202 protein-coding genes, 5 tRNA genes, 2 other RNA genes and 1 pseudogene (1 of these 210 only partly in view) are annotated in these 230,686 nt (G+C 46.5%); 99 read left to right on the top strand and 111 right to left on the bottom strand.

Translation table 11 applies throughout. The features are described 5' to 3' along the window. The 4 genes from EOPP23_RS07360 to EOPP23_RS07345 all read left to right on the top strand — a co-directional run. Window positions 1-80, top strand: partial view of a phosphatidylglycerophosphatase A gene (locus tag EOPP23_RS07360; RefSeq protein WP_153765317.1) — the 3' portion only. 394 nt of this gene lie to the left of the window's left edge; the window shows 80 of its 474 coding nt (coding positions 395-474); its start codon lies off the left edge, out of view; the stop codon is at window positions 78-80. A 136-nt stretch (window positions 81-216) separates the two neighbouring features. Continuing rightward, window positions 217-870, top strand: coding sequence for a TIGR02281 family clan AA aspartic protease (locus tag EOPP23_RS07355; RefSeq protein ID WP_153765316.1), 654 nt, complete (start codon window positions 217-219; stop codon window positions 868-870). 134 nt (window positions 871-1,004) lie between these two features. Then, a complete protein-coding gene (ribA, locus tag EOPP23_RS07350; protein WP_370514704.1) occupies window positions 1,005-1,598 on the top strand; it encodes a GTP cyclohydrolase II in 594 nt (197 codons plus the stop codon). 928 nt (window positions 1,599-2,526) lie between these two features. Continuing rightward, window positions 2,527-4,044, top strand: a complete 1,518-nt coding sequence (locus EOPP23_RS07345; RefSeq protein ID WP_153765315.1) for a hypothetical protein — start codon at window positions 2,527-2,529, stop codon at window positions 4,042-4,044. 2 nt (window positions 4,045-4,046) lie between these two features. Here EOPP23_RS07345 and kynU read toward each other — a convergent pair whose 3' ends face one another. From kynU to torC, 11 genes are all read right to left on the bottom strand, one after another. Beyond that, window positions 4,047-5,276: a kynureninase gene (gene kynU / locus EOPP23_RS07340; RefSeq protein ID WP_153765314.1), complete on the bottom strand. Its 1,230-nt coding sequence runs from the start codon at window positions 5,274-5,276 to the stop codon at window positions 4,047-4,049. Window positions 5,277-5,366: 90 nt separating this feature from the next. Then, complete coding sequence (locus EOPP23_RS07335) at window positions 5,367-8,306, bottom strand: multiheme c-type cytochrome (RefSeq protein WP_153765313.1); 2,940 nt, start codon at window positions 8,304-8,306, stop codon at window positions 5,367-5,369. Between the two features lie 9 nt (window positions 8,307-8,315). Further along, the gene (locus tag EOPP23_RS07330; RefSeq protein ID WP_153765312.1) at window positions 8,316-9,773 is read right to left on the bottom strand and encodes a glycosyltransferase family 39 protein; all 1,458 of its coding nucleotides are present in this window, start codon (window positions 9,771-9,773) and stop codon (window positions 8,316-8,318) included. A gap of 15 nt (window positions 9,774-9,788) precedes the next feature. Beyond that, the gene (locus tag EOPP23_RS07325; RefSeq protein ID WP_153765311.1) at window positions 9,789-10,352 is read right to left on the bottom strand and encodes a hypothetical protein; all 564 of its coding nucleotides are present in this window, start codon (window positions 10,350-10,352) and stop codon (window positions 9,789-9,791) included. A 24-nt stretch (window positions 10,353-10,376) separates the two neighbouring features. Then, window positions 10,377-11,801 (bottom strand): FAD-dependent oxidoreductase, encoded by a 1,425-nt coding sequence (locus EOPP23_RS07320; protein ID WP_153765310.1) that lies wholly within the window; start codon window positions 11,799-11,801, stop codon window positions 10,377-10,379. Continuing rightward, complete coding sequence (locus EOPP23_RS07315; RefSeq protein ID WP_153765309.1) at window positions 11,798-12,655, bottom strand: FTR1 family protein; 858 nt, start codon at window positions 12,653-12,655, stop codon at window positions 11,798-11,800. Before EOPP23_RS07315 ends, EOPP23_RS07320 begins: the two co-directional genes overlap by 4 nt. 37 nt (window positions 12,656-12,692) lie before the next feature. Beyond that, window positions 12,693-13,175, bottom strand: a complete 483-nt coding sequence (locus EOPP23_RS07310) for a hypothetical protein (protein ID WP_153765308.1) — start codon at window positions 13,173-13,175, stop codon at window positions 12,693-12,695. A gap of 166 nt (window positions 13,176-13,341) precedes the next feature. Next, a complete protein-coding gene (locus EOPP23_RS07305) occupies window positions 13,342-15,375 on the bottom strand; it encodes a hypothetical protein (RefSeq protein WP_153765307.1) in 2,034 nt (677 codons plus the stop codon). Between the two features lie 251 nt (window positions 15,376-15,626). Beyond that, entirely contained in the window at window positions 15,627-16,235 is a 609-nt protein-coding gene (gene torD, locus EOPP23_RS07300; RefSeq protein ID WP_153765306.1) for a molecular chaperone TorD, read from the bottom strand. A gap of 72 nt (window positions 16,236-16,307) precedes the next feature. Continuing rightward, a complete protein-coding gene (gene torA, locus EOPP23_RS07295) occupies window positions 16,308-18,794 on the bottom strand; it encodes a trimethylamine-N-oxide reductase TorA (RefSeq protein WP_153765305.1) in 2,487 nt (828 codons plus the stop codon). Window positions 18,795-18,892: 98 nt separating this feature from the next. After that, entirely contained in the window at window positions 18,893-20,053 is a 1,161-nt protein-coding gene (torC, locus tag EOPP23_RS07290) for a pentaheme c-type cytochrome TorC (protein WP_153765304.1), read from the bottom strand. A 198-nt stretch (window positions 20,054-20,251) separates the two neighbouring features. Here torC and torR point away from each other — a divergent pair, with 198 nt between their 5' ends. Further along, window positions 20,252-20,962 (top strand): two-component system response regulator TorR, encoded by a 711-nt coding sequence (torR, locus tag EOPP23_RS07285; protein ID WP_153765303.1) that lies wholly within the window; start codon window positions 20,252-20,254, stop codon window positions 20,960-20,962. Here torR and torT read toward each other — a convergent pair. Beyond that, the gene (gene torT / locus EOPP23_RS07280) at window positions 20,935-22,020 is read right to left on the bottom strand and encodes a TMAO reductase system periplasmic protein TorT (RefSeq protein WP_194842532.1); all 1,086 of its coding nucleotides are present in this window, start codon (window positions 22,018-22,020) and stop codon (window positions 20,935-20,937) included. The genes torR and torT overlap by 28 nt on opposite strands. A gap of 71 nt (window positions 22,021-22,091) precedes the next feature. Between torT and torS the strand changes: the two genes are divergently transcribed. Next, window positions 22,092-24,995, top strand: a complete 2,904-nt coding sequence (gene torS, locus EOPP23_RS07275) for a TMAO reductase system sensor histidine kinase/response regulator TorS (protein ID WP_153765301.1) — start codon at window positions 22,092-22,094, stop codon at window positions 24,993-24,995. 13 nt (window positions 24,996-25,008) lie between these two features. Here the strand turns inward: torS and dxs are convergent, their stop codons facing one another. The 3 genes from dxs to EOPP23_RS07260 form a co-directional block, all read right to left on the bottom strand. After that, window positions 25,009-26,964 (bottom strand): 1-deoxy-D-xylulose-5-phosphate synthase, encoded by a 1,956-nt coding sequence (gene dxs, locus EOPP23_RS07270; RefSeq protein WP_153765300.1) that lies wholly within the window; start codon window positions 26,962-26,964, stop codon window positions 25,009-25,011. Between the two features lie 314 nt (window positions 26,965-27,278). After that, window positions 27,279-28,178 carry a (2E,6E)-farnesyl diphosphate synthase gene (ispA, locus tag EOPP23_RS07265; RefSeq protein WP_153765299.1) on the bottom strand — a complete coding sequence of 300 codons (900 nt, stop codon included), beginning with the start codon at window positions 28,176-28,178 and terminating at the stop codon, window positions 27,279-27,281. A 3-nt stretch (window positions 28,179-28,181) separates the two neighbouring features. Further along, window positions 28,182-28,424 carry an exodeoxyribonuclease VII small subunit gene (locus EOPP23_RS07260; RefSeq protein WP_153765298.1) on the bottom strand — a complete coding sequence of 81 codons (243 nt, stop codon included), beginning with the start codon at window positions 28,422-28,424 and terminating at the stop codon, window positions 28,182-28,184. A 203-nt stretch (window positions 28,425-28,627) separates the two neighbouring features. On the opposite strand from EOPP23_RS07260, the gene EOPP23_RS07255 reads away from it, so the two are divergent. Continuing rightward, the gene (locus EOPP23_RS07255) at window positions 28,628-29,245 is read left to right on the top strand and encodes a hypothetical protein (RefSeq protein ID WP_153765297.1); all 618 of its coding nucleotides are present in this window, start codon (window positions 28,628-28,630) and stop codon (window positions 29,243-29,245) included. Window positions 29,246-29,286: 41 nt separating this feature from the next. Here the strand turns inward: EOPP23_RS07255 and EOPP23_RS07250 are convergent, their stop codons facing one another. Both EOPP23_RS07250 and EOPP23_RS07245 read right to left on the bottom strand, forming a co-directional pair. Beyond that, complete coding sequence (locus EOPP23_RS07250; RefSeq protein ID WP_153765296.1) at window positions 29,287-30,759, bottom strand: sodium:alanine symporter family protein; 1,473 nt, start codon at window positions 30,757-30,759, stop codon at window positions 29,287-29,289. A gap of 302 nt (window positions 30,760-31,061) precedes the next feature. Next, window positions 31,062-32,555, bottom strand: a complete 1,494-nt coding sequence (locus EOPP23_RS07245) for a sodium:alanine symporter family protein (RefSeq protein ID WP_153765295.1) — start codon at window positions 32,553-32,555, stop codon at window positions 31,062-31,064. Window positions 32,556-33,009: 454 nt separating this feature from the next. Between EOPP23_RS07245 and EOPP23_RS07240 the strand changes: the two genes are divergently transcribed. From EOPP23_RS07240 to EOPP23_RS07220, 5 genes are all read left to right on the top strand, one after another. Continuing rightward, window positions 33,010-34,443 (top strand): carbon starvation protein A, encoded by a 1,434-nt coding sequence (locus tag EOPP23_RS07240; RefSeq protein ID WP_153765294.1) that lies wholly within the window; start codon window positions 33,010-33,012, stop codon window positions 34,441-34,443. Window positions 34,444-34,835: 392 nt separating this feature from the next. Further along, a complete protein-coding gene (locus tag EOPP23_RS07235; protein WP_153765293.1) occupies window positions 34,836-35,744 on the top strand; it encodes a methyltransferase domain-containing protein in 909 nt (302 codons plus the stop codon). Window positions 35,745-36,090: 346 nt separating this feature from the next. Beyond that, the gene (locus tag EOPP23_RS07230) at window positions 36,091-37,458 is read left to right on the top strand and encodes a CmpA/NrtA family ABC transporter substrate-binding protein (RefSeq protein WP_153765292.1); all 1,368 of its coding nucleotides are present in this window, start codon (window positions 36,091-36,093) and stop codon (window positions 37,456-37,458) included. Window positions 37,459-37,632: 174 nt separating this feature from the next. Next, complete coding sequence (locus EOPP23_RS07225; protein WP_228550653.1) at window positions 37,633-38,571, top strand: ABC transporter permease; 939 nt, start codon at window positions 37,633-37,635, stop codon at window positions 38,569-38,571. An 18-nt stretch (window positions 38,572-38,589) separates the two neighbouring features. Then, the gene (locus tag EOPP23_RS07220) at window positions 38,590-39,432 is read left to right on the top strand and encodes an ABC transporter ATP-binding protein (RefSeq protein ID WP_153765290.1); all 843 of its coding nucleotides are present in this window, start codon (window positions 38,590-38,592) and stop codon (window positions 39,430-39,432) included. Window positions 39,433-39,454: 22 nt separating this feature from the next. On the opposite strand, the gene EOPP23_RS07215 is transcribed toward EOPP23_RS07220, so the two are convergent. Then, window positions 39,455-39,880 carry a nuclear transport factor 2 family protein gene (locus EOPP23_RS07215; RefSeq protein WP_153765289.1) on the bottom strand — a complete coding sequence of 142 codons (426 nt, stop codon included), beginning with the start codon at window positions 39,878-39,880 and terminating at the stop codon, window positions 39,455-39,457. Window positions 39,881-40,077: 197 nt separating this feature from the next. Between EOPP23_RS07215 and EOPP23_RS07210 the strand changes: the two genes are divergently transcribed. Continuing rightward, window positions 40,078-40,986, top strand: a complete 909-nt coding sequence (locus EOPP23_RS07210) for an NAD(P)-dependent oxidoreductase (protein WP_153765288.1) — start codon at window positions 40,078-40,080, stop codon at window positions 40,984-40,986. Window positions 40,987-41,004: 18 nt separating this feature from the next. On the opposite strand, the gene EOPP23_RS07205 is transcribed toward EOPP23_RS07210, so the two are convergent. Together EOPP23_RS07205 and EOPP23_RS07200 are read right to left on the bottom strand one after the other, a co-directional pair. Beyond that, window positions 41,005-41,514, bottom strand: a complete 510-nt coding sequence (locus tag EOPP23_RS07205; RefSeq protein ID WP_153765287.1) for a hypothetical protein — start codon at window positions 41,512-41,514, stop codon at window positions 41,005-41,007. Between the two features lie 172 nt (window positions 41,515-41,686). Then, window positions 41,687-42,049 carry a YacL family protein gene (locus EOPP23_RS07200; protein WP_153765286.1) on the bottom strand — a complete coding sequence of 121 codons (363 nt, stop codon included), beginning with the start codon at window positions 42,047-42,049 and terminating at the stop codon, window positions 41,687-41,689. A 115-nt stretch (window positions 42,050-42,164) separates the two neighbouring features. On the opposite strand from EOPP23_RS07200, the gene EOPP23_RS07195 reads away from it, so the two are divergent. Both EOPP23_RS07195 and EOPP23_RS07190 read left to right on the top strand, forming a co-directional pair. Further along, window positions 42,165-43,541, top strand: a complete 1,377-nt coding sequence (locus tag EOPP23_RS07195) for a protein kinase family protein (protein WP_153765285.1) — start codon at window positions 42,165-42,167, stop codon at window positions 43,539-43,541. 45 nt (window positions 43,542-43,586) lie between these two features. Continuing rightward, complete coding sequence (locus tag EOPP23_RS07190; RefSeq protein WP_153765284.1) at window positions 43,587-44,168, top strand: hypothetical protein; 582 nt, start codon at window positions 43,587-43,589, stop codon at window positions 44,166-44,168. 164 nt (window positions 44,169-44,332) lie between these two features. Here EOPP23_RS07190 and ssrA (EOPP23_RS07185) read toward each other — a convergent pair. Together ssrA (EOPP23_RS07185) and EOPP23_RS07180 are read right to left on the bottom strand one after the other, a co-directional pair. Beyond that, window positions 44,333-44,738, bottom strand: a transfer-messenger RNA (tmRNA) gene (gene ssrA, locus EOPP23_RS07185). Between the two features lie 84 nt (window positions 44,739-44,822). After that, window positions 44,823-45,668 (bottom strand): alpha/beta fold hydrolase, encoded by an 846-nt coding sequence (locus EOPP23_RS07180; protein ID WP_194842530.1) that lies wholly within the window; start codon window positions 45,666-45,668, stop codon window positions 44,823-44,825. A gap of 201 nt (window positions 45,669-45,869) precedes the next feature. On the opposite strand from EOPP23_RS07180, the gene EOPP23_RS07175 reads away from it, so the two are divergent. From EOPP23_RS07175 to EOPP23_RS07160, 4 genes are all read left to right on the top strand, one after another. Then, window positions 45,870-45,946: transfer RNA gene (locus tag EOPP23_RS07175), tRNA-Arg, on the top strand. 46 nt (window positions 45,947-45,992) lie between these two features. Beyond that, window positions 45,993-46,069 (top strand) — tRNA-Arg (locus EOPP23_RS07170). A 75-nt stretch (window positions 46,070-46,144) separates the two neighbouring features. Next, window positions 46,145-46,237: transfer RNA gene (locus EOPP23_RS07165), tRNA-Ser, on the top strand. A gap of 47 nt (window positions 46,238-46,284) precedes the next feature. Next, window positions 46,285-46,361: transfer RNA gene (locus tag EOPP23_RS07160), tRNA-Arg, on the top strand. Between the two features lie 156 nt (window positions 46,362-46,517). On the opposite strand, the gene EOPP23_RS07155 is transcribed toward EOPP23_RS07160, so the two are convergent. The 5 genes from EOPP23_RS07155 to EOPP23_RS07135 form a co-directional block, all read right to left on the bottom strand. Continuing rightward, on the bottom strand, window positions 46,518-47,486 hold the full coding sequence (locus tag EOPP23_RS07155; protein ID WP_153765282.1) for an aldo/keto reductase family oxidoreductase: 969 nt from the start codon (window positions 47,484-47,486) through the stop codon (window positions 46,518-46,520). 93 nt (window positions 47,487-47,579) lie between these two features. Further along, window positions 47,580-47,885 carry a DUF1244 domain-containing protein gene (locus EOPP23_RS07150; RefSeq protein ID WP_153765281.1) on the bottom strand — a complete coding sequence of 102 codons (306 nt, stop codon included), beginning with the start codon at window positions 47,883-47,885 and terminating at the stop codon, window positions 47,580-47,582. 134 nt (window positions 47,886-48,019) lie between these two features. Continuing rightward, entirely contained in the window at window positions 48,020-50,236 is a 2,217-nt protein-coding gene (locus tag EOPP23_RS07145; RefSeq protein ID WP_228550633.1) for a YgiQ family radical SAM protein, read from the bottom strand. Between the two features lie 171 nt (window positions 50,237-50,407). Then, complete coding sequence (locus EOPP23_RS07140; protein WP_153765280.1) at window positions 50,408-51,757, bottom strand: hypothetical protein; 1,350 nt, start codon at window positions 51,755-51,757, stop codon at window positions 50,408-50,410. Beyond that, complete coding sequence (locus EOPP23_RS07135) at window positions 51,757-52,251, bottom strand: SycD/LcrH family type III secretion system chaperone (protein WP_153765279.1); 495 nt, start codon at window positions 52,249-52,251, stop codon at window positions 51,757-51,759. The genes EOPP23_RS07140 and EOPP23_RS07135 overlap by 1 nt, the downstream gene beginning before the upstream one ends. A gap of 189 nt (window positions 52,252-52,440) precedes the next feature. Here EOPP23_RS07135 and EOPP23_RS07130 point away from each other — a divergent pair, with 189 nt between their 5' ends. Next, window positions 52,441-55,023 carry a hypothetical protein gene (locus EOPP23_RS07130; RefSeq protein WP_153765278.1) on the top strand — a complete coding sequence of 861 codons (2,583 nt, stop codon included), beginning with the start codon at window positions 52,441-52,443 and terminating at the stop codon, window positions 55,021-55,023. A gap of 56 nt (window positions 55,024-55,079) precedes the next feature. Here EOPP23_RS07130 and EOPP23_RS07125 read toward each other — a convergent pair whose 3' ends face one another. The 3 genes from EOPP23_RS07125 to EOPP23_RS07115 form a co-directional block, all read right to left on the bottom strand. After that, window positions 55,080-56,885: an ABC transporter ATP-binding protein gene (locus tag EOPP23_RS07125; protein ID WP_153765277.1), complete on the bottom strand. Its 1,806-nt coding sequence runs from the start codon at window positions 56,883-56,885 to the stop codon at window positions 55,080-55,082. Next, window positions 56,882-58,684, bottom strand: a complete 1,803-nt coding sequence (locus EOPP23_RS07120) for an ABC transporter ATP-binding protein (protein WP_153765276.1) — start codon at window positions 58,682-58,684, stop codon at window positions 56,882-56,884. Before EOPP23_RS07120 ends, EOPP23_RS07125 begins: the two co-directional genes overlap by 4 nt. 147 nt (window positions 58,685-58,831) lie before the next feature. Continuing rightward, window positions 58,832-59,260 carry a MarR family winged helix-turn-helix transcriptional regulator gene (locus EOPP23_RS07115; RefSeq protein WP_153765275.1) on the bottom strand — a complete coding sequence of 143 codons (429 nt, stop codon included), beginning with the start codon at window positions 59,258-59,260 and terminating at the stop codon, window positions 58,832-58,834. A 186-nt stretch (window positions 59,261-59,446) separates the two neighbouring features. On the opposite strand from EOPP23_RS07115, the gene EOPP23_RS07110 reads away from it, so the two are divergent. Next, the gene (locus EOPP23_RS07110) at window positions 59,447-60,397 is read left to right on the top strand and encodes a hypothetical protein (RefSeq protein ID WP_153765274.1); all 951 of its coding nucleotides are present in this window, start codon (window positions 59,447-59,449) and stop codon (window positions 60,395-60,397) included. A gap of 60 nt (window positions 60,398-60,457) precedes the next feature. Here EOPP23_RS07110 and EOPP23_RS07105 read toward each other — a convergent pair whose 3' ends face one another. Further along, window positions 60,458-60,883 (bottom strand): hypothetical protein, encoded by a 426-nt coding sequence (locus tag EOPP23_RS07105; RefSeq protein ID WP_153765273.1) that lies wholly within the window; start codon window positions 60,881-60,883, stop codon window positions 60,458-60,460. 237 nt (window positions 60,884-61,120) lie between these two features. Between EOPP23_RS07105 and EOPP23_RS07100 the strand changes: the two genes are divergently transcribed. Together EOPP23_RS07100 and EOPP23_RS21750 are read left to right on the top strand one after the other, a co-directional pair. Further along, window positions 61,121-61,843, top strand: a complete 723-nt coding sequence (locus tag EOPP23_RS07100) for a response regulator (RefSeq protein WP_153765272.1) — start codon at window positions 61,121-61,123, stop codon at window positions 61,841-61,843. Next, on the top strand, window positions 61,840-63,243 hold the full coding sequence (locus EOPP23_RS21750) for an ATP-binding protein (protein ID WP_153765271.1): 1,404 nt from the start codon (window positions 61,840-61,842) through the stop codon (window positions 63,241-63,243). Before EOPP23_RS07100 ends, EOPP23_RS21750 begins: the two co-directional genes overlap by 4 nt. 99 nt (window positions 63,244-63,342) lie before the next feature. Here EOPP23_RS21750 and dbpA read toward each other — a convergent pair whose 3' ends face one another. Next, the gene (dbpA, locus tag EOPP23_RS07090; protein WP_153765270.1) at window positions 63,343-64,722 is read right to left on the bottom strand and encodes an ATP-dependent RNA helicase DbpA; all 1,380 of its coding nucleotides are present in this window, start codon (window positions 64,720-64,722) and stop codon (window positions 63,343-63,345) included. 244 nt (window positions 64,723-64,966) lie between these two features. Between dbpA and EOPP23_RS07085 the strand changes: the two genes are divergently transcribed. Then, window positions 64,967-66,421, top strand: a complete 1,455-nt coding sequence (locus EOPP23_RS07085) for a DASS family sodium-coupled anion symporter (protein WP_153765269.1) — start codon at window positions 64,967-64,969, stop codon at window positions 66,419-66,421. A 4-nt stretch (window positions 66,422-66,425) separates the two neighbouring features. Here the strand turns inward: EOPP23_RS07085 and EOPP23_RS07080 are convergent, their stop codons facing one another. From EOPP23_RS07080 to EOPP23_RS07060, 5 genes are all read right to left on the bottom strand, one after another. Continuing rightward, on the bottom strand, window positions 66,426-67,190 hold the full coding sequence (locus EOPP23_RS07080; RefSeq protein WP_153765268.1) for a hypothetical protein: 765 nt from the start codon (window positions 67,188-67,190) through the stop codon (window positions 66,426-66,428). Between the two features lie 358 nt (window positions 67,191-67,548). Next, entirely contained in the window at window positions 67,549-67,893 is a 345-nt protein-coding gene (locus EOPP23_RS07075) for a DUF2956 domain-containing protein (protein WP_153765267.1), read from the bottom strand. A 65-nt stretch (window positions 67,894-67,958) separates the two neighbouring features. Continuing rightward, on the bottom strand, window positions 67,959-68,795 hold the full coding sequence (locus EOPP23_RS07070) for a putative RNA methyltransferase (protein ID WP_153765266.1): 837 nt from the start codon (window positions 68,793-68,795) through the stop codon (window positions 67,959-67,961). A 152-nt stretch (window positions 68,796-68,947) separates the two neighbouring features. Further along, window positions 68,948-69,208 carry a DUF5062 family protein gene (locus tag EOPP23_RS07065; RefSeq protein WP_153765265.1) on the bottom strand — a complete coding sequence of 87 codons (261 nt, stop codon included), beginning with the start codon at window positions 69,206-69,208 and terminating at the stop codon, window positions 68,948-68,950. Window positions 69,209-69,254: 46 nt separating this feature from the next. After that, entirely contained in the window at window positions 69,255-70,736 is a 1,482-nt protein-coding gene (locus tag EOPP23_RS07060; protein ID WP_153765264.1) for a PLP-dependent aminotransferase family protein, read from the bottom strand. A 132-nt stretch (window positions 70,737-70,868) separates the two neighbouring features. Between EOPP23_RS07060 and EOPP23_RS07055 the strand changes: the two genes are divergently transcribed. Further along, on the top strand, window positions 70,869-71,516 hold the full coding sequence (locus EOPP23_RS07055; protein ID WP_153765263.1) for a pyridoxamine 5'-phosphate oxidase family protein: 648 nt from the start codon (window positions 70,869-70,871) through the stop codon (window positions 71,514-71,516). Between the two features lie 16 nt (window positions 71,517-71,532). On the opposite strand, the gene EOPP23_RS07050 is transcribed toward EOPP23_RS07055, so the two are convergent. The 7 genes from EOPP23_RS07050 to EOPP23_RS07020 form a co-directional block, all read right to left on the bottom strand. Then, a complete protein-coding gene (locus tag EOPP23_RS07050) occupies window positions 71,533-72,765 on the bottom strand; it encodes an NADH:flavin oxidoreductase/NADH oxidase family protein (RefSeq protein WP_153765262.1) in 1,233 nt (410 codons plus the stop codon). A gap of 105 nt (window positions 72,766-72,870) precedes the next feature. Next, window positions 72,871-73,470 (bottom strand): TetR/AcrR family transcriptional regulator, encoded by a 600-nt coding sequence (locus EOPP23_RS07045; RefSeq protein ID WP_153765261.1) that lies wholly within the window; start codon window positions 73,468-73,470, stop codon window positions 72,871-72,873. A gap of 159 nt (window positions 73,471-73,629) precedes the next feature. Further along, window positions 73,630-74,055 carry a DUF962 domain-containing protein gene (locus EOPP23_RS07040; protein ID WP_153765260.1) on the bottom strand — a complete coding sequence of 142 codons (426 nt, stop codon included), beginning with the start codon at window positions 74,053-74,055 and terminating at the stop codon, window positions 73,630-73,632. A gap of 105 nt (window positions 74,056-74,160) precedes the next feature. Beyond that, window positions 74,161-74,904 (bottom strand): ABC transporter substrate-binding protein, encoded by a 744-nt coding sequence (locus EOPP23_RS07035; RefSeq protein WP_228550632.1) that lies wholly within the window; start codon window positions 74,902-74,904, stop codon window positions 74,161-74,163. A 296-nt stretch (window positions 74,905-75,200) separates the two neighbouring features. After that, entirely contained in the window at window positions 75,201-75,944 is a 744-nt protein-coding gene (locus EOPP23_RS07030) for an ABC transporter substrate-binding protein (RefSeq protein WP_153765258.1), read from the bottom strand. A gap of 145 nt (window positions 75,945-76,089) precedes the next feature. Beyond that, entirely contained in the window at window positions 76,090-76,740 is a 651-nt protein-coding gene (locus EOPP23_RS07025) for a pseudouridine synthase (RefSeq protein ID WP_153765257.1), read from the bottom strand. A gap of 75 nt (window positions 76,741-76,815) precedes the next feature. Further along, entirely contained in the window at window positions 76,816-77,169 is a 354-nt protein-coding gene (locus EOPP23_RS07020; protein ID WP_194842529.1) for a hypothetical protein, read from the bottom strand. 248 nt (window positions 77,170-77,417) lie between these two features. Between EOPP23_RS07020 and udp the strand changes: the two genes are divergently transcribed. Continuing rightward, window positions 77,418-78,179 carry a uridine phosphorylase gene (udp, locus tag EOPP23_RS07015; protein WP_153765902.1) on the top strand — a complete coding sequence of 254 codons (762 nt, stop codon included), beginning with the start codon at window positions 77,418-77,420 and terminating at the stop codon, window positions 78,177-78,179. 99 nt (window positions 78,180-78,278) lie between these two features. Here udp and EOPP23_RS07010 read toward each other — a convergent pair whose 3' ends face one another. Together EOPP23_RS07010 and EOPP23_RS07005 are read right to left on the bottom strand one after the other, a co-directional pair. Next, the gene (locus EOPP23_RS07010; protein WP_153765255.1) at window positions 78,279-79,124 is read right to left on the bottom strand and encodes a hypothetical protein; all 846 of its coding nucleotides are present in this window, start codon (window positions 79,122-79,124) and stop codon (window positions 78,279-78,281) included. 124 nt (window positions 79,125-79,248) lie between these two features. Beyond that, the gene (locus EOPP23_RS07005; RefSeq protein ID WP_194842528.1) at window positions 79,249-80,163 is read right to left on the bottom strand and encodes an NAD(P)-dependent oxidoreductase; all 915 of its coding nucleotides are present in this window, start codon (window positions 80,161-80,163) and stop codon (window positions 79,249-79,251) included. A 168-nt stretch (window positions 80,164-80,331) separates the two neighbouring features. Between EOPP23_RS07005 and EOPP23_RS07000 the strand changes: the two genes are divergently transcribed. Continuing rightward, on the top strand, window positions 80,332-81,405 hold the full coding sequence (locus EOPP23_RS07000) for a hypothetical protein (protein ID WP_153765253.1): 1,074 nt from the start codon (window positions 80,332-80,334) through the stop codon (window positions 81,403-81,405). 20 nt (window positions 81,406-81,425) lie between these two features. On the opposite strand, the gene EOPP23_RS06995 is transcribed toward EOPP23_RS07000, so the two are convergent. Continuing rightward, window positions 81,426-81,791 (bottom strand): VOC family protein, encoded by a 366-nt coding sequence (locus EOPP23_RS06995; RefSeq protein ID WP_153765252.1) that lies wholly within the window; start codon window positions 81,789-81,791, stop codon window positions 81,426-81,428. A 91-nt stretch (window positions 81,792-81,882) separates the two neighbouring features. On the opposite strand from EOPP23_RS06995, the gene EOPP23_RS06990 reads away from it, so the two are divergent. The 5 genes from EOPP23_RS06990 (at window position 81,883) to EOPP23_RS06970 (ending at window position 87,648) form a co-directional block, all read left to right on the top strand. Continuing rightward, on the top strand, window positions 81,883-82,482 hold the full coding sequence (locus tag EOPP23_RS06990) for a TetR/AcrR family transcriptional regulator (RefSeq protein ID WP_153765251.1): 600 nt from the start codon (window positions 81,883-81,885) through the stop codon (window positions 82,480-82,482). 101 nt (window positions 82,483-82,583) lie between these two features. Then, entirely contained in the window at window positions 82,584-83,606 is a 1,023-nt protein-coding gene (locus EOPP23_RS06985) for a choline kinase family protein (protein ID WP_153765250.1), read from the top strand. Between the two features lie 32 nt (window positions 83,607-83,638). Further along, a complete protein-coding gene (locus EOPP23_RS06980; protein ID WP_194842527.1) occupies window positions 83,639-84,025 on the top strand; it encodes a nucleoside 2-deoxyribosyltransferase in 387 nt (128 codons plus the stop codon). A 115-nt stretch (window positions 84,026-84,140) separates the two neighbouring features. After that, on the top strand, window positions 84,141-85,739 hold the full coding sequence (locus tag EOPP23_RS06975) for an ABC-F family ATPase (RefSeq protein WP_153765249.1): 1,599 nt from the start codon (window positions 84,141-84,143) through the stop codon (window positions 85,737-85,739). Window positions 85,740-85,986: 247 nt separating this feature from the next. Then, a complete protein-coding gene (locus EOPP23_RS06970; RefSeq protein WP_153765248.1) occupies window positions 85,987-87,648 on the top strand; it encodes a protein kinase in 1,662 nt (553 codons plus the stop codon). A 31-nt stretch (window positions 87,649-87,679) separates the two neighbouring features. On the opposite strand, the gene EOPP23_RS06965 is transcribed toward EOPP23_RS06970, so the two are convergent. Together EOPP23_RS06965 and EOPP23_RS06960 are read right to left on the bottom strand one after the other, a co-directional pair. Further along, entirely contained in the window at window positions 87,680-88,948 is a 1,269-nt protein-coding gene (locus EOPP23_RS06965; protein ID WP_153765247.1) for an NRAMP family divalent metal transporter, read from the bottom strand. 318 nt (window positions 88,949-89,266) lie between these two features. Next, the gene (locus EOPP23_RS06960) at window positions 89,267-90,637 is read right to left on the bottom strand and encodes a sodium-dependent transporter (protein ID WP_153765246.1); all 1,371 of its coding nucleotides are present in this window, start codon (window positions 90,635-90,637) and stop codon (window positions 89,267-89,269) included. 227 nt (window positions 90,638-90,864) lie between these two features. On the opposite strand from EOPP23_RS06960, the gene EOPP23_RS06955 reads away from it, so the two are divergent. Then, window positions 90,865-92,046 (top strand): hypothetical protein, encoded by a 1,182-nt coding sequence (locus tag EOPP23_RS06955; protein ID WP_153765245.1) that lies wholly within the window; start codon window positions 90,865-90,867, stop codon window positions 92,044-92,046. 120 nt (window positions 92,047-92,166) lie between these two features. Here EOPP23_RS06955 and EOPP23_RS21695 read toward each other — a convergent pair whose 3' ends face one another. Next, window positions 92,167-92,889 (bottom strand): DapH/DapD/GlmU-related protein, encoded by a 723-nt coding sequence (locus EOPP23_RS21695; RefSeq protein WP_370514703.1) that lies wholly within the window; start codon window positions 92,887-92,889, stop codon window positions 92,167-92,169. Between the two features lie 57 nt (window positions 92,890-92,946). On the opposite strand from EOPP23_RS21695, the gene EOPP23_RS06945 reads away from it, so the two are divergent. Beyond that, a complete protein-coding gene (locus EOPP23_RS06945; RefSeq protein WP_153765244.1) occupies window positions 92,947-93,576 on the top strand; it encodes a class I SAM-dependent methyltransferase in 630 nt (209 codons plus the stop codon). Between the two features lie 18 nt (window positions 93,577-93,594). Here EOPP23_RS06945 and EOPP23_RS06940 read toward each other — a convergent pair whose 3' ends face one another. The 3 genes from EOPP23_RS06940 to EOPP23_RS06930 are packed head-to-tail and all read right to left on the bottom strand — an operon-like array spanning window position 93,595 to window position 96,831. Beyond that, entirely contained in the window at window positions 93,595-94,695 is a 1,101-nt protein-coding gene (locus tag EOPP23_RS06940) for a prenyltransferase/squalene oxidase repeat-containing protein (protein ID WP_153765243.1), read from the bottom strand. Next, window positions 94,688-95,431 (bottom strand): class I SAM-dependent methyltransferase, encoded by a 744-nt coding sequence (locus EOPP23_RS06935; RefSeq protein WP_153765242.1) that lies wholly within the window; start codon window positions 95,429-95,431, stop codon window positions 94,688-94,690. The genes EOPP23_RS06940 and EOPP23_RS06935 overlap by 8 nt, the downstream gene beginning before the upstream one ends. A gap of 2 nt (window positions 95,432-95,433) precedes the next feature. Further along, entirely contained in the window at window positions 95,434-96,831 is a 1,398-nt protein-coding gene (locus EOPP23_RS06930) for a glycosyltransferase family 4 protein (RefSeq protein ID WP_153765241.1), read from the bottom strand. 215 nt (window positions 96,832-97,046) lie between these two features. On the opposite strand from EOPP23_RS06930, the gene EOPP23_RS06925 reads away from it, so the two are divergent. Both EOPP23_RS06925 and EOPP23_RS06920 read left to right on the top strand, forming a co-directional pair. Then, window positions 97,047-97,718, top strand: coding sequence for an NUDIX hydrolase (locus EOPP23_RS06925; protein ID WP_153765240.1), 672 nt, complete (start codon window positions 97,047-97,049; stop codon window positions 97,716-97,718). A gap of 103 nt (window positions 97,719-97,821) precedes the next feature. After that, complete coding sequence (locus EOPP23_RS06920) at window positions 97,822-99,261, top strand: NAD(P)/FAD-dependent oxidoreductase (RefSeq protein WP_153765239.1); 1,440 nt, start codon at window positions 97,822-97,824, stop codon at window positions 99,259-99,261. A gap of 75 nt (window positions 99,262-99,336) precedes the next feature. Here EOPP23_RS06920 and EOPP23_RS06915 read toward each other — a convergent pair whose 3' ends face one another. Further along, complete coding sequence (locus EOPP23_RS06915) at window positions 99,337-99,981, bottom strand: glutathione S-transferase family protein (RefSeq protein ID WP_153765238.1); 645 nt, start codon at window positions 99,979-99,981, stop codon at window positions 99,337-99,339. 248 nt (window positions 99,982-100,229) lie between these two features. Between EOPP23_RS06915 and EOPP23_RS06910 the strand changes: the two genes are divergently transcribed. Further along, window positions 100,230-101,738 carry an aldehyde dehydrogenase gene (locus EOPP23_RS06910; RefSeq protein ID WP_153765237.1) on the top strand — a complete coding sequence of 503 codons (1,509 nt, stop codon included), beginning with the start codon at window positions 100,230-100,232 and terminating at the stop codon, window positions 101,736-101,738. A 73-nt stretch (window positions 101,739-101,811) separates the two neighbouring features. Here EOPP23_RS06910 and EOPP23_RS06905 read toward each other — a convergent pair whose 3' ends face one another. Together EOPP23_RS06905 and EOPP23_RS06900 are read right to left on the bottom strand one after the other, a co-directional pair. Next, the gene (locus EOPP23_RS06905; protein WP_153765236.1) at window positions 101,812-102,132 is read right to left on the bottom strand and encodes an AzlD domain-containing protein; all 321 of its coding nucleotides are present in this window, start codon (window positions 102,130-102,132) and stop codon (window positions 101,812-101,814) included. Next, a complete protein-coding gene (locus EOPP23_RS06900; protein ID WP_228550630.1) occupies window positions 102,129-102,911 on the bottom strand; it encodes an AzlC family ABC transporter permease in 783 nt (260 codons plus the stop codon). Before EOPP23_RS06900 ends, EOPP23_RS06905 begins: the two co-directional genes overlap by 4 nt. 262 nt (window positions 102,912-103,173) lie before the next feature. Here EOPP23_RS06900 and EOPP23_RS06895 point away from each other — a divergent pair, with 262 nt between their 5' ends. After that, the gene (locus tag EOPP23_RS06895; RefSeq protein ID WP_153765235.1) at window positions 103,174-105,084 is read left to right on the top strand and encodes a hypothetical protein; all 1,911 of its coding nucleotides are present in this window, start codon (window positions 103,174-103,176) and stop codon (window positions 105,082-105,084) included. A gap of 75 nt (window positions 105,085-105,159) precedes the next feature. On the opposite strand, the gene glpK is transcribed toward EOPP23_RS06895, so the two are convergent. Both glpK and EOPP23_RS06885 read right to left on the bottom strand, forming a co-directional pair. Beyond that, window positions 105,160-106,656 (bottom strand): glycerol kinase GlpK, encoded by a 1,497-nt coding sequence (gene glpK, locus EOPP23_RS06890; RefSeq protein WP_153765234.1) that lies wholly within the window; start codon window positions 106,654-106,656, stop codon window positions 105,160-105,162. Window positions 106,657-106,730: 74 nt separating this feature from the next. Beyond that, window positions 106,731-107,558, bottom strand: a complete 828-nt coding sequence (locus tag EOPP23_RS06885) for an MIP/aquaporin family protein (RefSeq protein ID WP_153765233.1) — start codon at window positions 107,556-107,558, stop codon at window positions 106,731-106,733. Window positions 107,559-107,831: 273 nt separating this feature from the next. Between EOPP23_RS06885 and glpT the strand changes: the two genes are divergently transcribed. The 4 genes from glpT (at window position 107,832) to glpC (ending at window position 113,738) form a co-directional block, all read left to right on the top strand. After that, window positions 107,832-109,196: a glycerol-3-phosphate transporter gene (gene glpT / locus EOPP23_RS06880; RefSeq protein WP_370514702.1), complete on the top strand. Its 1,365-nt coding sequence runs from the start codon at window positions 107,832-107,834 to the stop codon at window positions 109,194-109,196. Between the two features lie 300 nt (window positions 109,197-109,496). After that, window positions 109,497-111,197, top strand: a complete 1,701-nt coding sequence (gene glpA / locus EOPP23_RS06875) for an anaerobic glycerol-3-phosphate dehydrogenase subunit A (RefSeq protein WP_153765232.1) — start codon at window positions 109,497-109,499, stop codon at window positions 111,195-111,197. Continuing rightward, a complete protein-coding gene (gene glpB / locus EOPP23_RS06870; RefSeq protein WP_153765231.1) occupies window positions 111,194-112,543 on the top strand; it encodes a glycerol-3-phosphate dehydrogenase subunit GlpB in 1,350 nt (449 codons plus the stop codon). The genes glpA and glpB overlap by 4 nt, the downstream gene beginning before the upstream one ends. Then, a complete protein-coding gene (gene glpC / locus EOPP23_RS06865; protein WP_153765230.1) occupies window positions 112,533-113,738 on the top strand; it encodes an anaerobic glycerol-3-phosphate dehydrogenase subunit GlpC in 1,206 nt (401 codons plus the stop codon). Before glpB ends, glpC begins: the two co-directional genes overlap by 11 nt. A gap of 60 nt (window positions 113,739-113,798) precedes the next feature. Here glpC and msrB read toward each other — a convergent pair. Next, window positions 113,799-114,272, bottom strand: a pseudogene (msrB, locus tag EOPP23_RS06860) (peptide-methionine (R)-S-oxide reductase MsrB); the annotation flags it as partial. A gap of 256 nt (window positions 114,273-114,528) precedes the next feature. Between msrB and EOPP23_RS06855 the strand changes: the two are divergent. Then, window positions 114,529-115,626 carry a hypothetical protein gene (locus EOPP23_RS06855; RefSeq protein WP_153765228.1) on the top strand — a complete coding sequence of 366 codons (1,098 nt, stop codon included), beginning with the start codon at window positions 114,529-114,531 and terminating at the stop codon, window positions 115,624-115,626. A 388-nt stretch (window positions 115,627-116,014) separates the two neighbouring features. On the opposite strand, the gene EOPP23_RS06850 is transcribed toward EOPP23_RS06855, so the two are convergent. Together EOPP23_RS06850 and EOPP23_RS06845 are read right to left on the bottom strand one after the other, a co-directional pair. Further along, window positions 116,015-116,338: a hypothetical protein gene (locus EOPP23_RS06850; protein ID WP_153765227.1), complete on the bottom strand. Its 324-nt coding sequence runs from the start codon at window positions 116,336-116,338 to the stop codon at window positions 116,015-116,017. Between the two features lie 249 nt (window positions 116,339-116,587). Then, window positions 116,588-116,911, bottom strand: coding sequence for a hypothetical protein (locus EOPP23_RS06845; RefSeq protein ID WP_153765226.1), 324 nt, complete (start codon window positions 116,909-116,911; stop codon window positions 116,588-116,590). Window positions 116,912-117,247: 336 nt separating this feature from the next. Between EOPP23_RS06845 and EOPP23_RS06840 the strand changes: the two genes are divergently transcribed. Both EOPP23_RS06840 and EOPP23_RS06835 read left to right on the top strand, forming a co-directional pair. Further along, entirely contained in the window at window positions 117,248-119,104 is a 1,857-nt protein-coding gene (locus tag EOPP23_RS06840) for an MrcB family domain-containing protein (RefSeq protein ID WP_153765225.1), read from the top strand. 54 nt (window positions 119,105-119,158) lie between these two features. After that, on the top strand, window positions 119,159-121,471 hold the full coding sequence (locus EOPP23_RS06835; RefSeq protein WP_153765224.1) for a DUF2357 domain-containing protein: 2,313 nt from the start codon (window positions 119,159-119,161) through the stop codon (window positions 121,469-121,471). Here the strand turns inward: EOPP23_RS06835 and EOPP23_RS06830 are convergent. From EOPP23_RS06830 to EOPP23_RS06820, 3 genes are all read right to left on the bottom strand, one after another. After that, window positions 121,468-121,758, bottom strand: coding sequence for a hypothetical protein (locus EOPP23_RS06830; RefSeq protein WP_153765223.1), 291 nt, complete (start codon window positions 121,756-121,758; stop codon window positions 121,468-121,470). The two genes, EOPP23_RS06835 and EOPP23_RS06830, sit on opposite strands and share 4 nt — an antisense overlap. A gap of 573 nt (window positions 121,759-122,331) precedes the next feature. After that, on the bottom strand, window positions 122,332-123,261 hold the full coding sequence (locus EOPP23_RS06825; RefSeq protein ID WP_153765222.1) for a hypothetical protein: 930 nt from the start codon (window positions 123,259-123,261) through the stop codon (window positions 122,332-122,334). 212 nt (window positions 123,262-123,473) lie between these two features. Continuing rightward, window positions 123,474-123,914 carry a type II toxin-antitoxin system HigA family antitoxin gene (locus tag EOPP23_RS06820; RefSeq protein ID WP_153765221.1) on the bottom strand — a complete coding sequence of 147 codons (441 nt, stop codon included), beginning with the start codon at window positions 123,912-123,914 and terminating at the stop codon, window positions 123,474-123,476. Window positions 123,915-124,245: 331 nt separating this feature from the next. Between EOPP23_RS06820 and EOPP23_RS06815 the strand changes: the two genes are divergently transcribed. From EOPP23_RS06815 to EOPP23_RS06800, 4 genes are all read left to right on the top strand, one after another. Continuing rightward, window positions 124,246-124,521: a hypothetical protein gene (locus EOPP23_RS06815; RefSeq protein WP_153765220.1), complete on the top strand. Its 276-nt coding sequence runs from the start codon at window positions 124,246-124,248 to the stop codon at window positions 124,519-124,521. A gap of 503 nt (window positions 124,522-125,024) precedes the next feature. Continuing rightward, window positions 125,025-125,252 carry a hypothetical protein gene (locus tag EOPP23_RS06810; protein WP_153765219.1) on the top strand — a complete coding sequence of 76 codons (228 nt, stop codon included), beginning with the start codon at window positions 125,025-125,027 and terminating at the stop codon, window positions 125,250-125,252. A gap of 75 nt (window positions 125,253-125,327) precedes the next feature. Further along, window positions 125,328-125,516 (top strand): hypothetical protein, encoded by a 189-nt coding sequence (locus tag EOPP23_RS06805; protein WP_153765218.1) that lies wholly within the window; start codon window positions 125,328-125,330, stop codon window positions 125,514-125,516. A 318-nt stretch (window positions 125,517-125,834) separates the two neighbouring features. After that, window positions 125,835-127,256, top strand: coding sequence for a DNA cytosine methyltransferase (locus EOPP23_RS06800; protein ID WP_370514701.1), 1,422 nt, complete (start codon window positions 125,835-125,837; stop codon window positions 127,254-127,256). Between the two features lie 55 nt (window positions 127,257-127,311). On the opposite strand, the gene EOPP23_RS06795 is transcribed toward EOPP23_RS06800, so the two are convergent. The 11 genes from EOPP23_RS06795 to EOPP23_RS06745 form a co-directional block, all read right to left on the bottom strand. After that, on the bottom strand, window positions 127,312-128,043 hold the full coding sequence (locus tag EOPP23_RS06795; RefSeq protein ID WP_194842526.1) for a SinI family restriction endonuclease: 732 nt from the start codon (window positions 128,041-128,043) through the stop codon (window positions 127,312-127,314). A gap of 101 nt (window positions 128,044-128,144) precedes the next feature. Then, on the bottom strand, window positions 128,145-129,452 hold the full coding sequence (locus tag EOPP23_RS06790) for a hypothetical protein (RefSeq protein ID WP_153765216.1): 1,308 nt from the start codon (window positions 129,450-129,452) through the stop codon (window positions 128,145-128,147). A gap of 117 nt (window positions 129,453-129,569) precedes the next feature. Continuing rightward, entirely contained in the window at window positions 129,570-130,898 is a 1,329-nt protein-coding gene (locus tag EOPP23_RS06785; protein WP_153765215.1) for a zonular occludens toxin domain-containing protein, read from the bottom strand. Window positions 130,899-131,013: 115 nt separating this feature from the next. Further along, window positions 131,014-131,346 carry a DUF2523 domain-containing protein gene (locus EOPP23_RS06780; protein WP_228550629.1) on the bottom strand — a complete coding sequence of 111 codons (333 nt, stop codon included), beginning with the start codon at window positions 131,344-131,346 and terminating at the stop codon, window positions 131,014-131,016. Window positions 131,347-131,364: 18 nt separating this feature from the next. After that, entirely contained in the window at window positions 131,365-132,708 is a 1,344-nt protein-coding gene (locus tag EOPP23_RS06775) for a virulence factor TspB C-terminal domain-related protein (protein WP_153765214.1), read from the bottom strand. 144 nt (window positions 132,709-132,852) lie between these two features. Further along, entirely contained in the window at window positions 132,853-133,059 is a 207-nt protein-coding gene (locus tag EOPP23_RS06770; RefSeq protein ID WP_153765213.1) for a major capsid protein, read from the bottom strand. 19 nt (window positions 133,060-133,078) lie between these two features. Continuing rightward, complete coding sequence (locus EOPP23_RS06765) at window positions 133,079-133,291, bottom strand: hypothetical protein (protein WP_153765212.1); 213 nt, start codon at window positions 133,289-133,291, stop codon at window positions 133,079-133,081. A 3-nt stretch (window positions 133,292-133,294) separates the two neighbouring features. Continuing rightward, on the bottom strand, window positions 133,295-133,588 hold the full coding sequence (locus EOPP23_RS06760) for a hypothetical protein (RefSeq protein WP_228550628.1): 294 nt from the start codon (window positions 133,586-133,588) through the stop codon (window positions 133,295-133,297). A gap of 242 nt (window positions 133,589-133,830) precedes the next feature. Then, the gene (locus EOPP23_RS06755; RefSeq protein ID WP_153765211.1) at window positions 133,831-134,022 is read right to left on the bottom strand and encodes a hypothetical protein; all 192 of its coding nucleotides are present in this window, start codon (window positions 134,020-134,022) and stop codon (window positions 133,831-133,833) included. A 2-nt stretch (window positions 134,023-134,024) separates the two neighbouring features. Then, window positions 134,025-134,300 (bottom strand): hypothetical protein, encoded by a 276-nt coding sequence (locus EOPP23_RS06750; protein ID WP_153765210.1) that lies wholly within the window; start codon window positions 134,298-134,300, stop codon window positions 134,025-134,027. After that, window positions 134,297-134,542, bottom strand: a complete 246-nt coding sequence (locus tag EOPP23_RS06745; protein ID WP_153765209.1) for a hypothetical protein — start codon at window positions 134,540-134,542, stop codon at window positions 134,297-134,299. Before EOPP23_RS06745 ends, EOPP23_RS06750 begins: the two co-directional genes overlap by 4 nt. Window positions 134,543-134,794: 252 nt before the next feature. On the opposite strand from EOPP23_RS06745, the gene EOPP23_RS06740 reads away from it, so the two are divergent. The 3 genes from EOPP23_RS06740 (at window position 134,795) to EOPP23_RS06730 (ending at window position 136,722) form a co-directional block, all read left to right on the top strand. Beyond that, window positions 134,795-135,124, top strand: coding sequence for a helix-turn-helix domain-containing protein (locus EOPP23_RS06740; RefSeq protein WP_153765208.1), 330 nt, complete (start codon window positions 134,795-134,797; stop codon window positions 135,122-135,124). A 36-nt stretch (window positions 135,125-135,160) separates the two neighbouring features. Next, window positions 135,161-136,189 (top strand): tyrosine-type recombinase/integrase, encoded by a 1,029-nt coding sequence (locus EOPP23_RS06735; RefSeq protein ID WP_153765207.1) that lies wholly within the window; start codon window positions 135,161-135,163, stop codon window positions 136,187-136,189. A gap of 77 nt (window positions 136,190-136,266) precedes the next feature. Next, the gene (locus EOPP23_RS06730) at window positions 136,267-136,722 is read left to right on the top strand and encodes an excalibur calcium-binding domain-containing protein (protein ID WP_228550627.1); all 456 of its coding nucleotides are present in this window, start codon (window positions 136,267-136,269) and stop codon (window positions 136,720-136,722) included. 212 nt (window positions 136,723-136,934) lie between these two features. Here EOPP23_RS06730 and ssrA (EOPP23_RS06725) read toward each other — a convergent pair. The 3 genes from ssrA (EOPP23_RS06725) to smpB all read right to left on the bottom strand — a co-directional run bounded on the left by ssrA (EOPP23_RS06725) (window position 136,935) and on the right by smpB (window position 138,877). Continuing rightward, window positions 136,935-137,299: a transfer-messenger RNA gene (gene ssrA / locus EOPP23_RS06725) on the bottom strand. A 49-nt stretch (window positions 137,300-137,348) separates the two neighbouring features. Next, a complete protein-coding gene (locus tag EOPP23_RS06720) occupies window positions 137,349-138,317 on the bottom strand; it encodes an SET domain-containing protein-lysine N-methyltransferase (RefSeq protein WP_153765206.1) in 969 nt (322 codons plus the stop codon). Window positions 138,318-138,406: 89 nt separating this feature from the next. Beyond that, entirely contained in the window at window positions 138,407-138,877 is a 471-nt protein-coding gene (gene smpB, locus EOPP23_RS06715; protein WP_153765205.1) for an SsrA-binding protein SmpB, read from the bottom strand. A gap of 359 nt (window positions 138,878-139,236) precedes the next feature. On the opposite strand from smpB, the gene EOPP23_RS06710 reads away from it, so the two are divergent. From EOPP23_RS06710 to EOPP23_RS21745, 3 genes are all read left to right on the top strand, one after another. Then, complete coding sequence (locus EOPP23_RS06710; protein WP_153765204.1) at window positions 139,237-140,595, top strand: sodium-dependent transporter; 1,359 nt, start codon at window positions 139,237-139,239, stop codon at window positions 140,593-140,595. Window positions 140,596-140,874: 279 nt separating this feature from the next. Next, a complete protein-coding gene (locus tag EOPP23_RS06705) occupies window positions 140,875-142,410 on the top strand; it encodes a hypothetical protein (protein WP_153765203.1) in 1,536 nt (511 codons plus the stop codon). Between the two features lie 48 nt (window positions 142,411-142,458). Further along, complete coding sequence (locus EOPP23_RS21745; protein ID WP_370514700.1) at window positions 142,459-142,629, top strand: DUF1272 domain-containing protein; 171 nt, start codon at window positions 142,459-142,461, stop codon at window positions 142,627-142,629. Here EOPP23_RS21745 and EOPP23_RS06695 read toward each other — a convergent pair whose 3' ends face one another. Further along, window positions 142,630-143,031 carry a hypothetical protein gene (locus tag EOPP23_RS06695; protein WP_153765202.1) on the bottom strand — a complete coding sequence of 134 codons (402 nt, stop codon included), beginning with the start codon at window positions 143,029-143,031 and terminating at the stop codon, window positions 142,630-142,632. A 158-nt stretch (window positions 143,032-143,189) separates the two neighbouring features. Here EOPP23_RS06695 and EOPP23_RS06690 point away from each other — a divergent pair, with 158 nt between their 5' ends. Beyond that, a complete protein-coding gene (locus tag EOPP23_RS06690) occupies window positions 143,190-143,621 on the top strand; it encodes a type II toxin-antitoxin system RatA family toxin (protein WP_153765201.1) in 432 nt (143 codons plus the stop codon). Between the two features lie 20 nt (window positions 143,622-143,641). Then, on the top strand, window positions 143,642-144,016 hold the full coding sequence (locus EOPP23_RS06685; protein WP_153765200.1) for an RnfH family protein: 375 nt from the start codon (window positions 143,642-143,644) through the stop codon (window positions 144,014-144,016). Between the two features lie 68 nt (window positions 144,017-144,084). On the opposite strand, the gene EOPP23_RS06680 is transcribed toward EOPP23_RS06685, so the two are convergent. Beyond that, complete coding sequence (locus EOPP23_RS06680; protein WP_153765199.1) at window positions 144,085-144,459, bottom strand: outer membrane protein assembly factor BamE; 375 nt, start codon at window positions 144,457-144,459, stop codon at window positions 144,085-144,087. Between the two features lie 99 nt (window positions 144,460-144,558). Between EOPP23_RS06680 and fur the strand changes: the two genes are divergently transcribed. The 8 genes from fur (at window position 144,559) to EOPP23_RS06640 (ending at window position 154,428) form a co-directional block, all read left to right on the top strand. Next, a complete protein-coding gene (gene fur, locus EOPP23_RS06675; protein ID WP_370514699.1) occupies window positions 144,559-144,969 on the top strand; it encodes a ferric iron uptake transcriptional regulator in 411 nt (136 codons plus the stop codon). Between the two features lie 284 nt (window positions 144,970-145,253). Then, entirely contained in the window at window positions 145,254-145,985 is a 732-nt protein-coding gene (locus EOPP23_RS06670; protein WP_153765198.1) for a hypothetical protein, read from the top strand. Then, a complete protein-coding gene (locus EOPP23_RS06665) occupies window positions 145,985-147,175 on the top strand; it encodes an FHA domain-containing protein (RefSeq protein ID WP_153765197.1) in 1,191 nt (396 codons plus the stop codon). The genes EOPP23_RS06670 and EOPP23_RS06665 overlap by 1 nt, the downstream gene beginning before the upstream one ends. After that, window positions 147,172-147,777 carry a type VI secretion system lipoprotein TssJ gene (gene tssJ / locus EOPP23_RS06660; RefSeq protein ID WP_153765196.1) on the top strand — a complete coding sequence of 202 codons (606 nt, stop codon included), beginning with the start codon at window positions 147,172-147,174 and terminating at the stop codon, window positions 147,775-147,777. The genes EOPP23_RS06665 and tssJ overlap by 4 nt, the downstream gene beginning before the upstream one ends. Before the next feature lie 92 nt (window positions 147,778-147,869). Beyond that, window positions 147,870-149,204 (top strand): type VI secretion system baseplate subunit TssK, encoded by a 1,335-nt coding sequence (tssK, locus tag EOPP23_RS06655; RefSeq protein WP_153765195.1) that lies wholly within the window; start codon window positions 147,870-147,872, stop codon window positions 149,202-149,204. A gap of 3 nt (window positions 149,205-149,207) precedes the next feature. After that, window positions 149,208-150,140, top strand: a complete 933-nt coding sequence (icmH, locus tag EOPP23_RS06650) for a type IVB secretion system protein IcmH/DotU (RefSeq protein ID WP_153765194.1) — start codon at window positions 149,208-149,210, stop codon at window positions 150,138-150,140. After that, entirely contained in the window at window positions 150,137-153,616 is a 3,480-nt protein-coding gene (gene tssM, locus EOPP23_RS06645) for a type VI secretion system membrane subunit TssM (RefSeq protein ID WP_153765193.1), read from the top strand. Before icmH ends, tssM begins: the two co-directional genes overlap by 4 nt. Beyond that, entirely contained in the window at window positions 153,616-154,428 is an 813-nt protein-coding gene (locus tag EOPP23_RS06640; protein WP_153765192.1) for a protein kinase, read from the top strand. Before tssM ends, EOPP23_RS06640 begins: the two co-directional genes overlap by 1 nt. A gap of 20 nt (window positions 154,429-154,448) precedes the next feature. Here the strand turns inward: EOPP23_RS06640 and EOPP23_RS06635 are convergent, their stop codons facing one another. From EOPP23_RS06635 to EOPP23_RS06565, 15 genes are all read right to left on the bottom strand, one after another. Then, on the bottom strand, window positions 154,449-156,515 hold the full coding sequence (locus EOPP23_RS06635; protein ID WP_153765191.1) for a hypothetical protein: 2,067 nt from the start codon (window positions 156,513-156,515) through the stop codon (window positions 154,449-154,451). 196 nt (window positions 156,516-156,711) lie between these two features. Further along, complete coding sequence (locus tag EOPP23_RS06630) at window positions 156,712-158,850, bottom strand: hypothetical protein (RefSeq protein ID WP_153765190.1); 2,139 nt, start codon at window positions 158,848-158,850, stop codon at window positions 156,712-156,714. A gap of 29 nt (window positions 158,851-158,879) precedes the next feature. Further along, complete coding sequence (locus EOPP23_RS06625) at window positions 158,880-159,176, bottom strand: PAAR domain-containing protein (protein WP_153765189.1); 297 nt, start codon at window positions 159,174-159,176, stop codon at window positions 158,880-158,882. A gap of 36 nt (window positions 159,177-159,212) precedes the next feature. After that, window positions 159,213-159,791 carry a Twin-arginine translocation pathway signal gene (locus tag EOPP23_RS06620; protein WP_153765188.1) on the bottom strand — a complete coding sequence of 193 codons (579 nt, stop codon included), beginning with the start codon at window positions 159,789-159,791 and terminating at the stop codon, window positions 159,213-159,215. Beyond that, the gene (locus EOPP23_RS06615; RefSeq protein WP_153765187.1) at window positions 159,791-161,956 is read right to left on the bottom strand and encodes a type VI secretion system Vgr family protein; all 2,166 of its coding nucleotides are present in this window, start codon (window positions 161,954-161,956) and stop codon (window positions 159,791-159,793) included. Before EOPP23_RS06615 ends, EOPP23_RS06620 begins: the two co-directional genes overlap by 1 nt. Window positions 161,957-162,010: 54 nt before the next feature. After that, entirely contained in the window at window positions 162,011-164,608 is a 2,598-nt protein-coding gene (gene tssH, locus EOPP23_RS06610; RefSeq protein WP_153765186.1) for a type VI secretion system ATPase TssH, read from the bottom strand. A 103-nt stretch (window positions 164,609-164,711) separates the two neighbouring features. Continuing rightward, window positions 164,712-165,794, bottom strand: a complete 1,083-nt coding sequence (locus EOPP23_RS06605; protein WP_153765185.1) for a type VI secretion system baseplate subunit TssG — start codon at window positions 165,792-165,794, stop codon at window positions 164,712-164,714. Between the two features lie 3 nt (window positions 165,795-165,797). After that, entirely contained in the window at window positions 165,798-167,579 is a 1,782-nt protein-coding gene (gene tssF, locus EOPP23_RS06600; RefSeq protein WP_153765184.1) for a type VI secretion system baseplate subunit TssF, read from the bottom strand. 15 nt (window positions 167,580-167,594) lie between these two features. Next, a complete protein-coding gene (gene tssE, locus EOPP23_RS06595; protein ID WP_153765183.1) occupies window positions 167,595-168,002 on the bottom strand; it encodes a type VI secretion system baseplate subunit TssE in 408 nt (135 codons plus the stop codon). Then, the gene (locus EOPP23_RS06590; RefSeq protein ID WP_153765182.1) at window positions 168,002-169,366 is read right to left on the bottom strand and encodes a type VI secretion system contractile sheath domain-containing protein; all 1,365 of its coding nucleotides are present in this window, start codon (window positions 169,364-169,366) and stop codon (window positions 168,002-168,004) included. The genes tssE and EOPP23_RS06590 overlap by 1 nt, the downstream gene beginning before the upstream one ends. Window positions 169,367-169,516: 150 nt before the next feature. Next, entirely contained in the window at window positions 169,517-170,995 is a 1,479-nt protein-coding gene (gene tssC / locus EOPP23_RS06585; protein WP_153765181.1) for a type VI secretion system contractile sheath large subunit, read from the bottom strand. Beyond that, window positions 170,995-171,522 (bottom strand): type VI secretion system contractile sheath small subunit, encoded by a 528-nt coding sequence (tssB, locus tag EOPP23_RS06580; protein WP_370514698.1) that lies wholly within the window; start codon window positions 171,520-171,522, stop codon window positions 170,995-170,997. The genes tssC and tssB overlap by 1 nt, the downstream gene beginning before the upstream one ends. 170 nt (window positions 171,523-171,692) lie before the next feature. Next, a complete protein-coding gene (locus EOPP23_RS06575; RefSeq protein ID WP_153765180.1) occupies window positions 171,693-172,232 on the bottom strand; it encodes a type VI secretion system tube protein Hcp in 540 nt (179 codons plus the stop codon). A 98-nt stretch (window positions 172,233-172,330) separates the two neighbouring features. After that, complete coding sequence (locus EOPP23_RS06570; protein WP_153765179.1) at window positions 172,331-173,806, bottom strand: ImpA family type VI secretion system protein; 1,476 nt, start codon at window positions 173,804-173,806, stop codon at window positions 172,331-172,333. Next, window positions 173,803-175,347: a tetratricopeptide repeat protein gene (locus EOPP23_RS06565; protein WP_153765178.1), complete on the bottom strand. Its 1,545-nt coding sequence runs from the start codon at window positions 175,345-175,347 to the stop codon at window positions 173,803-173,805. Before EOPP23_RS06565 ends, EOPP23_RS06570 begins: the two co-directional genes overlap by 4 nt. Before the next feature lie 215 nt (window positions 175,348-175,562). Here EOPP23_RS06565 and EOPP23_RS06560 point away from each other — a divergent pair, with 215 nt between their 5' ends. The 5 genes from EOPP23_RS06560 (at window position 175,563) to ald (ending at window position 180,989) form a co-directional block, all read left to right on the top strand. Next, a complete protein-coding gene (locus EOPP23_RS06560) occupies window positions 175,563-176,471 on the top strand; it encodes a LysR family transcriptional regulator (RefSeq protein WP_153765177.1) in 909 nt (302 codons plus the stop codon). 291 nt (window positions 176,472-176,762) lie between these two features. Continuing rightward, complete coding sequence (gene dctP, locus EOPP23_RS06555) at window positions 176,763-177,779, top strand: TRAP transporter substrate-binding protein DctP (RefSeq protein WP_153765176.1); 1,017 nt, start codon at window positions 176,763-176,765, stop codon at window positions 177,777-177,779. A 171-nt stretch (window positions 177,780-177,950) separates the two neighbouring features. Next, window positions 177,951-178,394 carry a TRAP transporter small permease gene (locus tag EOPP23_RS06550; RefSeq protein ID WP_228550626.1) on the top strand — a complete coding sequence of 148 codons (444 nt, stop codon included), beginning with the start codon at window positions 177,951-177,953 and terminating at the stop codon, window positions 178,392-178,394. A gap of 35 nt (window positions 178,395-178,429) precedes the next feature. Next, a complete protein-coding gene (locus tag EOPP23_RS06545; protein ID WP_153765175.1) occupies window positions 178,430-179,734 on the top strand; it encodes a TRAP transporter large permease in 1,305 nt (434 codons plus the stop codon). A gap of 133 nt (window positions 179,735-179,867) precedes the next feature. Continuing rightward, window positions 179,868-180,989 carry an alanine dehydrogenase gene (gene ald / locus EOPP23_RS06540; protein WP_153765174.1) on the top strand — a complete coding sequence of 374 codons (1,122 nt, stop codon included), beginning with the start codon at window positions 179,868-179,870 and terminating at the stop codon, window positions 180,987-180,989. Between the two features lie 50 nt (window positions 180,990-181,039). Here ald and EOPP23_RS06535 read toward each other — a convergent pair whose 3' ends face one another. Next, the gene (locus EOPP23_RS06535; RefSeq protein ID WP_153765173.1) at window positions 181,040-181,957 is read right to left on the bottom strand and encodes a LysR family transcriptional regulator; all 918 of its coding nucleotides are present in this window, start codon (window positions 181,955-181,957) and stop codon (window positions 181,040-181,042) included. Between the two features lie 188 nt (window positions 181,958-182,145). Between EOPP23_RS06535 and rarD the strand changes: the two genes are divergently transcribed. The 10 genes from rarD to EOPP23_RS06485 all read left to right on the top strand — a co-directional run bounded on the left by rarD (window position 182,146) and on the right by EOPP23_RS06485 (window position 193,868). Beyond that, the gene (gene rarD, locus EOPP23_RS06530) at window positions 182,146-183,036 is read left to right on the top strand and encodes an EamA family transporter RarD (RefSeq protein ID WP_153765172.1); all 891 of its coding nucleotides are present in this window, start codon (window positions 182,146-182,148) and stop codon (window positions 183,034-183,036) included. Window positions 183,037-183,105: 69 nt separating this feature from the next. Continuing rightward, window positions 183,106-183,474 (top strand): IS5 family transposase, encoded by a 369-nt coding sequence (locus EOPP23_RS06525; protein ID WP_194842525.1) that lies wholly within the window; start codon window positions 183,106-183,108, stop codon window positions 183,472-183,474. 701 nt (window positions 183,475-184,175) lie between these two features. After that, window positions 184,176-185,519 carry an aspartate aminotransferase family protein gene (locus tag EOPP23_RS06520; protein WP_153765170.1) on the top strand — a complete coding sequence of 448 codons (1,344 nt, stop codon included), beginning with the start codon at window positions 184,176-184,178 and terminating at the stop codon, window positions 185,517-185,519. A gap of 49 nt (window positions 185,520-185,568) precedes the next feature. After that, on the top strand, window positions 185,569-187,059 hold the full coding sequence (locus EOPP23_RS06515) for a CoA-acylating methylmalonate-semialdehyde dehydrogenase (RefSeq protein ID WP_153765169.1): 1,491 nt from the start codon (window positions 185,569-185,571) through the stop codon (window positions 187,057-187,059). Window positions 187,060-187,130: 71 nt separating this feature from the next. Continuing rightward, window positions 187,131-188,138: a TAXI family TRAP transporter solute-binding subunit gene (locus EOPP23_RS06510; RefSeq protein ID WP_153765168.1), complete on the top strand. Its 1,008-nt coding sequence runs from the start codon at window positions 187,131-187,133 to the stop codon at window positions 188,136-188,138. A 161-nt stretch (window positions 188,139-188,299) separates the two neighbouring features. Further along, the gene (locus tag EOPP23_RS06505; protein WP_153765167.1) at window positions 188,300-190,381 is read left to right on the top strand and encodes a TRAP transporter permease; all 2,082 of its coding nucleotides are present in this window, start codon (window positions 188,300-188,302) and stop codon (window positions 190,379-190,381) included. 11 nt (window positions 190,382-190,392) lie between these two features. Continuing rightward, window positions 190,393-190,737 carry a RidA family protein gene (locus EOPP23_RS06500; protein ID WP_153765166.1) on the top strand — a complete coding sequence of 115 codons (345 nt, stop codon included), beginning with the start codon at window positions 190,393-190,395 and terminating at the stop codon, window positions 190,735-190,737. Between the two features lie 74 nt (window positions 190,738-190,811). Next, window positions 190,812-192,044: an FAD-binding oxidoreductase gene (locus EOPP23_RS06495; RefSeq protein WP_153765165.1), complete on the top strand. Its 1,233-nt coding sequence runs from the start codon at window positions 190,812-190,814 to the stop codon at window positions 192,042-192,044. A 38-nt stretch (window positions 192,045-192,082) separates the two neighbouring features. Next, window positions 192,083-192,790 (top strand): aspartate/glutamate racemase family protein, encoded by a 708-nt coding sequence (locus EOPP23_RS06490; protein ID WP_153765164.1) that lies wholly within the window; start codon window positions 192,083-192,085, stop codon window positions 192,788-192,790. Between the two features lie 124 nt (window positions 192,791-192,914). Next, entirely contained in the window at window positions 192,915-193,868 is a 954-nt protein-coding gene (locus EOPP23_RS06485; protein ID WP_153765163.1) for a YeiH family protein, read from the top strand. A 32-nt stretch (window positions 193,869-193,900) separates the two neighbouring features. On the opposite strand, the gene EOPP23_RS06480 is transcribed toward EOPP23_RS06485, so the two are convergent. The 3 genes from EOPP23_RS06480 to recN form a co-directional block, all read right to left on the bottom strand. After that, entirely contained in the window at window positions 193,901-196,198 is a 2,298-nt protein-coding gene (locus tag EOPP23_RS06480) for a PAS domain S-box protein (protein ID WP_194842524.1), read from the bottom strand. Window positions 196,199-196,511: 313 nt separating this feature from the next. Beyond that, a complete protein-coding gene (locus EOPP23_RS06475; RefSeq protein WP_153765892.1) occupies window positions 196,512-197,012 on the bottom strand; it encodes a GNAT family N-acetyltransferase in 501 nt (166 codons plus the stop codon). Between the two features lie 147 nt (window positions 197,013-197,159). Beyond that, entirely contained in the window at window positions 197,160-198,833 is a 1,674-nt protein-coding gene (gene recN / locus EOPP23_RS06470; protein ID WP_153765161.1) for a DNA repair protein RecN, read from the bottom strand. Window positions 198,834-198,973: 140 nt separating this feature from the next. Here recN and EOPP23_RS06465 point away from each other — a divergent pair, with 140 nt between their 5' ends. Both EOPP23_RS06465 and EOPP23_RS06460 read left to right on the top strand, forming a co-directional pair. Next, the gene (locus tag EOPP23_RS06465; RefSeq protein ID WP_153765160.1) at window positions 198,974-199,774 is read left to right on the top strand and encodes a hypothetical protein; all 801 of its coding nucleotides are present in this window, start codon (window positions 198,974-198,976) and stop codon (window positions 199,772-199,774) included. Between the two features lie 134 nt (window positions 199,775-199,908). Continuing rightward, window positions 199,909-201,942 carry a TonB-dependent copper receptor gene (locus tag EOPP23_RS06460; RefSeq protein ID WP_153765159.1) on the top strand — a complete coding sequence of 678 codons (2,034 nt, stop codon included), beginning with the start codon at window positions 199,909-199,911 and terminating at the stop codon, window positions 201,940-201,942. A gap of 8 nt (window positions 201,943-201,950) precedes the next feature. On the opposite strand, the gene EOPP23_RS06455 is transcribed toward EOPP23_RS06460, so the two are convergent. From EOPP23_RS06455 to galE, 5 genes are all read right to left on the bottom strand, one after another. Beyond that, window positions 201,951-202,643, bottom strand: coding sequence for a gamma-glutamylcyclotransferase (locus EOPP23_RS06455; RefSeq protein WP_153765158.1), 693 nt, complete (start codon window positions 202,641-202,643; stop codon window positions 201,951-201,953). A gap of 80 nt (window positions 202,644-202,723) precedes the next feature. Continuing rightward, the gene (locus tag EOPP23_RS06450; protein WP_153765157.1) at window positions 202,724-204,448 is read right to left on the bottom strand and encodes an amidohydrolase; all 1,725 of its coding nucleotides are present in this window, start codon (window positions 204,446-204,448) and stop codon (window positions 202,724-202,726) included. A gap of 167 nt (window positions 204,449-204,615) precedes the next feature. Beyond that, window positions 204,616-205,782, bottom strand: a complete 1,167-nt coding sequence (gene galK, locus EOPP23_RS06445) for a galactokinase (protein ID WP_153765156.1) — start codon at window positions 205,780-205,782, stop codon at window positions 204,616-204,618. Between the two features lie 14 nt (window positions 205,783-205,796). Then, the gene (locus tag EOPP23_RS06440) at window positions 205,797-206,864 is read right to left on the bottom strand and encodes a UDP-glucose--hexose-1-phosphate uridylyltransferase (RefSeq protein ID WP_153765155.1); all 1,068 of its coding nucleotides are present in this window, start codon (window positions 206,862-206,864) and stop codon (window positions 205,797-205,799) included. Window positions 206,865-206,935: 71 nt separating this feature from the next. Beyond that, complete coding sequence (galE, locus tag EOPP23_RS06435; RefSeq protein WP_153765154.1) at window positions 206,936-207,952, bottom strand: UDP-glucose 4-epimerase GalE; 1,017 nt, start codon at window positions 207,950-207,952, stop codon at window positions 206,936-206,938. A gap of 177 nt (window positions 207,953-208,129) precedes the next feature. On the opposite strand from galE, the gene EOPP23_RS06430 reads away from it, so the two are divergent. From EOPP23_RS06430 to EOPP23_RS06415, 4 genes are all read left to right on the top strand, one after another. Beyond that, window positions 208,130-209,023, top strand: coding sequence for a helix-turn-helix domain-containing protein (locus EOPP23_RS06430; RefSeq protein WP_153765153.1), 894 nt, complete (start codon window positions 208,130-208,132; stop codon window positions 209,021-209,023). A gap of 131 nt (window positions 209,024-209,154) precedes the next feature. Continuing rightward, window positions 209,155-210,441, top strand: coding sequence for an MFS transporter (locus EOPP23_RS06425; RefSeq protein ID WP_153765152.1), 1,287 nt, complete (start codon window positions 209,155-209,157; stop codon window positions 210,439-210,441). Further along, entirely contained in the window at window positions 210,438-210,776 is a 339-nt protein-coding gene (locus EOPP23_RS06420; RefSeq protein WP_228550625.1) for a hypothetical protein, read from the top strand. Before EOPP23_RS06425 ends, EOPP23_RS06420 begins: the two co-directional genes overlap by 4 nt. A 39-nt stretch (window positions 210,777-210,815) precedes the next feature. Beyond that, entirely contained in the window at window positions 210,816-211,187 is a 372-nt protein-coding gene (locus EOPP23_RS06415; protein ID WP_153765151.1) for a nuclear transport factor 2 family protein, read from the top strand. Between the two features lie 150 nt (window positions 211,188-211,337). Here the strand turns inward: EOPP23_RS06415 and EOPP23_RS06410 are convergent, their stop codons facing one another. After that, window positions 211,338-211,895, bottom strand: a complete 558-nt coding sequence (locus EOPP23_RS06410) for a DUF1415 domain-containing protein (protein WP_153765150.1) — start codon at window positions 211,893-211,895, stop codon at window positions 211,338-211,340. A gap of 30 nt (window positions 211,896-211,925) precedes the next feature. Next, complete coding sequence (locus EOPP23_RS06405) at window positions 211,926-212,396, bottom strand: transcription elongation factor (protein ID WP_153765149.1); 471 nt, start codon at window positions 212,394-212,396, stop codon at window positions 211,926-211,928. 112 nt (window positions 212,397-212,508) lie between these two features. On the opposite strand from EOPP23_RS06405, the gene rmuC reads away from it, so the two are divergent. After that, window positions 212,509-214,026 (top strand): DNA recombination protein RmuC, encoded by a 1,518-nt coding sequence (gene rmuC / locus EOPP23_RS06400; protein ID WP_153765148.1) that lies wholly within the window; start codon window positions 212,509-212,511, stop codon window positions 214,024-214,026. Here the strand turns inward: rmuC and EOPP23_RS06395 are convergent. Continuing rightward, entirely contained in the window at window positions 213,973-214,857 is an 885-nt protein-coding gene (locus EOPP23_RS06395; protein WP_153765147.1) for a LysR family transcriptional regulator, read from the bottom strand. The two genes, rmuC and EOPP23_RS06395, sit on opposite strands and share 54 nt — an antisense overlap. A gap of 142 nt (window positions 214,858-214,999) precedes the next feature. Next, window positions 215,000-215,971 (bottom strand): hypothetical protein, encoded by a 972-nt coding sequence (locus tag EOPP23_RS06390; RefSeq protein WP_153765146.1) that lies wholly within the window; start codon window positions 215,969-215,971, stop codon window positions 215,000-215,002. Window positions 215,972-216,137: 166 nt separating this feature from the next. Here EOPP23_RS06390 and EOPP23_RS06385 point away from each other — a divergent pair, with 166 nt between their 5' ends. Both EOPP23_RS06385 and EOPP23_RS06380 read left to right on the top strand, forming a co-directional pair. Next, on the top strand, window positions 216,138-216,980 hold the full coding sequence (locus EOPP23_RS06385) for an SDR family oxidoreductase (protein ID WP_153765145.1): 843 nt from the start codon (window positions 216,138-216,140) through the stop codon (window positions 216,978-216,980). A gap of 215 nt (window positions 216,981-217,195) precedes the next feature. Further along, window positions 217,196-217,283, top strand: a tRNA-Ser gene (locus EOPP23_RS06380). Between the two features lie 61 nt (window positions 217,284-217,344). On the opposite strand, the gene EOPP23_RS06375 is transcribed toward EOPP23_RS06380, so the two are convergent. Beyond that, window positions 217,345-218,334 carry a tyrosine-type recombinase/integrase gene (locus EOPP23_RS06375; protein WP_153765144.1) on the bottom strand — a complete coding sequence of 330 codons (990 nt, stop codon included), beginning with the start codon at window positions 218,332-218,334 and terminating at the stop codon, window positions 217,345-217,347. Window positions 218,335-218,523: 189 nt separating this feature from the next. Between EOPP23_RS06375 and EOPP23_RS06370 the strand changes: the two genes are divergently transcribed. The 3 genes from EOPP23_RS06370 (at window position 218,524) to EOPP23_RS06360 (ending at window position 220,609) form a co-directional block, all read left to right on the top strand. Next, window positions 218,524-218,712, top strand: a complete 189-nt coding sequence (locus tag EOPP23_RS06370) for a helix-turn-helix domain-containing protein (RefSeq protein WP_153765143.1) — start codon at window positions 218,524-218,526, stop codon at window positions 218,710-218,712. 74 nt (window positions 218,713-218,786) lie between these two features. Further along, window positions 218,787-219,305, top strand: a complete 519-nt coding sequence (locus tag EOPP23_RS06365; RefSeq protein ID WP_153765142.1) for a hypothetical protein — start codon at window positions 218,787-218,789, stop codon at window positions 219,303-219,305. Next, complete coding sequence (locus EOPP23_RS06360) at window positions 219,302-220,609, top strand: hypothetical protein (RefSeq protein ID WP_153765141.1); 1,308 nt, start codon at window positions 219,302-219,304, stop codon at window positions 220,607-220,609. Before EOPP23_RS06365 ends, EOPP23_RS06360 begins: the two co-directional genes overlap by 4 nt. Window positions 220,610-220,660: 51 nt before the next feature. On the opposite strand, the gene EOPP23_RS06355 is transcribed toward EOPP23_RS06360, so the two are convergent. Beyond that, window positions 220,661-220,891 carry a hypothetical protein gene (locus EOPP23_RS06355; protein WP_153765140.1) on the bottom strand — a complete coding sequence of 77 codons (231 nt, stop codon included), beginning with the start codon at window positions 220,889-220,891 and terminating at the stop codon, window positions 220,661-220,663. A gap of 400 nt (window positions 220,892-221,291) precedes the next feature. Between EOPP23_RS06355 and EOPP23_RS06350 the strand changes: the two genes are divergently transcribed. From EOPP23_RS06350 to EOPP23_RS06325, 6 genes are all read left to right on the top strand, one after another. Next, window positions 221,292-221,567, top strand: a complete 276-nt coding sequence (locus tag EOPP23_RS06350) for a hypothetical protein (protein ID WP_153765139.1) — start codon at window positions 221,292-221,294, stop codon at window positions 221,565-221,567. A 148-nt stretch (window positions 221,568-221,715) separates the two neighbouring features. Continuing rightward, window positions 221,716-222,909 (top strand): DUF4297 family anti-phage-associated protein, encoded by a 1,194-nt coding sequence (locus EOPP23_RS06345; RefSeq protein ID WP_153765138.1) that lies wholly within the window; start codon window positions 221,716-221,718, stop codon window positions 222,907-222,909. Then, window positions 222,909-224,627 carry an anti-phage-associated helicase HerA gene (gene herA, locus EOPP23_RS06340; protein ID WP_153765137.1) on the top strand — a complete coding sequence of 573 codons (1,719 nt, stop codon included), beginning with the start codon at window positions 222,909-222,911 and terminating at the stop codon, window positions 224,625-224,627. The genes EOPP23_RS06345 and herA overlap by 1 nt, the downstream gene beginning before the upstream one ends. A 590-nt stretch (window positions 224,628-225,217) precedes the next feature. Next, complete coding sequence (locus EOPP23_RS06335; RefSeq protein ID WP_153765136.1) at window positions 225,218-226,102, top strand: mechanosensitive ion channel family protein; 885 nt, start codon at window positions 225,218-225,220, stop codon at window positions 226,100-226,102. Between the two features lie 18 nt (window positions 226,103-226,120). Beyond that, window positions 226,121-226,621 (top strand): DUF1003 domain-containing protein, encoded by a 501-nt coding sequence (locus tag EOPP23_RS06330; protein WP_153765135.1) that lies wholly within the window; start codon window positions 226,121-226,123, stop codon window positions 226,619-226,621. Between the two features lie 216 nt (window positions 226,622-226,837). Further along, window positions 226,838-227,725, top strand: a complete 888-nt coding sequence (locus tag EOPP23_RS06325; protein WP_194842523.1) for a mechanosensitive ion channel family protein — start codon at window positions 226,838-226,840, stop codon at window positions 227,723-227,725. Window positions 227,726-227,883: 158 nt separating this feature from the next. On the opposite strand, the gene EOPP23_RS06320 is transcribed toward EOPP23_RS06325, so the two are convergent. Further along, window positions 227,884-228,780: a hypothetical protein gene (locus tag EOPP23_RS06320; RefSeq protein ID WP_153765133.1), complete on the bottom strand. Its 897-nt coding sequence runs from the start codon at window positions 228,778-228,780 to the stop codon at window positions 227,884-227,886. Window positions 228,781-228,851: 71 nt separating this feature from the next. Between EOPP23_RS06320 and EOPP23_RS06315 the strand changes: the two genes are divergently transcribed. Next, window positions 228,852-229,760 (top strand): P-loop NTPase fold protein, encoded by a 909-nt coding sequence (locus EOPP23_RS06315; protein WP_370514747.1) that lies wholly within the window; start codon window positions 228,852-228,854, stop codon window positions 229,758-229,760. Window positions 229,761-230,686 lie beyond the last annotated feature (926 nt).

Below are 230,686 nucleotides of genomic sequence, written 5' to 3'. Positions count from 1 at the left end.
TGGGAATCATGATAGACGACGTTGTAGCAGGTGTCTTTGCACTGGTATCCTTGCAGCTGATTGCCCGTTTTGCGATTTAAGTCGCATATAATAACTTGAATAAAAAGACACGGGTCACGATTATAACTTCCCACAGGGACTGGGATTAAAGCAGTCGTTGAGTCGCTCGGTGCGGATCGCCAGAGTTTGTCAGCAGTCATCCAGAGCTGGAATTTAATGAACGGATCGTTTCGTTTTCTGTCACTGATAGTGACGTGTTTTACACTACTATTTTCTTCTGTTTCCTCTGCTACCAATTTACGTGTTGTTGGTCTTTTTCAGAATAAGGCGCTGGTTCTTATTAATGGTAAGAGGCACTTTATCCAGGTGGGTAAAGAGACGATCAAAGGTGTCCAGCTGGTATCTGCCAGCAGTAAAAAAGCAGTTATCGAAGTCAATGGCATCAGAACCGAATACTACCTGAGCCGAGATATGGGGCAGGGCATTACCACGCCTGAAATTCTTACTTTCAGAGTCACCAGAACCCCTCAGGGTCAGTACATTACCCGTGGCTCAGTTAATGGTCGCTCTACAGAGATGCTGGTAGATACCGGTGCTAACCTGGTGGCCATGAACTCAGGTGAAGCCGACAGGCTGGGTCTTTCCTATAAAGACGGTGAAAAGATATTTGTCGAAACCGCCGGGGGCATTACTGAAGGCTATAAAATCCGTCTGGATTATGTATCGGTAGGCGGTATTCGAGTACCGGGCGTTGATGCAACCGTGATTGAGGGCACCAGCCCGAATACTGTATTGCTGGGTATGAGTTACCTGAAAAGCGTCAAGTTCAGTGAGGAAGGCGGTATCATGAGTTTTCAGGCACGTTATTAATCTGATGGTTGCTCTGATACAATCCATCACCAGACTGTAAGTACCCGGACATGCGAATTTACCGGCCGTTATGAGAAGAATGGCTGATTTCATATTCTATTGCGTGTGTCCACACACTTATTGAGGAGTAGTGAGTGTCTGTTAGTTTTGTTGCAGAGTCTCGCTTGCCGACCCCTTTTGGTGAGTTCATCATGCATGGATTTGAAGAGAGTGGCACCGGCAAGGAGCATCTGGCTCTCACCATGGGGGATGTCAGCCAGGGTGGACCGGTATTAGCCCGAGTCCATTCAGAATGCCTGACAGGGGATGCCCTGTTCAGTATGCGCTGTGATTGTGGCCCACAGTTGGAAGCCGCCATGCGTAAGATCGCCGATGAAGGTCGCGGTGTTATTCTTTATTTGCGTCAGGAAGGCCGTGGTATTGGTTTGCTGAATAAGGTACGTGCATACCAGTTGCAGGATACAGGTCTGGATACCGTTGAAGCTAACGAAGAGTTAGGCTTTGAAGCGGATCTGCGTAAATACGATATGTGCAAGACCATGCTGGATCACCTGGGCGTTGAACAGGTTTATTTAATGACTAACAACCCCAAAAAAGTTGATGCACTGACCAGTCAGGGTATTGAAGTGGTTGAGCGTAAGCCTCACCAGACGGGTCAGAATCCTCATAATGAGAAGTATCTGACGACTAAAGTGTGGAAGCTTGGGCATCTTTACGATACAGCCTGATTCATTACCGCTTTACCCTCTTAGCCTGAGTGTGGAGAGTTGATAGGCTTTTAGATAGTCTTCATATCACTCTCCATATCAGTAGACAAAACACCTCCTTCCTTGCCATTCACTCCTATAGTCTCTTCCTATTTCAAAAAACAGTTCCAGAAAGTATTCGAATATTAACCTCTGGCTTTTACATTCCATTATGCCAGTCGATGTGTACAGGCTCCCTGCAAAAGGCCGATTAAGAGTCTGAGAAGGCTGACACTAGGATAAGGCATTGATAACTCGACCAGGCTTGCCAGTTGATAGGACAATGCTGGGTACGTACTCAGCTCCGAGGGATTCTGTAGCAACTGAAAGTGTCTGCTATAAGGGAAGAAACGTAACAATCAAACCAGGCGTCAGTATCAGGGCAGCTTGCGATAGCAAAGTGTCTGGGAAGTTACTCTCACAGAGGCTGATATCTCATGGAAATTCAGACTCGTCAACGAAGACCGGTAATTTTAACAGGGATCGAAGTCAGGTAGCCCTTTTATTTGGGTTAGAGCTTGATCAGGAAATGAGTTGTGAAAAGGCTGAGGAAGTTCTGGAATCGTACAATACCACAGGTCTTGATCGTCTAAATCTTGCAAGCGAAAGCACTGTTGAGCTTTTAAGTGCATTAAACAAGTTCGGGAAGAGGTTACTGCTTAATAAAGCTGATTATGAAAAAGTGCGTGAAACCCTTCCTGAACTGATATGGTGTCGGTTGGTTTTTCCTGAAGAAAATGTCTTTCATAGTGAGGGCTCATTGGAGCCTGTTACTCTTTTTGCCGAACAGGGAACTCACCCTGACAGCATTGGTGCTTCCCTATTAGACCTGTTCCTTAATGAAAATGGGTACACTGCTGAGTGCCTTAAAGAAACGAGAGAAAAATCGGAGCATCAGGTATTACTGGGCTTGTTTGATTCTGTTGTTATGAAGGGGCATGGATGTAAGCCAAGGGAGCACTTTAACGAAGACGAGAAATCGATAAAAGATAAGATTTCTCACCAACTATTTTGGGAGAAGAGCTCCTTTGAGACGAGTCTGGCTAATAACCCTGCATTAATAAAAGAAAGTACAAAAGAGCTTAAGGCACTGCTCAGGGGTGTTATGACGGAGCCTGCTGAGCTTGATCGGATTCTGGAAGTTGATTCATTCATTAACAGCCCAATGAAATATATTGGTGAGATGGTTTCATTGGGAAGGAAGCTGGAAGAGGTCTACAGGACAGAAGTAGAAGCTGCAGGGAAATCTGTCAGCAGCTTTCCCTGCGCTTACTTTGATGAAGCCTTCGAGCACAAGCTTTTGGAGAATAAGCCTCTTGATAGCTATTACAAAAAGTTTAAAGGGCGATATTCAGAGCGACAGTGGCTTAGTATGGAGCACAGGGAAGGAGTTTATTACCCTTATCCAGTTATGGAAGATGATACGTTTTCAGTGATGGATAACTGGACAGCTCAGAACAAGCTCTATCAGAGTTTAGCGAAAGCTGCATCTGTTACGGGTAAACCAACCCCCCTGTTCCTTGGTTTTGTACAACCAGAAGTAGCGCGTGAATATATTAGAGAATATAGCGGTTTCAGAGACCATGCTCTGTCCAGTAATATACTACACACAAAATATGTTCACGATCTTCAGCTTTCTCTATTAAGGCAAAGTGAATTACTGGATGATGAACTATTGGAAAAAATGGTCAGCATGGAGGGTGGTGGAAACGGTAGTCTTTGGAATAGCTTGATCGACCGGAACTGCCTGGCTCCAGATAATGACTGCTTTGTTGGGGAGGATGCTATTCAGCATTTCTGCCTGTCTCTCTCGGCACCTTCTCAAATATATCCGCTGATCAGCTCTCAGCAGCTTTCCAAATCTGTGTCTTTATGTGCGAATAAGGGCAGCTCAGAACAGGTGGTCAAATTATACCACTCTCTCAGCCATGACAGTTCTGAGATATCTGAGGAGCAGGCTCGAAATCACTTGATTACTATGGCTCGACATATTAATGCCGTTGAAGTATCGATGATATCCGCTAATTATAAGGACATGATAAAAGCCGGAGTCCATGTTGCTCCACACTTTGAAAAAAAATTTGCCGAAGCTGGTGCACCTTACGTAGAAACACATCCTGCGTTGAAAGCAATAGAAATGTTTGATAAGTCTGAGTCAAAGCAGCTCTGTCAGTTTATTGCTGATAAGGAAATAGAAGGAATCGGCAAAAAGGTTTTTGATAGCCAGATTAAAAGAAATTGGCTTGGTATAAGAGAAAAATCGGCTGATGGTAAACACTACGTGTTAAAGAGTGGTGACCTTATCTCCAAAGATTATTCTGTTCTATTGAAACAGCCGAACAAGCACGATCTAGCACCTGCTGAAAATAAAGCTCGAGGCTATATTGGTTGGCGGGAGAGTGAGCCAAAGGGGATGCGACAACCATAATTTCAGGTGACTTTCTGCCTGACCTGAAATTCCTTCCTTTCATATTCCCTGTTATTCAGCATTTCAACAACTTCCCTGCCAGCGTTCCAACTATCTTCATAGCTTAAATACAGTGGCGCGAAGCCAAATCGCATCAACCCCGGCTCACGATAATCACAGATAACGCCGCGGGCAATCAGCGCCTGAACCATGGCATAACCATGCTGGTTATGAATCAGTGCTACCTGACTGCCACGCTGTTCAGGTTTGGGAGTTATATCTTCTATACCATGCTGTTTGCAGATTTCCTTTATACCATCCAGAAACAAACGACTCAGGTTAAGGCTTTTCTCCCTGACATCATTCAGGTCTATTTTCTGCAAGAGTTTCAGTGAAGCTTCCAAAGCGCTGTAAGCCAGAGGTGAATGAGTGCCGGTACGAAAGGTTGAAATGGTTTCAGATGGGGTGTACTCCTGATCAAAAGCAAAAGGTTGTTTGTGTCCTAACCAGCCAGCCAATGGTTGCCAGCCATTGTTTTGAACGACCTTACTGACATAAACAAAGCCAGGCGACCCTGGCCCGCCATTCAGATATTTATAGGTGCAACCAACGGCATACTTCACTCCCAGATTATTCAGCTCTACAGGCATTGCACCTGCTGAATGAGCCAGATCCCAGATAACTTCACCGCCTTTGCATTCAACCAGTCGGGTTATGGTTTTCATGTCCCTGAGCTGTCCGGTCCGGTAATCAACCTGACTGATCACCAGGGTTGCTGTGTCTGAACCCAGACTTTTAGAAATGCTTTCTGGATCAAACGTCTGAAACTCATAGCCAGAGAACTGACAGAAGCTTTGGCAGATATAGGAATCGGATGGAAAGCCCTGATCTTCAGCCAGTATAACTTTGCGGCTATTGTTCTGATGCTGAGTGATATAGCCAAGCAGCTTATAAAGGTTGAGGGAGAGGTTGTCGCAGACTAGTACTTCATCTTGACTGGCACCAGCTAGTGGAGCCAGAAGATTGCCAAGTCGCTTGGGAGCATCCATCCAGCCCTGATTCCAGCCTTGAATAAGCTGACTTTGCCACTGCTGTTGAGCATCAAACAGGTACTGTTGGGCTGTTACAGGGGCTGCTCCCAGTGAGTTACCACAGAAGTAATAGCAGCCTTCAGGAAGGTCAAAGAGAGAGCGGGTATGAGCCAGCGGATCCTCTTGATCCATGGCTCGAATCTCATCCAGAGTATATGGCATGGTTTATTCGTATTCTGATGGATTATCGGAACAAGAATAAACCGTTACCGTAACTCTGGCTGTTTATCGTCAGTGACAACAGATAAGTGGTTACTCTTCGAAAGTATTTATGATCTTCTTGATCTCCACTATTTCAGGCTCAGGAATCTCAACATCCGGCGCATATTTTCTAACCTTTTCGGTCAGCGCCTTGGCAAACACCTGATACAGCATACGAGTGCTGACCGTCACTGGATATTGAATATCCTTTGGCAGCTCAAAGGTCTCAGTGCGGGTCTCACCAGCCTGAATGCGGGTGTCCTTGCCGATCTTCTCATAACGCCAGAATCGCTGTCCCACAGGCTTTCCGTCCTTATCCACTTTTATCTGAATAAACTTGCGGGAATCTTTCGGGATAACGCCATCCTTCATCACACCGCTTTCGAAGACGGTTTTACCGTTGGCATCGGTAGCAATGATTTCCAGCCATACCTGACGACGAGCACCACCCGGCATAGCGTGGCCCGCATTGGTGTTAGTGATTTTGGCACTGAACAGATTGTCTGATTTGTCTACAACCATTTTCACAGCACCCTTCAGCATATCCTTGCTGAGTTTCGCGTGCTCAGGGTTACGCAGGCCAGTGAAGTAATAGTTGCCGCCGGTAAAGTAGTGAACGCGGACGTCTTTCTTCATCGGACCATCATTAGTGGACTGGCCACCAACACGGTTGTCAAAATCAACGACATCCGCCGTCATATGACAGTCGATGCAGGTTTTGTTTTTCGATGGGTCTTCAGGGTTAAAGAACTCTGATTTCTGCCACTCGTTATAGTTGTCGTTGACTATAGCACCCGGTCCCGGTGTAAATTCGTTATGACAAGTCGCACAATAAAGAGAGCTGTTATACAGCTCTTTATTGGAGTAAGACTCCTTGTGAGTCTCTGGCAGTGCATTAATCTGACGTTCAGCCAACCACTGACCAACAGCTTGGGTAGACTCCTCGAAGATATAACCCTGACGATCTTTCAGGTTGATGGTCATATCAGCGTTACCGCCAGCATCTTCAGCCTTGGTTACACGGTGACAGAAGAAACAGCCTGTGCCTGCTTCATTAACCGCTTCACCCTTATCGAAAGCATCCAGCAGTGACTGACCACGTTTCTCGTGCATATCACCATGGTCACGGAATGGTCCTTCAAAACCATTCATGATCATCTGTGGTGTATGGCAGCCGCGACAGAACTGTCGAAAGTCTTCGCCTTCTACCTTGGCTGCGAAGTCTTCGTGCTGACGATAGTAAGGATTGTCCATGTTCATACCATGGTTGGAATCCGCCCACTGGTTATAAATGCTGGTATGGCAGGACTCACAGGACGCCGAGTTCAGCCACTCTTCCTTGTGAGTAAACTTCTTTTTGTCGTCCAGACGCAGCCATGTGGACAGATACGGCAGGTTTTCCTGAGTTTTGATGTACTGATTCAGAGCCGACATCATTCGTACGACTTCTGTCGGAGGGTTATTAACATCAATTTTTTCAACGTCAGAAAAAGCCGGATTGGCACCCATGCCGCCCTGAGTCTTCTGAACCATATCAACATAAGCGCCGACCGGGTCACCAGCGATCATCTTCACTACATCACGATGGCCAGTCAAAGCGTTAACTTTCTTGTCCTTTTGACCATCAGCCATCAGCTGCTTGTTGGTGAAGTTAAAGCCGTCAAAGTGACAGGAGTTACAGCTCATCCAGAAGTCGCCGGCCATTGGGTATTCTGGGTTATCAAGAGTGTTACCGCTGTTGAACAGCGTCTTGCCCAAACGAACTTCTGGGGAAAGTGGGTCTTTACTGACCAGCGTGGAAAAATCCTTATTTTTAACCTTGGCCTTGGCAAAAGGCCCCTGTCCGCCAGTGGTGAACTTCACCAGATTCAGGCTCATGGCGTTTTGTACGAACAGGTCGTCGCCATTGATCAGCAGGCCACGAGGGTTGTCGCCCGGAATATTACGATAAATTTGTGTGGCTTTAGCTCCACCCTGAAACTTCTTACGACGGTGACGCTTTTTGTTAAGACTGCCCTGACGTGATAGATCGAATACCATCAGATCCTCAGAGCCCGCCAGAGAGATAAACAGTTTTTTACCGTCGTCGGAATAGACGGCGTCGTGTGGGTTGGAGACGATACGGGTGCGGTTACCGCTTTCTACAATATTGATCTGTTTGAACAGCTGCTTACGCTGTTGAACCAGTTCGTGCTCCTTGCCTGGAGTCAGGTCAAGAATGGAGATAGCTGGAAATACCGTGGACTGGAACTGAAAGTCACGACTGAATGACCAGAGCACGTGAGGAAGCCAGGCCTGTTTGCCGTCCGGGGAGATAGCAATATTATCCAGCAGGCGTGGTTTGCCCTGAGGTGTAGTCGCCTTATCAACAGTAGGTGTATCAATCAGTTGAATGATCTTGCTCAGTTTTGGTGATGAGGTACTGACATCAAAAATAGACACTTGTCCATTCAATGAGTGAGTAATCAGCAAGCGATGGTCATCAGTCAGTGCCAGCCCTCGTGGTGTTTCTTCCACTTCGATGGTTTGACGGATATCCCCTTCCGAGCTGATCACCAGCAGCTTGTGACCTTCGAAAGAAGTGACATAGTACTGATTGTTCGTTTCATCAAAGAGCACACCAAATGGGCGAGCTGGCGTTTTAATACGCTTGATCTCTTTCAGGCTCTGGCCATCCAGTAGAATAACTTCGTCGGACAGATAGTCAGACACCAGAAGACGACTCTGATCACTGTTAAACGCCAGTCGGCGAATATCACGACCCAGTACGGCTTCGTTCAGCAGCTCACCACTATCACGGTCGATTATGCTGACACTGCCGCCATCAAAGTTACTGCTGTAAATTCTGGTTTTGTCTTCCGACCAGCGTATTGAGGTACTCTTATCCGCTGCCTGGGCTGATGGCAATACTGTCAGCAGACATAAAGATAAGGGGGCAAGGCAGCGTTTCAAGCCACCCTTGAGACTTCTTCCTGAAAATAGACCGCTCATTTTCTGACCTTAAGGTGTGTCGATGCTTCTGCCAGTCATCCTCGAAACCGGTTTAGCATACTGATAAAGATAAAGCTTTTTTTCGCCGGTAAACCGGCCTGGAAATTCAGCGATCAGCTGAAGATCCGTCTGTTTGGTGCCACTCAGTCGGTAACCCTGTTGTTGTCTCAGGACCAGCTCGCTGCTGGGGTAATACATATCGTAGATCTGCCAGTCAGGCAGCTCTTCGCGAAGAGTACTGACGGCATAGTTGGTGCCAAGAACCCTGCGATTAAAGTCTTTTTCTGGTGACTGACTGTGCTCTTTGAACCAGTCAGTTGCCTGTTGGGCAGGGGCATCTAAAACAGCAAAAGAGATCTGGCTGGTAAACAGAGACAGGTACACTGTGGCAATGACTAGAGAAAGAATAGTCTTAAATATGACAATTAATTGTTGCAGCTGAAAAGTAAGTACAGACAGCCAGAGTAACAGTACCGGTGCAAAATGACGCAGGTTATCCGGGTTCTGAGCCAACAGTATCCAGCCAAGATACACGACGATTATTAAGGTAATAAAACGGCTGCTGCATTGTATCAGGCCAACGGTTAAAGAAAGCAGAGTGACAGCAATAAATGGCCAGCTAAATGCTGTGACAAGCGTATTCAACCATTGCTGCCAGTTGGGCAGTGAGCTGCTGACAGTGTTGCCCCAGATTTGAAAATGCCCTTGAGTGAAACGCAGGCCTTCCTCAAAGTAAGCAAATCCATCCTTTGCCAGCACAAACAGCAGGCAGGGAACAGCAACCAGAATAACGCCCAGCAACCCTTTGCCATAGGTTGTCAGCAGGTGTTGCCTGTCAGTAATCAATGGCAGGGCAATCAGCAGACCAATGGCCAGAGGAAAGAAGGAGGGGCGACAGGCCAGCATCATGCCCAGCATCAATCCGGCAAGCAGGTTTCTTTTTTTGTAGCAGCCAATCAGAGAAGCAATAAAGAAGGCCAGCCCTGTTAGGTCGGTCAGGCCACTTAAGGCCATTCCTGCCAGAAGAGGTTGCAGAATAATGAAGGAGATCAGAAACAGTACGGCAACTGGCGTGTAATCTTTTCCAGACAACTCCATAAAGAGTAGAGCCAGCAGCCATGGGAGAATAACTGCGGAAATCAGGCTGGTCAGAACAACGGCGGACTCTGGTGTGGTAAAAATACTGAGCACTGAAGCCAGGGCAATAAAGCCGGGGTAACCGGGGAAGTGTGGACTGATTTCTACGACAGAAAAGTGCTCAATGCCACGGGCAAAAAACAGGGCATCATCATGGCCGATTTTCATCGGGTATTGAAACAGCCAGTAAGACCAGATAGTCCAGATCAGAAATGTCAGTGCGACAGCCAGCACCGTCAGAACAGAAGACAGTTCTGACGTTTTTGAATTTCGTTGAGAAATCTGCTCGGGAACTCGTTCGGAAAACAGTCCCGATGTGCTGGCAGTCATGGTTAATCAACCAGTTTATTGAAAGATTTTCAAAGCCTGCATCAGCTTTGTATGACTCTGTTTCATGGTGTCAGGATCAGCAGGCGCTGCACCTACACCAAACACACCCGGATTGCCCACAGCTTTCAGAGCGCCCTGAATGCCCTCATTTGCTTGCTCTCTCTGCTCGGCAGACATTTGGGGTGTCAGCAGATCAAGAAACAGTTTGCTTTTCACTACCAGAACTTTAGCGACTTGATAGTCGTTAATGTTTTTCTCAGCACCGGTCAGGCGACGGTTGATTTCGGCAACATAGATTTTGTTCAAAACCTTGGTTACCTTACTAGCGTCTTTGGCTTTCAGCGCATTGCGCATGGGGGTGTCGAGATCAATACCGTATTCCTGTTTGAAATACAGAACCTCTTCTTCCACCTTTTGGTACGCTTTGCTGGCCGCAACAAAATCATTGCTGTTGGCCGCCTGAATCAGTGCTTCACGACCATCAATCAGCGGTTCCTTACCCGCAGCAGAATAAGTGTAAGCCTGAGTGTTCAGGCTTAGTGAAAGCAGCATGGCAGCTATCAGATATATTTTTCTCATTGCTCTGTTTCCAATAGTTTTTCGTCAGGCAACGCTCTGAACTTCAAGTACCACATTTTCGTTGCGGAAATCAAAAATCTCACGACGGCGATCTTCGCCCTTGATGATGGACTGAGCCGCCAGTTGCCCCATCTCCATTGCCGTGTCTGTGAAGATATAACGGAACGAGCCTTGTCGTCCGGACATCACCAGGTTGTCGAACTGGCACAGGTGAGTGATCGCTTTTTCACGTTTGTCCTGATAATCCACATCCATCAGCGGGTAGGCGTGCTCGGTGTAAGCCGTGAAGTATTCGCCGGTATTAATGTTTCGGTCAATGCCAAGAGTTTCAAGGTCGGTAAGTACTCTCTCTCTGAGTTTGTCACCTTCCATATCCCAGATTTCATCGCCCTTATTGCAGGGGATTTCGATCATCACAGAGGTTTGACCTTCCGGAGCCATGTAAGGAGATCGACGTCTTGGTTCCTGCAGGCGAGTACCCAGAATTTCCGGATCAGAAAGATACTGCCAGGTGTTGTCCGAGATATTTTCCTTTTCCATGGGCATATTGAAGAAGCGCAGGGAGCGGAATTCCAGACCACTGTCGTAGCCTGTCATGCGACACATATCAGACAGTGGAATAGTGGCAATAACAGAATCAATATTCAGCTGATGTTCTTCACCATTCTGAGTGAAACCAATAGCTGTGATCTTGTCGTCAGAGGTTTTGATATCAGAAACGTTGCAGTTCAGACGAATATCGACACCCTTCTTCACCAGCTCTTCACCCAGGCGGGTATAGAGGTGACCAAAGCCAAGCTTCGGATAGCGGTACTTTCTGGCGTAGGTTCTTGGTGTATCTTTCTTCTGTGGTAACAGACGACGAGCGACATCTTTCAGGTCGAGCAGGCTGATACGCTGGGAAGCCCAGTCCGCAGAAAGTCTGTTCGGATTAATGCCCCAGAGTTTACCGGTGTAACCTTCAAAGAAGTTTTTATAGAGCGTCTTACCAAAGCGGGTTTCAATCCATTCAGCAAAGCTGGAATCCCGACGATTCTCCGGACGCTTTTTAAATGGCAGAAGTAACAGATCAACAGCGGCACCAAACAGCAGTGAAAAAGGTGCGTTCTTCAGCAGATCACCAATAGCCAGTGGATACTGATAGATTCGACCTTTAAACCGAATCACGCTTTTACGTTCGGCATAGAGCAGGTCTTCAGCCATTAACTCATCAACAAACTTGAGCAGTTCGGGGTTGTGAGTGATAAAACGATGACCGCCGAAATCAAAACGGTAGTCGCCGTGTTTACCTTCAAATTTGAGGGTGGCGCACATGCCGCCGACTTTATCGTCACGTTCGATAATGGTGACTTTGTAACCAGCTTCAACCAGTTCCCAGGCTGCCATCAAACCTGCAGGGCCGCCACCCAGTACAGCTACATGCTGTTGTGTTTGTTCAGTACTGCTCATGCCTGATTTGCTCCGGAACTGTTTTTAGATGAAGGCGAAGAGGATTGAGCGTAGCCCTTGTTCCAGAAATAGATAAACAGACCAAGGTATCCAGCCCAGACAATCAAGGGCAGCAGATTAGGTGAAGCGTTATAACCGAACAGCGCTCTCAGGAAAGTACCAAAGGTGCCTCGGTCATCAAGAATATGGGAGATATCAAATACAGAAGTCTGGAATACAGGCAGGTACTCGGCAGCCTGCAGCATATTGATGGCAGACGACAGTAAGCCGGCAGCAATAATGATGATCAGCAGACTGGTCCAGCGGAAGAATGGTGTCAGGGAAACCTTTTTCGTGCTCTTCAACAGAGCCCAGACGAGAACGACTGAAGCAATCAATCCAAGCAGGCCGCCAATTAAACCGCCTTCGAGTGTAACGCCCTGACCGGAATACACCAGCGCCGAGAAGAACAGAATGGTTTCAAACCCTTCCCGCAACACAGCAAGAAACGACAGAAACACCAGACCAAACAGGTTGCCAGACGTCACATGTTCTTTAATGCTGTCCTGCATGCGGCCTACCTGAGCTTTGGCCTGTCCCTGCATCCAGATAGCCATATAGCTGAGTACAGCAGTCGCAAATATCAGAATGCCTGCCATTAGCAGGTTGCGGTAATGTTCGCTGGAAAACTGATCAATAATGACCTGAAAAACAAAAGCTATAACCAGTGACAGCAGCATACCTGCGCCGACACCGAGGTAGATAAACTTGTTGTGTCTGGAAGCATTAAGGCGCGCCAGATAGGAGAGGGCTATGCCTACCAGCAGGAAGGCTTCAAGACCTTCCCGAAACGTGATCAGAAAACTTGCGAACATCGTACTGCCTGATTTTTAAATCGAATAACCTGAAGACTCAGGAGCGGTTAAAAACTTTCAACACCGTCCAGCGCATTGCGTGGCGGAATACTACAGGAATCAACAACATTGAGCTGTAAAAATGGACATCCTGATTCAGCTGACCAATCAGGTGGCCAGGGTTGCCAAACAGCATTAAATAAACGCCGCTGAGCGTACAGATAACCAGTAGCCATTCGGTCATCTGACCGGTTATACGAAGGAATGGTTTGGTTGAGCGATTCAGCAGGTTACGGTGTGAAGCCCAGAAAGGACCAACGATCAGCGGGAAAACAGTCAAACCGGCCAGCAGGTGGGCAATCAGCATCACTCTCTCAATCTGCCAGCTGGCTTCAACAAAGTCCCAGAGCAGCAGACCACTGAGAAACATCAGGTACAGAGTGGTTTCTGCCGCCTTATGTTTGTAGGCCAAACGATGAAAGAAAACACCCAAAGAACTTTGGACGCTGGATGCAGGTATGTGGTCATTTGTACTGGCCATGTTGTTGCTCGCTGCTCTCGATTGGCTCCTTAAAAGCCCGGGTTTGAGTTTTATTGATATGGATTCTCAAATAAGAATTCATATCAATAAAACTGCTTCATTAAACGACAAAAGGTGTTGGCGCGATATTCGCACCAACACCTTCATCAGCTGTAACCTTTACGGATTACTTGGCGCTGACTTTAGCCTTCCCTGCCATAACCATCGCAGTACCGAACTTGCCGCCGGAAGCGATGATCTGAGGAACTCCGTCCTGGTCGGTGTCGGTGGACTTGTCGCCTTTCAGCTGGTTTTCACCACTGTCGCCCATCCATTCTGCCAGCTGCATGCCACCGTTGATCACGGTCTTGAACCAGCTCACGTAACGGTTGGTCAGAGCCTGCAGTTCCAGTTCAGGCGCATTTTCGCCTTCCTGGTTGCTCAGCTGCTGAATCGCTTCACGCAGACCACCGGAGATAGCTGCAGAAGTGAAAGGAGTGTGGATAGTGGCTTTGCCAGGAACGGTTGCCCAGGTGCCCAGCTCTTTATCGAACATGTTCTTTTCGATAGCGATGTACAGGTTACGAGCTGCAGTGCGGTAACCCTGGTCACCAGTTGCCAGGAAGGCAGAAGACAGACCGCGCAGAACAGCAAACTGGGTTTCCAGAGACTGAGTCTTGCTTGTTTTACCGTTATTGTTCTTAGAAGAAAGGCTGGCAGAGTCGTAAGCCAGACCGTTCTTGCCAATCAGCGTGTTAACGATGAAGTCAGCCTGCTGCTTGAGCATCTTCAGAGCTTGCTTGCCCTGTTCAGTCTTCAGGTTTACGTCGCCGCCTTCAGCAGAAGCGTAACCTACCGGCAGTGCATCCTGGGAACGCTGGAAGATGTTCAGTGCAACCAGAGAGTAAGCAGCGTCAAAAGTATCAACTTCAGAACCCTGCTGGCCTTTGCTGTAATCAGTTACAAAAGTCCCGGCCTTGCTGTTGAAGTGCAGGGCAGACAGGTTTTTGAACAGCATGTTGGACAGGTTGCTCGCTACGGAGAACATGTCGTTACCTACTACATCGTTACCTGCTTTGGCATCGATGTTGGCAGCAGGTGCAGCAGCGAATGGTGCGCCATCAAATACGGCCTTGAACGCAGGGTTCTGGGCAGAGTTGGCAGTACGCTGATCGGAGTATGCGTAGATCTCAGACACTGGCCACAGCAGCATCCAGGTGTCACGCAGAGTTGAACGACTGTCGGCAACAGTCAGTTGATCAATAGCGTTTACGCCGTTAACCGTTGCTTCTTTAACCACTGTCTTATGAGCAAACCATACCGGTGATTTGGCCGGGTTGTAGTCAGGACCAAACTTGGCACCCAGCTTCTTGCCGTCAAAGCCCAGCTGGTTTTGCAGCACCAGCATCTTGTCGAGAGAGATTTCAGTCAGCAGCATGCCGTTGAAACCGTCAGCTGCGGAAACGCCCAGACTATGAACGCCGTCCTGATCCATCTTCATGGAATCAGCTTCTACTTCTTCATCAGATTCGGTTACGTGCATGCCACCGAGGAAATCCTGTGCCCACATCACTTCCTTCAGCATAATGCCGCCGGTAGCAGCAGGGTTGAAGGCTTTGTCGAAGCTGTTTTCATCCCAGGACAGTGACTTGTAGTCACGGAAGTAAGCAGGAACAACGGCCTGAACCGTTTTTTCTTCACCTTTGGCAGTTACGATTTCCAGCTCGTCGCCATTAACGACAGAGATGTCTACTTTAGCTGCAAACTCAGGGCTGCCGGACATGTAAGGCATGGAGATCGGATACATGTTCAGTGGCACTTCGTTGGCTGGGAAGCCAACAGCCTGTGCCATTTCGATAACACGCTTGCCCAGGTCAGACATCTTGCCGCCACGGGCAGAGTTGATTGGGCCGTTGACCAGATGTGGACCCATTTGGGACTGGTAGTTCAGCGCGTACATGGCTTCTTCAGAGTATTCGTAGCTTTCGATGCCGGCCGCAAAGTCAAAAGCAGTTGGCAGATTAGCAAGATTCGGATCCAGTGTATCCAGGTCAAGACCCAGACCTTCAGCCAGAGGCTCACCGGACAGTTCGAATTCGGTGTAAGCCAGGAACTGGCCAGCAGGGTTATGGGTTTTATCTAGAACTTCTACTTTTGCGGCGTTAACAACAGACGCAAAAACAGCGGCAGAAATGGCAGCACTGAGAGCCAACTTTTTCAAAAGAACTTCCTCTGACAAGCTTTCAGGACGCTGGGTGCGTGGGGGTGAGCCTTAGTCCTGATAAAATTTTTTAGTTATATCGAAATGCAATGAGAATAATTCGCATTATGCTGCCGTATTGAAAAGGATTTGTTGACTTGAGTCAATGGTTTTAAGAATTGTTCTCATTTGTATGTAGAAGTCGCAGAGACTTACGCAGACGTGCGGGTATGTGAAAAAGGAGCAGCCTGAAAATACTGCTCCCGAGATAACTAATTAGAAATGAAAGCTTTATCTGCTTGAGTGAAAGCCAGAATCAATTGGCTGACAGCCTGATAAAAACCAAAACTGTCATGTCTGGCAATGTCTTCTGACCAGCGGGGTAACCAGTTCAGAAGACACTGTTCCAGACAATCCAGTTGTTCTTTCACTGCAACATCCTTGACTGCAAGGTTACCCATAAAGTCGAGAATGATAGCCAGATGATCTGCCGGTTCATTGAATGCTTCACTCTGTGCCAAACCATAAGACTGCAGTCTTTTGATCATGTCGTGATGAGGTTGTTGCATCAGCAGGCCCTCTTCACTGAGGTAGAACGATGCATAGGGCTGAACACTGCTGCGACCAGCTCCCAGAAAGAGTGATGCATAGTCGGCAGCCAGTTCCAGCTTGCAGTCATTGCGTAAGCGCAGTTGGTTGATGGCATTGCTCAGCTTTTTGCTCGACGCTTCAAGTCCCTGTTCCAGCGAGAGTGACTCGATAAAACCGCTGACCTCAGGGCTGAATAAGGCTTGCAGTTGATTGTCATTCAGCTCTTTGGCTACCAGACTGGATAACCACCAGTAAATCTGCGCTCTGTTCTGGGAAATTGTGTCGCTCATGACCGATACTCAATGAGAAATAGATGACTGCAGAGAAGCGAAATACTTCGCTGCAGTCGGGTGAAGACCTTCTTAAGCTTTGACGTTTTCAGGACCGTCAAAGGCAGTAACCTTCAGCGCGGGTCCTGTGTACTTTTCGATCTGAACCAGTGCAGAATGAGCAGAAGTGGCCTGAGCCAGCTTGGAGCTGCGCTGGTCACGGGTCAGTACGTTAGGATCACCGTTCTTGCAGATGGAGCCGACCTTGCCGCCTTCTGCAGGGTTGTACCAGGCACCTTCAAAGATACGAATGACACCCTGACGGAATCTGTCGCTGATTACTGCACCAGTCAGTGCCTGACCACGGTCGTTGAAGACACGGACCACATCACCATTCCTGATGCCACGAGCCTTGGCGTCTGCAGGGCTGATGTAAACAGGTTCACGACCCGCGACTTCATAAGTTTCACGAAGACCCTGGGCACCATTAAGCTGAGAGTGAACACGATCTCTCGGGTGGCAGGACTGCATATGCAGTGGGTACTTGTCAGATCCTTTACCGCCGTGAGAGCGTTCAACCGGTTCCATCCATACCGGGTGAGCAGGGCAGTCTTCATAGCCGAGTTTGGCAATTTCCTCGGAATAGATTTCAATCATGCCGGATGGTGTACCTAATGCTTCCAGTTCCGGTTCTTCACGGAAGTCAGCGTGACGAACCCAGAGCTTTTCGCTGGCTTTATCGAACTCAAAGTAACCATCACCGTTCCAGAACTCTTCAAAGGTTGGCATTTTGATGGCTTTGCCTTTCGCGTTCTTCTGCGCCTGAGTATAGAGGTGCTCAAGCCACTCCATCTCGTCACGGCCTTCGGTAAAGGTTTTTTCCTGACCGAAGCGCTTGCAGAGATCGGCAAAAATATCGATGTCGTTGCGGGCTTCAAACAGTGGCTCAATCAGTTTATGCATGGCGATAATGCCGCGGCGGGAATGGTTACCAAAGCCGTCTATATCGTTGCGCTCATAAGGTGTTGTTGCTGGCAGCACGATATCGGAGAAACGACAGGTTGCTGTCCAGTGATGGTCGATGGCAATAGTGGTTTCCAGGTTCTGCCAGGCACGGACCATCTTGTTGCGATCCTGCTGATGGTGGAACGGGTTACAACCGGTAAAAATAGCCATCTTGATCGCAGGCAGAACGACTTTACGACCATTGAAGTCGATCGTTTTTCCAGGCTCCAGCATGGAATCAACAAAACGGGCGACAGGAATGGTTGAGGAATACTTGCCGAAGTCTCCGTCGTATTTAGGCTTGCCGTTGGGAGCGCTACCAGTGAAACCGCTGACTTTTACACTCTTGCGAGTGGGAACACCGGCACCATTGTAGTGCCAGCCAAAACCGAAACCACCACCCGGCAAACCGACCTGGCCTGTCATGGCAGAGAGGACAACCAGCATCCAGGCATACTGTTCACCATGGTGCATACGCTGTACACACCAGCCGCCAATAAACTGGGTGCGTTCTTTGGCAAATTTGCGAGCAAGCGTTTTGATGGTGTCAGCAGGAATACCACAGATTTTACTGGCCCACTCGGCAGACTTTGGCTGACCGTCGCTTTCACCAGTCAGGTAAGGTGTAAACTTGTCAAAACCTTCACAATAGTCATAAACAAAATCTTCGTCGTACAGTTCTTCAGTGAACATGGTGTGAGCCATACCCAGCATCAGAGAAACGTCGGTCTGCGGGTTAACCGGCAGATGTTCTGTATTCAGATAAGCCTGAGTATCGGAAACTACAGGATCGACACTGATGGCTCGAATAGCGCCACTGGCAATCTTATCTTTGAGCTGCTTGTAGTAACCGTAAACATCATGGTCCGGAGTGCTCCAGCCAGCCTGCAGATTCTTGATAGGATCGGAACCCCAGAAAACGATGTTTTTGGCGTTTTCCAGCACCAGTGGCCAGGAGGTTTGCTGGCTGTAAACTTCGGTAGAACCGACAACACGAGGGAGGATAACCTGTGCAGCACCGGTTGAGTAGTCACCTACCTTTTTGACGAAGGTGCCGTGCAAACCAACAGCGCGCTGCATGGCGGCAATACAGTTGTGGTAGGAACCATTCGCTTTCCAGCCAGTGTGGCCAGCGTAAAGACCTGAAGGACCATGGGTCTTCTGAACACGTTCCAGCTCTTCGTAGAAGAAGTCCAGAGCCTGATCCCAGCTGACACGAACGAAGCGGTTATCACCACGTTGAGTGGTGTCACTGTTATGGCGCTTCTTCAGCCAGTCCAGCCGAACCATTGGGTAACGAACACGAGCTGGAGAATACAGGTCGTCACGAATACCCATCAACATTTTGCTGGGGAAACTATCTTTTTCAAAAGGCCTAACAGTAGTCAGCTTGCCGTTTTCAACTCTGGCACGAAAAGCACCCCAGTGGGTGGCGTTGGTTTTTTCTGATACCTGACCGCTGGCCGCAAACGCTTTACCGCTTAGCAGGCTTGGACCGATCATGGCTGCAGCAGAACCTTTCAGCATTCCGCCCAGAAAACGACGGCGGCTCAGTGATACGCTGGCTTCACTCATGGTTTCTCTCCTTGCTTTCCCTCTGGGGAAAGAACTATTCAAATTCTTTATGGCTTGTTTCACCCGCTGTACTTGAGGAAGTATCAGCGGGCTGTCCATCAGTGTTTGCTGCCAGCTTTGGAGTCTGCCGCATGGTTCTGCAGATATTTCAGCAAGGTTCTTTCTTCGCGCTTGTCGAGGTCTGCGAAGCTCATCATGCCTTTCAGCTGGGCAATCCATTCGGTGGAGTTGAAGTGGCCGATATCCGGTGCGCCGTGGCACTGGGTGCAAGTAGCCTGATAGAGCTCGTCGGTGTAGCTCCAGATAGGTTCAATAGAGGTCAGGAAGTTGGTGTTCTTTGCCCATGCTTTTGCTGAGACTTTCTGCCACTCTTTTTTCTGGTCGCCAATGGTAGTGGTTTCCAGAACTTCTACCTTGCGGGCAAATGAACCTTTCAGTGTTGCGGAATAGATACGTTTTCCTGCTTCCTGATTCAGTACCCGTCCACGGCCTTTTTTCTGTTTCCAGCCCTGAATTTCAATCAGAAGCATGTCGCCCTTACGCTCAAGAACTTTTACTTCAGTGGCTGGTAGCAACTTACCGGCTTCTTTCTTGCCGTCTGCTTTTTTGAACAGCTTGATTTCAGTCAGTGAGTAGAGGGTTTCAGCCTTTGCTGGTTGGGTCGCATCTTTAACCAGGCTGGTATAAGACTTACGGAAGCCGCCAGAGGTGTCCGGCATGGTATGGGCGATACCCTTGTGACAGGAAATGCAGGTCTGATCAGTCGCTGCAGCTTCCTTCATGCGCTTGGCCGCTTTGGTGGACTGCTTGCTGTGATCCATGGCTTCGTAGCTGTGGCAGCCACGGCAACCGGAGGAATCATTTTCTTCCATTCGAGCCCAGACATTCTGTGCCATCTCCAGACGGTTTTCTTCGTACAGCTCAGGTGTATCGATCTTCTTGGTGATGTAGTGCTGATAAACGTCGTTGGTAGCCTGCATCTTGCGCTTCATCTGACCAACAAAGTCCGTAGGCATATGACAATCAACGCAGGTAGCACGAACACCGCTGGCATTCTGGTAGTGAATGGATTTCTTAAGTTCTACCAGAGGTTGCTGCATGGTGTGGCAGCCGGTACAGAATTCTTCAGTACCTGTGTATTGCATGGTTTGATGACCGGTGAATACCAGTGCCACGCCAAAAATGATGCCCGCAGTCAGCAGGCCAATGACGGAGTATTTGCCTGAGGGGCTGGTTAAAAAACGCCAGAGATTTTTCATGAACACACAAACCTGAAATTTTTGAATGACATCAGGATATGATTCACATGTGAATGGTTCTGCCACTGGCTATGAACAACTTTTAACAAAATGTGAATAGATGTGAATAGAATGCTCTGGTTATTAGAAATGCGTATATCAGCAGTCAGGCACCTCTGAATAGAATGACGGCTCAAATTAACAAAAAGAGTCCTGTCCATGAGCCATCACGTTCTTGTTGTCGAAGATGAGCCTGTCACCCGTGCCAGACTGGTCGGCTATTTTCGCTGTGAAGGCTATCGGGTTTCAGAAGCTGACAGTGGTGAAGCCATGATGGATATCTTTAGTAATGAAAAGGTCGATCTGATTCTGCTGGATATTAACTTGCCAGGAATAGATGGCCTGTCTTTGACCCGACAGCTTCGAAGCCAGTCAACAGTGGGCATTATTCTGGTGACAGGGCGCAGCGATACCATTGACCGGGTGGTGGGACTGGAGATGGGCGCAGATGATTATGTAGTGAAGCCTGTTGAACTGAGAGAGCTGCTGGTCAGGGTTAAAAATCTGCTCTGGAGGATATCTCTCTGTAATGCAGTGACAGAGCCTGAGGAAAAAGACGACTTTATCATCCGTTTTGGTGAGTGCCGAATAGATACCCAAAGACGTGAACTCTATCGAGGTGACCAGCCTGTAACCCTGACCGGAGCTGAGTATGAACTGCTACTGGCCTTTGTAACTCATACGGGCATGGTACTCAATCGGGAAAGGTTATTAAGCCTGACCAGTCATCGTAGAGAAGCGCCCGGCGACAGAACCATAGATACACTGGTCAGACGACTGAGACATAAACTGGAAGAACATCCTGGACAACCGGTTATGTTCAAGACCATTCATGGCGAAGGTTATCTGTTCACCGAAACCGTTTTCTGAGACACGTCATAGACGGGACGCCAGCTGGCAGGAGAAAGACTGCTGGCAAGGTCGTCAGGAAGGCTGTCTGAGGAAAGAGTTCGGATGTCGGGTCCCAGATCCTGAAACCAGGGCTTTTTCTCGAGGAATTTGATAGCCTGATCGACGGAAAGTCTTCCCTGCAGAACCATATTGTCATCATTAGCCAATAGAATTCGATGTCGTAACAAACCGCGATAGACACTGTGGCTCATATAGGTTGAGATGACCTGAGTCCTGCCTGTGAGTTTACGACGTATTAATTCAGGAATAGCCACTTCAGCCATAACGGCACCGCCCACCAGATAGTCGAGTTGTGGGTGTTGGTCCAGTGTCTTTTGAATCAAATCTCGCTTGATGGCTGAATCATTGTCACCCCATGACTCACTGACTATCACTACAGAGCTGCCTTCCAGCCCTGCTCTTAGCCCCTTAAGGCTAACATCGCTGCCACCTCTGCCGGTCGGAGATGAAAACCACGCGACAGTTGCAGGTTTTGAACCTCTTGGGTGTTTATTTGAAAGGTGCTGACCAATACGGAAACCCATTTGGTACCAGTCAACGCCCACCTTACCTGAGACTCCCTTTGGTGAAAGGTTATTAACCAGACCAAAAACCGGAGTTGAGCTGGCAGTTTGCTCTACTGACTGGTTGAGCAGGTCATAACCGACACTGCCCAGAAGAATGGCATCGGCCTGCCAGTTTCGGCAGGACTGCAGTTGGTTGCGTTGCTGCCCGGCACTGTTATAGCCATCAGCGGCCATAACCTTTAACTGAACGCCCAGCTTTTTTGCCTGATCAACCATGCCATAGTTTACGCTGAGCCAGTACGAGTCCTTCAGGTGGGGATAGAGCACGCAGAGTTTCCATCTAGAAGATGCTCTTTTCAGAACTGAAACTTTTGCCGGAACTGTGTGGGAGAAATTAAAAGCCGGACTAGCCTTTTGAACCAGCCATTGGTCAGCGAAGACCGTGTTAAAAGTCAGTTGAACGATAAGTACCGTCAGCCAGACAGTAAAACGTGAAGCTGTCGGTATCATTCTCAATAGACTCCTGAATGCAGAAAGGTTCATAGTAGCGCTAACCAGAGCTACCACAATAGTTGTATACCGTGCTCCTGCCATTTCTTCGTCGTTTAAACCCTGCTCCCGGTCTGGGAGGAAAATTGCTGCTGTCGTTCAGTGTCTTTGTCATGCTGGCCATGATTATTGGTCTGGTGGCCTGGGGAGGCTTTGCCCAGCTTGCTCAGAGAGAGAGACAGGTCAGTGAACAGACAATTCCTGATCTGGTGACAGCAAGGCGTCTTTCCGATCTTTCAACAGAAATCCTGTTTCTGGCGCAACTGCTGGTGGAAGCAGAGTCTGAAGGCGAGAGACAGTATCAGGGAAAACAACTGACTCTGGCCGGCCATCAACTGGCACAGCTACAAGGTGAACTGAAGCAACGATCACCTGAGCAGAAGCCGGAAATACTTCAGCAGATTACTCTAGGTGTGATTAAAAACCTTTCGGTTCTCGGGCAGCAGGTTGGCCACAGAATCCAGCTGGAACAGACACGACAGGAAAACCTCCATCAGGTATTCATTGAAGTGGCTGAGCTGACACGGCTTGCACGTTCACAAGTGGCTAACTCCAGTACGATTGTTATGTCTGACTTTGCGCATCTTTACAGCCCTGAGAATGAAACTAACAGAACCGAATTCATGATGGCTCTGGATCAGCTGGTGGATGTTGATTTTGATCAGCTGCAAAGAGTCAGTACGCTGGAGTTGAGAATCTACCGATTACAGAACCTGCTGACACGACTGGAAAAAACAGGCTCAAGTAATGAGTTAAAAGTATTAAGAAAAGAATACCAACCCTTGATGGATCGCATCGGATATCTGGTTCAGTCAGTGGAAGACCCTGATCGTAGAACAAAGCTATCGAATAGCTTAAAACAACTTGCCGTTATTGGTTCCATCATTGATAACACAGAAAAACTGATATCCATCCGAAATGATATTGCCCAGCTGAACAAGGGGAACTCCTTTCTCTTGTCCCGATTGAACCAGCAGACTGATCAGCTGGTGTCCTATTCAGAATCTGAAGCGATAAGAGCGGGTGATGACCTGAAAAAAAGCCTCCATTACGGACGTTCATGGCTGTTGGTGATGATGCTGATTACTGTAACTGCGATGGTTCTTATTCTCTGGTTATTTGTTTACCGTCATCTGGTGAAACGTCTTACTTACCAGACATGCGCTATGACGAAGCTGGCTGAAGGTGATTTGTCAGTGGTTGTGAATGATGATCACAAAGACGAATTGAGTGACATGGCGAAAGCTATAGAGGTTTTTCGAAGAAATGCTATTGCCCGGCAGCAACTGGAAGAAGAGGCTTTACAAAACCAGCACGAGATTAAACGACATAGAGATCATCTTGCTGAGCTGGTAGAAGAGCAGACGGATCAGTTAAAGCTGACCAATGTTGCACTTCAGGAGCAGGCTGTTCAGCATCGAAAGGCAAGAGCTGAAGCTGAACAGGCTAATCAGGCTAAAACCCGTTTTCTGGCTCATATGAGCCACGAAATTCGAACACCAATGAACGGTGTTCTTGGAACATTGAGCCTATTGAAGGGGACACAGCTTGATGACAGGCAGCAGGAGTTTGTCAAAACCATTGGTTATTCCGGAGAAATACTGCTGGATATCCTCAATGACATTCTTGATTACTCAAAGATAGAAGCGGGTCATATTGAGAATAATCCGGTCAGTTTTGCGTCTCGCCAACTGGTCGGTGAACTGGTCAGCCTGATGAAGGCTAGAGCTATCAATAAGGGGCTTAACCTTGAGCTGATTATCAACGACACTGTACCTCAATGGCTCTTGGGTGATGCGGTAAAAATACGACAGATATTGCTGAACCTGATTGGTAATGCGATCAAATTTACCCTGAAGGGTAGTATTCAGGTATCACTGCAGATCCGCACCGCAGGCAATTATGAATTCAGAGTGACAGATACAGGCCAGGGAATAGCTGAAGATAAGCTGATGACAATCTTTGATGCCTTTACCCAGGCAGGCTCAAATATCAGGCAGCCAGGGACGGGGTTGGGATTATCGATCAGCAAAAGGCTGGTAACTGTTCTGGGTGGAAACCTGCAGGTAAACAGCCAATCAAATAAGGGCAGTAGCTTTTACTTTTCCCTGCCTCTTGAGACGTCACGTTCGAAAGATACCTCGCTGAATACAGAATCGAAACTGTCTCAATATCGTGTTTTGCTGGTGGAAGACAATGCGGTTAATCGAGCTGTGGCTGAAGGCTACCTTTTACAATTGGGGCAGATTGTTGAAACAGCAGAAACCTGTCAGCAAGCGAGGGTTGTCGCATGCAGTCAGTCCTTTGATCTGGTTTTAATGGATATAAACCTGCCTGATGGCAATGGAACGGATCTGGCTAATGAGCTTGGTTCTATTTTCAGCAAACCGGTTCCTGTTATTGCTGTCTCTGCTCACGTATTCAGGGAAGACCAGCAGAAATTCCTTGAGGCTGGTATGGCTGCTTGTCTTGGCAAACCGTTGCGATTGCCCGAGCTGGCGAGAACTATTGTTGAAGTAATGGCGCAAAAAGGTACTTTGACAGGGGCGAGTTCCATCGTAAAAGAACTTCAGACTGACCCTGAAGAGTTACTGAATCTGCATCAGTTGAACGAAGACAGGGAGATTCTGGGAGATGAGACCGTTGAAAATATGGTTGGCATGTTTCTGGAATCATCGAAGCGGACTCTTGAAACAATACTGTCTGCTGAACAGGACGACCATGAACTTATAAAGAATAAGGCTCATGAGTTAAAAGGTGCTGCAGGGAGTATGGCGCTGCCAACACTTCAAAAACTTGCAGGACAGATTGAACAGGTAGCAGGGCAGAATAAAGGATGTGAGCAGTTACTGGTTGATTTGGAGGGTTGCTACAGGAAGTCCTGTAAAGCTCTGGAGCTGTGGCGAGTAAACCAGCTCCAGAGTGTCAGATCTTAAGTACTGGAAAGAATCAGGAGCTACTCGCTGCTTTCTCTTCAGTGCTTTCATTCACTTCGTGTTGAATAATGGTTTTTACTTCGAAGGAGCCTTTCAAACGACCTTCAATGGACTTCTGAATTCCAGCAGCATCCAGACCACATTGAGCCAGCTGCTGAGAATGACTTGCACCTTCGATGTATTCATCAGGAATACCCAGATGCATAGTTGGAGTGTTCAAACCCTGTTCACTGAGGTATTCAGCAACCGCAGAACCGGCACCGCCAGCAATACAGCCTTCTTCTACCGTCACCAGTAGTTCATGCTCCTGCGCCAGCTTGGCAACCAGTTTCGTGTCCAGTGGCTTAACGAAGCGCATATTGGCAACAGTGACGTCCAGTTGTTCACCTGCATCCAGAGCACTCTGTAGCACAGTACCAAAGGCTAGAATGGCTACTCGCTTACCGCTACGACGAACTTCACCTTTGCCGATTTCCATGGCTGTCAGCTCTTTGCTGATCTCTGCGCCAGGACCCGTACCACGAGGGTAGCGAACCGATGCCGGGCCATTGTACTGATAACCAGTGGTCAGCATACGACGTGTTTCGTCTTCGTCAGCCGGAGCCATAACCAGCATTTCCGGAATGCAGCGCAGGTAGGCAATATCGTAGCAACCACCATGAGTTGGCCCGTCTTCACCTACCATGCCGGCACGGTCAATGGCGAAGAGCACGTCCAGCTTCTGCACAGCAACGTCGTGTACCAGCTGGTCATAGGCGCGCTGCAGGAAGGTGGAGTAGATAGCCACAACAGGTTTAGTGCCTTCACAGGCCATACCGGCTGCCAGAGTCACAGCGTGTTGCTCGGCAATGGCGACATCAAAGTAGCGGTCAGGGAAGTGTTCGGAGAAGCGAATCATATCCGAACCTTCTCGCATGGCGGGTGTGATACCGACCAGCTTCTGATCTTTCGCTGCCATATCGTAGAGCCATTCACCAAAGATGTTGCAGTACTTAGGCTTCTTGGGCAGCTTCGGCTTCTCGTTACCTTCTTTAGTCTTGGGTTCCAGCTTGGTAATAGCGTGATAACCAATCGGATCCTGCTCGGCGGGAGCAAAGCCCTTACCCTTGCGGGTAACAATATGCAGGAATTGAGGGCCTTCAAGGTCTTTCAGGTTCTCAATAGTGTGCAGTAGCATCGGCAGGTCGTGACCGTCGATAGGACCAAAATAGTTAAAGCCCATCTCTTCAAACAGAGTGCCCGGAATCACCATTCCTTTCATATGTTCTTCAGTTCTGCGTGCCAGTTCCCATGCATGGGGAATAACATTCAGAACTTTTTTGCTGCCTTCACGGATATGGTGATAGGTCTTGCTGGACAAAACCTTGGTCAGATAATTTGAAAGACCGCCCACGCTGTTAGAGATCGACATATCATTGTCGTTCAATATCACCAGCATATTGGCTTTCAGGTCAGCGGCATGGTTCATGGCTTCATAGGCCATACCTGCGGTCAGGGAACCATCACCAATAACAGCAACCGTACGACGTTTTTCGCCTTTCAACTTAGCGGCAGCCGCCATACCCAAAGCAGCACTGATAGACGTACTGGAATGACCTACACCAAAGGTGTCGTATTCGCTTTCAGCTCGTTTAGGGAAAGCAGCAAGACCGTCTTTCTGGCGCAGAGTGTTCATCTGCTCCTTACGGCCGGTCAGTATTTTATGAGGGTATGCCTGATGGCCAACGTCCCAGACTATTCGGTCTCTGGGCGTTTCAAACAGGTAATGCAGGGCAATGGTCAGTTCGACCACGCCAAGTCCGGCACCAAAGTGGCCACCCACCTGGCCAACGGAATAAAGAAGATACTCTCTGAGTTCATTGGCCAGCTCTGGCAGCTGGCTGGCGTCAAGCTGGCGCAGTTGTTCAGGAATATCGGCCCGGTCCAGCAGTGGAGTGGCAGGGCGAGTTTTAGGTATTTCGTGAAACATGTCTGTTAGCGATCCAGGCCTCTCAGCCACGAAAGCCGGAGCGGTCCGGCTTTCCTGTATTCAAGGTACTTCGTTTCAAAGTGCTGGGTTCAGCAATTTACTCGCATTGTCTCTGACCCGAAGAATGATGCTGTATAAAAAAGAACGTCAGGTCAGAGGGTTATAGCTCATCAGCAGAGATTGTACCTGAACGGTGAACAATTAACATTTTTGAAAGAAAATGGACATCCAGCTATGTAAGCGCACTTAACCGAATATTAAGTAGCTGTTTGTCTTACTGTGGTCGGCAAACAGCTATATAAGGAATGTGGGTATCAATGAGACCGATGAACGATGTATTCAGCCAGTTGGCGCAGAGGTGCGGCCTGCTCATCAAATGAAGACAAGGCAGTGAGAGCTTCCTGGCAGAGTTCTTCTGCAAAGTGCTGAGCGGCTTCAAGCCCCATCAGAGAAACGTAGGTTGGCTTGTCGAGAGCATCATCGGCACCCTGCTGCTTGCCCAGTGTCTCGGTGTCTGCCGTGACATCGAGAATATCGTCCTGAACCTGAAACGCCAAACCTATGGCATTGGCATAGGTGGTCAGGGTATCCAGCTCCTCATCAGTGACCTTGTCTGTGGACAGAGCGCCCATGATGACACTGGCTCGAATAAGCGCACCGGTTTTATGGTTGTGCATCAGCTGAAGTTGTTGCTGATTAAGAGCCTGGCCAACGGAGTTGAGATCCATGGATTGCCCACCGCACATACCGGCATGGCCGGATGCAGAAGTCAGCTCTCGAAAAAGTGCCAGGCGGGCAGTATCCGAAAGCAATGCCTCTGGAAAGTGGTACGGAGTGCTCAGGGCTTCAAAGGCTAATGTCTGAAGCGCGTCGCCCGCCAGAATGGCGGTAGCCTCATCAAACGCCTTATGGCAGGTTGGCTTACCGCGGCGCAGGTCATCATCGTCCATAGCTGGAAGGTCGTCATGGACCAGAGAATAAGCGTGGATAAGCTCTACCGCACAGGCTGCCGGGTCAGCATGATGAGCTTGACCACCAAGCGCTTTGTTTGCAGCATAAACCAGCAGTGGGCGAACCCGCTTGCCACCATTAAACACCGAGTAAGTCATTGCTTCAGCCAGCTTCGGGCTGACAATGCTGGATTCCGGTAATACCAGCTTAAGCTGCTCGTCCACCCGCGTACGGCAGGTGTTCATGTATTCCTGCAGGATCATGGCTTATACATCTTCCGCCTGGTCAAAAGGCTGGCTCTCCAGCTGACCGTTGTTTTCCATCAGCAGTTGTACTTTCTGCTCGGCATCGGTCAGCGCTTTCTGGCATTCACGGGTCAGTTTTACGCCCTGCTCGAAGGCTTTCAGGGACTCTTCCAGAGACAGATCGCCGGATTCCATTTTCTTGACCAGCTCGTCCAGCTCTGAAAGTGACTGTTCAAAGGCAAAGCCCTGCTTCTTGGTTGGCATGCTTTTCTTAACCCGTGTTCTGTAGTTCGAGACATGTGTGCAGACACACGTAATCGAATAATAAATCAAGCTTTCCCGCCTGTTGCGGGCAAAAGTCTTATGAATCTGTACGTCCAGCTCTCAACTTCAAACCCCCGATTATTATTCTCTGCAGCCGATGGCCGATAAATCAGGAGTGATCAGGTGATGAGAGTCTGCAAGATATGGATACTTTAAATCGCTCCACAGCATACCACAAATCAAGGTTGGGCAGGATACTGGTACAGCAGGGCTATATCTCCCAGGAACAGCTGGACGAAGCGCTGGAAGAGCAAGGCGCTGCTTCTGCCAGCGATGCCAAACTGGGTGAAGTCTTGCTGGCTCAAAAGCAGCTTTCAGCATGGCAGCTACGCAGAGCCATGAATGTTCAAAAGCGTGCAAGGTTCGCAGCGTCCATTATCTGCACAGTACTGGGTACCATTCTTGACAGCATCAGTTCGGGCAGTAAGGTGCTTAAGGTGAGAGATGCTCAGTCAGTGGCCAGATTGATGAGTCAGCTTATTCAGGTGTTACCGGAAGGTTATAGCCTGCTGTCGCTCAGTTACGATCTGGATCACTCAAGGGCTGATATAGAACTGGATAACAGTGTCACTCTGGCTATTCCCAGCTCAGCAGGCGAGTTATCGATAGCCAATGTCCGGCTGAATGGCAGAGTGCCCAAGGATTATGACCTGTTGACCATTGATCACTTTGATTTGAAAGAAGTGACGGTTACGCTGGATACAACGGTAGAAATGAAAAAGGGGGCAACCACTCCTTCGAGTGACGCCCCCAATCAATAGAGTCAGTTTCAGCTGATTCTATTCAGTTAACAGCTAGCCACTTAGTCAGTAGCGAGAGTAGCTTCCGCTTTTTTAGCAGAAGACTTGGCTGCCTTCTCACAAGCATTTTCCAGCCACACATCCTTATCCATGGTTTTATCCAGGAATGGGAATTTCTTACGGTTGAATACCGGTTCCATGCCTGCAGATACCTGTTCATCGTAGTCTTTCAGTACCTGAATCACGATACCGGACAGCAGCATGATAGCCACCAGGTTGATCAGAGCCATGACGCCCATGGACAGGTCAGCAAAGTTCCACACTGACTGCAGTTCACTGGAAGCACCGATGAACACCATTGCGATAACAACGACACGATAAACCATGATCAGCAGCTTGCTGTCCTTGATAAAGCGCAGGTTGGATTCGCCGTAGTAGTAGTTAGCGATGATGGAAGTAAAAGCAAACAGCAGAATGGCAAAGGCCACCAGTTGCGAACCCCATTCGCCTACCTGACTGGACAGCGCCTGCTGAGTCAGAGCAATACCGGTCAGACCGCTGCCTGGTTCCAGCATGCCGGAAACCAGAATAATGGCTGCAGTGGCAGTACACACAACGATAGTGTCCAGAAATACGCCGAGCATCCCCAGCAGACCCTGATTAACCGGGTGTGTAGAATGAGCCGCAGCGGCAGCATTGGGTGCGCTGCCCATGCCAGCTTCGTTGGAGAAAAGGCCACGTTTGATGCCGTTCATCATGGCTTGAGACACCATGTAACCCACACCACCGCCCGCAGCTGTTTCAAGACCAAAAGCACTCTTGAAAATCAGGCTGAATACGGCAGGCAGTTCGGAAGCGTTCATCAGAACCACAACAATCGCTACAGCCAAATAACCCAGTGCCATAACAGGCACGATCATTTCTGCAACACGGGAAATAGAGCGAATACCGCCAAAGATAATCACGCCACTGATCAAGGCCAGAGCGGCACCGATGTATTCAGGCGCTATGTCATAGGCGCTGAAAGCGGCTGCAATGGAGTTGGACTGAACACTGTTGAACGCCAGACCAAAAGCAATGATCAGGGAAACAGAGAAAGTGATACCGAGCCAGCGTTGACCCAAAGCTTTTTCAATGTAGTAAGCCGGACCACCACGGAAGGTGCCATCGCCGTTATTGGTTTTATAAATCTGCGCGAGAACGTTTTCTGCAAGGCTGGTCGCCATACCCAGTACTGCAATCATCCACATCCAGAATACTGCGCCCGGGCCACCGAGATAGATAGCAACGGCAACACCGGCCATGTTACCGGTGCCGATGCGTGCGGCAAGGCTGGTGCAAAATGCCTGGAAAGGAGAGATATGTGTTTTGCAGGTTCGACTGCGGCTGCCCATCATGGTTTTTACGGCCATGCCAAAGCGGCGGAACTGAACAAAACGAGTGCGTACGGTGAAGAAAATGCCCACTCCGAGCAGGAGATAAATCAGGACGCTTCCCCAGAGAAGACCATTGGCTGCAGAGATGAATTCGATCATGAAGATTCCTGAATTATTAATATGGGGCAAGTTTCGGGGGAAATGCGATTTCATCATATTGGTGAATAAACGAGGTTGCGCAGGTGTAGATACTTATTTGCTGAAATTGGGGTTTTATGCAGAGAAACAGGAAGTAATGCTAGGTGGGGAAAGGGTGGAAGGTGTTCTTATTGATCATTTTTTGAGTTGCCCGGGTTGCGATATTTACGGATATCATGGGTAAAACTATCTAGTGCCTGCTATTGGAGCGTTTACAAATAGAAAACAAACATACGGTCTTATGTGACAGCTATGAAAAGTACCTATGACTGTCTTAATTCAGGAAGATCCTGAACCGGCGAGCAGTTATCATCATCTTTATTATTGTCGTCTGCTTCAGAGGTTTGAATCCAGACATCAGAGTCCATGGTTTTGTTCAGAAAAGGGAAGTTCTTACGACAGAAAGTAGGCGTCTGTCCGTTGGCTCGTTGCTGGTCGTAATCTTTCAAAACGTCGAAGACGGGTCCGGACAATAGCACGATCACTACAAGGTTGATCAGAGCCATGGCACCCATGGCAAAATCAGCGACCAGCCAGACACTTTCCATACTGCTGGTGGCTCCCAGATACACCATAAGAACCACTGCGCAACGGTAGGCAAGTAACAGTGATTTGCTCTGCTTCATAAACAACAGGTTGGATTCGCCATAGTAATAGTTGGCGACAATGGAGGTCAGTCCAAAGAAGAAAACAGCCGCCATGATAAACCACTCTCCCCATACACCGGTTACACCCGCCAGTGCTGCCTGAGTGAGCTGAATACCATTAAGATCAGCACCGCTTTCAAGCTGTCCTGACAGCAGGATAATGGCTGCGGTTGCAGTACAGATAACGATCGTGTCGATAAAGACACTGATCATGGAAACGATGCCCTGAGCCGCAGGGTGAGGAGGCCAGGGAGTAGCCGTTGCAGCGGCATTAGGACCACTGCCCATCCCTGCTTCGTTGGAAAACAGGCCTCGCTTGATACCCTGAATCATTGCCTGGGCAATGGTGTAACCAAGACCACCGCCGACGGCCTGCTCAAGTCCGAAAGCATGATTGAAAATCAGAGCGATGACCGCTGGCAGTTCCTCAAAACGTGCAGCAACGACGATCAAAGCAATTGCCAGATAGGCCAGTGCCATAACGGGCACTACTTTTTCAGCAAAGTGGGTGATGGTGTGAATGCCTCTGAAGACAATCAATGATGTAATGATGGCCAGTACAATACCCAGTTCCTGCTGGCTAACTTGAAGGCTGCCCGAAAGAGAGGCTGCAACCGAGTTTGCATGAACCGAGTTAAAAGCAAAGCCGAAGGCAATTAATAGAAGACTGGAGAAAATCAGGCCCAGCCAGCGAAAGCCCAGCGCTTTCTCAATGTAATAAGCCGGCCCGCCCCTGAATGACCCATCGTTGTTATTGGTTTTATAGAGTTGTGCCAGCGTGTTTTCGATAAAGCTTGATGCCATACCCAGCACAGCAACCACCCACATCCAGAAAACAGCACCGGGGCCGCCTATATAAATAGCAATGGCGACACCGGCCAGGTTACCTGTTCCGACATGGGCAGCGAGACTTGTGCAGAGAGCCTGAAAGGATGAAATACTGTTGTCGTTTTTTGCACGACGGGTAAACATGATTTTCCAGGCGTGAAAAAAGTAACGAAACTGAACCAGGCGACTTCTTAATGAGAAGTAAATGCCAGCGCCCAGCAAAAGATAAATCAGAATGTACTCCCACAAAATTTGGCTCATCAAGTCAATCAGATTGCTCATAGGGAGTTCCAGAATGGAGATAGTGAAAGCTTAGCAGAGCCGCTCTTAAAGATAGCTTTCTTATTAACTTTTCTAACTTACCTGAATGAGCTGAGTCGAAATAGTAATGATTAAATTTGAACGAATGGGCTGAAAAAGAGCGATACAAGTTAGGTAATAATTTTTTCTTATAAATACCTTTGAACTTTGTGACTATGCTGAAGTCTTAAATCTGAATAAATAGCAAGGAAGAAGCATAAATATTAGATTCGATCCTGCCGCCAGTGAGTGATTCTCAGCGACGAGAAGTGATGACTGAAGTGCAGAAATGAATCGAGACAAAAATCTGGTTACAGGAACGTGGCAGAACAGCAGCTGATGAACAGCTGTCAGGAAAGGAAAGGCAGGATTTCTCTGAAGAGCGGGTTTACAGGTCATCATCTAACCCCATGCTCTATGACAACAGGTTGTAGTTATGAATAGCTTTTTACTGGCACTTGCCATGCTCATTGTGGGGTATCTGGTTTACGGTACGATCGTTGAACGTTGTTTCGGGATCGATCAGCAACGCCAAACGCCTGCCCATGAACTGACTGATGGTATCGATTTCGTTCCTCTGCCCTGGTACAAGATTTTCCTTATTCAGTTTTTAAACATTGCCGGGCTGGGCCCAATTTTTGGTGCGATTCTCGGGGCACTGTATGGCCCTATGGCGTTTGTCTGGATAGTACTAGGGTGCATATTTGCCGGAGCAGTTCACGATTTCTTCTCGGGCATGATGTCTGTCAGGCACTCAGGTCAGAGTATTCCTGAAATAGTGGGTTACTACCTTGGGCCTAAAGTCTGTCAATTTATGCGATTGTTGTCAGTGGTTCTGCTATTGCTGGTCGGCACTGTCTTTATGATCGGGCCAGCTTCTTTACTGAGTAACCTGGGCTTTACCGGTCTTCTGGCAACCAAGAGCTTCTGGCTGGCAGTGATTCTGGCCTACTACTTTATAGCCACTATTCTTCCCATCGATAAACTGATTGCCCGTATTTACCCTTTGTTTGCTCTGGCGCTGCTGTTTATGGCCTTTGGTATTGGCAGTATGCTGGTTTTTAAAGGCTTACCGATTCCCGAAATTGGCACTGTTGTTGACCACCCCAAAGGTCTGCCGACCTGGCCAATGCTTTGCATAACTATTGCCTGCGGAGCCATCAGTGGCTTTCATGCAACACAGTCTCCTTTAATGGCGCGCTGCATTCCCTGTGAAGGTTATGGCAAAAGAGTCTTTTATGGAGCGATGGTGGCTGAAGGTGTAGTGACCCTGATCTGGGCTGCAGCCGCAATGGCTTTCTTCCCGGAAGGTATCAAAGGCCTCTCTGCCGTTATTGATCAGGGTGGTCCATCACTGGTGGTGAATGAGATTGCCACAGGTTTGATGGGAACCGTGGGTGGCATGCTGGCAATTCTTGGTGTGATTGCCTGCCCAATCACATCAGGCGATACCGCTTTCAGAAGTCTGCGTCTTATTTTCGCGGATATGTTTGAAATCAGTCAAAACAGTATGGCTCGGCGATTGATGCTGGCAGTGCCTGTGTTTGCAGCCGGATACCTGTTAACACTGGTCGATTTTTCGGTCATCTGGCGCTACTTTGCTTTTTCCAATCAGGCACTGGCCACCATTGTTTTGTGGACTGCGGCTGTCTACATGGTTCGTCAAAACAGAAACTATTGGGTGGCACTCTTGCCAGCAGGTTTTATGACAGCGGTTTGTTCTACTTACATCATGATGGCACCAGAAGGTCTTCGTCTGTCGTCTGACCTTGGTTGGCCTGTTGGTATTGTTCTTGGTTTGTCTTCTATCGTTGCCTTTGCCCTCTGGGCGTCTTCTGCAGAACCTGAAAGCGACAATGAAATGGTGTAAAAGATATATGAACTCATATGTCATTGCCTCACCACAGGCGGTGAAATGACAATCTAATATTTGATTACGTGTGGCTACACAGTTAAATGTTAAGGTGAAAGAACCTTGCTGTTTTATGTAGGGTTCTTTCTGTTCAGAGATTTCTCAAACAGCCTCTCGGTAGAACGAGTTGAATAATTTGCTGCAGATCACTTTCAAAGATGGTTGTTCAGAGCCCTGCTGGTATTGTTTTCCTGACCTCTCTATTATCCCTGTTGATAGATATGTAAACAGCCAGATATTCGCATTCGCAGATTGTTCTGCCATCCTCATGGCTCAGGCATCTGACTGGATAATCAATAGCGTATATCTGTACGTAAAACGATTGGACGCGGAATAATAATTTATTGAATATGACCATTTTTGCATTCTTGCTGGGTGTACTTTTAACCTGGCTGATCATGTCAGGCATTCTTTCCCAGTTAATCACTCTGCTGTTGAGAATCTGGTGGCCATCCTCCCGTAAGGAAAGAGGCATTCAGGCGGACCAGTGGCTATTAAACAGTGGCGTATCCACATCGTCCGGTTGGCGAATGCTGGGTTACTGGCGTGATACCAGTGATTACGGGCAGGCCTGCTCGGAACTGGCTGGCCTGTTAGCTGATAAAGCCTGTCTTTCCAGTCAGGATGATGTGATTGATGTTGGCTTTACCAGTTACGATCAGCTGCTGGTATGGATGGATTACTATCAGGTTCGTTCTCTAACGGCATTGGCCGAGACAGAACAGCTTTATGCATCTGCACAGAATCAGTGCAGTCACTTCGAACAGTTAAAGCTTGAGCGTGGTAATGAAGCAGAATTGGCAAAACTGGATGCAGACTCCTGCGATAAACTGCTGGCTCTGGACTCCGTTTACCACTTTGAAGATAAGCTTCAGTTTCTGGCTAACGCCCGAAAGGTGATTCGTCCTGATGGCAGTTTGACGCTCACTGATATGGTATTGGCAAGACCTTACCGTGATCGCAGAGAACAGAAACTGGTTAACCTGATGGCAAGAATCAGTGGTGTTGCTATCGAAGGTTTACACCCCCAGCAGAAATATCAGGAGCTGATTAAGGAAGCCGGTTTTACTGAAGTTGAAACCGTAGACATCACCCAGGATGTGCTGTCAGGGTTCTGCTTCTGGTTTAATCAACACCATTCAGAGTTATCCCCATTGACCCGTTCAAGGGTGTGGATACGTCTTCGTTTACTGGTCTGGTTTATCCGCTGGATGCAGCATCAGGGGCTGCTTGAGTACCATCTTATCTCGGCGAAATAAGGCTAAAAGCCTGATTCAAGGTTATCCACAAAACCTGTGGATAACCTTGTGAGCAAATTTGGGATAGTTTTCAGTTAACCCTAGTAGCCGTGTTTACGAATTAGCTGGTTAAAAAATGATCAGTTTATTTTTACACTTTCTGTGTCGTTTATTCTGGTTCGCTCGGTCCCTCCTTGGTGCGTGTTTAATTGCTTTTGCACCAAACCTTTCTCCTTTTGTACTGCTGCTTTTCTGGTTGACGGTTTCCTGAGTCCAGTAAATACGCTTTTGCATAAGCTGGCACACTAACTGCTTTAACTCCCTTGACTGAAAAATAATAAATCAATGGACGAGTCAGGAGAGACTGATGAAGTGGTTGAAATCACTGGCGGTGAAAACACTGGTTGGTATCAGTAGTTTATCTGCCGCGGTAAGCCATGCAGAGTTGGGTTATCCGGAGAAGGAAGAACTGAGAATAGGCTTTATCAAGCTCACCGATATGGCACCTATTGCTATTGCCTATGAAAAAGGTTTTTTTGAAGACGAAGGTTTATACGTCACCATTGAAGCTCAGGCGAACTGGAAAGTGCTACTGGATGGCGTAATCGATGGCCGTCTGGATGGCGCACATATGCTGGCAGGGCAGCCTATTGCGGCTTCTATGGGATACGGAACCAAGGCTGACATCATCACTCCTTTTTCCATGGATTTAAACGGCAATGGTATTACGGTTTCCAACGAGATCTGGAAACAGATGAAGCCGAATATTCCCAAACAGGCGGATGGTAAGCTGCAGCATCCTATCAAGGCTGACGCGCTGAAATCTGTTGTGACCAAATACCGTGAAGAAGGTAAGCCTTTCAACATGGGAATGGTCTTTCCTGTCTCTACTCATAACTACGAGCTGAGATACTGGCTGGCAGCCGGTGGTATTCATCCTGGTTTTTATGCGCCCCATAAAGGCGACACCTCTGGTCATATCGATGCTGATGCTCTGTTGTCTGTTACGCCACCACCACAGATGCCTTCGACCATGGAAGCGGGAACCATCTATGGTTATTGCGTAGGTGAACCCTGGAACCAGCAGGCTGTCTTCAAAAATATTGGTGTGCCGGTAGTAACGGATTATGAAATCTGGAAAAACAACCCGGAGAAGGTGTTTGGTATCACCAAACAGTTTGCCCGGAAGTATCCCAATACCACAGTACGTTTAACCAGAGCTTTGATTAGAGCGGCTCGTTGGCTTGACGCCAATAACAATAATAACCGCCCGGAAGCGGTCAAGATTCTTTCCCAGTCCAATTATGTGGGTGCTGACTATGATGTGATCGCAAACAGCATGACAGGCACCTTCGAGTATGAAAAAGGCGACAAACGTTCGGTACCGGACTTCAATGTCTTCTTCCGCTACAACGCTACCTACCCTTATTACTCCGATGCCATCTGGTATCTGACTCAGATGAGACGGTGGGGGCAGATCAGTGAAGACAAACCGGACAGCTGGTATCTGGAAACCGCAAAGAAGGTTTACCGTCCGGATATCTATCGGTTGGCTGCAGAGTCACTGATCAGTGAAAAGCTGATCAAGGCTGAAGAGTTTCCTGACTTCACCACCGAAGATGGTTTCAGAGCACCACAGACTCACTTTATTGACGGGCTGGTTTACAACGGTAAATCCCCCAATGCCTATATCAACAAGTTTTCTATTGGTTTGAAACAGGGTGACAGGATCTAGGTACCCGAACATACGAATTAGTAAGTTGTTTGCTCGCCACAGGCGGGCAAACAACCATTCAGTATTCGATTACGCGTGTCTAGATACTTTAATCCTGCCGCCCAACGAGTAAGGACAAGATTTATGTCTGCAACAACTTCTCTGAGCAATGATTATTCAGAGTCGAACGTCGCCATGCTCAAAGCAGTGTTTAATGGCGGGCTGAAACTGCTTCTGGCTCCGCTGGCTGGCATCGGATTGTTTCTTCTGCTCTGGTCTTCGGCAGCAACCAGTATTAATACGTCCCTGGGTCAGTTTCCGGGCCCGGCAGCTGTCTGGGAGCAAATTCATTCTCTTTATCAGGAACACAGGGAAGAAAGAGTTAAGGAAGGTGCTTTCTATGAGCGACAGGAAAAACGTAATGCAGCTCGACAGGCAAAAGACCCTGACTATGTCGTCAGAATAAGAGCTTATACGGGTAAGGAAACCTATCTCGACCAGATCATCACCAGTCTGGTGACGGTAATGAGTGGTTTTATTCTGGCGGTAGTTATTGCCGTGCCTCTGGGTATCACCATTGGATTGAGCAAAACGCTTAACAGTGCGATAAATCCGGTTATCCAGATATTCAAGCCTGTTTCTCCACTGGCGTGGTTGCCATTGGTTACCATGGTGGTCAGTTCAGTCTATGTCAGCAATGATCAGCTGGTGGCCAAGTCTTTGCTGAACTCTATGATTACAGTGACTCTGTGCTGCCTCTGGCCCATGGTTATCAATACGTCGCTGGGTGTTAGAAGTGTGGAGAAAGATCTGATTAATGTCAGTCAGGTTCTTAACTTATCTGCTTTTACGCATATAAAGAAAATCGTATTGCCTTCCGCTATTCCAATGATCTTTACCGGCATGAGATTGTCATTTGGTGTTGCCTGGATGGTGCTAATTGCAGCGGAAATGCTGGCGCAGAATCCCGGGTTGGGCAAGTTTGTCTGGGATGAATTTCAGAATGGCAGCTCCAACTCTCTGGCAAGAATTATGGTGGCAGTGCTAACCATTGGTCTGATTGGTTTTCTGCTGGATCGCTCGATGCTGAAACTCCAGCAGTGGGTTTCATGGAATAAAACAGCGAACAGTTAATTAAGGGAAGAAACAATCATGAATGCTCAACTGGAAATCAGCCATATAGATATGGTCTTTGATACGCCGAAGGGGCCTTTTACGGCTCTGAAGGGGGTAGACCTGAAAATAGCCAAAGGAGAGTTTATCTCACTGATTGGTCACTCAGGCTGCGGAAAATCAACGGTTCTCAATGTTGTCGCTGGTTTGTATCAAGCCAGTAAGGGAGGGGTGGTGCTGAATGGTCGGGAAGTAACGGCTCCCGGGCCGGAAAGAGCTGTCGTCTTTCAGAACCATTCTCTGTTGCCCTGGTTAACGGCTTACCAGAATGTTGAGCTGGCCGTCGATCAAGTATTTGGCAGACGGAAAAGCAAGCAGGAAAAGAAGCAGTGGATCGAACATAACCTTGAGCTGGTGCATATGGATCATGCACTGCATAAGCGACCTGATGAGATTTCCGGAGGTATGAAACAGCGGGTTGGTATTGCCAGAGCTTTGGCTATGCAACCAGAGATTCTGCTGATGGATGAACCCTTTGGTGCGCTGGATGCTCTGACCAGAGCACACATGCAGGACACACTGATGGAGATTCAGCAGGAGCTGAACAACACGGTCATCATGATTACCCATGATGTCGATGAAGCTGTTCTGTTATCTGATCGTATCGTCATGATGACTAACGGGCCAGAGGCTACTATCGGTGAAATCCTTGATATTGATCTGGAAAGACCAAGAGACAGAGTGCAGATGGCGAACGATGCTGAATATGTGCGACTGAGAACAGAGGTTCTTAAATTTCTCTATGAAAAGCAGAGAAAAGTAGAACCTCTGGTCGCTAAAAAGAAAAAACAGCAGGAAGGGAAAAAAGCTAAGGTAGCCTGATGAAATCCTCCCGGAAGAATATTCATTCTAACGGAAACGACCTGCCCTCAGGTTGTTCGCTAAAAGCAACAGACCAGTGGCCATGACGTAACAGCCACTGGCCATCAATTTGCTCACCATAAAGAGTGCCTCTCAGTGGCATTTCATGCCACTGCTTTGAACCTTGCCGTTGATAGCGAGCGAGCCACATTGCAATCAGAACGCCTGAACTTTCTGTGGTCATCAGTTGAGGCTTGTTCATGGATAGCTGCAACTGGTCAACCTCACTGTGATCCCTTGCTAGCTGAGACTTCAGGTCTGAAATAGAAAAGCCTTCTTCATCTGAACCGGTTCCCCAGTAATGGATTTTTTGATCATGAGTGAACAGCCTCAAAGCAGCTTCTGAATTCTGACTGGAATGATGGGCTGCGAAATTTTTTGCCAGATCCACTAATGGATGACTGCTCATATGCAAGAACCTGATATCCCCTAAGTGACAGAAGTTTAGTCACGAGTAGATAAAACAACAAACAGGCGACTAATCCTTACGGACTACTGCAGTCAAGACATTTTGTGTAGCTATATCTTTACTAAAGTGCCAGTAACTCAAGGACCAGCTCTTAAGGATGCTGGAAACAGAACAATAAAAAAAGCAGGCTGAAGACTATGAAGATTCTGGTAGTAGGTGGAACAGGGTTTGCCGGTGGTTATACCGCAAACTTTCTGAAAAAGCAGGGACATGATGTCACTATCATGGGGCGTAGCAAGCCTGCCAATGCCTCGATGCTCGGCGATTTAAAATTCGTAGCAGGTAACTACATCGAAGAATCTTTCGACGATGGTCGTCTGGAAGGTTACGACTGGATGGTTTTTGCGGCAGGTAACGATATTACTAAGATGCCATTCGATGGTTCCGTGACTCCGGAAGAGTTCTTCCAGCGCAGCAACAGTGAAGCCATTCCCCGGTTCTTTAAATATGCTAAGGCTGCAGGTATAAAGCGAGTGGCTTATCTGGGCACTTTCTACCCTCAGGTTGCTCCTCAACAGATTGACGTTAACCCATACGTTAAGTCTCGTTATATTGCCGACGAAGCTATTCGTGAAATGAGCTCGCCAGATTTTAATGTCTGCAGTCTGAATGCACCTTTCATTCTGGGTCAGATTCCAGGGTTCGACGTAGCGCATATCACTGCCATGGCTCACTACGCCAAGGGCAACCTGACCGATTTGCCAGTATTTGCACCAAAGGGTGGCACCAACCATATTACGGTTCATTCTGTTGCTCAGGCTATTCAGGGCGGTCTGGAGCGTGGTGAATCCGGTAAGGCTTATCTGATTGGCGATGCCAACTTGAGCTGGAAAGAATACATGGAAGAGTGGTTCAGTCTTGCAGGTAATGAGCAGGAAATTGAAGTACGTGAAGACGACCACCCATTGCTGCCTAATATCATCATGTATGCCGGTGTGGGGGCAACTGTCAGTTACGAGCCACCTGCAGAAGAAACTGAACTGTTGGGATACGACAGAGGTGTTCTGAAGTCTATGATCTCTGAAGTTATTAAATCTGTTGGCTGAAGCTTTTTAATTAATTCATTATTGTTCAGTCAGGCTTCGCCAGTCTTTGGTGGAGTGATGACTGACAGATTCAATACTCAGGTCATCATGTTTGTAACGGGCTTTGAACAGGGTGATTTGATTTGTCCCCATCACACCTGTCCAGTGAGTCCATGCGATAGTTGCTCCATAGCCTCCTGTATCAATAGCGGCCTCTCCAAACTTGTAGCCTCTGGCTGAAAATACTTTTTTACTATCTATAGTGATTTCCATTGAAGCAGGAAGATCGTTAGCTGTGGAAGGATTTTCCTGATCGCTGTAGTAGACACCATGAAAAACTTTGACAGATAGATTACCTTTGATCAGTTCGTAATCCAGCTTTCCGGTTGGCTTGAATGAGTTAAGCTGGTCTGGATCGCTGGTGTAATACAGCTGGTTGAGGCGACCATTTTTCATGCTCAACCACTTATCCTGAGCGATGGAAGTTACTGAAAAACAGGTGAATGCCAGAACTGCAAAGAGAGTGGATAATGCTGCTGAAGTTTTCATTACCGACCTTTAGGGTTGCTGACGAATAAATAGATTTGGCCAGAGCTCTAACCATTTTTTCGATGATACACGCTGCTGAAACACATCCAGAGATCCTACTGAGTAGTAGAGTCCCAAAAAACATTTCTGCTCCAAACGACGCTGCAGTATCCAAATTCTATGACTATAAAGCTCAGGCTATATAGTCTTGCCACGCCAGCAACAGGTGTTTGAAGTCATCCAGTCCACACTGGCCGGAGGATTCAGAATCGTAGTAATCCATGTCTTCACCGAAATCATCCATCATTTCGGTTTCCAGCAGTCTGGCACTGGCTTCAGCACTGTCACGGGTCAGGGTAATGTTGAAGTCATGACCTTCCAGTTGAAATTCCAGCTTATTACGAGCTTCCAGATCACTGATTATGGCCAGTAATCGTTCAATCAGGCCCGTATTAGTGGCGACCTCATCGTTCAGCCAGCGTCCAAGAGCTTCATGCTCTGAAGAAAGCTTTGCAACAGGATTGCCAAGATAATCTCTTTGAAACCGATATTCCATAATGTCGAGCCTGAAAAAAGGGAGCCTATTGTAGGCAAACCCTGAGCTGAGGCCATAAGGAATTACTGACGATTATTACGAGAATTCAGCTGACCTGTGAATCAGGAAAAAGAATATGAATACGAATAGGGTTAACCAGATTACCGCCGCAGTCCGCTCGATGTCGCTGGATGCTGGGAAAACGACCTATTCAGAAGATGCAAAGGCTCTGGGAAAACAGGTTTCCGTAGAAAGTGGTATCAGCTCTTTTGGAGGTAGTTCTGAAAGTTTAACGGGTGCAATGGATCAAAAACAGATAATGGATCGTGTAACGAGCATCAGTTCTGAACACGTGGGTAAAAGCATTATCAGTCGAGATCAGTCATTAATATCCTCCGGCTATGGTTCAGATTTCGAAACCAGTGATATGGACTACGAAGGGTTTGAGGTTTCGTTTGATGATGGCAATGGGAATACGGATTCTACAGGAACAGCGTCTCAGTCATCGTCAGGTGTCATTATCAAAAGCTGGGGAGAAATGCCTGACAAGACCTATGCCAGATCCTTGCTCATTGACGATGGTGACTTTGATTATGATCAGAGCGCTGGTACCAATATTAGCGGTATTGATGACGAGCAGGATATTGAGTTCGGAATGCTGGAGCCAGAACAGAAAAGTACCATCAGTGATGACGATTCAGATTTTGGTGGCTCAGACATAGGCTATGAACAGGAAGAGGGTGTTTATGAGCAGGAAGAGGAAGCGAATGAGCGACAGGTTTTCATGCTGTTAGACAGTCAAACCGGTAAAACATGGGTTGAGCGAACCAGAGTCATAGAAGAAAGTAAAAGTAATCTGCTTGCAGAAGAAGTAAAAGAATTCGAATTACTGTCAAAACTGAATCATCCTAACATTGTCAAAATGCTTGGAGCAGAAATTGAACGTTTTGATGATGGACTGGAAGTTACCCTGGCCACTGAATATGCGGGAGTGGCTTTCGGAGAGGTTGTTCGGGCGTTGCCAGAAGGTGAGCAGATTCAGGCATTGACCGGATATGCTATTGGTATGCTGAATGGGCTGGCTTATTTGCACAGTCAGGCAATCATGCACCGTGATATAAAACCAGACAATATGCTGGTGGATCCTGAAGCAAACAAACTGACCATTATTGACCTGGGATTGGCCTGGGACTGTTCCAAACAGTTTCCCATTGATCAGGCCGGATCAAGCATGTTTGCCGCGCCGGAGGTAAGAAGAGGTGAAGAGCAGGATTATAAAGCTGATATTTATGCAGCAGGCCGTTCGATCCTTGAAGTCATGCTGGATATACAGGCTGTTGATTTGGGGTGGTTACGACAGGAGAAAGGCGACAATACAATTCCTCAACTTCATGACAGTCGTAGAAGTGATACGCAATCATTACGTCTTTTACACGCTATTACCCAAATGACGATGCCTGACCCTGAAAAAAGACCGAGTGCAAAACAGGCAAGAGATTTATTAGTGGTCTGATTGAAGTACAGCTCTGACAAATAGAAACAAACTGGAAAAGATATCATGGAGGGTATCATTTTGGCTTCAGAGAAAAATAGAACAGTTGTTGTATGCTTTCTAGCTTCAGGCTTTCTAGGTTGGAGCGGAGCTTCTTTCAGTGAGGAGCAGCCGCTTATAGGAATTGATGGAGAAGCCTGTGTTGGTCATATTCAGAAAGTCCCTCAAGGGCTGACTCCGATTGCAGATGAAGCCGTACTCACCGAGGCTCTTGGGAGTAGTGGTCTTGGAAAACTCTGTTCCGGCCAAACTTATATAGTAACTGAACCTCTGCTTGTCTACAGAGTCTGGAACAGTACAAAAAGCTACACCGTATACGGCCAATGGTGGTCTCTTGATGTTCCTGACGGTCCCAGGGAAGAGTACCGTGAAGAGAATGCTATTTGCCCTTCCTGGAGCCCTCTGGACGTATATTCATACTGCACCGTAAAACCGGGAACCCGAATTGTTATCGGGCCAGGGCAAAGTGCGACATGCCGTAATGTCACTTATGGAAAGTCTCCGGTGAATCAGGTTTATATTCCGAATAATGGTCTCGAAAATATTATTTATGTGGAGAACTGCTCTCAGGCTGAAAGCTGGCCATGATGAGTGGCATAGCTCTTTGCAGGAATGTAATGCCGTGGAGCGGTTAGAGCAGATCAATATGAGAGTCAGCCTGCATCCTGGACACAAAATGGACACTTTGTTCTGGGGATTTATTGAGAGAAAGAAAAAAATCTTGCAAATCAATGATCTGCAAGACTTTCAAGTGGTGGAGGCGAGGGGATTTGAACCCCTGTCCGCCGATTCTCTACCCTTGGCTCTACATGCTTAGATCCGCCTTTAATTTAACCTGACAACGACCCAGCGGTCGGGGTTCTGTCAGACGATCCTGTTAAGTTTTAGCTGGCCGGTCACAGGCACACCGAACCTCGCGAGTTTACTTACGATGACAGTCTATAAAATCAGCCAGTAAACGAGCCGATCAGACTGGAAAGCTCGTAGGGTTTAGCTACGATTAAGCAGCCGCTGCAGCAGAGAACTGCTCAGCATTTGCGCTTTCGAGAGTTGCTAGTTTGGCAACTAAAGGTTTGTAGCGTTTTGATTAACGAGAACCGCTACGTCCTCGGCATGCACCTCAGGTTTCGATACCGGCGTCGAATCCAGAACACCCCCGGCTCAAAACTTCAGTGAGTCTTTTATTTATAGAGTACCGAGTGGCTGCAGGCAATCTTTACTGAGCAAGACAGTGGTTCAGGCTTACCTGCAAGCAGGTTCATTCTTTAATAATTGTGACCATGATTCAGTCCAGCGACTGGAGTGGCTGGCCTTTTCAACTGCTATGGTCTGAATGCAGTGAGTCTGCGAGAACTGTTGTCTGTAATATTGGGAGATGGCAGCAGGTATAACTCTGTCTTCAGTGCCGTAGAAATGTATCTGAGGCAGTTTTACGAGTTTGATTCTGTAGTCCACAGGGTTTAGTGCTTCAGGCATTGGAGAAACCCTGTGCAGGTTGTTGGTGTAATCTGGTACAAGGTTGCCAGCTACAGTCCGAACCGAGGTGACATCACTCCGTTCAGAGGCGATCAACAAAGCCAGAGTTGCACCGCCAGAGTATCCAATAAGTTCCAGCTGTTTATAGTTGCCCTGATTCTTCAAAGTAGTGACCGCAGAATTCATGGCTTGAAGAATATCTTTGTTATAACGACCAAATGTCCAGACGTCTCGTGAACAGTGGCTGTTCATTATGAACTGGCAAGGCCTGGCCAGATAAGCAATATCAAATTTTGCATCCTGCATCATTAAACGGTGAATCAGACGGTTGCGGGGCGTTGGGTCGGTCGAAACCACACCCTTTCTTAACCAGGCTCTGCCATCTCCTTCTATATAGACTCTTAGAGTATTGGATGATCGTTCGGCAGGAGTGAGAGCCCATATTTGATAAGGCTGGCTATCAATAATTGAGCTATTGAGCCGTTTGGCCAGTATCAGTTGGTCGGTATCCGAATTTCCTTGATGACTGACCTGGCAGCCAGATAACCAGAGTGAAAAATAGATAAGTGCAATAAGGCTGCCTGGATTAACCTTTGTAGTTATTCTTCTCATCACACTCATTCCATGATTTTTCTGATTGCTGGTTTCAACGATATGCCAATCACTAAAGTCGGACAATATCGGTCATGTCTGGAAAACAGGTCAGTATCTATATCTGCTGACAAGGTATTTTCCGTAGAAGGGGCATTTTATCGAATAAGGACGTTGACTAGGTAAAGTGAAATCTCTATAGTTCGCTCCCGTTGTTGCAGCGCGCTCGTAGCTCAGCTGGATAGAGTACCTGGCTACGAACCAGGCGGTCGGAGGTTCGAATCCTCCCGAGCGCGCCATTAACAACAACGTAAAAAAGCACTTATTAATTTTAGTGCACTTAGCGCGCTCGTAGCTCAGCTGGATAGAGTACCTGGCTACGAACCAGGCGGTCGGAGGTTCGAATCCTCCCGAGCGCGCCATATTTTAAAACTGACAAATCGATTTGAGTAAAGTTTGATCTTTACGACAAATGTTGTTAGTTTTCTGTTTCGAGTGGTGAGGTGGCCGAGAGGCTGAAGGCGCTCCCCTGCTAAGGGAGTATACGGTTTGTAGCCGTATCGAGGGTTCGAATCCCTCCCTCACCGCCATTACAATTCATGGTTTGTTTTTACAACAGGCAGTGATAAAGAATTGCGCACTCGTAGCTCAGCTGGATAGAGTACTCGGCTACGAACCGAGCGGTCGAAGGTTCGAATCCTTCCGAGTGCGCCATATTGAAAAAACCTGCTTCTCCAAGCAGGTTTTTTTTTGCCTGAAATTTGTCCTTGTTCGTCTATTAAGACTGAAGTCATAGATGGCGCCTTTCTGATACCGGCAGCCTTTATGAGCGATGCAGCTACCGGAACCTAGTCATCAGGTGCGTTTCTCCTAGGGCAGGTCTTTGCCCCGTGCAGTCTGATATAACGAATACCAGTGATCACGGCTGAGCTGGACATCAACAGCCTGAGCAGAAGCCTTAAGTCGATCAGGATGAGTAGTCCCAACCACGGGTTGAATACCTGCAGGATGACCCATTAACCAGGCCAGTACGATCGCTTCCGGCGATGACTGATACTCGGAAGCAAGCTGATGAACCCGTTGAGCTGTCTCCTGAATAGGCAGAGACTCATTGCTGCTGTCTCGCCCGGAAAACAGCCCCTGAGCAAGGCTGCCCCAGGATTGAAGCTGTATCTTGTTTAACCGACTGTATTCCATCAAGCCGGGTGTAAAACCTGTTGTTGAACTCTCTTTAGAGCCGACCAGAATGCCATCATCAACAAAGTCATGCTCTTTCAAGCTCATAGGTAGTTGGTTAGCGATAAGAGGTTGATCCAGAAAACTGTCGAGGTATTGGATCTGGTGCTGATTCATATTGGATACAGCGAAATGTTTTACTTTTCCTGCTGCCAGAAGTTTATAAAAAACGTCAGCGATCGCTTCAGGTTCCATAAGTGGGTCTGGTCTGTGTAGCATCAGTACTTCAAGGTAATCCGTATTTAGCCTTTTCAGAATGTCTTCGACGCTGGAGGTTATCCATGCTGCTGATAGGTCATATCGTTGTGGGCCATTAGCATCTTCCAGTTTGATACCACACTTGGATTGCAGAATGATCCTGTCACGAAGGGATGGCGTGTTTTTCAATACCGAGCCAAAAGCAGTTTCGGCTTTGCCAAAGGTATAGATATCAGCATGGTCAAAAAAATTGATACCTGATTCAAGTGCAAGGTGGATCAGCTTCTCTGCCTGTTGAATATCATCATTAGACACCGGGTTACTGTTCCAGCCTCCTCCCAGCCCCATACAACCATAAATCATGCGACTGGCGTCAGGCAGGTAACTCTGGATAGGGAAATTCATATCTACAGCTCTATGAGAACGAGGAGGATGTTGCTGCTACAGTAACAGCAACTGTTTAGAAGAGAGTTCAGAAGAAGGTTCAGAACAGGCTACTTATTTATTCTTTCGGCTTTCAAACGCATAGAGCTGCTCAGGCGTTGCCGGTTGCTGATGTTTTTCTTTCCATTCCGAGTAAGGCATACCATAAATTCGCTCACGGGCTTCCTCATCAGAAATCTCCGTACCCAGTTCATCAGCAGCGGTTTTATACCACTTGCCTAGGCAGTTACGGCAGAAGTTAGCCAGAATCATCAGATCGATATTCTGAACATCCTTGTTGTCATCAAGATGCTTGAGCAGTCGTCTGAATGTGGCTGCATCAAGCTGATCCTGAGCTTCCTGACTGAGTTTGTTAGACATCTTATTATCCTTCAGATTAAGTCCGAAGAAGTGTAGCGAAAAGCGAGCAGGGCAGGAACAAGGATAGAAGGGAAAAGGTTTACATGGGCAGAATTAGCTCTGCCCATGTAAAAGTCACTCATAGAGAGGGAAGTTTAACGGCGCTTCTTGTTACGCTGACCGCCATTTTTCTGGGATGGTTTTCGGTTATCCCATTGGCCGCCACGGGCTTTTTTGAAGGAGCTGTTGCCAGCCGACTTCTTGGTGCCTGGACGACGATGGTCTTTACTCTTTTCCTCTGCAGGAATCAGCTGATTGGCACCATCACCAATCAATTCGGTACGGTTCATTCTTCTGAGAGCGTTTCTCAGTACGTCATGATTTCGAGAGTCATGATAACGAAGGAACGCTTTATGAAGGCGTCGTTGCTCCAGTGTTTTGGGTGTATAGAGCGACTTCTCCTTGTAACTGACTTTCTTCAACGGATTTCGACCAGAGTGATACATAGCCGTTGCCAGAGACATAGGGGATGGGTAGAAAGTTTGAACCTGATCAATACGGAATTTGTACTTTTTGAGCCAAAGAGCCAGATTCATCATATCTTCATCTTCACAGCCCGGATGTGCTGCAATAAAGTAAGGAATCAGATATTGCTTCTTACCGGCTTCTTTTGAGAATTTATTAAACATCTTCTCAAATGCGTCGTAGGTTCCCATGCCCGGCTTCATCATTAAATCCAGCGTACCTTTCTCGGTATGCTCTGGAGCAATCTTCAGATAACCACCAACGTGATGAGTAACCAGTTCTTTTACGTATTCCGGATCTTCCACAGCAAGGTCGTATCGAAGGCCGGACGCGATGGATATTTTCTTTATGCCAGGCAGAGCCCGAGCCTTTCGGTAAAGCTGTGTCGTATGCTTATGGGAGGTTTCCAGATTTTTGCAAATACTTGGAAATACGCAAGAAAGACGACGACAGCTGGCCTGAATTTCACGGCTCTTGCAGTTTAGGTGGTACATGTTGGCGGTAGGCCCGCCAAGGTCGGAAATTTGTCCGGTAAAGCCCGGAACCTTATCCCGAATGTCTTCCAGTTCCTGCAAGACAGATTCTTCTGAACGACTCTGAATGACCCGACCTTCATGCTCGGTAATCGAACAGAAAGTACAGCCACCAAAGCACCCCCGCATGATATTAACCGACGTTTTGATCATGTCGTAAGCGGGAATCTTTGCATTGCCGTAGGCCGGATGAGGCTTACGCTGGTATGGCAAAGCAAAAACACCGTCCATTTCAGGTGTTTCCAGAGGAATAGGTGGAGGGTTAACCCAAACCTCACGGTTGCTGTGTTTCTGAACCAGTACCCGGGCATTATGAGGGTTTGATTCCTGGTGCAGTACTCTGGAAGCGTGCGCGTAGAGAGCAGGGTCTTTACGAATTTTTTCAAACGACGGAAGACGAATGTAGCTTTTTGCATCGTCAAAATCGGCGCTACGGTGAAGAGGCAGGGGAATAATTCTGAGGGGTTGAACCTCGTCTTTCTTGGCATCTTCTTTTGATGAAGCACACTCCTCTTCCGGAATGTATTCATAGGGGCTGGTGCCGTAAGCCTCTTGAAGAGACTCTACATCTTTGGGCCAATCGATACGGGCAGAGTCAATCTCTGTCCAACCGGCGGGAGAGGATGCTTTAACGACAACGGTGCCACGAATATCATCAATATCACTGATGTTCTGGCCAGCAGCCAGTCGATCAGCTACTTCAGCCATCGCTCTTTCGGCGTTGCCGTAGAGTAGGATTTCAGCGGTAGAATCGACCAGAACGGAGCGTCGTACTTCGTTGCTCCAGTAATCGTACTGAGCTATACGACGAAGGCTGGCTTCAATACCGCCAATAACCACTGGTACATCGCTGAACGCTTCTTTACATCGCTGACTGTAAACAATAACAGAACGATCCGGACGTTTACCTGGTTCGGCATCAGGGGTGTAGGCATCGTCGTTACGAACTTTCAGGTCAGCCGTATAACGGTTGATCATGGAGTCCATGTTGCCGCCTGTTACACCATAGAACAGGTTTGGTTTACCCAGACGCATGAAGTCTTCAGTGTTGGTCCAGTCCGGTTGGGCAATGATGCCTACGCGGAACCCCTGGGATTCCAGAAAGCGGCCAATAACGGCCATACCAAAGCTGGGGTGATCAACGTAGGCGTCGCCTGTCACGATGATAATATCGCAGGAGTCCCAGCCGAGTTCATCCATCTCCTTCCTGGTCATGGGCAGATAGGGGGCAGTGCCGTAGCATTCGGCCCAGTATTTTGGATAGGAAAAGAGGTCCGGAGCTTTCTTCGGAGCCTGCATGGATGAAATAGTCATGAATTATTCGACGTTGTCCCGGTTGTCAAAAAAGGGGGCACTATTCTTCCAAAAAACGGGCGGGCTGGATAGTTAGAATTGGCAACATTTGTTGGATTGGAAACCGAAGCGGTAAATACAAAAAAGCCGAACACTCGTTCGGCATAATCAGGTGCGTCGTTTTGTTGAGCTTTAGACCGGGTTTCTAACCTGTATCTGGCCTTCCTGTTGTGCAGCTGTAGCAGCGTTATCAGCTGCCGCCTCAGGCACCGGTGCCAGCTGGCTCAGGAAGTTATTGAGATCCTGATCTGCTTGCTGTTGAGGTGTTTGCGGGGTATTTACCGAAGGTGCTGGTGGTTCAAGTGTTTCAGAGGACGGCTGAAGCTGGGCTTCATCACGGCTCGTTGTTTGTGGGCGGGTATTGCCCGGGCTTTCTGGCAATGGTGGTGGGTTTTGCCTTGATGTGTCGGTGGTCAGGCTCTCTCCCAAGCTGGCATCGAGACCTGCCGTATCCACTAGATCACCAAGAATCTGTTTGGCCAGAGTTGGGTCGCCAGCTTCCAGAGCTGCAACCGCATCGGCCAGTTTCTGGTTGTTCTCGTCCTGCTTTTGCATTTGCAGGAGCAGCTTCATCATATCGGCGTGACTAAGACCGTTCTGCGCAATAGCCATTCCTTCTGTGGCATCGGCAACAGGATCAGTTGCCCTTGTAGCCGCATCATTTCCCGATGAAGCTGGAGGGACATAATAGCGAGGCGGACTTGCCTCCGGATTCATATGAGCAATTTCAGCAGGAGTGAAAATACTGATGTGAGCGTTTTCGACCCCTCTTACCTGACGATCCAGATCGACAGCAGCTTCCCATAGCATAAGAGGAGGGAAAGCTCCCATGGCCATACCTTTCAGGAACATAATGCCGCTATCGGCTCCCTGTTGTTTTTCAGCCTGCTCAATGTGTTCGCGAATAGAAGAAATATTGTTCTGAATGGCTTCCTGACGCTGCTGGGAATCTATATGAATGGTTTCCTCAGCGTACTTAACTGAATTGTCTTCCAGAGAAGCGTTTATCTGCATGAGAATTTCATCAAGCTGCCCCGATGTCAGTGTGCCATTACGGTTTGCTTCAGCCAGCTGTCCGAGAGAACTGTTTATATTGTTAAGAACCTCTGGAGAAGCATCTGTCAATCGTCCCAGCTTGTCATGGGCGCTGGATAAGTTGTCCAGAGACTGGTCAGAAAAAAGGTGCGATGGCAGCACGCCGGTCAAATTGCCTACCTGACCGCGCAGATTGGCAGATGTCTGCTGTGCAACTTGTTGACGAAGGTTACCCACATCTCCGGTGATGGCATCATCGGGAGCAGGAATGGAAGGCGCTTCACTGGCTCCGGGCGGCAGTTGAACCAATCCTCCGCCTGTACGGTAGGAAACGGAATTGTCGTTGCCGTAACCTCTGGAAACTTCATCTGTTCTATTCAGTTGATCCAGTTGCGACGGATCTGTTGTTGGTGTTTGTACCTGTTGATTACGATTGACTGAATCCATCAGTGTTTTCCTCCCTCGTGATCAAACAGAGTGGCCAGAAGGTTCTTTATTCTGGTCAGTTCGGCGTGGCTGATGTGGTTAGTGTCAGCATCTTTTATCGCACTTTCATAAACGATTCTGGCCCGGTGTTCATCCCTGAGAGCCAGGTAACAGTCGCCCATATACACTTTGGGCAACGGATTTTTCTTATCCATGCGAGCAGCGTATTCATAGGTTTTGAGAGCATCACCATAAAGTCTCAACATCTGCTGACAGGCGCCAAGGCAGAGAAAATTACGGGGATTCCAGTGGTCATAAAAGCAGAGGTATTGAAACCCTCTGGCGGCTTTCTCATATCTGCCAGACTGGTACTGGTTATATGACATGGAGTAGATACTCTCTAAAGCTCCTTTACTGAAGCTTTTGGCTTCTGCCAGTGTTCCGCCGTTGAGAAGGTACTCGGTGATGGTGGCCAATTCGTCATTCTCAGGCACTTTCGTGACTTGCCCTTCCATAGATTTATCCCTGCCAATAAAAACAATCCTTTGAGTTCTGTATAGCAGTGGTATGTGCAGCTGGTTTCTCGTCAGGGGGAATAAAAGGGCTAAATGGCAGATTGGGCGGACAAATAAAAGGCTGGCTGGCTATCAGGTGGGTTGATTCGTCTAGGTTAATGGAAAAGATTTATTGCATGGAGGCTCTCAATGCTTACTGGTTCGAGTTACAGATTACTGACTCAATGGAAACGTCAGGCTGATGAGGCTTGCGAGAAAAATAATGGTGGTGAGCTGGTTGATCTTAGCAAGGGTTCCTTAGCTTGTCGTGAAAAGGAAATGAGTTATTTTGGTTCTCGTACAGCCAAACGAATGACTCCAGAAGGCAGGCTTTTATTAAAACAGCACCTTGAAATGGCAGAGAATATCTCTCAGGCACTAGGTGGCCGAATGGCTGGTGAGTTAGAGCCAGAGCACATGACAATGTTGCAGCTGTCTCAGCATCTTGATCAGTTTCTGGGAAGCTCTGCAGCCAGACTGCTTGAGGTTAACGATCAACTGGATGAGTTTATTCAGGCCTATAAATATTGTATGAGAAAAAATGGCGACTTGGATGAACTCTTACAAGGGTTGGCAAAGAAAATTTATAACCCCTTTACTGAGTATCAAAAATACAGAGGGATTTCTGAGAGAGAAGCAATTAGTGAGTTCAGTGAGCACATAAAGGGGCATATATCTCTGACTCTGAAGCCTCTTCAGAAAAGTGCTCCTGATGTGTTTGGTGATGCAACCAATGATTTTTTAAGTCATCGGATTCTTGAGCAATTTGACATGCTCAGACACCAGCCAAGTGATTCAGTCAGGCACCTGACTCTGGATCAGCAAATGGAACGAGCTCTTGATGACCTTGAGGATAGCGATAAACATGGCGGGGATTTAAATAAACGATTAAGGCAATTGGCAGAGCAATTTAAAGGTAGTGCTGTATCAGAAAATAAGAAAATGGTTCTTACCCGGCTGAATAAGTATGAACAGCGTTTGACTGGTATCGTTGATGATCAGGTTAAGCGCGGAAATGGAGCATTTCTTAGCACAGCGAATATTTTGGAAGAGCCGTTTAGAGAAGTCAGAGATAGGCTGGTTTATCATAAGGAGCCCTCAACTCAAGTCGAACTTGGTGGTGCTACTGCTAAGACTTTTCATGTTGATAATAGCGAAGAAAAATCAATCATCTTGATTGACCTGCAAAAAGAAATGGCACCGAATTTTCAGAAATTGTCCGGTCAGAAGTTGATCGACTACTGTGATGAAAAGAAGCAACAAGTTGAGAAACATTTGCAAAGACAGGGAGTTACAAAGCAACAGGCTCTGGCAGAATCTCAAGAATTTATGGCGTGGCTACAACTAGCACTTAATCAAGTAGGTAAAGAAAGAGCTGAGAGTGCAAATACAATTTATGTGAACCTGCTAATACCCTTAACGACCGTTGTGGACAAAGTAAGCCCTCCGAGCTCGGCTCGTTCAACATCAGTTTCCACTCCTCCGACAACGCCAATCCAGTCACCGCCTCAATTTGGCACGAGGAGCAGACCCTCTTCTCCGTATCAGACTCAGTTAGCACAACTGGGACTTATAAAGAGTAGAGAGGAATATGATGATCTGGTACAGAGATTGCCTGAGGATTTTCTGGAACAACCTAATGCCATGGAAAAGTGTGAGGTTTTTAGAGAACTTCAGCGCTTTAATAGTTCTTTAACCTGTAAAGACTTTGGCGAGTTAATGATGTATTGGGGGAGTCACTCTGATAACTGGCTTAAACACTTCACCAACTCAAGAGAAAATCGAGGAACCTCTTTTCAAAAGAATATGGGGGTGATGCGCAATACTATGAGTGCGCTCTGCAATATAAAATGGGGTGAGAAAAAATTTGGAGAATGGAAAGCGGGTGTTTTGGGTCAACTGGATATGAATGCTTTGTCTGCACCTTATCTTTTAAAACAGATGAAAGCATTGAGCATTCTTGCTGAGAAGTTTCCGGGCGAAATCAGTGCTGATGATATGGCATATATGGTTAATACATATAAGTTGGCTCCGCTTATGGTTGAAAGAATTATTAAATCTGAAAATGATCCTCAAAAGCTTGGAAAATTAAAGAGCGGCCTGATAGGAGCGTGTGGGGCAGAGAAGACATTTGATGATCAGAGAGCCTGGAAATATCGTACAGAAGTAGCGCCTTTGACTTCTTCCAGATTTAACAAAGTCCCTGGTACCGTTCCTGCAAAAGGTGAGTGCTTCTACAATTCTGTAGGCAACCAGCTTGGTGTCCCCGCTAGAGTGGTACGCAACAAGTGCCACAATGTAGCAGTGGATATTTTAAAAGCTCGTAAAGGCGAGCAGATTGATAACCGGGATGAAGGGTATGTTGAGGCTGTCAAGAATGCCGCTGGAGCGCCAGACATGGACGTGTATTGGATTGATTTGGAAAATAGAGTCAAGAATAAATACATTTTGACACCTGCCTTGGAAGTGAAGGTATTAGGTGCGCAGGAAGATACATATGGAGAGTTACATGACGCTATGCTGGTTAGTCTGGCATTTAATGTGAATGTTGTACCGCTAATGCAGGATGGTAGGGATTCAAGATATCTTGATTACCGAGCTTATGGTGGTGATGGGTCGATGTTTGTCAGTCCTGATGGACAACCAGTAGCCCATTCAACCTACCCTAATAACCTAATGTTACTCTTTGATCCTGCTTTACGACACTGGGATCCTGTCTACCCTGCCAGCTGAGGTTGTTATTGGTAGCCGATTAGCCCTGGTACTGTGAGGGCTAATCTTTAATCTACTTAGGCAGCAACGGGTTCTTTCATTTCCTTTTCCTGCTGCTGGGCCAGATATAAATCCCTGTACTGGCCATCAACAACAATCAGTTCTTCATGACTGCCACGCTGAACAATTTTTCCCTGCTCCATCACCAGAATCTCATCGGCATCCTGAATGGTAGACAGTCGATGAGCGACGGCAACTGTGGTTCTGCCTTCACGCAACGTAATCAAAGCTTCTTTGATGTACTGTTCGGTTTCGCCATCTATATTGGCCGTGGCTTCGTCCAGCAGCAGAATCTTTGGGTTCTGGGCTATGGTACGGGCGAAGGACAGTAACTGACGTTCTCCGGTTGATAAACCTTTACCGCTGGCGCCGGGTTGGTGTTCATAGCCACCCGACAGTTTGCTGATAAAACGGTCGGCATGTACTTTCTTTGAAGCGGCAAGAATGTCCTGCTTTGAAATAGCTTCGTTACCCAGACTGATATTTTCATTGATCGAACCATTAAAGATATAAGGCTCTTGAAAAACCAGTCCCAGTCCTTCACGAAGGCTGCTTTCATCCAGATCTGCAAGTTGAATACCGTCAATCAATACATCACCCTGCTGATGCTCATAGAAACGCATCATCAGATTAATAATCGAACTCTTACCGCTGCCACTCTGGCCAACAATGGCGGTGAATTGCCCGGGCTTCACCGAGAAGCTGACATTGTCCAGTGCCTGATTTTTGTTGTCATACGACAGGCTGACATTGCGGAATTCCAGTTCACCTTTCTGAACCTGTTGATGCTTGCTGGCAACTTCCGGTTGTTCTTCCTGTTTCTGATCCAATACATTAAATACACGTTCACCGGCAACCAGTGCCTGCTGAAGGTTGCTCAGCTGCATGGTGATCTGGCGCATGGGTTCAAAGAACCGGCCCAGATAGTTGATGAAAGCGTAGATAGTACCGATTTCCAGTGCGCTGTTGCCGTTCTGAAGACCAAACCAGAGCACAATGCCGGCCAGTGCAACTGTCTGCAGCAGGTGGCTGAAAGGCATCAGCAGCAGACTGTCGATACCAATGGTTTTATGGCGAAGGTCGCTCCACTTCTGGTTATTCTCGGAGAAGTGGTTCAGACGGTTACCTTGCTGGTTACTGGCCTGAATCATACTCATACCGAGAATGGATTCATTCAGATGAGTGTTGATGTCAGACAGTCTGGCACGAACACCATGCACCACTGAATGGCTCAGCTTCTGATAGAGCTTCATACTGCCAAGGATGATCGGAATCAAAGCCAGACACATCAGCATCAGGTGAACATCAAGAAAGGCCAGTGCCGTGAAGATACCGATGATCTTCATGCCACCACGAAGAATAGCGGGCAGAACGCCCACAAACATCTGCTTCAGTACTTCTGAGTCATTGGTTAGTCGAGAAACCAGGCGGCCAGTCGGTTCACCGTCAAAATACTTTATGGGCAGTCTCAGCATATGGCTGAAAACCTGCTGTCGAATGTCGTGTATAACCTTCAATGACTGGTGCTGAAACATTACTTCCTGAATGTACTGAAAGCTGGCCGAGCCGATATAAGCCGCCAGCATTACCAGACAGATCATCAATAAAGCGTTGAACTCATAGTTGCCGGTGGCAATGTAGTCATCCAGAATGATCTTCATCAGCCAGGGTGTTGCCATCTCAAAGGCAGTAGCAATAACCAGCAAGAAAAAGGCCAGGCTAAAACCACCACGGTAAGGTTTGGCGTAGGCGAGTAGCCTGCTTAAACCTTTGAAACCCAGCGATTCCTGATTCTTTTCACTGTCTTTAGATTGAGAGCTCATGCGCTGAGTGCTCCGTATTGGCTGATGTCCTGCTCTGTTTGCTGTGTGGCTTTCTCGGCTTCAAGCAAAAGCGTACGAGCCTGCTGATTAAAGATTTTTGAATACCACTCACCGCTGGCGACCAGTTGATCATGGTTGCCCTGTTCAACAATAGAGCCTTCTTCCAGAACCACTATCTGGTCCGCAGTCACCAGTTCAGGCAGTCGCTGAGTGATCAGGATGATGGTTTTATTGCCTCTCAAGGTTTGGAGGTTTTTCAGGATTGTCGCTTCAGTCTTCATATCCAGTGCACTGAAAGAGTCGTCCAGCAGTAGAATGCTGGTGTCTTTCAATAAGGCTCGGGCAAAGGCGACACGCTGTTTTTGGCCACCGGACAGGTTGATGCCCTGTTCCCCCAGAATGGTTTGGTAACCATCATTAAACTCAACAATCTCATCGTGAATAGCTGCCATCTGTGCGGCGTTTTCAATTTCTTCCTGAGTCGCTTCCGGTTTGGCAAAGGCGATGTTTTCAGCAATGGTGCCAGAGAACAGCATGGGGTCCTGAGGTACCCAGCCAAACTGCGCACGAAGACTGTCCAGTTTGATCTGCTCAAGAGCGGTACCACCAATAGCAACGGCAGAGTTACCAGTAAGGTTGAACTCTCTCTGCAGCAGTCGGAACAGTGTGCTCTTGCCACTACCGGTTCTGCCGGTAATACCGAACAGCTGACCTTGAGGAATGTTCAGTTGTATCTGGTCCAGAACCTGATTCTCTGACCGTGGGTAGCTGAAGGAATCAAGGTTGATGATAAGAGACTTGTCTTCAGGCGCTTCAACGGCATCTGTCGCTTCTTTAACAGCAGGTTTAACGTTAAACAGTTTCTCCAGACGACTCCAGGAAGCACTGCCTCGCTGGAAAACATTAAACTGCCAGCCGAACTGCAGCATTGGCCCCAGCAACTGGCCAAGGTAGAGAGTAAAACTGGTCAGCAGGCCAAGGGTCATTTCACCTTCCTTAATCATCCAGGAGCCAGCCAGCAAAGTGATGACCATGGACATGCCAAAGAACAGTTGAATGCTTGGGCCGAACATAGAATCCACCAACGCTACACGACGGTTTGCATCGACAGTGCTGTTGGATAGTTCGCTGAAACGGTTTTGTTGACGTTGATCCAGCTGATGCGCTTTGACCGCACGAATGCCGGAAACCGCTTCTCTGGCTTCTTCATTCAGAGAAGAGAAGGTTGCCTGAGAGACACTGAATCGCTTGTGCAGCATGTTGCCATATTTGTTGGTTGACCAGATCAGCAACGGGAAAGGTAACAGTGCCAGCAGGGCCAGCTTGCCACTGACGGCAAAAATCATGGCTGCCAGTACAGTGAAGCCAGCAATCAGGGAATCCACCAACGTCATAATGCCGGAACCGGCACTCTCTTCTACGGCATTCAGGTCGTTGGTGGCGTGAGCCATCAGGTCACCTGTGGAATGCTTTTGATAGAAGTCAGGCGACATCTTTGTGAAATGAGAGAACAGTCTGTCACGCTGGGACTTCACCAGATTGATGGCGGCCCCATACAGAAGGGAGCGCCAAAGATAACGCAGACCATAGATGACAACGGCAGAAGCAAGAATCATCCCCACATAGCCCAGCAATTGGGAATGAGTGAGAGAACCATTACTGGCTTCATCCACAAAACGGCCAATCAACCAGGGTGCCAGCAGGTTCAGAATGGCGACTGTCTGCAGGCTGATAAAGGCGAAGAGATACTGTTTCCAGTAGTCGCGCAGGATATGGCGCATTTTCCATAAAAGCTTCATGTCAGGCTCCTGCGTACAAAAATAAAAACGTACGTTCGGTCAAGATTGGAATTTCTCAAGGGCTGAAACTGGTTGATATCGTCAACTATGTGTTGTTAAAAAAAGTCAGGTGAAACTGACTCGGTCGTTCTAGGTTACAAGTTTTGTCTATTCGGAACTTAAGGTCTTCAAAAGGTTTTGCAGGCTTTGTTCAAGCTGCTGGCTTTGTTCACTTTCCATACCTTTTAACGCTTTGGTAATACGTTCTGACTGGTAGCGTTGAATCTCTATAAGGCAGTTCTGGCCGCTTTCAGTCAGCTTCAGGCAGCGAACCCTGCCGTCTTCGGGAGAGCTGTGTGTCTTCAAAAGATCTCTGCTCTCGAGACGTTTCACAATGCGAGTAGCACCGCTTTTGGTAATGCCAAGGGTTTTACCAATGGTTTGAACCGGGCAACCCTGCTGCTCTCCGACGGTTTTTAAAGCCAGATAATCAACAATGGAGAAGTCGGAACAGGCGTCACTGGAACTGCACGCGGAATTCAAACTCCAGGCCAGCATCATCAGTTGGTCATACAGGCGTTCACCCAGATCACTCATCAATCCACACGGCTCCAGCTAGCGTTTCAGGTTAGTTTTGTACGTTAGTATTGAATAGGAAATGGTTGACGGGGTCAACTAAGTGAATGCCGAACACTTGGTCAGGAGTTTTGGCAGGAGTCAGTACTATCAACTATATAGAGGAGTTCAACGGAAAAATTCAGATAATAAAACCCGGGGTGAAGTATGAAATTATCCAGATTAATAACACTACTGGCAGGGGTATCAGTAATGAACCTTCAGGCCATCGAATTACCAAAAACGCACTCAGGGATTAACGATACCTGCTGGGCAAGCGTTTCATCTGATAATGCCTATGATGATGCTTTATTACTGGATATTCTTACGAACACAAGAGATAAGCCTATCTGTTATGCCAATACAGCCACCGGAGCCATAAGAGGCAGTGCCGTTGAGATGGCAGGGCATGTTTATTGTGGTGCTCATATCGATGGAGAGTCGCCTCAACTATTGAACAATGCTACTTACCTGATATCGAATTATCAGGAGCTGTCAGGTGTTATAAAGCACAACCCATTGTTTAAAAATGGAAAGGGAGTCTCTGAACGGGATTTTGTTAACTCTACATTTGAGAGCTGCGAGCAGGAAACACGAGTAGATTCCTCTCAATCAACCTCGATTTCAGTTATTACGGTGGATTCTTCACCTCGGAAGATTTGTCTGGCTGTAAATGACAAGGAGGCTGGAGCTGAGTATATATATTTCGGTATAAGCCAGCAGGAAAATGGAAAAAGCGTCTGTAAAGAAACTGGTGGTGCCAGTTATTACAATAAAGTCAGTGGACAAGATAAGAAGAAAGAATCTGCAGAAGCTAACTGCCTGGTACCTAGAAAAATTGGTGAATATCTGCATTCAGGCTGTGGTTGGGTATTAAACTCTTGGGGTTTTGCGTTGCATCACTCGAATGGTGTTAAACGGAAATCTTATATAAAAGGTGTATCGCACTACGCCGAGCAAGATCGTAAAAAGAAAGTCATCTGTTCTGATGGTAAACATACTGTTGCTGGTTCTAGTGCAGCCTATGAAGGTTATGGTTTTGATGATGAAGGGAACGAATGCTGGACCTATAACCCTGATGAAGCCGATCAAATTTCACCTGATGAATGCATCAGGTAATTAATTCATGATCTGGACAGCGAGTCTGAACTAACATCATTCAGACTCACTGTTTTGGATTCACTGTTTCTTAGCAAGCTTTTCCTGAACTTTATTAAACTTCTTCATTGGCATGCCATTCTTGGCGAGGTCGAGCTCTCTTACCAGGGAATTATCTTTGGTCACAATAGTTACCTTGTAACCGGTCTTGGTGGTTTTAACTTCACCAACCTTGATATTTGGATTGTCTTTCATAATCAGTTTGGCTTCCTGCAGGGTACGGATCTGATCTGCAGTGAATTCTTTCTTCATGAATTCAGCCATGTTTTTACCGCCAAAGCGATGCTTCATACCGTGGCCGCCACCGTGACGCCCTCTCTCACACTGCTCATGGCGTGGGCCGTTGTTCTGACCTCTGCCATCATTGTCGCCCCACCAGGCAAAAGCAGAGCTGGCAGTCATGGAAGCAGCAAGGGCAGCAGCGATAGCAATTTTACGGTTGACCATAGTTCTTATCCTCGTCGGGTTAATCATCTGATTCTTTGTTTTGAAACTTCAACACCTACTGCTTTTTCAGCAGGCTGTTTGATGACTTAATTAAAGCGTGAGGATGTCGCAGAAATATCTCTCTGAGAGTCTTTTTTGCATCAAAGTGTATCAATATCGAGGACTGACATAATTTGATACATTTTCAGAGACGGCAATGCATATAATCGAATCAGAAGTATTTAAAGAGTCCTGACGATGGATCAGCTAAAACATATTCTGGTAGTAGATGATAACAGCGAGATCAGAGACCTGCTGGCCAAGTACCTTGGGCAGCATGGCTATCGGGTCAGTACGGCCAATGGTGGTCGCCAGATGCGGCAACTGCTGGAATCTGGCAGTGCCGACCTGATTATTCTGGATGTAATGATGCCGGAAGAAGACGGCTTGAGTATTTGTCGCAGTCTGAAAGATGCTGGTGGCCCACCGGTGATTATGCTGACCGCCCTTGGTGAAGAAGCGGATACCATTGTTGGTCTGGAAATGGGCGCGGATGATTACGTTTCCAAGCCTTTCAGCCCGCGAGAACTGCTGGCCAGAGTAAAGGCTGTATTACGTCGGGTGGATACTCTTTCAGTTTCTAAACCCGAAGTGATTTCAACAGGTAAAAGAAAATTTGCTGGCTGGGTGCTGGATATGAATCAGCAACAGCTGGAAAAAAGTGATGGTTTGATTGTTCCTTTGAGCACAGCTGAATACCGTTTGCTGGATGTCTTCCTTAGTAACCCACGCAAAGTATTGAGTCGTGATCAACTATTGGATATGACCAAAGGCCGTGAAGCTCTGCCATTTGATCGTAGCATTGATAATCAGGTTAGCCGTTTGAGAAAAAAAATAGAAGCAGACCCGAAAAATCCAACACTGATTAAAACAGTCTGGGGCGGCGGTTACAGTTTTACCGCCGAGGTTGAATCTCTGTGACGATTTCTATTCGGCGCTTTATGCCTGTCAGTACCACAGGGCAGATGGTTGCGGTGGTTGTCACAGCATTGATCTGCTCGGTGCTGGCCAGCATTCTGGTACTGGGCGGAGCCTATGACCGAATGGTCAGTGGCATCAAGCAGGGAGCTATTGTTCAGCGCACTGTCACTTTGGTAGACCTTCTTAATTCCAGCCCACCAGAGCTTCACTCCAGTATTGTTAAAGCAGCAAACAGTCGCAACGAACGCATTCGTGTAGATCGTAGCAGTCTTGTCAAAAAACATACGACAAGTGCTGCTGAAAAGAGACTGAAGGAAACTCTCGAAAGTAAATTGGGGGAGGCTTATCAGGGCAGAGTTCAGGTTGTTCTAAAACGCAGAGACAATAAGAAACCACACCCCAATAAACATGAGAGCCGGGATAGAGATCAGCCACCTCGACATTTTAAGAACTGGCGAAAGCCCTCTCTGGATATATTAAAAATTGCTGTTCAGCTGGACAGTGGACTCTGGCTGAACATGATGTCGGAAGCGCTAAAACCTGCTCGTTTACTGGTGGGGCAAACATTGTTGTTTCTGGCAGTGTCACTGGTGTTTGTCATACTCGCTGTGGTTCTGATGTTGAGAAGAATAACCCGACCACTTAAACAGCTTGCCGTAGCAGCCAATGATATTGGTCGGGGTGAACAGGTTTCACAGCTGAAAGTGACAGGGGCTGAAGATGTACAAGACACGATTCGTGCATTCAATGTAATGAATGAAAGAATGCAGAAGTTCATTGCTGATCGAACACGAACACTCGCTGCGCTCTCCCATGATTTGAGAACACCTCTTACCAGTATGAGATTGAGGATTGAGCTCTTGCCTGACTCTCCTGATAAAGATCAGCTGCTGAGCACTCTGGAAGAGATGCAGCAGATGTCAGAGGCAACGCTTTCGTTCCTTCGGGAAGCCTCGGATAAAGAAGAATCAAGACGCGTCGACCTCAACGCCCTGTTAAGCAGTCTTTGTGATGATATGACTGATCTGGGTTTGGCTGTCAGTTATGAAGAAACATCTGATCTGGTGGTTCAATGTCGCTTAATCAGTTTAAAACGGGCGCTTCGTAATCTGATTGAGAATGGCGTGAAGTATGGCGACCAGGTCAATGTTTCCATGGATAAGAAACAGTCCTCTGTATCCATTCAGATTCAGGATCATGGTCCGGGCATTCCGGAAAGCAGAATGGAGCAGATGTTTGAGCCGTTCACTCGAATGGAAGCGTCAAGAAATAGAGACTCTGGCGGAATAGGGTTGGGACTGGCCATTGCCAGAAATAATGTGCGCAGTCATGGTGGTGATGTGTATATGAAGAACAACGACACAGGTCTTTTGATTACGATTGAGTTACCGCTGGAGTGAGTCTTTAAGTATGTAAGCGCACTTAATCGAATATAAGGTTGCCATCTCCCCGCTGTAGGCGGAGAAATGGCATGTGAATACATCTATTCACTGATTGGATTAAAGGCGGCGAACTTTATATTTGCGGCCTTTAATTCTACCTTGTTCCAGTCTGGCCAGAGCCTGACGAGCACTTTCACGCTTAATGGCGACATAAGCAACGAAATCAAAAACATTGATTTTACCCACCTGATCACCAGGAATGCCTGCTTCACCGGTCAGGGCACCAAGAATATCGCCTGGGCGAACCTTGTTCTTTTTACCGCCATCAATCGCAATGGTTACCATTGGTGCTTTTTCAGGATCTGTCGCCGCTGCTTTCAGAGCCTTATGGTCGGCAAAAGGAATCTCTGTTTTCAGGATGTCAGCAATCTGCTCCAGCTTGTATTGTTCTCTTGAAGTATGCAGGCTGAGGGCCAGACCTTCTTTACCAGCACGGCCGGTACGACCAATACGGTGAACGTGGATTTCAGGATCACGACTCAGGTCGTAGTTAATGACCGCTGCCAGATCTGCAATATCCAGACCTCGGGCTGCAACATCTGTGGCAATCAGAATGCTGGCGCTCTGGTTAGAGAAGCGAACCAGCATCTGGTCACGCTCTTTCTGATCCAGATCACCGTGCATAACCAGTGGCTTGTAACCACGATCGTACAGCTCGGAACCAACATCCTTACAGGTCTGCTTGGTGTTGCAGAAAATCACGGAAGACGCTGGCTGGTAATGATTCAGCAGGCGGCACAGAACCTCAGGCTTATCGTGGTTGTCTGCCAGATAAAAGTGCTGCTTGATATGGTCATGGCTGTGAACAGATTCAACCGTTACTTCTTCAGGGTTATTCTGGAATTGGCTGCTCAGCTGACGAATGCCTTTAGGGTAAGTCGCGGAGAACAACAAGGTCTGACGATCGCTGGGCGTGTCTTCCAGAATGGTTTCCATGGCATCGACAAAGCCCATGTCCAGCATTCTATCGGCTTCATCGAGCACAACGGTCTTTACCTTATCCAGCTCCAGTGTGCCTTTGCGCAGGTGGTCCTGAATGCGCCCCGGAGTACCAACAACAATATGTGCACCGTGCTCCAGAGAGCCAATCTGTGGGCCAATAGGCTGACCACCACAAAGGGTCACTACCTTAATGTTCTGGCGATAGCGGGCAATGTTACGAATTTCATTGGCTACCTGAGTGGCCAGCTCACGAGTTGGGCAGAGAACCAGTCCCTGACAGGCAAAGAATGGCTGGTGAATGTCCATCAGCATACTGATGGAGAAGGCGGCTGTTTTACCACTGCCGGTTTTGGCTTTGGCGATTAGATCACGGCCTTCCAGAGCCAGAGGCAGGCTCTGCTCCTGAATCGGGGTCATGTTGTGATAACCCATGCGTTCAAGATTCGCCAGAAGCTCGTCAGGCAGAGATAACTGTGAAAAAGGAGATGTGCTCAAGGCTGGCTCGACTAATAGCTTGAAAAGAAGCTGAGTATATCAGTCGCATCATTGGACTGCAGTCAGCAATAAGCACTCGAACCTATGAATTCATAAGCTCTACCCCCGTCATCGGCGGGGGTAGAGCCATTTAATATTCGATTACGTGTGTCTGCACACTTACTCCTCTGATGATAACGGAACAGCGATCAACAATTCCCTGTATTGACCGAAGAATAAAAAGAATATTCCCAGAGTAATCAGCATGAATCAGCCAGCCCCTCAGCAGGAACAATCACCGGTCAAAAGCCCTGCGCTCTGGCTGTCCGGTTTGCTGGCCGGAGCCTCGCTGCTGCTTATGACTTTTATATTGCCTGCACCGGATGGAATGTCGGTTATGGCCTGGCACTGCGCTGGCCTGGCTATGATGATGGCGGTGTTCTGGTCTCTGGAAATACTGCCTATCCCTGTTACAGCATTAATGCCGCTTCTTTTTGCGCCATTAATGGGGCTGACCACGCTTAATAAAGCAGCCTCTTCCTATGCTCATCCGGTGATCTATCTGTTTATGGGCGGCTTTATGCTCGGTCTGGCTATGGAGAAGTGGAACCTGCACAGAAGACTGGCGCTATGGACCATGTTGAAATCTGGTACAGGTGAACGCAGGCAAGTAATTGGTTTTATGCTGGCGACGGCCTTTATCAGTATGTGGGTATCCAATACCGCCACAGCCATCATGATGCTGCCTATTGGTATTTCAGTGATTGCCATGATGCAACAGGAGAGAGGCAGTCATGGACAGTTTCCAACAGCACTTCTGCTAGCGATTGCTTACGGTGCTTCTATCGGAGGCTTTGGTACACTGATTGGTACACCGCCCAATGCACTGCTGGCTGCTTTTCTCAGTGAACAATATGGGTTGGACATTGGATTTGGGCAGTGGTTGTTGATTGGCGTACCTGTGATGCTCTTGATGCTGATGGTTACTGGCTGGTGGCTGGGACATGGTGGTTATAAGCTTGAATCTGGGGAGAGCAGTGCTATCAGGGAGACGCTGAAAGAACATCAGGCTGACCTTGGATCGTTCAGCAAGGCTGAAAAGTGGGTGGCTTCTCTTTTTGGCCTGACAGCAACTGCCTGGATTATCCGCCCGTGGCTGAATCATGTGATTCCTGGTATCAATCTGACAGACACTACTATTGCGCTGTTGGGCGGATGCCTGCTGTTTGTGATTCCCATTCAGTTCAAAAAGCTGACCTTCCTGCTCAGTGTCAGAGATATACGACGTTTACCATGGGATGTTCTGATGTTGTTTGGTGGCGGGTTGAGCCTGGCGGGTATCATCAGGGAAACAGGTCTGGCTGAATGGATTGCCACCAATTTTAATTTACTGGAAGGGTTACCGACGATTGTGGTCATTGCTGTTGTGGTGGCTGTAATTATCTTCCTGACTGAAATTACCAGTAATACGGCTACAACCGCTGCATTTCTCCCACCTCTGGGAGCCCTGGCTGTATCCCTAGGTATGACCCCGGAAATGCTGGCTATTCCAGCAGCTATAGCGGCCAGTTGTGCCTTTATGCTGCCAGTTGCAACACCACCTAATGCCATAGTGTTTGGTGCAGGAATGTTGTCTATACGACAGATGGTTCGTAGTGGTGCAGTTCTTAACCTTGCGGGTATTCTATTAATTACCGGCTTGTGCTATTTGCTTATTTGAAAGCCTATTTGTTGAACCAGTAAATAATGCCAAGAAGTAATGCAGCGGCAACCACTGGAACAACGTTTATTTCCCTAATGTTCTGGGGTATAAGGGCAGCTATTTCGTTTTGAGAATGCTCCCATAAGATGTCATGGTCAGTGGTTGGATTTAAATGTCCCCAATAAAAATGATAAATACCCTGTAGCAGCTCAATGACCTGACCTTGTGTCAGAAAAATGCTGTTATTTTGGCTGAATACACCCATCTCATTAACCAGAACAAACAGGTTTTGAGAGACTTGATAGAGCATTATTTTGGTTTTTTCCTTCTCGGCATAGAAGTTTATGTTAATAAATGTTTGACCACTCTGAAGCAGTTCTTCTATTTTCTTGTTTATGTTCTCGATGTGCCGGTTTAGAAGAATCTCATTATTCAGTGCGGTCTCTTGCAGCTGCGAGAAGGGTTCAATTCCGCCATAATTAGCAAGCGATACGATGGTGGTTCCCTTCTCTTGAATGACAGTGGCCATGTATTGAACATATAGAGAGGGTTCATCATTGACAAAGTGCCGGTTTTCGTCGAAATAACCGTTGTTGGGAATTGAATTTCTCAGATAATTCAGTTTAGTGAAGAGGTAAAGAAAATACCCCACGGCGCTGGCCATTCTTAGCCTTCCTTCACCTATCTCACCGTGTGTGCTGTGGTATTTTTCAAGTGCTTTGCTTATCTGAGCAAGAGGAAACCTTAAGAGCGTGAATCCTTTACAGTGAGTAGCCATATCAATCATGTCTAAGGCTTGCCTCATCGTGAAAGTACTCAGTTGCTCTCTTGAGAAAAGCGAGTGCAATGAGTGAGAACTATCAGGGGCGTCAGGTATCTCTGTGTGGGGACAAAAAGGGGATTGCGATTCACTGAAGTACCATTGTCCGCAGTTATGGCACTTTCGATGCTCAGCCAGTGCAGAGAAACTGAACAGGGCAAGGGCAGTGAGTAGGGGAACCAGAGTGCGATGAAAACTGATCACTGCCATTACCTTCATTCAACAGAAAATATTGAATATAAATATTAGTAATGATTTTGTTTTTTGCTAGCTGATTTCTCTTACCCTTGCAGTTCGTAGTCTTTAGCTTAATGAGTTAGCCCGTTTAAGGCAGAGAAACACCACTCCATGCGAACTGTAGTGCCAATAGAGAAAGGCTGACCAAGCTAATCATCCATGGTAACCAGTGTTGGCGATAGACAATCTTTTCTTGTTGAATAACTTCCGGTTCAAGCTTCTCATTGGCAGAACGTTTTACCTTCTTTAAGGTTTTATCCAGCTCTCTGGCTTTTTCTTTCTGCTGCTTTTTGTACTCTTCAATACCTTTCTGAATGCCTTTAGCAATCAGTTTGGTCTGCTCTTTATTTTGTCCAGGGCGCTGGGTTGCTTTAGCTATTTTAATCGCTTCTTCCTGAGCTTTGGGCGCGCTATTTCGATTACTTTTGGCCATTGATATTGGTCTTGCCTTAATAAGTGTTTAATCAGGAAACTGTTTTTAGTTAGGTGACTTTTTAATCAAGAGACTTTGCGAACAATATAAAGCTTCATATCAAAGCTGCATTCCAGATTGTCCAGCTTTTCCAGAGCCTGCTTCTGTTCCGGCTTAACGTGCCAGTAATGAGGTGTCATTGCCAACAGGTCGAGAATCTGTTCGCTTGAGGTGAGCTTCATAGTGCCTTGAACGTCTTTTGATTCAGCCAGCTCAAACTGTTTCGGAAGATCAGTCACCAGCTTATCAACCGGATAGGGGCGCACTTCTTCATAGATAGCCTGACGAAGTGCCATCAAATGCTCGGCGCCCGGAGCCAGTACAAAAACATGGCCCCCCTGTTTTAAGGTGCGACCAAACTCCTGCCAGTCACAGCGGGAGAATATACTGACAATAGCGTCCAGCTTATTATCCATCAGAGGAATATCGTTCACACTGGCAACCAGCCAATCAATGCTTTTGTTTCTTTTACAACTGGCTGTTACGGCAGGCTTTGATATGTCGAGACCTGCAATGTCTGATGTTGGTAGAGCCTGTTTGATCAGGTCAGTGTAATAGCCTTCACCTGAACCCGCATCCAGAATAACTGGAGAGTCGTTGTCGGCAATAGATTTGATACTGTTGACCAGAGCTTCAGCCACAGGGCGATAGCAATCAGAATCAAGAAAACGGGTTCTGGCCTGAACCATCGTTTTATCATCACCGGGATTTTTGCTTTTCTTTTTATGGCCTGGCAGCAGGTTCAAATAGCCCTGTTTGGCACGGTCAAACTGATGATTGTTCTCACAGCTGACACCTTGAGAAGGTGTTTCAGGTTGAGAGAGTTGAGAGTGGCAAACGGGGCAGCGGAACTTCAGGCTCATTATGAACGGGCCGGTCAATAATAGTGGTCGGCCAGTTTACTGAAAGAGCCTGATATTGAACAGAGTCTGAATGAACAGACACTTCATTCAATGTATGGATATCTCTACCCGCCTCCGGCGGGAAAAGATGTCTGAATTATTATGTCAGTGATCTATTTCATCAACGGATGATCAGAAGGCAAACGGCGGGAAATCCAGAGAGCCAGTTTACGGCGCATATTGGGTTCACTTTCTTCACCTTTTACTAAGGGTTGAATCAGGCTATCGTGAACCAGCAGGTGATAAAGGTACTCAACCTTCTGTTTTGCAGAGTCAGTGGGTTCGAACTGAGCGGCCTGACGTTTTTCCGCATAAACAGCCCCAATGCGTAGAGCCTCCCTGACCAGTTCGGTTTCATTCTTGAGCTTCTTCATCGACTCCGTCCAATCAGCGGTTGTTATTAAAACAGTAAATCATAGCTCATGAATTTAATACATTTCTTATATCTGTAATTCCCGTATTGATCTGATTAAGGGAACTGTTGGCAAAGCCTAAAACCAACCCCTGTTTCTTACTCTGTCCCTGATAATAGTGACTTAGCCTGCTATGAAGAACACCCTGCTGCTGTAGTTTTTTAGATACCTCCGACTCTGACATCTTAGAATTAAACTCCAGCGCCAGATGCATGCCAGCCCCTAAAGCATGAACCGTGCACCAAGGCTTTAATTGCTCACAGGCTTTCAGTAAACAATCCAGTTTCTCTGCATACAAAACGCGCATTTTCCGAAGGTGTCGCCCAAAGTGACCCTGCTGCATAAACTCGGCGGTCACTGCCTGACTGTGGATCGGAATCAGGCCTGAATGCTCCTGTCGAGCACAGGTAAATATTGGCATCAGAGAAGGAGGCAGTATCAAATAACCAAGCCTTAGAGATGGAAACAATACTTTGCTGAATGAGCCCATATAAATGACCTGATCATTACCGGCTAAGCCCTGAAGACTGGCGATGGGCCTGTTTTGATAATGGTATTCACTGTCGTAGTCGTCTTCGATAATCCAGCAGTTATTCTCAGTCGCCCATTCAAGCAAACTCAGTCGTCTTTCCAGTGGCAGCATGGCGCCCAGAGGGTACTGATGAGCAGGTGTGACATATAAGAGCTTTGGTGGATTGCTCAGTTTTTTTAATGGCGAAATATTGATGCCATGATCATCAACAGGGCAGAGTTCAACCTTTGCACCTGTTGCGGTCAGTGCTCTGCGTGCACCGATATAACCAGGGTTTTCCATTGCCGCAATATCATGGGTATCCAGCAACAGCCTTGCACAGAGGTCGAGCGCCTGCTGAGCCCCACACGTTACCAGCACCTGATCAGGCGAACAGTTAACCGCTCGACTGGAAGAGACATAATCAGCAATCGCTTCCCTTAAAGGTTGGTAACCTTTGGGGTCGTCGTACCCCATAAGTCCGGATAAACCTGTTGGACTGATTTGAGTAGCGATTTGATTCCATGTTTTGTGTGGGAAAGCTTTCAGGTCCGGTACACCAACGGCAAACGACTGGTTGCCGTATTCGCTTCTGATGGATTCCTTGTTCAGTGTTTTGCCATAGTTTGAAAGCGCAATGGCTTCAGATTTTTTTACAGAGGATTTTTTGTTTAAAGGCTTTGCTGAAATCCAGTGATCGGGTAACTCGGAAGCAACGTAAGTGCCTGCCCCTTTGCGGGTTTCCAGATAACCTTCGGCAATCAATTGGTCAAAAGCACTGAGTACGGTATTGCGACCAACCGACAGTTGTAGTGCAAGACTGCGGGTTGAAGGCAGGCGGGTTTCGGACTTGAATCGACCAGCCAGAATGGCTTGCCGTAGTTCACGGTAGAGTGCTTTGAATTTGGGTTCGTTGCTTCTGCTTTCAAGAGAAATGGTCGTTAATTCTGCAAGCAACGGTTTGGCTCGTGTATTCATGGCTGTTCACAGCTTTGTTTTTTGGAAGTATGACTGAATTGGTTCTATGAAAAAATAAAAACTGGCTCTGCAGAAAGAACCAGTTGCTCAGTACTCTTTGTTCACAGTCTGTGTTCGGCAGGAGAAAAAGTGATGGAACCTATAAAAGAAACACCAAAAACCAGAGTGAAGCGTGGCCCCAAAAGAGCCGTGTTTGACAGAGAAATGCTGTACCAGATTCTGGATGAAGCCCGTATTGCTCATGTTGGCTTTGCTGTTGATGATCAGAACTATGTTATTCCGATGCTCAGCTGGCGTCAGGGTGATCAGTTGTATATTCATGGCAGCCGAGGCAGCCGAATGATCAAGGCTCTGACTGAAGGCGCTAACTGTTGTGTTACAGCAACCATTGTTGATGGCATGGTACTGTCCAAATCAGCTTTTCATCACAGCACTAACTATCGTTCGGCTGTCGTGTTTGGTCAGTTCAGGGTGGTTGATGATCCGGTTGAAACCAACGATACCCTGAAAGCCTTTCTTGACGGTATTGCTCCCGGTCGTTGGGAAGAGGTTCGCGCTCCTACCGAGAAAGAGCTGAAAGCTACATCAATACTGGCCATTGAACTGGAAGAAGTGTCAGTAAAAGTGAGAACAGGACCGGCAAATGAAGATCAGGAAGATCTCGATCTACCGGTATGGACGGGCGAGATTAAGCTGCGGCAGTCGGTCACTGAAATGGTGGCTGATAGTAATAACCAGCCAGAGGTTAAGGTTCCGGATTACAGTGAAGCGTGGCTGTAATCCGAATACGTCAGTATCAGGCTCTTCGTTTCTGGAAAGCGTGTTTACCGAGGCCGGCAAACATCTGGAAAACTACAAACCAGGAAGAAAGTTTTGGCTTCGGTTGCTGCTTTTTTCCGATACGCTGCAGCTGGGCTTCAAACCATGTGATACCCAGCATGGACATTTGATCCATGGCAGCAATGCCTGTTGTCGGGTTAGGCAGCTCGATTCGATATGAAGGATCATTGATCAGCCTGATTGGCAGGTCTGGTTGCAAAGCCATAGGGCGGGCTACACCGATCATATCGGTGGCACCGGATTGCAGAGCTTCGGTCATCGCTTTTGCTGAACGGAAACCGCCGGTGACCACTAACCGTGTTGATACATGCTGGCGTACCTGTTCAGCGTATTCCAGAAAATAAGCTTCTCTGCGTCGTGTACTCTCTTTTACATTGGCACCCATCATACTGGGTGATTCGTATGTACCGCCGGATATCTCGATCAAATCAATACCGGCACTGTCCAGTGCCTTTACGACAGTCATGGATTCATCTTCAGTGAAACCGTCTTTCATAAAGTCTGCCGAATTCAGTTTTATGCCAACGGGGAAATTGTTGCCCACTTTTTCTCGTATGGCACGATATACCTCAAGCACAAAACGCATGCGGTTTTCAGGTGTACCACCCCATTGATCCGTTCGCTGGTTGTGACGAGGTGATAGAAACTGGCTAACCAGATAACCATGGGCGCCGTGAATCTGAATGCCTGTGAAACCTGTTTTCTTGGCCAGAGAAGCGGAAGTGGCAAATCTTTCAATGATTTCGAGTATTTCAGCTTCAGTCAAAGCTCTTGGAGTATTAAACCCTTTCTCCAATCCGCCTGTCAGAGGGATAGCTGAAGGTGCAACAGGTACTTCGGAGAGAATGGCTGGCACCTGTTTTCCCGGGTGATTCAACTGCATCCAGAGTTGTGTGTTCTGCTGAGTGCCGTTTTTTGCCCATGACCTGAACATATCCAGATTACTGTGTTGATCAAGAACGACATTTCGTGGCTCGCCAAGTGCAGAACGATCAACCATAACGTTACCGGTCACCGAAATGCCAATGCCGCCTTCAGCCCATACACGATAGAGCTCAACCAGCTCAGGTTTTGGGTTAAGGTGCTTGTCGCCAAGCTGCTCACTCATGGCGGACTTAAAGAGTCTGTTATGAACCTTGATCCCGGAGTTCAGTTCAAGAGCGTGGTTTAGCTGAATAGTGTCGTTCATAGCATATTCTCTAAATTAGACCGGTCGTCTTTTAATTGATTTAAAAAAATCCGGGAAGTTATCCCGGTTTTTATCAGGCCTTTTCCAGGCCGCACTCTCAGACGACTAACAGGGTCGGAAAAGAGTGTTCAATGTTTGATCTAGTACACGGTCGAGGGCGTCTTTTGAGCCTTCGAGCTTTATTTGCAGCAAGCTGCCTTCCCAGATATTCCAGAACAAAATCGTTAGTTCTTCAGCAGAAATATCTGTACGAAATTCTCTCGCCAGCTGTCCCTGTTCAAACAGCTGTTGGAAAGCTTCGAGCCAACGTTTTCTTGCCTGTACCAGTGCTGCTGTACAGAGCTTATGAGTACCACCGACTTCGGCAATAAGGTTGCCAAGCAGGCAGCCTTTTTTGCAATCTTCCTGATGCAGAAACTGAACAATCAAGTGGCAGGTTGCCCGTATTATTTCTTTTGGCGACAGCCCATCAGTATTCAGGTTATCTGCTGTAGCGACTGATACCGCTTCACTGTAGTGCTCAATAACCTCTGCAACAAAATGCTCTTTGCTCGGGAAATAGTTATAGAAAGAACCTTTGGGTACCTGAACAGCATCCAGAATCTGTTTTAGTCCGGTGCCGTGATAGCCCTGTTCCGAGAGCAGCTCTACACCCTTTTCAAGAATGGACTGCTTGCTGTGTTCGCTTCGTCTTGGTCTTGCCATGGCAGGATAATATGACCAGTCGTCTACTAATTCAATAGATATATTCCAGCTATAGTTTTATAGATTTATATCGAGCAGAGATTATGGGTATAAATAGTAAGCGATTAATGTCTTTTATCTATCGTTTATAAAAGACATCAAACTGATAACAAGCATGGGTCAGTACTTAAGATTCCAGCGATCAAACAGAAAGCTTAGACACCACAACGGTCCAACGAGAAGGAATTTCACATCATCAAAGAAGGAAGGTTTTTTGCCCTCAATACTGTGACCAATAAACTGGAAGATCCATGCGACAACAAATATACAGATACTGACTGATAGTAATGATGACCCCATAGCCTCAGCAATAGTAATCATGAATGCATAAATAACCAGCATAATAGCGGAAAGTGGTACTGACAGGCTGAGATAAAATATCAGGGTCACGGCCATAACGGCATACACCAGCCAAGGACTCAATGCCCAGAGCATGCCAATAATGCTGAGCATTATGGCAGGTACACAGATCCAGTGAATGAGTTTGTTAATAGGATTCTGGTGGCTTTCTCCATAGGCATCGAACCACTCATTAATGGTCTTCATAGAGCTCACTTCTTATTTTTATTTTAAATATCAGGTGAACAGTCAATGTAGCAGTGAGACAGATAAAATGGAACTTACGTTCCACTCTATCTTTATAGAGAACAATTAAAGGTAGTTTTTGACCATGGAGTCAAAGGTGCCATCTTTCTTCATTGAGTCCAAAGCGGACTGAAGATGGCTGACAATAGAATCTGACGTGTTCAAATTCAGAGCCAGATAAAAGTCGACGCTGTTGAAGGTATAGATAGCCGACGGAATCTCTACCCCCGCTGCTTCGGCAACATAGGGAGCGGCAAATCTGCTGGATGCCCAGAGATCAATTCGGCCAACGGCAAGCTTCTCGGCGTTATGTTTATCCAGAGCCGTTTCAATAACATCAATGCCTTTGGATTTCAGAAACTCAGCCGTGGCATCGCCTTTATAACCGCCCACTTTGTATTTCTTTAAATCATCCAGTGATGTGATTTTGATAGCACTGCCGGGTTTTTTAAAAACAACCCAGTCGTTGCCTACCAAAGGGCCTACCCATTTAAACAACGGTTTACGCTCTTCTGTATAGGTCGTTGAAAAGAGACCATAGTTGTCTTTTTTCTGAGTCATTTCATAAATTCGATTCCAGGGGGAACGCAGAGTCATGGAGTATTTGATGTTACCCCGCTTCATCATTTCCCGAACAATATCGGTCGAGACGCCATCAATGCCGCTTTCTCTGGCAAAGTTCTTGTCATCGATGCTCATGTTGAAGGGAGGGTAGTTCTCGGTCAGAAGAGTTATTTTGTCTGCGGCCTGGCTGAGTGAAGTGAAAGCCAGTGCTATAGCAAAGGCTCCGAGTCTGGCAAGTGACTTCATATACAACATCCATTTTTGTTTTTTTTATAGCTTTTGGTTTTTTGAAAGCAGTGTCAGGTACTTTCTAAGTGTTAGCTTATGTCAAAATAAGATAAATGTTGAGTATGTTTTCATACCATCTGGTTATTAATAATGGTCAGGAGTCTTCTATCAAGTGCCCAGACTTCCGAACTCGTGAACAGCTTGCCCATCGCAGGCGGGAAAGCTGTAATTTAATATTCAATATCGCGTGTCTAGACACTTAAACAGCGTGAAAATATATGGATTTTTAATTCCATTTATTTTCAACAGACTGGCTAGAGGTAGTTGTTCATCAGTTCGTCAAACTTGCCGTCTTTTTTCATGGAGTCTAGAGCCGCTTGTAAGCGCTTAACGATAGCGTCTGAGGTATTCAGGTTCAGAGCAAGGTAGAGGTCAACATTTTTCAGGTTATGAATGGCTACCGGAGCTGGAACGCCGGCAGTTTCTGCAATATGAGAAGAGGTAAAGCGGCTGGAGATCCATAGGTCAATACGGCCGGATTCCAGCTTTTCTGCATTATATTTGTCCAGAGCTGTTTCTATAACTTTAATGCCATGGGATTTAACAAACTCGGTGCTGGCATCCCCTTTATATCCACCTACCTTATACTTTTTCAAATCTTCCAGAGAAGATATCTGAATCTGGCTACCATCTTTCTTGAAAACCCCCCAGCCATTTTCTACCAGTGGGCCCACCCACTTGAACAGAGGCTTGCGTTCTTCAGTCAAAGTTGTTGAAAACAGGCCGTAATTGCTTTTTTTACGAGTCATGTTGTAGATACGGCTCCAGGGAGAGCGCAGAGTCATGGAATAATTGATCTTGGCCCGCTTCATCATTTCCCGAACAATATCCGCTGATATTCCGTCGATACCACTGGACCGAGCAAAGTTCTTATCTTCAATGCTCATGTTAAACGGAGGGTAGTTTTCGGTCAGAAGAGTCAGTTTATCAGCTGCCTGAGTGAGCATGCTGAAGGTTAAGGCAAAAGTTAAAAGTCCGAGTCTGGTAAATGGTTTCATGTACAACTTCCATTATCGTGTTTATAGCTCTCATCTGTTTGAGAGTCGCCAGATATTTATGGTGGCTAGCATATGCTAAAAAACGACCAATGTTGAGCAACACTTTTTCCACTTCAGACCGACTTAAAGGTTTAAGTTGGCCTGCTTAGAATGGCGCAGGACTATTGAACGTTATCCGTTCATTAGTCTCCGGATGAGTAAATTCGAGGAAACTGGCATGAAGGTGAAGCCTTGGGGAATACTCTCTGGCTTCTTTATGGGCATAAAACTCACAGCCAATAATAGGATGCCCCAGCTCGGCCATATGAACTCGCAATTGATGTGAGCGACCGGTAACAGGTTCTAACCAGACTCTACCGTGAGCACTGTCATCAGCCATAAGCTGATATTTAGTGAGCGAGGGTTTTCCCAGTTCATGGTCTACCATCTGTCTTGGACGGTTTGGCCAGTCGCAGCACAGAGGAAGGTTCACTTCACCTTCAGGTTTTTCAGGTTTACCCCAGACTTCAGCGGCATAGCCTTTCTTGACCTTTCTGTCCTGAAACTGACGGCTGAGATGCCTGTGGCTGTCGGCATTTAATGCGAAGACCATCAAGCCGGATGTGGACATATCCAGTCGATGTACAACCCTGCTTTCAGGGTTTATCGCCTGAAGGCGGCCCAGTGCACTATCACTGTCGTTAGGTGGTCGACCGGGTACGCTGAGCAAACCCGAAGGCTTGGAGACCACAACAATCTGGTCATCTCTGTATAGCTCGGCCAGCTCCTCCGGACAGGGGGGGACAATAAAGCTCATCAATTCTACTTCTGCTTAATAAATAACGCATTATCACTGAAGCAGGCAGCCAGATGGTAGTGAAACCTGCCTGCTCTATTGTTCAGGGATAATAAGCTCTGATTTTTTTTCCAACAGAATAATGATTTTTGTAAAAGTATTACTTCTTTCCAGATATTTATCATTAGCCCCTTGTTCATAAGTGCCCGTCGCTCCATTACCAACGCTGGTATTAAAAGGCTTCCAGCCTTCCTGCATGGCTTTTAACACCGATGTATAATCGCTGCTCGCTTTACCCTCAACGTAACAGGTGAATTTTGCATCCTTAATGCTTGGAATTGCCATGTTTTCTTCTGTCTCGCAAAGCATGACCTGAGTAGTGTCTGCTATTGAGAGTGATGAAAAAATTGAAAACAGGCCGGCCAGACAGAGCGGTTGAAGGTTACGCATAACTCTTCTCCGATTTTAAAAAAAAGTGCAGTCCAGTATGGCAAAGAATTTAAATTGTGAAGGATTTATTCCCGGCAGTTACAGAGCCTGAGTGGTTATAAAGCCTGAGTACTCTAAACTGCATCTTCAATAATGATGAATAGCGGTTCTTAAATTTATGATGTTAAACAACCGGATTTTACTGTGGTTGTTTTTTAACTGATGTAGTCTTGTGTCATTACTTTTTCATCATTAAATAAGGTGCAATGATGAGTTCTGTATTCCACTTAGGTCTGACCAAAGAAATGCTGGACGGTGCTAACGTAGCTATCGTTCCAGGTGATCCTGAGCGTGTTGCGAGAATCGCAGCACTGATGGATGATGCCAAAGCACTGGCAAGTACTCGTGAGTTTACCAGCTATCTGGGTTATCTGGATGGTAAGCCTGTTGTCGTATGTTCTACCGGTATCGGTGGTCCATCTACTTCCATTGCCGTTGAAGAGCTGGCACAGCTGGGTGTTGATACCTTTCTGCGTGTAGGTACTACGGGTGCCATTCAGGAAAACGTTAACGTAGGTGATGTCATCGTTACTACCGGCTCTGTCCGTCTGGACGGTGCCAGCCTGCACTTTGCACCAATGGAATTCCCCGCTGTTGCTGACTTTGTCTGCACTTCTGCCCTGGTAGACTCTGCCAGAGATGCGGGTAAGGAGCCTCATGTAGGTGTGACAGCTTCTTCCGATACGTTCTACCCGGGTCAGGAACGTTACGACACAGTTTCCGGTCGTGTGGTTCGTCGTTTCCAGAATTCCATGGCGGAATGGCAGGCAATGGGCGTACTGAACTATGAAATGGAATCAGCGACCCTGCTGACCATGTGCGCAAGCAATGGCTGGAAAGCAGGTTGTGTTGCCGGTGTTATTGTTAACCGCACTCAGCAGGAGATTCCGGATGAATCCCTGATGAAAAACACTGAATCCAACGTTGTTGCGATTGTAGTGGAAGCGGCAAGAAAGATGGCTAATAGCTGATTGATTGTAAACGATGCTGGTTGAGACAGAGTTTGATCTGTATCGTTTTTCCTTCAGGAGGGCAGAGATGCCTTCCTGAAACCATTTGTTAGTAATAACTCAGCATCCAGTGCAATACCATGTGAGCGCAAATATCGCCATAACACTTATATAAAAGGCTGCAGTCTCAGGAGCAACAGGGTAAAGTATTTCATGCTGTTTAAACTCGTTGTAAGCAAAAACACTGTAATAACGACTGCTAAGGTACTTACTGGTATTTTTTTCAACTTCGTTGTTGAAATTAACTTCAAGATTGTTTGTATTCGTTTCCTGACTACTTTCAATAGTACCTGCGACATTAGCAGCGATGTTACTGTTAATAGTCTCTCCAGGGCTGCTTCTCCTTGCACGACAGAGTTTTTCTCCTGCAGCGTTAACTTTCAGAACACCTAAGAAAATGTCCTCATCTGTATAAAACCAGCACCAGGTTTCACTGCCTTCAGAGGGGAAAACTTTTTTCAGCTCCGGTGAATAATTGCTACTTAAGCGCATTGCTTTTTCTGGAATATAATCCTCTCTTTGCCATTCGAATTCGAGCATTGCAACACCGTTGGGTAACTCAAATTCAGCAGGGGCCTCATCCCTGGTTATCAACTGACAATTTTGACCTGAGTTAATCAAATAACCTGCGTACCATTTGTTAGAGTCAGGAACTTGTGCGCGACAAAGGAAATGGTCGTTTTTATCGAGAGTAAACCCGGCAGCCGCTAGAGATTTTGTTTCTGTATAATGTTTCCACCGCCATAAATCGGCATGGGATTCGCCGCTTTTAATGCAGGCATAAGGATCTGGATCCATTAGACAGTAAGGCTGTCCTGACACCGTCATTGCGGTTTCAGCCTGTGCATGGAGAGTGGTAAATAGTACTGTAATCAGTAAGAGTCGAAGTAATCCATTTGTTTTCATTATGACCAATCCCTGGAAATTAATGTGTATACATATTTGTTCCAGAGGAGGGTGATAAGTTCCCGAGAATGATGACCTTCTGATGAAAGGTATCTCTCTCGGGAGAGGTTTTTACTGGGGATGGTTACTTCTGACGGTAATCAGCGGCTTCCTGTTCAATCAGCTCACGCATACCGTCACGCCAGTCAACACTGGTCTTCCCGACCAGTTCCTCCATCTTGCTGGTGTCAGCAGGAGCACCCGGAATCAGGTCCATATAAACGAAGTTAGGTTTAACGCCGAGAATATCAGCCATATACTCACACCACTCTTCGGCACTGACAATCTGACTGCCCGCCCAGTTCACTACGGTAGGCTCCGTTGAAACATGGTCCAGCAGTTGAACCATTTTATCGAAGTAATCACGCTCATGAATTGGGCTGTAGTAATTAGGCTTTTCATGGTGAAGGTAGATCGGATCACCGTTTCTCAGGTTATTCAGGTGCAGAACCGGCAGGCCCCCATTGTTGCCGTAGGAAACGTTCATACGGGCAATAACCGTTGGAATATTAAACTGCTGGGCATTGAATTTAACCACTGCTTCAGCAGCTACTTTGGAGAAGGAATAGGTTGGTGCATGCCCACGCATGCTGTCGCCCAGAGGAGAATCTTCACTTCTTGGTTCTGCGCCAGCTGGCTGATAAACAGAGCAGGTTGAACTGAAGAAGAAGCCTTTCACATTGCGGAAATGGTGCATCAACTTGCCGGTACCGACAGCATTCACGCGAATAGCTTCATCAAAGTCTTCACTGCCCGCTATCTGGTAGGTGGCAAAGTGCAGAACATAATCAAAATCCGGCTCGATATCACTTAGGTCATCAGAAGCGTAATCACGCTTGATGCAGCTCATGCCAGCTTCCAAAAGGCGATCCATGCTGCCTTCAGCGCTGAAGCGTGCCATGGCATGAACGTCATTGTCTTTTGCCAGGTTGGAGGCGATGTACCAGGCAAGCTGGCCGGTCGCACCCGTGATAAGAATCTTCTGGCCTATGAGTTCCATGATCATGTCCTTTTTATTGTTTTTATATCTAAAACGCAGAGTACATAAGATTCATTGACCAAAAAATACAGTTTGGTCAATGAATTAATTAAGGGAAACTCATGCAACTTCAAAAAGCTGGTCTAGGCTGGTATTCAAAATAAATCAGACATAAAGATTACTTTTAGTATGAAATACTCTCTTCTGTTTTTGCTACTAGTGCCTGTTTTGGTGTCAGCGGCTTCTGTGAATGGCTGTCTTGATGAAAGAACAGGGTTGCCTGAAGGTGAATACCTTGAGCAGTTAACACAATACTGCAGGAAAGGAATAACTGAATCAGAGTGCTTCAAAGAGTTGGTTAGCTATGACTCAGAGAAAGATCGCTTGAGTCTTGTTCAGCACAGTGCCCGTTACACATTAGGGAAAGAGGTTCTTGGTTTTTTACCGATCGTTCTTCCAGGAGCCTGTAAACTCAAGGAGCAGGGTTTTGATATTGTGTTGCCGGATGAAGGTATGGCCTCAGGAGAAGTGCCCTTTCATACTTCCCGTATAGCAAGCTTTGCCGCGTTACTGCTAAAGCCTATTGAAAAATCCGAAAATCCTTATAGAAGGGAGAGATACTTACCTTATGTACAGTCATATTGTGATAAGGGTCTGAGTTGGCCAGAAGAAGGTAGCTTAGGTAGTACATTGACCTGCCACACCAGTCAGCACAGTGATGAAATGGACAGTATTCAGCTTGAACATGCCTACAACTGTTCGTCACTGGGACTTGATGTCGTTCAGGTCAAAGATCAGCTTTATTGTCTGGATGTCGCTACTACTGTCGGGGTTGCTGCGGCACAGGTAGCCGCTCGAAAGAGGACTGGGCCTTCCGGAGACTATCAGAAACAAGGGATGGCTGAATGGCTGATGAAGTCTAATTTTCCAGCCAGAGATTTGGCAAAAATCATCAGGGTTTTCGATCAGGAAATGTATCAGACTCCCTTTTATAGCTATATCGAAGACTGGAGTCAGATGGGACATCAGATGAGCAACGGTAAAACCACATCGATGTCGTATATCACCTTGGCTGTGCTTTTATATCCATTCAGTTGGGAAGTGACATCAGAGTTATTTGAAGCCGGCGTGCCAAGTTCTCCAGCTTATAAACTGAGAGACGTAGCATTTTGGGGGGGGACATTGATTGCAAACGCTCTGGTTTTGGTGCCAGCGCTGTGGACGGCTTATGATCATGCTCGACAAGGGAAGTTGCTCTATTAGTTATCAGTCCGTTCGTTCGTTCATAGTTTGAATTTACACGGATGCGGCCAGACTTCCTGCTCTGGCCGGTCAAATTGCATCAGTTCAATCAGATTTCGACCATCCAGAATAAAAGCGACTGTGACGCCTTCGGCAGGACTCTCCGGTGGCAGAACTATCTGTTTTCCTTCCAGAGCAGCCTCAATATCGTCAACCACAAAAGCCACGTGGGGAACCTGCTTGATGATATCTGGAAGGTTGTTGTCATCATCAAAATTCATCCACTCAATCGCGTAAGGCGAATCAAAGTAGCCGGTAGCGTGAAGTTTCAAGGCCTGGTTATAGTCTTCTTCCGGCAGAGTTTCGCTGGTGGGAATACCAACGTGATGAAAACGTAACTCCTGCATCGTCTCACTCCTTTAATCTTTTATTCTTCATTCAGGATAGTTTACTCTCGCTTTGGACAGAGGGTTGGCAGCAGACAGAGCAGGGACGTTTATGAATCTTCGAGAGCAGCAGAGCCAGCTTAAACAGCAGGTTATTTTTGAAGCAGCTTGTCATTGTTTTGCAGAGAAGGGTTATAACGGCACTTCAGTTCAGTCTATTGCTGAAAGAGCGGGTGTTTCCAAAGGGCTGATCTTTAACTATTTTCGAAGCAAGCAAAAGCTGTTTGAACAGGTTCTGAAACATACGATGGAACAGTGGTATGACATGTCTATGGCTTACTCTGTAGCCGAAAAAAGCAATGATCCGATCGCTACTCTGACACGAACGCTTCGTGCTCCCTTTGATGCGATGAATAAGATGCCCTTACTGATGGCAATCATCAGTTGGGATGAACCCATGCTGCATGAACGCTGGCCGATGATCTCGCAGGCCAATCGACGCTGGCGCCTGCAAATTGAAAAACAATTGAAGGGCGGTATCGATTCAGGGCACTTTCGAAAGAATCTTGATACTGCAATCACAGCCGATGTTCTCCACACTTTGATGAAAGCCCACTACTCCAGAATGTTTATGGATGGCAAAGCTCACCGATTGAACCAGAAAACTGTAGACACCGTTGTTGATCTGGCGGTGCATTCAGTTAAAGCCTGACCTGGTAGAACGATGTCAGCTGTCCTGTCGTCCTTGTTATGAACCCCTCAGAATAACCACAGTCCAAGGCATGAAAGTCATAATAAAAAGGACTGTGCCAAATGGATGTGTCTGTCAGCCCTGAATTGCAGGGTGCTTCTCTATTCCCTAATAAAGAAAGCGCAGCTTTAAAGCAGAAAGTTTATTTTTCTTTTCGTGGTGCGAAAGTATGCCCTGTATCTGAGCCATTAACAGCAGGCCAGCTTAAGAAGATGACAAAAGAGTTGGATATCGAAACACGACATGTTGTTTGGCAGGATACACTGGGCGGCGGACTAACTAATGAAAATTTTCTGATGCTGCTGGAAGATGGAGAGCATAAAGGACGGGAATTCGTAGTACGAATTCCTGGTTTAGGAACGGAAGCCTTGATCGATCGAGCTCAGGAATATCAACACCTTGAGATCATTAAAAGAGAAGGCCTTGATGCAGAAACTATTTACTTCGATGTTGAAAGTGGTGTTAAAGCAACAGCTTTTGTAGAAGGTGTTACCTATCATAAGCAATACATTGAAAAGAACCTCCCGGAAGTCGCCGCTTGCCTTAGAAAACTGCATGGACTGAGTGCCAGCAAAGCGAAGCCATTTAACTTTCGAGGCATGCTGGAGCATTATGAAAAACTTGTGATTGATACAGGGGCGAAGTTTCCAGAATCTTATGGACGAATAAAATTGTGGGTTAATTCAAGATTGGAATCACTGGATTCAAAGAAGCCGCCGAGCCTCTGCCACAATGATCTGGTTCCGGAAAATCTGATTTTCGGCAGAGACCGCCGGGACAGGCCTGAGCAGTTGTTCTTAATAGACTGGGAATACTCAGGCATTAATGATCCCATGTTCGATTTGGCTTCCTGTGCGCTGGAAGCAGAGTTAAATGAAGAACAGGTCCACCAACTGTTGGCAAACTACTTCCAGCGTCAGCCTAGCTCCGAAGAACACCAACGACTTGAGCACTGGCAGAATGCCCAGGACTTACTCTGGTCTGTCTGGGCTCTGTATAAAGTGCAAGCTGGTGATGCGAGTCTGTCTGACTACGGCAATAGACGTTATGATCGATTACAGAAAACTTTCCATAGATTGAACTGAGTTGTTATTGCTCGTTAATGAAGTAAGTTCGAATGAAAAAAGTGTATTTTGGTATCAAGTACCATTCTGATAACCGCAACAGAGAATTAATTGAACAATTTGAAGCGAAGTTCAAAGCTCTTGGCTGGAGCTCATACTGTGTTGTGAGAGATCTCGAAAAATGGGGTGACCAGCACTTTGAACCTGACACCATTATGGCAGACACCTTTGCCAAAATAGATGGATCGGATCTTGTTGTTATCGATGTTTCTGAAAAAGGTATTGGGCTGGGAATTGAAGCCGGCTACGCCAGAGCGAAGGGTATTCCGCTGGTTGTCACATTGAAAGAAGGTGTTGAAGTCAGTACCACCGTATTAGGCACAGCTGACAGGGTAATCCACTACAATGATGTGGCGGACATAGACTTCAGTCGGTATTAAAATCTCTGTTACTCTTTATAGAGAATGAATGGGCAATAAACTCTTTGATCGTAAAAGGCTGTCAGGTTAATCTGCGCAGCCTTTTTTGATTTTTTCTATTTACAGGAAAACGAATTTGATCACCACAGCAAATATCACCATGCAATTCAGCGATAAACCGCTGTTTGAAGACATTTCCGTTAAGTTTGGTGACGGTAACCGTTACGGTCTGATCGGTGCCAACGGCTGTGGTAAGTCCACATTCATGAAGATTCTGACCGGTGAGCTGGAACCTTCCTCCGGTAATGTGAACTATGACCCGAACGAACGTGTTGCCAAGTTGGGTCAGGATCAGTTTGCCTATGAAGAATACAGTGTTATCGACACTGTTATTATGGGCCATGCCGAGCTCTGGAAAGTAAAGTCCGAGCGAGACGCCATCTACGCCAAGATGGACATGACAGAAGAAGAAGGCATGCGGGTTGCTGACCTGGAAGTTCTGTTCGGTGAAATGGACGGTTACTCTGCAGAAGCCCGTGCAGGTGAATTGCTGCTGGGTCTGGATATTCCTATTGAACAGCACTATGGCCTGATGAGTGCAGTAGCACCTGGCTGGAAGTTGCGTGTTCTGCTGGCTCAGGTTTTGTTTGCTGATCCGGATATTATGCTGCTGGACGAACCTACCAACAACCTGGATATCAATGCGATTCGCTGGTTGGAAAGTGTTTTGAAACAGCGTGATTGCACCATGATCATCATCTCTCACGATCGCCACTTCCTGAACAGTATCTGTACCCATATGGCAGATCTGGATTATGGTGAATTACGTTTGTTCCCTGGTTCGTATGATGAATACATGACCATGGCTGAACAGACTCGTGAGCGCATGCAGTCTGATAATGCCAAGAAGAAAGCACAGATTGCTGAATTGCAGTCATTTGTAAGCCGCTTCTCTGCAAACGCTTCCAAAGCCAAACAGGCGACTTCTCGTGCCAAGCAGATCGACAAGATCAAGATCGAGAAGATGAAACCTTCCAGTCGTCAGAGCCCGTTCATTCGCTTTGATCAGGAAAAGAAACTGTTCCGTAATGCGCTCGAAGTGACCAGGTTGACCCAGGGTTATGATTCAGAGCCGTTGTTCAAAGATGTAAACCTGCTGATAGAGGTAGGCGAGCGTGTAGCAATCATTGGTCAGAACGGTGTCGGTAAAACAACCTTGCTCCACACTCTGGCCCAGGAAATGGCGCCGAAGAGCGGTACTGTTAAATGGTCTGAAAATGCCGAAATTGGCTACTATGCCCAGAATCACAGTGCCGACTTTGAAAAAGACATGAATCTGTTTGACTGGATGAGCCAGTGGCAGAATGAAGGTGAAGACGAGCAGACCATTCGTGGCACTCTGGGTCGTATGCTGTTCTCCTCCAGCGATATCAAGAAGTCAGTTAAGGTGATTTCCGGTGGTGAACAGGGTCGTATGCTGATCGGTAAACTGATCCAGAATAAGCCAAACATCCTGCTGATGGATGAACCGACCAACCACATGGATATGGAATCCATCGAAGCACTGAACCTGGCGCTGGAAAACTACCCGGGCACACTGATGTTTGTCAGTCATGACCGTCAGTTCGTATCGTCTCTGGCGACTCGTATTATTGAAATCACTGACGAAGGCGTTGTTGATTTCCATGGTACTTACGACGATTACCTGAAGAGTCAGGGCGTTGTAGAAGGCTAAGTTTTCTGTGTCTTGAGAGCAGCAAACCAGCTGCTCTCTTTTTATTACTCATATCCGTTATCGTTAGTACTCTCCTCAAATAGTTACTTTCTCTCCCCCCTAAATTGAATATTTATCTGTAGTCACCTTTTAACTCATTGAAATTAAAATAAAAATATATTTCATTTGGTGCTTGATCTAATAAAGAGGTGACCTTACTGGCCGAAATCTTCCTTATATCCCAAGCTGTCGATTAGCGAGCTATTTAATGGCTAGAAAAGATTCTATAGGAAGTAATGAAAGCGTTAATAATCCCGGTATTTATCCAGTGGCTGAAGACGCGTCGAATTTTGCAGGTAAGTCTTCTGATGAAGGAAAGTTTAACCATCGAAGCGTAAAGCCTGAATCATCTATTTCTGAAAGAGGTAGCCCTGATGCACTACCGCCTGAAAAATATCAGGCGATGCTGGAACGTCGAAGTGTTGAAGAGCATAGGGAGTACGAGTTATACCTCAGTCGAAGTCGGGTTACCGAGTCTCTGCCTAAATACCGAGGGCAGGTCTTGCCATCACCTAAGCTGGGTGATCTGGAGAGTGGTTCTGAAGAAGCTATTGGTGCTGGCAACAATGCGGTGGTGTTCCCTGCAAAAAGAAAGCAGGTGTTATCAGAAGCAAAACAAGAGCCAGAACCTGCATCTTCCGAGTCAGCGGCGGAAGATAGATCCTTTTTTCAGCAGCTGAAGGGTGCTGTGGGAGAGTTAGTCGATCAGATCTGGAAGGAAAAGGAAGTAGAGCCTGAATGGGATCCATTGACCCTTGATAAAACCTACGTTGTGAAAAAACGAAAACTGGCAGAGGGGCATGAAAACAAAAGTCTGGCAGAAAGAGAGTTCAAGCACGGTATTGCCCTGAAGGAATCAAACTTACAGAATCAGGATCCTGGTAATGTCAAAGTTGTGGATCTAGGTATGGATCTCGATGACCAGGAGTTCCCCATAGTCATGACGGATGGTGGCTACAGTGTCAGAGGATTTCTGGTAACTGATGAGGCAGGTGTTTTTCAGCCACTGCCTCAGGCAATGGCTCATAATATTACACGACAACTTTTCTCTCACGTTGCGAGCTTTCATGAACAGAATATTCTGCATAATGATTTAAAGCCGGATAATTTATTGATTAATCATGCAGGGGAACTGTCTGTTATAGATTTTGGTTCCTCCAGTGATTTGAATCAGGAACTAACCAGCCTGATTGGAGGAGCACCTTACTACAACTCTCCCGAATTTATGATTGCCGAAACCAATAAGTCTTTGAAAAAGGATGTATGGGCGTGCGGAATAATGATGATGGAAATGTATACCGGCATCAGGCCTGGTATCTGGATGAATTATGATGAAACAAATAGAAAGTGGAGTTTTAATCCTGATGGCCATAAAAGATGTATGAGTCTGGTTCGCAAAAAATTAAAAGAAGACGGTGTTCCAGAACTGAGTGAGGTTCTGGAAAAAATGCTGAATCCGGACCCTGAAAAACGCTGCACAATGGCAGAAGCGAGTCAGTTATTTCAAAAGCTGCGAGGCGATAATCTGTCATTTGGTGAGTTACAGACATTACACGCTGAGGCACTATCGGAGTTGGCAAAAGCCGAGAAAGCCTATGAGAGACCTGACAGTCTTGGTCACTGGGATGAGCTTAAGCAGGAGCTCTATCGAGCTCAGAAAAAAGTAACAGATCTTGATAAGCGCTTATCTCTTCATCAGCTGAAAAGTGAACACAGAACTTTGATGAAAGGAATCGAGAAGGAACGACAAAAATGGTACGAAGGAGAAACACCGGATGAAGAAGAGTTACTTTATATGAATTTAAGGCTGCGACAAATGAACCTTGCCGCAGCCGAGCTTGAAAGTCGAATCAAGCTCTTTAAAGGTTAAGAGGCTGTGATTCGACTTTATCTAACAGCTTTTACATCAACCATTGCCACCAGATAAACAGCAACGCAAATCCTGCCAGAAAGATCAATCCAGCCTGACTCCATACCGTTAGAAGTGCACCGGGGCGATACTGCTCAGGTACATGATCAGCCTTAATTAATCGATAGTTCATCAAGGCAAACACAGGTGTTGTCAGAAATGCTGTCATCATGGCGAATTTCAACATGGCCAGCATAGTTCCGGGGAAAAGTAATACCAGGGAGAGTGAGGCGGCTGTCATTAACAACACCAGCTTTGGACTCTCGGTATCAACACTGTCACGGCCGTTTAAATTATCAAAGGCACTTTTGTTGACCCGGTTGTAACCATCCATACAGGTCAGGGTTGAACTGTATATGCAGCAGACGGCTGCGGTCATCATTAACCAGCGACTCCAATCGCCCATTGCAGCAGCATAAAGGTTCGCCAGCTGAACACTGAAGGCAGCTCCGCTTTTTGGTAATTCTACTCCAGTGCCGTGAAGAATTTTTGCACCCAGAGCCAGAAATACTAACGCTAACAGCGCGGTACCGATATAACCGACATTAAGATCAAAAAGAGCGGCTTTCATATCAGGACGTTTCTGGTCACTGAATTTACTACGCGACCAGACCGAGTTCATGGCAGAAACTTCCACCGGTGCTGGCATCCAGCCCATCAGGGAAATAAGAATACCAAGAGAAGCCAGTGTCCATGGGCTTGGAGCTACAAAATCCGGACTTATTGTTGTCGTTGTACTGAAGGCCAGACCTGCCGCAATGATTGTGATTACAGCCAGCAGGGCTACGATCCATTTGGACACGGAGTCGACCATATTGTAATGGCCGCGAAGAATAATCAGGCCACTGATAAGAGCAGCAACTGCAGCAAGCACTTGAGCTGACACTGCCGGAATAAACCAGGTAATCAGTGCGCCGGTAAGACCAAGAAGTGCTGCGACATTAACGACACTGGAAAAAAGATTCAGGCCAAGGAACATCATCAGCCATGGTCGTCCAAGGCGGGCATAACCAGCCAGCAGGCTTTCACCTGTTGCAGCACCATAGCGGGCACCAAACTGGAAAAAAGGGTATTTAAACAGGTTGACCAGAATAATCAGTCCGACCAGTTGCCAGCCAAACAGGGCACCTGCCTGAGTGGACGCCACCAGATGGGAACCACCAATAGCGGCTGCTGCCACCATGATGCCGGGGCCGAGTGATGAAAGAGAAACTGGTTGTGACGATTGAACAGGAAGAGAGGGTGCGGATGCTTTAGTCATGGCTGAACAACTCCCGCTCTCGGCTTCGCGCTGGTGGTTGTGTTCATGGAGTTGTCACTGCAGAGCCAGGCTCCCAGTGGACGATTTATTCTAATCAAGGTACGGGAAAATTGAATCATACTGCCTATCCTGATGTGGTGGCTTATCGAAGGTATTCGTAAGGTGTTGTTTTTATTGCGGACTTTTGGCCTGCAATGACGCGATCATGGCATAGTGGTAAATACTATTCCATAGAAAAAATGAATCTATATTAGGTTTTTTAAAGGACTTTAGAGTGCAGTTCGAAGTACTTGAGCGTACTTCGAAAGATTGGGGAGGTTAACTTGAAAAGCTATAAACAATAATGGCAGTGATTAAAACCGGACAGACAACCTTGATGTACCAGGGCCAGATTTTCCAGAACAGGGAGTGTTCAGCTTCTGGCCAGCCATTTCTTATTTCTTTAAGCTTCTCGTTTCGACCGATCAGCCAGCCAGCAAAGAGACAGAACAGCAGGCTGTTTATTGGTTGTGCGTATTGAGTGGTTAAGGTAACGATCAATGAGAATAACTGTTCAAAATTAAAAACAACAATAGTGGTAAGCAGCATCACCATGACAGAAATAACAAGAGTGGCATTTCTGCGTGTCATGCCAAGCCTTTCTGTCAAACTGGCGACGGGTGCTTCCAGCATGGAAATTGAAGAAGTAAGTGCAGCAATGGTCATCAGAGTAAAAAAGGCCAATGCAACGATGGAGCCGCTGATACCCATATTATTAAACAAGGCAGGCAACACTTGAAAAACAAGAGTATCGCTGCTGATAAGCAGGCCATCTGCAGTGAAAATAGTTATCCCTGAATGTTGTGCGACAAACAGTGCCGGAACAATTAATAAACCAGCCAGAAAGGCGATGCCGGTATCCATCAGACAGACTTGAAGAGCCGTTACCGGAAGATTGGCACCACGGTTTAGGTAAGAGCCATAGACAATCATGACACCTACACCCAGCGACATAGAGAAGAACGACTGCCCCAGAGCACTCATGACCAGTTGCCCGTTTATGCGGTTGAAGTCAGGCAGTAGATAATGCTGTAAACCGACCATCGCTCCGTCCTGCTTGAGCATGGACAAGATCAGGCCGACCAGCAGCAAAATCAGTAGTGGCATTAAGCGGCTCGACCAGCGTTCGATGCCTTTTTTTACACCGCCAACAACCACTGAATAAGTCAGTGCAATAAACAGGGTTGCCAGAAACCAGTTACTGGAGGGGGAAAAGCTGGTCAGCCACTGGCTTATACCATCAAGGCCCAGAGTGCGGATAATGGGAGACAGGGTAAAACCAAGCAGCCAGCCACTGACAATGCTGTAAAAACAAAAGATCAGGCATACGAAGAAGACCGCAGTTATGCCTGTGATTCGAGTAAAGAGTTGAGTAGAAGGCTTGTTGGATAGCTGCTCTAAAGCGGTAACCGGGTCTCTTTGCTGATAGCGACCAATCATCAGCTCGGCCACCAGTACCGGGTATGCCAGCCCCAGAGACAGAAGAAGGTATACCAGTACAAAGGCTGCCCCGCCATTCTCAGCGACCTGAGTTGGAAAGCTCCATATATTGCCCAGACCAACTGCAGAACCTGCTGCGGCTAACACGAAGCCGAGTCTTGAGCTGAAGCCTGTTCTTATAGGTGAGGCAGTTGATGTATCCGATGGCATATTTATTCTTGTGACCTGAAGTTATAAGAGTCTCTCGATTGATACAGTTTAGGACATGATCCTTAAGGTGCTTATAAATTGGGTTCACCTATAAGAGCTCCTCGACTTTAAGGATTCACAAGGATTGTCAGTATTGGTGACCGCTCTGACAGGCAATATTTGGAACAAATGTTCAATTTCAGGCTCAAACCTTTCAGACATTGAACAATCCTGGGGGGAAATTGATCATGAGAAAAACTACGAATACCTTTATTGCTATCGCTTTTAGCCTGCTGTCTTCGCTGGCCATTGCCAGTCCCTGGACTTACTTCATGGGTACACCTGAACCTGCGCCAAGTCTTTATGATACTGTTGAATTCGCTCGTTTTACTGTCCATAACAAGCTTGAAGAGAAGTCTGAAGGTTATCAGGAGAACCTGTCTCTATCTGACCTTTCACCCTGGCATGAGAGCGTTCTACAAAGAGCTAGCGCAATCAGGGCTAATGGAACTGTTGAGCCTGTTATCGTTGAAGCCTGGGCAAAACAGCCACTACTGAGTGATACACAGCTTGGCCACCTTATTGCTGCTTACACGTTCCTCAAAAGTGAAGGTAATCTCTCTACTGACCGCCTCTGGTACGGCTTTAAAGCCATCGAGTTCGGCCGTCAGTTTAATGAAGGCATTGCCAAGGCTCGAGTGGAGAGCGATGGTTTTGGTTGGGACAGTGCCTGGAGTATCGGACGAGCACTCTCATCTTTCGCAAGAAGCGGCATTGGTCTGGGTAGCCTCTGGAGCTCAAACTTAGATGGAGCTACAGAAAGCCCATTTATTCCGGCTTATACACAGACCTTCCTGAATCATATTGAAGCAGCAAATGGCAGAATGGCACTCTACAACGTTGACTATGTCGGCAGCAGTTATCGTGAGCCGGAAGTAAAGCAGCTGGTGGAGTTTATTGGTGATGTGAAAACATCTGACTCTATACAGAACAGCCGTAACGATATAAATAAAATGGCTGAAGAGTTCGCCAAAGTAGCCGGTGATCAAACACTGCAACTTGGCAGTGTGACTGAAACAGTTTTGTTAAAAACAGAGAAGAGCAACTCGGTAAGCAGATCCATTATCGCAACGGCTCTGGACTATGCAGAAAAGAACAGGAATCAGGTTTTTCTGCTGGCATTCAAGGGCAAACAGAAATATCAGTTTTTCACTGTCAGTGCTGACCAGCACGGCTACCTGAATATTTCATTCGCAATGACACATGACAACCCTGTTGTTACCGCCATAGCCTCAATCCCCTTCGGAGAGTTGAACACCGAGACTGAATACAGACTGGATGAAGGCATTGAAAAGCTGATGAAACAGAATGGCGAACAAGAAAATCTGGTACCTGACTTTGTCGGTATCTGGAGAGTGTCTGCTAAATAAACAAACAGATAAACGAATCTTTTAAACCAACAAAGGCAGCTGATTATGGCTGCCTTTATCGTTTTAAAAGCTGTTTTCAGAGGCTGTTTTAAAAGACTTTTTTCAAGAATTGTTTGAAAATCAGGTGTTTTTATCAGGAAATAGCAAACTCTTTATCCAGCCCAAAGAAGAGTTATCCGCCATCATATATTTATCCAGCTCATCCATCTGCTCCAGATAATACTCTCCCTGACTGAACAGTAACTCTCGTTTTAACATTCGTCGTTCAGGGTTTAACTCTTTAATGATCTTTGCCGGATTCCCGCCAACCACCACATTAGCGGGCACATCCTTAACCACAACTGCGCCAGCTGCTACCACGCTGTTTTCACCGATGGTGACTCCTTTCCCCACTCTCACTCCATGGCCCAGCCAGACATTATCTTCCAGCACTACGGGTTTGGTGCAGCGAAAAGGCCGTAAGCGGTTGTAGAGCCCATGCCAGTCACTGTCGGAGATATAACAGTCAGCGGCAAACATACAGTTGTTACCGATGGTGATGCTGGCAGCAGAAGCAATGGTCGTCCCCGGAGATATAAGACAGTAGTCACCGATGGAGATATCTCCCTGAATGCCTTTGCCACTCCAGCTGGTCAGGCGAACCGGATTCCAGCGTTCGCTGATCAGGTGGACAAAATCACCGACTCTGATGTTGTGACCAAAGATTTCGGCTGATCTTGGGTTTAGTACCATCGGACATTTTCCCAGATGGTCAAAGTGTTTGCTGAACCAGTGTTTGACGTAAAAACGGTTCCAGCGATTGTTCAGTGCCTTAAGCCAGTAAGGCTGATGATTTCTTCGCACGACAGCAGCCTGATTTTGTTATTATTTGTAAACGATCACAAACAAGAAAAATGATTTATGCCTCTGACTCTTTCATTCAATCTTCCAGTAGACATTGATGCAGTAAAAGGTTTTCTGGCCCATGACGAAGGGGAAGCCTTGTATAACTATGCCCTTGAAGCCAGCTGTTTAGGGCCTTGTCTCGAGATAGGCAGTTATTGCGGTAAATCTACGGTTTACCTGGGTACCGCCTGCCAGCAAAACAACAGTGTTCTCTACGCTGTTGATCATCACCGGGGCTCGGAAGAACATCAGTTTGGCGAGGAATACCATGACAGTGACCTCTATGATCAGCAGCTGCGACTGATGGACAGTTTCAAAGCGTTCAGAACCACCATGAGAGAAGCAAAGCTGGACGACACCGTTGTCCCTGTCGTGTCCTCCTCGGCAGTCGCTTCCCGTCACTGGGCAACGCCTCTGGGTATGGTCTTTATCGATGGTGGCCATAGTGAAGAAGCGGCCCAGACTGATTTCCGTAGCTGGGTAACTCACATCAAGCCCGGAGGCATTCTGGCCATTCACGATATTTTCCCCAACCCTGAAGACGGTGGTCAGGCGCCCTACAATATCTGGAAGCTGGCAAAAGCTTCCGGACTATTTGAAGAGCTGCCTATGGTTAATACCCTTGGGCTTTTTCGTCGTCGCTAATTGATAACTTCGTCGCTGCTAGTTAACGGCGACTACTGAACTGTCAGCTATGGCTTCATTAGCTGGCAGTTCAACAGGCTCTATCTCAAGCCCTGATTCAAGGAAAATACTCGATGCGGCGGTATGTTCCGTCAGAGCATCCGCTGCAAGAATAATGGCGCCTGCCGTCCAGCTGGTTTTCTCAATGGGCCAGATTACCTTGTCGGCGTATTGATAACCCGTCCAGTAACCACCATCACTGTCGCGCCAGTTATGGAGCCAGCTGTAAACCATCATGGCCTTCTTCTTTTCATCTGCCGCCAACAATGCCATGGTCAGCTCACAGGACTCGGCAATGGTGACCCAGGGTTCATCGCTGACGCAGCAACAGCCCATGTCTTTTCTGACAAAAGTGTCCCAGCGTTCGTTAATGCGGTCTCTGGCTTCCTGACCTCTGAAGACTCCGCCAAGAATGGGATAGAACCAGTCCATGGAAAAGCGCTCTTTACTCTCCCACGTTCGGTCAAAACATTCAGGCTGATACTTCAGGGCTCTTGCCAGTTTATGCCAGCTGTCTCGCCAGTTGGTTGAGCTTCTTCCCAGAGCATCGGCAATATGAATCGCGCATTCGAGGCTTTTCAGCAGTGATGAGCAGCCAGTAATCAGTGCATCTTCACGTTCCGGGTTGCCATTGGCTTTCACAGCCCAGTAGATTTCACCCGTTGGTGCTTGTTGTCGTAAAACAAAACCAATGGCTTTTTCAATCACAGGCCAGAGGTCAGCGAGAAAGGCTCTGTTCTCTGTAATCAGATAATGATGCCAGGCGCCGGTGGCAATATAAGCGACAAAGTTAGTTTCTTTTTTGTCGCTGTCGACCGGAATACCATCCACATAGTTGGCATACCAGCTACCATCGTCCAGTTGTTGCTCTTTCAACCACTGATAAGCACGCTCAGCCTGTTCATGGTAACCGGTAATGCTCAGCCCCATGGCGGCTTCAATATGGTCCCACGGGTCCAGCTTGCCGCCCTTAAACCATGGGATACTGCCATCGGCCTGCTGAATCGAGAGAATAAATTCAGCAGACTGATTAAGAAACTGTTGAGGAAAAAGCCCTTTGGTCAGCAGCAGATTATCCATGAGCAGAGTCCTCGGAAGCCAGACTGTGCTGAAAACGGAAATACATCACCACACTCTTGCCCAGTACCGGATCAAGAAGTTTTTCAGCGGTTTGGGTGATCCATGGTTTTTCCATCAAATCCCAAACCAGCAATTTGTGATAGTTATCCACCAGTTTTGAAGGCTGTTCCCATTTCCAGCACTTCAACCACCAATAGGGCGAGTGCAGGGCATGAGCCCAGTGTCGGGCATAACGTTTCCAGCCAAAGGCTTCTATTTCCCGCTGCAGATGCAGGGCATTGAAGATACGAATATGACCGCCTTCGACCTGATGATATTCCTTACTGAGGCGCCAGCAGATCTCTTCCGGCCAGGCTCTGGGCACACTGATAGCCAGCAGGCCGCCAGGCTTAAGAACACGTCTTATTTCTTTAAGAACCGCCTGATAATCAGGAATATGTTCAAGTACTTCCGAGCAGACCACCTTATCAAAACTGTGATCTTCAAAAGGCAATTTCGTGGCATCGGCCTGTTGAAAACTGAGTGAGCGACGGCTGTCATCACCATTCAGCCATGGTCTGGCGTCTTCTTTACGTTCTTCGGCTGTTGCCAGATCTTTCTCGGAAAGATCGATACCGGTTACATCAACATCGGCTTCCAGCCATGCGCCAATGGAGTGACGGCCTTCGCCGCAGCCTACATCAAGCACACGGTCACCGTCGGTTAACTGCAGTCGACTGAAATCTATGGTTTGCATGCTCAGGCCGTTTTAATCTGGGGTGATGAAAAACCATTGTCAGCCTGATCTGCTGTCCGGTTTTCGATAATGCGTTGGTAGTATTGAGCAAATTGTCGGGCTGCAACTTTCCAGCAGAAGGTTTCCAGAATACGGGTTCTGCCTTTCTGTCCCAGTTCGGTAATCAGTTCCGGATTACTGAGCAGATGACCGATAGCGTCAGCCAAAGCCTTGCTGTTACCAGCAGGAACGACGATACCAGCGTCACCGACCACTTCTGGCAGTGCGCCACCATCAGAGGAAACCATGGCACAGCCGCAGGACATGGCTTCGCCTGCAGGCAGGCCGAATCCTTCATAAAGAGAAGGCGATACAGCAATGGATGCTTCGGCGTAATGCTCTACCATTTCCTGAGTTGATATGCCTGACACGAACTTAACGGAAACCTCAAGACCCAGTTCTTTTAGTTGAATCTCTGTCTGACCGCCCTCTTTGAGCTTGCCAACAACCAGCAGTTCCATCTCCGGATATTTTGGCTTCAGTTGAGCAATGGCTTCGAGAAGAAACTTCAGGCCCTTCAGTGGCTGGTCGGCAGAAGCTGTGGTCATCAACCGGAAAGGCTTACGACTGATCTCTGGTAATGGTTTGAACTCATCGGTATCGATACCGTTAAATACCAGCTCAATGTCTTGTTCAGAGCGATCAAAAGCTTCGGAAATATCTTTTCGGGATTGTTCAGAAACGGTGACGATATTGGAAAGTTTCTGAACGACTTCTTTCTGCATCCCCAGAAACGAATACCAGCGTTTGGTCAGCAGTCTCATGCCCCAGTCAGGGCAGGCATCCAGCGCCAGTTGTCGGTCACGAGTAATAGGATGATGAACTGTCGCCACAACAGGCGTACCCTGTTTCTCGATATCCAGAAGGCCATAACCAAGGCACTGGTTGTCGTGAATAATGTCGTAGTGATGGGGTGTTTTCTTCAGGTATTTTGCCACTCTGCGGGCAAAGGTATAGGGCTCGGCAAAGCCGCCAGTAGCCATGGACCACCATTCATAGAAATCAGACCATGACTTCAGATGTTTTGGTCTCAAGGCTTTTATATGACTTTCTTCGTTGAACAAATCCAGGCTTGGCATTTCAATCAGCCGAACTCGTGCATCCAGCTCCGGATAGGGAGGGCCGGATATAACATCAACAGTGTGACCGGCTTCAACCAGAGCCTTGCTGAGATACTTGAGATAAATTCCCTGACCGCCGACGTATGGATGGCTGCGATAACCCAGAAGACAGATGTTCAATGGCTTTGAAGCAGAGCTTTGTGAAGCATAGCTCTCTGAAACACGGCTGTTTGAGGCGGAGCCAATAGCATCAGGGATTGTTACTGTTAGGTTGTTAGGTGCTTTTTCTTGTATGGACATGCTGTTACTGAAACCTGTCAGTCAACCTGATTCTCTCCCAATGGGAGCTTTATCCCTGTTTATACTTCTGGCCATGACTTCCTGAGGCCAGTAGGAAAAAAGAAAATAACACATAATGTTACAAATTAAGACATTGAATTTTTACGTCAGAGGTGGCTTAACAAGGAGGCATCAATAAAGATAGATCGATCAATGCTACGAAAAGGGATGGAATAATGGCAAAGGAAACTGCTGAACTCAGGCTGGCAGCAACACTGGTTCTGGTTCAAGATTCGGAGCAGGGGCCAGAAGTTCTTTTGCTGAAGCGTAACCCCGAGAGTAGCTTTCTTCCTGCCCACTGGGTTTTTCCTGGTGGAGCTGTAGAAGAAAAGGATGGTCTGACTGACGAAGCCGTTTCTGATGATGTCTTCAGAAAATGCGCTGTTCGAGAAACGTTTGAAGAATGCGGCGTGGAAGTTCGTGAGACAGCTTTGGTGCTTTTGTCTCGCTGGATTGCCCCAGCAATTACGCCCAAACGATTTGATACCACATTTTATCTGGCATCATCTAAAGGTGATGATGTTGCGATAGATGGCAGTGAGATCGTTGACCATCAATGGTTGCCAGCAGCTAAGGCTATAGAGTCGCACCATAATGGCACGATAAAAATAATGCCGCCGACGCTGGTGACTCTGACTCAAATCAGTCGTTTTGAGAGCGTTAACAACCTTTTGGCCTGGGCTGACAACAGACCTTTACAGTTATTTGAACCTCGTGCAGTGATGAAAGACAATGTCATGATTATGCTTTATGAAGGTGATTCAGGTTATCAATCTGGTAATACGGAAGCAGACGGGCCTAAACACCGTTGTCAGCTGTCAGAGCAATGTTGGAATTATGAGTGCTGAATTAATAGAGGAAGAGTCTTATTTGATAGCGAATTTTTTTGAAGTAGCGGATAAATAAAGGTCTATATTGTGGCGCTACACATATTAAATAAGAGCTCGATCCATGCACCGCTTTTTGGCCAGATACATAAAACAGTGTGTGATTTTATTTTCCCTGCTGATGGCTTTTATTCAGACAGCGAATGTAATAGCGAATCAAGATTCTATAAAAGATGTTTGCATTGTTGGGGCGGGAGCTTCAGGAATGTATTCCGCGTTTAAACTAAAGCAGAGAGGTTACAGTGTTGCCGTTCTGGAGAAAGCACCTCGAGTAGGAGGAAATACAAACACTTACTATAGAAAAGGCAACAAATATCAGCCTCTTGGTGAACGTTATTTAACAAATAAGCCTTTCGTGGAAGAGCTTTCCCGTCAGCTTGAGATACCCATGCAGGCACTTCCTGAAAAAACATTAAATACGATTTATGTGGATTTCAGTAGAGGCTTGGTAATGGAAAATAGTAAGCCCTCCTGGAGTGAATGGTGGTCTCCAGGCGGAAATTATAAGAGCAGTCTTGCCAGGTTTGAAAGTCTGTTCTCCCTAGGCGTTAATTTACCTGAAGCTCTTCTTGAAGATTTACTCCTCAATACAGGTGATTACCTGGAAAATAATGGTCTGGATGTATCTTTTGCAATACCGTTGCATCACCTGAACGGGTTCGGAAATATAGAGCAGCTGCCAGCACTTTATTTACTGAGTAACCTTTCAGTTGCAGAGATAGAATCGATAAATTCGAAGAAATGTTTAGTACCTGAAGGTGGGATGGATGCCATTTATAAAAAAATAAAAAATCACCTTGGTGAAGAAAACTTTCACACTAATACGAGTTTAAAAAAATCAAACCGGATTCAATTATCGAGAAACGGTGGTATTGGTAGCAGGATAGATATAGAGGCTATAAAAATTGATAAGAAAGTAAACTTCAGTTGTAAAAAACTGGTTGTTTCGATTCCTCCTATTCTGAGTAATTTAAAGTGGCTTGCATTGGACGAGGTAGAGCGGGATCTATTCGCGCAATTTCAAAGCCATGACTATTGGACAGTGATATTAAAAATCTTTTGGCTGGGTGCTGATGAAGAACTTGTTAATTTAAATATGGTTTCTGGAGTCAATGCTGTAAAAATCCCTGGGATCTACAAGGTTCAGCCTACACAATTTAAAAATGAGTTTAGTATTACTTTTGGCGCGACAAATGGTATGTCCAGAGGGTCTGTTGAAAAACAGATAAGGCATGACATTGAAAGCCTTAACTTTGGTGAAGAGCGCACTAGCATGACGGTGGTTCATCACGAAAGATCTGTTAACCACAGCCCTTATGGCTTAACAGTCAGTACAGAAGCGATAAGAAATGGTTTTTATTCCCACCTTAATCACTTGCAGGGACGAAACAGTACTTACTATGTTGGAGCAGCGATTGCCGGTTCTCACAATACGGTTGATGTATGGGAGCATGCAGACAGTGTTATTAACAGGTATTTTCCCGTCAGAAGTCATTCTGACTAGCAGTATTATTTCTGGCTGTTTGAAAGGCTGAGTGCAGCCATAACATAACGACAGCACTCTTTTAATCAATATCGGTCAGCCGCCACCGGCATTCATCCAGTCCAGAGTCGCCTGAACACCTTCAGTGACCACACGGTTCACCGTTTCATCTGTCATTACAGCCTTGTACCAGGTAGCAGTCTTTGGCCCCAGCTTCAATTCACGACCAAATACAGGGAAAAGAATTTCTGCCAGGGCAATGGTTGGTGGAAACGCACAATCGGCATAACCGATTTCACTAGCAATCATAAACGGCTGTGGTTCGAAGAGTTCTTCCAGCTTTTGCAGGCGTTCTTCGAACTTGTCCAGATGAGCGTTCAGCTCAGCTTCGTCTTGTGTCGCCGGATCCATATGAGCAAAGGTTCTGCGCAGATGCGGTTCCAGCCACAGGTCATGGTAACGAGCCAGAAAACGATGCTTTGCCCGCTCAAGGGCTGTGCCTCTGAGCATTGGCTTTTCAGGGTGCAGCTCTTCGATGTATTCCATGATGACATCGGATTCAGACAAGTACTCTTCCTCAACCCGAATCGCCGGAATCGTACCCAGTGGTACCAGCTGCATATATTCCGGAGTACTGTAACCTCCGGGAGGTGGCGCTGCAGTGTAGTCGATCCCTTTCAGTTCCAGCAGCAGGCGAACCTTGCTGCTGTAAGTGCTTACAGGTAGGGAAAATAATTCCATGCACTGCTCCGCTAGTATTCTGTTGAGTTGTCCGGCATTTCGCTATGCCGCTTTATGTAGCACAATGATGCCAACTTATTGATTTTTCAAGTGCAATTCATCAATCTGCACTGATCCACTGTAAGCGCACAGGCATACGAAACCATAAGCTGCTTGCCCATCTACGGTGGGCAAGCAGCCATTTAATATTCGATTGCGTGTGTCTACACACTCATCTATACGACGCAATTCATCAGTTGGTTTAGGTTATGTCTGAAAAAAATTATTCCTATTGGCTGAAGCAGTCCGAGCAACTGGCATTTGCACGACAGGCTTACATTAATGGTCAGTACTGTGATGCCTTGTCCGGTGAAACCATGGAGGTTATCTCGCCTCGGGATGGCAAGGTACTGACATCTATTGCCTCCTGTGATGAAGCGGATATTGATCTGGCGGTGAAAGCTGCAAGAGGCGCCTTTGAAGCCGGTGCCTGGTCAAACCAGAGCCCAAAGCAGCGCAAAAAAGTACTGCTGAAGTTTGCACAATTAATCGAACAACACAGTGATGAGCTAGCAGTAACTGAGTCTCTGGATATGGGGATGACCATCAGTGACAGTTCAACCATGAACCTGCCCGGTTCGGTGGAATGTGTCAGCTGGTACGCTGAACTGGTCGATAAACTGTACGACGAGATTGCTCCAACTCATCCAAATTCTGTGACTCGTATTCATCGTGTTCCGCTGGGTGTTGTAGCTGCCATCGTGCCCTGGAACTACCCGCTGATGATTGCCTGCTGGAAATTAGCTCCGGCACTGGCCGCGGGTAATTCTGTAGTGCTGAAACCTTCAGAACAGTCCTCGTTGACTGCCTTGAGAATTGCCGCACTGGCCACTGAAGCAGGTATTCCTGATGGTGTGTTCAATGTGGTTCCCGGCTACGGACATACAGCAGGTAAAGCGCTCGGTTTGCATATGGATGTGGATGCACTGGCCTTTACTGGTTCCACCCGTGTTGGTGGTTTGTATATGCAGTACGCAGGGCAGTCCAATCTGAAAAGAGTGTCACTGGAGTGCGGCGGCAAAACACCGAATATTGTTCTGGCTGATGCGCCCGATCTTGATAAAGCGGCTGACGGCATCGTGATCGGAGCTTTCTCTAATCAGGGGCAGATTTGTAACGCGGGTTCACGCTTGATTGTCGAGAGCTCAATAAAAGATGCCTTGATGGTAAAAGTGTTGGAAAGAGTTGCTAGCCTTCGTCAGGGAGACCCGCTTGATCCTGAAACAGAGATCGGGCCACTGGTGGATGCCAGCCACCTGAACAATGTCGCTCAATATATTGATCTGGGTAAAGAGCAGGGGGCAAGGTTGGTAACCGGTGGCACTAAGGCAGAGCCATTCCCGGATAAATTGACGGGTAACTGTTATCTGGAACCCACCATCTTTACCGAAGTTTCAGCAGAGATGGCTATCGCTAAAGAAGAAATCTTTGGTCCTGTCCTGTCAGTGATTACAGTAGATGATCTTGATCAGGCAATTGAAGTAGCCAATAGTACGGTTTACGGTTTGGGGGCGGCTATCTGGACCAGCAACTTACTGAAAATGGAAAAGGCAGCAAAGGCTATTCAGGCTGGCGTGATCTGGGTTAACAGCCATGACCATGGTGACATTTCTTCGCCAGTAGGTGGCTTTAAACAATCAGGTTTTGGCCGTGATAAGTCAGCTCATGCTTTTGACAAGTACACAGAGTTTAAAGCCGTATGGATTAACCTGGTTTAGGCTGTTTGAGATTTGCCCGTTATACGCGGGCAAATGCTTAATATATGTGTAATTCAGCGCTTTCTGTCAGAGCTTATTGATACAGCTTTAATAATAGAAAAGCCGCCATTCCCAGAAACACGACCAGCAATGTCCGTTTGATAAACAGAGCAAGCAGCAGAGTCAGGACACCTGCTACCAGAAACGGGTCGGTCAGGTCGGTTGTCAGGGTTCTGTTTTCCTGCATGAAAACAATCGGTACCCACATGGCGGTTAAAACAGCTGGTGCCGCATATTTCAGAGCCTTTTCGATGGGTTCAGGCAACTTCAGTTCAAAGGAGTGAGCAAAAAACGCATAGCGACATGAGAAGGTAATCACTGCCATTCCGATCAATGCTGGCCATATATGACTCATGATTCATTTCCCCATTGCTCCGTGATGTAGCCGGCAGTCATTCCTGCAAAGGCGGCAATCATAAGGCTGTTGCCAATGCTCAGAAGATTGCAGCCAATAATCGTAAGACCACTGACTACTACCGACATCAAAACAGGCTTACTTTTAATTGCTGGAATAACCAGAGCGATAAAAGTTGCAGCAATGGCAAATTCCAACCCCAGAGAATCAAGATTCGGAATGCTTGCCCCGGCAACAATGCCAACCAGTGTTGAGACATTCCAGATCACACCAAAACCAATACCGGCCACCAATGCATAGAGTGGGCTGAAGTAACCGTGCTCCTCTCTGAAAGCGTGTGCCACAGCAAACATTTCATCGGTCAGGACAAAGGCGAGGGGAGCGCGCCAGCGCAAGGGCAGTTTTCTGATTTCATGCTTGAGCACCGCAGAATAAAGAAGGTGCCTTGAGCTGATCACTGCCGTGGTGGTAAACAGCGACACGATTGAACCACCTGCAGAGATAATACTGACACCTGCCAGTTGAGCTGCACCGGCAAAAACAATCAGGGACATAAATTGAGCCTGTAAAGGTGTAAGCCCGGCTTCTATCGCCAGAGAACCGCAGAGCATTCCCCAGGGAATGACAGCCAGTGACAACGGCATAACATCAAAGATGGCCTTAACCACCAGTTGCCGGTCAGGAATGCGGACAACATCCTGGTTAAGGTTTATGGAGTTCATGGTTACCACGTAGATATTTTTATTCTGACTTATAGGCGTTGATAAGTACCCAGACATACGAATTCATAAGCTGTTTTCCCGCCTGCGGCCGGCAAACAGTAATTTAATATTCGATGGCATGGGTCTACACACTTATGGGGCCAAGTCGCCAGTTTTTCAATGACTGCCTGCTGTACGGGTCTAGTACATAGGTCTAATACAGGCAATAATTTCTAGCATAAAAACAAATGAGTACTAAGTTTCGTTTTATGGTGAGAGCAGGGATCAAAAAGGTGATTTTTTATAAGGAAGGAGCGCCATAAACTTCAGGTACTCGTAGATGTTGAGACTAAAGATATGTTCGCTGCTTGCTTTGACTCTCTGTATCAGCGTCTTTGCATCAGATGACTACCCTAAGAACGACGCAATTCTGGGGCCTTGCTATGTGTATGCATCACAGCCACTGATACGCTGTGCTCAGCCCTATACTTCAAATACCCTTCCCGTATTTAACTCGGATAACTGCTACCTGGGTTCACACTACCTTTTTCATAATCGTTTACCGGAACATGCCCGAAATGACCTAGCTATCAATATCTGCAGTTCTGGTTGCTCCCCTGGATTGATAGCTGACGGAAGAGCCAGTAAAAGAGCTTTATTGATCAATTCACGGCAGGTCGCCATTGAAGACAGTGAGGAAAACTTTGGTCGACACTCACAGTTTGTGGGGGTGGGAAACAGAGATACTGTTATTGAAGAAGTCGATACCTTTGTTTATAACCTTTACGTCAATGTTGCCTATGACGAAATAGGGTTTACTCTGTTTCCAGTGTTTGGTACCCGTTTCCCGAATAATGAGGAACCTTTCACTGATAAGCATTCCTACCTCTCTGCAATAGCTGATGATCGCCAGAACTATACGAGCATGATATTAGATGCTGTATCTCAACCCGGTGAGATGAGGGAAATCGAACTGCAGCTTGCCCAGCACGCATACTACTATGACAGGCTCGTCTCGGTGTTACACGGAAAACAGCTCGATGCGGCCTTGTCGAATCCGGAAAGCGTAATGGCACTACTGTTACCCTGCGCGCTCGGGGCTTCAGGTTCTGGCTCTGTTTCTGCTGAAGTGGCCAGTAGCGGTTCCGACTCATCATCCGGTTTTCAGCCCTGCCCCGATATTGTTCTGGGGGACTATTCTGGTTCAGGTAGCGCTTCGGACAGTGCTTCAGGAAGTACAGATGAGCCATATGTAATGGTCATACCTCCACAGACTCTACTGAGCGGGCTGGATAGAAAGGAAGGTAGAGTAAGACTGGTGACGACTAAACCATTGATTGTTTCAGGTACCATGCAGCTGGAAAATCTGGTTTGGATCTTTGACAGTCAGCTACCTGCCATTATTTTGAAAGAGGGCGCTGTTCTGACATCTCATGATGTTGAGTGGGCGACCCAGGTCTTTCCTGTTGAAAAAATCAGTCAAACGACCAATAGTTTATATCTTGCCAGCCATACCAACTTTACCGGAGCGCTGACGACAGCACAGTATGAAAAATTGCCCTGTCTTGCTCTTGAAAGCTGCAATTATTCAGATATGGCAAGCCTGGGTTTAACAAATACCTATCTGGTCCATTACCAGACTAACTGCCAGAAATGTCAGATTGACAAATTGCAGGCTGGATTGATTTATGCGCCGGGTGTTGATCTGTTTGCTTGTACTGCTCCTCCTGCAGCAAATCTGGCTAATACATTATTTCTTGAGACGCCATACTCTAACTCGACCTATTTCTATACCGATGGTATGGCCTCGGAGCCAGAAAACGACACGGTTCCTCAAACAGATCCTTGTCCTGTATCGATCACAACATCACTGGCTAATCTGGTTACTACGTTGACCCAGTCTTATAGTCAGTCAACAGCTTCATCTTTCATAGCAAAGTCGTCTGTTTCTGCTTCGGTTTACTCGAACAGCAGGAGCCTTTCAAGCACTACTCTTCAAATAAAGGGAACAACTCTCGTTGTTATTGTGACTGATACTGAAGGTGTGCCCGGATCGACACAAACGGAACCTGAACCAAGTATGAAACTTGACTCACCAGATGCTGAGTATGGCTGGTTTGCTGTTATTCCTGTGGCTGTGGTCGCTACCGTAGTTGTGGTGTCTGTTGTGATAGTCGGTTGTAAATATCTGCGTGGTTCTGGAGGACAGCTGAATGTGCCTGCTGGCAGCGTGGAAATGACCGAGCTTTAAAGTAAATAAACCAAAAAAAGCCCTGCAGATTAAGAAACCTGCAGGGCTTGTCTGGCAATTAAGTAATAGACAGTGTTACTCAGCCCAAACCTGAGAGCACTTCACTGCTTTCTTCCAGCCGACATAGAGTTTGCTGCGTTTTTCTTCGGTCATTTCAGAGGTGTAAACCTTGTCGACAGAAACACGTTCTTTCAGGTCGTCCATATTGTCCCAGAAGCCTACAGCCAGACCTGCCAGATAGGCTGCGCCAGCCGCTGTGGTTTCAACAACCGCAGGGCGAACCACGTCAGTGTCGAGAATGTCGGACTGGAACTGCATCAGGAAGTTGTTCTTAACAGCGCCGCCGTCTACTCGCAGCTGAGACAGCTTGATGCCGGAATCCTGTTCCATGGCATTCAGCAGATCGCCACTCTGGTAAGCAATGGCTTCCAGTGTCGCACGAACAATATGGTTTCGATTGGAGCCACGGGTCATACCGACAATTGCGCCCCGTGCATACGGGTCCCAGTAAGGTGCGCCCAGACCCACGAAAGCAGGTACGACATAAACACCGCCAGTGTCATCTACCTTGCTGGCGAAGTACTCGGTATCCGCCGCATCGCGAACCAGACCCAACTCATCACGCAGCCACTGAACGGAAGCACCGCCCATGAAGACTGAACCTTCCAGAGCGTAAGTCACCTTGCCGTCAATGCCACAGGCAATGGTAGTCAGCAAGCCATTCTGTGATTTAACCGGCTCTTCACCGGTGTTCATCAGCAGGAAGCAACCTGTGCCGTAAGTGTTCTTGGCCATGCCTTTTTCGAAACACATCTGACCGAACAGGGCTGCCTGCTGGTCACCGGCCATACCGGCGATGGGAATACGGGTTCCGCCTTTACCGCCAATGTTGGTCTGGCCATACACTTCAGAGCTGGATTTAACTTCAGGCAACATGCTGCGTGGAATCTGCAATGCCTGCAGCATTTTTTCATCCCAGTCCAGCTTGTTGATGTCAAAAATCATAGTACGGGAAGCGTTGGTGACATCAGTAACGTGAGAACGGCCATTGGTCAGCTTCCAGGTCAGCCAGGTATCAATGGTACCGAACAGCAGCTCACCTTTGTCTGCTTTTTCACGGGCACCTTCAACATTGTCCAGAATCCATTTGATTTTGGTGCCGGAGAAGTAGGCGTCAAGAACCAGGCCGGTAGTTTCACGGATATGATCTTCCAGACCGTCACGTTTCAGTTGTTCGCAAATGTCGGTGGTACGACGACACTGCCAGACAATGGCATTGTAGATAGGACGACCGGTTTCCTTATCCCAGACGACAGTGGTTTCACGCTGGTTGGTAATACCCAATGCCGCTACTTCGTCAGAACGAATACCGGATTTAGCAAGAACTTCGGTCAGTACAGAGCTTTGTGTGCCCCAGATTTCCATTGGGTCATGCTCAACCCAGCCTGGTTGAGGATAATGCTGAGTGAACTCACGCTGGGACGAATCAACAATATCACCGCTGTGATTGAAGATGATGGCGCGGGAACTGGTAGTGCCTTGATCAAGTGCAACAATATATTTGGCTTTCATTGTACTGTTCTTTCCTTTCCTGAGGGGGGAGTGCCGTGTGTGAAAATCAGCACTCCGGAAATTTTATTGTTTGATTACTTGGCTTCAGCCAGGCGTGGTTCGCAGCCGGCTACGGAGCATTCTTTAGGCTCCATTTGCTTGCCAAGCAGGTTCAGGTAAGTCCAGCCACCGGCCAGAGCTCCCAGAACAGGCGCAACGATAGGTACCCAGAAGTAAGGATTGCTGCGACCACCGGTCAGAGCGACATCACCCCAGCCTGCGAAGAACGCAAACAGTTTAGGGCCGAAGTCACGAGCCGGGTTCATGGCAAAGCCGGTCAGAGGACCGAAGGAAGAGCCAATCACTGCAATCAGGATACCGATAGCAATTGCTGCCAGAGCGCCTTTTGGAGCGCCGTTATTCTCATCACCAATCGCCAGAATGCCAGCCATCAGTACAGCGGTGATCATGAATTCAACCATAAACGCCTGAGCATTACTCAGCAAGTGGTGCGGGTAGGTTGAAAAGATGCCGGCAGTGGCAAGGCTTGCCTCAGAACCGCGAACGATACCGTTAACGGATTCAAACTCTATGAAGAGACTGCTGTAAAGGAAGTAGACCAGAGCGGCTGCGAAGAAAGCGCCAAGCATCTGGGCAATGATGTAAGGAATAACTTTGTGTTTTTCAAACCCTTTCAGAACGAAGAGGGCGATGGTGACAGCAGGGTTAATGTGTGCCCCGGAAACACCACCAGTGACGTAAATAGCCATGGCGACCCCGAGACCCCAGACGATGGAAATCTCCCATTGTCCAAAGTCGACACCGGCTACAACCAGTGCTGCGACACAACCTGCACCAAAAAAGATCAATAATGCGGTACCGATAAATTCCGATACGCACTCCCCAAGCAATGATTGACGCATAGTACTTCTTCCCCGTTACGACAATAGCCCTGTAAATGGCAAACAGATTGTGACATTAACGAACAAAAATGAGCAACACGCACTAGTTGATTTAGATCAAGGTTTGGTTAGAAGAGGTTCGTTTGTGTTTGTTTGTGTTTGTTGTCTCAGATCAATAGTAAAAAAACGAAAAGAAAATAACATCGCGGCCCGTAATGAAACCAAAGAAGACATCGGTATGGATCCGGTTTCTTCTTTGGTCCTCATATTCTTTTTTGATGTAAGGATATTGACGTGATTGGTATTTTTAAGCCATTGCCGCATCAGCCAAGGTTGGCCGATGAGGCAGTTGATGGCACTTATAAGAAGTTACGCTGGCAGATTTTCCTGGGCATATTTTTTGGTTATGCCGGCTACTATTTAGTTCGTAAGAACTTCTCTCTGGCAATGCCCTATCTGATCAACGAGATGGGCTACAGTCGTGGCGACCTTGGTGTTGCGCTCTCTGCTGTTTCTATAGCCTATGGTCTGTCGAAGTTCCTGATGGGAAGTGTTTCGGACAGGTCCAACCCGCGCGCATTCCTTGCTGCAGGTTTGATAGGCTCATCGCTGATCATGTTTACCTTTGGCTTTGCGCCGTGGGCGACAGGCAGTATTACGGCAATGTTCGTGCTGCTGTTCTTGAACGGCTGGTTGCAGGGCATGGGCTGGCCTGCCTGTGGCCGGACAATGGTGCACTGGTGGTCCAGGGGTGAGCGTGGTTCTTTGGTTTCCGTCTGGAACGTTGCGCACAACATTGGTGGTGGTCTGATCGGACCTTTATTCCTGCTGGGCTTGTACCTGTTTAACGATGACTGGCATTCAGCGTTCTATGTACCAGCCATGGGGGCGCTTCTCGTGGCCGGCTTTACCCTGCTGGTAATGAAAGATACTCCGCAGTCATGCGGGTTGCCTTCAATTGAAGAGCATCATAATGATTATCCGGAAAACTACAGCGAGAAACATGAAGAAGAGCTCAGCGCCAAGGAAATCTTCCTCAAGTATATCCTCAGAAACAAAATGCTCTGGTACATTGCGATTGCTAACGCGTTTATCTACATGATTCGTTACGGTGTTCTGGACTGGGCTCCTACTTATCTTTCCGAAGCTAAAGATTTTACTGTCGACAAATCTTCCTGGGCTTACTTCCTGTACGAGTGGGCTGGTATTCCCGGTACTCTGTTATGTGGCTGGATTTCAGACAAGGTATTCAATGGTAAACGAGCACCGGCAGGTATCGTATTCATGATCCTGGTAACCGTTGCTGTGCTGGTTTACTGGTTCAACCCGGCCGGTAATCCAACGATTGATATGCTGGCCCTGATTGCGATTGGTTTCCTGATTTACGGACCTGTAATGCTGATTGGTCTCTATGCGCTGGAGCTGGTGCCTAAGAAGGCTGCGGGTACAGCTGCAGGCCTTACCGGTCTCTTTGGCTACCTTGGTGGTGCCGTGTGTGCCAATATTGCTCTTGGCTACACAGTGGATGCTTACGGCTGGGACGGTGGATTTATTCTGTTGACCACCAGTTGTGTTGCTTCTGTCATACTTCTTGCGATGTCAATGAGCCATGGTCGTAGAGAAGAGGCTCGTTTGGCTTCTCTTGCTGAAGCTGTCTGACTGAGTCCGGGCTTGAACTGTAGCTTGATTTAAAAAAAACTCTATCGCTGAGGTGGTAGAGTTTTTTTATGCCCTTTATTTTTTGTGAAAATTTTTTCATTACAGAAATTAGTCATAAAAATCTTCTACTCGGGGGGCGAATTACGGGTTTCCGCTAATTGTTCGATTTTGAACTTTATTATTATGTTTGTTATCGAAAACAAACGAACTTTATTGAACTTTGACTCATGTCATAACCTAACAAACTTTATCACCTTATAGTTCCGGCGAATGTGAATAGTGGCAGCTGGTGCTGGACGAATGAAAACGATTGAAACCGATGTAGTCGTAATCGGTGGCGGTGCCACCGGCGCAGGTATATTAAGAGATTGTGCACTGCGTGGAATAAAAGCGGTTTTGGTCGAGCGCGATGATATTGCCAATGGCACTACGGGCAGAAACCATGGCCTTTTGCACTCGGGAGCACGCTATGCGGTCACTGACGGGCATTCCGCAAAAGAATGTATTCGGGAGAACCGGATACTGAAGAACATTGCCAGTCACTGTGTTGAGGAAACCGATGGGCTCTTTCTGACTCTGCCTGAAGACGAACTCTCCTTTCAGCATAAATTTATTACCGCCTGCAGTGATGCCGGAATAGAAACTCAGCTGCTGACACCGCAAGAAGCTCTAAAACTGGAGCCGAATGCCAATCCAGATATGTTGGGCGCTGTACGTGTTCCTGACGGAACTCTTGATCCTTTTCGCCTTACCTCAGCCAATATCCTTGATGCCGTAGAGCACGGTGCACAGGTGATGACCTATAAAAAAGTCGTCAGTCTGATTATCGAGCAAGGCATTGTTCGAGGTGTGAATTGTATTGATATCAAAACCGGCGAAGCCGTTACGGTACGTGCCCGGCAGGTTGTGAATGCGGCTGGAATCTGGGGGCAGCAGATTGCCGAGTACGCCAACTTATCAATCAGGATGTTCCCGGCTAAAGGTTCGCTGCTGATCATGGATTACCGCATTAACTCCATGGTGCTGAACCGCTGCCGGAAGCCCGCCGATGCCGACATTCTGGTGCCTGGAGATACTATCTCGCTGATTGGCACCACATCCAGAAAAGTACCTTACGAAGAGATCGACAACATCAAGGTTGATAGCGATGAAATTGATGTGTTGATTCGTGAGGGTGAAAAGCTGGCCCCCATACTGGGCAGAAGCCGTGTTCTAAGAGCTTACTGTGGCGTAAGGCCTTTGATTTCTGTGGATGGTGATACTTCCGGACGTAACATCAGCCGGGGCATTGTTATTCGAGATCATGCTGACACGGATGGCTTGCCGGGGCTGGTTACTGTCGCGGGAGGCAAGCTGATGACTTACCGCCTGATGGCAGAAATGACGACAGATGTTGTTTCAAAAAACCTAGAAACCAATGCCTGCTGCACCACCGCAGAAACAAAACTTCCCGGTGCCAGTAAAGACAAAATAAAGCAGGCAGCATCAGTTAGCGTTCCCGTCAGTATTTCTGCTCAATACCGTCACGGTGAGCGTGCGGAACAGTTTCTTAAAGGCGACTCCCTTTCCAAGTCGGTTGTCTGTGAGTGTGAAATGATCACCCGTGGCGAGATTGAGTACGCTATTGAACAGTTGAATGCCCACTCATTGGTTGATCTTCGTCGTAGAACCCGGCTGGGCATGGGGCCTTGTCAGGGTGAAGTCTGCGCCTGTCGTGCAGCTGATGTTCTACAGGAAACGCTGAAAAAACAGGGTAAAGAAACCAATATTGCCAAAGACCTGAATGAGTTTTTGCAAACACGCTGGAAAGGTGTGCTGCCGGTACTTTGGGGAGACGCTTTGCGAGAAGCTGATTTTACCTACTGGACCTATCAAAGCCTGCTCGGGGCAAGCAGCCTTGAAGATTTTAGTCACAACCGTTCTGGCCAAAAGGATGGTATCCAGAATACAGCCGCTTTGGTAGAGAACAGCTTGGCTACCCAGCTGGAGAGAGAAGTATGAAATTTGACAGTCTGATCATTGGTGGCGGTCTGGCCGGTCTGGTGTGTGGCATTCGTTGTGCTCAGGCAGGCCTTAAAACAGGCATTATCTCCAGAGGAGAAAGTGGACTGGCCTTCTCTTCAGGCACCATCGATTTGATGGGAACGGGACAGAACAGAGAATCTCTGATTGATCCGTTCAAAGGTATTGAGTGGATGTTGCTCAAAAACCCTGAACATCCTTATGGCAAAGTCGGGCTTGATAATATTCATCAGGCAATGTCCTGGTTTCAGACTCTGTCCCGGGAGATTGAACTGCCTTATGCACCAATAGCAGAAGGGAAAAACCAGCATCGAATCACTGCGTTGGGTGCACTCCGCCCTACCTATCTGTCTCCAGCCTCCATGGTTCATATGCCGATAGAGGGAAAGCAGACAGGTTTTCACCGGGTAGCTGTCGTCAATATTGAAGGTTTCAGAGATTTTCAGCCGGAACTGGCTCGACATAATCTCAGATGCCTGGCTGAATTTCAGGGTGTGGAAGTGGTCAGTGCAACCATTAAGCTTCCATCCGAAGCGTTGGGAAATCGTGACCCCGGAACCATGCGCTCGGTTGAACTGTCCCGCCAGTTGGACAGTGACAGAGCGATATCAATACTGGCAGAAAAGCTGAAAGCAGCCATTGGGCATGCAGACCTCGTGCTGCTGCCGTCTGTATTGAGCTTAAGTAATGGCAGTGAGCGTCTAGCGCAACTGTCAGAGCTGTCCGGTTATAAAATTTCAGAGTTGGCTACTCTGCCGCCTTCATTACCAGGTTTACGGTTATCGGAACGATTGCAGCAACGTTTTCATCGCTTAGGTGGGCTGATGATGTCTGGTGATAAAGCTGATAAAGGTATTATTGAGCAGGGAAAGGTTCAATCTATAAGTACGCACGGAAACAACCAGATGGCGCTGATTGCTGACCATATCATTCTGGCCAGTGGCAGCTTTATGAGCGGTGGATTGGTGGCTGATCGAAACCGTATTCGTGAAAGCATTTTCGGGCTGGATGTTAATACTGATTCTGACCGCCCTCAGTGGGCCAATCAAAAATTTCTTAATGGCAAAGCTCATGCTTTTACCGGCTTTGGCGTAGTTGTTGACCAATACATGCGACCACGAAAAGACAATGAGACAGTAGAAAATCTTTACTGCATTGGCAGTGTATTGGGCCACGCTCAACCCGTCGAAGAAGGCAGTGCTGGTGGTATAGCCATATCAACAGGATGGGCTGCTGCCGAACGTATTATTCAGAAAGCAGCTATTCAGCAGAAGACAGCTGTTCAGAAAACCTCTTCGCAGGAGGAGATTCATCATGTCCGTTAATCTGGCTCTTCTGGATACCAGTTTTGATATGTGCATCAAGTGCACGGTTTGTACAACCAAATGCCCGGTTGCTGAAGTTCAGCCGGATTACCCGGGCCCCAAACAGTCAGGCCCGGACGGTGAACGCTGGAGAATCAAGGGTGAAGGTTTCTACGACGAGTCACTGAAATATTGCACCAACTGCAAGCGTTGTGAAGTAGCCTGCCCCTCAGGTGTGGAAATTGGCTCAATTATTCAGAAAGCTAAAGTACGTTCCGGTCGTCATAAGCCAAAAATTAGAGATTACATTCTCAGCCATACCGACCTTATGGGAGCAGTAGCCACACCGGTAGCACCTGTTGTTAATATGGTGACCAAGGTTAAGCCGGTTCGTAAACTGATGGACAAGGTGCTGGATATTGATGAACGTCCAGCTCTGCCAACTTACAGCTGGCAAACCTTCAGACAGTGGTTCAAGAAAGATGCACCGGACCAGACCGGCTTTAAACGACAGATCACGTTCTATCACGGTTGTTACATCAACAGTAACGATACGACAGTTGGCAAAGATCTGGTGAAGGTGCTGAATGCCATGAACATTGGTGTTCAGCTGCTAAAGAAAGAGAAGTGCTGTGGCGTGCCACTGATTGCTAATGGCTTTATGGATAAAGCCCAGTCCAATGCCAAATTGAATACTGAACAGTTCAGGGAAGCACTGGAAGGTGATTCCGAATGTGTGATTTCTACCTCATCTAGCTGCTCAATGACTATTCGAGATGAGTATCACAAGTTACTGGAAGTGGATAACCGTGAACTGGTTGACCGGATTTTCTTTTTTAATACCTTTCTGGTGAAAGAGTTTGAGCAAGGAAATTTACCGGAGATGAAGCCGGTTAAAATCAAAATTGCCTATCACAGCCCCTGCCATCTTATTCGTGTCGGCGGCATCGTCTTTACACTGGAGATTTTACGTCGAATTCCTGGTGTGGAATTGCATATGCTGGACCAGCGTTGTTGCGGACAGGCAGGTACCTATGGCTTTAAAAAAGAGAATTACGAAACCTCTCAGGAAATAGGCGCACCGATTTTTGACCAGATTAATAAGATTAATCCTGACTTTGTGGTGACAGATTGTGAGGCTTGCAAAATGCAGGTGGAGTCATCAACGGATTATAAAGTGCTGCACCCGCTTTCTGTGTTGGCACGGGCCTTGTAATAGGAAGTATTGAAGGCAGGAAGGGCACTGAATTAACAGGCAGTGCCCTGATGTTTAATATTATTTATCGAACAGGCTGGCAAACTTCTCGTAACCTTCATCCTTCAACTTGTCTGCAGGAACAAATCGTAAAGCAGCAGAGTTCATGCAGTAACGTAAACCGGTTGGCTTTGGACCGTCGCTGAATACATGGCCCAGGTGAGAGTCGGCATTCTTTGAGCGAATCTCGGTGCGCACACCAAAGATCGAAATATCATCTTTCTCAACAATGTTCTTGTCGATCAGTGGACGACTGAAGCTTGGCCAGCCAGTACCAGACTTGTATTTATCCTTTGAGCTGAACAGTGGCTCTCCGGAAACAATATCTACATAGATGCCTGCTTCCTTATTATTCCAGTATTCATTCTGGAATGGACGCTCAGTGCCATCTTCCTGAGTGACCTTGTACTGAATAGGTGTCAGCCGTTTTCTCAAATCTTCTTTTGAATAGGCTGAAGCGTGCGCTTCGCTCACCTCACTACCGGTTACATCTTTAGTCGTAGATGCACCGATAACCCATGTGGAAAGCAGGGCAATGGTAGCTGTGCCAAAAGCGGCCGCGATAAGTTTTTTCATCGTATCTCCCGGGGCTGTTTGAAATTTAGCTGCCCATAATGAGTGTTTGATGAGTTATACGATGGAAATGATGCTACGGATGCAGATTCCTGAAAGAAAAAACGTTTACATAAAGCATTCTGTCGGTTGATGGGTACTCTGTCACTTCAAATAAGAAGAGTGACAGGAACCCTGAATGGCAAATGAAAAACTAAGGCATGACCAGCAGCAAGCCTTTATAAAGTCTGGCCAGCCATTGATGCTGGGTACTGAAGCCTGCCTGCCTCTGCCTCTTGATCAACTACTGCAAACAACGCCTGAATCACCCTGGGTAGTTGAGACCTTCACCTCTGGCCTGACATCTGAAGTGTATCGAATTCATAGCAGTGGTCTGGATTGGTGCCTGAAGCGCAAGCGTGAACAGAGCAGGGTGTTAAATACAGACGGTGAACTGGCCTTCATTAATGAAGTTCAAAGAAGAATTGAGCTGCAGACATTAAAAGACGGTTCAGAGTGCAAGGCGTTCCGTCATATTGTTGATACAACGTTTGCTTCTCTACTGGATGGCATCATCCTTTCCCCCTGGCTGTCAGGCAAGCCTCTGGATGATCCCGATGAGCGAGTGCTGGATCAGCTGTTTTCAACCATTGTTGAGCTGGAGCTGGCAGGGTTTTTTGAATGGGATCTTTCTGCAGGAAATATCGTTGATAATGGCGATGCAATTGGCTTGTTTGATTTTGGCTATATGTATCGTTTTGATCCCCTGACCAGTTTCAACAGTAATGGCCCTGAAACCGCGGTTTTTAATGGCATAGAGCGATTTGAAACTCGTTTCCTGATCGGTTGGCTAATGGCTGCTGAAAGAAACATAAGTGACGATGAAAAGCTGGATTTTTTTGGCAAGGAGAAAACCATTGCCGTGAAACATTATCAGAACAAACTGCAAAAACTGACGGAAATGAAGGCAGGCAGAGAGATCCTTGATGGACATGCCAGAATCATCCAGAACTGGGAAAAGGCTCTGAAAAACAAGCCGTCTCTGGAAAAACTGTGGTTGGCAGAAAGTCATCGATCAGCAGTGCTGGACCTTCTTGATGATCTTCACGGAAAGTCCTGCACACCAGCCACACTGACCAAAGCAGATTATGTGCTGGAACAACTAGAGCAAAATTATAGTTTATTGAATGAACAAGATTCGTTGCTGTTTGATGGTAAAATCAAAAGTAAAAGCGAGCTTCTCGAAAAGTATCGAATGATAAAAAAGCAGGCTGAAGGATACCAGCTGGTTGGGTAAGCGAATAATTACTTCGATCCTGATATCATTCGATGGAAATAGATACTATTAATTAATTTCAGTATTTATTTCCATGAAAGAAAGCAATCTCTCGGTCTATGAAGTTCTTTAATTACTTCTTTCACTTCTACAAGATTCGACTCTATAAAATCAGCTCAGTCGATTACAATAAACAGAGATCATGTATCTGGTTAAAGAGTAACACGAAACCTAAGGCTCGATATAACTGCTCATTTTGCAGATATAAGTTTTATTGGATGCACCAAGCTGATCGGTCTCATAATTTTTCAGAGCAGTCATTATGAGACGTAATCAGCTATGCCATTTTTGCGGTAAGAATATTTTCATAACGACGGTAATGAAAACAGTTTCCCCGCTCATGGTCAATTTAACCCGCACGATCAAGATTTACCCATGTCGACACATCTTTACCATCAGTAGACGCTTTGACTACTATAGAGCTACGTTTGCTGATCAAATTAAAGTTTGCACGACCATATTTATCAGTTACTTTTTCAGCATTAATAATATTGCCATTTGAAAGCAACTGTATTTTTGCTCCTTCTACAGGCTTTCCGTCTTTATAAAGATTTGCCGATACACCTGAAAAACCATTGCTGGAAGCATACAGATCAACACCGGCAAAAGCTGGCAGGCTGGAAGCGGCAGCTGAAACGATGAGGGCAGAGACTAAACCTTTTACTACTTTCATGTGAACTTACCTAATATATACAACCATATACGATATTTATATGAATATGGCTAATCATTGTTTAAATACAAGCTTCATCGGAAGCTGGATAGGTTATTGGCTTGAATCTATAACTATTGATGTATCAAACATTGTTTAAGTATAAGTGTGAAAACTTTACTGGATTCGTCAGATTTGTTGATCTCAATAGCCTTGTAAATAAATTAGTTTGAAACGATATTACTTATATTTATTTTACTCATGCCTATATTAGCTGGCACGATCAAGATTTACCCATTGTGATAATTCTTTACCAGCAGCTGACGCTTTAATTACAACAGAGCTGCTTTTGCTGACAAAATTAAAATTTGCACGACCATGTTTGTCAGTTACTTCTTCAGCTCTAACGGTGCCGCCATTTGAAAGAAGTTGAACCTTTGCTCCTTCTACAGGCTTACCATCTTTATAAAGATTTGCGGATACGCCTGAAAAACCGTTGCTGGAAGCATACAGATCAACGCTGGCAAGGGCCGGTAGGCTGGAAGCGGCTGCTGAAACGATGATGGCTGATACTAAACGCTTTACTGCTTTCATGTGAATCTCCTAATGTGTAATTAGCTATACGCGACGTGTTTCTGAATGGTTTCAAAATAAATTACTTTTTTTAAAAACGACAGTGGATCGAGCTTCTAGCTAGATGTAATTGAGTGATGCAATAAGCTAATAACCAAAGTTCTGTAAGAAGCATGGACCTTCAATTCATTAATTTTTGCTGTTCAGTTTCTTCAAATAGCTATCAAGTAAAGCACATCATTGAAGTATGTTTTCTCAAAAAAGCATGCATCAGTGGGCCTTCATAATTTTCCCTGGTAACCTGGACAGAATCGTCGACCAACAAAAGTCGACTGTCGTGTTTCAGGTGAGGTTTTCATGTTACGGGAAGTGTTGCAGGGTATTCTGGATGGCTGGCTTGAAGCGACAAACCAGAGCTTTAGTGGCCACCCTATGGGAAGTCTGGTTCGACAGCGCTTTGCTGATTCAGTGAAAGAGATTATCTCTACGGATTATTCGTCCTTTAAAATAAAAGGCAGTGCCGGAGCAGGTGGTTGGGCTAATGTGCCCTGGCTGTCTATTACGAACCCTCTGATCACCACTTCCACTCAAGATGGCGTTTATCCTGTTTACCTCTTCAAAGCTGATGGCTCGGGTGTTTATCTCAGCTTTAATCAGGGTACGACTAAGCCGCAGGAAAAGCTGGGTGCAGTTAAAGCTAGGGCCAGAGCTGATCGTATTTCGAGAGATATTCAAACGCTGCTGCCGGACTTGGCTGTCTGGGGTGAGCCAACTATTGGTTTAAATTCTACAACGTCTCTTGGCCGGTCATATGAATATGGGAACATAATTGCCAGATATTACCCAGCCAATGATCTACCTTCCGACCAACAGCTTGAGCAGGATTTACTGGAGCTTATGGCTTTCTATAAAGACGTTGAGCCAGCCTGGAAGGAACTGTCAATTTATGAAGAGCTACCAGTTTATGAAGAATCATCGGTTGATAAAGAGTTCGCAGTAAAACCAATGCCTGAAGAAGTAACGTCAACCCTTGATGCGGTGCAGTTACCCAAGCCGTTTATGTTACTGGCGGGTATCTCTGGTACAGGAAAGACACGCTTTGTAAGGCAGCAGGCCAGCCAGCACAGCAGTGATTTATCAAACTATTGTCTTGTACCGGTAAGGCCAGACTGGCATGAGCCATCCGATCTGTTGGGTTATATCTCAAGGCTGGGTAAGCAGGGGCTAAGATTTATTGTCAGTGATCTGCTGCGGTTCATTGTAAAGGCATGGCGAGAGGCAGCCCGTGATGTCAGCAGTGATAGAATAAATCTGAAGCCACTCAATCAGATTAAACCTTACTGGTTATGTCTGGATGAAATGAACCTTGCTCCCGTTGAACAGTATTTTGCTGATTATTTGTCGGTACTGGAAACACGAGAGTGGAAGGGCGAGTGTTACGATTGTGATCCGCTATTAAAGCCTATTGTTTTTGAGGAACTGGATGAGAATGGCAGACAGGCATTACGGCAGTCATTAGGTTTGAATGAAGCTGACAGCGAATTGTGGAACTTCTTTTGTCAGCAGGGCATTGCCATACCTCCCAACATGCTGGTAGCTGGTACGGTTAATATGGATGAAACCACTCACGGATTCTCAAGAAAAGTGATCGACAGAGCCTTCACCGTCGATTTTGGTGAATTCTATCCTAATGATTTCCAGCAGTACTTTTCACCAGTCAGTTGTGCGAAAACCTTAACTTTCAGTCAGCAATCGTCTCTCATTCAGGAGCAGCTCAGTGCTGTGAAAGCTGATACAGACGGCAGCCGTTCAATACTGTTTCTGGAAGCTATTAATAAAGTACTGAAAAGCACTCCGTATGAGTTGGCTTACAGAGCGCTTAATGAACTCCTCCTTTCACTTCTGTGTTTTTCCCCTGCCAACGATATTGAGTTGCAGTCGGTGTGGGATGATTTCCTGATGACAAAAATACTGCCTCGTATCGAAGGTGATGCAGACAAGCTTCTGGACACCGGCGACAGCAGTTTGTTAACAATGCTGCAGAACGTACTGTGTGAACAATTAGGGGATATCTGGGATACCACTCGCCCGGATTTGCTTCGAGAGTCCATAAACTCCGATGAAGATCTCTGGGTTTCCTGTCGAAGCCAGAAAAAACTGTCGTGGATGATCAGGCAGCTGGAAACCAATGGTTTCACAGCCTTCTGGCCATGACTGTTAGAGTAGAGAGTGTGAAAAAAGCGTTTGAAAAAAGAGTGAGTGAAGAAAATGCCTGAACTGTTGTCACTCTCTACTCGTCACTGGAATTTAAGTGTCTGGAGTCGGGATATTTCCCAGCCAAGGCGCACTCAGCAAAGAGTCCTTACGGCCAGAGGTAAGTCTGTTCCTGTATCTGTGATTAAGCTGGATGCAGGGCATGTTTCGAACCTTGAAACACTGGATGGCCAGTGTTTGACCAAGAGTGACAAGGCTCAGACAACGGCAGAAACACAACCGTTGTTTTTTGAAAATCGATTGTATGAGTTTGATTTTCAATTTAATGACGTAGCTTCCCTGGACTCCGAGCCAAGGATTGCCCATCCACTGTCTTCCATTGAAGAAGCTTTTCATTTCAGAAAGGGCTGCCTGAGGGGCAGTATCAACTTTGGAAATAATGTTGGCTGGTTTCGGTTAGTCCTTCGATGTCGAATAAACGATGTTGATTTTGAACATTCATTAGCCTTTCAGGTGTTTCCAACAAAGCTGGATATGGCAACGGATATTGCCTGCATTCAACAGCAGATAGATGAGCAATACCCACTCTGGCGATTTTCTCTGGCGCAGAAAACAGAATCTGATGCATCTGAAACCCGTAAACAGCATGAGCGCTTTTCTTTACTTTGGTTAGCTCAGTTTCAGAGCTTGAGACAAGAGCTAATGGCGGGGGTGAAGTTAATTATTAATAGCCCTCATGGCAGGCTTACTACTGTGACTAAAGCTATTAACCTGAACCAGTTTAAAGGTCGAGTAGTGCCGTCTCAGGAAGAAAAGCTTGGGGAGATATTAAGGAGTGGCAGTGCTCAGAGAAAAATAAAAACCAGTAAAAAGCTAATGACAGTGGACACACCTGAAAATCGCTTTATAAAAATGATACTGAAGGAATCGGCAAAACAGCTGCGGCGTATTCTTCATTTAGCCAAAGAATCCAATAGTGTTTATGGTCAGGAACGCTTATCAGAATCCTTTTTTAAGTCTTTGGAAGAGTGGGTTCAACCCATTGAGGCGCAACTTCGTCACCCTTTTTTGAAAGAAGTCGGTGAGTATGAAGGAATGACCAAAAGCTCGCTGGTTCTGCAGCAGAAAGCAGGCTACTCAAAAGTCTATCGAGTCTGGCAAAAGCTGAAACTCTATCTGGCAGCATTTGGTCAGCAGTCAACCGTTTCAGTTAGAACGATTGCTGAACTCTATGAGGTCTGGTGCGTACTGGAAATAAGGCGTCAATTGCTAGAAATAGGCTTTAAAGAGAAAGTGGTTCGTAAAGCCCAAATGAGTGCAAAGGGATTGGAAAAGCAATTGAAGGACGGGCTTGGCGCTGCCTTCGAGTTTGAAAACAGTAAAGGAGTGAACCTGAGGCTTGCTCATGAACCTGTTTTTTCCAGACCGTACACAGAAAAAGAAGGTGGGATTTACTCTTGGACAACGGTTCAAAAGCCCGACATTTTATTGGAAGCCACTTTTACCGGTGGAGAGAGATTTCAGTGGATCTTTGATGCGAAATACAGATTAAACAGTAAGGTTGATGACCGTGATCTTGCGCCTGAAGATGCCATTAACCAGATGCACCGATATAGAGACGCATTGATTCAGATTGAGTCGGTGGGAGAAAAATGGCGTGATAAGCAGAGGCCTATTGTCGGTGCCTATGTGTTGTATCCTGGTAACTTTGATGAGCAAGAAGAAAGCAGTCCTTATCAGTCGGCGATTAATGAAGTCAGCATTGGTGCTTTTCCACTGTTGCCGGGAAAACCAAATAGCTGGTTGAAGTCGTTTCTTGAATCACGTTTGGTCAGTGATCACAAGTCAATGGATGACTATAACTACCTTAGACCTGCAATCAGAATTGCACCGGGAGGAATGGAGCTAAGCAGATATTCAGATCTGACCTTGTTAGCAACAGCTGGACCTGATCGAAACGAATCCTACATTGAAAGTTTTCAGGCGGGCGATGCAGGCTGGTATCACATGCCATTGTCGACGACCAACCGGTTCAATATCAGTCGAGCGATAATGAAAGAACTTCGTTTTTTTGGTCTCGTACTGCCTGATCGAAGTACAGAAAGCGTCGTCGAGTATATTTATCGCGTTGATTCTATCGAGCTCAAGAAGCGCTCTGAGTTAAGCATTGAGCAAACGGGTCTTGAGTCGACCAGTGCTCGCTACTATTGGTTGCTCAAGCTTTCCAGACCCTATTCGCTGAACAGACCTGTTCGACTGGAGGGAGTAAAACGGTTTGCTTTCAAACTAACCAATGAGAAAGCTTTGTCTGTAACCATTAGTTGGGAAGAGCTTCCTTCCAGATATGAGTTTTTGACAGAATTCTAGTAAATGAAGTCTTCCATTTCACCTTGGTAGGGTTCGTTACTGACCATATAGAACATGCGATTAACGTAGTGCCTGCCATTGGTGACGTATAGTTCTCCATCGCAGTCGAGAACTGTCCAGATACAGTCGGGGTTTTCATTCTTGAGTGCTTCAGCATTCTTACCTAACCAGTTCCAACTGATATCAACGGCTTCATCATCTATGTATATTTCGCGAGAGCCATCGGGTTCAGGGGCTATTTTAAATGTGAGATTTTCTGATTCGATCAGGTCGTCAAACTCTCTCATAGCAGTACCTCAGAAACTGTGAAGAGCGACCTTACCCAGGTTGTGTCTTACAGGCAAGATAAGATAAAACCTTATGATTTCTATGGTCGTTCGTAGCTTTGCGCTTCTATTTTTGTACTTTTTGCAGGGAATATTTTTGATATTTCGTACTTTTATATACGACTTTCTATGAGGAATCGTACTTTTTCATACGACTTTCTATGAAATTTCGTACTTTTTACTAGATATATTTAAGAGTAAATGGACTTTTTTTGGACGCATTCAATGAGGAAGTTTCTTTTAGATAATAAAAAAGCCCCGTAAATCAATGATCTATGGGGCTTAGTATTGGTGGAGACGGCGGGAATTGAAGCCTCAAATAGGCCTATTTTTTACCTTATAAATCAACAAATTACAGATTGATCAAACAGTTACATTTGTACGGATGTACAGCTGTTAGTAGCTGTTAATGGTTGCTGGAGTTCTGTTTCGACACTTGGGAGTGGTTATGTACGACTATAGTCGTTCTAATTCTAGATTGATAAACAAAGGAAACTGCTGAAGTCTAACAGTTTCCTTTGTATTGAAATTATTTCAAAGAGGTAAGGGTGTATTACTTTCCAGCTCAATGAACTTGTCCATTGCTATGTTTATATATCCGCCGAGCTTATCATCATCAGCCAGACCCATAGCATCAAGAATAAGTGCTTCTCTTTCTATCATGTCCATGACTCTTGCGAATCCACAATGATCATACCTTGAGTCAGCAATATCCTTTAGCATGGCTACTGGCTTTATCTCAGCAGGAATAGATAGCTCGCTGGTGAATTGGTAAGCAGGTCCTGAATGTGTCAACGACGCTCTTAACTTCGAGAGTGCCTTATTAACGAGATCTGAATTGCTTTCTAGCAGGTCGAATGTCTTCAAATGATATATAGCTTGCCCTAAAGATTTTACGCGGTGAGAAACGGGTGCCTTTGGACAATAGTTATATTCGAAAGTCTTCAATACAAACCAAGGACTCTGCCTACAAAATTCATTAAGAAAATTCTCAAGAGCGTATTTTTTACACCTGTAGAGTAAATCTTGGGTAATACTCGGTGAGTTTTTTTTAGCAAATTGATCTTGAAATAATCGGTATATAACGAACAGCCCAATATAAGAAAAATTGTCATACTTACCAGATAAAAAATGTCTGATTGTGGAGCCAGTAAGTTTATATCCTTCTTTTTCTACACTCTTATTAAATAAAAACTGAAATGCTTTTCTTACAATAGAAATATCAATTTCTTTTGCTTCAGAAAAAGAAATTGTCTCTAGAGTCTCAGTGAGATCTTTTTCAATATTATTGTATGATAAATGAACAGTATCAGGACTGGTTATGGCAACTATCCCTTCATAGCCAGGCCTTCGTTTTAATGGCTTTTGATATTCGGTACTGATGACGTTAAGAAGCTCACAACAGTATTCAAGACCTGAGCGTTCTATAGGTAAACTTGGAATATCTCCTTTGAGTGTGGACATGCTGACATACTCCCTTTCAGCTGGTTGCGAAGAGTAACTGGTGAACTACTCCAGGTGGTACGGCCCAAAGTAGCCTACGCACCCTAAAGCTCTTGCTGACTCGCTGTAGGGTGGGAGCAGTTACTTTTTTATCATATCACTTTTACTAGTATTTTTTAGTTCTTGTTGGGTGCGAAACTTAAACAGGGAAGTAACTGTTATTTGCATGAATATCAGTCATAGAAAAAGGATGGTGAAATTTTGAATCTGTTTGCTAAAGCTTGTATTTGCTCCCTTGAAAACTTGCTCGTCCTATTAAGAATATCTTGCACTTGTTCTCTATTCCCAATTTCATCTTGAAAGCTATCAATATCCAGCTGATGTTGATCGATTATTATTCTGAGGGTACAACTATCACTATCCAATGCTGCAATTTGTTTGTTAAATTCGGAGAACTCATCAGTGGTATTCTCCCAGAGCTCAATCGAGTTGGATAGAAGATTTAGAATAAGACCATATTTATTATAATCACCCTGCAGGTCATCAATAATATCGTCAAGGAGGGTGATTGCAGCCTGATATTCCTCATTCGTTTTTATTTCAATGAGAAATGGAATCAGGTCTAGTAGCTTGTCAGCTGTGGCTTTTATGATTTGTAGCTGAAGTCTTTCCATTTTTCCTACTGCGTTTTAGCTTACACAACCAATCCTTCGGCTTTGGGAAGGTGTAAGCTCATTTTCAGGAGTTGGAGGTGGTATGCCCCAGTGGTTCGGCAAAAGGCACCCTACGCATCATAAGCCTACAGTTTATTACCCTATCCCTGAACCCGTGAGGGCAGCATTAGGATCTCGTCTTATGATGGGAGCTCCAACATATATCGAGTCTATACCTGTGCAAGTTGAGGGTAAATAAGTAAGATTGAAACTAATAAGAAAAGGTCGAAAGTGACTTGTATTATTAATATTCGAGTAAAAAATTTGGTTTAATTATGATCAGTAAGAAGCAATGACAGAAAAGGAATTTGATGATGCTATAAAAGCAATGACTGGTATTTTGCTTAAAACAACAGCAATTGATATAGCACATCCAAGGTCAATATTGTGTATGGGGGCGGGAATTAGAAAGTTGACCTGTTATCACTGTTTAACCCAAACCAGTCAGTCTGATGTGATTAATCATAAGAAAGCGCCTTACCTTGCAATATGTCCGGCTTGTGGGCATTCGACATTTTTTACTGACCCTAATACCCTGCAGCACTATGAAGATTTGTATAATGAGTAATAGCTGCAAAGCTTGGAAATGTTGAAGGTGGTACGCCCACGTGGTTCCTCGTAAAGCGCCCTACGCACCATAAACCTACGTACATCCACCTTATCCCTGAACCCCTAAGGGCAGCATTAAGATCTCGGTTTACGGTGGGAGTTCCAACAATATGGAGTCTATAGTGCTATTAAAGACTATGGAAGTGTATTGCAGGCACTGAAAAGTTATAAATAGAAGCTCAAAATTTACTCGTCTCAAAAAAATTATCTTTAGTGGAATTTGCACTGATGCCACTGGTAGTGGGAAGTAAAAGCTCTTCGCTTTCGTCTAATCTGGCTTATTCAGCCAGTGAAAGGAGTGCAGGGCCACTAGGAGAGAATTTCAAAGCGGGCTTGTAGACCTCTTTTTGAAGAAATGTAATTTTGAACCAAGAAAAACTTTTACGTCAACAAAACAAGTTTTATGGACGCAGTTTTGATTAGTTCCTATGACAAATTACATTCACAAAGAGGTAAACAATTATGAAAAATTCAATCACAAGCTCGCAGCTTTGCACTCTTATCCATCTGGTGAAAAACCAGCTTGAGATAAAGAGATCAGAAATCGCTAACCTGTCCCAGTACACCACCAAAGTCATCAGGGAAACCTACACTGACGAGGTGGAAGAGTTGGTTAGCATCAAATATCTTCTGGAGGCTGATCTGAAGGGGGAAAAGCTGGAACAGCAGTTACCACTAAAAACCAAATAGAAAAAAGGGGGGCTCCCCCCTTTTTTCTGTAGTATACAGAGTATCAAAACTTCCTCTAGTCACCGGAGTATTGCCATGAATCATGAAGCGGAACTATGTAATGAATATAACAAGTTTATTAAAGTGAATAGCCTGCCTGAAATTTGTGCTGCAGAGCTACTAGCGGAAGCAGATGAACGCAATTTAAGTAGCAAACAAGTTGCTTATCTCAAGGATTTTGTCAGACGTTGGGAAGCGGTTGATGAATCTGATGACAGAAGCTGACAGCATCGTACTCTTCTATCTCTAGAATAGAAAAATATATGAAGTTTTAGGTGATACCTAGTCATACTTGATATTTGTTATCACCTTTAATATTCCGGTAACCGTGAGAAGCAGGCTACCCTGGAGGGGTCTAATAAATAGGTACCTCGAAAACAGTTGTGTGAATAGGGGGTATGTTAGATGTGAGTAGCATTATGCAGTGCTTGAGGAATAGCTGAAGTTATGATGGTGTTAGTTGTTTTGTAAGGCTAACTATTGACTATCTTTTAGAGCTATCTAGTATGGTACTTATTATTTATTTCGCATTGGAAACCATAAGTGAGTACCGAAATTACTGTTGAGGAAACATCAAAAAGACTAGGTATTAGCCCACAGAGAGTGAGAACTCTCTGTCGAAATGGTGAAGTTTTTGCAAAAAGATTTGGAAAATCTTGGATGATAGACTCAAGCAAGCTAGCTGACTATACCAATGGCAAAGCACAAAGAGTTGCAGAGGATCATCCTGCATATAATGTTAAGGATAATAAAAAATCAATTGCACTGAGTTTTTTTTCAGGTGCAATGGGTATGGATCTTGGTATAGAAAAGGCTGGTTTTGATATCCGGCTGGCATGTGAGGTTGACAAGTTCTGTCGGCAAACTATTGCATTGAATAAACCTAAAACTGCTTTGCTGGGAGACATAAATAATTATTCTGCTCAAGATATTTTAAAGGCAGCAAAAATAACATGTGATGATGAGATAGACCTTATAGTTGGTGGCCCTCCATGCCAAGCATTTAGTACTGCAGGAAAAAGAAAAGGCTTTAATGATGAGCGCGGTAACATCTTTCTCAAGTATTTGGATTTAGCTCTAGAGCTAAGACCTAAATATTTTGTAATTGAAAATGTTCGAGGGTTACTATCATGTCCTATGGATCACAGACCCCATGACAAAAGAGGCTTATCTTTTCCGGATCTTAGTCAAGATGAACTGAAAGGAGGAGCACTGAATTTTATATTGAATCGATTAGAAAACTCTGGTTACGGTTATTCATTCAATCTATATAATTCTGCAAACTTTGGTACTCCTCAAATTAGAGAAAGGGTAATAATTGTATGTTCAAGAAATGGTGTGAAGCCTCCTTTCTTAACTCCGACACATTCAGAAAATGGTGAGTACGGTTTAGCTAAATGGAACATACTTAAAGACAGTATAAAAGATCTAAAAAACCATGATCACCTTACGTTTCCTGAGAAAAGACTGAAGTACTATAGAATGCTAAGTGAAGGTGAAAATTGGAAAAATCTACCAACAGAAATTCAAAAAGAAGCTATGGGTAAGTCATTTTATTCAGGAGGAGGTAAGACAGGTTTTCTAAGACGTTTAGCATGGAAAAAACCTTCACCTACGCTAGTGACACACCCTGCAATGCCTGCAACTGATTTGGCACATCCTGAAGAAGATAGACCTTTATCAATTCAAGAGTATAAAAGGATTCAAGAGTTTCCTGACAATTGGAAACTGCAAGGGCCAATCATTCAGCAATATAAACAGGTAGGAAATGCTGTACCTCTAAGTCTGGGTTATGCCGTAGGTACTTTAATTAAGAATCTTTTAACCAATAAAGAAGTAATTAGAATGGATAACTTTAAATACTCAAGGTATAAAAATACGAGTGATGATGACTGGAAAAGAGAGTTTAAAAAATTGATAGAAAAACATAAGGATAGTTTTGAACAACAGCATCTAACTATCTAAAGATGAATTTTAAATAGGCCTCATCAGTTATGATTGAGGCTTATTTATTAAGCTATTATTTAGACCAACAATTATCTGACTCAAGTGCTAAACAATCTGGGTTTTTTGTAAGTGTGCTCTTAACAAACTTGGAGAAAGATTCTTCAGATAGATCAGTAGTGTCACAAATCTTATTTAAACTATCCCACATATATTCAACTCGATCTGCCTTTATGCGATACCATTTAATTATACTAGTACCATTCCTAACAGAACTACTTGAACTGTTCTCAGAGTTACTACGGTTTTTGATTTGGAGAAGTTTACCATCTTCATGTACAAAATCGACAGATTTGACAGTTTCACCCCATGCGCAGTGCCAGCCGTGGCTTGTAAGATTATCAGAGAGATATTCCTCTAAAATTAATCCAAGAATATTCTCTGCAGACATGCTCAATCTATGGGCATGCTTTATTTTAGATAAATCATTTCTGCTTAATTTAACTAGTCTAGCTCCAATCATTTCTTCGATAATTGGGTCTGCAACTGTACCTGGGGGATTAGACTGACGAACACTCGCACGTCCATTTTTACCATTATTGTATTTTTTTATCCATTTTTTGATTACAGCCTTTGGATCATCATTTTTTCCGCCAATCTTTGGAACTCTGTTAGGGTCATTAACGACTGCTTTGAAAACACAGGAAATCGCTATATCCCATGAAATTTTTTCATCTTCTGCAACTGATTTAGCTGTAGCTATTGCCTCATCAGTACCGAGCTTTTCAATCGCTTCATGTAATTTCAAACTACTCTCCATCGATATAGACAATAAAAGTAGAATAGTTTTATCATATAAGTCAGTGCTCTTGTAGTAGACGGAGTCAGTAGATTCATTAACAACATAAATTAGACTGAAAAACCCATCAAAATTCTTTCCTGATAAGACACCTTCATTCTCCCAATCAACTCACCTTCCGTCGTCTGATTATTCTCATAGTACACAGCAATATCATCCCAGATCACCATCGCCTGTAACCCATCAAGAACTGTCTGAAAATCCAGACCTTTTCTGGCACAAGCCGATAAAAAGTTACCGATGACAAGCTGATAGTTCTTCCCTGAGAATGACGTAGCTTTCTTGTAATACCGTTTGTAATGAAGGTTATCTTGATAAGATGACTCAGGGAACTTGAAGACAATATCTTCCTGGAGGATTGTCCAGATAGGGTCGAGGTAGTTGCTATTGTACTTAAGCTTGAAGCTTTTCAAGCCGTATTGCCAGAGAGCATGTATATGCTTGATCACCTGAGAATAGGTGTTCATTTTCACTCCGATTTCACCAGTTTTTATATCACAACTTCCCAGAGCGAATTGCTCAATAACCGAGTGATGAAAACGGAGTTCTGTTCTGAAGACATCCTGTTCAGAGTCATAGCCTGATGTATCGTCCTTCAGCTGAGTACTTTCTTCCCATTTGTGTTCGATGTAGTCGAACTTGTCGATGCTTCTGGCCTGTATGGTTTTGTTGTAGATTGCCATTTGTACCGCACCGGCAGAACCAAATTTGAACGACTGTGAACGGTCATAGGTGCAGGAGATTTCAGAGAGGTTAAATTCTGCTTTATCAAAGCCTTGATACTGGCTGATTCTACGAGACCGGCAGACCATTCTTTCTGAAAGGTCGTTGTCTGGTTTCCAGCCTTGCACGTCTACAGCAAGGTGGATAGCAGGGTAGTGGGCTTCAGCACAGTTCAGAACTTTATTGGCAATTTTGTCCAGAAACTTGTCCACCTGTTTAGGTGTTCTCTTATCCAGAAACCAGGGGGAGCATTCTATCTTCAGGTGAGAAGAGAACGACTCGGCTTTGGAGTGGAACATTTTAAAAAAGATGATAATGCCCAGTTCATTGTTCTGAAGCCGGAATTGATAACCAGATTGCTTAGAGCTTTTACCCAGTAACCAGTCATAGCTCAGCAGCCTGAAGGTCTTTTCTCCAAAGCTAATAGACTCTTCACAATCAGTCAGCAAATCAGGATTTATGTAGCCTTTATAGAGCTGTCGAAGGGTATCCACATAGGTTCCGACGATCTGGAAGTTGTCTTCATACAAATCAGCCACCTTTCCAAATTTTGGATGGACAAACAAAAGACCTTTGTCGCTGGCAATCGTGCTTTGCTTGTCGTCTGACAGTTCAAACCTTTCTAAATTAAGCATAAGAAAATCCCTTTTATAACCAATTTGCGTTCTACTGCTCCAGTTAAAAGACGTGCTACAGGGACGTCTGCCTGTGCGGCTGCCGCTGCGCTTGGCAGTCCCGCACAGGTCGTGAGTTCAGCCGTCCTGCTGACGGTAGTGTTTAAGTTCTCTTCGTTTACTGGTTTTGCTGCCGTTTCGGTAGTGCTTATCTGACAGGGTTTCATCGAAATAGCCGTTTTTGACGGTTGATCGACAGAGGTAATCCGGCACATCCATTCGGGTGATCCGCTGTGAGTAGCAGATACACTGTTCGGATTTTTTGCCCTGATTCCAGATAATGCAGTTCTGGGGTTTGGGAAAGCTCTTGGGGCGGGTCAACTGATCGTATAAGGGAGCAGTGTGTTTAAGTCCTGCCAATCTGGGTTTTCTTCGTTTGATGTACTCATCGGTGCTAAGTTCTCTGGGCTTATCTGGGTGTAATTTCTGAGGCAAAAATGATGCACTTTCTTCTATATGTGATTTTTCAGATATTTCTAAAGCCTTGTCGCTGTTGAGTGTGCGGTATACATACAGAAGGGCGAATGCAATCACAGCGATGAATATCGGAATCAGCAGAAGTGTTTTAGGCAGCTTCAGAACATGGGTGTGTTCGTAAGCGGAAAAATAAACACCGAAGTATTTTTTCGGCTTGCTGGTCACACTTTTCTGGGCATCCTTTTTATTGAAGTGGTCATCAGGATCGACGCACTTATCCCATGTATAGCAGGTGACTTTTGAACCACCCCAGAAATTGAAGTAATGGGTGTGATGCCCAGCCAGACGGCGAATATGGATATCCAGAAAATTCGGATGCTGGGTAATGAGAATGACATCAAAACTATCATGGCGGTGACGCTCAAATTTAGCTGCATACACAGGCACCTTGTCTTTACCCGATCGAACAGGAAAGAACTCTTGTGCTTCATCGACGACCAACACCGAGTAGCCTTCGATTTCATACCATTTATGCGGTTCATCAAAATGCCTCCAGTGAAGGTTTAAGTGCTCGAAGTCTTTGAAGGTCAGTTCCACACCTTCAGGGCATTGTTTCTGAATAGCAGCAACTTTTTGTACTTCACTGGCCGGATAGCAGACCTTCACCCACTTCAGCCATTGGTGAAGCGGGTCGTGTTTTTTAAAAGGTGCTTCCAGCCAGGGAACATCCTTCAGTTCTACAAATCGTTTCTGCGAATGAATAGGCTGAATAGTGGCATTCAGTATTGAGCGTTCTGCTTTGGAGAGTGCAGGCAGGTAGATATCGTAGAAGTACGCCTGAAAAGTCTGGCAGACCTGAAAATCCAGCAGGTTCAGTTTGATGTTGTTGTAGAACTTGGGTCTGCCCAGATACTTCTTCTCGGTACACACTGTTTTGAAACAGTTCAGTGATTTGGTGGCACCAGGTCTGCCGGTAATAATATGAAGCATGGTGGCATCCTTGCCTGTTTGCTTGCGAGAGGGTCAGGGTTGCCACTTCAGGCGTGATTTTATACTGCGTGAAATCACGCCTTCAGCGGCTGCGGTTCAGTTCTCGTTTATATGCTCAGGCTCCACCGCCACCAAGTCCACCGGACGGAGCATTCCATACAGGTTTGGACTTGGGTGAACCAGCCGCTGTCAGCAGTCCCTTGATCACAAAAATGGTGGTGAGTGCTGAGAAGACGATATTGATTGCTGTTGGAATGCCCAGCAGCGAGATCATCTGGTACATAGCCAGCGGCATTCCATCGAAACTTTCCTGAATCTTGTCTCCGATAAAATCAGTCAGCAGATTCAATCCGGTATACGTCACCAGTCCAAAGCCCAGCCCACGCAGAATGATCCAGACCAGCGGCAAACCGAAGGTCATAAAGAGGCCGATTATGATTTGCCACATAGTGCTTCCTCCGTGAAATTAGAATGATTTGGCAATGATCACTGCGATAGAAAACCAGGTCGCAAAGAGAATGAAGTAGCGGATATAACCTGCAAGCTCGCACATGGGATCAAGGCTGATACTGAAGCTCTTTTCCAGTACACCGAACGACAATGGTTCAGGGCAGGAGTTCATTTCAGTGAATCGCCCCTCATCGGAAAGCATGTTTTCCACATCAACGACTGTAGTATCCGATTCAAAAGCACCAAGAGGTTTAGTGTTTGGATTGGCATCGATCATCTGTTGAATGGTCGATTCTTTATATTCAGAGAGGCAGGCCTGCCGTTTCTCGTATTGCGCGATCGCACATTGCACGGGATCACCCGTACAATTCAGCGTGCGATCGCACTCAATACCAGAAACGGCGGATTTAGGGTTATCACGATCGGCTTGTTTTTGAGCCTGCTGCTTGGCGACAGCCTCTTCGACAATAGCTTTGACCTGTTGAGCGGTGAGCGAGTTATCGCTGAGATCCTGTTCATCAAGAATGTCGTTGTTATTGTTGCCGTCACCGTTGCCACCATTATCGGGATGATCAACAGAAGCGATGTCTATGGCTTCGCCTTCAGGGTAAACACAGAGCCTTTCCCCATTTACAAAAGTGCAGCTCGATTGAACACTCTTTTTGATACAGACCACTTCACCGTTAAAGGTGCCGCAGTTGTAATCCTGTTCCCGAGTCTCGTTGTCTACACAGGACTCAATACCGTCAATGATTTTGCAGCTGGTTTCAGCGTTGATACAGACCTGGTATTGGTCAGTGGTTCGGCAGTCATGACCCTCTTCACTGGTTTCGGTGTATTCCGTTGAACCTGTCAGCTCTTGATCAAGACTGGTGCAGGTTAAGCCTGTAGAAAGGTATTCATATTGAATCGGTGCCAGTAAGTTGTCGTAATCTCGAATGGCTCCAAGATTTTCGAACTGACAACTGTTATAGCAACCTTGGCTCAGGTTGAGTTGACTGGTCAGCGGCTTATAGGTGGAGCAGTCAGGGGGAGGCTCACAAATTCCCAGTTCTTCGTTGTAATCACTGGTAGAACATTCATCGCCCTGGCGGTTGAAATAAAAATTTACGTTGTAGCAGTACTCATATTTTCGAGTACAGGGAGAGCAGAGAAACTGGGTTCCTCCATTTCTGAGTCCTGTTTGCGGGTGAACAATCAAAGCGCCTTCAGTGCGATCGTAGTTAGCTTTTGCATAGGCAATGCAGTAGCTCATAGGGTCTTGAGTGAAAGAATTGTTGTGGTGATCCAGCCAGTAAAAATCTTCAGCCACGCTGATGGATGAGAAGGCTGTAAGCATCAAAAATAGAAAAACTCTCATGGCCGCAGCATCCAGAATGCAAGCAACATCACGAACAGATAGAAGATGTTCGGATCAAAATTCATAACGGGATCAGCCAGTAGCGCATGTGATGGTAAAAGGCAGGAGGAAAACCCCTCCTGCCAAGAGGGACAAGCTTCAGGATCAACCGAAGATTGCACCTTTTACCCACTTGAACACGACAGCTACAGCTGCCAGTCCAACCAGTGCCGTACCCACAGCAGTGATGGCGGCTGTACCATCAGTAGTCAGGGCGGTAGTTGCAGCAGTAACATCAATAGCTGCAAACGCACCCATCGATAGAACCGAACACACTGCACCTAGGGTAAAAGCCTTTAGTTTCTTAAACATGACTTGTCTCCAGTCTTGTTTAACGTAATTGACGAAGAATCAGCGAGAAAACGAATGCGATTGAGAGCACCAGCAGTGCCGCAGTCAGCAGTTCATTCGCTTGTTCCATCGTCACCCCATCAGCCACAGGGCTTGCCTGTAGCTCTTCCAGCGTGATGAAAGAAGCTTCCCCGGAACAAAGAACCTCTCCTTTCTTTTTCAGCTCGAATTCATCACACAGAAGGACTTGCATCAATTAAGCCTGCGGTTTGGCAGTAGCAGGCTGTTTCTTGATGCCAATGATCTTGATAGAAATTTTGTTTTGAGCACCGGACTGGATTTTGGTTTTAAATTCGTAATTCTGTTGCGGTTTCAATCGCTCGTATTCGTAGAGGTTTTCAACATCGGCAGAACAGATCATGACATCCAAACCCGAAATGTTTTTGTTTTCAGAATCCGGTGGAACAGCGAGGAAAACTTTTAAGTAACGGTTGGCTTCAAACTCGGTGACTTTGATGCCCAGGTACATTGCATTAACAGTTGAATTCATTTTTGTGCTCCTTGCGATTGGTTGTCTCCTATAGGTATACGCCCCGGATATAGGGCAGACAAGGAAGCGAAAGCACTTTCCTTCTAACCATTAACAACCACTAACAGCAATGGTTTTAAGGGAAGAAAAAGCCGGTTTTTTTTGACATCGAAACTTGGCAGGCCGATTAATCGCCCGTGAGGTCATGGGGCTGACCTCGCGATTAATCTTATCGCCCTGCCTTCACAGTCAAAGAAAACCGGCTATTTACTGCGGTGGTTAGATTTAGGCCATGAATCATTGGGTGGTTCATCACCGACCAAAACACCCTTGGTTCGGTGATAGTGGTAGACACAAGTCCAGATATGGCCATTGAGTATTTCCATACAGACCCAATCATGTCTTTCTTCAAGCGTACAACCTGCTTTTATACGGGAGGTTTTCCGCCGTTTCATGGTCAGGACTCAGGGTTTGGACAACGCTTATTGAGTTCTTGAGACCAGAGCGAAAGACCATAACTGACCTTTTCCAGAGTAATAATGTCCTCTATTTTCTGCTCTCGAAACCAGGGCGATTTCTTCATAAATTGATCAGTAAGTGACTGCTTATTAGCAGTAATTTGCAGGTCAATTGCTTTTAGAGCGTATTGCAATAGAATTAACTGGACGTATTTATCTTTAATTACCTCAACTTCATTAAGGCTTTCTTTTATCAGCTCAGGATTAATAGTCATTTGCTATCTCCCCTGTAATTCTTGTTGAGAATGTTTGTCTTTATTTTTGCCTCTAATAAATTCCGCTGTAGTAACGGTATGTTTATTAAAACCCTTCTACCAATCCTTTCCGTTGGAATGATTGCTTCTGAAATCCAGTATCTAACTGTGTGAATAGATACACCAGTACATAGCGCAAACTTGGCGGGTGACTGCAAAACAACAATAGGATGATCTTCCAAGATCAAGGTATCAATATCCATTTGATTTACCTTTTGATTGATTGACAGTAACAAATTAAACATTAAATACTAAAATACACAATAGCAACCTTAAAATACAAACTATACTTAGATGTAGTTTTTCAATTCATCACCAGTTACTAATTGTATAACTTTATACTGTATGTATGTACAGTGATTTATTGTGTAGTATACAACTATACGGATTCGCAGTACCTTATTGGTTACTAAGTTGAAGCTTACTAACGACAGGCAAGGTACTGGGGGAAACTGATGGATCAGCAGGATCAGAACGGACTCACTATGGCAGGAAGAATAGAACTGGTAAGAAGGCTGCTTGATTACACCAGGAAACAGTGGGCTGAAGAGTTAGGCGTTAGTACACGAATAATTGAAAATATCGAATACGGTAAACAGAGACCCACTAGTGAAATCTTTGAAGCTATATCCAAAAAATTTCCGTTTATTTTGAATTATGTGGTATCAGGAGATTCGGAAGTTGTTTTCACTAATGAAGAGAAAAAATTTCTGAAAGATTTGGAAAAATACGATGCCAGTGAAGTAAAAGAAATACTTAATTCAAAACCAAAGAAACGCTATTAAATACGATAAGATAGAAATACATGACAATGTACTACTATGAAAATTATTAAAAATAAAAAAACAGGGAAGTGGACGCTTGATGTCGAACCAATAAAAAATAAAAGATTCAGAAAAACCTGTAATACCAAAACGGAATGTATGGAGTATTACAGGCAATTAATGGAAGAGATTGAAGAAAAAAGCAATGCCGGAATAAAGCTGGACGAAGAAGATAATAGAAGATTAAGTGATCTTATAAATCTTTGGTACAAAGGCACAGGCTGTGAGTTGAGCGATCATGTTCGGCTGAAAAGCATTCTGGATAAGATGGCTGAAATAATGGGCAATGTATTGGGTCGCAGTCTGACAATTGCTCATTACAACCATTACAAGGCAGTGAAGCGATCCGAAAACTTCCAGGGGAGAGTAATCGGTGACAATACTCTCAACAAACATTTAGGCTATTTAAGTACTGTCTTTAACTACCTCTATGATATTGAAGAGGTTGATTATCCTAACCCTCTCAAGAAAGCCAGGAAAATCAAAATTGATGAGAAAGAGCTGTCATTTTTGACTCTGGATCAAGTCGATATTCTGCTTACCAAGATCAAGGAGTTCTCAGCAAATCCCCATGTGTTATTGATTACCAAGCTTTGCTTGGCAACTGGCGCACGTTGGAGCGAAATCGAGAGCAGAGAACTTCATCATTTTCATAACAGCAGAGTAGAGTTTACGAAGACCAAAGGGAAGAAAACTCGAAATGTTCCGATTCCTGATGACTTATTCAGAGAGACTGTTGCACACCTGACAGAGCATGGCCGCTTCAGTGCTTCAGCATCGGCATTCAGTAGAGCGTTGAAAGCTTCAGGAATCAGACTTCCAAGAGGTCAGCGAAGTCATGTATTGCGCCACACTTTCGCCAGCCACTTTATGATGAATCGAGGCAACATTATTGTGTTGCAGAGAATACTGGGACACACCGATTTGAAGATGACCATGAAGTACGCAAAATTTGAACCTGACCATTTCAAGGAAGCCGCACTACTGAATCCTCTCACCACACTGAACAAGCAGAAATCTGAATAGACACCTTAACGACTCCTGAGCCAGCTAACGTATACTAGCGCCCTGATTAAAACTCAATACAGGGACAGTTCAGCATCATGAAAAAGCTTGCCGTTATTGCCATTCTTGCGATTGTTGGATGGTATGGAAATCAGCTTTACAAGCAAAACAAATTACCTTCCTTCCAGACACAAAGCAGTACCAGCTATCAATCTTCAGGCATGACCAAATGCATTACCAAAGAAGGACAGGTGTACTACGGAAAAGTACCCGCTGATGTAACCTGTGATCGAACAGAAGCTGTAAAGGGGTCAGTGGCGATTGTTGCAAGCGAACTGCCTCAGTCAGAACCAGACTCTGAAACCGACACATCCTTTTTCAGCAGAAAGCCTAAAGTAGCATCGTCTCGATATAGCTGTACTGGTAAACAGCATTGCTCCCAGATGAGTTCTTGTGAGGAAGCAAAATTCTACATCCAGAACTGTCCGAACACGAAAATGGATGGCGATAGAGACGGAATTCCTTGTGAGCGACAACTATGCAGAGGCTGGTAAAAAGGCAGTAATAGACTGGGTATTTTCTATTTAGGTAGAAAAAAGCTGTATATGTAAGGTTTCTGTGGAGATTAAGGGCAACTGTCTAATATCAGATTTTGCTCAAAAATCTCTTTCGACGATCTTTCGACACTTTTTCGACACCTTGGCATTTTTCGAGAGTGGTAGAAATAAAAAAGCCCCGTAAATCAATGATCTACGGGGCTTAGTATTGGTGGAGACGGCGGGAATTGAACCCGCGTCCGCCGATCCTACGCTCTTGGCTCTACATGCTTAGAATCCGTTATTAAGTTAACGCACAACGACCCAACGGGCAGGGTGAACTACGCGATTCTGAAAAGTTTAACTCTCCCGCATCAGACATACGACAAAGCGATCCGGTTTGCATTTGCGATCAGTACCAACCAACAGGCAAGTCAGAGTGATCGGGAGCTAGCAGGGTTTAAGCTGCCATTGCTCCTTGGTAGTTGTCTTCATTAGCAACTAAAAGGTTTGTAGTGTTTTGATTTACGAGGGCCACTACGCGCTCGACATGCACCTCAAGTTTCGATACCGTCGTCGAATCCAGATCGTCCCCGGGAAACTCACCGGCAATTGAGCCAAAATATAACCCCAATGTCAATTGATTACTGTCGTTTGATTGGTCTTACCGGCTTAATCTCAAGTCTTAGCTCTTTTTTGAGAGGTGTCTTGTGAGGTGGCTGTAGTGGTTCATCAACGGTCAGCCAAGCGTCATAGTTGTCCGGGGTGATGGATGAAGGGTTTACTTTAAAAGCAGATTGTTTGGGGGCCACCTTTTTCGCCGCAGCGAACAGCTGCTCTAGCATTGACTGGTTCAATTCAACAGCAGGGCATTGGTTCATCTCGTTGAAATCAATGCTGTCAGAGTCCGGGCTGTAATCCAGAAATAACTCGTTGGCTGGCTTAATAGGTCTGTTCGCAATAAGCGCAATCGCTACGTTTTCTTCCAAAGAAACACCAGATTTTAAAACCGTTTGCTCTGGAGTGCTGGCGCTATTATTAATAAGCTCATGAGGGAAGAAAGTTCTGGTTCTTACGTTTGGGTAGCTGGAACTATGATTGATGTACTTTAAGTCCCCTTCAACCTGAAAACCAAGAGACACCTTTAGATACTTGTCGCCTTGTTTGGTTCTGGTGCAGACATTCTCCGCAAAAATACAGTGTTCGATACTCCGCAAAAGCCTGACCTTACCTGACTCAATAGTAAAATAGACTGGCTGTTGTTCGTTGTAGAGCAAATAGACAGGCTTGCCTTTTACGCAACCAATCAGCTGGTTTTTCTGAAATTCCTGACAAGCAAACGATCCCATACCTATTGGTTTGGCTCCGGGTCTGTCGGAGTCTTTTAGAGTACTGTCACCTTTTTGAACCCAGAAGTGCTCCGAGCCAATACGGGTATCACTTGCCCATAATTGTCGTAGAGTGGTTTTGGGAGAGACATGGTAACGAGCATTGCCAAATTTTGGTTTGGCAATACGGTCATGGCTCTTCACCCTCTCAACACTGCTGGTTTGATAAGTGCTTGATTTTTGAGAAGAAGGTTTGGAATCAGATGGGGGAGCAATCCTTGGCATGCCATTCTCCTAATAAAAGGTCCTGATAAAAGTCCTGTTATCAGTATGGCAAAAAAGTGAAGGAGAGCAGGGAGACTGCTCTCTGTGTGTCAGCCGCGGTGCAAAACCCGTTTTTTCTCAATATTCCACTCACGCTCTTTGGTTGTGGCACGCTTGTCGAACTCTTTCTTACCACGAGCCAGGGCAATCTGGCATTTTACCAAATGACCTTTCCAGTAAAGTTTGGTGGCAATACAGGTGTGGCCTTTCTGCTGTGTTTCAACGAACAGCTTGGCCAGCTCTCTCTTATTGAGCAGGAGCTTGCGATCACGACCCGGATCCGCAACCACATGGGTTGAAGCTGTATCCAGAGGTGTAATGGAAGCGCCGATCAGCCAGGCTTCGCCGTTTTTCAGGAAGATATAGCTGTCAACCAGCTGCACCTTACCCATGCGAAGACTTTTGACTTCCCAGCCTGAAAGTGAGAGCCCTGCCTCAAACGTCTCATCAATGTGATAGTCGTGACGCGCTTTCTTGTTGGCGACAATAGAGGAGTCGCTTTTGTTTGATCTCTTAGCCATGCAGCGGATTATAACGCGGAAACACCATAAAACCAGTGTGGCTTTATACGGGAATAAATCTGATCAAAGTGATTGCGGTAAACCCTTGTAAATACTGTGAAAAATACGGATATAGCAGGTAAAGGTTCTGTAAGTGGCTTTCTGGTTGGGAAAAAACGCTCTTTTTGCCTGTGTTTTGGACGAAAGTATTGAGCTGTACTGCTTGGGAAGTACAATGTGATTAGTCGTCACCTCTTTTAATGATATCCCACTTTCCGTTTGTGACTGATTCACGCAGAAATCGTTAAGTTTGAGACCATCAATGCCGGACGACGCTGTAATCAACTGGCAAGAATAGCTGTAGAAATTTGAGGAGTCTCATGGCCGGACAAAACCCCACAGCATCCAAGACCTGGAACAACCGTTGGACGTTTATGCTGGCTGCTGCCGGCTCTGCGATTGGTCTGGGCAACATCTGGAAATTTCCGTACATCGCCGGTCAATACGGCGGCGGTGCTTTTGTAATGGTCTATCTACTGTGTATCGCCCTGGTGGGTGTTCCCCTGCTGATGGCCGAGACGTCTATTGGTCGTTCTACACGACTGAGTCCTCTTAATGCCATGCGCAAACTGACCAGCGATTCCGGAGCTTTCCGTGGTTGGGAAATCGTTGGCTGGATGGGTATGTTTACCGGCTTTATCATCCTGACTTTCTACAGTGTGGTTGCTGGCTGGGCCATGTCGTACGCCTGGGATCTGCTCACAGGTACTTTTGATGGTATGAATGCCTCTCAGGTAGGCGGCGAGTTCGAAGCACTGACACTGGATGCGCCAAGACAGATTTTCTGGCACACCGCCTTTATGGCGCTGACTGTTTACATCACCGCTCGTGGTGTTCACAAAGGTCTGGAGAAAGGTCTCCAGGTCATGATGCCAACCCTGTTTGCTCTGCTGATTTTGATGTTGGGTTACAGCATGTTTGCTACTGGCAATTTCATGAAGGGTTTCCACTTCATGTTTGATGTGGACTTCAGCAAAATCACTGGTGAAGCCGTTGTAGCTGCGATGGGGCAGGCATTCTTTACCCTGAGTCTGGGCATGTGTGCGCTGATGGCTTACGGTGCTTATATGCCAGCCAATAACTCCATCCCAAGAACGGCACTGAGTGTTGCCTTCCTGGATACCCTGATGGCGATTATCTCTGGCCTGATCGTATTCCCGATTGTATACGCCCACGGTCTTGAACCATCTGCAGGCCCGGGTCTGCTGTTTGTATCCCTGACATCGGCGTTTGCCAATATGACAGGTGGTGCGTACCTCGGTTTTGCGTTCTTTGTACTGGTGAGTATTGCGGCACTGAGTTCCGCTATTTCCCTGATCGAGCCTACTCTGGCCTGGGTCACTGAACGTTTCGGCATGAATCGCATAGCCGCCACTATCATGATTGGCGGTGCTATCTGGTTCGTGGGTCTGGGCTCTGTACTGTCGTTTAACCACTGGGCTGAGGTTAAGTTCTTTGGTAAGACGATCTTTGATCTAAGCGGTTATGTAACCGACGTTATTCTGCTGCCTCTGGGTGGTATGCTGACTGCGATCTTCGCTGGCTGGGTACTGAAGCGCTCTGTGATGAGCCAGGAACTGGCCATGAGTGTTGGCATGTATAACCTCTGGCGTTTTGCGATCAGAATCATTGTGCCAGCCGCTGTACTGCTGATCTTCTATACAGCTATTTTCAAGTAATAGAGCGATCTTGAAGAGGTTTCACTATCTTGAAGTAAAATGAGTGAATGAAATTTGAGAAAACCGGATGGCGAGAGCCCTCCGGTTTTTTTGTACATAAAAGGAAAAAATAAAAGTAAATATATAAATTGAACTTTTCTTGTAGCTCATTTTCTAAAGGAGAACTCTTGGCATACCTACAGGCCCTGTGAGGCTTAACAATACTTTTTTGAGTTTTATCCCATGTTTCATCTCCTTCCGTTGAAAAGGTTATTTTCCCCAATTCTGGTAAGTATTTTATTGTTTACACATCCGTTGGCCTGGGGCATCAGTGAGCAGCATAAGGCTCTGATTTTCCACTACCTGGAAAATGATGATCCGGTCAGACAAGTTATTGATAAACATGAGCTGCTGAGTGATGCTCATGCCATGAAGCAGGCTATTGTTGAAGGCAAACCGGAACATTCGGTTTTTTTCGCCGAAAATAGATTTGATGTTTTGCTATACGGCTATTACACCGCTGAAATTTTCAGTCTTGATGAGTTTATTTTGATTCAGGACTACTTACATATTCTGGCCGATGCAGCAATAGAAGGCCACAGGGATCACGATGAAGTGCTGGTAAAGCTTCCGGTTCGTAGTATTACAATGCGGCCTGATTTACCCAAGGAAGTGTTCGTGCAGAGAGGACTAAAGGTTTCTGATGAAGAATACAACAAGTCGCTTAAGCCTTTTATGTTTTTGAGGTGGAAGTTCGAAATAGAAAGGTCGGAAAGGTCAAATGAGTTCTGGGTAACGATAGTTGATTTCGACCCGGAATTTCTGATTTATCGTGACTCACTAAAGTTAGGTAAATACTGTACAGGGCAGTCGATTGTCAGCCTCGATCGTTGTCTGCAAAAGAATTACTATAAGCCTGAATACCAGTATCCGATCTGGATTAATATACTGAAGTATTCAACGCCTGACTTGCTGTTTTTCAGTGATGGGCACCACTCTTTATATCTTAATTCTCCTGTTTTGTTTCTCAATAAATCCAGAAAAGAGGGGAGCCCTGAATTTCTACCACTCTATGGGGCTCTTTCGTTTGATGACATGGTAGAGCTAAGAAAAAAGAACATCAATCCGGGGAGTATTTATCACCCGGATTGTTTGACGAATGAATTTTATCCGCATGGATTCTATTCCGGCGCAGCAATGATGTTTCGTCATGACATGGCCCATCAGGCTTTACTGGATAGAATTCCGCCCAATCACCGGCAGTTTTTTTTGTGGTTGCATGAGCAGGAACAGACAATTCTTGCAAAGATGGATCGGAACTTTCTGGCCTACACCTCGAATGACAAAGATGTGGTTTATCGTGGGACTCCCTCGCTTGCAAGTGATGCTTTCAGCTATGCGATCCATAGTCTTCTGGAAGATGAAAGTGAACTGGACCTGTTGCCATATTTGTCACTTCAGGATAAAAAGCTGACTTATTTCTGGGAGCAGCCAAAGCAGCATGCATCGCTTTTTCCGGGCGATTATGCGGACATGAACTTTATCTATCCATACGGTGTGGTCAAGGATGAGGAACTCATCGGAAGTCAGTTGCTGGATATATTTATGAATCGGTTTGCTGAAGCCAGTTTCAGATTTCCCAGTACTTTTGAGCTTTATCTGTCTGAACTGGTTAAGGTGATTGCAGTCAATAAAATACATATCGATCAATCGTTTCAACTTGATGCCAGCAAGATATTACAGTCACTGATCATTGAAATTGACATAGCCGCCAGCGGAGTAGAAGCTGGCCGGTTGTTAAAGCCCAGGATTCGTGATTATGGCATTGACTTGTAGGCTGCGATAAGGACCTTTCACCTGCAGCCCACGCCTGTATCTGCAGTTTTGAATGCACCTTGTATAGAATGTACGGAAAGAATGAAAGCAGTTTGCCCTAACTATAGTGGTAACCTGGTTGTACGACCGGTGCGCTCGCAGGTTCATTTACGACAGTTTTCTTCGCCTTCTGTTCGGGTGGTCAGTGATGACGGTTATGGAGAAAAAAATCAGTTCTGATTAATGCATGGCTTGCGCCTTTTTCAATGCGCAGCGGCACAGCCCATTTTTCAAAGCAGGACAACTGCTGCAGGGCTTTTCTTTGTAAGGTCTGGTTGCAATAGGGGAATCACTGACTAGCTTTAGTTCTGGCTTTTTCGTTGAAGCTTCAGCAAAGCCAAGCTGGACAAGGTGTGTCTCCAGAGACTGTCGTATTTTATCATCAGCATCAGGGGCTAGCAGGTCAATCAGGCCGTTTAAAGCGTGTCGTTGTTTTTCGTCACTGTCTGCCAGTATGTTGATTAATGGCAGAATGTCCGATAACTCAAGCTCGTGAGCGAGTAACTTCTTACCAACCTTGGGCTTTGGCTTGTCTGTTGTTTTACAGCAGCTTTTCAGCAGCTTTTTCTTCAAGGCTGACATGATTGAAGGTCCGAAATTTCACTATTGCAAATAGTAATGATTATCAAATGTAATTCAATCGTTATATGAGCTGAGTGCCTCATCTATTCTGATCATGAATCCTCAAATCAATATGGTATGCTAACCGGCCTTTATATTTTCGATAGTTCAGTAGCCCAATGCCCAAGGTTTCCCGATCCTCTTTGATTCTTCATTCCGCTGAAAAGATGTATGCACTGGTGGCAGATGTAGAGTCGTACCCTCAGTTTCTGCCTTGGTGCTCTGGTGCCAAAGTTCTCCGGCAGGAAGGTGAGACGGTGGAAGCTTCCCTGCAATTGGCCAAGGGCGCACTGAGCTATGAATTTGCGACCAGGAACCGGCTGGTTGAAAATCAGTCTATTGAAATGAATCTATTGTCTGGCCCCTTTTCAAAGTTAAGTGGCGTCTGGACCTTTAAGGCTTTGAGTGATGAAGGTTGCAAGGTGAGTCTTGAACTGGAATTCGAGATTTCCAACCCCTTGTTAAAAGCAACCATTGGCGCTGTTTTCGGCAAGGCCATGAATAAAATGGTGGATGCGTTCCAGCAACGGGCAGACCAGTTGTATAAATAAATCAAAGGCGGAAGTGAGTTATGTCTGAACCGATCATGTCTGACCCCAGTATCTCTGAACGCAGCGCGTCTGAGCATAGAGGCAGCGAAAGTTTTGAGGTGGAGGTCGCCTTTGCCAAACCGGACGATTACCGGATTCTTTCTGTTCAGGTAGATGATGGAACTACAGTTCTTGATGCTGCGAAAAAATCAGGCATCAGTGATGTTTATCCAGAGATTGACTGGGAAACCGTCAAAGTAGGTATCTTTGGTAAGGCTGTTCCAAAAGCAATGGTTCAGACAGTGAAGGAAGGTGACCGGATTGAAGTCTATCGTCCGCTGATTGCTGACCCGAAAGAAGTACGAAAAAGAAGAGCTGAACAGGCAAAGAAAAAGAAAGAAGCCGAGGCAGGTTAAGGCAGTCTTCAACAAATAAAGCCACAGCAATTCTGTGGCTTTATTCAGGCGGTTTCCTGTTACACTGCCTACTGCTGTTCGAGGGCAGGGCGGAAATCACCTTCGATACTTGCCAGTCTGTCATCTTTGAAAAAGATCGTCAGAGTCTGCTGGGTTCTTTTCTGGCCACCAGGCTGGTTGCTGTGAACAAAGTCCCAGCGGTCGCGGTTCAGGGCATCTTCCATCAGGGGAGTGCCCATGACGAATTGAACCTGGTTGCGACTCATTCCTGGGCGCAGTTTGTTGACCATTTCCTGGGTGATCACGTTACCCTGCTGGATATCGATCTTGTAGGCACCCGGAAAACTGATGAGTTTTGAGCCGCTGTCGGTGGAGCTGGCGCATCCAACCAGCAGCGCAGCGGCAGTGAGGACAACTGTGGTGAGGGCTGGGCGTTTTTGCATCGGTATCAGACTTCCACTATCTTCTTGGAAAATGAATTCACAGCGTAAAAATGTGATAATAGCAGGGTTCACCTGATAATTGCTAAAGGTTAGGGAAACGTGTTGGAAAATCAAGAGTTGCGAAAAGCGGGCCTGAAAGTCACTCTGCCCCGTGTCAAGATCCTTCAGATTCTTGAAGGGGCACAGGGTCGTCATATGAGTGCAGAAGATGTTTACAAGGCTTTGCTGGAGGCTGAAGAAGATGTTGGCCTGGCGACAGTTTATCGGGTTTTGACCCAGTTTGAAGGTGCTGGCCTGGTGGTTAGACACAACTTCGACAGCGGTCATTCTGTGTTTGAACTGGAACGTGGCGACCATCATGACCATATGGTCTGCATGGAATCCGGAGATATTATCGAGTTTATTGATCCGGAAATTGAAAAGCTGCAGCATGAAATCGCTGCCAAGCACGGTTATGAAATCGTTGATCACAACCTGGTGCTGTACGTTAAAAAACTGAAAAAGTCCTGAGAAGTCTGAAACACGTTCCTGCACTCAGTACATCAAAGGCCGGGTTTAACCCCCGGCCTTTTTTATGGGCGCGAGTTAATGACACTCATGTTCTATCGTCCTGTCTCACTCCTTCTCAAAATTGCAAAGCAATCGCAAGATTGTCCCACTTTTGTCGTCGAATCGATCTGATCTGATAGCTATGGTCTGCTCAAACAAATCAATATAAGCAGGTTCCAGTCAGGCTGGACACAGAATAGTTTTGACCGGTTCTGAGAAGAGCGTGTGAGGTCAAAGGGGGCAGGTTGAACAAATATACCATCAGGCAGATAGGCATCCTTCTCGTCGTTCTTATTCCTTTAGGTTCAGCTGCAGCAGAAAACCAGAAACTGAAGTTGGTGACCTGGAATTGGCCACCCTACCTTCAGGCGATCAGTAATCAGAAACTTTCCGGTCCTGCTATTGATCGGCTGCGCTGCTCTCTCGGGCGAATCAATCAGCCTTATCAGGTGGTGTTTACTGACAGACATAATGCCTTTCGCCAGTTTCAATCAGGCCGACAGCAGGGTTTTTTCCCTGTAGCCTCTGGCGCTGAAAAAAACGTAGAAGGTCGTATTTCCAGACCGCTTATAGTCCAGCACTGGATGCTCTACAGTTTCCGCGATACCGGCAAAGCCTTTTTCTCTAGCAGTGATTACAAACAGAATTTCAGCATAGGTGCGACTTTTGGTTCTGATGAGTGGTTCTGGCTGAAGAAAAATGGTTATCGAGTCACCAAACAACCGAAAGGCAGTAACCGATTGATTGAACTTCTGCTGGATCGAAAAGTGGAGGCTATCCTATTGCCCAAGGCGCTAATGAATCAGGAATTTAAGAAAAGAAATCTGTCTGCAAACAGTTTCAACAGTATTGAACTGAACAGTCAGGATCTTGGTGTGTATTTCAGTCAAAAATTTCTTGATACCAACCCTGGTTTTCTGAGCAGTTTCAATGATGCTCTGAAAGCCTGTATGCCTCCTTTAAAGGAGAAGCATTAATGAGTCTGGAACTTCAGATTATCAATATTCCCGAGGGTGAACTGCTGGCTGAAAACAGCTTTAGCATTCCACCCGCTGGAGGGGTACTGGGGCGTGCTACCGACAATCTTGTTTCTTTACCAGACAGCTCACGCTTTCTTTCCGGGCAGCACGCCAGAATCTTTCAGGCAGAAGGTGACTGGTTGATTGAAGACACCAGCACCAATGGTCTGGTGATTAACAGTGCCAAAACCCCGTTGGGAGCAGGCCGAAAACAGACATTGAGTGATGGCGATATTCTCACACTGGGGGATTATCGCATTCTGGTGAATCTGTTTTCTCCCGAAGTCAGCTTGAACCCTCTGGGTGAGCCTGAAGATATAATGGATTTCAGCAATGATTTCCTTGTTGCAGACAGGCCTTTAAACGCTGACAAAAAATCACTGGAACTGAGCGACCCTTTTCTCGAATCTGGTGATGCTGCAGAGATAAACCCTCTTGGCTCGAAGCATTTTTATGAACCGGCGATAGAAAAGAATGCTACCAGCCAGAATATTGCTGATGTTGATGCCTCTTCTGCAGAAAACCCGAGTGGCCGGGTTCACAGACATGATGAGCAGTTAATCAATGTCTTTAATGAAGTGCCTGAATCCATACCGGATCGTGCCGAAGAAAGCCCCCTTGAGCCGCTGACAGAGTTAAAGCCAGTGTCACGGAATACTGAGCACCAGAGCCATGCAGAAGTGACTCGAGCAGCAGAACCCGCTTATACGACGGATGCTATTCATATAGCGGATGAAATACAGATAACCGATATCGTATCGGTTCATTCAGAAGCATTGTCTCCAGAAAAATTGTCTCATCCAGAAACATTGCCTCATCCTCCCGTTATTGATGTGCTTTATCAGCTTCGGGAAGAAAACGAAAAGCTGAAAAGCCTGCTGAGAAAGCGAGAACGCCAGAAAAACAGGCAGGTACAGCACTGCATGACGGAAGCACTTGAGCAGACGCTGATGGACTTTGCTCCCGGTTATCTGGAAAAACTGTTTGATGACTACAGCAGTGGCTCATCGGGTTTCTTTTCCCGCAGAGATAACTGGAAGCTTTATGAAAAGCACTTCCAGCGAATGATGAAAGAACAAACACCCAAGCTGTCGTTTATGGCGCGCTATCATGCGGCCATGCACAAACTTCAGGAGAAAGGGCAATGAATCGTCTGAGACACTTGATGATGATGAGCTGTCTGGTTTGCCTGACCGGTTGCAGTGTTTTCTCTTCCGGCCAGAAAGATACGACAGCACCAGCCGGTGGCAACCTGAAACTGGTTGTCGTAGCTGATTATGACCTCAACCCCAATGATCGCGGTGAGGCTTCACCGTTAAAAATCAGGGTATATGAATTAAGTGCTGGAGATCTGTTCGAACAGTCGGCTTTTCTTGATCTTTATGATCAGGACTCGGCTACGTTACAGGACAGCCTGATCAAAATGCATCGGATTCCGGTTCAGTACCCCGGGCAGACCACCGAAATTAATCTGACACTTAACACTGCAACACGCTTTATTGGTGTACTTGCCGAGTTTTCCCGTTATCAGGAAGCAGATGCCAGAGCGGTTGGGGTTGTGAAACCTGATCGAAGTCATATTGCTCATCTCACCATCGAAGGTAATCGACTGTTCCTGACGTTAAAGCCTGAGCTCACTGTTATTGATCAGGCAAAAACCCTTTGGCAGTGGTCGAAAGATCCGGAAGCCACCATCAAACAAAAACTGCCCTATCTTCCTGATCAGAAGGGCAGTAAAGACCCAAACTAGCACGTTCTCTGCCCGCGTATGGCGGGCAAAACTGTATGAATTCATATGTCCGGGTGCTTAATCCTGGTGAAACTGATTGAAAAGTAAAAACTATGGATAAGAATCGAGCAGTCTGGCTGGAAGGTATGTTTCTCAGCCCACAACACTTTCAGCAGCAGGAACGCTACCTGAAGCAATTTACCCGGCAGATAATGAATCAGGCTGCGGGTCATCCTACCGGATTTTCCAGCCTGCTGATCGACGGTGAACAACTGGCTATCGGTCGCGTTATGTTACGACAATGCTCAGGTATTCTGCCGGACGCTACACCTTTTGAGCTGAATGCTGCCATTGTCAAAGAGGTTAATCAGGTCGAAGCGGGTACAAAAATCTATTTGTCACTGCCAGCTGCCAGACCTGGTGTTATTGATACAGCGCCTGAAGATGGCCGCAACCCGGAAGCTTTTCGTCATCTCAGCTTTGATCAGGAAGTAGCCGATAGCACCGATCGTGAAAATGAACCAGTCACCGTTACAGTTTCCAGGCTTAACCTGAAGCTACTTCTGGAAGAGGAAGAAGCGGATACTCATATCAGATTGCCTATTGCCAGAATTCTTGAACGACAGAGTGATGGCCGAATTATTCTCGATAATACTTTTATTCCTCGCTGCCTCGACTATCGGGTCAGTGCTTTTCTGCGTGAACAGGTTCAGAACCTGCAGGCAAAAATGCGCTCAAGGGCTGCTGTACTGGCTAACCAGATAGGCGCCAATGCCGACCAGAAAAGTTTTCAAAGCATGCAGCTTGAATACATGTGGCTGCAAACCCTGAACCGTTACTCTGCGAGGCTGGCTGATATCTACACCGGTGAAAGCCTGACACCCGGGGGGCTCTATCGCGAGCTGCTGACCATGGCTGCAGACCTGTCGACGTTTACTAAAACACTGGCACCGGAATTTCCGGCTTTTAATGCTGATGATCCTTATCGCTCTTTTGCCAGAGTGTTCACAGCGCTTCAGCAGAACCTCAGTCAGGCACGCAGTGAGAAGGTTAAGTCACTGTCCTGGGATGCCAGTTTGTTTGAGCGCCGTCGTTTGTTAAGGACTCTGGTGAGCGACCGGTCATTGTTCAATGATGCCCGCTTTATTCTTGCGGTTACCAGTTCTCTGGGGCCAGCGGTTTGTCGTGAACTCTTCCCGGCTACCGCCAAGCTGGCCGGTAATCAGCGTATCGCAGAACGGGTTCGTGGGGCTTTGTCCGCAACCACTCTGATTCCCATGCAGGTACCACCGGTAGAACTGAAAGCCAGCCCTGATACGGTGTATTTCGAAGTCGATACCAGTCATGCCCTCTGGCAGGAGCTGGTCAACAACCATGATGCTATTGCCCTGCATATTGATGAGCAGATGCCTGAAGACATCAAAGTAACCCTGTATGTGGTGAGGTAAGGCATGGGGCAGAGACAGAGCTTTCAACGCAGCGACACCATTCAGAAAGACACGCCCGAGCATAGCGGACGTTTGTCTGACAGCCATAATGAAGAGCCGAATTCTTCAGCAGAACAGTCAGAGCACTGGGGAGTACACACTCAGGCCAGTGAACTTTTCCATGACTTTCATGCGTCTGATAACAGCCTGATTAACCTTTCAGCTGAACTGCTGGCACTGATGGTGACACTGCCTCAGCAACAGAACCCTGCCAGCCTGCCGGAACTGCGTGAAAATCTGGTGTCCAGAGTTTCGGCAATGAATAACCGTGGTCGTTTGTACGGTCATCCGCAGAGTTTGATGGACAGGGCCAGTTATGTGCTCTGTGCCGCTCTGGATGAAGGCATCAATAAAACAAACTGGGGCAGAGCAAGAGGCTGGGAGAACCACAGTTTGCTCAGTCGGCTGTTTCAGCAGCGTAACGGTGGTGAAGTGTTTTTTGTGCTGCTGGAGCAGGCAAAACAACAAGCAGAGCCTAACTCCGAACTGCTGGAGCTGATGTATGTTCTGCTGAGGCTGGGTTTCCAGGGGCGCTACCTGAAGGCAGGAAGTTCTCAGGAAGCTGGCTACCAAAGTGAGAATCATGAACTCAGCCGAATGGCGTCGGAATTGTACAGCGACCTGAGAAGGGTTCGGCCCGCTCCAAAAGGTATCCAGCCACCACCGCCAACCACTAACTGGCATCCACTCAAGCAGTATCGTCGTACACCCTGGATAGTGGCTGTGCCAGCACTACTGATAGCCGGGTATCTGACGACTTTTCTGTGGGTTGATAACTACAACGAAAACCGAATGCTTGGACTTGATGCTTTGCAGAGCTGGCAGGCACCCGCTTCATCAGAGGGAGACATGATGTATGAAAGTACCGCTGATGATATGGGGGCGTGGCAGCTATGAAGAAAATACTGATCACAATTTTTATTATTCTGCTGATTTTTGCCCTGTCGTTTGTCTGGGGTGCCGCTTATATCTGGCCAGAGACGTTTGAGAGTCTGAAATCCATTTCGGCCAGAGCCAAGCTGACCCTGATTCTGCTGGGCATACCTCTATTGATTACAGCGGCTCTTGCAGGTTTGAAGAGCTGGCGGAAAAAACGCAAAGCCATAGCTCAGGACCAGGAACTGCAATACCTTCGTCGTGAAAAGCGAAGGTTGAATGAGAACTGGAAGAAACTAACGGTTCAGTTGCAGAAGCAGTCAACAGGCTACAACATTTACAACCTGCCCTGGGTCATGATGTTGGGTGACAGCAGTGCCGGTAAAAGCAGCTGGCTGCAGCAGGCCGGCTTTGAACGTATTCAGACAGACAGTGGCAAGGATCAGAAGGCGGATAATCGTAATGACGATATTGTTTTCTGGATCAGTGAACATGCTGTTGTCCTTGAGATGGCCGATCATTTTCTAACGGAAGAAAGCGGTGAGCTGGATACTCCGATTATGCAGCACCTCTACTCGCTGCTGAAAAGGCACCGCCCCAGACAGCCGCTCACCGGTATTATTGTTGCCCAGGCTGCCAGCCAGCTAGTGATGCGACAGCCACTTGAGTTGCAGGATCAGGCCAGAAAGCTGAGGCGTCGTCTGAAAGAGCTGGATGATGTCACCGGTTTGAAACTGCCGGTCTGGATTCAGGTCACCTTGTGTGATCAGTTGGAAGGTTTTCAAGCCTGTTTCGACCAGACCAGCAGTAATGAGCGAAGCAACCCTTTGGGGATTGTTCTGGAAGGCTATCAGCCGGAACAGTGGCACCAGAAATTTGATGATTTCCAGCGCACGTTAACAGAACCTCTGAGTGATCTGCTGCATGGCGAGAAAGACGTCGATGATCGTCAGTCTTTGAGTCGCTTCCTGTTGCAGATGACGCTATTGAAAGAGCGTCTGCAAACGGGGCTGGATGAGATTTATAACAATCGACATCACAGCCCGGATGCCTGGGTAGCCGGTGTCTGGCTGAGCTCAACCGCTCAGGAAGGTGACAGTTATAACCTGCTGGCGAATGAGCTGGGCAGAAACTGGGGCTTTCAGGCACTGAAACAGCAGAGTCAGTTTAAAGGCAATAACAGTTATTTTATTCGTAACTTCTTTCCCCGTATTGCCATGAAAACACTGTTGGCTGTTGGTGAGAATACCGTTGCTCATCAACTCTGGCGTGGGCAAGTGATTGTGGGTGGCGCTCTGGTCTTCTTTATTTTGCTGGGGGGCGCATCTATTGCACGACAAAACATAGTGTATAACCAGCAGTTACAGAATCTTGCCCAGCAGGAGTTGCTGCAGTACCAGAATGAGGTTCGCCAGCTGGGAGATCATGCTGAGCCTGAGCAATTAATTGAACCTCTGCTTCGACTGAGAGAGTTGGCGTCAGAGTTTGATAAGCCTCGAAAGCTGGTGCTGGATCTGGGGCTTTTTGATAATGGTATCGCGCAGCAGGTTCATCTGGCTTACAACAACCAGCTGCAGCAGAGGCTGTTTCTGCCTCTGGCCGAGCGAGTGAATGATGAGCTGACAGCCTATGTACAACTAGGCGACTATCACGAAGTATTCAGTCATCTTCTGCATTACATGATGCTGTTTGAATCCGATATTCGAAACAATGATGAGCTTAACGAATATCTTGCACTTCTGTTGTATGAACGTGAAGAGTTGAGTGACTCCTCGAGAGATTACCTGTTCACATTACTGGACGATCTCTGGACAACCGATCTCAACAGCTTCGAGCCGGAACAGGAGCTGGTGGCCAGCGCCCGCAGTAATCTTGATCAGCGCATTGATAACCAGCTGGTTTATGATTTTGTTAAGGCTGCTCCGGCCAACTCGCGCAGGGTTGATATTCGCAAGCGACTGGGCAGTAACTTTAAAGACAGCTTTGAATTTAAAGCCGGTTTTGACGGTTACTACCTGCCGGTTATGTTTACCCGCGAGGGCTATGACCGCTTGAACCTGACCGAAGAATCAGAGCTGTTGCAGGATGCAATGGCCGATCTGGTTAAGGTTAAAGGTCTCGGTCGTGAGCTATCTGCTGCGGAGAAAAGCCGAATTGTCGGGAAAGTGCGTGAACTTTACTTCCTTGACTACATTCGAATCTGGAAGTCTCTGGTCAATAACATTGAGCTTAACTCTGAGGATACTCTGGCAGAACAACTGGATCAGGTTCAACGACTGTATCAGGGTGAACAGCCAGCGTTGTTTACCTTGATTTCAGCGGTTGCAGACCAGACTCAATTACAGGCTCCTGAGACCGCCGAGTCTGACGATCCGACGAAAAAACTACTGGCTCGTCAGGCAGAGAAAAAAGCAGCGAAAGCCATAGGCCTTAAAGGTGCCAACCGTAAAATTGCACGAAGTGCCGGTAAGAGTGCGTTGGGTCGTCTTGAGAAACAGCGTTCGGCAGTCATTGTTAATGAAGCTTTCAGTGCCTATGCCACTTTCTTTATCGATCGTGGTGAGCAGCTGACAGAACAGTTCAATCTTCTGGATAACGAGCTTCAACAGATCAGCAGCCATCCAAACAGTAATCAGGCCTATTTTGATAATGTCACCGCTCAGGTGAGTGGTGAGGTTGGCAGTTTGTCAGCGCTCAGAATTCTGGCTCGGCAGGACAAAACCCAGGCCTCGGTCTGGCTGGATTCTCTGGCGGATTCGCTCTGGAAAGAGTGGCTGAACGGCGCAGGCCAGTATATACAGGAGCAGTGGCGACAGACTGCTTATAAAACCTGGCGTTCTCGTCTGGCGAATCGTTTTCCGTTTGCCAGTGCAGCCAGGCAGGAAGCTCGTGAAGGAGATTTCGTGGAGTTCCTGAAGCCAGGGGGAGAGCTGGAGCTGTTTGTGACAACCTATCTGAAACCTTTCGTGGAACCGGGTAATGAGTTCAGCAGCAATAAATGGCGACTGAAGTCCGTTAATGGTGAACAGTTGTCGTTGAGTAATAACTACCTGCGGCAGTTGGAACAGGTTGATCGAATCAGGGAGAGTTACTTCAGTCAGGATGGTCAGCTCGATATCCGCTACCGAATCAGGGCCCGTCGTCTCGATTCACGATCTACCGGTTTTAATCTGCGTGATGGTAATGGCAACTTTAACTACAGTCATGGCCCAAGACGCTGGCAGGAACGAAGCTGGCCCAGCAGTGAATCAGAGAACCTGTCGCTGAACTTTGACAGTAATGGTTTGCACCTGGCCCGAGCCAGCTATTCAGGGCCATGGGCGTGGCAGCGCTTTGTGGCAGACAGTAAGTTGCAGGGCAATGGTGCAGAGCTTCAGCTCAGCTACACATTGAAGTCCTATGAAGTGGTTCTGGATCTTGAAGTGGATCGCAGAGGCAACCCTTTTGACCCGAAACTGACCGAACGACTGAAGCTGCCAGGAACCATTGTTAACTGATGGTTTCTGTCTGCCCCATTACCAGCCATGCCGAACTGAGAGGCAAATCACTGATTGCCTCACGGTTTATTTGTGGGGACTTGATTGTCAAAACCGGACGGTCAGCTCTCTACCATGGCTGGGATGCATTACAGGATAAGCCGGTTGTTCTGAAGAGACCGCTGGCCACTCTGACAGCTGAGCAGGTCGAACAGTGGCAGCGCGAAGGTGACATTCTGCGTCAGAACAGTTCAGCAAGGCTTCTGAAAGGCGAGGGCTATAGGTTTGATGGTGATCGGCACTGGCTGATTATGGCGCCGGCGAAAGGTCGGTTGCTGCTGGACTTGATGCAGTCAGGGCAGGCTTTTCTCTGGAGTGAAAATATACGAAGGGCCTTCACCTGTTCGTTGATCAAAGCTCTTGTGCAGCTGCACGACAGAGGGTTGTGCCACGGCGATATAAAACCGGACAATATCTTTGTTGATCCGGTTACCGCCAAGGTTCAGCTGATAGATTTCTCGGCCTGTGAACCGGTTGATCGGCCGGTAAGCAAGAGAAGCTATTCTCCCGACTGGCATCACCCGACACTGGACAGTGGTTGTGGGCGTCAGGTGGATAGCTATGGTGCGGCACTGCTGGTTTGGTGTCTATGGACAGGTTCACATCCGTTTGAAAAGCGCAGTGTGATCAGCTTTTTTAATTCCCCGTCATACTGGCCCGTTCAGACTGGCTGGAAAAACTGGCTGGATGGTCACTGGCTGAGGCGTGCCCTGAAGCAGCCTGAACAGATCACACTGGGTGAACTGAACAGGCGTTTTGGCTGTTACGAATAGCTGTTTGTTAAGAATGGCCGTTAAGAATAGTCGATACCGGACTTCGTCAGCAGGTCCTTACGAATCACATCAAAAGCAAGTCGTTCACCACTGCCGTGTATTTTGGCTTGTTCGTATCGGCTGACGACAGAATGAAGGTTCTGCTTGGCCGGGTCCACGGCATTGGTTCTTACCAGTGTTGGATCCGTTTGCAGTGTTGACTGCGTAACCGATTCTCCGCGCTGCCCTTCACTAACTCCCATTAACTGTATTCCGGCATCACCTGCTTCTGCCTCTGAGCCAAATACGACACTGAGAGGTGTCTTGCGCTGACTCCATTCGTTCTTATGATAAGCGGATTGAATAACACCAATATCTGTCAGCGAAGTATCGGAGTAACCTGTGAAGCCGGCAGTCCGCCACTGCATTTCAGGGTCACTCAAATGGTCCATTTCTGCATTCAGGCTGGCAATCAACGAAGTGATACGATTCTGACAGTCCAGATAAACCTGGTTAACTTCCAGTTTCGAGGTATTCCTGTTCATAAAGTCAGTGAAGGCTTTCATTCTCTGCATATGAATACTGGCATGGGTGGGGTCGTAGTTTTTCAGTTTCGCTTCCATGATGCCTACCGCTGAGCTGGCAAAGAGGTCATAACCAGCGAGGAAGACACCACGGGGCGAGATAACCGTGCTGAAACCAAGACTGGAACCTATGCCCAGTGTTGCCCCTGCCGAACTGTTGAAACTGACCGAGTCGGCGGTGGCCATGGCGCTCAGGTTAGCCTCTGCTCCCGCACCAGCGTTAAAGGATTCACTGAATTTCAGACTGAAGATACTGATGTTTCTGGAAGTATGCTTCAGGGAGAAAGTCTGATCAGATGAGACTGAAAATCCTGCCATAGCTGATGCGCCAATATCCAGCCCTACACCTTTACCATTGATAAAGACTTCGACATTACCGGCGGCAGATGCACTGGCAGCCAAATCCCCCGTGACTTCTATATCAGCAGTCTGGAGCAGGGTTACACCGGCACGGCCGGAAACCTTAACAGCTATTTCTACTTCAGCGCTGGCGCTGGCATTCAGCAGGGAAGAGGTATTTGCTTTGCCTTCTTTCTCTGCAAGATCGTATTCGCCTTTCTGTTTTGGTAACCCGATTTGTCCTTCTGCGGAAGCCCTGCTTCCTGCAACCGCCTCGGCATGGCCACTGAGGTGACCTTCAATCAGTTTGAATCGGTCACCCAGTGTGCGGCGAAGAACGTCTACCTTTACTTTACAGCTGTTGTTTATTTCATAGTCAAAGTCAGCAGAAACACTGGCAGTGGAATCAATACCAGCATTTGCGCTGGCCACCAGTGATTTGGCCTTGGCTTCGGCACTGGCTTCCGCACTGACACTGGCGGAGGCTTCAACGGCTGCTTTGACTCGGTGCTCGAAGCCACCTCTGAGTTTCTTCACTCCGCTGTCGTAGCTGGCACTGCCAGAGGCGCTGGCTGACCCTGAGGCAGAAGCTGAAGCGGAGGTTTTACTGCGGCTTGCTTCTGCTGAACCTGTTGCTTCAGCTTCTGCGCCGGTATCGACCTTGTACTTGTCCTGTGGTGTCCCGCGGTATGCAAGAATCATATTGGACGCGGAAGCTGCCAGCACTTCACACTGGAGTCGTGAGACCGTCAGATCAGAAATAGTCTCAACATTGAATGTCTTGTCCTCCTTGAGAATAGTCATCAGCTCCAGCTTGTCTTTTAATATACGACGAAGTGAGCTTAGTTTGACCAGCTTGGTCACTTTCTGCTGCTGTACCGGGGAGGGGTGGTAAGCACGAATATGCTCGGGAAAGTTTAATTGGGCTGCCAGAACCATCGAGTTCCATTTTTCATGGGCCATGATTTTATTACTGTCGATGGTTTTAAGCTCATGTTCCAGAGTGGTATAAACAATATCTATAGCTTCCTGCCAGTGCTCCATTCTGGTTGCACGGCGATAACCGAACCTTTTACCCATTTCGTGGGTCCAGCCTTTAATCAGGCTGACGAACTCGGCCTGGGGAATATTCACCAGTTGGGAGTGTTTCTTTTTTTGTTCGGCAATAAGCTCAGCAAATCTCATGGGAAAGCCTCAGTACGTGCAAGCTGCTGGTGTGAAAGATGGTAGCCAGCAAAACGGTGATATCAGCATAGATAAACTAGCCCGGAACAAGTGTTGATAGTGCAATTCACTTTATTCCGGGCAGGGCACATTGAGTGCTGGTGAGAAGAGTTGAGCTTTTATTGGCAAGGAGGCTCTTGCTTTTTTAACCTGTTGATCAGGCGTAGTTGACCTTCTTCGTTAACATGTCTCTTCTGAGTACTTCGTAAGCTACGCAGGCTCCACTGCCATTGCTTGTGGCCTGTTCATAAGCTGCGGCAGCATTATGCAGTGCCTGCTTATCGGTACTGACGACACTAGACAGTTTGTCACCGCGGTTAGTGGTTTGACTGGAAATGAATGACTGAACCACAACCTGCCCTCTCATTCCTTCGCCAACACCTTCCGGCCCGGAAATATTACTGTGGCCTTCATCCGCTTCACTGCCGAAGATAACGGCCAGTGGGCCTGTCTCATTGGTCGTGGTTGTGTAGTCATAATAAGTGGACTGAGAGGTTCCTTTTACGCCGTCAGCAATATCCCCCTTGGCCATCTCAGTGTATTGATCTTTCACATTGACACCGGGAGCGCGGAACTGGGTCATTTTGTAGAGACGCTCTGCATCATTATTCAGGGAGGCAATGCAGGCACCAATACGAGTCATGTTGTCCAGGTAAACCTGATTGATTTCTCCTTTGGAAGCCTGCTTGTTGAGAAAATCACAAACCTTCTGCAGGCGCTGGGTATGAGGGCCATTATTGTAGCGGGACATAGCCTTACCCAGAGCCAGAACAGTAGGAACAGCAAGGAAGTCATAACCCAGAAGCAGCAGGCCACGAGGTGACACTACGGTATTGGCTGCAAATCCGGCACCAATACCGAGGGTAGTGGTAACAGAGGTATCAAAGAAACACTGGTCAAAGGAGGCAATGGCAGAAACCTTGCCCTCGATGCCAATACCGGCAGTAAAGGCTTCGTGAACCTGACTGCTGATAATGCTGACATTTCGGGAGGGATGTTTGAAAGTGATTTTCTGTTTGGTACCTGCCTCAAAACCGGCCATGGCACTGCCACCAATGTTCATGCCTACTTCCTGCTCGTTCACATAGAACTTGAGGTTGCCGGCAGCAGCAGCGGTCACAAAAGCTTCGGCAGACAATTCCAGATCAATCATTTGTAACAGAGTCAGGTTAGTGCTGCCTTCCAGGCCCACTTTTAGTTCAACTTCAGCATTAACCTCGGCACTGGCAATGTTAAAAACCTCTTTTCCCCTGCCCTTGGCTTTTGCCTTGTCGTCATCATTCAATGTCTGAAAACTGTTAAAGGCCTTGTTCTGGTCTTTGGCATGGTGAAAGGTAACGTTGCCCGGACCATTGGCAGAAGCACTGGCGCTGCCACTGGCAGAAGCAAAGGTTTTGCCCTTGCATTGCGCTTCAATGGTTTTGAACTTGTCGCCGAGTGTACGGCGAAGGTAATCAACCGATACGTTGCATGAATGATAAATGCCGTAATCGACATTGGCACTGACTTCTGCCATTGCATCAATACCTACTTTTGCGGAAGCCTTTAAGTCATCAATTTTGGCTTCGGCTTTGGCATAGGTGTCTATATCAGCGGAAGCCATTACCGATGCTTTAAGGTGTGCATGGCCTCCACTACCAAAAGCAACATCTCCGCTGTTATATCCTGCCTGTGCTGAGGCACTGGCTTTGGCACCGACAGAGCCTGATACTCCTGTTTTGCCTTTACTGCCATCTTTACTGGTTCCAGCTGTCGCTGTACCTGAATAAAAACTCTTGCCAGGGTTATTCTGGTAGCTTTTGTACTGCGCCAGAAGTATCTCAGCCGAGGTAGCCATTACCTCACATTGAAGGCGAGAGACTGCCAGATCGCTGAGGGTTTTTACCCCCAGCTCCTTATCTGATTTCAGAAAACTAAGCAGTTCAGCTTTATTGCGAAGATGACGGGTAATCTTGCTGTTCTCAACCAGCAGGCGAGTGCGTTGCTGTTCAACAATGGTTGGGTGATAGATATTGATATGCTCAGGGAAGTAGAGCTTGGCAGCCAGCATCATGTCACGCCACATCTTGTGGGACTGAATAGTGGCTGTATCGGTAGTATCCAGTTCGTTTTCCAGCGTGGAATAGACCGTATCAATAGCTTCCTGCCAGTGCTCCAGTCGAGTCGCTTTTTTATAGCCGCAACGTTTACCCATAGCTTGAGCCCAGTCAGAAACCATGCTTCTGAACTGCGGCGCAGGAATGGACGTTATGCCGTTGGGGAACTCTTTTTCGTTAAACAGTTCGGAAAATCTCATGGTCTAAAAACTCCTGATCTTTGAGTACGTCAGCCGCCAATCAAAACAGTAGGCCAGCCCAGGATTACAGTGCCGCCGTGGGCAGTAGGGTCACCCATACGTACGGCCGGTTTGTTGTTAATAAGAACGGTAAAGCTGCCCAGAATGACGCTGTCTGGTGGCCCGACACAGATACAGGGCTGGCCGACAGTAGCAGCAGGCAGGTTGCCAATCAGAACAGTAGACGGCAGTGGTAATAGTGGGCCGCCAACATGGGGAATAGGCACAATGGCAGGTGTCTGCATGGGGCATACATGCATGTCTGTTGCACGTGCTGCGGGTCTCATAGCAACCTCCTGTTGTCCGTAGGGACAAAAAAATCGTTAACGGCCATTGCCACCATCGGCGATGATCAGACCTGTTCTGATCATTGCCTTGTAGTTTTTCTTGCCATTACTGGCATCGGGAAGCACTGCGCTCAGACAGATAGCTCCCGCTACCGCATGGGAGTAAAGATAAGGTGGAGCCGGATTGGCCGGTCCATCTATGGGAGTGATGCTGCCACCACTCCAGAAAGCAGCCTGTGCCAGCCATCCGGCCGCGTTATCCAGTTCCGCTCTTTTTGCCCTTGTCTCTGATATACGTCTATTTGCTTCTGTGGATTCACGAACCCAAGATTCTGCTGCAGAAAGTGCCTGTTGTTGCACGTCGTTTAATTCCTGCTCAACCATGCGCAGGCAGAGGCAACCCCACCAGACCGCTTCCCGGGCCGACAGGGCATGACAGAGAAAGGTCACCAGCTCGTTGTATTTCTCTTCTTTTAGCCACTGTTCGATCAGTTCCTGCGGTGACTGGTCCGAAGGAACGCTTTCTTTCAGAGTCTTGTCGACCTGATAGCGGTTGATAACCTCCAGGGCATATTCCTGAGGTATTTTTCGAAGTGTCTGTACTTTGGAAAACATCAGTTAATCTTCGCTATAGCCCCTTGAATTTCCACCATGGCGCCCGCTTTTATCTGGGTCATGGCATTACCCTGAATGCCTACCATGGTGCCCTTGATATCGGTTTTCACCGTACCTTCAACTGTCGCCATCACACCGCCTTTCAACTCTGCCTTAACCTGACCTTCAGCCTTGAACTGCACACCGGATATTTCTACGCCGCTGGGCGACAGTTTTATGGTGCTGGGTCCACAGCTTATTTCTACGCCACTGGGTGACAGGGCAATCTTACTGGGGCCTACTTCCAGATCTATGCCGGTTTGTCCGGTCTGTTTGATGCTCATACCTTCCAGGTTCAGGGAATTGGTGGCCTTGCCCTCAATATTGCCCTTACTTTCCATAGCAATATCGCCAGTACTGTCGATGCTGGTGCCACCTTTTACGGTTAAGCTGGCATCGTCATCGGTTTGTAACTGATAGCCGCCCTTGGCTGTCAATTCGTAGGCGTCATCGGTTGTTATCGCAATTTTTTTGGTGACAGTAACGGCCTGTTCGCCTTCGATAGTGAGTGTGTCGTCTTCCTTGATGGTGCGGGTAACAGTCTTTTGGATTTCTTCCGTCAGGTTGCCGACAATGGTTTCTGTTCGGTCGTTTTTGACATCGATCAGCAGATCTTTCTCTGCCTGAAGATAGACCTGTTCTTCATCTTTTTTGCAGTCAAAACGCAATTCGTTGAAGGTATCGGCACCACCGTCTGGTGAAGACTGGAGTTTTATTCCGTAGCTGGTGGGTTCGGTATAAGGCTGCTTATGAGTTTCGTTATAAACAGAGCCTGTCACCACAGGGCGATCCGGGTCACTGTCCAGAAAACTGACCAGTACCTCATCGCCCACTCTGGGAATGAAGTGACTGCCAAAGTTATTGCCAGCCATATTCTGGGCCACACGTACCCAGCAGGATGAGGAATCGTCGCCCTGGCCTTCGGTATCCCAGTGGAACTGAACCTTTACCCGGTTATAGTCGTCGATATGAGTCTCTTCCGACGAGGGGCCAGTGACGATTGCACTCTGCAGTCCGAGAATTTTTGGTTTCTCAAAGGAAGGGAGCGGTCGGTAATCGTTATCAGTCGGAATGCAGACAAAGCGGTTGCTGTACTCCATCTCTCTGCCACTTTCAGCCGCAGCAAACTCATGGTGCACAGCCAGCAGCAGGTACTCGCCTTTCTCTTCAGCATCAACGTGATGATCCAGCTTGAAACAACCACCCGCATAAAACCCTGAAAGGCTGCTGCCGCCTTCTACCTGACTGTATCGGCTGTCGAACCCTTCAATGGCTTGTGTGGCTACATCAGTACCAGCGCTTTTTTCCTGATAACGACCAGGGTAGAAGTAATGCTGCAGGCTTTTCTGAGCCTTTATGCCAGAGGCACTGTTCACCTTGCTGCCGGGCAGGGCTTCAGCAAGTTCATAACTGTAGTCGCTGGTCATGGCACCACCGGCTCCCAGAGAGAAGCTGTGCTGCCAGTCGGTAATCGCCCATTCCTGTTTATCACTTTCGGCAAAGTGGTCGGCACTGCCTTCGGCAACGGTTGAGAAGCAGCCATTGTCAGCGCCGATGACCAGTTTGTGATCGCCCTTCTGTTGCTGAAAGTGATAGTGCCAGCCTTCTTCGTTCATCAGGCGAACGATAAAGTCACGGTCAGTTTCATTGAACTGAACACAGTACTCTCTGGCTTTATCACCACTGGCAGCCAGATCCAGCTGGCTGCTGAAACCGTGTTCAGAAGCCAGAGACTTAATGATTTCGCTTGCTTTCTGTTCCTGATAAACCCGACAGTTGGTTCTGTGCTGCAACAGCCAGAACCAGGGCACTAGAACCGCAGTGAACTGATCATAGCCTCTGCTTTGAAGGGAGCCTGTTTTACGGATTTCAATACAGATGCCGTGAAAGGCCGCTGGTGAACTGCCAGTGCTTGAAACACGTGGTTGATAGACAACACTGATGCCTATGCCCAGCAACTTCTCTGGGCTCAGCTTACGGGCGATAAACGACACTCGGTGTTGATAGCAGTCATCGACAAAATCACTGCTTTCCATACGGGTGGCGATACATTCGTCACCGGATTCGGTAATCAGTACCAGCGGGCGTTGCCCGCTGTCATAACTCTGGGAATTAGCCTGAGGCATTAACTAACGGCCTCCCTGATTGTGTCTTAATAAATAGTGTCTTTATAAACAGCATCAGGACAGCTCCACATGGAGAGACTGTCCAGCCACTGAAACCTCGACACGGTTAATCTCCTGGCCAGTGCTGGTGTGCAGCAGACACTCTTTTGCCAGCAGTGGCATAAGCTGTTGCTGAATAATCTGTTCAACGGCACGGGCGCCGGTGTGCGGACTGTTATTCCACATCACCAGTTGTTCAATGGCTTTATCATCAATAGCCAGTGTCGCCTGATATTTTTCGGCAATGTTCTTTTCTATTCGTGCGATGGCGATACGGCAGATGGACTTCATCTCCTCCTGATTCAGTGGGAGGAAGGGCAGGATTCGGGTACGTCCGAGAAATGCCGGTTTAAAGAAAGTCATCAGATCATCTTCAATGGCTGAAACTAATGGACCATATTTGACGGGGCTGTCTTCAGCAGAGCCTTTCTCAACATAGTCACAGATAGCAAAGTCAGCCGCGTTAGATGTCATGATGATCAGGGTGTTTCTGAAGTCAACTTCCTGTCCGGCACTGTCGGAAATGCGGCCCTTGTCAAAAATCTGATAGAAAATGTCGTGAACGCCAGGGTGTGCTTTTTCCATCTCATCGAGGAGAACAATGGAGTGAGGTTTGCGGCGAACGGCTTCGGTCAACACGCCACCTTCACCATAGCCCACATAACCGGCCGGTGCTCCCAGCAGCATTGAAACCTTATGTTCTTCCTTGAATTCGGTCATATTGATCACTGTCAGATTCTGTTCGCCCCCAAACAGTTGATCTGCCAGCGCCAGAGCAGTTTCTGTCTTACCAACACCGGAAGGGCCACACATCAGGAATACACCCATCGGACGACGCTGGTCACCGAGGCCGGTTCTGTTGATGCGGATGGTTTCACTGATGGCATTGATGGCCAGCTTCTGGCCAATGATTCTTTCTGCCAGTGCCTGTTCAAGCTTCAGCAGTCGTTCGGTTTCATCCGCCACCATGTTACCAGCTGGAATTCCGGTCCAGCCTTCGATGACCTGAGCGATACTCTGGTCGTCAACAAAAGGCTTAACAAGAGGGTTTTCTGCCTGCAGCTCTTTTAATTGCTGCTGTAACTGCTCCAGTTGTTCCAGCTGAACCTGCTCCGGTTTGAAGTCAGGGGACTCGTTACGCTGGCTGTCCAGTTCACTGGTAAGGCTTAGCAGGGCGCCACTGAGTTCTTTTTCCTGTGACCATTTTTGCTCCAGTGTCTGCTGTTGTTCAGCCAGCTCGGTCAGTTCAGCCGCAATATCCTGCAGTCGCTGTTGGTGTTCACTGCTGGCGTTCCACTCCAGTTCAAGAGCAGAGGCTTCCTGCTTCAGGTAATCCTGCTGCTGTTTAAGCTTGTTGATCACCGCAGGTGTGGCTCGGGCAGACAGTCCGATTCTGGAACAGGCGGTATCCAGCAGACTGATGGCTTTATCAGGCAGTTGACGTTCAGGCAGATAACGGACGGAAAGTTTAACGGCTGCTTCAATAGCAGTATCCAGTACTCTGACATTATGATGAGCCGCCAGAGAACGGGAAACACCCCGTACCATGGCAATAGCATCCTGTTCGTCAGGCTCGGGAACCTTGACCACCTGAAAACGGCGCGTCAGTGCAGCATCGCTCTCGAAGTACTTTTTATATTCAGCCCAGGTGGTGGCCGCAATAGTTCTCAGCTCACCCCGAGCCAGAGCCGGTTTCAGCAGGTTGGCAGCGTCGTTCTGTCCGGCTGCGCCACCGGCACCGATAAGGGTGTGGGCTTCATCAATAAACAGGATGATGGGTGTCGCTGAGTTTTGTACTTCGTTGATCACATCCTGCAGACGTTTTTCAAACTCGCCCTTGATGCTGGCTCCGGCTTGCAGCAGTGACAGATCAAGAATGCGTAATTCAATGTTGAGCAGGTGGTCCGGCACCTGTTGGTCAACGATGGCTTGTGCTAATCCTTCAACAACAGCCGTTTTACCGACACCCGGGTCACCCACCAGAATCGGATTGTTCTGACGGCGACGGGACAGAATATCGATCATCTGACGTATTTCATCGAGACGACCGGAGATCGGATCAAGCTTGCCAGCCTGAGCCTGCTCGGTCAGGTTGCGAGTGTATTTATCCAGCGCCGCATGGCTGGCATCTTCTACAGCCTGGCTTTCTGTACCGACAGATTGATCGGAGCGGGCAATAGCCTGAAGGCTTTCTCGGGATATCTTGCGAAGCTGGTCAGTCAGGGGCGATGACACCAGCATAAAGCTGTCACGGTTGATCAGTGCCAGGAGCAAATGAGGCAGGCGAATTTTCTCTTGAGCTGCATTCAGTGATGCTTCAACCCAGGCATCCTGCATGACACTGACCAGTGTTGAGGAAAGAGCCGGAGCACCCTGATGACCAGTTGAGTTACGGTTCAGTCGTTGATCAAGATCAGAGAGTATGTCAGCTCTGTCCAGACCGAATTTATTAGCCAGTTCGGTAAATTCACCGCTGTTTGCCAGCTGCAGCAGCCAGTGTTCAATCTCTATAGATTTATGGCCACGACCGGCGCAATCTCCGGCGGCGGCTTCCAGCGAGGTCAACAGTGCTGAAGCCAGTCGGTCGATGAGTTTTTTTAATTCCTGCTGCATCTTGTTCTTTGCCTTGTTCGCTGTTGGTCGTTCAGTGCTGTCTAAATCTAAAAGTGCTATCTAAAAGCGTTATCTAAAACGAGGTTTTACTGTTTTGCATTTGCTATAGCGGTAACACGCCCGTTGAGCAGACCTTGCCTCTGCCAAGGGTTATGGAGACCTTGCTGACCGGTTTAGAACCGGACTGCAGGCTGTGGCTCATACCCAGTTGCACCCGTTCTGCCCTGTCAGTTTTCAACTGCGGCTGCGGCATCATGTCCGAGTTGCACTCCAGCTGAAGGTCTATATCAACCTGTCGTCTCAGGTAGAGCTGAGCGAAAGCCTGAACACGGGCATGAAGACGACAATCTGTCTCTACCATTCGCTTCTGTTCGGCGTTACCAGCGTGAATAACAACCGTCAGGCGGTTATTTGCCAGCCAGCTGTGACCGCCCAGCAAAGCACCTGAACCAAGCGCATTGGTTTCTGTTTTGCGACTGGTCAGCTGGCTGCGACAGTCATCATCCAGTGGGTATTTCTTGAGAGGCTGGGATGACACTGAAATCGTCAGGCCAAAATAGTCTTCAAGAATCTGTTTCAGCAGGCAGGTTGAAACAGTTCGCTGTCCCATAACTCCCACGTATGGCACCAGATGATCCGCTGGCAGTAGCGGGTAACGGGTTACACCGGTCAGTGAGCAGAGTTGTTCACCCAGGGTTCTGAGATTTTCCCGTTGCTGAAAAGAACGACGCTGTCTGTTTTCTTTCAGCCAGACGCCGTCTTCAAAGCGGCAGGTAATATGGTATCGAGTCAGGCTGCGGTAGCTGTTAAGCAAAACCCGCTGGTTAAAGATTTCGTAGAAATCCTGCAGGCTGGCATTGTCTTCGCCGACCCTGAGCTGGTGAGCCTTGTCCTGATAGCTGTACGGCAAAACACCATTAATGCCGGTCAGGGAAGGCAGTGTAGTCGTAAGCGTGACGGTTTTTCTGATGTAGCGGATTTCTGTCATTTCCGCTTTGGTGTGGCGATAGCCCGGATCGCTGATCAGAGCTAAAGCAACCGGAGAGCGACCAGCCCCGTTAAGTATCAAGCGAATAGCCTGGGCAAACTGCCACTGCTCCGGTTGATTCTGAAGCCGTCTCAGCAGATTGCTCTTACCGCTGTATTTGCCATTAGCATCGTTTTTACTGTCGCTTGCTGCTGACATGACTTATCCCTGCCTTCTCGGACACAGATAAAAGAACCCTGACTCGGATTTAAAGGCCACTTTCAGACGAGTAAAACTGTTATAGCCCGCGTAGCCCGCAAACAGGCGGTCAAGTACCTGTATGAAAGACATAATGGATACGCCGCTGATTCTTGCTCTATCGAGGGTCAAAGTAATATCCGTGCCCTGAACAAAACACTGACGGCTCTGAACCTTGATGGGCGCTACTTTGCTCTCACAGTCCATGCTGACAATGCTGTCGATACAGCTCTTCAGGCTGGCGTTATTGTTCAGGTTGTAAAGCGACAGTAGCTCCCGCAGTTCATTGACCGGATCATCGGAGCGCAGTAGAGCTTCAAAGTTAAATTTCAGGTGAGCCAGCAATGCCCAGCGATTGGCCTGACGGAGTTCCGGTTGCCAGGGTGCTGTTGTCTTGCCCAGAAGTTGCGGAGTAACCGGCATGGCAATATTTTCCTGACAGCTAAGTTCGTGCTTCAGGGATAGCTCCATAGGCTGGGCACCGTTGTAACAAGTCAGTCTGGGAGACAGCTGGCGGTTTTCTGCCTGCCAGGGTTTCAGATCCAGATCAGTCAGAGCCAGCTCACCATGACGGTAACTGCTGCCACGGCTGGAATAGGATGGCTGGTAGTGCCAGAAACAGCTGCTGTAGGACTGGTAGTATTTGTGACCGTATATTTCCGGCAGGGGCTCTGGCTGAACACCGGAAATATCAAGCACTGAGTTAACCGAGAAAACGTCGTAGTGGTTGGCAGAGCGGGCATCTATTTCCAGAGGGTAACCCAGACGGGTATGGTCAACCTTTAAAGGTTCTCCCCGCCGGTCAAACAGGTTTACCACAGGCGCACAGCCCAGCTGGAAGTTCTCTGAAGTAATGCCGCGAGCCAGTTCTACTGGTATGTTTCGCAAATAAACGGCCAGTGACAGGCGACTGTTGCTGAATTGTGAAAGTACGCCATCCAGCCCCGTAATACGAAAGGACAGAAACAGATTGTGATACGCCATGTATTCCAGCAGCAGCTGGTAGCCTGAAAAAGTTCGACCAGACAGCGGCAGTATCCGCTCATGCTTATCAATCAGAACCGGCTCAAGAGCACTGGCAGGCAGTTTTATCTGGTGGCCGGAATCATCATAAATTGCCAGTGCATAAACTTGACTGAACAGCTGGTCATAGAGTCGCTGAGTCAGACTGTTTTCGCCTTTCAGAAAGACGTTCAGATATTCCAGGTTACCTATGGAGTAGAAATTCAGACTGTCGTCGCATAGTTCAAGATCAAGCCTGAGCATGGCATCAACGCTGTCGGTGGTTTTGCCCGCCGGTAATGAAAATGGAGCCAGCTCCACTTCAGCATCAGTCAGTTTGAACGGCAGTAACTGCGCATCGGTGCAGGTACGAAAATCACAGTGTCGTTCATCATCAATTCTTGCCCTGAACAGGCTGCCAGCCGGAATATGCTGAATAGAAGCAACATCGCTGGAGGCCGGCAGTTGCATCATTCCAGCGCTGGGCAGTGGTCGCAGGAAATGCGGAAACAGTATGCGAATCAGAGAGTCGGTCAGCAGCGGCTGTTCTTCTTCCAGCTGGCTGCTGAGCCGTGCATTCAGCAGTGCAACAGACTCTACCAGTCGGGCAACATCAGGATCTTCGATGGATTCATTGCTGACGCCCAGAGAGCGAGCGAGTCCCGGATGATTGTCGGCAAACTGGCCCGCGTATTTTCGAAACCAGCCTAGCTCACGCTCATACCACAGTGACAGATCAGACATGACGATGCTCCTTTATCATCGGTGCTCCTCGATTATAAGAGTGGCATTGGTCAGGTTAATGGTGGTGTCGAAGCTTTCCGGCTCGCCATCCTCGCCCTTGATCACCGCTTCAATATGGAAGCTGAGAGCGTTGTTATGTTCATCAACCCTGTTCAATTCAATAACCACCTGTTCCAATCTTGGTTCAAATCGTTGGATGGTTTGCTCAAGGTCAACGATGATGTCGCTGACTCTGGCTGAATGACGACAGTCGTGCAGACTCTTCAGACCATAACCGTAAAGAGAGGACTGCAGATGACTTGAGTGCTCGGGTAGTTCGAAAATAGCTCTGCGGGAGTCCAGAACCATTTCCAGGTTCCGGCAGATGGACTGTTTGGTACTGCCCGTAGTTTCAGTGCTTGAGAAAGAATCCAGTAAGCTCACTAGACCCTCCCCGACCGTTCGGTGCTGGTTAGCTCAGTCTTGAGTACGATACTGGAACTGAGAAAATCGAACTGATACTGGGGCTGCAGGGATATCTGACAATGGTAGCGACCTGTGTCAGCTCTGCCGGATACTTTTATTAAAGCTTTCTTTAGCGGGTAGCGAGCCAGAATATGTTCTTCTGCATGCTCGACATTCGACGTATAAGTTTGCAACCAGCGGTTCAACTCTCTCTCACACTCCGCAGCCGTTTTGTAGCTGCCGATCTTGTCGCGAATCTGGATTTTCAAATAATGACCGATACGACAGGCCAGCAAAGTCGTTTGCAACATGCTGATTACGGCATTGTCGGTAGAGCCTGCCAGCTCGGGATGAAAGACTGAGCGGTTGGAAAAAATACCCACTGTGCCATCCAGATAACCGGTAGAGAGTGGAATAAAGCCACTGTCGCTATAAAAGTTTTCCAGCGATGGTGTGATTCGCAGGGAGGTCACCGGATCAGGAAAAAGGTCGACCAGAGCCCCACCGTTACGAGGATTACTGCCGGTACGAAGAAAACCAAACCAGCTGATTCGGCAGAATTCACGGATTACATTTCTGGCCAGGGCAAAAGTACTGTTGCCCCAGAGAATATGACTGTCGGGGTAGTAAGCGGGCTGTTCATCAAAGAGAAACTCGTCTGCATAGTCAGACCAGGGTTCTCTGACCTGCAGTGCAGGCATGGTAAGCCCCAGAAACTGACTGACCGACTCAGCACGAAGACGCTGCCAGCTGGAAAAGTCGTCACTGGCAAATATACGGCGCACTCTCTCAGGGTCAGTCCAGACATCAGGGTCACTGGTGCCGATGAAATCATCTGAAGCAGCCATCAATACCGGACATAAGGCTTCGTGCCCCAGCTGACCCAGTAATTGTAGAGTGTAGAGATCGTCGTGACCGGAAAGGTGGTCAAACTCAGTGCTGACAGCATGATTGACCAGTAATAAACCATAAGGCTGACCACCGGAAGTGCTGAATTCCTGCTGGTAAACACGACGATACAGTAAGGATTCTTTCAGGCTGAAGCTGAGGTTGAGGTCATCAGAAAGTTGATGCCAGCTCATATCCATAATACGGATACGAACCTGTCCTCTTGGATAGCCATCGCCAATCAGGGCTGACAGGTTTCGCCAGAGCGCTTCCAGTTCTTTGAAAACAGACGCCTGAATAACCAGTTCCAACTGTCTGCCCAGGCACTCGTCAATTTCATTGACCAGCTTTTGTACGACAGCTTCCAACCAGTCATTCTGATCATACTCTGAGGTAAAAGTAGTGTCAGAATTTTCCAGTTGTTCAAGTAGCTGTTGTATCAGGGAAGTCAGCATAATAGGCCTCTAAAGCCTGTCTGATAAGAGTCGGAGATGAAGCTGAGAGTAGACAATGGACGGCATTCCACTCATACAACAACTTCACCTCCGACACACTCTTTTGGCTCTCAGATTGAAAGAGAGCCAGAAACGTTAACCAGGCTGCTTTTAACCTGGAATGTTGGCAACCATACGCAGGGAAGTGGTCAGTTCTTCCATCTGCAGCCATGGACGCAGGTAGGCAATGGCGGAGTAGCAGCCAGGGCGGCCAGTCTGCTCGACTACCTTCACCACGGCTTCACGCAGTGGCTTCTGCGCCTTGGCGTCGTTACCAACGGCGTTCGGGTTCACATATTGATTGATCCATGACGCCATATCGCTTTGAACGTCAGACGGGTCCATGGCTGAACCGATCTTGTCGCGCCCCATTACCTTCAGGTAGTGAGCAATGCGGGAGCTGGCCATGATGTAAGGCAGGCGAGCCGAGATAGAGGCGTTAGCTGTTGCGTCCGGATCAGTAAACGTCTTTGGGCGTTGAACTGTTTGCGCACCCATAAATACGGCGAAGTCACTGTTCTTGTAGTGAACCAGTGGCAGCAGACCGAGATCGGACAGCTCTTTCTCACGCTCGTCGGTCAGGTTAACCTCAGTTGGACACTGCTGAACCTGATCACCTGCATCAGATTTGTAGACGAAGTTAGGCAGACTTTCGACTTTACCGCCATTTTCTGCGCCACGAATCGCAGTACACCAGCCGTATTTGGTGAAAGAATTATTGATCAGCAGACCCAGGTCGTAAGCCGCGTTGCTCCAGGTAAACTGGTCCTGATTGTCAGGACGACGTTCGCCGTTTGCAGCTTCACCAAACTCTTCAAAGTTAAATTCTTTAACTTTGCTGCCACCATTGCCGTATGGCATACGAGCCAGTGTTCTTGGCAGGGTCAGAGTGACATAGCGGGAGTCATCGCTGTCACGGAAAGAGTTCCAGCTGGCGTAAGCCGGTGTATCAAAACCAGCAGCGACTGGCTTGCCTTCATTGAAGTTTTCAAAACTCTTGAAATCAAACAGTGAAGGGTTGGCTGCTGAAATGAAGGGTGCATGTGCGGCAGCGGCTACTTCGCCGACATAGCGAAGCAGGGCAACGTCTTCGTCTTTATGGGAGAACTCATAGTCACCCAGCAGCAGACCGAAAGGTTCACCACCGGCGGTGCCGTATTCGTGCTGGTAAATCAGGTTGAAGAAACGACTGCGGTCAACGGCAGGCGCATCTTCGAATTGTTCAAGCAGTTCGTCACGGGTGAAATCGATCAGGCGAACTTTTTGTTGAGAACCCAGCTCACTGTTCTTCACCAGTTTCTGCATGCCGCGCCAGGAGCCTTCCAGTTTTTGGAAAGCCTCATTATGCATGGCTTCAGAGAGTTGCTCGGAGATTTTGGCATCAAGGCCAACAATGGCATCTTCAATGGTTTTGGTCAGGTTTTTGTCCCAGCTGACCGTACCTTCCATCACCTGTCCCATCAAAACGGACAGCAGTTCCTTGGTGGTATCTTCAGGCGTCTGGGTTGTCGCGGCGATAGCCTGATCGAGAAAGCTCAGGGATTCAGTCGTTTCTGACTGCGCTGCTTCCAGCTGTGCTGCTTCACTCATTATGCTTCTCCTTCAGCGTTACCCAGACCCAGCTCGGAAATCAGCGACGAGCTGGCTTCCTGATTTTGCAGGATTTCTTTCAACAGTTTTTCCAGATCACGGGAGCGGTCTGCCTTGGACAGCAGTTCCTTGAGCTGGTTGCGGATTTCCATCAATTCACGGAGCGGTTCAATCTGTTTGGCAACGTTAACCGGTTCAAAATCTTTCATGGATTTGAACGACAGATTGACTGCAAATTCTTCATCAGACTCTTGCCCATCAGAAGCGGTTAAACGATTATCGACCTTATAACTGAGTTTCGGATCAACCTTGCTCATCACGGTGTCAAAGTTATCTTTGTCGATATCGATAAAGCTGCGGAAATCGACTTCTTCTTTTTCGTGTTCCGGCTTATGACCGGCGAAGTCCCCAACTACACCGACAACAAACGGCAATTCTCTGTTTTCTGTTGCACCATTGGTTTCGACATCATAGGTCAGGCTGACGCGGTTCTTGCTGATACGCTTATGTTGTGAATTGAGAGCCACTGCTGTAAATCCCGATTATTATGAATGAACTGTTGAATCAGTTTTTAAATCGTCATAGGTATTCAAAAGGTGGTTTATACCAACAGACGACCATTTAATTTAATTAACCGCCCGGAATTGAATTAACAGTTCCCGGACGGTTAATAGAGCCTTCAGCCCCAATAGAGCCTTTAGCCACTAATAGAGTGAGACTCAGCTGTGCCGGTAGGCAGATCGTAAGTAACGTCGCCGCCAGCAACCATGTTGCCGCCTTCGTCTTCATTCCAGCGCTTGATAGTTACTTTGCTGTAAGCTACAGCAACGTTTTCAAATGGCGTTGCGCCATCGGAAGCACTCAGGGAGTAGTTAACAATACGGGCGTGTTCCATGGTCATTTGCAGGTAAACTTCCTGGCCCTGGCCGGTACGAGCTGGCTTGGTTACGATGATCTGAACTTCGTCACCGGCTTCACCAGGAACGTACATGCGGGACAGGATGTTTTCAGAAGCACCATCCATCTCCTTGCTTACGGAGATTTCGCTCATGGCCACCATGCCGGAGTCACGGTTCATGCCGTTACCGATGTCCATTGTTACGGAACGGGCAGCGCCCCAGTTGAAAGAGCGAATGGCAAACCAGCCGCCAGCGGAAACACCGGCATCACCACTGTAAGCAGCAGTTGCGTCGCCAGTGCTTTCGGTGGAACCAATCTTCATGTACATGTTAGCCATGATAAATACCCCTACGATTTCACTCGTTTAATGGTGGAAAAAAGACTGTTAATAAATGATTTAATAGTTTCAGTCTTTTGTTCCGGGTTTTTTAAGCGTCAACGAATCCCCAGGCTGGCCAGATCAATTCCTCCGGGGCCCGTTGGTTTATTCGCTGCAGGTTTCTTTTCCCTGGGTGAAGGCAGATTGACAAAGGCAGGAATGCCACTTCGCTCTGACTCTTCAGTTTTGGCTACCGGCTCAGCTGTTACCGCTGGTGCTGGTGGTTCTGGCCTAACTTCCTGTTGAGGCTTTTGTTCGGTCTTGCTCATCTCTGGCGCAGCTTCCGCATTGGAAGTTTCAGACGCTGCCTGAGGTGGAGCAATCAACCCCTGGGCAGGAACTCCAGGAATATGCACTTTTTCAGCAGTCATTCCGGTCAGTTCACTGATGCGTCCCATCAGGTTGTCATTACCCTGAACCAGTTCATTAATCAGATCCGGCAGTGGTGTGTAACCCCAGCGAATAACCTTTTCGATCATGCTGGACACCGGACTCTGAGGCTCGGTTCGGGCAAAGTAATTAGCGATCAGTCGCAGCTGCTGGAAGGCCTGGTCACGGTTAAATATCTGTTCACCGGTTTCGGCAGATGCTTCTCTTGCTGTTGTCTTTTTATACGACGCTACTTCGTCTTCGGATGCACCGGATTCAATATTTTCTGCATTTTTTTCACTGTCACTTTCTTCTACAACGACAGCTGTCTGTTTTCGTGCGTCCAGAGGCCATGGCACCAGTACACCTTCGGTCAGCGACTGCATGGCGTTGAGATTATCGGTCAGCTGCTTCTTTAAAAAACGGCTGCTTACCCCGGACGAACCACACGCCCCAGAGTAAGCAGCCAAAGCGCCTTCGAGTATGTCCAGTGCTTCCACAGCATCGCCCATGGCATTAATACGGGCGATCACTTCGGACTGCTCACTGCCCAGAGCCTGTCTGGCTCGTTGTTGCAGGGCGGCCCGTTGTTCCTGTGATTCAGCACTGCGACAGGAAACGTAATCAATATCTGACAGAAGCGGCAGCATTCTCAGTGGTAGTGACAAAAGGCAGGTGTCTTCTGATTCACCAAAAACCTGAGTCACAGGGCGCAGTTGCAGGCTGGCTATTTCAGCCTTCTTTCCTGCCTCATCCTGTGCCCGAAGTTTGTTGTCAGGTACTCGTGGTTGAACCTGTTCACCAAACTGCTCAACGACAGAGGTCATCAGATGCAGGCAGGCCGTCAGGTTTTCATAAGGATCTCTTGAGAACATCTGAGCCAGAGTCAGCCAACTGATGCATTCAAGGTCTTTGGATTGATGTTTGATCACATCAACCAGCTGGCTAGACAATTCCTGCCAGCTGTCCTGATTCGTCTGAATCAGGTCGTCCAGTTCATCTTCCGGTGGGTTGTTGGTCAACTTTCGGAAAGCGGTCTGAGCAATGTTGTAGCTGTTTCTGAGTGGTCGATAGAGTGAACGATCGTCTTTCAGATAGCTGCCAGCCGGATTTGCGCCTTCTATAGGCTGAGTCAGTTCATTCAGGTGCTGTGCAATTTTCATGATTCGGTACCTTCCTCAACCTGTTGAATACGATCAAAGAAGCTTTGGGAAAGCGTTTGAGCCTGATTCAGTTCCGGTCTGCTCAATTGCAGGGCTGCTGTGTCGCGTAAAGTGGCGGCTGGCTGATAGCCAAGAGCGACGGCGACATTCAGCCAGGCGTAGCCAGACTGAAGGTTTACCGGTTGCCCCTGTCCCTGCAGCAACAGAGTGCCCAGGGCGTAACTGCTCCAGCGATCCCCTTGCAAGGCGAGGTGTTCGAGTTGTTGTTTCAGGGCTGCGGTTTCCTGCTTATCAGGGAACCAGCTGCGATCGCTCAGTTTCAGATAGAGAGACGCACGAATGGCTTCGAGTAATTTCTGATCTGCAGCGGTATTAATCCAGACTTCTGCTGCATTAAGATTGGCAGGTTGATTAATGCCGTCGTACAGAGACAGGCCAAGGTTATAGGCGGCAATGGCTGAACCTTTGGCTGCTGCCTGTTGTAAATAACGTTTGCCTTCACTGGCGTCTGAATCTGTAGAGTCAGAATTAAACAGTGTTAGAGCCAGCTCGTTAGCTGCATTCAAACTGCCCGCCCTGGTGGCCGCTTTCAGCAGAGATTCTGCGGATTGAGGGTTGGCTTTTGTGCCAATGCCGTGCATCTGCATCAAAGCTTTCAGGTATAAAAGTTCAGACACTTTTGTGTCTGCGCTGAGTAGCCCATAGGCCGCGCCGGTGTTTTTGCTGCCACCGATTCCATAGAAATTCATGACCGCCAGCCAGGTTTTGGCCTGTTGATGGTTCTTTGAGGTTGCGGATCGATTACTCAGTAAGGCCGTCAGTTGAGTTCTGGCCTTGTGGTCATTCAGAGGCAAACGGCCAGAGTCGTTGGCTGGTGCTTGAGCAGAAGGTGTTTTAGAAAAAAGTGTCTGCCCCAGATAAAGCCGTGCCAGAGCCAACTGAGCCGGTGCATAGTTTTGAGCTGAAGATTTTCTCAACTGTTTTTCTGCTTCGGCCGGATTCAGGTTCAGCTGGATAACACCTGTCAGGTACTGACTGAATGCATTGCTGCTATTGACTTGCTTAAGCAGGGAGAGCGCTTTCTTGTTTCTTTCTATCTGGATCTTTTCATTGCCATAACCCAGCCATACCAGCAAAGCATAATGAGCCTTGGCATCAGCATTCCTGGGTGAGGACTTCAGTTGTGCTTCTAGCCAGTGGAAAACCAGTTGTTCAGATGGATCGAGAGCTTTTGTATTTTCAACAGGCTGTAAATCAGGTGTTAGTTCAGGCAAAACGTTTGCCAGTCGCAGGTAAGACTGCCTGGACTGAGTCAGTAACCAGTGATCAGAAAGCAGCGCCATTTCGGGCGCTTTTAGCTGATAACTGTTCAGCTGATATTCATAAGCCAGCTCGGCCTCTGTTCTTTTCTCCAGAACAGTGCAGCCACCCAGAGCCAATGCCAGTGACAGTACAAAGCTTAACCGGGCAATGGATGGACCAAGGCCATTCCTGCCTGTTTCGGCTGAGCTTGCTGAATGTCTGGTGAAACTCAAAGGCAAAAGAGTGACCTCAATACTTAAAAACAGTTAAGCGCCAGCGATAAGGCAAGCGGCTGAGATATAAAGTGCTTTCGAGATAAATATCTGTGAAAAGCTGTGAATTGAGAATAAGGAGAAAGAAAAGGTTTTTAATGCAGAGAATTGCAAATCACTTTTGCGAAAACGGGATAATATTGATGGAGCTGAAATAGTTTTTTTAAGTAAAATCCGCCCCCATGGATCTTAATGCAGTAAATATATTTATCAGTGTCGCTGAAACCGGCAGTCTCTCCGCAGCTTCCAGAAAGCTGGATCTGCCGGTATCAACTATTAGCCGTCGTATACAGGCTCTGGAAAAACAGCTGGAGGCCCGGCTGTTAGAGCGAAGTACACGTCGTATGCGTCTTACCATTGCCGGTGAAGACCTGTACGACAGTTGTGCCAGCGCGATTATGTCGTTGAAGGACGCTGAGGCTAATCTATCATGCAGTCGTGATTTGCCCTCAGGGCTGGTCAGAGTAGTGATTCCACAGGGGTACAGTAAACACCTGTTTCTGCCTTTGGTAAGGCGTTTCCGAAGGCACTATCCCGATATTGCAGTCAGTGTCAGTAATCATTATGACGGCAATGAGTTGATATCCGGAACAGCGGATATCGTATTCAGTACTGAGCATCAGGAAGATCACCGAACAACATCGGTAACACTGCTGAACTATGCTCACCAACTGGTTGCATCACCGGAATACATTGGTCAGGCATCAGAACCAAAGTTGCCGGAAGACCTGCTGCACTACGATTGCCTGACCTTAAAAAATGGCGGCAAGTCATTGGCCTGGCAATTTGACAACAGAGACGGTAAAAACTGGTCAAAAATATCCCCTCAGGAAGAAATAGTATTCAGTTGTTATTCCCTGATTCGGGAAGCGGCTGTTGCTGGAATGGGAATTGCCGTATTGCCAACCTTAATGGCTGGGCCACTCATTCAGGATGGCAGCCTGACACCATTGCTGGATGACTGGCGTCTTGGGAAAGGCAGCCTGAGTGCAATGATACCTGCCCATCAGCAGTTACCCAGAGCTGCTCGAGTGTTTATGGACTATACCGAAGAGTATCTGTCTTCAGTGATTAACTGGCCGTTGGTATAGTTTCAATAACCAGACTCTGTTATTTCCTACAGCATTCAAAATTGTGGAGGTAACAGAGCTGCGTCGTTTATAAATTAATTAAAACAAGTGAGTGTGATTATTATCTTCAGAGAGTGTTGTTGAGGCTTCCTTTAAGTTTCTAATCATTAGGTTAAGTGAATGATTAACTAGAGATTAGAAAAAAGTAATTTATCTGCAATCAAAGCTACTTCAGTCTAATTAGCACCTGATAAACATGATTGTGTTTGTTCAGATAAGCCGAAAAACAATAATAAAATCGGAGTATCTCTGATGATAAAAAATAAGCTGAAAAAGCTTTCCAGTACTATTGCAATAGCTCTTTCCGTTTCACTCCCTGTAGCTGAGTCTGCACTGGCAAAAAATGATTTCATTTTGGCTCAGTCTTACCCAACTGACCATATATTCCATGCTTCATCTGAAAAATTCATGGAGTCTCTGGAGAAACAAAATTCAAAAATGAATGTTGAGTATCACCCAGGTGGTGATCTGGGCGATTGGAGTTCACAGTTCGAACAGGCCATGCAGGGGGCTATCCCCATGACCATGACATTTGGTGCTTCCGAATTTGATCGCCGACTCGACCTGAGCTGGCTGGGTTATGTTGTTGATGACTGGGACTCTGCACGCAAGGCATACGGCCCTGGTGGTCCAATGCTGGATGTTTATAACACCATTCTGGAAGACCTTGATCTGATTGCGCTGGGTATGATTCCCACCGGTTTTGGTTCAATCGCCATCCGTAAAGGCGTTGGCAAAGTACCGACTAATTTTCCTGAGGATGCCAAAGGCATCAAAATGCGTGTAGTGCCTTCGCCACTGGGCATTAACCGTTTCAAGAGCTGGGGCTTTTCTGCCGTTCCAATGCCTTATGGTGAGCTGTACACAGGCCTGCAACTGGGTGCTGTAGATGGTCGTTCTTTCGGCCCTGCGGTAGAAATCTGGCAGATGAGGGATGTGCTGGAAACCTATGTTCTAACCAAAGATTACTTCGAGCATGCTTTCTGGCTGGTTAACAAGGACTGGTGGGAAAACCTGCCTGATGCCGAACGCGCCAAAATGCAGAAAGCAGTAGACGAGTCTCTGGCATGGACCTGGTCTGAAGCACAGAACATCGATGAAGGTTACCTGACCAAAGTTAAAGAGGCTGGCATAAAGGTCGTTGAGCTCAATGAAAAAGAGCTGGCAAAAGCCAAAGCTGCCCTTTATGAACAAGAGTGGTCAACCATGGAAAGTCTGGTTGGGCCGAAGATCATGGCTAAAGTCAAAAACATTGCTGGCATTAACTGATTAAAAGTTGGAAGCGAGGTCGCCTTTTGAATGCTTTTTCAAAAGGCGGCGAAGTTCGTTCAAGGGAGAATGCCAGTGTCAGAAAATATTGATTCGCAATCGCCGTCAACATCGACCACTCGATGGTTGACAGGTCTTGAAAATATTTTAAATAATTTTTTCAGAATGTTGATGATCTTTGCAGGAGTAGGGCTGTCCTGCCTTATGTTTGCACAGGTTATTATGCGTTACTTTCTTGATTCCCCTTTTGCGGGAATTGAAGAAGTAGCCATCCTGTTCGGGGTCTGGATTTATTTCCTTGGAATGGGCTACGCAACAAAAGCCAAAGAGCATATTAACGGCGGTATTGTCAGTCTGCTGGTAACGGACCCATACAAATTGAAAATTCTTGATTTGGTGCGGTCTCTTGTTTGCATGCTGGCTGCTATTGTATTTGGCTACTTTGCCTGTAAGTACGCACTGTTCGTTATTGAAAAAGGGCGTATGAGTCTCTACCTGCAGTGGCCGAAAGGTTTCTGGAGCGGAAGCATGATTCTTGGATTCACAATGATGGTTGGCTATTTCCTGCTGGATGCAGTCCGGAATGCAAGACAACTGTCGTCACAATCCAGATAACACCTTCTGATTAAAAATAAAAACAGGTAGATGAAATGACTCTATTTTTATTGGCCATGCTGGTAGTGGTCATATTACTGCTGTTAGAAGTTCCCGTTGCATTTTCATTTGGTATCGGTGCCCTGCTGTTTACCTTTATGACAGGAAATGATGTCACATTCCTTATTCCCCATGGTTTTAAAACAGCGAGTGGCTTTGCCCTGCTAGCACTTCCGTTGTTCATTTTTGCCGGTGTCCTTATGGCAGAAGGGGGGATATCGACAAGGCTGCTGAATTTCGTCAATTCGTTTGTTGGTCGAATTAAAGGAGGTCTGGGAGCTGTAACGGTTTTAACCTGTGCAATGTTTGGCGCAATTTCCGGAAGTTCCTCTGCTGCAATTGCCGCAATCGGGCAGATCATGATTCCACGCATGGTGCGGGAAGGCTATCCACAGGGTCATGCTACGGCGCTGGTTGCCTGTTCCTCTGTTCTGGCACTGATGATTCCTCCCAGTATTCCGATGATTGTGTTCTCTATTACGGGTGGACTTTCAGTAGGTGCTGCATTTCTTTCCACGATTATTCCGGGGATCATGCTGACCCTGATTTATTGTGGCTTGAACTTCTGGTTCTTGAGAAACGACAAAAATATTCAGGTTGAACCACCGCTGCCGTTCAAGGGCGTGGTTAAGGAAGTAACGACGACGGGTGGTCAGGCATTCTTTGCATTGCTCATGCCTATCATTATTCTCGGTGCTATTTATGGTGGTATCGCGACACCGACAGAAGCTGCTGCGATTGCCGTTATTTACGCAATTCCTGTAGGTCTGTTTATCTATAAAGGTTTGACCTGGAGTTCTCTTGGTCAGGCTACGGTCAGAGCTGTGACAATGACCGGATCCATTATGGCGGTGCTGTTCTTTCTGTTCATTATGAGTCGGGCAATGATTCTTGAGCAGATTCCGAAAGAACTGGCTGAGGCTTTATTACAAATCTCAGATAACAAGCTGGTTATTCTGCTATTGATCAACGTTCTGCTGCTGTTGATTGGCATGATTGTGGATGATATTTCCGGCAGTGTTCTGGCTGCAGTTATTTTCCTTCCGGTAATTCAGCAGTTGGGTATACACCCGATACATTTTGCCGCAATTGTTGGTGTCAATCTTGGCCTTGGTAATGTCTCCCCACCCTGTGCACCGATGCTCTATATGGCCGGTGGGGTGAGTAAGTTACCGCTGAATGAATATATAAAACCGACGCTTAAATTCCTTTGTTTTGGACACCTGCCCATGGTGTTGATTGTCACATTTATTCCGGAACTTTCTCTCTACCTTCCGAAGCTGCTGCTTGGAATCCAGTAGATATCTATAAGTGTGCAGACACATGTAATCGAATATTGGATTGTCATTTCCCCGCCGTAGGCGGGGAAATGACATACGAATTCAAATGTCCGAGTACTTAGCACCTGACCTAACCCTTGATTGGAGAAAAATAATGATTATCGGTGTACCCAAGGAAATTAAAAATCACGAATACCGCGTTGGCCTGACACCAACATCAGCCAGAGAGCTGGTTAATTGCGGTCACAGGGTTCTGATTGAAACTCAGGCAGGCAGTGCTATTGGTTTTGATGATCAGCAGTATATTTATGCCGGTGCAGAGATTCTGGCGACTGCAGATGATGTTTTTGCTGCAGCAGAGATGGTCGTTAAAGTAAAAGAGCCTCTGGCAGTCGAACGTAAACGACTGAGAGCTGAACAAACGTTGTTTACCTACCTGCATCTTGCCCCTGATGCCGCACAGACCAATGATCTGATTGAGTCAGGTGCCACCTGTATTGCCTACGAAACCGTAACAGATAACTCTGGTCGTCTGCCTCTGTTGGCTCCGATGTCAGAAGTTGCTGGCCGTATGTCCATTCAGGCGGGTGCTGCCTGTCTGGAAAAGTCAAAACAGGGTCGTGGTGTTCTTCTCGGCGGTGTACCAGGCGTTGAGCCGGCAAAGGTCGTTATCATTGGCGGCGGCGTCGTGGGCGCAAGTGCGGCAGCCATGGCTGTTGGACTTGGTGCTGATGTTACCGTGCTTGACCGTTCTCTTGATGTACTGCGTCGTCTGGATGCTCAGTATGGAAACAGCATCAAAACTGTTTACTCAACGGTTCATTCACTGGAAAAGCATATCGTTGAAGCTGACTTGGTAGTGGGTGGTGTTCTTATTCCTGGAGCGGAAGCACCCAAGCTGATCACCAGAGAGCTGGTTACAAAAATGAAGGCCGGTTCAGCCATTGTTGACGTGGCTATTGATCAGGGCGGTTGTGCTGAAACAGCAAAGGCGACCACTCATGCTGATCCGATCTACATCGTTGATGATGTTGTTCACTACTGTGTTGCCAATATGCCAGGCGCTGTTGCCCGTACTTCAACCATTGCATTGAATAATGCAACCTTACCTTTTGTACTGGCACTCGCTAACAAAGGTACAAGGGAGGCTTTGGTTGATGACAAGCATCTGCTGAATGGTCTGAACGTCTGCAAGGGTGTTGTGACTTGTGAAAGTGTTGCTGTAGCCCAGGGTCTCAACTATGTTCCGGCCGCTGATATGGTCGGGGAAATCTAACCACTGTTCAGTGGTTAGATGGTGTGACCCGGGATCAGAGAATAACCGGGTCATGCCTGTTCATTCAGAAGGCTCATAAAGGTTTCCAGTACAAGGTTTGCTCGAACGTTCTTGCTGCTGATCGCCGAAAAAGGCGTTGTGAAGTGGTAAGTCTCTGGCTGAAGAATCATCAGTTCGTCGCGTTCCAGCCAGCGTGCAGCATAGTGCTCTGGTAAAAAACCAAGATACTTGCCAGTGTGTACCAGAAAAGCAATACCTTCACGATCTGTGGCGCTGGCGCTGGTTTTAAAGGGTTTTGTTAATGCTTTTACTTCAGCAGATTGAGCATAGGCTGCAGTAACCGTATCAAAGCCATTCAGTTCGCTATCGGAAATATCATGGTCGTTTTTTTCTGCCAGAGGGTGACGGTGAGAGCAATAAAGGAAAGACTTTTCATTATATAGATGACTGTATTCCAGTCCTGAAAGACGGCGAATGTCGGGTACAACACCGACATGAATGCCGCCGGAAAGAACGGCGCTTTCAACTTCGTTGGGGGGAATCATTCTGATATTGATTTCAACTTCCGGGCCAGTCTCTTTCAGTCGTGCAAGAGCATTACTGACTTGCATGTAAGGAATAGTCACCAGGTTGTCGGTAATACCAATGTTAAGTTCACCTTTCAGATTGGCGTGCAGGGTATTGACCTGGGTGCGGAAGTTCTCAATAGCCGATAGTAACTCCAGTGTATATTGATACACCTCACTGCCTTCACTGGTTAAAGAAAAGCCGGAGCGCCCGCGTAAGCAGAGCTTGAAACCCAGGCGGGTTTCCAGTGTCGACATGGCAATGCTGATAGCTGCACGGGTGATATTGAGTTCGACCTCAGCGGCAGCAAAACCTCCGCATTCAACAACAGCCTTAAAAATCCTCAGAACCCTTAAATCCGTATCGCTCAGTTGTCCCTTAAATTCTTTCTTATTTTTCATAGAGTTATCTTTAATTAAGTAAATACTTAAATAATAGTAATTTATTGTGAATTTAACTTACCTTACTGATTGGCTACCGTCTACTTCTAACAGCAGCGTCTTCGACCATTGAGTACCGGAGGTTTGCTGCAATCTGTATTCAGCATTAGAGCCATAAAGAGAGTTATGGCTGGAAGCAGGGGGGGAATATGCCTGGTAATAATATTTCAGCTGTCGGGCTTTTGTGCTCGGTACTTGCGTCAGTTCTATTCGGAATTGCGCCATGGTATGTCCAGCAGTTGGGTATGGACAGCTATGCGGTTTTCTGGAACAGGATGGTCTACACCGCTGTTGTTCTGGCTGCTGTCGTTATGATCTGTGGGCAGTGGCAGAAATTCATCAGTGTGTTTCGCTGTAGAAGAATGACCGTGTTGATGTTGGTTGCCTCCCTGCTGGCAGGTGTTCAGTGGTGGTTGTTCGTCTGGGCCCCTCTGAACGGGCAAACCAAAGAGCTGTCACTTGGGTATTTTTTATTACCCCTGACTCTGGCTTTAACAGGGCGCCTTGTTTATCGGGAAAAAATAAGGTCACTTCAGCAACTGGCAATACTGCTGGCATTAGTGGGTGTTTTTGTTGAAATATGGACACAGGGCAGCTTGTCCTGGGTTACCTTATCAGTGGCCGGTTTATACCCTTTCTATTTTATTGTACGAAAGAAAGCGAATCCGCCAGCGCTGGTTGGTAATCTTTTTGAAGCACTGCTCTATTTTCCGATCGGGATCAGTGTTCTCTTTTTTGAAGGATCGAACAGCTTGGCTTTTACAGCTGCGAGCTGGTTGCTACTGGTGGGTATGGGGGGGCTTTTTGCTTCATCCATGCTGTTCTATCTTGTTGCCTGTAGCCGGCTTCCGGTTACTCTGTTTGGCTTAATGGGATATCTGGAGCCGGCCTTGTTGTTTTTAGTGGCGGTGATCATTTTTCATGAGCCTTTCTCGGTGGATCAATACTCCTCATACGGCCTGATTGGTATAGCAGTAATACTGACCTGTTTTGACTCAGTCAGAATGATGCTGGGTCATCGCAAAACTGTTTGTACCTGAACGCTCCCCCCCCTGGGGTGTTCACAATTAAACACATAGCCCTCTTTTAATAGTATGTGCGTTTTGCCAATGTCTCGTATAAAGCTTCAAGATCATCAATGGAATCGCATTAAAGACCTGCTTCCTGGTAAGCGCTCTGACTGCGGTGTTACCGCTCAATGCAATCGAGCATTCTTAGAGGCTGTCCTCTGGATTGCCAGAACTGGTGCTCCCTGGCGAGACCTTCCAAAAGAGTTTGGAAAGTGGCATAGCGTTTACGTCCGCTATGACCGTTGGTGTCAAAAAGGCATTTGGGTTGCTGTGTTTGAAGAGCTTTCCAAAGATCAGGATTTTGAATACATCATGGTTGATGGCAGCATTGTCTGGGTTCATCAACATGGAGCACCCAAAAAACAACTCAGGACGACCAAACTGTTGGAAAATCAAGAAGTGACTTGACCACAGAAATTCATGCTGCGGTAGATGCTCTGGGAAACCCCATTAGATTTCTATTTACAGCTGGCTAAACTTCTGAGTATGGGCAAGCTCTTGCCTGAATTGAAGATATTAATGCAGATTATGTGCTTGCTGACAAAGGTTATGACTCCAATATTTTTATTGAAGTCATTGTCGGTAGTGGAGTGGGATCAGTGGTACCGCTTCAACTAGGAAGGCTGTTTCCGCGAGATTATAATAGATAGCTATTGTAGTGTGACCGACTTAATTGTGAACAGCCCCTGGATAAAGTTTTAACACTGCTTTTTCGAAATCATTCGTTGATTTGAAATCTTAGTAGTTGCCCGCTTGTGGCGGTTAACTGTCGTATTTATATATAAGTTAGTGTTCTCGTGAACGCTCTTAATAAAGTTAAGTAAAATCTTATATAAAAGTAAATACATTAAAATTTATTGTCGTTCTAATTAGCGGCAAAGTGGTGATGTACTGTTAATCAAACAAGCTTACGAGTTGTTATTAATAAATAACTCAAGTCTGGATGACACAAGAAGCAAACGACAAAAAGCTGATACGCCCAAAATAAGCCTGTAACTATCGGGCAGCTTTCCAGGGCACCTGCATTTAGCGATATAAAAATAAAGCAAGATAACTTCTGCTTAAAAAAATAAAAAACTGATCTGAAAAGATCACCAAGGGAGTTGCAGATGACTCAATTCAACCCTATTGATCATCCTTATAAAAATCAGGACTTTCTGGAAGCACACTGGATGGCATTCAGTGGCAACAGAGAGTTTAAGAAGAATCCACGCATTATTGTTTCCGCTAAGGGACACTATTATCAGGATGTTGATGGAAGACAGATATTTGATGGTCTCTGCGGGTTGTGGACTTGCGGTGCCGGACACAGCCGACCAGAAATCGTAGAAGCTGTCTCCCGTCAGATTCAGGAACTGGATTACGCTCCGGCTTTCCAGTACGGCCACCCGAAAGCTTTCGAGCTGGCTAACCGTATTAAGGCACTAACTCCTGAAGGCCTGGACTATGTGTTTTACACAGGCTCCGGTTCTGAATCTGCTGATACTGCATTGAAAATTGCCAGAGCTTACTGGCGCAAAAAAGGCCTGCCAGCCAAAACCAAACTGATTGGTCGGGCAAAGGGTTACCACGGTGTGAACTTTGGTGGCATCAGTGTTGGTGGTATAGGTCCTAACAGAGCTTTATATGGTCAAGCTGTTGATGCTGATCACCTGTCGCATACTGTTCTGCCAGAGAATGTCTTCTCCAAAGGTCAGCCTGAAAAAGGTGCTGAGCTGGCTGATGAGCTGCTGGAAAGAATTGCCCTGCACGACGCATCCAACATAGCGGCTGTCATTGTTGAACCTCTGGCAGGCTCTGCCGGTGTTCTTCCACCGCCTAAAGGTTATCTGAAACGTCTGCGTGAGATTTGTGATCAACATCAGATTCTGCTGATTTTTGATGAAGTGATAACCGGCTTCGGTCGTATGGGTTCAAACACCGGAGCTGAAGAGTTTGGTGTCACTCCGGACATCATGTGCATGGCCAAACAATTGACTAATGGCACCGTGCCTATGGGCGCTGTGGTTGTAAAAGATGAAATATACAACTGCTTTATGGCTGCTGGTGGCCCCGACTATATGCTGGAACTGCCCCACGGTTATACCTACTCAGCGCATCCGGTTGCCTGTGCTGCTGCTTTGGCAACACTGGATATTCTCGAAAATGATCAGCTGGTTTCCAGAGTTGCCGATGTCAGCCCGGTTTTTGAAGAAGCTATTCATAGCCTGAAGGGATTAGACAAGGTTACTGACATTCGTAACTACGGTCTCGCCGGTGCTTTAACTATTGAATCAGCACCTGGAGAACCTGCTCTGAGGCCTTATCAGATCGCCATGAGTATGTGGCAGAAAGGCTTCTACGTCCGTTACGGTGGCGACACCATTCAACTCGGTCTGCCGTTCACGGTGGAGCCGGCAGAAATTGACCTCCTGATAAATGCTCTGGGTGATTCGATCAGCGAATTGAGCTGAGCACATCACACCAAAGAAAAGAAGTAATAACAGATTCGAGGAAAGAATAATGGAACTGGTAGGCCACCTGATTAATGGCGAGATGCGCACCGATGCAGCACGAGTACAAGCTGTATATAACCCATCCACCGGTGCTGAAAGCAGAGAAGTAGCTCTGGCAGCGAAAGAAACTGTTGAAGAAGCAATTGCCGCAGCAGAACAGGCGTTTCCGCAATGGCGTAATACTCCAGTGCTTAAGCGAGCAAGAGTGATGTATCGCTTTAAAGAACTACTGGAAAAGAACAGTGACAAGATTTGTGAGCTGATTGGTGAAGAGCACGGCAAGATTAAACACGATGCTTTTGGTGAGCTACAACGCGGCATTGAAAATGTTGAATACGCTTGTGGTGCTCCCGAGTTACTGAAAGGCGAACACTCTCGCAATGTTGGTCCGGGTATTGATTCCTGGAGTGAGTTTCAGCCGCTGGGTGTTGTTGCTGGCATTACGCCATTTAACTTCCCTGCCATGGTTCCTCTCTGGATGTATCCAATGGCGATTGTCTGCGGTAACTGCTTCATTTTGAAGCCTTCTGAGCGTGACCCAAGCTCTACTCTGTTTATTGCTCAGTTATTGGAAGAAGCCGGCCTGCCAAAAGGTGTAATGAATGTGGTCAATGGCGATAAGATAGCTGTTGATACCCTGCTGGAAGATGAGCGTGTTAAAGCTGTCAGCTTTGTAGGCTCCACGCCAATCGCTGAGTACATCTATTCAAAAGCAAGTGCCAATGGTAAGCGTTGTCAGGCTCTGGGTGGTGCAAAGAACCACGCTATTGTTATGCCTGATGCTGATATGGATAACGCTGTAAACCAGCTGCTGGGTGCTGCATTCGGCTCTTCCGGTGAGCGCTGCATGGCTCTGTCTGTTGCCGTTGCTGTTGGTGATGAAGCTGCCGACACTCTGGTTACCAAGATGAAGCAAGCCATGGAGCCATTGAAAGTAGGTGCCTTCTCTGAAAGTTCAAACGACTTTGGTCCTGTTATCACGAAAGCCCATCAGGAAAAAGTGGTTGGCTTTATTAGTAATGCTGAAGAGCAGGGTGCTGATGTTGTTGTTGATGGCCGTAAGCCAGAAGTTCCCGGTCATGAAAATGGCTTCTTCGTTGGTGCCACTCTGATTGATCGTGTGACTTCCGAAATGGACAGTTACCAGGCCGAAATCTTTGGCCCTGTTCTTCAGGTTGTTCGTGCCAACAGCATGGAAGAAGCCATGAAGCTGATCAATGACCATGAATACGGCAATGGTACCTGCATCTTCACCCGTGACGGCGAAGCAGCTCGCTACTTCTCTGATCATATCCAGGTTGGCATGGTAGGCATTAACGTACCTCTGCCTGTACCTGTTGCCTATCACAGCTTTGGTGGCTGGAAGCGTTCTCTGTTTGGTGACTTGCATGCTTACGGTCCGGATGCTGTGCGCTTTTACACCAAGCGTAAAACCATTACACAACGCTGGCCTTCTGCCGGTGTACGTGAAGGTGCCCAGTTCGCATTCCCTTCCTGATTTCAGCTCAAGAGCCTGTCATTAAAACGCAGGCTCTTTTCCTCACCAAAAAAATAACAACGAGGCAGTTAATGAAAATTAAATCATTTCTCGCAGGTGTTGCACTGGCATCAGGTACTCTATTCAGCACAGTAGGTCAGGCTGCAGACATGCAGTTTTTCCGTATCGGCAGTGGTAGTGCTGGTGGTGCTTATTTCCCCATCGCGGGTCTGATTGCAAATGCTATCAGTAACCCTCCTGGCTCACGACCTTGTGACCAGGGCGGCAGTTGTGGTGTACCTGGCCTGGTAGCCATTGCCCAGTCTTCCAATGCATCGGTCGCTAACGCTACAGCTATCCAGACAGGACAGATGGAGTCCGGACTGGCTATCGCGGACATTGTTGACAGTGCTTATAAAGGAGAAGGAAAGTTTGCTGCAAAAGGCAACTATGACAACCTGAGAGTTATTGCCAACCTGTTTCCTGAAGAACTGCATCTGGTGTTGCCAAAGGGCAGCGACATCAAATCCATTAACGATCTTAAAGGTAAAAAGGTCGGTATTGCTCAGGCCGGTTCCGGTACACAGGTTGTAGTACTGGAGATGCTGAAAGCTTTCGGTATTGACCGTTCAAATATCAGGGAAGCAGAGCTGAACAATACCCAGAGTGCAGAGCACCTGGCAGACGGCCAGCTGGATGCATACTTCTATATTGTGGGTGCACCTGCAGCCGCTATTGTTCAGCTGGCATCCACCAAGGGAATGGAACTCTATTCTTTCAAGAAAGACGAGCTGGCAAAAATCAGTGAAGCTATTCCTTACTACTACAGTACAACTATCTCTGCGGATACCTACGAAGGGCTTGAAAAAGACATCACTACCCTGGCCGGTGGTGCCCAGTGGATGGTGAGTTCGAAAGTATCTGATGAACTGGTTTATGACATTACCAAAGCTCTCTGGAATGACAGCACTGAAAAGCTGTTTTCCAACGGCCACCCAAAAGCGTCTCTGATCAAAGCGGAAACTGCCCTGAGTGGACTGACTATTCCTTTGCATCCAGGTGCCAAGCGTTATTACCAGGAAGCCGGCCTGATTAAGTAAGTTTCCTTTCCTGCTCAACGAAAGAATTAAATAGTTTCTGTTTGATTCTTTCGTCAATGATCTGAATTCACTTCAGAGAATAACCATCCCTGATGTAAATGGGATTACGCAGTGTGCTCCGGCTTTTATCTTCGGGTAGCTGTAAGTCCCGGGAAAATAAAATGGATAAATTAACATTCGAAGAGTTGCAGGAAATGGAGGAGCAGTATGACTCCGAACTGCAAACACGAAAAATACCAAAAGGCGCTGAAACCATTTGCGGTTTTATATTAGTGCTTTTTGGTATTTATCACTTTGTTACAGCGGGCACAGGTTTGCCTGCTGATTACTGGCACATGGGCATTCATCTGTCCGGTGTGCTATCAATGATTTTTATTTACTACGCGGCTCGAAAAGGTCGTGACCGGGTTGATGCGCAAGGCTATGCCCGTATACCTGTTTATGATCTGGTGCTGGCTGGTTTAAGTGTTCTGGCTTCTCTCTATATCGGTTTTACATGGCTTGGACTCGATCTGGGTTTTCTAGGTATTCACCTGCCAGAACAGGCTTTGAGACAGGGTGCTCCGGCAGACCTGGATATTGTTTTTGGTACTTTGCTGGTCGCACTGGTGCTGGAAGCAACCAGAAGAACACTGGGTCCGGTGTTGCCTATCATAATAATGCTGTTCGCCAGCTACGCTCTCTTTGGTCCTTACATTCCTGTTGATATTCTGCGCCATCCGGGGGTTACCTGGAGTCAGTTTATTAATAATATCTACTTTCCTTCAGAAGGCATTTTTGGTGTCACCCTGTGGGTAGTATCCACCATTGTTTTCCACTTCGTTCTTTTTGGCGTTATTGCTCAAAGAATGGGGCTCGGACAGTTCTTTATTGATATATCCACAGTCATTGCTGGTAAGTACGCAGGGGGACCGGCGAAAGTCAGTGTTGTTTCATCCGCCTTCTTTGGCAGTATTTCCGGTTCGGCAGTGGCCAATACGGTATCCACTGGCTCGCTGACTATTCCCAATATGAAGAAGCTCGGCTATCCGGGACATTTTGCCGGAGGCGTTGAAGCTGCAGCCAGTGCTGGTGGTCAGATCACGCCACCAATAATGGGTGCCGCTGCTTTCATAATGGCTGAAAACCTTCAGCTGCCCTATGGAATGATTGTTCTGGCGGCGCTTACGCCAGCATTGATGCACTACATTGGCGTGCTGACCATTGTTCACTTTCAGGCTAAGAAGCTGGGGCTGAAAGGTTGTGCCAAGGAAGATATTCCTTATCTTCTGGAAGTGCTCAAGAATGGCTGGCCGACACTGATTCCGCTGGTGGTTCTGATCTCTGTTCTGTTCAGTGGTTATACCCCCTATCTGGCTGCTTTCAGCGGTATTGCTGCCTGTCTTGCTGTTGGCCTCTTGAATCCTCGTAATCGTATAAGTTTTCAGGATATGTATGAGGCCTTCAAGATTGGCGCCAAGTACGCCCTCGCCGTGGGAGCTGCCTGTGCGGCTGTCGGCATTGTCGTGGGTGTTATTACAACTACCGGCGTTGCGTTCCGACTGGGTTTCCTTGTAACCGGTGGTGCACAGACTATTGGTGAAAGTCTTGTGGCAATGACTGCATGGCTGCCCTTTGAACTCTTCAGTATTGACCAGGCTACCCTGTTTGTTTCTCTGGTTCTGATTGCGCTGGCTTGTATTCTGATGGGTGCAGGGCTGCCGACGGCGGCGCTGTATATCATGCTCAGTGCAGTAGCTCAGCCAGCACTTTCTGCCCTTGGTGTTCCTGCACTGGCTGCTCACCTGTTTGTTCTTTACTACGGTGTGTTGTCGGAAATAACGCCACCGGTGTGTACATCAGCTTATGCCGCAGGTGGCATAGCCAATGCTAACCCTTTTAAAACGGGCATTGAGGCCTTCAAGCTGGGTAATGCCAAAATCATGATGCCGTTTGTATTTGTTTACTCACCAGCGATGTTGATTGTGCTGGATGATTACTTCACCTGGGGTGAATACCTGACTACAACACTGTCGTGTGTTCTGGGTATTTTCCTGTTTGGCATCGTTATTACCGGTTATGCATTGAGACATCTTTCCCTGCTTCCAAGGCTGACCACTTTCCTTGCCGCCATGATGTTGATGGTGCCCGGTGTTGAGTCTGACTTATACGGTATTGCCCTGATCCTGCCGGTGCTCGCGCACCAACTGTTTTTAAAACGCCGTGAACTTCCTGCTGAAAACAATACAGCACCAGCCGTGTAAGAGTACTGAACATGATTGAACGACAGTTAAGTAATCACAGAATGAGCCAGATTGTTAAAACAGGCACGACTGTTTATCTCTCGGGCCAGGTAGCGAAAGACCCTGTAGAAAGTGTTGCAGACCAAACCAGACAGATTCTGGCTCAGATAGAGTCGCTACTGGAACAGGCTGGTACCGAAAAGAAAAAACTGCTGTCAGCCAATATCTGGCTGGCCAACATTGATGACTTCCAGGCCATGAATGAAGTCTGGGACAACTGGGCAGACAAGGAACACCTTCCTGTCAGAGCCTGTGTTGAGTCCAGACTGGCCCGTGAAGAGCTGAAGGTTGAAATTCAGGTTGTTGCTGCCCGTTAGGGCTTGTAGGTTGCCTTTGTCAGTTTGGCGGGGCAACCATTTTTATTCTCAAGTGCTGTCAAAGCAGGTATGTCATGAAGCATGTTTGTGTGGTGGGAGCAGGAATTGTTGGTCTTTCAACGGCATTGTCTCTGCAAAGTGCCGGCTTTAAGGTCACACTGATTGATAGTCAGAAGCCAGGTCTGGGAACATCTTTTGGTAATGCCGGACTTTTTGCAGATTACGCCAGACTTCCATTTGCCAGTTTTTCAATGTTGAAGCAGATGCCGGGCATGCTGCTGGATTCAACAAGTCCTCTGCGTATTGACCCTGGTTATACCCCGAAACTCATTCCCTATGGATTGGGGTATATAAAAGCCTGCTTGCCGGAAAACTATCGAAAAGGAAGGCAGTTACTGACCGATTTACAAAAGCTGGCTCCAGCGTCAAACCAGGCATTATTTAATCAGGCAAAAGTGCACCATCTGGTGAAGAAGAATGGCTGCCTGGCGTTGTACAGTTCTCAAGCCGGTTATGATGCTGCCAGAGCAGGTCACTTTAAAGAGAGAGAGGAACAGGGAGTAAATTTTGAGTTTCTATCAGCTGAAGACATTCGTGATCTCGAGCCGGATCTTCAGCATTTCTATCATGCCGGTGTGAACTACAGTGATGTTCAATTTTCCGTAGACCCTCTCGAGCTTTCAAAGCAGTGCTTTCAGCAGTTTCTTAAGGATGGTGGTATCTGGTTTCAGAAACGTGTCGAAAGTCTGGGAGAGTTTGGCTCTCAGGCATTTGTGAATTGCGGTTCAGAGCGACTGTCATTTGATCACCTTGTCGTTGCTGCAGGTGAAGCGTCAGGAAGGCTACTTAACTCATTAGGAAACAAAGTACCTCTGGTCAGCGAACGAGGTTATCACCTGATGCTGCAACCATCAGGAAAAACACTGAGTCGTCCGGTTGGCTGGCTGGACAAGTCAGTGTTCATTACACCGATGGAAGCGGGACTGCGCATTGCAGGGACTGCCGAGTTTGCAAAGACTGATGCCGCTGAATCCAGTCAGTGTGTCGGTAATATGCTGGCTCATGCTCAAACCATGCTTGGTGAGCAAAAGTTACAAAGCAGCTGGGTAGGCAGCAGACCTTCGACTCCTGATTCGTTACCGATTATAGGACCACTGTCTGATGGTAGCAGGATCATTCTTGCTTCCGGGCATGGTCATCTTGGTTTGACGTTAGCAGCAGTAACAGCGCAGCTTGTTACTGATTGTATTTTTGACAGAGCGGATAAGCCTCTAATAAGCGGATTATCGATACAGCGTTTTTCCTGAACATATAAATAAAAAAGTAAAAAAACAGGAGTACCTCGATGATTCTTCGCGGTGGTTATAACTATTACAATATTCCAATCGGTGTTATCTCGCTGGAAACCTACTTTCCGAAACCTGTGGGACATATAAAGCATCCAGCCAGTTTTGACTTTCCCATCATGTACCGAACCGTTAAAGGCGCGACAGTCGATCGATTAATTCGTGAAAAGGATCGGGATTTGCTGGAACCTTTTCTGGAGGCAGCCAGAGAGCTTGAGCAGGAAGGGGTAAAAGCCATAACAGGCAGTTGTGGTTTTCTTGCACTGTTTCAAAAGGAAATTGCTGATGCTGTAAAAGTTCCAGTGTTTATGTCGAGCTTGATGCAGATTCCTCTAGTTAGTCGTACATTATCTTCCTATCAGAAAGTAGGTGTGGTTGTTGCTGACAGTTTTTCTCTGACACAGGAGCACCTCGATGCTGTGGGAATCACTGATGAAAGAATTGCTGTTGCCGGAATGCAGGATCAGCCGCAGTTCTCCAGAGTTATTCTGAAAGGTCAGGAAGATGACCTTGATCTGGAAGTTTTCGAGCAGGAACTTGTGACTGTCATCGAAAATATGCTGATGGAGAACCCGCATGTAGGTGCGCTGGTTCTTGAATGTACCGACCTTTCATATTTTGCACCTATTCTATCAAGACGGTTTGAAATACCTGTTTTTGATCTAAGTAGCCTGACACGTATGATTTCATCGGTGGTATCCCGGTAATAGAAAAACAGGAAAAAAGCACTGGCCTGGCTGGTGTTTTTTTTGTTTTTTCTTTTATATTGCTTTTAGTTATTTGCTTATATCAAAAGTGTTTTATTGATCGTGATTTAGAGAAGAGTTGCCTATGTCTTTTACAACACCAGTCTCGGCACGACTGAACAACAAAGCTGCAATACCTTTATTAGCCGTTATTTCTGCAGGCCTGATTACTTTTGAGGTCAGTGCTGCAATGGCTTTGATTACCGGCGTCATCATGGCTGCTCTGACCGGTAATCCATGGCAGGCATCGACTGACAGGGGAGGAAAATTACTACTGCAATGCTGTATTGCCCTGTTGGGTTTTCAGCTTAACTTTGAGCAGGTTTTAGTGACTTCATCCCAAGGCTTGGCATTTTCTGTTATCTCCATTGCTATGACTTTGTTACTGGGGATCTGGCTGGGGAGAGCTCTGAAACTTGAAAGAGAGCAGATGCATCTGATCAGTTGCGGTACCGCCATTTGTGGAGGCAGTGCCATTGCAACTATTTCGTCATCCATGGGTGCCAGACAGCAAAACATCTCTGTTGCTCTTGGAGTGGTTTTTGCCCTTAACTCATTAGCCCTGATTCTATTTCCATTGATTGGTGAGTGGCTGAGTCTGACTCAGGAACAGTTTGGCTTCTGGGCTGCAATGGCAATTCACGACACCAGTTCAGTAGTAGGGGCCGGTGCTGCTTATGGTCAGGAAGCAATGGAGGTAGCGGTCAGTGTAAAACTGGTTCGGGCACTTTGGGTTGTGCCAGTCGCTCTGGTTTATGCGATGGTTTTTGCTAAAGGCTCTGCCAGAATTTCTGTTCCCTGGTGCATCATACTGTTCATCGTTGCGTCCGCTCTGAGTACCGCTTTTCCTGCGATAGCTGCTTATTCCGGTGAACTAGTCTATGTAGCCAAAAAAGGCTTTACGATAATGTTATTTCTGGTGGGTATGACTCTGACTCCCGACGTTATCAGACAGATCGGTACCAAACCCCTGATTTTTGGTCTTGCTCTCTGGATTATGACCAGTATTCTTTCTCTGGGAATGGTGTTCTTTATGTGAAAGAGCACTGTCAGGAGCTGACAAAAAACGAGTTATTTGAGCTCAGTCGTTTTTGACCTTAGCTGCCTGATAATCTTTTGAGGAGAGTGTGCATCTTTCGGGTAGGAAGCAGAATGGAGGCCAATTTTGACGGTCACCTGGCCTCCATCGCTCAGAATGATTTGCTGCTCTGTGATATTACCCAGAATATCCGTGATTTTAGTCTCAAGATTACGTTCACGTATAACAATAAACTCATCGACACCGTAACGACCAATAGAGTCGTCCAGTGAAAGACAGTCCTGAAAACGGAAGGCCAGTTTTTTCAGTACTTCGTCGCAAGCTGTGTGACCAAACTGTTCAAGCAATTCCTCTCTGTTACTGATTTTTATCAGACTGACTTCGACAGACTGTCTGCTTGCTCTGCCCCGCTGGCAGGCCATATGCAAGCGGTCCTGCAGCAGTGCGCGGTTTGGTAATCCTGTTAAAGGGTCACACTGCAGATTAAACATTTCACTGTCCTGTTCGGACGTGCTTTGCTGACTACTGGAATAGATACCGATATAGTGTTGAACATCGTCGTTCACAGTTATGGCTTGAATAGATACTTTCTGTCGAAGAACAGTACCGTCTTTTTTTCTGTTCCAAAGGTGACCGCGCCACTTTCCGGTTTGGTGTACCTGGCTCCACATTTCCTGATAGAAGATACGATCGTAACGACCTGAGCTCAGCACCGAGGGCGTTTGTCCAACCAGCTCTGTCATGGTGAAGCCGGTTTCTCTCAATAGCGAGTTATTGGCGCTGACAATTCGATGATCCGCATCTGTGATCAGAATACCTTCGGCAATATTGTCGAGCACCATTTCAACTTTCTTCTGCTCAACTTCCTGCTGTCTTGAGTAGGTGATATCCATGATCATCGTAATGGCAAGAAGACACTGGTCTTCAGCACGGCGGGTCAGAAATTTGGTGACAGAGAAAAACTTCGGACCATCCAGTGTTTCAAGAACCATTTCATAACTGGTGTGTTCACCCAGTGCTGCAGAACGAAAGAGTTCCCGGTCAGGTCGACTGAGTTCACGGTTCTCCTGATACTTCGCTGCCAGCTGCTCATAATTGCACTTGTTCAGCGCTGTAAAGGATTCATTGGCGTAGAAGAAGTTACCCGCTTCATCGACAATACCGATAGCAACCGGTGCCTTTTCCATCATGATTTCAGAATTTTTCTGGTAAGACCGGACAGTATTCTCCAGCTTTACCTGCTCATTGATGTTCTCACCAATACCACGGTAACCGGTTAACTGACCCTGCTGATCAAACACGGGGCGGCCGCTGAGGTTGACCCAGTACTCCTGAGTGCCAATGGCAAAGCGGATATTTCTGATGGGCTGATTATTCCTTAATGCCAGAACCGCTTCAGTTTGCTCTTGCTCACGGAGTGTATGGATGAGGTTCTGATCGATTAGTTGTGCTAGATGTATCGATGATTCATGCTCAGGTCTGCCACCTATGTCAGTAACTACAAGGTTTGCATTGGTTTCCCAGAACCAGTCGGAGCCGGAGCTGGCGTAATCTTCAAATCGTTCGAGGGTGTTTCGCAACTCGGCTTCAAGTGAGCGGTAGGCGGTAATATCAGACAGCATGCCAACAGCTCTTGTAGGCTTGCCTTCATTATTCCATTCGCAGCTCAGACCACGGTCATGGACCTGTTTCCATTGACCGTCTTTGGTGGCTATTCGATATTCAGCTTCATAATATTCGGCATCCCCCTGAAGATGTTTTTCAATCGCTGACAGGGCAACAGGCTGGTCATCCGGATGAACGAGACTGAGCCAGCCATTAACATCAGGCTCTCTTTCTCCCGGCTCAAAGCCTAGCATTCGATCCAGTTTTGGACTGAAGTAAACAGCGTTGGTTTTTATGTTCCAGTCCCAGAGGCCATCGCAAGCCTCGTTCATGGCAAAGGCCAGTCGGTCATTGCAGACTTTGTCGTTGCTTGTCGGCATGGCAATATTGTCGAACTGCAGGACAAAGAAATGTTCAGAGTCAAGTTGAACCGGTTTCAGATGCAGTGAAAAGGTTACGCCAAGGTTAATAAGGCAATGGCAATCCAGAGGGTTGGTTTCAGTACTGACTTTGTGGAAAAGAGCGGATTCAACTATGTCTCCGGACGCTGTTTTCAGAGCGGTATCAAGAATCTGCCCGACCTTGATACCTCTTTCTACTCCGGAGAGATTCCTTAGGGTCGTGTTGATATAAGTAACTTTTAATGATTCCTGCTCAACGACAGCAATCGGATAAATCATGCCGCCATAAACGGTTTCAAAAAGTTCAACAGGACTGGCAAACATATACATCAATGCTCAGGTAATAGCTGGGATAGTGGGCGTTTCTAGGAGATACGCCATTATTACCACTTTGGATGCAAAGACTGGAATAAATGTCAGACTTGTTTGCGATATCTCAATTTTTGCACAGGAAGTAACACTCTGACTTTTGGCAAGTTTAGTTAAGAATGGTGGAAAATTATCTATGTTACTCAGACCAAAACTGCATAATTTCAGCCTTAGTAATGATTTGAAATGTCAGTGTGTAGACACACGTAATTGAATTCGTATATTGCCTCAATAAGGGGCGCCGTAAGCGTCCCTCTTGATTAACTTGTCATGTGCTTGCTTGCTGTATAGTGGTGCGTCTTGTTCCTGAAGAGCGCTTCTGTGGGTCATAAAATGTATCTACAATCTCAAAACCAGCTTTTCTCATCATTCCCGCAGATGCTAAATTTTCTTCATGTCTCTCAATGAATACTTGGTTGCAGCCTTCAATTTTTGCAAGATTTATGGCTTCGCATAATAATTTGGACCCGAAACCTTTACCACTTTGATTTTTATGGACTACAACATCATTTATGTATGCAGAATAAGAAATGTTTGTATACTTTTCTAGTTTTTCAGGGCTCGCCTCTTTGAGGATAAGAACTGCAAAACCAACTATTTTGATTTCTTCCAAAAGAACAGCAACTGCTTTCCCGCTTCTAATAAGGTTGAATTGGTTTTCTATACTTTCATCTGTTATGTAGTTCCACTCATTAGGACCTTCACTCAATAAGAGATTTCTCATGGCTTCGTAATCTGAGTTCGTCAGATTTCTGGAGTGTATTTTCATTCCAACCTCATTGTTCATGCATTATTAATGTATGAACTTTATAGAATGTATCAATAGTATTTTTTTCGCATTGAAGCTTAGTTTTTTGAGCAACCAACCTTTAAGGGGTAGCACATAACAGAGTATTTAGTTGGAAAGAAAGTAATATCAGGCTGTCGACATACCCAGCATTTCTTCAGCATGGTTGAGAGTAGACTGTGTTATTTCTACACCACCCAGCATACGGGCAATTTCCTGAACTCTGGGTTCTCCACCAAGGTGGTTGATTTGGGTTGAAGAGGCATTGTTTTTAACTTCCTTGCTCACATGCAGGTGTTGATGCCCTTGAGAAGCAACCTGTGGTTGGTGTGTTACACAAAGAACCTGACTTTTTTCGCCCAGTTCTCGCAACATGGAACCAACTATCTCAGCCGTGCCTCCACCAATGCCAACGTCCACTTCATCAAATACCATGCTGGGAATAGACGACGTCTGGGCAGTGATAACCTGGATAGCCAGACTGATACGGGATAATTCACCACCGGAAGCAACCTTGGCCAAAGCTCTGGGAGGCTGACCAGGGTTTGCAGTCACCAGAAACTCAATGTCTTCAGCACCAGACGGTGATAGCTGTACATCTTCATGGGTAGCCAGTTCGATAATAAACTGACCATGGGGCATACCCAGCAGAGCCATACGTTTACTGACTTGTTTCTGAAGTTTGGCCGCTGCTTTAGTGCGCTTATCAGTCAGTTTGGCAGATTGCTCATGATAGTTTTTTCTGAGCTCTGTCAGTTGATCCTGCATTTCTTCTGCATGTTCATCACTGAACTGAATTTTCTCCAACTCTTCGCACAGAGATTGCTGCTTCGAAAGCAATTCTTCTGGCATAACGCGATGTTTTCTGGCCAGATCATAAATAGCCCCGAGTCGCAGGTCGACTTCCTGCATACGGGCAGGATCTGCCTCGAAGTGATCGGTAAACTGGTTCAGTTCGCCGACAGCTTCTTCAATCTGAATATGCGCCGATGACAGCATATCTGTAGAGCTGTTAATGGCCGGATGTTCGACTTCCATGTCTGACAACAAATTCAAACAATGATTCAGCTGCTGAAGCAGATTTCCACTGTCGTTTTCAGAGCAGACCTGAGTAATCTGATGACAGGCTGACAGAGTTGATTCTGCGTGGCTGAGTTGTTTCAGTTCAGCTTCCAGCTGTTCTACTTCGTTAGGCTGAAGCCCCAGCTGTTCGAATTCCTGTAGCTGGTAGCTGAGCAACTGGATGCGTTCATCCTGCTCTTTTCGGTTGGCTGTCAGAGTCTCCAGCTCATTACGAATACGGTGGTAGTCACTGGCTATGGTTGAAACCTTGGCAGCCAGTTTATTAGTACCGGCGAAGTCGTCCAGCAGCAGCCGATGATTGTGTTTTTTCAGCAGAGACTGACTTTCGTGCTGGCCATGAATATCGATCAGCAACTCACCAATGGCTTTCATATCAGCCAGCGGTGAAGGGGTGCCATTGATGTAGGCTCTTGAGCGTCCCTCTTTGGTAACCACTCGACGAAGAATGCATTCATCGTCACTGATCAACTCTCTGTCTTTTAACCAGCTTCTGGCTGCGGGGCATTTGTTCAGGTCAAAGACGGCGTGTATTTCTGCCTTTTCTGCTCCGGGGCGAACGCAGTGACTGTCGGTGCGGTTGCCGGTAGCAAGACCAAGAGCGTCGAGCATAATGGATTTACCGGCACCGGTTTCACCGGTAATAACAGTCATACCGGGCTGAATATCCAGATCCAGCTGGTCGACGATGGCAAAGTTACTGATAGAGAGTTGGTTCAGCATGAAAATACCGAGTGACTTCTTTCTTTACTGTTTATATGTACAGTAACTTGATCTGGCATGGCCGTAAAGCCCGATGCTTCACTTTTGCTAAATCCGGTTGACTAGTCTTTTAGTTATTCATGGATGAATCGGGAGCAGGTATGAAGTTTTTGATGGGTACACTCATAGCGGTTTTTCTCAGTAGCTCAGTGTTAGCAGCTCCCTTTCAGGGCTCGGAAGACAGCCTTGAAGATCAGGATCAGACAGAGGAAGTCGCTGATTCAAACAGGAGCGAGGACGCTCAAAGCAAAGATGAAAGTTCTGAAGAAGCGTCCTGCCAGTCAGTTAGTTTCAAAAATGCACCATGGAGAGCATTTGCCAATGGTAATGCCTATAGCTACCCCAGAGTTAACCGTGCCGATGAGCTGATACTGCTTCCCGTGACTGTTTATGCAGGTGCTTCTGCGTATCTCTATACCAACCCTGACAATATCAAGCCACCGTTTGAGGTGATGTTTGAGTTCAACACACTTGATGACGATGGCGGCATGTATAGAGTCTGGAATTCTGCTGACGGTATTCGTTTCTTCTTCCTCAGAAATATCAGTCGTTATGGTCAGCCATTGGCTGGTGGCAGTATGGGACGATCTGCAGTGGCAGGAGGCTATGCTGTGAGCTTTCCAATCTATGGCGCACGGAGAGCCAGGCTTGATGATTACCAGGGCTCAACGATTAAACGAGTGCCTTTTTCAAAAGCCTACAGCCATGGTGAATGGATTCCGGTCAAGGTCACTGTGAAGGAAGGTGGGATAACGGTTGTTGCCGATAATCTCACGCTGTTTGAGCAAAAAGTGAATTGGGCTTTAGGTAAAACAGGTGATGCCATGGGATTTAGCGCTGCAACGGGAGCGGCAAATTCCAGTCATATGATCAGAAATTTTTGTATCCGTCCTTTGAATTAATTTTGTCCCTCCCGGGGTTTGTTGCTTACTCAAAGTGATAAACCCCAAATCATATCTATACTGCTCTTCGCTGGATTAATTAATACATAAACAATCATCTCAAGCCTTGGCACCAGTTGTTTGGAGTGCTGTTAATGCTATTGCCCGTCTTTAAGAAAAACTTTCTGTTGTTGCTGTTCACAACGGTTTCTCACGCTGGTGACATTTACCTTGATGTAGATGTAACAGACAACCTCGGCGATGAGCAGAGTGGAGCGAACTTAAATGACAGGGTTGATCGTTCACCTGTTATGGATGCAGGTAAATTACTGGAGCTGGAAACCGGTGTGTCTGCTGCAAGAAAAGCAGGAAGAGGCTTTGAGCCCATCATTCGTGGTCAGCAGCAAAGTCAGCTTAATATTCTACTGGATGGCACCTATCTCTATGGTGCTTGTCCAGGGCGCATGGACCCTCCCTCCAGTTATGTCACCCCTGCCGGTTATGACCGAATAAAAATTATTCATGGGTTTGAATCGGTACTCTTTGGTGCTGGTGGCGCTGGCGGAACTGTATTGTTTGAACGGGATGATCCGGTCTTTGACAATGACACGGGCTATACCGGTTCTGTGACTGGGAATTACAGCGATAACAGCGATTTCAAAGGTCTGACTGCCGATCTTGCTGCGGGCAATGAGTCCGGTTTTCTAAGGGCTTACGGTGCTTATCAGAAAGCAGGGAACTATCGTGATGGCAGTGGTGAAACGGTCAGTTCTGCCTTCAAATCATTATCAGGCGGACTGCTGCTGGCACTGGACCTGACGGACAGCCTTCGTATGGAAGTGAATGCTGAGAGTTCGCGGGATGATGATATTCATTATGCGGGCAGTGCCATGGATGCGCCCTGGGCGAAATCAGACAGCTGGCGATTGAGGATGAGTTACCAGAATGATATTGGCTGGTTTGATGGTCTTGAGTTTCAGGCCTGGCTCTCCAAAACTGAACATTTGATGGACAACTACAGTGTTCGCAAAAGACCCGATGTTTCATCAGCCATAAGAACACCTTCTGAAGCCGAAAGCCGTGGTGCGCGATTCACCGGCTCAATGACCTTTGATGTCGCAGAGTTAAAGCTAGGCGCTGATTTTCAGCAGGTGAAAAAGGTCGCTCAACGCTACAAGGTGAATACTGATTCTGGTGACGAGCTGCTACAGGCCAATATTTGGCCGGAAATTGAGAACAGGCAGTTTGGGGTATTCTCTGAGCTGGATTACGGGTTCTCAGCAACGGACAGTCTTCGGGTTGGTTTAAGAATCGATGATTTGAACGCAGAAACCAACAGAAACTCTTCTGAACAATTGGGCACCAACTCGCCAGACAGCCTCTACAGGAAATACTATGGAGAAACTGATCGAGAGAATCATAAGTTGGCAGCCAGTGGCCTTCTCAGCTGGCAGCATGTTCTGTCCAGCGATAAAACAGTACAGCTAAAACTCAGCCGAAATGTCAGGCAGGCTGACGCAACTGAACGCTATGTGGCGTCTCGGGGGAGCTGCTGTCAGGGCAGTGATGACTGGGTAGGGAACCCTGATATCAAGCCGGAAGTTCATCATCAGCTGGATATTGGCTATCAACAAAATTTCAGTTTTTTTGATTGGTCAGTGACGGCATGGCTGAACGAAGTCAGTGATTATATTCTGCGCTATGAATCCGAGTCTGGTGCTTATCTCTACGGGAATCGTGATGCCAGGCTTTATGGTCTGGATTCGGATATTCGTTTTTCTACAGAGCAATGGCAAGGCAGAGTAGGGCTTTCCTGGCTCAGGGGGGAGAACAAAACAGATAATAAGCCTTTGCCACAGATGCCACCTTTATCATTAACGCTTCAGCTGGATTATTTGGCGGAACAATGGCTGGTGGGAGGTAAATTGGAACTGGCCAGTGGTCAGGACAGGGTTGATAAAAAAAGTGGTTTGGATGCAGGGTCGTCAACCGGTTATGGTGTATTTCATCTCTATGGAAAATATGAACTGACAGACAGCCTGACTTTTAACGGCGGTGTTAAAAACCTGTTCAACAAAACCTATGCACCGCATATTAATCGTGCCAGTAGAGATCCGTTTAACCCACAGGCTGCCAAGGTTAACGAGCCAGGCAGAGAAATCTGGCTCAGTCTCACGGCTGCATTTTGATCAAAAAGCTATAAGCCCTGTCTGGTCAACTCCTGCTGAATATTCTCCAGTTCCGGATCAAGAATATTCAGCTCACGCAGGTGTTGCAGAGTGTTGTCGAAATACTCACGGTTATTACCAAACTGTCCCTGCGCTGACTGTATCTTGTGAACAGTGATTTCCAGGTCGAGATCGTTCAGATATCTCGGTGCATCACTGTTGATGACAAAGGTCATACAGGGAATTTGCTCATCGATATCACTCATTTCAGGAGCTATTTTTGGCACGACCCACTCAGGGTGATACCCGTCCAGACAGCACTCCCGTTTCCAGAGTACTTGAGTTTCACGCTCAACCCATTTCGCAGGTATGCGGAAGCAGAGTCCTTCACAATGACCACCGGTATCCAGTGCCATCATCAGTCCGGGCTTTTCAGGGCTGCCTCTGAAAAATGGCATATCGAGACAGAAGTGACGGCGAAAACCATCCAGCATTGCATGGTATTGGTTGGAATAATGCAGCAGTGGTTTCCACATCAAAGAGCCATAGGCAAAAATCAGTAGGTCAGAAGACTCTGGTAAGGCCTGAAGAAAGCGCTTTCTGTTGTTTTCAATGGTTTCCCACGACGGCACTTCATCCCCCTGAGAGCGGGCAATCTCCCTGATAGCGGGAAGGTAGTTGCTGAAGTGCTGATCTCGGGATGCGAGCTCTTGTTCGGTCATTCTGTTTAAGGCGACTGCTGTTTTGTGTGTGGACAGAATACCATTGGACAGGCATCAGGTAATAAAGTTTCGGTGTGCTCTTATTCAGTCTGTTCAGAAAAATGATCCCGGTCGTAGCGCTTGGCACCGCCAATCCAGGTTTCCTCTACCTTAATCTCAGTCAGGTGATCGGGCTTTTCCAAAGGGTTTTCAGAGAGAATAACGAAGTCTGCCAGTTTCCCTGATTCCAGAGAGCCAACCTCATCTTCACGGAAAACCTGCCAGGCCGCATCAATGGTGACGGCTCTGAGAGCATTTATAACATCAATTCTTTCATGCTCCCCAAGCACTTTACCGCTGCGGGTCTGACGGTTAACAGCTGAGTTAATCAGACCCATGCTATCTACGGGAGTAACGGGTGAATCACTGTGAATGGTAAAGCGGATACCTTTGTCGATAGCGGTTTTCAGTGGGTTGATATGGCTTGCTCGCTGTTCGCCCAGAAAGAGTTCCCTGTGTCTGTCTCCCCAGTAATAAATAAGAGCAGGGAAAAAAGAAACGGTCATACCGAGCTGTTTGAGTCTGTCGAGCTGACCTGAGCGAATGACCTGACTGTGAACCAGTGTATGACGATGGTCTTCACGGAAGTTTTTTTTCTGAGCCAGCTCTATGGCATTCAGCACCTGATCGATGGCTGCATCACCATTGGCGTGGAAGGCGATTTGCCAGCCTCTGTCATGCCATTTGTGTACTGTACGAATCAGCTCGTTTTCATGAAAGGCTGGGCTGCCCCTGTAACTTGCAGGTTTACCTGCTGGAACAGTTTGGTAGGGAGAAGACAGATAAGCCGTATAGAGTTGAATAGCACCATCTGTCACCAGCTTTAAAGCACCGGTTCTGACCTTCTGGCCATCAGGGAAAGAGTGCTTGTTCTCAATCTGTTCGGCCAGTTTCTCTTCAGGCCAGAAGGTGAGCCTTTGGGGAATAAAACCGGTGGCAGACATGACCGCTAAAGGAAAGTAGAGCGGTTGGCGCGTCAAACCATTCTGAACACTGGTGACACCTTCAACCATATAGTCTTCAACACTATTCGCCAGTGCTTTAATCAGCTTTTTGTAGGAGAGATTGAACACTTTCTCCAGCACCGGGTGAAGAGCCGTACCCTTGATAACGCCTGTGAGATTACCTTCGTCGTCCTTTTCAATGGCGCCACCGAAAGGCGAGCTGGAAGAACTTTCGAACCCAAGCAGTTTCAGGCCAGTGCTGTTAATAACAGCCATATGTCCGGAAATATGTCGAACAAAGACAGGGCGAGTATTTGAAACTTTATCGAGCTCTGTGCGTGTTAAGGGTGTTTCAGTTTTCAGAAGTGTGTCATCGTAGCCTGTTCCGATAATCCAGCCTTCAGTTTCTTCTCCCGACTGAATTTCAAGCTTATGTAACAGTTCTGCCATTGTGTTGACGGTACCTGCCGGAGGGTTTCTCAGGTCGGCTGATATGGCATCAAGGCCGCTGGCTGGAAAGTGACCGTGGGCTTCGATAAATCCCGGAATCACCGTTCTACCTTCAAGGTCAATGTCTACTGCGTTAATGCTGGCAAGTTTTTCCAGCTGATGACGAGAGCCTGTTGCCAGAATTTTTTTACCGGAAACGAGCATGGCTTCTGCAACGGTATTACTGGCATCCATAGTGAGAACCGTGCCATTGATAAACAGTTGCTGCCGATGGGACTGAGGATTGAGATAGAGCCAGGTAGCAACGCTGGCCAAAAGGGTCAGCAGCAGGAAAAGAGCCAGCAGACGGGCAACCTTGCGAAAAAGAATCATGACATCCTCTGTCAGTAGAATGTTATTTCAATAAAGATAAAGCGTTCAGTTAGGACTGTTATCGGCTCAGGCTGGGGGATGACTAGTTGAATTGAGATCAAAGGAAAGGGGAGCGTTGAGGCGATCAGATAGACCGCCTCAGGTGTAGAAGGCTGTTTAAGCTGAGCTTACAGGGTACTGGCACCTTGAGAAGGTGTGCAGACATAAATATCCGCAACCAGTCCATTGGAAACAGCAGGGTATTTGGCTGCTACGGCTTCTTTCACTGCATCTACTTTTGCTTCCGGAGTCAGAGCGACAATACAGCCACCAAAACCACCACCGGTCATGCGAACACCGCCTTCATCGCCAATCACATCCTTGACGATTTCAACAATGGCATCGATACCCGGAACAGTGACTTCAAAGTCATCACGCATGGACACATGAGATTCAGCCATCAGGCGACCCAGTGTCAGCACATCACTGGTTTTCATGGCTTCAGCGGCTTCAACGGTGCGCTGGTTTTCAGTGACCACGTGTTTTGCACGACGGTAGGTCATCTCATCCAGATCACCACGGCCGCTTTCCAGTTGCTCAACGTTGATATCACGCAGAGCTTTCACACCATAGTGAGCAGCAGCCGTTTCACACTGCTGACGACGAGTGTTGTATTCACTGTCGACCAGACCACGTTTGATGTTGGAGTTGATGATCACAACAGCGAGACCTTCCGGAATGGAAACGGATGTTGTTTCCAGTGAACGGCAATCCAGCAGCATGGCGTGGCCATCTTCACCGCAGGCAGAAACCATTTGATCCATAATGCCGCAGTTGCAGCCCACAAACTCGTTCTCGGCCTGCTGACCGATCAGAGCAAGCTCTTTCAGGCTGATGTCATGACCAGCGAGACGGCTCAGGGTCAAGCCAGTAACCACTTCCAGGCAAGCTGAAGAGCTCAGCCCTGCACCTTGTGGCACATTGCCGGTAACCGCCAGATTGGCTCCTTTCAGTTCATAGCCTTTCTTCAGAAGAACATCAGCCACACCGCGAACGTAGTTGCTCCAGAATGCATCCTCACTGTGAGCAACAGGTTGGGTCAGTTCAAACTCACTGACCTGACCGTCAAAACTGGCTGCGGTCACAACGATTTTATTATCGTCACGAGGTGTCGCCGCAATCATTGCCTGATAGTCGATGGCGCATGGCATTACAAAGCCGTCGTTGTAATCAGTGTGCTCACCGATCAGATTTACACGACCCGGTGCCTGAAAGAAAAATTCTGGCTTGGCGCTGAATGTCTTTTCGAACAGATGAGTCAGCTGTTCTTTTAATTCAATGGTTCTAGGATTCATGTTACTGCTCCTGTTCAGGCTTCCAGATAATGTGTTTCAGACAGATCACGCAGACGGTCTGCAGCCTGTTCGGCGGTCAGGTCACGCTGGATTTCGGCCAGCATTTCAAAGCCCACCATAAACTTGCGAACAGTGGCTGAACGCAGCAGTGGTGGATAGAAGTGAGCGTGCAGCTGCCAGTGGCTGTAATCAGTGCCTTCGTTATTCACGTCAAGCGGAGCACCATGCCAGCCCATGGAATACGGGAAAGAAGTCTTGAACAGGTTGTCGTAACGGGTGGTCAGTTTCTTCATAATGCTGGCCAGAGCATCACGCTCTTCATCGGTCAGGTCTGGCATACGCAGTACATGACGCTTTGGCAGCAGCAGGGTTTCGAAAGGCCATGCTGCCCAGTAAGGCACGACAGCGATCCAGTGTTCGTTTTCTACCACGGTACGCTCGCCGGACTCGGATTCCTGTCGTGCGTAATCAACCAGCAGGTTGCTGTTGTTTTCCTGCATCCATTTCAGCTGGTTCTTGTCCGCCTTGTGCGCTTCGTTTGGCAGGAAGCTGCTGGCCCAGATCTGACCGTGAGGGTGCGGATTGGAGCAACCCATTACCGCGCCCTTGTTTTCAAACAGCTGAACCCATGGGTAGGTTTGGCCCAGTTCAATAACCTGCTCGCCCCACATGTCAACAATCTTACGGATCTCTTGTTCGGACAGCTGTGGCAGTGTTTTGCTGTGATCGGGCGAGAAGCAGATAACACGAGCTTCACCACGGGCGGTGTCACTTTTAAAGAGGTCACCTTTCTTTGCTTCGCCTTCAGAAGTATCCGGTGTGTCTGTCAGCAGTGCTGGAAAGTCGTTTGGAAACACATATGGGTCTGTGTAATCCGGATTGCTATCGCCAGTGATACGAGTATTGCCTGGACACAAAAAACACTCTGGATCGTGGCTTTCTTTTTGCTCCGGAGCAGTCGCTTCTACCTGCCCCTGCCACGGACGTTTGGCGCGATGAGGGGATACCAGAACCCATTCGCCGGTCAGCGGGTTAAAGCGGCGGTGAGGATGATCTACCGGATTAAAAACTTGTTCACTCATGGTCGTATGCTTCTGTTCGTTTTAATCTTCAATTGCAGCCAGAGATGAATGTCTGGCTGCACAATATATTCTTAGCTTTCGTAACCGTTCGGGTTACCGGACTGCCAACGCCAGGTGTCGTCGGTCATGGTTTCGACGGTACGACTGGCTTTCCAGCTCAATGCTTTTTCAGCAAAGGATGGATCGGCGTAACACTCGGCAATATCACCCGGGCGGCGTGGCTGAATGGAGTAAGGGAGGCTTTTTCCACAGCTCTTTTCAAAAGCTTGCAGCATTTCAAGTACACTGGAGCCAGTGCCTGAACCCAGATTGTAAATATGCAGGCCAGCATCTTGCTGGTGGGTTTTTACAGCAGCTACATGGCCCTGAGCCAAGTCAACAACATGGATATAGTCACGAACACCGGTGCCGTCCTTGGTGTCATAGTCATCACCAAACACGCTCAGCTGTTCACGCTTGCCTACAGCAACCTGGGCAATAAATGGCATCAGGTTGTTGGGAATACCTTTTGGGTCTTCACCGATCTGTCCTGATTCATGGGAACCAACCGGATTGAAGTAGCGCAGCAGGGTAAAGTTCCACTTGTTGTCGGAAGCGGAGATATCCTTCAGCATCTCTTCAACAATGTATTTACTGCGGCCATAAGGGTTGGTGGTCGCACCTGTTGGCATATCTTCGGTGATCGGCACAATGGCAGGGTCGCCATAAACCGTGGCAGAAGAACTGAATACCAGATGATGGACGTTAAATTGTTCCATCACTTCAACCAGCTTCAGTGTGCCGGTGACGTTGTTGTCGTAGTAAGTACGTGGAATCCGGGTGGATTCGCCCACCGCTTTCAGGCCTGCGAAATGGATCACTGCTTCAATCTGGTGAGCCTTGAAAACTTCAGTCATGGCTTCCGGATTACGGATATCAGCTTCGTAGAAAGGAATGCTTTTTCCTGTCAGGGCCTCAACCCGCTTCATGGCTTCACGACTGCTGTTGCACAGGTTATCAACAACAACAATGTCAAAGCCGCTTTCCAGAAGCTCGATGCAGGTGTGGCTGCCAATGTAACCGGCGCCACCGGTAATCAGAATGCTCATGATGCAGTGATCCGAAGATGAATAATGTGATGGTTTAAGTGTAGAGCTGAGATGGGGTGTTATTCTTTTACAGAATTTAAAGAGTTTTTCCCGAAAACAAAGATTTTCGTTATTATGGATGCCTCAAACTGATTCAGATCACTTTTTGTTCGAACCGCCTTGGGCGAGAAATCAGCGATGGCTAAAAAAACATTTCACCTTTCCAGAACTGAAGGCGTGTACCAAATGCCCGGTTCGATCTCCGATATCCAGGGGGATATCTTCTATATAGAAGCCCGTGCGCCCTATGTAATGGAACGGGGGCATGTCCATGGCCATGTAGAGCTAAACTTTCTGATTAACTGCAGTGCCACCTATATCATCAATGGTCGCAGGGAAGAGGTACCGGAAAACCGTTTGGCGATCTTCTGGGCCAATGTCCCTCATCAGATGATTGATATTCAGGGCGAGGGGAAGCTGTTTAATCTCTATATCCCACTGCCCCTGTTTCTCGAATGGTCACTTCCCGAACAGTTTCGGCAGGATATTCTTTCTGGCAATCTTGCTCTTGCCAGACTGGATGCGTCACTTCTATATGCGACTTTGGACAGATGGTTCAGGGAATATAGTCTTGAGCAAACTGAATTTCGGGAATTGATACTGGGAGAGATTGCGCTCTGCCTGAAAAGAGTGGCACTGATGGGTTGGGATCACCCGGATGGTATTGAAGCAGAAGCTCAGGTGGCAACTTCAAAGCTAAAAGGTGCTCAGCATGTTTCTGAAATGGTGCGCTTTATTGCCGAGAATCTCCATAAACCGATTTCAACGGCTGATGTTGCGAAGCATCTGGGGCTGCATAAAAATTATACGACGAATCTTTTTTCATCTGTTATGGGCAATACAATAAAGCAGTATTTGCAGTTTCAGAGACTTCAGAAGGCCCAGCTAATGTTACAGGATAAAGAAAGCCAGATATCCGAGGTTGGTTTAAGTTGCGGATTTAGTTCTAACAGCCGCTTTTATGAAGCGTTTCAAAAGTTCTATGGTATGCCGCCGGGACAGTTTCGTAAGCAGATATTGAAAGCGGCCTAATATGGAATGTAAGTCCAATTAATAGAGACGTTGGGACTATTCTTAATTCTTTATTCATCAACTAATGACTTTGTTACATATATAAGATGTAACCTAAACTGGGTTCTCCTTACCAGAATCAAAATCTAAATATGGAATCACAGTTCCGTCTCAGATTAGTCACCACCCTCAGCGCCGCCCTGGAGTTCTACGATTTCACCCTGATGGTGTTCCTGACTCCAGTGATTGGAAAAGTCTTCTTTCCTGATTTTATTCATAGCAGCCAGACCATGCTGGTGTTCACCATTTTCTTTGCGGGCTATCTGCCTCGATTTATTGGTGGACTGTTGTACAGCCACAGTGGTGATACCAGAGGAAGAAAGAGGTCCTATAACGGCTCTATTATTCTGATGTCTCTGTCGACGCTAGGTATAGCTCTGCTTCCGGGGACGTTAGCAATAGGGGCAATGGCTCCTCTTCTGTTGCTGTTGCTGAGAGTGCTTCAGGGGTTGTCTCTAGGTGGTGAAATTCCCGGTGCTGTGGTCTTCGCTGCCGAACATTCTCCTGCAGGAAAAAGAGGTTTGGTTACAGGCCTGATTGTCAGTGGTGTTACCGCTGGCAATGTATTAGCGACTGGTGCCATTGCAGGTTTTTATTTCTGGTTTGGTGAGTCGGCCATGATTGAGTGGGGCTGGCGTATTCTTTTTGCTTTTGGCAGTTTACTGGGGTTATTAAGTTTCTGGCTCCGGTCTACTTTCACGGAAACTCCGGTATTTGAAAAAAGGGAATCCATAGAAAGCCAAATTCCTCTTAAACAGCTACTGACAAAACACCGGCTAGAGTTATTGCGTGGGAGCCTGGTGTCGGCGGTTCCGGCCACCTGTATTTCGACTTTGTTTTTTCTGCCAAACTACCAGTTTAATTATCTTCAGGATCAACAGTCGCCGGTATTTACGTCATTTAACTTCTTTCTGTCACTGACGCTTTTATCTCTTTTTGTAGCCTGGTGCTCGGATAGAACCGGACGACTACCAATGATGAGAGCAGGCGCTCTGATCATGTTGATGCTTCCTTTTACCGTAACGCTTCTAAGGTATGAGCTGCTACCCGCCTATATTGCCTTTCTTCCGCTGCTGCTGGCCGGTGGGTTGGTGATGGGAATTTATGAATCTTCCATGGTGGAACTGTTTCCAACAGGGGTTCGGTTCTCTGGCGTTGCTTTCAGCCATAATCTGGCGTTTGCTTTTATTGGTGGTGCTACGCCGTTAACGCTGGAATGGCTCTGCCAACAGGGGTTTCTGCTCGCGCCTGCAGTGCTGCCAGCGGCCTTTGCTGTGCTTTTATTGATAGTTTCTCGAGGCTGGAAGGATAAATATCGGGAAAATCTGGTCAATATCAGCAGTACATCCAATATACAACAAGAGAGTGCGGTTGAATGAATGGTTTGAAGTATCACCATCTGGGCATTCCGACCCGGGAAAAGAAAAAGGAAGAACGATATATTCCTCACCTGAAAATGTCCGTCAGTGGCTATGAAACGACTGAACATAAAATTGAATGGATGCGGTTTGACGACGACTGCCCGTTACCTGAATTAGTGAAGACTATTCCCCATGTAGCGTTTCAGGTGGATGATCTGGATAAGGCTATTGAAGGCAAAAAAGTAATTATTGAACCGACTGAACCTTCTGATGGCATACGGGTAGCCTTTATTGAAGAGAATGGGGCACCTGTCGAATACGTGGAAATAAACGACACAGAAAACATGGACTAGACTTCAGCCACCTTTTGCGATGCATACAGGGTGTTGAAGATGAGCCATAACGCACTTTCAGAGGTGCTGGTCGCCAGCAAACAGTGGGTAAAACATTTTAATGGTGGTGATGTGGATTATTGCGTGTCGGCCTATCAGGCTGATGCAGAAATGGAAGTGAAACCTATGGGGAGCTTTCATGGCTCGGAGAATATCGATCACTTCTGGCGACCTTTCCTCCAGTCCGGGGCGACGGACCTTGAATATCACAATATCTGGTTAAAACAGCTTGATGATATAACGGTTCATCTCGGCGCTGATTGGACCATGAATGTCGGGCGGGGAATTATCACTCTTGAGGAGTGGGTAAAAACGGACCCTAAACGATGGAAACTGGTCCGGGATCATTTTGAGGTATCCGAGCAGTATTGAAAAACCGGTTTTTCAAACAGCTACTTATCAATGGCCGAGCTGAACAATGACAGAGCTTATCAATGGCAGCGAAACCGATGATTTTTCTTTTGCCCGGGATTAGCAAAAAGCTCCTGCAACATTAATGCAGGAGCCCTGTTAAGGAGTGCCTTACCTGCCGGGTTGAGCAGTGAAAAGGTAGGGAAAAAGCTTCTGCTTTTCAGTGTCATCGAGTTTATTCATAGCTTCAATATTTCTGTCTGGAATACCATCCGGATCCGGGTGTTGTTCCACGGCTTTTTCCAGAGATTCTTCCCTGATGATATGAAGAACCGGGTAAGGAGATCTATTGGTAAGATTTTCTGCATCCTCAGGCTGAGTACCACCAAAGCAGTAATCAGGGTGGAAGCTGGCAATCTGAAAAATACCTTCCCACTGATACTCAACCAGTAGTTGGTCAACACTGTCCAGAAACTGGTTGTAGTCATAGAAATCAGCCAGCATCTTTGGAGTCACCAGCAGCGTTGTTTCCAGTTCGTCTGCCGAACTGTTCTCAAGAAGACGGCATTCATCATGCAGTTTTACCAGCAGGTCAGATTCACTTTCTGCCTCTGTCGATTCAATTCGAATCAGTCCTTTATTCCACGGCCAGGCTGCAAATGGGCAGAGGTTAAGGCCAATAACAACATCCTGTAACCACTGTTTTACGGCTTCAGTTTCCCGTGACATGGTATTTACTTCCTGACTGAATAAATGCGCTCAGTAGACTGACAGAATTTCATAGAGACCGCCATTGGGGAGCTCAATCTCATCACCGCAGAGTTTACCTGTCAGCAGACAGGCAACAGGTGCTTTGGGGTTGATAACGGTGATAGTTGAGCCTTTCACGTTCAGGACAATCCCACCACCGACAGGACTGAGATAAAACCAGAGCAACTGTTTGCCATCAGCGAGTTCGACCAGTGCGCCCAGGGCAATAGTATTGTCATCAGAGAATGATTTGATGGGCATTTTCTTACAGGTGAGCAACGCCTGTTCAAGTTCCAGTACCCTCTCGGACTGGCCATGAGCCAGATAAGCAGCCTCCAGAGCAAGTGTGTCGTACTGATTTTCAGGTTTGTTTTCACTGTCGCTGGCGGCTTCCTGAGCCGTATCAGCAGCTTTCAGTGCCGCTTGCCACTGCTGTTCCAGAGCAGAGATCAGAGCGGAATGAATGTCAGATTTATTCAATGGCAGTCCTTGGAAGCTGTTCTCGGGTGACAGCTATAGATTTGTGACTATTGACCAAGCCTTGGCTTGTCTAGCACTCTTGTAGTAATTCTACTCTATTTGAGAATGACACATGGATTTGAGTACCCTGGGCATTGTCCTGGTTGTTGCCCTTATTTCTTTTGCCCTGGGCTGGTTGGTTGCACGGCAGAAGGCTGGTAACGGTAGCCAGCAGGTTGAGTACATTGCCCAGCAACAGGGCAGTAAAATTACTGAACTGACCGCTGAAAATAACAGGCTGGTGGCTGTTCGGGAAAAGTCTCAGCAGGATATTAGAGATCTACAGATTATCAAGGGCAAGCTGGAAGCTCTGTTACAGAACGAAAGGCATCGAGTTGCTGAGCGGGATAATCAGATTCAGCTTCTTACAGACGAAAAGCTGCGGGAACAGGAAACCCGGGTTCTGGCAGAAAAACAGGTGAGAGAGCTGAAGGTTCGCCTTGACGAGCAGCAGAAGCAAAACACCCGTTCCCTTCAGCAACTGGAAGAAAACAAACAGGCCATGAAGGAAGAGTTTGGCAACCTTGCCAACGATATTCTGGACGCTAAAAGCAAACTGGTTTCCGAGCAGCAGCAGGAACGGCTTGAACATCTGCTGAAACCTTTTAAAGAGCAGTTAGGGGATTTCAGAAACAAGGTTGAAGAAGCACAGAAAGCGGATAATGAAGGTCGTGCGGCACTCAAACAACAGCTGGAAACCCTTTATTCCCTGAACCAGAGAATTACTGACGAAGCTGGCAACCTTGCCAAAGCATTAAAAGGTGACAAAAAACTTCAGGGTAACTGGGGTGAATTGCAGGTAGAGAAAATTCTGGAAAGCAGCGGCCTGATAAAAGGTCAGGAGTACGAGCGGGAACCTAACTTTAAGGATGAAGAAGGTCAGAATAAACGCCCGGACTTTATTGTTTATCTGCCAGAGCAGAAGCACCTGATTATTGACTCCAAGGTGTCGCTGGTGGATTACATGGCTTATGTGAGTGCAGACACCGAGGAAGAAAGAGCAGTCGCTCTTAAGCGACATATCCAGAGTATTCGCAACCATATCAAGAGCCTTAACGAGAAGGACTATCCGTCTCTGCCAGAAGTGAAAGCACCGGATTTTGTCTTTATGTTCATGCCAATAGAGCCTGCTTTTATGGTGGCTTTCCAGCATGAGCAGCAGTTGTTCAACGAAGCCTTTGAGAAACGTATTGTCGTGGTCACGCCTACGACATTACTGGCAACGCTGAGAACAGTTTCTAACCTATGGACCATTGAACGTCAGAATGCCAACGCCCGTAAATTGGCAGACCGTGCCCGTCAGGTGTACGACAAACTTCGCATCTTTGTCGAGAAGATGGAAAAGCTGGACACTCAGTTAGTGAATGTCCGCGCCACCTATGACGATGCGTTGGGAACGCTCAAACATGGCAGGGGCAACCTGATTTCTCAGGCTGACCAGTTCCTCACTCTGGGCGTTAGGGTGAAGAAAGAACTACCCAGGCAGACACTGGAAACGGCTGATCTGGGCAGTGATATAGCGCTTGAGGCCGATCAGTCATCCTCTGAAGGGAGTGCTGAAAAGAGTCTCGAAAAGAAAACTGTATCTTGAAGCCAGTGGTTTGTGGGTCTTGGTCACCAGAAACACGGTTTCATCCACTGTGCAGGGTAACTCCACCATCTTCAATAGCTCTGGTCTGGAGAAACTCTGCACAACAGAGACAGGCAGAACAGTGAAACCAAGCCCTGACGCCACGGGTTCCAGAATCTGATTAATTTGATTGACGTACCCGTGATCAGGGAAGCTGCCAATGCCTCTGAACTCCTCAGGAAAATTCTCCTGAAACATCAGGCTGACATGGTGGCTGGCATCTGGGTGGCCAATCAGTCCCAGCTTCCTCAGTGATGAATAGCCTGTGAAACTGAAAGTGGCAGGAACGACTAAACAGAGTTGTTCTGAACTGACTTCATGAGCAGACAAAACACTTTCCTGTTTTGGTTTCCGAGTCATCAAACCACAGTCTATATGATTGTTGAGCAGCTCTTCTTCTATTCTGTGATTTGGTGCTACTTCATAATGAATGCTGAGTTCAGGGTATTGCTTTTGCAGTTCTATGAGCCTGGGGTAAATGTTCAGCCCTAAAGCGCCGGGTGAAGATATACGACAGATGCCGCTGTATGGGTGATCCTTGATCAGTGATTCACGCAGCTGAACTTCACTCTCAATCAGGCTCTGTGCAAAACGGTAGACTGTTTCACCACTGGGTGTGAGTTCAAACTGTTTGCCAAAACGATTGATCAGAGAAGTCTGATAATACTCTTCCAGCTTTTTAATATGCTGGCTGACACCAGGTTGTGTCATGGCCAGAACTTCAGCGGTGCGAGTGAAATGACCTTGTTCTATCAGCGTGATAAAGGTTTTTAGCCAAACTGGGTTTACCATGAATCAATAGCCTGATAACTGCATAATGGTCAGGATATTTTAAATGAAATGATCAATGTTATTTATGGAAAAAGCTCATTATCATAATTATATATCGTCAGGGTCAGCCACTGGACTTTGCTTGAAGATGCTGTGTTGATCGCTAAAGTTCGTTTCTTTGTTTATCTGAACGGCTCGTTTGCCTGAACCTCTCATGCCAGAGTCTTGGGTTAGGGGCTAACTCCCAGAACCATTGAGACCATATCAGAGAGTTCTGCTCTGAGGTCAGTTCCTGATTCACTGATGATTTGGGGTCATGAAAAAATAATTGGCACTCAAGCTTGAGTCGTCGAGCCTTCCATTCCAGGCGTATGAAATTAATAGTCTGATTCTGTAGATTTCTTAACTCAGGACAAATTGATGCCAAACTGTTTGCTCCTGAGGGGTAGTAAACAGTGTAATCCTCATGGTTGGAATGAAACTGCTGAGGCAGGGCAGACAAGTTACTTTCACTGTCTGCGTGAGTTAATGTTATATCTCCTACTTTAACGACAGGAATAAACTCGGGCATAACATAACAGTCTGGTTGCTTATTTGTAGCCCCACAGGGTTTTGAAATAGCGTTGCCAATGCTGGAGTAAACAGTCTCAGCTGATCTTGAAGGATCTAAGGAGTAAGCCAAAAAGGCTTCTGATTTCGCTGTGTCGTAAAAGAATCTTGTTTCATAATTACAATCAAGAATGATCTTATTAGAATTAAGATAATGAATGTATCCCTGTTTCAAATAGTAAATGGCGGGTTCCTGAATTATGAAGTTATGCTTGAAAGAGATAAGACCACTCTTAACCAACTCTTTATAAAACGGGAACTCTTTACTTGCTTTCAGTAATGCGCTTTCTTGCTCTTCTCTGTCACTGCTCATGAGTACCAGCCTTTCCGGGCAATAAAGTCTAAAGATGGCTGGCTGTATCTCTGCCCATGAGCAAAATGAGGCGAGTACAAATACATAAAGTAGATATGGTTTCATGGAAGTGTTCGTTGTTGTATTCATTATTCCGTAGTCGAGAAATACGACTTTTTGATAGGAATAAATCAGTTGGCTAATTATAAATATATGGAGTTGTTTATTTATCACTTGCTCCTGCGAACAAGCCTTGGGTGTCATGAATGTAAGAATTAAACTAGCAGTAATTAGAAGGTTTACAAACAGATCTAAAAATTGCACTTAACGTATAAATGACTGTTCCATAGCTTGCTACTTTGTAATCATGACAGGATATAAAGGACAGTAAGGGCGTGTTTTGAATAATCAAAAGAATGCACTCATAACCGGTTGCTCTACAGGTATTGGTCGTAGGTTGGCTCTGGAGTTACATGCAAGAGGCTATAAGGTTTGGGCTACGGCCAGAAATCCGGAAAGCCTCATTGATCTCGAAACGATAGGTATTGTTTCAGCATTACTGGATGTAAACGACCAAGATCAGATAGATGAACTAGCCGGTCGTATTCTGTCATACGATGGACGTTTGGATCTACTGGTCAATAATGCCGGTTATGGTTCTATGGGGCCTTTGATAGAAACACCGGTCAAAGAGTTGCAACAGCAGTTCGCCACTAATGTAATCTCACCAATGGCTTTGGCTCAGGCCTTTGCTCCAGCAATGATACAGAAGAAGGCTGGCACGATTGTAAATATTGGAAGTGTTTCAGGCGTCTGTGTAACGCCTTTCTCTGGCACTTACTGTGCATCAAAAGCGGCCATTAATACTTTGTCCGACTGTTTAAGAATGGAGCTGGCTCCTTTTGGCATACGGGTGATGACCGTGCATCCTGGTGCAATACAATCTGATTTTGCACGCAATGCTAATGCTGCTCTGGAACGAGTCTGGAGTGATAGCTCTTTATATAAAGGCATTGAGTCAGCAGTAAGGAAACGCGCCAATGCCTCTCAGAAGAATCCAACGTCAACAGAGAAGTTCTGTCGAAATCTTGTGGATAACATTGAAGATGAATCCTCCAGCTCTCTGGTAAGGCTGGGTAATGGTAGTCTGGCTTTAACTCTTCTGGGGCGATTTATCCCATTTGTTTTACGAGAAAAGATTCTCTCCAGCGTATTCTCGCTAAATAAGCTGAAGCGGGGATAAATAACGATAAAGCTCATATGAGAAAGCTTCGATTTTCGAGATGGAAAACCAGCTGTGACGGTTTCAGGAGCTATCGTGCAGAAAAGATCTAAATAAGTATTTGTCCCCCTTTGCTTTTGTCAAAGAGCTTGTGTAAAGTACGCCTCGTTCGCAGCAAACGGCACGGCAAACAGCTCATTACTGAGCAAGGCCAGCAAGTGCTGATGCGGATTTACGGTGAGGTGTCCGAGTGGCCGAAGGAGCACGCCTGGAAAGTGTGTATACGGAAACGTATCGAGGGTTCGAATCCCTCCCTCACCGCCATTTCTCTTCTCTAAACGCTTGATTCTAAAGCGAAAAAATCCCAAAACAAATTAAGATTTACCTACCTGTCCACGAAGTGTCCATTTGGCTCGCTTAACGGATTCAGTCGTACGGCATCTGTCAGATGATCCTTACTGAACTTCGCATATTTCTCTGTCATCTTGATATCTGAATGCCCCAGAATAGTCTGTAAAACCCTGATATTTCCACCATTCATCATGAAGTGACTGGCGAAAGTGTGTCTCAGGATATGGCTGGCCTGTCCTTTCACTGTTCTTACTCCAGACCGCAATAGAGCTCTTCTGAACGCTTCCTGACTATTGGTGAACTCTCCACGTTCTTCGATATGTTCTTTCACCTCCTGAAACAGGGAAGGCTCTAAAGGAATGACTCGGTTCTTCTTGGATTTGGTGTAGGAAAGATGCACCTGGTTGTTCTGGAAATGGTGGTTCTTCCTGCTCTCAATCTCGCCCCACCGTGCGCCGGTACTCAGACAGATTTTGGTGATCATATACACGTGCTTATTGATGCAGCCTTGCCTGATCTCCTGAAACAGGATATCGATCTCTTCACGGCTCAGATACATCAGCTCTTTCTCATGAATTTTGATCTTCTTTATGGAGCGCAGCGGGTTGCTGTATTCGATCAGGGCGTTGTTATGGAGGAAGTTATAGACGGCGTTCACGTAGCCCAGCATGTTATTCAGGGTTTTATCCCCCATGCCTTCATCCCGCTTTATACGCTTATAGTGATGCCAGTCCCTTGGTGTCACATCCTGAGCAACAGGATTGTCGAGAGTCTCGCAGAAGCGCATCAGGTTCTTCAGGGTGCGTTGATGGTCTGCCAGTTCTACACCTCGGGATTCGTACCAGAGCATAATCATTTCATCGAGGTGACGAGGATCGTGTCCGGCTGCAATGGATTTTTTCTGAGTGACCACCTTGTCTCGAAACTGAATACACTCGATTTTGGTTTTGGCGGTATGACGAAACCGTTTTTCGCCAATCCTAAAATCAATTTTCCATTGTTGTCCTGCTTTCTTTATCCCCATACTGGCTCCTTTTTATTATTTTAAATGTAAAGAATCTGTAAGTATTATTTTTCTAACTATGCAGTTGTTCGCAGTTGTTCGCAGTTAGTCGCAAGTCGGATTTGTCAATAGAATTTGAATGTTTGGTTGATTGAAATAATCACCTTGTTTTGTATTCTTATTAATATAGATAACAAAAAGGAATTGGTAATGGAAAACAATAATAATGAACGACTCCTTCAAACTATGGATGATTTTGCATTATTGTTGGGCGTGTCTATAGAGACTGTTCGTGTCTGGGTTCGTAAGAATCAAGTTCCTTCCTTCAAAATCGGTAAGCGTCGGTTGATCAATGTTCGCAAGCTCAAGAAGATGATTGATGAAAGCGAAATAGTCTAGAAATACAGGGTAATTATAGTCTATGAAGGTCTTTCTCGCTTTTGACTTAGAGTGTTTTATTAAATGGAGTTTGGATGGCGCTGTGCTTTAATTTTTTTGTCTGCGATTTTCCCCATCGCAGCAAAAAATTAATCAAGCACGGCGACAAGGCTCCAAAGTCCATTGAATTAAAAACGCTCGTTATTGGTCTTTATTGGTCATTGTTGGTTAAATTTATTCTGACATTGATTGATGAGTTTGAGTGTGTATATTTAATTAAACGTTCTCTCTGTGAGCAGGGTGGTGAATTAATAATGAGCGTCGTCTTCTTAATAAAAATAGATGCCTTTCAGCCGTCGCTGTTGTGTTCTGGCTCTCCGCTGCTGAATCAACAGGCCGCCGACATGCTGCGCGTGCAATTACACCATCCTGATCAACCTGCTTTTCAACCACCATCCGGTTCGCAGATCTCTTTGGCAGGGCTGGGCGTCGCCGCTTACGGCCTGTGCGCGACTGCAACGCCTGCGGCAGCGCGCACAGGGAGACGTCCCTGTAGCACGTTAGAAAATAAACACACTCACGTGAACTGTCGTTTGAAAAGGAGATTACTATGAGAACACTGGATCGCTTCCGATGGAACGGAGATCAGAAGGCGTTAGAGGCTGATGACAAGGGGCTGGTGTTCCGGCATCCCCGTTACGGCCATATCGCTGATTTCGATGAGCAGGGCTTCCAGATCGTGGGTACCTATGTCGATACCTTTCGACAGCTCTTTCGTGGGCGCATGAACCCCAATTTCCATACCGATATTGAGCATTCACTCGATCTCAAGGAGAAGAAGTTCCAGTTATTGGGTCAGAACTGGATATTGGCGAAGATCGGTAAGAACTCCGGCTACCAGTACCGACTCCAGAATAGCCAGATAGGGCTGGTCATCCTGTTCAAACAGTTCCATGCCAAGGCTGAGTCTCCCGCTTCTCATCTGAAGATTGAGTGTTCCCCCTGGTTCCTGGATAACCGAAAGCCAAAGGAAGTGGACGATTACCTGAAACGACTGGCAGACCGGATACTGGTGGGTGCTGAAGCCTACTACCCAGCAATACATCTGGCGGTAGATATTCAGGGTTGGGAACCTGCTCAGGATTTTGCCCATCGGATGCACAGTAAGTCCAAGAAGTGCAGTCAGTACAACGGGCTGGAAATAACCGAGTTTAACCTGCATGAGATTACAGGCGTCTACGAGAAAGGTCAGTCTTTTTGCTTTGGTTCAGCCAATGCCAGCCAATTAGCGGTCTATAACAAAACTCTGCAAGCCAAGAAGATCGACAAATTCGATTACATGGAACACAAATGGAGGAACAGTACCCTGCTGGACGATGGCTCATCCGGCTATGACCCTGATAGAGATGTTTTCCGGATTGAAACCCGCTTCCATCACTCGGTGATTCAGCAATTCGCTCTGGGCAGCTGTGACATAAAGACAGGCGAAATCGGGGTGAGAATGAACACCTATTCCGAGGTGCTCAAGCATATCCACTCACTCTGGCAATACGGCCTGAAATCCTTCCAGTTCAAGTACAATCGCAACTACCTCGACCCACTCTGGACGATTCTTAAAGACGATGTGGTCTTCAAGTACCCTGAGTCCTCCTACAAGGACAACCTGCACTACAAGCGTTATTACAAGAAGGCAACCAGCTTTACCGGCAAGAACTACCAGCTGATGATGGGTAACTTCCTGTCAGCCTGTGCCAGAGAATCGGTTCCATTCGATACTGTACTCCATGAACTGCAATCCATGACCATCTGGAACAGCATTACGCTCCACTATGAGGACAAAGAGACCACGGAGCACCAGTTGATAGACCGATTGCGAGACTCCTATACCGAACGAGAGCTTCTGGGCTATGGCATATAGAGTCATAGCTGTCTAAATAGAAGAAGAGAAGGGAGATAAACTCCCCGCTCGTTACTTCTTGGTGGATTTCAACTCTGGCTGAGGTTCATCCAGTGCCTTCAGCTCTGCTTCCAGTAAAGTCTTGATAGTGACCAGTTCGTCTACTTCTGCGTTGTAACTTTCACGAATGACTTTCGTCGTATATTGAGAGAGCTGGGCTATCTCATGTCGCTTGGCTTCAAGCTGATTCTTGATCAAGTGAACCAGGGTGCAAAGCATGCTGTTGGTAAGTGATGTTTTCATGGGGTGTTTTCCTCTCTTTTGAATGTAATTGGCGTAGGACTGGCAGGAGAACGGGTCAAAAAATTGTGTTGCCACAGGGAATAGAATTTTTTGAGTAAGAGCGATGTCGGTCACAATTACTGAAATTCAAAAGAGGGGAGAGCGCACTGTGAAGGAGTGGGGCTACTGTTTGCAGGGACTGTAGAGCTATTTTGAGCCGTAGATGGGTAGGGTATGAGGAAATACCGTGATAATATCGAGCCTAGAAAAGCGACGGTGGAAGCTTACAAGCTGGTCGCACTGGATGAATTCTGGCGTGCTCTGGAAGAGCGGTAGCGTGTCGTGAAAGAAGAAAACCATATAACCAAATTGGGCATTATTTGTACCAGTAATTACACTTTTATCAACATTGAGGTTGTGTGTGAATCAAAAAGCAAAAAGTTGGTGGGCACGAACATTTGGGAGATCAATTTTCTCTCTCGTCTTTGGTAAATTCTTCGAAGTTAAAAATAATAGTGCTGGTATTATTGCAATCACGTTGGTGTGTACACTTTGTTTTGTTGTTGTCAGTAAAATTGACTTAATCACATCCTTAGACAAATTAATGGAGGGTGTACTCAATGTGATATTTGTTGTTGTCGGATATTACTTCGGTGCAAAACAAGCATCAACTTCTAAAGAGTCTGATGACGAATAACACGGTGTATACCAAGCGTTTCTACATGATAAATACTGATTGGCTCCTGTATTGTGTTACGGATTATAGCCAACTACCATTTGCTCGTTAAGCGCGCTATAGGCTAGACAAAAGCCAAGTATACCCTTACCAGGGAAGGAGTTTTGTTTTGGATAGAAGTGCAATAGATACAATTCGCGGTTATTGCTACCAGTTTGATAAATCCATTTTGGAGGTGCTTTCGCTTAAAAATGATACTGATAGTATCGAAGTGGAAGGTATTGAAGATGTTGATGTTAAACAGGATGGTGAAGTAAGTGCTGTACAATGTAAATATTACGAGAAAACTGAATATAATCATTCTGTTATAGCAAAGCCCATAAGGTTGATGCTTGAGCACTTTGCTAAAAATAGAAACTTAGTCGGAAAATATTATTTATTCGGTCATTATAAAAGCGGGCAAAATAAATTGCCTACGGAAATTACAATCGAGTTTCTTAAAGATAAGTTTCTAACCTATACAAAAAATAAAATCAAGTATCAAGAGTATTTAATCCTAGGTCTAACTGATAACGATTTAGAAGAGTTTATAGGGCGGCTGATTTTAGATATAAATGCAAAGAGTTTTGATGAGCAGCACGGTCAAGTTGTCGAAGAACTGGTAAAAAATTTCTCCTGTACCAAAGAAGAGGCAATTCATTACTATTATAATGCGGCGTTTTCAGCTATTACAAAGCTTGGGTGTGACCACAACAATAGAATAATTACAAAATCAGAATTTATAAATAAATTGAGCAAAACGAAAGTCTTATTTAATATTTGGTTATATAAATTTAAAGGTAGGAAACAGTATCTCACTAAGCTAAAGTCCGATTTGTTTTCAAGAAGTTTAAATACTCAACCATATGATAGATTTTTTGTGATTGATATTTCTAGTTCCAGATCGGATTCGGAAGTTAAAGATTGCATCTATTCCATTCAAAAAAGTTGGTCAAATTTATCAAAACGTACGCCATCACCCTACTCTCCATATTTATATATCTACGGAAAAGAAAAAGAAATAGTTAATTCTATAAAAAAACAAGTATACAACGAGGGTCTTGTTTTTTCTGATGGTTATAATTTTAGGGGAAGCAACTTTTGTGTGAATACAATCATAGAGGCAAAAACTGATAGAAGTGTTTTTTTTCAATATATTGAAACGGAAGAAGACCTGCTGTCAGCGGTTAGATCTGCAAAATCGAGAGTTGAGATATATCAAATTTTCACTAATGAAAATGAGTTAAATCTTGCTATCGATGAAAATATTAAAAATACGAAAATTCAAGTGTTAAATTTTGAAGATATAAAGGATATTATCTAATGAATAACAAACCAGAGGTTAATGCTGAGGTAATTTCAGTTAGTCCTAATAAAATAAAGGTTTCAGTTGATAAGCTTGAAGAATTTAAGGTTGCTGAAGAAAAACTTAAGGTTGGCTCGTATCTAAGAGTCTCAGATAATGAGGATGTAGCCCTTTTAGCTATAATTGAAAATTTTTCTATTGTTGCAGACGAAAATGGAGGTGAGCCTAAGTATATTATTGACGCTAGCCCCATCGGGTTAGTTAAAAATGGAAAATTCTATCGAGGAGGAGATTCATTGGCTTTGCCTCCAAAAAAAGTTGAACCAGCAAAGCTAGAAGATATTAAAGCTATTTATGAAAATAGTGTAAATGAAAATGAGAAGTTCACTTTTTCAAAGCTTTCACTAAACAAAAATGTTTCAGTTCCAGTAAATGGAAATAGATTTTTTAATAAGCATATTGCAATTGTTGGATCTACTGGCTCAGGGAAGTCACACACAGTAGCTAAAATTTTGCAAAAAGCGACAGAGTCAAAAGGATCTTCTTTTGAAGGTCTGAATAATTCTCATATTGCTATATTTGACATACACTCTGAGTATCAAAGTGCATTTCCTTCTGCAAACATACTAGGTGTTGAAAAATTAATCCTCCCTTATTGGTTGCTAAATAGTGAAGAATTAGAAGAGTTGTTTTTAGATACTGAGGCAAATGATCATAATCAGCGTAATGTTTTTAGAGAAGCAATCGTATTAAATAAAAAGTATCATTTTTCCGGTGATTCAGTTGCTAAAGAAAGAATTCATTATGATTCACCACTTTATTTTGATATAGAGGAAATTCTTTATTATATTAAAAATAGAAATAATGAGAAAAAGGATAAAGACAATAATATTAAGTGGATTGATGATGATGAGTTTATTTTTGGTGAAGATACAGCTAGCCGATTATTCAAAGAAGGACTTGACACAAAAGGAACTTCTGCAACTGGAACGCTGAATGGTAAACTCATTAATTTTATTAATAGGCTGGAAAATAAGATTTTCGATAAAAGACTAGAATTTATAGTCGGTTCTAAGACGAAGAACGTTACATTCAAAAATACTTTAGAGTCAATAATAGGATATAAGAATGAGTCTAAGGCTAATGTAACTATTTTTGATGTAAGTGGAATACCATTCGAAGTTTTAAGTATATGTGTTTCTCTTATTTCTAGGCTTATTTTTGAGGTTGGGTATTACAATAAGAAGTACAGAAAATCAAATGGTCAAGAACAAAATGCTCCCATTTTAGTTGTCTATGAAGAAGCTCATAAATACGCACCAAAGAGTGGTTTAAGCAAATATCGGGCGTCTAAGGAAGCTATTGAGAGAATTGCAAAAGAGGGTAGAAAATATGGTGTTACCCTCCTATTAGCGAGCCAAAGACCGTCTGAGATTTCGGAAACTATATTCTCTCAATGTAGTAGCTTTATCTCTATGAGATTAACAAATCCAGATGACCAAAACTTTGTTAAGCGCTTGTTGCCAGATACAATCGGCGATATCACTAATATATTACCTTCACTGACTGAGGGTGAGGCATTACTTATAGGAGATGCTATATCTGTTCCTTCATTAGTAAAGGTTGATGAATGCGAGGTTCCACCTTCTTCTAGTGATATTAAGTATCTTGAGGAGTGGCGAGATGAATGGAAAGACGTGGCTTTTGCAGAGTTGATTAAAACTTGGAGTATTTAGTCTTATAACAAGTGAGAGTGGTCGGTAGGCCACTTTTCCCTCTCAGAAAATGGCATTCTTGATCAGTAAATTTAGCAAGATAATTATTTTTCTCACGCAGATAATAATGGTAATTTTGGAGGTTTTTCCAGCTTTATTTACCCTTCTGTAGAATGAGTCGACCAAAGCCTGAAACGTAAAAGAACTATAGCGATATTGCAGTAAATATTGGTCAGTGCTCTTCTATTAAAAAGGTGTCCAGAAAGTGTCCAAAACACTGACCAATAATGACATCCAATGACCAAAAACGACAGATGTGTATATTTAGATGCTTCGTAAGTAATTGAAATATATGAAGATATCTGCCGAGTGTGACTGTTCGAATCCCTCCCTCACCGCCATTTCTCTTCTCTTAATACTTGATTCTCAAGCAAATTAAATTCCCCAAAAACCTAACCAAAATTCACTAAAGATACATGCCTGTAATCTTTAAATGCTTTCACGTCACTTCCATCTCTGTACTATCTTGTTAGTTCCACCCTCTTCTGTTGTGCCTGTTGGGAGCTTCACCTCCGATATCTTGCTCAATAGCTCTCCCTGTGGTCCAGCTGATGATTGTTTTAGAACTGGATAAACTCATACAGGCCAACCAGTGGTTGTCCACAGTAGCGGTGACTGGTTGTATATTGCTCGTTCGAATAATGTGGCAAAAGCTGCTGCGTCGTTCAAAGAGAATGGACAATGAGACCCGTAGAAATTTCAGTAACTCCTTAAGAAACTTCAGTCATTTATTAATTGCAGTTTTACTGATCGCTATCTGGCTTCCGGAAATCCGGCACTTTGCGCTGTCCATTGCAGCGTTCATTGCTGCCCTGGTATTGGCTACCAGAGAGTTTATTCAGTGCCTGACAGGATCGCTCTACCATATTTCGACCAAGCCTTATGCAGTAGGCGACTGGGTACAGATAGGTAATAACTATGGCGAAGTGCTCGCCATACATATGCTGTCGACAAAGTTATATGAAGTCGATATAGCGCACGGTAATTACGGTTTTACTGGAAAAACGTTAACTGTACCAAACAGCTTATTGGTTACCAGTATTGTTAAAAACCTGAATTTCACTCGCCGGTTCGCCTACCACTCATTCTCTATTACGCGAGAAGCCGAAGACGTCAATTTATACATACTGAAAGACAGATTGATGCAGAGAGTAAAGGAGAGCTGCGAGCACTTTCGTGAAGTGGGTCGTCGCTACAACGAGATGCTTGAGAATCGGCTCGATATAGCCATTCCAGGGCCTGATCCGGCCATTCATATATCCAGTTCTGAATTGGGTAAGAATGTTGTCACCATAGGTATTTTCTGTCCTACAGAGGAGGTTGAAGAGATGGAGCAGAAAATAACCGAAGAGTTTATGAAGATCTGGTATGCCTTAAGGGAGCAGGTTCTTGAGGCTCAGGCTATAGGCTTGAAAGAGAGCGGCCTTCAGAGATAGACCAAAGGAACGCAGGACATGAAAAAGTATTTTGAAAACCTTGCCCGGGCATTATTGAACAGAGGCTATAACAGCCTCGATAGTCAGGAACAGAAAATTATAAGCAGTATTGCCGAGCAGAGACCACTGACAGAAAATACTAATGATGCATTTAGTGAGTCACTGACGTTTGGAGAAAAAGTTGCCGATTCAGTAGCCCGCTTCGGTGGTTCATGGCTGTTTATAGGTTTGTTCTTCTCTTTTATCTTTTTGTGGATACTTCTTAATACGGTCTTTCTGGTTACTGACGCTATTTTTGATCCTTATCCTTTTATACTGCTCAATCTTGGTCTCTCAACTCTGGCAGCTTTTCAGGCTCCAATCATAATGATGTCTCAAAACAGGCAGGCGGCTAAAGATAGAATCAAGCAGGATGCGACTTACGAAGTTAACCTCAAGCTGGAACTCGAGCTTATAAGGTTGCATAAGAAACTGGATGAATTGGTGCTTGATACCAGGGCAGGGTGCGGTGAGAGTTGATTTATGCAATCTGGTTGGCTGATAGCAATGTACTCATCAGATTTAAGCTTATTCACGATCAAGGTTCTTAGTGTTTCAGCTGGTTGTTTGATGCTGATACTGTTCGCAAACCGTATGCTGATAAAGTTATCGCAACATTTCGAGAGAAGCCCCAGTCATTGGGATGATACGCTATTCTCAGCTCTGCGGCCTATTCTAATGCTGGGGATTTTACTGATGGGGCTGAGTGTTGTGGCTCACCTTTCCCTTACGCATCTGGGAATAGAAGAAAACCCCCAACTGGCTCCCGCCAGAAAAGTTATTCTTGTACTGTTGTTATACGCTTTTCTTGTCCGCTATCTGCATAAAGTTCGGCGCAGCTTTTATCGACCCGATTCGAAAAATACTCGTATAGACAAGGCAAGTCTTGAGTTCATCCTAAAGCTGTTACAGATCGGTTTAACACTGGCAATGACGCTTACCTTATTGCAGAACCTTGGAATCAGTATCAGTGGTTTGCTGACATTTGGTGGTGTTGGGGCTCTGGCTGTTGGTCTGGCAGCCAGGGATATGCTTGCTAACCTGTTTGGTGGTCTGACGCTTTATATAGACAGGCCATTCAGTATTGGTGACAAGGTAGGACTGATAGATAAAAAGATAGAAGGCTTTGTTGAATATATTGGCTGGAGGCAAACCCGCATAAGAGGTTATGACCGAACCCCTGTTTATGTTCCCAACGCCTTGTTTGCAAGCACTGCAGTATTAAACCCTTCACGTATGACCCATCGTCGAATCAGTGTCGTTGTCGGGCTCCGCTATCAGGATTTCAAACATATAACTGACATCACTGAAGAAATTGATCGTTACCTGGATACGCATCCTGCCATTGATCCAATGCGTGACAACATTGCCCGTTTCAGTGACTTCGGCAGCAGCTCACTGGATATTCTGGTGCGCTGCTATCCGGTTATAACTGACTGGAAAGGTTATATGACGGTACGCCATGAAATTTTGATCAAGATTGGTGAAATCATTCATAAACATGGTGCTGATTTTGCTTTTCCCACCAGAACACTGGAGTTTTCAGGTAATGATGAAGCACTCCTTAAAGAGGGTAGTCGATAAGTGCTGCAAACCGACAAGGCTGTGTGCCAATTTATGGTGTTCATCCCGGTTAACGGTTCAAATACCATCACCTTTGTAGACGCCCTCAGTTTGGTAAAAATCTATAGCTACACAGTCATGCTTTGAATTGTTGATAGCCATAAACTAAAAAACAAAATTCAGCGCTCTATCTTCCCGTCAGCTGCCCAAAGCAGTACTTCCAGGGTGCCACGCCACTTTGGGTCGACTGATGGCGTACTCATAAGCCGACCTACTTCTTGGTAACGTTTTTCACTTCTGTCAGGTGACAGGAGTTCTTCCAGTTCATCAACAAGCTGAGTGCCGGCGAAGTTGTCATTTTTGGAGAGTAACTGGAGATATTCTGTGCGTTGAGCAGGGGTCCCTGTTCTCAACCCTTTTATACGATTGATATCTTTCATCATTCCTTCGTATTGCTCCAGATTCATGGTTTCGCCCTGAGTGAACTGCTTTATATCTGCAATCAGCAGGTCTCCGAGAACAATATCTTCTTCCGGATTCTGTGTGCTGTTCTCGCCGTAAGCTGCCAGCATTTCATAAACCAGTCCGGAGGGCAGGGGGAGAGATTTACGTAGAGTTTCTTGTGGGTTGGCAACGCATTGACTCATTGCCCGCTCTACATCTTTTAATTGTTCTTCTGAAATGCGGTCATTTATGGCATGCAGAGATGTAATGCCATTTTTACCTGCCTTTGCCAGTCCGCACTTTACCATTGTCAGGTCTGCTGCAAGCTCAAGGTAACGATCACTTTGTGCTGTGCTGTTCAATAATGCCAGCTGGTCTTTTTGATCCTGACAGAGCCTGGCTTTCAGCTCTCCCAAGTGCTGCTTATTGGCTCTGGCATTGATCAGTGGTTCTGTGGATTCAAGGGGGCTAACTCTTCGCGATATCAGGGATTTACTGTCGTAAGGCCTGCTTTCAGACGCCGCGCCAACGATAGACTCACCTTCAACAGGGCGGTGTCTTAGCTTATTAACCGCATCAAGAATAGTTTGTGGCAGGTGCAGGATGGCGGAGGGAATGTCTGTGAGCTTCATAAGCCTGACTGATCTCTGGATGAATACTCATCCAATCGTTATCAGGTGGTTGATCTTTAGAGGGTGCGCCAATCTATTTTCTTGAGCATAAAAAAACCGCTGACGTTAATCAGCGGTTCCTTGTAAAGCTACAGGTTAAAAAAGAATTACTTCTTCTTCTCAGCCTGACGAGCTTTCTTCTTTCATTCGATCCAAATTATCTAGCGAGTGCACTTGAAAAGCATGCTATAAGTAAATCAAGTCAGTATATAGATAAAATTGCACAGCTAAGAGCGCCATTGCCTCTGATTTCTCATAATGACTTACAGATAATTGCTGATAATGAATTATATAGGCTGTCAGATACTGCTCTGACTCAGTACTTTGAGAGAGACGAAGAAAAATTATCGGTCATATACCATACCCATGTTGAATATTTAATAAGAACGCCAAGAGAGCTAAAAAGAATATTCAATCATTTGAGGTTTGTTCTCAAAAAAACTAAAGGTAACGTCTCCTTTACTGACTTATATTGTTTGTCAATATTAGCTGTTAAACAATCACTTATTTATACATCAATAAAAGAATCTCCTGGATTTTATATCGGTAAAAAAATTGACGCTTCAATTGGTTATGATAAACCAGAAGAGTTAATAAAAAATCATAAGAGTAAGCGGGATGCTTTGCTAAAAAGTGTTGATCATAAAGATATTGATCATGTTAATGGATTGTTGAATGAGTTATTTCCTTTGCTAGAATCAGGTGGTTTTACTAATTATAATTATATGGACTACGATAAGTCTGGTAGGGTTGCATCTGAAAAAAGACTATATATTGCTATGCACTTGCAGGTGCCTTATGGCTTTGCGTCTGATATAGATGTTCTGGAATTCATTGATGGTACTATGGAGCGAAATGAATACCTTGCTAGATCAATAGATGAGGGATCTGTTGAGAGAGTGCTTGAGCTGCTCCAGCAAAATAAAAAAAATCGTAGATGAAAGATCTTTTGGGTGTTTGGAAGCAATTTATGATGTTTTTCTGAATTCCGAATACTTGGAGAATATTTGAAATAACAGAGTTATGTTTTTTGGTTTTGATCCGTCAAGAAATATTCGATGGCTTACATATTCAATTTTAGAAGATTTAAGTATTGAAGATAAGGTTTAATTCATAAATAAGGTTGTATCTAATTCAAAATATATTGCTATAAACTCCGATATCATAAAACGTCTACTAATTCAAAGTGGAATAGTGGAAACTGATGACCCTAGATTGAAGGATGATAAATGGCTTCCTTTAAAAGATTATGATTGTGTTTTTGATAAATGGACTGATACAGTAATATCGGTGCTAGAAAGCAGCTCACTTTACTCTATGTCATATGCGACTAGTTTGTTTTATACCTTAATAAAGATAAATCCTGTTAGAGTAAGGAAATGATTTAAAAACTGGATGAGTGAAGATGGTGGTCTAGAAAAAAATTGCGTTCCTGATTGGAAGGAGTGGGTCTGATTCTGGTAATGATCCATATTCAGAAATACAAGAAAGATTTTTTAAAGATTTTTTAGATTTTGATGATCTTAGGGGAAAGGTAAAAGAAGAGCTCGATTCAGATATACCCGTCTCTTTGAGGGCTATATATTTAAGTATAACTACTGGTGAAAAATACTATTTAAGTGATGCAAGCGTGGGCGATAAACTTTAAGGAAAGAAGTCTCTGAAACTTGCCTCCGTGTCTCTACCCAAAACCTTTCGGTTGGCCGAAGGTCAATCAAATCGGCGTAAGCTCGGTCGTTTGAGATCGAGTAGTCGATTGGAAGGAATGTTCTTAACGCGAGATTGGTTGTTGATAATATTGGTCAGTGCTCTTCTATTAAAAAGGTATCCAGAAAGTGTCCAAAACACTGACCAATAATGACATCTA

Source organism: Endozoicomonas sp. OPT23 (assembly GCF_009653635.1).
In the GTDB taxonomy this organism is placed as follows: domain Bacteria; phylum Pseudomonadota; class Gammaproteobacteria; order Pseudomonadales; family Endozoicomonadaceae; genus Endozoicomonas_A.
The sequence above is the reverse complement of the archived record's forward strand: the minus strand, read 5'-3'. Positions and strand labels throughout refer to the sequence as shown.

Bases quoted from the DNA above. Each gene is read 5' to 3' on its own strand.
- EOPP23_RS07355 (WP_153765316.1), top strand. From the start codon at position 217: ATGAACGGATCGTTTCGTTTTCTGTCACTGATAGTGACGTGTTTTACA.
- kynU (WP_153765314.1), bottom strand. From the start codon at position 5,276: ATGCCATATACTCTGGATGAGATTCGAGCCATGGATCAAGAGGATCCG.
- EOPP23_RS07335 (WP_153765313.1), bottom strand. From the start codon at position 8,306: ATGAGCGGTCTATTTTCAGGAAGAAGTCTCAAGGGTGGCTTGAAACGC.
- EOPP23_RS07330 (WP_153765312.1), bottom strand. From the start codon at position 9,773: ATGACTGCCAGCACATCGGGACTGTTTTCCGAACGAGTTCCCGAGCAG.
- EOPP23_RS07325 (WP_153765311.1), bottom strand. From the start codon at position 10,352: ATGAGAAAAATATATCTGATAGCTGCCATGCTGCTTTCACTAAGCCTG.
- EOPP23_RS07320 (WP_153765310.1), bottom strand. From the start codon at position 11,801: ATGAGCAGTACTGAACAAACACAACAGCATGTAGCTGTACTGGGTGGC.
- EOPP23_RS07315 (WP_153765309.1), bottom strand. From the start codon at position 12,655: ATGTTCGCAAGTTTTCTGATCACGTTTCGGGAAGGTCTTGAAGCCTTC.
- EOPP23_RS07310 (WP_153765308.1), bottom strand. From the start codon at position 13,175: ATGGCCAGTACAAATGACCACATACCTGCATCCAGCGTCCAAAGTTCT.
- torD (WP_153765306.1), bottom strand. From the start codon at position 16,235: ATGAGCGACACAATTTCCCAGAACAGAGCGCAGATTTACTGGTGGTTA.
- torA (WP_153765305.1), bottom strand. From the start codon at position 18,794: ATGAGTGAAGCCAGCGTATCACTGAGCCGCCGTCGTTTTCTGGGCGGA.
- torC (WP_153765304.1), bottom strand. From the start codon at position 20,053: ATGAAAAATCTCTGGCGTTTTTTAACCAGCCCCTCAGGCAAATACTCC.
- torR (WP_153765303.1), top strand. From the start codon at position 20,252: ATGAGCCATCACGTTCTTGTTGTCGAAGATGAGCCTGTCACCCGTGCC.
- torT (WP_194842532.1), bottom strand. From the start codon at position 22,020: ATGATACCGACAGCTTCACGTTTTACTGTCTGGCTGACGGTACTTATC.
- dxs (WP_153765300.1), bottom strand. From the start codon at position 26,964: ATGTTTCACGAAATACCTAAAACTCGCCCTGCCACTCCACTGCTGGAC.
- ispA (WP_153765299.1), bottom strand. From the start codon at position 28,178: ATGATCCTGCAGGAATACATGAACACCTGCCGTACGCGGGTGGACGAG.
- EOPP23_RS07260 (WP_153765298.1), bottom strand. From the start codon at position 28,424: ATGCCAACCAAGAAGCAGGGCTTTGCCTTTGAACAGTCACTTTCAGAG.
- EOPP23_RS07255 (WP_153765297.1), top strand. From the start codon at position 28,628: ATGGATACTTTAAATCGCTCCACAGCATACCACAAATCAAGGTTGGGC.
- EOPP23_RS07250 (WP_153765296.1), bottom strand. From the start codon at position 30,759: ATGATCGAATTCATCTCTGCAGCCAATGGTCTTCTCTGGGGAAGCGTC.
- EOPP23_RS07245 (WP_153765295.1), bottom strand. From the start codon at position 32,555: ATGAGCAATCTGATTGACTTGATGAGCCAAATTTTGTGGGAGTACATT.
- EOPP23_RS07240 (WP_153765294.1), top strand. From the start codon at position 33,010: ATGAATAGCTTTTTACTGGCACTTGCCATGCTCATTGTGGGGTATCTG.
- EOPP23_RS07235 (WP_153765293.1), top strand. From the start codon at position 34,836: ATGACCATTTTTGCATTCTTGCTGGGTGTACTTTTAACCTGGCTGATC.
- EOPP23_RS07230 (WP_153765292.1), top strand. From the start codon at position 36,091: ATGAAGTGGTTGAAATCACTGGCGGTGAAAACACTGGTTGGTATCAGT.
- EOPP23_RS07225 (WP_228550653.1), top strand. From the start codon at position 37,633: ATGCTCAAAGCAGTGTTTAATGGCGGGCTGAAACTGCTTCTGGCTCCG.
- EOPP23_RS07220 (WP_153765290.1), top strand. From the start codon at position 38,590: ATGAATGCTCAACTGGAAATCAGCCATATAGATATGGTCTTTGATACG.
- EOPP23_RS07215 (WP_153765289.1), bottom strand. From the start codon at position 39,880: ATGAGCAGTCATCCATTAGTGGATCTGGCAAAAAATTTCGCAGCCCAT.
- EOPP23_RS07210 (WP_153765288.1), top strand. From the start codon at position 40,078: ATGAAGATTCTGGTAGTAGGTGGAACAGGGTTTGCCGGTGGTTATACC.
- EOPP23_RS07205 (WP_153765287.1), bottom strand. From the start codon at position 41,514: ATGAAAACTTCAGCAGCATTATCCACTCTCTTTGCAGTTCTGGCATTC.
- EOPP23_RS07200 (WP_153765286.1), bottom strand. From the start codon at position 42,049: ATGGAATATCGGTTTCAAAGAGATTATCTTGGCAATCCTGTTGCAAAG.
- EOPP23_RS07195 (WP_153765285.1), top strand. From the start codon at position 42,165: ATGAATACGAATAGGGTTAACCAGATTACCGCCGCAGTCCGCTCGATG.
- EOPP23_RS07190 (WP_153765284.1), top strand. From the start codon at position 43,587: ATGGAGGGTATCATTTTGGCTTCAGAGAAAAATAGAACAGTTGTTGTA.
- EOPP23_RS07180 (WP_194842530.1), bottom strand. From the start codon at position 45,668: ATGAGAAGAATAACTACAAAGGTTAATCCAGGCAGCCTTATTGCACTT.
- EOPP23_RS07155 (WP_153765282.1), bottom strand. From the start codon at position 47,486: ATGAATTTCCCTATCCAGAGTTACCTGCCTGACGCCAGTCGCATGATT.
- EOPP23_RS07150 (WP_153765281.1), bottom strand. From the start codon at position 47,885: ATGTCTAACAAACTCAGTCAGGAAGCTCAGGATCAGCTTGATGCAGCC.
- EOPP23_RS07145 (WP_228550633.1), bottom strand. From the start codon at position 50,236: ATGACTATTTCATCCATGCAGGCTCCGAAGAAAGCTCCGGACCTCTTT.
- EOPP23_RS07140 (WP_153765280.1), bottom strand. From the start codon at position 51,757: ATGGATTCAGTCAATCGTAATCAACAGGTACAAACACCAACAACAGAT.
- EOPP23_RS07135 (WP_153765279.1), bottom strand. From the start codon at position 52,251: ATGGAAGGGCAAGTCACGAAAGTGCCTGAGAATGACGAATTGGCCACC.
- EOPP23_RS07130 (WP_153765278.1), top strand. From the start codon at position 52,441: ATGCTTACTGGTTCGAGTTACAGATTACTGACTCAATGGAAACGTCAG.
- EOPP23_RS07125 (WP_153765277.1), bottom strand. From the start codon at position 56,885: ATGAGCTCTCAATCTAAAGACAGTGAAAAGAATCAGGAATCGCTGGGT.
- EOPP23_RS07120 (WP_153765276.1), bottom strand. From the start codon at position 58,684: ATGAAGCTTTTATGGAAAATGCGCCATATCCTGCGCGACTACTGGAAA.
- EOPP23_RS07115 (WP_153765275.1), bottom strand. From the start codon at position 59,260: ATGAGTGATCTGGGTGAACGCCTGTATGACCAACTGATGATGCTGGCC.
- EOPP23_RS07110 (WP_153765274.1), top strand. From the start codon at position 59,447: ATGAAATTATCCAGATTAATAACACTACTGGCAGGGGTATCAGTAATG.
- EOPP23_RS07105 (WP_153765273.1), bottom strand. From the start codon at position 60,883: ATGGTCAACCGTAAAATTGCTATCGCTGCTGCCCTTGCTGCTTCCATG.
- EOPP23_RS07100 (WP_153765272.1), top strand. From the start codon at position 61,121: ATGGATCAGCTAAAACATATTCTGGTAGTAGATGATAACAGCGAGATC.
- EOPP23_RS07085 (WP_153765269.1), top strand. From the start codon at position 64,967: ATGAATCAGCCAGCCCCTCAGCAGGAACAATCACCGGTCAAAAGCCCT.
- EOPP23_RS07080 (WP_153765268.1), bottom strand. From the start codon at position 67,190: ATGATTGATATGGCTACTCACTGTAAAGGATTCACGCTCTTAAGGTTT.
- EOPP23_RS07075 (WP_153765267.1), bottom strand. From the start codon at position 67,893: ATGGCCAAAAGTAATCGAAATAGCGCGCCCAAAGCTCAGGAAGAAGCG.
- EOPP23_RS07070 (WP_153765266.1), bottom strand. From the start codon at position 68,795: ATGAGCCTGAAGTTCCGCTGCCCCGTTTGCCACTCTCAACTCTCTCAA.
- EOPP23_RS07065 (WP_153765265.1), bottom strand. From the start codon at position 69,208: ATGAAGAAGCTCAAGAATGAAACCGAACTGGTCAGGGAGGCTCTACGC.
- EOPP23_RS07060 (WP_153765264.1), bottom strand. From the start codon at position 70,736: ATGAATACACGAGCCAAACCGTTGCTTGCAGAATTAACGACCATTTCT.
- EOPP23_RS07055 (WP_153765263.1), top strand. From the start codon at position 70,869: ATGGAACCTATAAAAGAAACACCAAAAACCAGAGTGAAGCGTGGCCCC.
- EOPP23_RS07050 (WP_153765262.1), bottom strand. From the start codon at position 72,765: ATGAACGACACTATTCAGCTAAACCACGCTCTTGAACTGAACTCCGGG.
- EOPP23_RS07045 (WP_153765261.1), bottom strand. From the start codon at position 73,470: ATGGCAAGACCAAGACGAAGCGAACACAGCAAGCAGTCCATTCTTGAA.
- EOPP23_RS07040 (WP_153765260.1), bottom strand. From the start codon at position 74,055: ATGAAGACCATTAATGAGTGGTTCGATGCCTATGGAGAAAGCCACCAG.
- EOPP23_RS07035 (WP_228550632.1), bottom strand. From the start codon at position 74,904: ATGAAGTCACTTGCCAGACTCGGAGCCTTTGCTATAGCACTGGCTTTC.
- EOPP23_RS07030 (WP_153765258.1), bottom strand. From the start codon at position 75,944: ATGAAACCATTTACCAGACTCGGACTTTTAACTTTTGCCTTAACCTTC.
- EOPP23_RS07025 (WP_153765257.1), bottom strand. From the start codon at position 76,740: ATGAGCTTTATTGTCCCCCCCTGTCCGGAGGAGCTGGCCGAGCTATAC.
- EOPP23_RS07020 (WP_194842529.1), bottom strand. From the start codon at position 77,169: ATGCGTAACCTTCAACCGCTCTGTCTGGCCGGCCTGTTTTCAATTTTT.
- udp (WP_153765902.1), top strand. From the start codon at position 77,418: ATGAGTTCTGTATTCCACTTAGGTCTGACCAAAGAAATGCTGGACGGT.
- EOPP23_RS07010 (WP_153765255.1), bottom strand. From the start codon at position 79,124: ATGAAAACAAATGGATTACTTCGACTCTTACTGATTACAGTACTATTT.
- EOPP23_RS07005 (WP_194842528.1), bottom strand. From the start codon at position 80,163: ATGGAACTCATAGGCCAGAAGATTCTTATCACGGGTGCGACCGGCCAG.
- EOPP23_RS07000 (WP_153765253.1), top strand. From the start codon at position 80,332: ATGAAATACTCTCTTCTGTTTTTGCTACTAGTGCCTGTTTTGGTGTCA.
- EOPP23_RS06995 (WP_153765252.1), bottom strand. From the start codon at position 81,791: ATGCAGGAGTTACGTTTTCATCACGTTGGTATTCCCACCAGCGAAACT.
- EOPP23_RS06990 (WP_153765251.1), top strand. From the start codon at position 81,883: ATGAATCTTCGAGAGCAGCAGAGCCAGCTTAAACAGCAGGTTATTTTT.
- EOPP23_RS06985 (WP_153765250.1), top strand. From the start codon at position 82,584: ATGGATGTGTCTGTCAGCCCTGAATTGCAGGGTGCTTCTCTATTCCCT.
- EOPP23_RS06980 (WP_194842527.1), top strand. From the start codon at position 83,639: ATGAAAAAAGTGTATTTTGGTATCAAGTACCATTCTGATAACCGCAAC.
- EOPP23_RS06970 (WP_153765248.1), top strand. From the start codon at position 85,987: ATGGCTAGAAAAGATTCTATAGGAAGTAATGAAAGCGTTAATAATCCC.
- EOPP23_RS06965 (WP_153765247.1), bottom strand. From the start codon at position 88,948: ATGACTAAAGCATCCGCACCCTCTCTTCCTGTTCAATCGTCACAACCA.
- EOPP23_RS06960 (WP_153765246.1), bottom strand. From the start codon at position 90,637: ATGCCATCGGATACATCAACTGCCTCACCTATAAGAACAGGCTTCAGC.
- EOPP23_RS06955 (WP_153765245.1), top strand. From the start codon at position 90,865: ATGAGAAAAACTACGAATACCTTTATTGCTATCGCTTTTAGCCTGCTG.
- EOPP23_RS06945 (WP_153765244.1), top strand. From the start codon at position 92,947: ATGCCTCTGACTCTTTCATTCAATCTTCCAGTAGACATTGATGCAGTA.
- EOPP23_RS06940 (WP_153765243.1), bottom strand. From the start codon at position 94,695: ATGGATAATCTGCTGCTGACCAAAGGGCTTTTTCCTCAACAGTTTCTT.
- EOPP23_RS06935 (WP_153765242.1), bottom strand. From the start codon at position 95,431: ATGCAAACCATAGATTTCAGTCGACTGCAGTTAACCGACGGTGACCGT.
- EOPP23_RS06930 (WP_153765241.1), bottom strand. From the start codon at position 96,831: ATGTCCATACAAGAAAAAGCACCTAACAACCTAACAGTAACAATCCCT.
- EOPP23_RS06925 (WP_153765240.1), top strand. From the start codon at position 97,047: ATGGCAAAGGAAACTGCTGAACTCAGGCTGGCAGCAACACTGGTTCTG.
- EOPP23_RS06920 (WP_153765239.1), top strand. From the start codon at position 97,822: ATGCACCGCTTTTTGGCCAGATACATAAAACAGTGTGTGATTTTATTT.
- EOPP23_RS06915 (WP_153765238.1), bottom strand. From the start codon at position 99,981: ATGGAATTATTTTCCCTACCTGTAAGCACTTACAGCAGCAAGGTTCGC.
- EOPP23_RS06910 (WP_153765237.1), top strand. From the start codon at position 100,230: ATGTCTGAAAAAAATTATTCCTATTGGCTGAAGCAGTCCGAGCAACTG.
- EOPP23_RS06905 (WP_153765236.1), bottom strand. From the start codon at position 102,132: ATGAGTCATATATGGCCAGCATTGATCGGAATGGCAGTGATTACCTTC.
- EOPP23_RS06900 (WP_228550630.1), bottom strand. From the start codon at position 102,911: ATGTCTGGGTACTTATCAACGCCTATAAGTCAGAATAAAAATATCTAC.
- EOPP23_RS06895 (WP_153765235.1), top strand. From the start codon at position 103,174: ATGTTGAGACTAAAGATATGTTCGCTGCTTGCTTTGACTCTCTGTATC.
- glpK (WP_153765234.1), bottom strand. From the start codon at position 106,656: ATGAAAGCCAAATATATTGTTGCACTTGATCAAGGCACTACCAGTTCC.
- EOPP23_RS06885 (WP_153765233.1), bottom strand. From the start codon at position 107,558: ATGCGTCAATCATTGCTTGGGGAGTGCGTATCGGAATTTATCGGTACC.
- glpA (WP_153765232.1), top strand. From the start codon at position 109,497: ATGAAAACGATTGAAACCGATGTAGTCGTAATCGGTGGCGGTGCCACC.
- glpB (WP_153765231.1), top strand. From the start codon at position 111,194: ATGAAATTTGACAGTCTGATCATTGGTGGCGGTCTGGCCGGTCTGGTG.
- glpC (WP_153765230.1), top strand. From the start codon at position 112,533: ATGTCCGTTAATCTGGCTCTTCTGGATACCAGTTTTGATATGTGCATC.
- EOPP23_RS06855 (WP_153765228.1), top strand. From the start codon at position 114,529: ATGGCAAATGAAAAACTAAGGCATGACCAGCAGCAAGCCTTTATAAAG.
- EOPP23_RS06850 (WP_153765227.1), bottom strand. From the start codon at position 116,338: ATGAAAGTAGTAAAAGGTTTAGTCTCTGCCCTCATCGTTTCAGCTGCC.
- EOPP23_RS06845 (WP_153765226.1), bottom strand. From the start codon at position 116,911: ATGAAAGCAGTAAAGCGTTTAGTATCAGCCATCATCGTTTCAGCAGCC.
- EOPP23_RS06840 (WP_153765225.1), top strand. From the start codon at position 117,248: ATGTTACGGGAAGTGTTGCAGGGTATTCTGGATGGCTGGCTTGAAGCG.
- EOPP23_RS06835 (WP_153765224.1), top strand. From the start codon at position 119,159: ATGCCTGAACTGTTGTCACTCTCTACTCGTCACTGGAATTTAAGTGTC.
- EOPP23_RS06830 (WP_153765223.1), bottom strand. From the start codon at position 121,758: ATGAGAGAGTTTGACGACCTGATCGAATCAGAAAATCTCACATTTAAA.
- EOPP23_RS06825 (WP_153765222.1), bottom strand. From the start codon at position 123,261: ATGTCCACACTCAAAGGAGATATTCCAAGTTTACCTATAGAACGCTCA.
- EOPP23_RS06820 (WP_153765221.1), bottom strand. From the start codon at position 123,914: ATGGAAAGACTTCAGCTACAAATCATAAAAGCCACAGCTGACAAGCTA.
- EOPP23_RS06815 (WP_153765220.1), top strand. From the start codon at position 124,246: ATGACAGAAAAGGAATTTGATGATGCTATAAAAGCAATGACTGGTATT.
- EOPP23_RS06810 (WP_153765219.1), top strand. From the start codon at position 125,025: ATGAAAAATTCAATCACAAGCTCGCAGCTTTGCACTCTTATCCATCTG.
- EOPP23_RS06805 (WP_153765218.1), top strand. From the start codon at position 125,328: ATGAATCATGAAGCGGAACTATGTAATGAATATAACAAGTTTATTAAA.
- EOPP23_RS06790 (WP_153765216.1), bottom strand. From the start codon at position 129,452: ATGCTTAATTTAGAAAGGTTTGAACTGTCAGACGACAAGCAAAGCACG.
- EOPP23_RS06785 (WP_153765215.1), bottom strand. From the start codon at position 130,898: ATGCTTCATATTATTACCGGCAGACCTGGTGCCACCAAATCACTGAAC.
- EOPP23_RS06780 (WP_228550629.1), bottom strand. From the start codon at position 131,346: ATGTGGCAAATCATAATCGGCCTCTTTATGACCTTCGGTTTGCCGCTG.
- EOPP23_RS06775 (WP_153765214.1), bottom strand. From the start codon at position 132,708: ATGAGAGTTTTTCTATTTTTGATGCTTACAGCCTTCTCATCCATCAGC.
- EOPP23_RS06770 (WP_153765213.1), bottom strand. From the start codon at position 133,059: ATGTTTAAGAAACTAAAGGCTTTTACCCTAGGTGCAGTGTGTTCGGTT.
- EOPP23_RS06765 (WP_153765212.1), bottom strand. From the start codon at position 133,291: ATGCAAGTCCTTCTGTGTGATGAATTCGAGCTGAAAAAGAAAGGAGAG.
- EOPP23_RS06760 (WP_228550628.1), bottom strand. From the start codon at position 133,588: ATGAATTCAACTGTTAATGCAATGTACCTGGGCATCAAAGTCACCGAG.
- EOPP23_RS06755 (WP_153765211.1), bottom strand. From the start codon at position 134,022: ATGAAACGGCGGAAAACCTCCCGTATAAAAGCAGGTTGTACGCTTGAA.
- EOPP23_RS06750 (WP_153765210.1), bottom strand. From the start codon at position 134,300: ATGACTATTAATCCTGAGCTGATAAAAGAAAGCCTTAATGAAGTTGAG.
- EOPP23_RS06745 (WP_153765209.1), bottom strand. From the start codon at position 134,542: ATGGATATTGATACCTTGATCTTGGAAGATCATCCTATTGTTGTTTTG.
- EOPP23_RS06740 (WP_153765208.1), top strand. From the start codon at position 134,795: ATGGATCAGCAGGATCAGAACGGACTCACTATGGCAGGAAGAATAGAA.
- EOPP23_RS06735 (WP_153765207.1), top strand. From the start codon at position 135,161: ATGAAAATTATTAAAAATAAAAAAACAGGGAAGTGGACGCTTGATGTC.
- EOPP23_RS06730 (WP_228550627.1), top strand. From the start codon at position 136,267: ATGAAAAAGCTTGCCGTTATTGCCATTCTTGCGATTGTTGGATGGTAT.
- EOPP23_RS06720 (WP_153765206.1), bottom strand. From the start codon at position 138,317: ATGCCAAGGATTGCTCCCCCATCTGATTCCAAACCTTCTTCTCAAAAA.
- smpB (WP_153765205.1), bottom strand. From the start codon at position 138,877: ATGGCTAAGAGATCAAACAAAAGCGACTCCTCTATTGTCGCCAACAAG.
- EOPP23_RS06710 (WP_153765204.1), top strand. From the start codon at position 139,237: ATGGCCGGACAAAACCCCACAGCATCCAAGACCTGGAACAACCGTTGG.
- EOPP23_RS06695 (WP_153765202.1), bottom strand. From the start codon at position 143,031: ATGTCAGCCTTGAAGAAAAAGCTGCTGAAAAGCTGCTGTAAAACAACA.
- EOPP23_RS06690 (WP_153765201.1), top strand. From the start codon at position 143,190: ATGCCCAAGGTTTCCCGATCCTCTTTGATTCTTCATTCCGCTGAAAAG.
- EOPP23_RS06685 (WP_153765200.1), top strand. From the start codon at position 143,642: ATGTCTGAACCGATCATGTCTGACCCCAGTATCTCTGAACGCAGCGCG.
- EOPP23_RS06680 (WP_153765199.1), bottom strand. From the start codon at position 144,459: ATGCAAAAACGCCCAGCCCTCACCACAGTTGTCCTCACTGCCGCTGCG.
- EOPP23_RS06665 (WP_153765197.1), top strand. From the start codon at position 145,985: ATGAGTCTGGAACTTCAGATTATCAATATTCCCGAGGGTGAACTGCTG.
- tssJ (WP_153765196.1), top strand. From the start codon at position 147,172: ATGAATCGTCTGAGACACTTGATGATGATGAGCTGTCTGGTTTGCCTG.
- tssK (WP_153765195.1), top strand. From the start codon at position 147,870: ATGGATAAGAATCGAGCAGTCTGGCTGGAAGGTATGTTTCTCAGCCCA.
- icmH (WP_153765194.1), top strand. From the start codon at position 149,208: ATGGGGCAGAGACAGAGCTTTCAACGCAGCGACACCATTCAGAAAGAC.
- tssM (WP_153765193.1), top strand. From the start codon at position 150,137: ATGAAGAAAATACTGATCACAATTTTTATTATTCTGCTGATTTTTGCC.
- EOPP23_RS06640 (WP_153765192.1), top strand. From the start codon at position 153,616: ATGGTTTCTGTCTGCCCCATTACCAGCCATGCCGAACTGAGAGGCAAA.
- EOPP23_RS06635 (WP_153765191.1), bottom strand. From the start codon at position 156,515: ATGAGATTTGCTGAGCTTATTGCCGAACAAAAAAAGAAACACTCCCAA.
- EOPP23_RS06630 (WP_153765190.1), bottom strand. From the start codon at position 158,850: ATGAGATTTTCCGAACTGTTTAACGAAAAAGAGTTCCCCAACGGCATA.
- EOPP23_RS06625 (WP_153765189.1), bottom strand. From the start codon at position 159,176: ATGAGACCCGCAGCACGTGCAACAGACATGCATGTATGCCCCATGCAG.
- EOPP23_RS06620 (WP_153765188.1), bottom strand. From the start codon at position 159,791: ATGTTTTCCAAAGTACAGACACTTCGAAAAATACCTCAGGAATATGCC.
- EOPP23_RS06615 (WP_153765187.1), bottom strand. From the start codon at position 161,956: ATGCCTCAGGCTAATTCCCAGAGTTATGACAGCGGGCAACGCCCGCTG.
- tssH (WP_153765186.1), bottom strand. From the start codon at position 164,608: ATGCAGCAGGAATTAAAAAAACTCATCGACCGACTGGCTTCAGCACTG.
- EOPP23_RS06605 (WP_153765185.1), bottom strand. From the start codon at position 165,794: ATGTCAGCAGCAAGCGACAGTAAAAACGATGCTAATGGCAAATACAGC.
- tssF (WP_153765184.1), bottom strand. From the start codon at position 167,579: ATGTCTGATCTGTCACTGTGGTATGAGCGTGAGCTAGGCTGGTTTCGA.
- EOPP23_RS06590 (WP_153765182.1), bottom strand. From the start codon at position 169,366: ATGCTGACTTCCCTGATACAACAGCTACTTGAACAACTGGAAAATTCT.
- tssC (WP_153765181.1), bottom strand. From the start codon at position 170,995: ATGAGTGAAGCAGCACAGCTGGAAGCAGCGCAGTCAGAAACGACTGAA.
- EOPP23_RS06575 (WP_153765180.1), bottom strand. From the start codon at position 172,232: ATGGCTAACATGTACATGAAGATTGGTTCCACCGAAAGCACTGGCGAC.
- EOPP23_RS06570 (WP_153765179.1), bottom strand. From the start codon at position 173,806: ATGAAAATTGCACAGCACCTGAATGAACTGACTCAGCCTATAGAAGGC.
- EOPP23_RS06560 (WP_153765177.1), top strand. From the start codon at position 175,563: ATGGATCTTAATGCAGTAAATATATTTATCAGTGTCGCTGAAACCGGC.
- dctP (WP_153765176.1), top strand. From the start codon at position 176,763: ATGATAAAAAATAAGCTGAAAAAGCTTTCCAGTACTATTGCAATAGCT.
- EOPP23_RS06550 (WP_228550626.1), top strand. From the start codon at position 177,951: ATGATCTTTGCAGGAGTAGGGCTGTCCTGCCTTATGTTTGCACAGGTT.
- EOPP23_RS06545 (WP_153765175.1), top strand. From the start codon at position 178,430: ATGACTCTATTTTTATTGGCCATGCTGGTAGTGGTCATATTACTGCTG.
- ald (WP_153765174.1), top strand. From the start codon at position 179,868: ATGATTATCGGTGTACCCAAGGAAATTAAAAATCACGAATACCGCGTT.
- EOPP23_RS06535 (WP_153765173.1), bottom strand. From the start codon at position 181,957: ATGAAAAATAAGAAAGAATTTAAGGGACAACTGAGCGATACGGATTTA.
- rarD (WP_153765172.1), top strand. From the start codon at position 182,146: ATGCCTGGTAATAATATTTCAGCTGTCGGGCTTTTGTGCTCGGTACTT.
- EOPP23_RS06525 (WP_194842525.1), top strand. From the start codon at position 183,106: ATGTCTCGTATAAAGCTTCAAGATCATCAATGGAATCGCATTAAAGAC.
- EOPP23_RS06520 (WP_153765170.1), top strand. From the start codon at position 184,176: ATGACTCAATTCAACCCTATTGATCATCCTTATAAAAATCAGGACTTT.
- EOPP23_RS06515 (WP_153765169.1), top strand. From the start codon at position 185,569: ATGGAACTGGTAGGCCACCTGATTAATGGCGAGATGCGCACCGATGCA.
- EOPP23_RS06510 (WP_153765168.1), top strand. From the start codon at position 187,131: ATGAAAATTAAATCATTTCTCGCAGGTGTTGCACTGGCATCAGGTACT.
- EOPP23_RS06505 (WP_153765167.1), top strand. From the start codon at position 188,300: ATGGATAAATTAACATTCGAAGAGTTGCAGGAAATGGAGGAGCAGTAT.
- EOPP23_RS06500 (WP_153765166.1), top strand. From the start codon at position 190,393: ATGATTGAACGACAGTTAAGTAATCACAGAATGAGCCAGATTGTTAAA.
- EOPP23_RS06495 (WP_153765165.1), top strand. From the start codon at position 190,812: ATGAAGCATGTTTGTGTGGTGGGAGCAGGAATTGTTGGTCTTTCAACG.
- EOPP23_RS06490 (WP_153765164.1), top strand. From the start codon at position 192,083: ATGATTCTTCGCGGTGGTTATAACTATTACAATATTCCAATCGGTGTT.
- EOPP23_RS06485 (WP_153765163.1), top strand. From the start codon at position 192,915: ATGTCTTTTACAACACCAGTCTCGGCACGACTGAACAACAAAGCTGCA.
- EOPP23_RS06480 (WP_194842524.1), bottom strand. From the start codon at position 196,198: ATGTTTGCCAGTCCTGTTGAACTTTTTGAAACCGTTTATGGCGGCATG.
- EOPP23_RS06475 (WP_153765892.1), bottom strand. From the start codon at position 197,012: ATGAAAATACACTCCAGAAATCTGACGAACTCAGATTACGAAGCCATG.
- recN (WP_153765161.1), bottom strand. From the start codon at position 198,833: ATGCTGAACCAACTCTCTATCAGTAACTTTGCCATCGTCGACCAGCTG.
- EOPP23_RS06465 (WP_153765160.1), top strand. From the start codon at position 198,974: ATGAAGTTTTTGATGGGTACACTCATAGCGGTTTTTCTCAGTAGCTCA.
- EOPP23_RS06460 (WP_153765159.1), top strand. From the start codon at position 199,909: ATGCTATTGCCCGTCTTTAAGAAAAACTTTCTGTTGTTGCTGTTCACA.
- EOPP23_RS06455 (WP_153765158.1), bottom strand. From the start codon at position 202,643: ATGACCGAACAAGAGCTCGCATCCCGAGATCAGCACTTCAGCAACTAC.
- EOPP23_RS06450 (WP_153765157.1), bottom strand. From the start codon at position 204,448: ATGATTCTTTTTCGCAAGGTTGCCCGTCTGCTGGCTCTTTTCCTGCTG.
- galK (WP_153765156.1), bottom strand. From the start codon at position 205,782: ATGAATCCTAGAACCATTGAATTAAAAGAACAGCTGACTCATCTGTTC.
- EOPP23_RS06440 (WP_153765155.1), bottom strand. From the start codon at position 206,864: ATGAGTGAACAAGTTTTTAATCCGGTAGATCATCCTCACCGCCGCTTT.
- galE (WP_153765154.1), bottom strand. From the start codon at position 207,952: ATGAGCATTCTGATTACCGGTGGCGCCGGTTACATTGGCAGCCACACC.
- EOPP23_RS06430 (WP_153765153.1), top strand. From the start codon at position 208,130: ATGGCTAAAAAAACATTTCACCTTTCCAGAACTGAAGGCGTGTACCAA.
- EOPP23_RS06425 (WP_153765152.1), top strand. From the start codon at position 209,155: ATGGAATCACAGTTCCGTCTCAGATTAGTCACCACCCTCAGCGCCGCC.
- EOPP23_RS06420 (WP_228550625.1), top strand. From the start codon at position 210,438: ATGAATGGTTTGAAGTATCACCATCTGGGCATTCCGACCCGGGAAAAG.
- EOPP23_RS06415 (WP_153765151.1), top strand. From the start codon at position 210,816: ATGAGCCATAACGCACTTTCAGAGGTGCTGGTCGCCAGCAAACAGTGG.
- EOPP23_RS06410 (WP_153765150.1), bottom strand. From the start codon at position 211,895: ATGTCACGGGAAACTGAAGCCGTAAAACAGTGGTTACAGGATGTTGTT.
- rmuC (WP_153765148.1), top strand. From the start codon at position 212,509: ATGGATTTGAGTACCCTGGGCATTGTCCTGGTTGTTGCCCTTATTTCT.
- EOPP23_RS06395 (WP_153765147.1), bottom strand. From the start codon at position 214,857: ATGGTAAACCCAGTTTGGCTAAAAACCTTTATCACGCTGATAGAACAA.
- EOPP23_RS06375 (WP_153765144.1), bottom strand. From the start codon at position 218,334: ATGGGGATAAAGAAAGCAGGACAACAATGGAAAATTGATTTTAGGATT.
- EOPP23_RS06370 (WP_153765143.1), top strand. From the start codon at position 218,524: ATGGAAAACAATAATAATGAACGACTCCTTCAAACTATGGATGATTTT.
- EOPP23_RS06365 (WP_153765142.1), top strand. From the start codon at position 218,787: ATGGCGCTGTGCTTTAATTTTTTTGTCTGCGATTTTCCCCATCGCAGC.
- EOPP23_RS06360 (WP_153765141.1), top strand. From the start codon at position 219,302: ATGAGAACACTGGATCGCTTCCGATGGAACGGAGATCAGAAGGCGTTA.
- EOPP23_RS06355 (WP_153765140.1), bottom strand. From the start codon at position 220,891: ATGAAAACATCACTTACCAACAGCATGCTTTGCACCCTGGTTCACTTG.
- herA (WP_153765137.1), top strand. From the start codon at position 222,909: ATGAATAACAAACCAGAGGTTAATGCTGAGGTAATTTCAGTTAGTCCT.
- EOPP23_RS06335 (WP_153765136.1), top strand. From the start codon at position 225,218: ATGATTGTTTTAGAACTGGATAAACTCATACAGGCCAACCAGTGGTTG.
- EOPP23_RS06330 (WP_153765135.1), top strand. From the start codon at position 226,121: ATGAAAAAGTATTTTGAAAACCTTGCCCGGGCATTATTGAACAGAGGC.
- EOPP23_RS06325 (WP_194842523.1), top strand. From the start codon at position 226,838: ATGGGGCTGAGTGTTGTGGCTCACCTTTCCCTTACGCATCTGGGAATA.
- EOPP23_RS06320 (WP_153765133.1), bottom strand. From the start codon at position 228,780: ATGAAGCTCACAGACATTCCCTCCGCCATCCTGCACCTGCCACAAACT.